This is a genomic window from Stenotrophomonas sp. 22DLJC03 (genome assembly GCF_056861405.1).
Window position 1 is genome coordinate 1 of record NZ_JBSPUG010000003.1, and the last position, 230686, is coordinate 230686.

Sequence of the window (230686 nt, forward strand, 5' to 3'; positions counted from 1 at the left end):
GCTGCGCCGATGGTAGTGTGGCCTAAGCCATGCGAGAGTAGGTCATCGCCAGGGTTTATACCCAAAAACCCCGCTGCTCACGCAGCGGGGTTTTTCTTTGTGTCCCGGATAATGATTCCGGGATTATCTTCCGATGCGGGATTGCGCCTTCGGCGCAGGGCACGGGGATAAAGTTGCCGACCAGCGGCCGGTACTACCTGCAGATCCAGGCCACGCGCGGATGGATTGTTCCCGGGAAGAGCGGCGCCAACCAAGGTTGGCAGCTACCCACGGCAGGCTGAGCGTCAGTAGATCCACGCCACGCGCGGATGCTCTCCGCACCGGAATTCCGATGCCAACCAAGGTTGGCAGCTACCAGTGGTAGCCGGCGCAGGCGGACCCAGCTACTCCGGCAACCGTCTTTTCCTGATCCGTCACGCAGAACACGCAAAAAAAAAGACGGCGCCCTGCGGGCGCCGTCCTCATCAGATCGGGTTGTTGGTCGCGATCAGGCGACCAGGGCAATCCCCTGCGGTGACTGCTGGCGGAACACCGATACCGCTTCGGTCAGTGTCCCGGCCTGCGATTGCAGCTCGCGCGCCGCGGCGGTCGCTTCCTCCACCAGCGCAGCATTCTGCTGGGTTGCCTGATCCATCTGCACCACGGTCTGGTTGATCTGTTCGATACCGATCGACTGCTCCTGGGAGGCGGCCGATATCTCACGCATCAGGTGACTGACGTTCTCCACGCCACCCACGATCGCCTGCATGCGCTGGCCGGCGTCGGCCACCTGCTGTGCCCCGTCGCCAACCTGGCGACCGGCTTCGTCGATCAGCTTCTTGATCTCCTGGGCTGCAGCAGCCGAACGTTGTGCCAGGACACGAACCTCGCTGGCGACTACGGCAAAGCCGCGGCCCTGCTCGCCGGCCCGTGCTGCTTCCACAGCGGCGTTCAATGCCAGGATATTGGTCTGGAAGGCGATACCGTCGATGACGCCGGTGATGTCGCCGATCCGCTTCGACGCACCCTCGATGGCCTGCATGGTATCGACCACCCGTTGCATGGCGGCGTTGCCGTCGCCGGCCGCGCTCTGCGTGGCGGCCGCCAACGTACTGGCCTCCCGTGCGTGGGCGGCGTTCTGGCGCACCGTGGCCGTCAGTTCCTCCATCGATGCCGCGGTTTCCTGCAGGTGCGCGGCCTGGCGCTCGCTGCGTTCGGACAGCGCGCCGTTGCCGGCGGCAATCTCGCTGGCTGCCGTGCTGATCGACGCCGCGCACTGCTGGATGTGGCCTACCATCCGCGCCAACTGCCCGGCGGTGGCATTGGCGTCGCGCTGGATCGCAGCGAAGGCTCCGTGGTATTCACCGCGCATGCGGCGGTCGAGATCACCGTTGGCCAAGGCCGAAAGCATCTGCCGCACTTCATCGACAGTGCCGCCCAAGGTATCGAGCAGCTGATTGATGCCACCGGTCAGTCCATCCAGGAAGCTGGCGCCCTCGCTGACCTGCAGGCGCTGATCGAGATCACCCGCGGCAGCTGCAGCGACGATGCCGGCAACTGCGTTCTCCAGGGCCAGCTCATGAGTGCGGTCGTGCCACTCCACGGCGAAGACCAGCCGCGCGCCCTGCGCGTCGAACACCGGCGTGACTACCTGTGCGAAGTGCACCGGCCCGATCTGCACCTTGCCGTTGTGGGTCACCTGCAGGCCGTTGAGGATGGCGCGGATGCGGTCCGGGTTGGCATGGAAGCGATGGATGCTGCTGCCGACCAGGCGTTCGGCGTCAAAATCGGGAAACGCCTGGCGCAGGGTGGCCTGCTGGTTGCGCAGCAGGGCTACCACCGAGCGGTTCACGTAGCGGATCACGTGATCGTTGTCGGCAATCATCATTGCCGTGCGCGATGCATCCAGTGCCTGGCGGATCTGTGCGTTCTCGGCATTGGCCTCTGCTTCGCGGCCGCGCTGCGCCTGTACATGGCGGGCGGTATCGGCCAGCGCGTGTGCCAGCGAACCCGGTGCATACGCGCTGGTGTCCGCGTGTGCACCGAGATCGGCGCCGGTGGCGATATCACGCGCGAGCGCGGCCAGTCGGCGTGGACCGTGGCCGAGGGCCTCGGTCTGCTGGCGAAGGCGCAGCGCGACCTGGCCAAGGAACAGGGTCAGGCCGGCAAGCAGGGCGGCCTGCAGCAGGGTCGGCAGCACCGCAGCGCCATCCAGCGTCGGCGCCAGCAGTGTGAGCGTGCCGACACCACCGGCCAACCACACCGGCAGGCGATCGCGATGACCCAGCAACGCGCCCAGCAGCAGTGCGATCGGCAGCGCCGGCGACAGACCGGTGATCGCACACAACAGCGTCAGCTGCAGTGACAACAGCAGCGCCAGGCCATTGCGGGCGATGACCTGACCCGCCTGCGGGCCAGCAAGCCACATGGCAGGCAATACCGCGACGGCGGCCAACGAGGCGCTCAGCACCTGTGGGCCGCGCACGGCCAGCAGCAGGCCGGCCACGGCCAGGGCCGCACTGCCAAGCAGCAGGCGACGATCAGCACTACGCGCGAGCTGCTGCAGATGCGGCAGGCGGGCGGTATCGGGGGGACGGGAGAATGCAGCGGACATCGGCGACTCCTGGATCAACAAACGACAACGGCCACGCCCTGATGCACGCGCAACGGCGTGCTCATGGCATGGACCGGGAATTGGGGGAATGCGGCGCAATCAACGCCGCAGCGACGGCGCGCCGTGACCCCATCCTGTGGGTGACGGTGCAGTAAAGCGGGCATGCGGACTTCCTTGCAGAACCAGACACACGCCGCAGGCCCGACCGGACCCGCGTGCCGCGGGCGCAGGGGCCCGCAACTGGTGTATCGGCCGCAAGCGCGCAGAGTGAAGTGCGCGCCGGTCCGGACTCAGCCGGCGTTGTCGTTGTTGAAGAAGCGCAGGATCACTTCGGCGATCCGTGCCGGGTCTTCCATGTGCAGGTGGTGGTTGCCGGGAAACACCGCCAGCCGTCCATCACGCAGGTGCCGCAGGCGATCACTACGCATCGGCTCCGGATAGTAGGACTGCGCCGGCGTGGCATAGATCACCTGTGTCGGGCAGGCGATGGCCTGCAGCAGGTTGTCGATCTGGCCTTCGCTGAGGCGGATCGCGGTGGGCAGCATCAGGCGTGGATCACTGCACCAGCGGTAGCCGCCTTCCACGGGTTCGACGCCGCGTTCGACCAGCAGCCGTGCGCAGCCTTCGCTGAGCTGGTTGGTCATCATCCGCGCGCGGATCGGTGCGGCCAGGTCGGGAAATACACGCAGCTGCTTGCGGGCCAGGCCACGTGTGGCATTCACATGCTCGCGCAGGCGGTTGGCGGTTTCTTCCTCGGGCCCGCGCAGGCCACCGAGTGCTTCGATCGCCACCAGCCGTTCGATGCGGTCGCTGACCGACGCGGTGAGGCTGGCGATGCCGGCGCCCATCGAATGGCCGAGCAGGGTGAAGCGGTCCCAGCCCAGTGCATCGGCGACATCGAGCACGTGGCAGATCGCGGCTGCGGTGGTGTAGCTGGCACCGGCCGGCAGATGCGCGCTGTGGCCATGGCCGGGCAGGTCGATTGCCACCAGCTGCAACGATGACAGGTGGGGTGCCAGCGGCATGAAGCTGGCCGCGTTGTCGAGCCAGCCATGCAGGGCCAGCACACGCGGGCCGTCGCCGTGGTTGCGCAGGCCGGCGACGCGGCTGCCACCCACCTCGAGTTCAAACGGCTGCAGGCTCATGCCAGTGACGCCACGGCCAGCCGTGCCAGCGCACGCGCGTGATCTGGTTCGGCGTTGAGGCACGGGATGTAGCGCATCTTCGCGCCACGTTCGGCCAGCGTTTCGGTGAAGCCCATCGCCACTTCTTCCAATGTTTCCAGGCAGTCGGTGGCGAAACCCGGGCAGACCACGTCGATCTGCTTCACGCCGGATTCGGCCAGCGCCCACAGGCTGGGCTCGGCGTACGGCTGCAGCCAGCGTTCGCGGCCGAAGCGCGACTGGTAGCCGAGTTGCCACTCGTCGTTGGCCAGGCCCAGTGCATTGGCGATGGCACGTGCACTGGCCTCGCAGCGCTGCGGATACGGGTCACCGCCATCGGCCAGGCGCTGTGGGATGCCATGGAAGGAGAACATCAGCTTCTGGCCGCGGCCATGCTGCTCCCAGTAGCGCCGGATGGAGCCGGCAACCGCCTCGACCCAGCCCGGATCGACTGAATAGTCGCGGACCAGGCTGACGGTCACGCCCGGGTTGCGGCGCTGCCAGGCATCGACACGGTCTTCGACCGAGGCGGTGGTGGTCGTCGAGTACTGCGGATACAGCGGCAGCACCACGATGCGGCGCGCGCCTTCGGCGGCCAGGCGGTCGAGCTCGCTGCCCAGTGCCGGTTCACCGTAGCGCATCGCATGGCGTACCGTCAGCGACGGCAGCAGCGCCTGCATGGCCTGCGCCAGCTGACGGGTATACACCATCAGCGGTGAGCCATCGGGCAGCCAGACCTGGGCATACTTGGCCGCCGAACGGCTGCTGCGCAGCGGCAGGATCAGCCCCCGCAGCAGCGGCTGCCACAGCAGCGCCGGGATCGAGACCACGCGGGGGTCGGACAGGAATTCAGCCAGGTAACGGCGTACGGCAGGAGCCGTCGGCGTCTCGGGCGTGCCTAGGTTGACCGCCAACACGGCGGTATCGGGTGCGTCGAGCATGGTGGCTATTGTCGCCGATCCGATGCCGCGCCGGGATGCAGGGTTCGGATTGCAGGCATAGCCCACGTCAATGTGGGTGGGCAACGCTCATTGGCGATTCATGGCAACACTATTAATTTCAGTCACTTGCTATATCTTTCTATGGACTGACTTCTGGAGCCTGCCATGCGTCGCCCGATCCAAGCCCTGCTGATCGCCGCCACTCTGCTGTCCAGCCAGGCCATGGCCGGACCGCAGGAAGACCAACGCGCCCGCAATGCGGTACGTGTGCTGGCCGAAATCCAGGGAATCCCTGAACAGGGTATTCCTGACAAATTGCTGGACGAAGGCCGCGCCGTCATCGTCATTCCCGACACGATCAAGGCCGGTCTGGTCATTGGTGGTCGCCGTGGGCATGGCCTGATGTCGGTGCGCATGCCCAACGGCGCCTGGTCCAACCCGGTGTTCATCAAGCTCACTGGTGGCAGCATCGGCTTCCAGGCCGGTGTGCAGTCCTCCGACGTGGTGCTGGTGTTCCGCAACGACCGCAGCCTGGACAATCTGGTCAACGGCAAGTTCACCCTTGGCGCCGATGCCGGTGTCGCGGCGGGCCCGGTTGGCCGCAATGCCGCTGCTGCGACCGACGGCCAGCTGAAGGCCGAGATCTGGTCGTGGTCCCGCGCTCGTGGCCTGTTCGCCGGTGTTGCCCTTGATGGTGCGGTGCTGCAGATCGACGATGCCGCCAACCTCGACGCCTACGGCAGCAACACCACGCCGCGGATGATCTTCGAAGGCCGTGCGTCGGGTTCGCCGTCGATGGATGTGGTCGCCTTCCGCGACCGCCTGGAAGAGGCCACCTACGCCGCTCGCAACAACCGCAACGGCAACGGCGGCAACGCCCCGCGGCCGGCAGCAGTCCCGGCCGCTGCGCCGGCGCCTGTTCAGGCAGCGCCCGCCGCGCCGGCCGAAGCCACCACCGCGCCGCTGCAGAACGTGCCGCAGGCCCCGCCGCCGCAGCAGCAGGGCTTCCAGCCGGTCACCGACGGTGAAATCCGCACGGAAACGCTGGGCGGAAACTGACTTTCGTCACGCGCGCCGGCTAACACCCGGTGCGCTATGCTCGACAGCCTGATCACTAACGTAACGAGCGTCTTTATGGGCAGTTTCAGCATCTGGCATTGGTTGGTCGTGCTGGCCATCGTCCTGCTGGTGTTCGGCACCAAGCGCCTGACCAGCGGCGCCAAGGATCTCGGTTCGGCGGTCAAGGAATTCAAGAAGGGCATGCGCGACGAGGACAAGCCGAACGCGCAGCTGGGCGATGAATCGCGTAGCCAGGATGCCTCGCGCACCGCGCAGGACGAGCACGACCGCACCCCACGCTGATCCGGAGCGGTTGCGGTGTTTGATATCGGCTTCAGCGAACTGCTGGTGATTGCGGTGGTTGCCTTGGTGGTGCTCGGTCCCGAGCGCCTGCCCAAGGCGGCCCGCTTTGCCGGCCTGTGGGTACGTCGTGCCCGCAATCAGTGGGATTCGGTGAAACAGGAACTGGAGCGCGAACTGCAGGCCGAGGACATCAAGCGGCAGATGCAGGACGTGCGCCAGGGCATGCAGGACACCGAGAACCAGTTGCGTGCCAGCGGTGAAGCAATCCGCCGCGAAGCGCAGCAGGCGCAGCAGCAGGGCGATGACCTGGTGCAGGACGTGCGTACACCCGCACAGGCGGATCTGCCGCCACACCTGAGCCAGCCGGCCGAGACCGATGCGCCGGCACAGGACAACGGCCTGGTTTCGACAAAGGCTGCTACGGAAGGCGCTGTTTCTTCAGGGGCCGTTCCTGCCACGTCCCCTGAAGCCGGCCCGACGCCGCCGACGCAGAGCACGGAGCGTCATCCATGAGTGAACAGGACTTCGGCGAAAGCTCGCTGGTTGAACATCTGGTGGAACTGCGCGGACGCCTGGTACGCGCGCTGCTGGGTCTGGGCGTAGTGCTGCTGGGCCTGCTGCCGTTCACCCAGAAGCTGTACAACGCCTTGGCCGAACCGCTGGTCTCGCAGCTGCCGAACGGGCAGACGATGATCGCCACCAACCCGGCCGGCGCCTTCTTCGCCCCGCTGAAGCTGACCTTCTTCGTCGCCCTGTTCGTGGCGGTGCCGTGGCTGCTGTACCAGCTGTGGGCGTTCGTGGCCCCGGGCCTGTATGCGCGCGAGAAGCGCCTGGCGGTGCCGTTGCTGGTGTCGTCGGTGCTGCTGTTCTACGCCGGCTGCGCCTTCGCCTACTTCCTGGTGCTGCCGGCGGTGTTCCACTTCCTCACCACCTTCAGCCCGGACGTGATCGCGATCACCCCGGATGCGAACGCCTACCTGGACTTCGTGCTGGCGATCTTCTTCGCTTTCGGCGGCAGTTTCGAACTGCCGGTGGCGATGGTGATCCTGGTGCTGCTGGGCTGGGTGACGCCGCAGCAGTTCAAGGAAGGCCGCGGTTACGCGATCGTCGGCATCTTCGTGGTGGCGGCGGTGCTGACCCCGCCGGATGTAGTCTCGCAGCTGATGCTGGCGATCCCGATGTGCCTGCTGTACGAGCTGGGCATCCACGCCGCACGCTGGCTGGTGCCGTCGTCGGTGGTGAAGAAACCCGCCGCATGATGCGGTAGCGCCGGGCCATGCCCGGCGTGTCTTGGTTCTCGATGCGATGTCGGCCGCCGGGCATGGCCCGGCGCTACCGTTGAGCGCCGGTCAGGCGTGGAACACGTCGCTCGAGGTCGGCGTGCTCGGAATCGGCGGGGCCGCGCGGCTGCCGCGGTGCACGAACATCTGCTTCCACGCGGCATAGACCGCGCCGACATACAGCGGCATCAGTACCGTGGTCAGTACCAGCTGGGCGATGAAGGCCGCCGCCAGCGGGCCACCGATCAGCATCGCGATCTGGATCACGATCACGAACAGGATGTACATGCAGAACGCGGCGATCAGCCCGAGTACGGCGAACACGATCATCGCGCCGATGTTCTCGATGCAGCCCTGCAGACTCAGGCGCAGCGCATGCATGCCGCTCTGCTTGTCGAACACCACCAGCGCCGGCTGGGTGAACATCGCCAGCGACAGCGCCACCGCGCTCAGGAACACCAGCAGCATCCACAGCGCGATGCGCTTGGCCGGCAGGTTGGCGACCAGTGCGGCTGCGTCATCCGGCTTGATCTGCTGGCCGCTACGGCTGATCTCTTCCATCTTGGTCATGACCTCGCTGAAGGCGGTGAAGCCCTCGCGGCCGATCATCATGAACAGCAGCGCGCCCAGCAGCAGCACCGCCAGCACCTGGATCGCCAGCGGCACCAGCAGGTGGCTGACGCGGTGGTCGCGGATCGGCTGCAGCAGGTGCGAGGCCAGGCCCGGGCGGCCTTCGTCGATCTCGCCCACGGCATACAGCATGCCGCCGAACATGATCGGCGAAATGGCCAGGGTCATCAGCTGCACGGCCATGCCGGCGGCACCGGGAATCAGCGTCGACAGCAGGGTCACCACCCAGCTCACCAGCAGCCAGGTCAGGCCGATCCGGGCCAGCTGCAGCGGCGCACGCCGATACAGGGAGAACGTATCCAGCAACCATTGAGCACCCGCCGAGGCCGGCAGCTTGCGAATCTCTTTCATGGACATCCGGGAGGGACAGAAAGGGGGCCGGGCAGTCACCCGTGCCGCCGATTATCCCTGTTTTGTCGCCGGCTGGGCTGAAGACAGCCGCGCCTGGCGGACGAAGCGGCGCAACAGCTGGCGGGCCAGCGGCGCGGCACTGACCGCACGCTCGATGCTGCGGGCGCAGCCGCCGTGGCGGCCGATGCAGTCGGCGCGGGCACGTACGTAGCCGCGCATGTGGTGGGTGGCGAACTCGGGATGGAACTGCACGCCCCAGGCCTGGCGCCCCCAGCGGAAGGCGTGGCAGCCGTCCAGCGGAGAGCGCGCCAGCACCTCGGCACCGTCCGGCGCGCGCAGCACCGTCTGCAGGTGAGTGGCATGGGCGGCGAAATGCTGCGGCAGGCCCTGGAACAACGGGTCCTGCGCGGCCTGCGGCTGCAGTTCCAGCTCGATCGTGCCGGACTCACGGCCGGCCGGGTTGTAGGCCACCTCGCCACCCAGCGCGTGCGCCAGCAGCTGGTGGCCGTAGCAGATGCCGAACACCGGCAGGTCGTCGTGGGCGGTCTGGCGCAGCCACGCCGCACTGCGTTCGCTCCATTCGGCATGGTCGGTGACGAAGGCAGCCGAGCCGGTCACCAGCACGCCGGCGAAGGCATGCGGGTCGGGCAGGGCGCCACCGTGTTCGACATCGACCACCACCGTCTCGTGATCCTCCAGCCCGGCGGCAACGCGGATCCAGTGCGGGAAGCGCCCGTAGCGGCGCAGCGACGGAACCGGGCGGCCGGTTTCAAGGATCAGGAATGGGGCTGGGTTCATCCGGGGGCGGCAGGACTGACAGGACTTCCTCGATTGTAGTCAGCCCCTGCGCCACCTTTTCAAGCCCGGCCTGGCGCAGGGTTCGCAGCCCTTCAGCCCGCGCGGCGCGGGTGAAACCGGCCAGATCCATGTCGGCGCGGATCTGCCCGCGCAGCCGCGAGCCCAATGGCAGCAACTCATACAGGCCGATGCGGCCCAGGAATCCGGTGCGCCGGCACTCCAGGCAACCGACCGGCCGACAGGGCGTGGCGGCATCTGGATATGCAGCATGGCTATCAGCCAGAACCGCCCAATCGGCCGCGCCGAGACTGTGTGGCTGCTTGCAGTGCGGGCACAGCGTGCGTACCAGGCGCTGGGCAAGGATGCCGTTGAGGGTGCTGGCCAGCAGGTAGTGCGGCACGCCCAGGTCGAGCAGGCGGGTGACCGCCGAGGGCGCGTCGTTGGTGTGCAGGGTGGACAGCACCAGGTGGCCGGTCAACGAAGCCTGCACCGCCATCTGCGCGGTTTCCAGGTCGCGGATCTCACCGATCATGATGATGTCCGGGTCCTGCCGCAGCAGGGTGCGCACGCCGCTGGCGAAGTCCAGGTCGATGTTGGTCTGCACCTGCATCTGGTTGAACTCGGGCGCGATCATCTCGATCGGGTCCTCCACCGTGCACACGTTCACGTCCGGCGTGGCCAGGCGCTTCAGCGTCGAATACAGGGTGGTGGTCTTGCCCGAGCCGGTCGGGCCGGTCACCAGCACGATGCCGTGCGGACGCTCCACCAGCGCATTCCAGCCAGCGGCCTCCTGCGGGCTGAAACCGAGCTGGTCGATGCTCTTGAAGGCGGCATCGGGGTCGAAGATGCGCATCACGCACTTCTCGCCGAAGGCGGTGGGCATGGTCGACAGGCGCATCTCGACCTCGCGGCCGCCGGGCGAACGGGTCTTGATGCGACCATCCTGCGGGCGCCGGCGTTCGGCCAGATCCATGCGGCCAAGCACCTTGATGCGGCTGACCACGGCGGTCATCACCGCCGGCGGCACCTCGAACACCTTGTGCAGCACGCCGTCGATGCGGAAGCGCATGCGCCCCATCTCGCGGCGCGGCTCCAGGTGGATGTCCGACGCGCGCTGCTCGTAGGCGTACTGCAGCAGCCAGTCGACGATATGCACGATGTGCTGGTCGTCGGCGTTGACGTCGCCGGTGCGGCCCAACTCGACCAGCTGCTCGAAGCTCGGCATGGTGGTGTTGGCCTCGCCGCGCACGTCGCCACCGGCCCCGCGCACCGAGCGGGTCACCCCGTAGAACTCCATGGTGTAGCGGTGCAGGTCCAGCGGATTGACTACCGCCAGCTCGATCCGGCGCCGGGTCAGGTGCTGCAGGTCACGGCGCCATTCCTGCACCAGCGGCTCGCTGGTGGCCACCAGTACGCGCTCGGCATCCACCGCCAGCGGCAGGAAGCGGTGGCGGCGGGCGTAGGCGTGGGAGACCAGTGCGGTGACGGCGGCAACGTCGACCCGGGTCGGATCGATACGCAGGTAGCGGCTGCTGGTGCGCCGCGCCAGCCACTCGGTGAGGCGCTCCAGGGTCAGCTCGCCGCCGCCACTGGCCGCCAGCTTGAGGTTGGACAGCAGCACCAGCGGGTGCACTTCGCTGGCATTGCGCGCGCCCTGTGCGGAAAACCGCATGCGTTCCCGGTCCTGCTCGGCCACCAGGCCATCGGCGATCAGGGCCGCGCCCACCTGTTCGAACTGCAGGCGACCCCACGGCAGCGGTACGCCGCCAGCCTCGCCGGGCGTGCCCACCGGCAGCCGATGTTCCATCTGCCTGCTCCTCCCGGGTACGGAATGCCCCGCAGGTCGGCCGTTATACTAGCGCACCCCCTTGCCGGCCAAGACTCGTACGCATGTCCGCGACCCCGACCGTTCCGATCACTTTCCAGGGCCTGATCCAGACCCTGAACCAGTTCTGGGCCCAGCAGGGCTGCGTGCTCATCCAGCCGCTCGACCTGGAGGTGGGCGCCGGTACCTTCCACCCGGCCACCTTCCTGCGTGCGATCGGTCCGGAAAGCTGGAACGCGGCCTACGTGCAGCCCTCGCGCCGCCCGACCGACGGCCGCTACGGCGAGAACCCGAACCGCCTGCAGCGCTATTACCAGTACCAGGTGGCGATGAAGCCGGCGCCGGACAACATCCAGCAGCTGTACCTGGATTCGCTGAAGGCGCTGGGCATCGATCCGCTGGTGCACGACCTGCGCTTCGTCGAGGACAACTGGGAATCGCCGACGCTGGGCGCCTGGGGCCTGGGCTGGGAAGTCTGGCTCAACGGCATGGAAGTGACCCAGTTCACCTACTTCCAGCAGGCCGGTGGCCTGGAGTGCCGCCCGGTGCTGGGCGAGATCACCTATGGTCTCGAACGCCTGTGCATGTACCTGCAGAACTGCGACAACGTCTACGACCTGGTGTGGACCTACGGCCCGGACGGCCAGCCGGTGACCTACGGCGATGTGTACCACCAGAACGAAGTTGAGCAGAGCACCTACAACTTCGAATACGCCGACGTGGAAGAAATGTTCCACCGCTTCGATGCCTGCGAGCGTGAAGCGCAGAAGCTGGTGGAAGTGAACCTGCCGCTGCCGGCCTACGAACAGGTGATGAAGGCCAGTCATACCTTCAACCTGCTCGATGCACGCCGCGCGATCAGCGTGACCGAGCGCCAGCGCTACATCCTGCGCGTGCGCGCGCTGGCCCAGGCGGTGGCCAAGGCGTACTACGAGCAGCGCGAGAAGCTGGGCTTCCCGGGCGCGAAGAAGGCCTGACGGCCGCTCTCCCCCTTACTCCGGGGCGCCGGACGCGTCGCGCGCTGCGCCCCCACCACAGGATTGAAACGATGAGCCAATTGTCCCCCCTGCTGATCGAACTGGGCACCGAAGAGCTACCGGTCAAGGCGCTGCCGGGCCTGGCCCAGGCCTTCTTCGATGGCGTTGTCGACGGCCTGCGCAAGCGCGGCGTCGCGCTGGAACTGGGCGATGCACGCCCGCTGTCGACCCCGCGCCGCCTGGCCGTGCTGCTGCCGGGCGTCGGCCTGGAGCAGCCGGAACAGCACAGCGAAGTGCTGGGCCCGTACCTGAACATCGCGCTGGACGCCGAAGGCCAGCCGACCAAGGCCCTGCAGGGCTTCGCCGCCAAGGCCGGGATCGACTGGACTGCGCTGGAGAAGACCACCGACAACAAGGGTGAGCGTTTCGTGCACCGCGCGGTGACGCCGGGCGCGAGCACCGCCAGCCTGCTGCCGGAGATCCTGCGCGAGGCAATTGCGGCGATGCCGATTCCCAAGCCGATGCGCTGGGGCGATCACGCCTGGGGCTTCGCGCGCCCGGCCCACTGGCTTGTGCTGCTGCACGGTGCCAACGTGGTTGAAGCCGAGCTGTTCGGCCTGCAGGCCGGCCGCGTCAGCCGTGGCCATCGCTTCCACCACGACCAGGCGGTGTCGCTGGCACAGCCGCAGGACTATGTTGAAGCCCTGCGCGCCGCCTTCGTGCTGGTCGACCCGAGTGAGCGCCGCGCGCGCATCGTCGCCGAGGTCGAGGCCGCCGCGGCCAAGGCCGGTGGCAGTGCGCGCATCACCGAAGACAACCTGGAGCAGGTGGTGAACCTGGTCGAGTGGCCGTCGGCGGTGCTGTGCAGCTTCGAGCGCGCGTTCCTGGCGGTACCGCAGGAAGCGCTGATCGAAACGATGGAGATCAACCAGAAGTTCTTCCCGGTGCTGGATGACAGTGGCACGCTGACCGAGAAGTTCATCGGCATCGCCAACATCGAATCGAAGGACGTGGCTGAAGTGGCCAAGGGCTACGAGCGCGTGATCCGCCCGCGCTTCGCCGATGCCAAGTTCTTCTTCGACGAGGACCTGAAGCAGGGCCTGGTGTCGATGGGTGACGGCCTGAAGACAGTGACCTACCAGGCCAAGCTGGGCAGCGTGGCCGACAAGGTGGCGCGCGTGGCGGCCCTGGCCGAGGTGATCGCACCGCAGGTCGGCGCCGACGCCGCACAGGCCCGGCGTGCCGCCGAGCTGTCCAAGAATGACCTGCAGTCGCGCATGGTCAACGAGTTCCCGGAACTGCAGGGCATCGCCGGCCGCCACTACGCCGTGGCCGGTGGCGAAGCGGAGGATGTGGCGCTGGCCATCGACGAGGCCTACCAGCCGCGCTTCGGTGGCGATGACATCGCACTCTCGCCGCTGGGCAAGGTGCTGGCCATTGCTGAACGCGTGGACACGCTGGCCGGTGGTTTCGCCGCGGGTCTGAAGCCGACCGGCAACAAGGACCCGTTCGCCCTGCGCCGCAACGCGTTGGGCCTGGCCCGTACCATCATCGAAAGCGGTTTCGAGCTGGACCTGCGCGCGCTGCTGGCCAGTGCCAACGCCGGCCTGGCTGCGCGCAACGTGCAGGCCGACGTTGGCGAACTGTACGACTTCATCCTCGACCGCCTGAAGGGCTACTACGCTGACAAGGGCGTGCCGGCCACGCACTTCAACGCCGTAGCCGAGCTGAAGCCGGCCTCGCTGTACGACTTCGACCGCCGACTGGATGCGATCGGCACCTTCGCCGCGCTGCCGGAAGCCGAGGCGCTGGCTGCGGCCAACAAGCGCATCCGCAACATCCTGCGCAAGGCAGAAGGCGACATCCCGGGCCAGATCGACCCGGCGCTGCTGCAGGAAGACGCCGAGCGCGCGCTGGCCGAAGCGGTCACCGCGGCCATCGACGACACCGGCACCAGCCTGCAGCAGAAGGACTACGTGGCCGTGCTGGCGCGCCTGGCGCGCCTGCGCCCGCAGGTCGATGCCTTCTTCGATGGCGTGATGGTCAATGCGGAAGATCCGGCCCTGCGTGGCAACCGCCTGGCGCTGCTGACGATGCTGGGCGAGCGCCTGGGCAAGGTCGCGGCGATCGAGCATCTGTCGAGCTGACGCCCGTATCGGTAGTGCCGGCCGCTGGCCGGCGTTGCCACCGCGTTTCGAATCGATGTGTGGGTTGCCGGCCAGCGGCCGGCACTACTGGAACATCGCCGGCGGATGTCCATCGGGGTCATTGCCGGCATCGCGCACGATGCCGGCATCCTCGCCTTCAATTGCGATGATCGCCACAAAGGCGCGTATTTTGACCGCCACTTAACAACCGATCCCCAATGACGTGATGCATTTCGCATCGTCACCTCCGGTCGGTATGCTGTGCCGCATGCAGCCAAAGAAATACGCCCTGCCGCTGATGGTCCTGACGCTGGCCGCCACCTCCGTGGCCCATGCGCGCGGCACCATCGACAAGGTGGACATCAAGGGATTGGACAAGGGCGACGACGCCGCAATCATCGAGAACATCCAGGAATCGCTGTCGCTGTACGACACGATCGGCAAGGAACAGGGCGAATCGCGCCTGGAGTACCTGCTGTCCCAGGCCGAGCGGCAGACCCGCCAGGCGCTGGAGCCGTTCGGGTACTACAACCCGGTGATCAAGGTCGAGGCGCCGCGCGAGGACGAGCACGTGCGCGTGCTGATCCACGTCGACAAGGGCACCCCGGTGACCGTGCGTCGCGAGCACATCGACATCACCGGCCCGGCGATGTACGACCAGTACCTGCAGGACGACCTGGCCAAGTTCAAGCCGCGCAAGGGCCAGCGCTTCGTGCATACCCAGTACGAGGCCAGCAAGATCACCGTCACCCGCCGCCTGGCCGAGCGCGGTTACTTCGACGCCGACTACACCCAGCGCCAGGTGCAGATCACCCGCGCCGACAACGCTGCCGACATCGACCTGACCTGGGACAGCGGCCGCCGCTACAACATGGGCCCGGTGCGTTTCGAGCAGGACTACTTCGTCGACAAGCTGTTCGACCCGCTGGTGTACTGGGACCAGGGCAGCTACTTCCACGAGGGCAAGCTGGACCGGCTGCGCGAGTCGCTGACCAAGCTGGATTACTTCAGCGTGATCGACATCCAGCCGCGGCCGGACCAGGCCGATGAGAACGGCGAAGTGCCGGTGGACGTGAAGCTCACCCGCGCCAAGCGCACCATTTACACCGCCGGCCTGAGCTACGGCAGCGAGAGTGGCCCGGGTGTGCGCGGTGGCATCGAGCGGCGGTGGCTGAACAACCGCGGCCACAAGATGAACACGCAGCTGGACTATGCACAGAGGCGCAAGAGCCTGGTCACCAGCTACCGTATTCCCGCCTTCAAGTGGCTTGATGGCTGGTACACCTTCGCCGCCAGTGCCTACGACGAGCAGACCGATTACATCGACCTGCGCAACTTCAAGCTGATCGCCAGCCGCAGCGGCGAGATCAACGAGCACTGGACCGCGATCGCCTCGATCAACGCGCTGCGTGAGCGCTGGCGCTATGCCTCGGGTACCGAGTTCACCGACGCGGTCTACAACACCTCGACGCTGGTCTACCCGCAGCTGGTGGCCGACTACGTCAACGTCGACGACGAGATGTTCCCGCGCAAGGGCATCAGCGGCACCGCGACGATGCGTACCGGCATTGAAGGCGTGGGTTCGGACACCAGCTTCGTGCAGGCCAACGCCGTGCTGCGCTGGTACATCCCGGTGGGTGAAAGCAACCGCCTGATCCTCCGCGGCGAAGGCGGCACCACCTGGACCAGCGATCTGGTGGCGATGCCGCCCAGCCTGCGCTACTTCGCCGGTGGCGACCGCAGCATCCGCGGCTACGCCTATCGCGAGGTCGGCCCGCGGACCCCGGCGCCGGACAAGTACGCGCTGGGTGCCAAGAACCTGGTGATCGGTTCGGCCGAGTACGAGCACTACTTCAATGGCGGTCCGTGGGGCGCGGCGGTGTTCGTTGACACCGGCAGCGCGTTCGACAACACCATTGACCTGCATACCGGCGTTGGCTTCGGCGTGCGCTGGAAGTCGCCGGTGGGGCCGGTGCGCGTGGATATCGCGCATGGCCTGAACAACCCGGATTCGCAGTTCCAGCTGTACCTGAACATCGGAGCGGACCTGTGAGCACGCCCGCACCGACTCCGTCGCCGAACACGCCGCCGCCGCGCGTGCGCTTCTATCGCCGCCGCCGCTTCTGGGCGTGGTCCGGCGCCGGCGTGGTCGGCCTGGTGCTGCTGGCCCTGCTGGCGGTGTACTGGCTGCTGCAGACCGTGGCCGGACGCGATGTGCTGCTGGCACAGGTGGTGGCACGGCTGCCGGTGGGCGCCAGCTTCACCTGGGACAAAGTCGACGGCCCGGTGGCCGGCCCGCTGACCCTGTACAACGTCGACTTCCGCTACGACGACATCCATTTCCATGCCGAGCGTGCACACCTGGAGCCGGACCTGCGCCCGCTGCTGGGCCGCAAGCTGCTGCTGGACAAGCTGGAACTGACCAACGCGACGTTGAACCTGGCCAAGAGCGACGAGCCGTTCAAGCTGCCGTCGTGGCCCGATTCGCTGCCGCAGATCGAAATGCCGCTGGCGATCCAGGCCGATGCCATCGCCATCGACGGTTTCCGCATCAGCCAGGCCAACGAGCCGGTGATCGACATCAGCCGCGTGCGCGGCGGCATCGAGATCGCCAATGGCGAGTTCCAGGCGCGCAAGCTGGTAGTGGACAGCGACATGGGCAATTTCACTGCCCAGGGCCGCTACATCCCGGCCAAGGACTACGACACCGATGTGACCGTCACTGCGGTGCTGCCGGCGCCACGTGGCCGCACCGCCGCTACCCTGGGCCTGGTCGCGCGCGGTGACCTGTCGCACATGGAGGTGGCGGTGGCCGGGCGTGCGCCGAAGCCGCTGCACGCGATGCTGGTGTTCGATGGCCGCACCGATCCGAGCTGGAGCGCCAGCGTGCGCAGCGACGAGCTGGATCTGGCGCTGTTGTCACCGGCACTGGCGAGCTCGGCAATCGCCCCGCTGGCGCTGGATTTCACCGCCGCCGGCAAGGGTGGCAATGCCAACCTGCGCGGCAAGGTGAAGCAGGGCGACCAGGAACTGGAGCTGGCGCCGTCGGTGGTATCGCTGCAGGACCAGGTGCTGAAGGTCTCGCCGCTGCTGGTGAAGGGCTTTGGCGGCGAAGCGCGCCTGGAAGGCACCGCCGATTTCAGCCAGGAAGACCAGCAGAAGCTCAACTTCTCGGTGGTCGCGCATGACCTGACCTACGTGCCGGCAGCGGATCCGAACACGGCCGGCAGTGCGCCGGTACCGGTGACCCTGAAGGAAGCACGCTTCGGCCTGGCCGGTACCCTGAAGGCCTGGGCGGCGATCGGTCGTGCCGATGTCGAGCGCGAAAAGCAGAAAGCACAGCTGCGCTTCGACGTGCGTGGCAATGACCAGGCCGCTGAGATCCGCGAACTGCAGGCGCAGACCCCGGGCGGGCAGCTGCAGGTGGAAGGCAAGGTGGCCTGGGCACCGCAGCTGGACTGGGACGCGAAGGCCACGCTGAAGGATTTCGATCCCGGCTACTTCGCGCCAGGCTGGGACGGGCGCCTGTCGGGCAATCTGGCTTCCAAGGGCCGCCAGCTGCCGGCGCCGGCCAATGCGCCGCCGGGCACCGCCGGCACGCTGGAAGCCACGGTGGATCTGCCGTCGCTGAAGGGCATCCTGCGCCAGCGCAATCTCGATGCGCAGGGCAAGTTCGCGCTGCAGGGTGAGCAGGGCCAGGGCGACCTGAAACTGTCGCTGGGCAGCAGCCGGGTGACCGCTTCGGGCAAGGTTGGCGATCGCCTCGACATCGACGCGCGCTTCGAACCGCTGCAGCTGAGTGACCTGCTGCCGGGCGCCGATGGTGGCCTGCGTGGCCAGGTACAGGTGAAGGGCCCGCGCGATGCGCCGGACATCACCGCCGACCTGGTCGGCAACAACCTCAACTGGGATGGCTACGGCGCCGAGAGCGTGAGCATCAAGGGCCGCCTGCCGTGGCGCGGCGACAGCGGCACGCTGGCGATCCAGGGCCAGCAGGTCAATGCCGGCATGCTGCTGGAGCGGCTGTACATCGACGCGCAGGGCAGTGTCTCCAACCTGCGCCTGGCCGCGCAGACCCGCAACGAGCTGGGCGCGGTCGAACTGCAGGGCAGCGTCCGCCAGCAGGGCGCGCAGTGGCGTGGCGAGCTGGCATCGCTGCGCATCGCACCGGTGAAGGGCGATGCCTGGTCGTTGCGTGCACCGGCGGCGTTTGCGATCAACGGCAGCACCTACACGCTGGGCGAAGCCTGCCTGGCTGCTGCCAGCAGCGGCGCACTGTGCGCACAGGCCAACTGGCCGCGCGAGGGCCTGGTGGTGCGCAGTGATGCGCTGCCGCTGGCGCTGGTGCAGCCGTGGCTGCCGCCGCAGTCCGGCCGTCGCATCTACCTGCGCGGCGATGTCAGCCTGGACGCGCAGATCCGACCGCGCGGCAACGCCTGGGAAGGCCATGTGGAAGTGCGCTCGAAGGAAGGCGGCGTGCGCCTGGGCGAGAACCGCAACACGGTGGGGGACACCACGCGTGGCGAACTGGTGCGCTACGACCAGTTCTCGCTCAAGCTGGACATGACCCCGGCCAGCATCAAGGGCTACCTGGGCATGGGCTTCCAGGGCAACGGCTTCGTCGATGCGAAGATGCAGACCGGCTGGGAAGCCAGCGCGCCATTGAATGGCGAGCTCTACCTCAACATGTCGCGGCTGTACTGGCTGGAGCTGTTCTCGCCGGACATCGTGCGCCCGACCGGCCTGATCGAAGGCCACGTGAGCCTGCGTGGCACGCGCGGCCAGCCGTCGCTGGGCGGTGATGCGCAGCTGAGCAACTTCAAGGGCGAGTTCCCGGCGCTGGGCCTGACCTTCGACCAGGGCAAGGGCAGCTTCGTCGCCCAGCCCGATGGGTCGGCCAAGATCACCGCACAGGCTAATTCGGGCAAGGGCACGCTGTATGTCGACGGCGGCCTGTCCTGGTTCGGCGATGCGCAGCCGCTGCAGCTGAAGATCCACGGCGACAACGTGCTGCTGTCCAACACCAGCGAGCTGCGCATCGTCGCCAATCCCAATCTCGACTTCACCCTGGCCAAGGCCGCGATGGAACTGCGCGGAACGGTGCATGTACCCGAGGCCGACATCGATCTGGAGCGCCTGGACCGCGGCACCTCGGTGTCTGAAGACGTGGTGGTGCTGGATCCGGCCGATCCGGAAGAGTCGCGCACCTCGCCGCTGGACATGGACCTGACCGTCAGCCTCGGCGACAAGGTGAAGATGACGGGCTTCGGCCTGAAGGGCGCGCTGACTGGCAAGATGCAGGTCTGGGCCAAGCCCGGCCGCGAGATGACCGCCAATGGCGGGCTGGAAGTGAGCGGTCGCTACAAGGCCTATGGCCAGGATCTGACCATCACCCGCGGCAACCTCACCTGGAACTACAACGCGGTGTCCGACCCGCGCATCAACATCCGCGCCGAGCGCCGGATCGGTGATGTCACCGCGGGCATCGACGTGACCGGGCGGGCGCAGCAGCCGCGTGCGGATGTGTGGTCCGAGCCGGCGATGTCGCAGTCCGAGGCACTGGGTTACCTGGTGCTGGGGCGCAGCCTGACCGGCGCCAGCAGTGACCAGACCCAGCAGGTCAACGCCGCCTCGGCGGCGCTGTCGGCAGGCAGTGGCCTGTTGGCGTCGCAGCTCGGTGCCAAACTGGGCCTGGACGATGCCGGCGTGAGCCAGTCGCGCGCGCTGGGTGGCTCGGTGATCGGCGTCGGCAAGTACATCTCGCCCAAGCTGTATGTCGGCTACGGCGTGTCGCTGGTGGGTGCCGGCTCGGTGATCACGCTGAAGTACCTGCTGCGTCGTGGCTTCGACGTGGAAGTGGAATCGAGCACGGTGGAAAACCGTGGATCGATCAACTGGCGGCGGGAGAAGTAACGATGCGGTAGTGCCGGTCGCTGGCCGGCAACTGCACCGTATCTCCGGAGTTGCGTGGGTTGCCGGCCAGCGGCCGGCACTACCGTGCACGTCGACCCAACCATCGGCCGTTGCCCCATCCGCCCCCAGCGGCTATGGTCCCGGGCTGTTCTGTCGTACCGGATCGCCTCATGTCACCACGCAAAGCCTTTCCCACCGCCCTGGCCCTGGGCCTGACCCTCGCCGCCGGCGCCCACGCCGATGAAGGCATGTGGATGCCGACGCAGCTGCCGGAACTGGCCAAGCCGCTGCAGGCAGCAGGTTTCAAGGGCAATCCGGCCGATCTGGCCAACGTCACCGCGCCGCCGCTGAGCGCCGTGGTGCGTGCCGGTGGCGGCACCGGTTCGTTCGTGTCTGCTGACGGCCTGCTGCTGACCAACCACCACGTGGCGATGGGCGTGATCCAGTACAACAGCTCGCCCGAGCACGACCTGATCAACGGCGGCTTCATCGCCAAGGGCCGCGCCGACGAGCGCCCGGCCAACCCGGACTTCCGCGTACTGGTCACCGTCGGCTTCGACAAGGTGACCGACCAGGTGCTGGCACAGGCCAAGGGCAAGACCGGTCGTGCCTACTTCGATGCCGTGGATGCGGCCAGCAAGCAGATCGTGGCCGAGTGCGAGAAGGACGGCAGCGTGCGCTGCTCGGTGGCCAACATGTACTACGGCACCGACTTCTACCGCATCGCCCAGCTTGAGCTGAGCGACGTGCGCCTGGTCTATGCGCCACCGCGTGCGATCGGCAACTACGGCGATGAGATCGACAACTTCATGTGGCCGCGCCACACCGGCGACTTCACCCTGTTGCGTGCCTACGTGGGCAAGGACGGCAAGCCGGCCGCCTATAGCAAGGACAACGTGCCCTACCAGGCCCCGGCGCACCTGCAGATGTCGGTGGAAGGCCCGAAGGAGGGCGACTACGCGATGCTGGCCGGTTACCCGGGCATCACCTATCGCCATCGCACCGCCGCCGAATTCGCCGGCCAGATCGATACCGTGCTGCCGCGCCGCGTGTCGGTGTTCCAGCAGATGATCGACACCATCGAGGCCGCCAGCGCCAAGGACGCGCAGGCGCGCACCCGCTACGCCTCGCAGCTGCAGTCGCTGAAGAACAACCGCAAGCGCGCCGCGGGTGAGCTGGAAGGCCTGCTGCGCAGCGACGCCAAGGCCCAGCGTGCCGCCGACGAGACGGCGATGCTGGCGGCCACCGACCGCAAGTACCAGGGCGACATCAAGGCGCTGCTGACCAACCTGTCGCAGGGCGCGGCGGTGGGCGAGCGTGACCTGCTGCTGGACCAGATGGCCGCACAGAGCCAGCTGCTGCGCTCGGCGCTGCTGCTGGAACGCCTGCGCATCGAATCGGCCAAGCCGGACGCGCAGCGCGAGAGCGGTTTCCAGCAGCGCGACCAGGCGATGATCGAAGGCGTGCTCAAGCAGGTCCAGCGACGTTACGCGCCCGAGGTCGAGAAGGCGCTGCTGACCACCCTGCTGAGCCGCTACCAGCAGCTGCCGGACGCGCAGCGCGTGGCAGAGTTCGACACCGCTTTCGGCCGTACCCCGGAGCAGCTGGCCAAGGCACTGGACACCCTGTACGCCGGCACCCAGCTGGGTGACGAGGCGCAGCGCCTGTCGCGCTTCGCTGCTGCGCGCGAAGGCAAGGCATTGGCCGCCGATCCGCTGATCGCCGTGGCCGGCCCGTTGGTGGCCGCGCAGCTGCGCATCGAGAACGAGAGCAAGACCCGCGAAGGCGAGCAGCTGCGCCTGCGCCCGGCCTACATGCAGGCGCTGTTCGCCTGGCGTGCCAAGCAGGGCCGCGCGGTGTACCCGGATGCAAACCGCACCCTGCGCATCAGCTACGGCAAGGTCGAGGCGCTGCACCCGCGCGATGGCGTGACCTACTCGCCGGTGACCACCGTGGCCGGCATCGTCGAGAAGAACACCAACGCCTATCCGTTCGACGCACCCAAGCCGCTGCTGGCGGCCATCGCCAAGGGCGACTTTGGCAGCACCGCCGATCCGGCACTGAAGACCCAGACCGTCAATTTCCTGACCAACCTGGATACCACCGGTGGCAACTCCGGCTCGCCGGTGCTCAACGCCAAGGGCGAACTGATCGGCCTGAACTTCGACAGCAACTGGGAGTCGGTCAGCGCCAGCTGGTGGTTCGACCCGCGCTACAAGCGCGCCGTGCACGTGGACATGCGCTACCTGCGCTGGCTGCTGGCCAAGGTCTACCCGGCGCCGGAACTGCTGAAGGAAATGGGCGTTCCGGCCCAATAAGAAGCCGGCCACGACCAACGGTTGTGGCCCGCACCGCGTAAGCCCCCACCTTGGTGGGGGTGGTTGCCCCCAACGAGCCCGTACACCCGGCCACGCCTGGCCTACACTGCGGGTTCTTCCGACGGAAACGCGCGCGTGGTCTCCAGCTGGATCCTGCTGCTGGTCTCGGTTGCCTATGCTGCGCTGCTGTTCGGCGTGGCGTGGTGGGGCGACCGTCGGCCGATGTATCCGGATAGACCCTGGCTGCGGCCAGTGGTCTACAGCCTTGCGCTGGCCGTGTACTGCTCGTCGTGGACCTTCTACGGCGCAGTCGGCACCGCCGTGCGCAACGGCGTGGGTTATCTGCCGATCTATATCGGCCCGTTGCTGTTGTTGTTGTTCGGCTGGCGCATCATTGAACGCCTGGCGCTGATCGCGCGCAGCCAGAACGTGGTCTCGATCGCCGACTTCATCTCCTCGCGTTTCGGCCGCTCACGGCGGCTGGCGGCGCTGGTGGCGATCATTGCGCTGATCGGCATCATTCCGTACCTGGCCCTGCAGTACAAAGCGGTGGCAATGAGCCTGCAGGTGCTGACCGGCAACACAGGCCCGACCGGGTTCTTCAGCGATCCGGCGCTGTACGTGGCGCTGTTGATGGCGCTGTTCGCCACCCTGTTCGGCACCCGCCAGGTCGATGCCACCGAGCACCACCACGGCATGATGCTGGCCATCGCGCTGGAATCGGTGATCAAGCTGGTGGCGATGGTGGCGGTGGGCGTGTTCGCCTATGTGTGGCTCAGCGACCGCAACGAGGCGGTGGTGGAATCGGTGCATACGCTGTTCACCGGGCTGCCGCCGGTAGGCTTCATCTCGCAGACCCTGCTCAGTTTCCTCGCCATCATCTGCCTGCCGCGCCAGTTCCACGTGGCCGTGGTTGAATGCGGTGACGTGCGCGATGTGCGCCGCGCGCGCTGGATGTTTGGTGGTTACCTGGTACTGATTTCGGCGATGGTGCTGCCGATCGCTACCGCGGGTGTCAGCCTGTTCGGCACCGGCAGCAGCGTCGCAGATGATTCGATGGTGCTGGCGTTGCCGCTGGCCGAGGGGCGCAACGCCCTGGCGCTGATCGCCTACGTAGGCGGATTCTCCGCCGCTACCGGCATGGTCATCGTGTCTTCGATCGCGCTGGCTACCATGGTCAGCAACGACCTGGTGATGCCGGTGCTGCTGCGCCGCAGTGGTGATCACCAGGAAGCGGCCGACGTCGCTTCACGGGTGTTGTGGATCCGCCGCCTGGCGATCCTGCTGCTGGCGTTGATGGCCTACAGCTACTACCGCAGCAGCAGCAACGACAGCACGCTGGCCTCGTACGGCCTGATGGCCTTCGCCGCGGTGGCCCAGTTCGCGCCGGGCCTGATCGGTGGCCTGTACTGGCGCGGTGCCAGCCGCCGCGGTGTCGAGACCGGCATGCTGCTGGGCTTCGCTACCTGGCTCTACACACTGCTGCTGCCGGCGATGACCATCGCCGGCTGGATGGACGACGGCTGGGTGCAGAACGGCCCGTTCGGTATTGCCTGGCTGCGCCCGCAGCAGTTGTTCGGCATGACCGGCTGGGATCCGCTGACCCACGGCACGTTCTGGTCGCTGCTGGTCAACGCGGCGACGATGATGCTGGTGTCCGCGCGCTGGCGTCCCGGCGTGGACGAGCGCCTGCGCGCTGCACCGTTCCTCGACCCGTATGCCGAACGCCCGTCGGTGGCCGGTGGCTGGCCCGGTCACGTGCATGTGGGCGACCTGCTGGCGCTGGCCTCGCGCGTCGTGGGTGAACGCCATGCACGGCGCTCGTTCTTCGAACAGGCGCAGTCGCTGGGCCGTGAGCTGCAATCCTCGGCACCGGCCGACCGGCCGTGGGTGCAGTTCACCGAGCGCCTGCTGGCTGCCTCGATCGGCGCGGCATCGGCACGCCTGTTGCTGACCAGCCTGCTGCGTGGTTCGGGCATGGACCTGGGCGAAGTGGTGGCGGTGCTGGATGAAGCCGGGCAGGAGCTGCGCTTCAACCGCGAGATCCTCTCGACCACACTGGAGAACATCAGCGCCGGGGTCAGCGTGGTCGACCCGGACATGCGCCTGACTGCATGGAACCGCCGTTACCAGGACATGTTCGGCTACCCCGACGGCATGCTCTACGTCGGCCGGCCGGTGGCTGACCTGATCCGCTACAACGCCGAACGTGGTGAGCTGGGCGAGGGCGATATCGAAATCCAGATCAACCGCCGCATCGGCTACATGCGGGCCGGTTCACCGCACGTGTTCGAACGCACCCGCAGCGACGGCAAAGTGATCGAGATGCGTGGCCAGGCACTGCCCGGTGGTGGCTACGTGACCAGCTACAACGACATCACCGACTACAAGCACGCCGAGCGCGCGCTGCTGGAAGCCAATGAAACGCTGGAACAGCGCGTGGCCGAGCGTTCGCATGAAGCCGAGGTCGCGCAGCAGTCGAAGACCCGTTTCCTGGCCGCGATCAGCCATGACGTGCTGCAGCCGCTGAATGCCGCGCGGCTGTTTGCCTCGGCGCTACGCGACAGCGACCATGTGAGTGACGAGCAGAAGCATCTGGCCGAGCGCGTGGATGCTTCGCTGCGTGCGGCCGAGGAACTGCTTGATGGCCTGCTGGACGTGTCACGTCTGGATGCCGGTGGCCTGCACCCGGTGATCGGCGAGTTCGATGTGAGCGCGCTGATGCGCGAGCTGGCCGCGCAGTACACCCCGGTCGCCGCTGGCCGTGGCCTGCGCCTGGACCTGTTCGCACGCCCGGCGTGGGTTCGTAGTGACCGGCGCCTGCTGCGCCGCGTGCTGCAGAACTTCCTCGCCAATGCGCTGCGCTACACGCGCCAGGGACGCATCGTGCTGGCGGTGCGTCACCGCGGCGACGAGGTGGAACTGCAGGTGTGGGACACCGGCCCGGGTATTCCCGAGCACCACATGCGGCAGATCTTCGACGAGTTCCATCGCTACCAGCAACCGTTCGACTGGGGTGAGCAGGGGCTGGGGTTGGGCCTGTCGATCTGCCAGCGCATCTCGCGCCTGCTTGATCATCGGTTGAACGCACGCAGCCGCGTGGGTAGTGGTTCGATGTTCTCGATCATCCTGCCGCGGGTGGCACCGCTGCCGGGCTATACCGAGCTGGCCACACCTGCACAGACCGTAGCCGCGCCAGTGCGCAGCGATTCGCTGGCGGGCCTGCGCGTGCTGTGCGTGGACAACGACGAAGAGATCCTCGACGGCATGCGCGCGTTGCTGGGCCGTTGGCAGGTGCAGGTGATCACCGCCGCCACCGTCGACCAGGCACTGGAGAAGATCGCCGAGCGCCCGCAGGTGATGCTGGTGGATTACCACCTGCACGACCGCATGGATGGCTTGGATGCGCTGGTGGCGCTGCGCGAGGCGGCCGGCTACCCGCTGCCCGGCGCGCTGCTGACTGCCGATGGTCGCGACGAGCTGAAGCGGATGGCACGCGAACGGGGATACCGCGTGCTGACCAAGCCGATCAAGCCGGCCTCGCTCCGGGCCTTCCTGGGCGCGCTGCGTGATGCGCAGTAATGCCGGCCGCTGGCCGGCAATCGTAACGTGAAACCGTGCCAGGCAAGCCTGGCATCTACCAGAGCTTCATCGGCCTGGCAGTAGATCCACGCCATGCGTGGATGTGATGCCTGGTAGTGCCGGCCGCTGGCCGGCAACCACGTAATCGCGGGTGCGTTACCCCACGCCGTGCAGGTGTTCGTACAGGATCGTTGCGCCGATGATCACCAGGATCACGCCGCCGATGATCTCGGCGCGCTTGCCGACCATGCTGCCCAGCACGCGACCGAGCATGATGCCGACGGTGACCATGGTCAGCGTGCACAGGCCGATGACCGCAGCCATCACGCCGATATGCACATCCATGAAGGCCAGGCCGATACCCACCGCCATTGCGTCGATGCTGGTGGCGAAACCGGTCAGTGCCAGTTTCCAGAAGCCGTGGTGCTGCGAGGGGTCTTCGTCATCCTCGGCATTGTCCGGGCGAAGGCCGTTGTAGATCATGTGGATGCCCAGCGCGCCGAGCAGGCCGAAGGCGATCCAGTGGTCGAAGGCTTCGACGTACTGCAGCGCGGCGCGGCCGAGCAGCCAGCCGATGATGGGCGTGATCGCCTCGATGACGCCGAAGATGATGCCGGCACGCAGTGCGTCGCGGAACACCGGCTTGCGCATGGCCGCACCCTTGCCGATCGCCGCGGCGAAGGCATCGGTGGACATGGCAAAGCCGATCAGGAGGATCGAAATGGGGGACATGGGCGGCGGCTGAGGTCGGGTTAGGGCGGACGCACGGCCTGCGCTCGCGCCCAACCTGACGTTGCGCGCGCGGGCCGCTGGTCTCGCCAACCATCATGGTTGTCCACGCCACGGCGCACTGGCCGAGTATGTTGACGTGGACGATTCCTGCGAAGGAATCCGGCTACTCCCCAAGGGGACGCGAAGCTTAGCATCGCGATTCGCGCGTGGCACATTTCCAGCGAAACGCGCAGGCAGGGCTGGCTTGTATAGCGATGGCTATATCGAGAGCGCAGCGGTGCCTGGTAGTGCCGGCCGCTGTCCGGCATGCGCAACGCCGAGAGCGCGCCAAGCAAGCTTGGCACCTACCCGAGCGATTTCACGCGTTTCAGGCGATTGCCGGCCAGCGGCCGGCACTACCTTCAGTCTTCTTCCGGCGGCAGCACGATAGCGTCGTCGTCGATGGCCAGCTTGCCGGCCATCAGCACGGCCTGGGTGCGGTTGGTCACGCCCAGTTTGCGCAGGATCGCGGTGACATGTGCCTTGATCGTCGCCTCGGAGACGTTGAGGTCGTAGGCAATCTGTTTGTTCAAGCGACCGGCGCCGAGCATCTGCAGCACGCGGAACTGCTGAGGGGTCAGTTCGCGCAGGCGGTGGCCGACTTCGCGTTCCTCGCTGCCGGTGGGCGGCACGTTGTGCGCTTCCGGCGGTGCCCAGGTCTCACCATCGAGGATGGTGCCGAGCGCGTGGCCGATGGTGTCCGAGTCGGCCGATTTGGGAATGAAGCCCAGCGCACCATGGTCAAGCGCCCGGCGCATCACCGTCGCTTCTTCGCGCGCGGACACCACCACCACCGGCAGGTGGGGATGCAACGAGCGCATGTGCACCAGTGCGTTGAAACCCTGTGCACCGGGCATGTTGAGGTCCATCAGGACCAGGTCGGCATCGTTGTGCTGGTCGGCCAGCGCGTACAGCGCTTCCACGCTGTCGGCTTCGAACAGCTGCACGCCGGGGATGACCCGCTGCACGGCGCCGCGCAGGGCTTCGCGGAACAGCGGGTGGTCATCGGCAATCAGGAGGGTGGTCATGGTCGGGGGGAACCGTGGGGGAAAGCAGATGGGGTCGGAGCCCTTTCCCTGCGGAAAGGGATCCGACCCCGGGTCGTACATCATCGCACCTTGCGCTCGTCCACCAGCGACGCCACCACCGACGGATCGGCCAGGGTCGAGGTGTCGCCGAGCTGGTCCGGTGCGTTCTCGGCGATCTTGCGCAGGATGCGGCGCATGATCTTGCCCGAGCGGGTCTTGGGCAGGCCCGGCGCCCACTGCAGGTGGTCCGGCGTGGCGATCGGGCCGATTTCCTTGCGCACCCACGCAATCAGCTCCTTGTGCAGCTCATCGGTTGGCGCCTCTTCGGCCACCAGCGTCACGTACGCATAGATGCCCTGGCCCTTCACGTCGTGGGGGAACCCGACCACGGCGGCTTCGGCCACCTTCGGGTGCGAGACCAGCGCGCTTTCCACTTCGGCAGTACCGATGCGGTGGCCGGAGACGTTGATCACATCGTCCACGCGGCCAGTGATCCAGTAGTAGCCGTCTTCATCGCGGCGGCAACCGTCACCGGTGAAGTAGCTGCCCGGGTAGGTGCGGAAATACGTATCGATGAAACGCTGGTGGTCGCCGTACACCGTGCGCATCTGGCCCGGCCAGGAATCACGGATGATCAGGTTGCCCTCGGTCGGGCCGTCCTTGATCTCGCCATCGGCATTGACCAGCGCCGGCTGCACGCCGAAGAAGGGCAGGGTGGCCGAACCCGGCTTGAGGTCCATCGCGCCGGCCAGCGGCGAAATCAGGATGCCGCCGGTCTCGGTCTGCCACCAGGTATCGACGATCGGGCAGCGGCTGTCGCCGACCACTTCGTAGTACCAGCGCCAGGCTTCCGGGTTGATCGGCTCGCCGACGCTGCCCAGCAGGCGCAGCGAGGCACGCGAAGTCTTCTTCACCGGCTCCTCGCCTTCGCGCATCAGTGCACGGATGGCGGTCGGCGCGGTGTAGAAGATCGACACCTTGTGCTTGTCGATCACGTTCCAGAAGCGCGAGGTATCCGGATAGTTCGGCACGCCTTCGAACATCAGCGAGGTCGCGCCGTTGGCCAGCGGGCCGTACACGATGTAGCTGTGGCCGGTGACCCAGCCGACGTCGGCGGTGCACCAGTAGATGTCGTCCTCGCGCAGGTCGAACACCGCTTCATGGGTGTAGGCCGCATACAGCAGGTAGCCACCGGTGGTGTGCAGAACGCCTTTCGGCTTGCCGGTGGAACCGGAGGTGTAGAGGATGAACAGCGGGTCTTCCGCGTTCATGCGTTCCGGCTCGCAGCTGGCCGGCTGGCTGTCCACCACGTCGTGGAACCAGCGGTCGCGCGGTGCCTGCATGTCCACCGCGCCGCCGGTGTGACGCACCACCAGCACGGTTTCGACGGTATTGGTGCCGGGCAGCTTCAGCGCGGCATCAACATTGGCCTTCAGCGGAATCCTGCGACCACCGCGCAGGCCCTCGTCGGCGGTGATGATCAGCTTGCTCTGGCAGTCGCTGACGCGGTCGGCGATCGAGTTCGGTGCGAAGCCACCGAACACCACTGAGTGGATTGCACCGATGCGCGCGCAGGCCAGCATGGCCACGGCGGCGTCGACGATCATCGGCAGGTAGATGGTGACCCTGTCGCCCTTCTTGACGCCGAGGTTGCGCAGCGCGTTGCCGAGGCGGCAGGTGCGCTCGTACAGCTCGCGATAGGTCACGTGCTGTGCCGGTGCGTCCGGACCGTCCGGCTCGAACAGCAGGGCGGTCTTGTCGCCACGCTTCTCCAGCTGGCGGTCCAGGCAGTTCACGCTGGCATTGAGCTCGCCATCCTCGAACCACTTGATGTGGAAGTCGGACAGGTCGTAGTTGACGTTCTTGATCTTCGTCGGCTTGCGCATCCACTCCAGGCGCTCGGCGGCCTTGCCCCAGAAACCATCGGGGTCGGTCACCGAAGCCTGGTACTGCTGTTCATAGGACGTCTTGTCGATGCGTGCCTTGGCGGCGAACTGCGGATCGACGGGGTAGATATCAGCCATGGCACCCTCACTTGCACGTTGACTTTGTATGTGCGGTCGCAGCATCGCAGCGACCGATCCCCCTCAGTTTGCCCCATCCACCCCCGCCCGCGTCACCACCTTGCTTAGACCATGGTCGAAAGTGAGCGTCCTGCAGGGCCGGGTTCGACCAATGGCGAATAGCCGGTGTGCGTGAACGCCCCGCAGTCTCGGCTCGACCGTGCCCCACGCGCGGCATCACCTTGCCACTTGGGAGAGAGGGCAACATGAGCCACCGTACGTTGAAAGCCGTGCGCAAACCTTTGGCGGCCTGCCTGTTGGTCGCCCTGGTCGCACCGGGCATGGCGTTCGCAGAGACCGCCAAAGAGAAAGCGCTGGAAGCACGCGTTGCCGAACTGGAACGCCAGGTCCAGGCGCTGCTGTCTTCGCAGCAGCAACAGCAGACCCAGATCAGCCAGACCCAGCAGGCCGTAACCGAAGTCCGCACCGTGCAGGCCGAGCAGAAGCCGGTCGCCTCGGTGCCGACCGGCAAGCAGCCGATCCAGGTCACCACCATCACCCCGGGCGCCGCGCCGGGCACCACGGTCAAGATCGGCGGCTTCATCAAGGCCGACTTCCTCGCCACCCAGACCAGCGATGGCCAGCTGGCCGACGACGCCACCGGCCGCTCGCTGTACCTGCCGGGCCAGACGCCGGTGGAAGGCGCCGGCGGCAGCGGCAAGCGTTCGGGCACTGACTTCAACGCCCATGCCAAGTTCTCGCGCTTCAACCTGGGCATCGACAACGTGAGCGAATCGGGCAACAAGGCCGGTGCGTTCTTCGAGATGGACTTCTTCGGCAATTCGCTGGGCAACCAGACCGCGACCAATACCTACGGTGTGACCCTGCGCCACGCCTACATGTACTGGAACAACTGGATGGCGGGCCAGACCTGGTCCAACTTCATGGACGCGGCCGCACTGCCGGAAGCGGTCGACTTCGTCGGTCCCACCGACGGCGTGATCTTCGTGCGTCAGGCGCAGGTGCGCTACACCCAGGGCGGCTTCAGCGTCGCGCTGGAAAACCCGGAAACCACCACCCTCACCGGTACCCGCAACCCGGTTACCGGTGCGTGGACCAATGCCAGCGCCAACTCCGATCGTGGCAGCCTGCCTGATCTGACCCTGCGCTATGGCTGGAAGGGCAACTGGGGCACGTTCGGCGTCGGCGGCATCGTCCGTCAGCTGAAGGTCGACAACCAGGCCACCGGCGCCAAGGCCGACAAGGTGGCCGGCGGCCTGACCCTGGGCGGCAAGTGGGTGATGGGTGACAGCGATTCGCTGCACTACCAGCTGACCGGCGGCGAAGGCATCGCCCGCTACATCGGCCTGGGCATCACCGCCGATAGTGCCTACGACGTGGCCCGCGACGAGCTCAACCCGACCGGCGTGCTTGCCGGCTACGTGGGCTGGCGGCACGCGTTCTCGCCGAAGCTGCGCACCAACCTGATCTACGCGCGCAGCGACTACGACAACGACAGCATCCTCGGCCCGCTGGTGACCAAGAGCGTGCAGAGCATCCGCGGCAACATCTTCTACTCGCCGCTGCCCAAGGTCGATATCGGTGCAGAGCTGATGTATGGCCGTCGCGAAGTGGAGAACGGCAACAAGGGTGACATCACCCGGTTGCAGTTCACCACGAAGTACAGCTTCTAAGAGCGTGCCGGCCAACGGCCGGCACCTACCGAATTGCGTGTCGACCAACGGTCGGCATCTACAGAGGGAAAGCGTCCCATGTCCAGCACACCCAGCACCGCACACAAAGCGGGCACCCTGACCCAGGGCCACAAGAAGGTCATTTTCGCGTCGAGCCTCGGCACGGTGTTCGAGTGGTATGACTTCTTCCTGTACGGCTCGCTTGCGGCGATCATCGCCAAGCAGTTCTTCAGTGGCGTCAATGAAACCACGGGCATGATCTTTGCCCTGCTGGCCTTCGCGGCCGGCTTCTTCGTGCGCCCGTTCGGCGCGGCCTTCTTCGGCAGCCTCGGCGATCGCATCGGCCGCAAGTACACCTTCCTGGTCACCATCCTGATCATGGGCATCTCGACCTTCCTGGTCGGTGTGCTGCCCAACTACGCCTCGATCGGCTTCGCCGCGCCGGTGATCCTGATCATCCTGCGCCTGGCCCAGGGCCTGGCCATGGGCGGCGAGTACGGTGGTGCGGCGACCTACGTGGCCGAACACGCGCCGGACGACAAGCGTGGCCTGTACACCAGCTTCATCCAGTGCACGGCCACCCTCGGCCTGTTCATGTCGCTGCTGATCATCCTGGCCTGCCGCTATTTCCTCGGCAACGAAGCGTTCGAAGCCTGGGGCTGGCGCATTCCGTTCCTGGTCTCGATCGTGCTGCTGGGCGTGTCGGTGTGGATCCGCCTGCAGCTGAGCGAGTCGCCGCTGTTCCAGCAGATGAAGTCGGAGGGCAAGGGTTCCAAGACGCCGTTCCGTGACAGCCTGAAGGGCGGCAACCTGAAGCTGATGCTGCTGGTTCTGCTGGGTGCTGCGGCCGGTCAAGCGGTGGTGTGGTACGGCGGTCAGTTCTACGCGCTGTTCTTCCTCAGCAGCATGCTGAAGGTCGACGCCACCACCTCCTACCTGCTGATCGCCGCCGCGCTGGCGCTGGGCGTGCCGTTCTTTATCTTCTTCGGCTGGCTGTCCGACCGTATCGGCCGCAAGAAGATCATCCTCGCCGGCTGCCTGCTGGCCGCCGTCACCTACATCCCGATCTTCAAGGGCCTGACCCACTTCGCCAACCCGGCCATCGAAGAAGCCCGCACCAATTCGCCGGCGCTGGTGGTTGCCGATCCGAACACCTGTTCGTTCCAGTTCGATCCGGTCGGCCTGCGCAAGTTCACCAGCTCCTGCGACGTGGCCACCGCCGCGCTGACCAAGGCCGGTGTGCCGTACGACGTGCAGCCCGCAGCCGCCGGCTCGCTGGCGATGGTGAACGTGGGCAGCGCCAGCGTCACCTCGTATGAGGCCGCCGGCCTGACCAAGGAAGACGGCAAGGCCAAGGCCGATGCGTTCGGTGCGGAGCTGAAGACCGCCCTGACCACCGCTGGTTACCCGGCCAAGGCAGATGGTGCACGCATCAACATCGCCGGCACCATCTTCATGCTGTGGCTGCTGGTGCTGTACGTGACCATGGTCTACGGTCCGATCGCCGCCTACCTGGTCGAACTGTTCCCGACCCGCATCCGCTACACCTCGATGTCGCTGCCGTACCACATCGGCAACGGCTGGTTCGGTGGCTTCCTGCCGGCGATCTCGTTCGCGCTGGTGGCCGGCACCGGCAACCTGTACTACGGCCTGTGGTACCCCATCATCATCGCGCTGATGTCGGTGGTGATCGGCGGCCTGTTCCTGCGCGAAACCAAGGACGTGGATATCACCAAATAACCGGTGTGCCGACCAACGGTCGGCACCCACCGGGTTTCAGGGGCCGCGGTGCAGACCGCGGCCTTTTTGTTTCCCTGTTTTTGGGGTCAGATCCTTTTCGCTTGCGAAAGGGATCTGACCCCATCGAGACGTGTCGCACCCGTATAGTCGGCCCATGACCACCACCGTCCCAGCCGACCTTCCCGCCATCCTGCACACCCTGCGCAGCGCCTGGCAGTCGCAGCGGCCCACGCTCGATCAGCGCGAAGCTGACCTGCGCCGCCTGCGCGAGGCGTTGAAGCCACGCCTGGACGAAATGGCCCAGGCCATCGCCGAGGACTTCGGCCACCGCGCCCACGTCGAATCAAAGCTGGCCGATGGCATGAGCGTGCTGTCGGCCATCGACCACCTGCGCCGCCACCTCCGGCGCTGGTCGAAGCCGCAGCGCGTGGGCGCCGGCTGGCGGCTGTGGCCGGCGCGCGCGCAGCTGCGGCCGACGCCGCTGGGGGTGGTCGGGGTGATCTCGCCCTGGAATTACCCAGTCACGTTGGCACTGGTACCGCTGGCCACCGCCATCGCCGCCGGCAACCACGTGCTGCTCAAGCCCTCCGAACACACGCCACGCACCAGTGCGTTCCTGGCCGACCTGCTGGCCAGCGTGTTTCCGCCCGATCGCGTGGTGGTGGTGCAGGGTGGGACGGATGTGGCCGCAACGGTGTCATCGCTGCCGCTGGACCATTTGCTGTTCACTGGCTCGACGGCTGTTGGCCGCAAAGTGATGGCTGCCGCCGCCGAGCATCTGGTGCCGGTCACGCTGGAACTGGGCGGAAAGTCGCCGGCCATCGTCTGCCGCGATTTCCCGCTGGACAAGGCCGCTGCACGGCTGGCTACCGGCAAATGGTTCAACGCCGGGCAGACCTGCATCGCGCCGGATTACGTGCTGATCGATACCGCGCGCCAGCGCGAGTTCGTGCAGACGCTGCAGCAGCAGGTGCGCGAACGCTACGGCGATTTCAGCGATGCCGACGATTACACGCGCATCATCAACGAAGGACAGTACCAGCGCCTGCAGGGCTATCTGGCGCAGGCGCGAGAACGCGGCGTGCCGGTGATTCCGCTGGCTCAGGTGGACGATGCGCGCGCTGATCGTGAGCGCCTGCTGGTGCCGACCGTGGTGCTGGACCCGCCGGACGACCTGGACCTGATGCGCGAGGAGATCTTCGGGCCGATCCTCCCGGTGCGGGCGTACCCGGATCTGGATGCCGCGCTGGCCGACGTGCTGTCCCGCGACCGGCCGCTGGCGCTGTATCCCTTCAGCCACGACAGGGCGACGGTGGAGCGCATCCTCGGCCAGGTGGTGGCCGGCGGGGTGACGGTCAATGACACCCTGCTGCACTTCGCGGCCGATGGCCTGCCGTTTGGCGGAGTAGGGGCCAGCGGCATGGGCGCGTACCACGGCCGGGCCGGGTTCGATGCGATGAGCAAGCGGCTGCCGGTGCTGTGGCAGTCGCGCTGGGCGGCCAGTGACCGGCTGCGGCCGCCGTATTCGAAGATTGCGGGGTTGTTGAAACTGCTGCTGCGATGAATCCAGGCAGGGCGTGCATCCAGTGGTAGTGCCGGCCGCTGGCCGGCAGGCGCAGGGTCTTGCCGGAAGGGTTATCGGGTTGCCGGCCAGCGGCCGGCACTACCGGTAGGGGCCAACCCGCGCGGCCCGTTCCGGTAGGTGCCAACCTTGGTTGGCACGCGTGAACCCCAAGCGCCGACCAAGGTCGGCCTCTACCAAAGCCCACCCGGGTAGAATGCCCGCATGAAGATCGCCTCGTGGAACGTCAATTCGCTCAACGTCCGCCTGCCGCACCTGGAGCAGTGGCTCAAGGACTTCGGCCCGGACATCGTCGGTATCCAGGAAACCAAGCTGGAGGACCACAAGTTCCCCGATTCGGCGCTGATCGCCGCGGGCTACCGCAGCGTGTTCGCCGGGCAGAAGACCTACAACGGCGTCGCGCTGGTGTCGCGTGAGCCGGCGCAGGACGTGCAGATCGGCATTCCCGGCTTCGAGGACGAGCAGAAGCGCGTCATCGCCGGTACCTTCGGCGACCTGCGGGTGATCAACCTGTACGTGGTCAACGGCCAGGACATCGGCACCGACAAGTACGACTACAAGCTGCGCTGGCTGGAAGCGGTGCATGCGTGGATCGCCGAAGAACTGCAGCGGCACCCGAAGCTGATCGTGATGGGCGACTTCAACATCGCCCCGGATGCGCGCGATGTGCACGACCCGGAGGTGTGGAACGAAAACCACATCCTCACCTCCACCGCCGAGCGCGGTGCATTGAACAAGCTGCTGCAGCTGGGCCTGCACGATGGCTTCCGCCTGCACAACGACGAGGCCGGTGTGTTCAGCTGGTGGGATTACCGTGCCGCCGGTTTCCGCCGCGACCTGGGCCTGCGCATCGACCTGACCCTGGTCTCCGACGCGCTGAAGGGCAGTGCGGTGGCCTCGGGCATCGACCGCGAGCCGCGTACCTGGGAACGCCCCAGCGATCATGCGCCAGCGTGGGTGCAGATCGGTTGAACGAACGGGGCCCGACAAATGCCGGGCCCGTTGTGGTGCGTCTGCCGGCCAGCGGCCGGCACGACCGCCGCGTCAGCGTATGCTCTTGCGGGTGAACAGGTTGACGATCGCCAGCAGGATCACCGCACCGATCAGCGAGAACAGGAAGGTGCGGATGGTGATCGCTTCGTTGATGCCGCCGCCGAACAGCCAGCCGGAAATCAGCGCGCCGACGATGCCGACCACGATGTTGAGGATGATGCCCTGCTGGGCATCGCGCTTCATGATGATGCTGGCCAGCCAGCCTACGATGCCGCCGACGATCAGCCAAACGATGATGCCCATGATCGAACCTCCGGTGGGGAACTGTGACCAGTTGACGCGCATGGCTGTGAACCCGTCGTGCAATTGCGTGATGGGCGCGTGCGGATGAGCCTGCCAGCCACCCTCGACGGCCCGTGGCGCTTCGGCCCGGTAACGGTCTGGCGGCGCCCGCACGTGCCGGGCCACCGCGGCGAACCGCAGGCGCGGCAGGTGCTGGCGCAGGCGCTGGGCACCGACCCGGAGACGCTGCCACTGGTTCGCGATGACAAGGGCCGGCCGGAGCTGAGCGGCGCGCTGGCCCACTACGGCACTGGCTGGAGCCACAGTGGCGAGGTGCTGCTTGTGGCACTGGGCGAGGGCGTGCGGTTGGGCGTCGACCTGGAGCTGCTGCGGCCGCGGGCCCGCCTGATGGAGATCGTGCAGCGCTTCTTCCACCCCGAGGAAGTGGCCTGGCTGGAAAGCCTGGACGAGGCCGGGCGCGAGCACTGGTTCTTCCGCGTGTGGTGCGCCAAGGAAGCCATGCTGAAGGCACACGGGCAGGGCATCTCGTTCGGCCTGCACCGCCTGCAGCTGGCCCCGGGGGCCGATGGCGCCCTGCACCTGCGCTGGTGCGACCCGGAACTGGGCGTGGCCGCGCGCTGGCATCTGCACGAATGGCAGGCCACCGGGCAATTCCGCGCTGCTCTGGCCTGGTATCCGTACTGAAGCGGGGAATCAGCGCGCAAAACCGGCGATAATGTCGGCATGAGCGAACACCCACTTCCCGCCAGCGTGGCTGCCACGCTGGAACAGGGCCTGGCCAGCATGGGCCTGGACGCCGCGCTGGCGCCGCCGCTGCTGCGATACCTGGCCCTGCTGCACCGCTGGAACGGCACCTACAACCTCACCGCCATCCGCGACCCGCAGGAGATGGTCACCCGCCACCTGCTCGACTCGCTGGCGATGCAGCCGTTCGTGGCTGATGGCAGCCTGGCCGACCTCGGTACCGGTCCCGGCTTGCCCGGCATCCCGCTGGCGATCGCCTGCCCGGGCCTGCAGGTCACCCTGGTGGAGAGCAACGGCAAGAAGGCGCGCTTCATGCGCGAGGCCGTGCGCCAGCTCGGTCTGGGCAATGCCCGCGTGGCCGAATCGCGCGCCGAGGCGCTGGACGAAGCTGGCCACTACGACCAGCTGACCGCGCGCGCGATGGACACCCTGGCCGGCATCGTCCGCGTTGGTGGCCACCTGCTGCGCCCCGGTGGCGTGCTGCTGGCCATGAAGGGCGTCTACCCGCATGAAGAGATCGCGGAGCTGCCGGCTGGCTGGCAGGTGCGCGAGGTGACCCCGCTGAGCGTGCCCGGCCTGGCCGGCGAACGCCACCTGGTCACCGTTACAGGTCCCTGATTCCCGTCGCCAGCCCCTTGTGGAACAACGGGTTGGCGATTCACGATTTCCGCAAGGGGCCGGTTGTACGCATAATGACCGGTCCCAGCACACGTCGACGAGGCACACCCGCATGGCCCGCATCATCGCCATCGCCAACCAGAAGGGTGGCGTCGGCAAGACCACGACCGCCGTCAACCTGGCCGCTTCCCTGGCCAACGCACCCAAGCGCGTGCTCTTGGTCGACCTGGATTCGCAGGGCAACGCGACCATGGGCAGTGGCGTGGACAAGCGCGAGCTGGTCTCCTCCACCTACGATCTGCTGCTGGGCGAGTCCAGCGCCGCCGATGTGCGCGTGCAGACTGCCGAAGGCTACGACCTGCTGCCGGGCAACATCGACCTGACTGCGGCCGAGATCCAGCTGATGGCGCAGAGCGAGCGCGAGCAGCGCCTGAAGCGTGCGCTGGCGCCGATCCGCGACGAGTACGACTACATCCTGATCGACTGCCCGCCGGCGCTGTCGCTGCTGACGCTCAACGCGCTGGCCGCCGCCGACTCGGTGATCGTGCCGATGCAGTGCGAGTACTACGCACTGGAAGGCCTGAGCGCGCTGGTGGAAACCATCGAGGCGCTGCGTGCCAACCTCAACCCGGCGCTGGAGATCGAAGGCGTGCTGCGCACCATGTTCGATGTGCGCAACAACCTGGCCAACGCGGTCTCGGCCGAGCTGACCGAGCACTTCGGCGACCGCGTGTTCCGCACCATCGTGCCGCGCAACGTGCGCCTGGCCGAGGCGCCCAGCCATGGCCAGAGCATCGTCGGCTACGACCGCGCCTCGCGCGGTGGCGTCGCCTACCTGGGCCTGGCCGGCGAGATCATCCGCCGCAACAACGAACGCAACAAGGCCGGCAAGGCCGTGGAGATCGTCTGATGACCAGCAGCAAGCCGGCAGCCAAGAAGCGAGGCCTCGGCCGTGGCCTGGATGCCCTGCTGGGTCCCAAGGGTGCGGTCAGCCAGGTGCAGGCCAGCACCGCGGTGATCGAACCGTTGCCGGGTGAAGTGCTGCGCAAGCTGGCCGTGGGCCAGTTGCAGCCGGGCAAGTACCAGCCGCGCCGCGAGATGGACGAGGGCAAGCTGTCCGAGCTGGCCGACTCGATCAAGTCGCAGGGCGTGATCCAGCCGATCCTGGTGCGCCAGCTGCCGGCAGGCAACTACGAAATCGTCGCCGGTGAACGCCGCTGGCGTGCATCGCAGCTGGCCGGCCTGGACGAAGTGCCGGTGGTGGTGCGCGAGCTGGAAGACCGCACCGTCATCGCGATGGCGCTGATCGAGAACATCCAGCGCGAAGACCTCAACCCGCTGGAAGAAGCCGAGGCGCTGCAGCGCCTGATCAGCGAATTCACCCTGACCCATGCCGAGGCCGCCGAGGCCGTCGGCCGCTCGCGCGCGGCGGTGTCCAACCTGCTGCGCCTGCTGGAGCTGCCGGTGGCGATCCGCCTGCTGCTGGAAACCCGCCGCCTGGAAATGGGCCACGCCCGTGCACTGCTGACCCTGGCCCCCGAACTGGCCGGCAAGCTGGCGCAGGAAGCGGCCGATGAAGGCTGGTCGGTGCGTGAGGTCGAGCGCCGTGCGCAGGCCTTCGCCGCCGGCAAGGTGCCGAGCAACCGTCCGGTGGCCACGCCGAAGGTGCAGCAGGCCGATATCGCTTCGCTGGAAACCGAGCTGTCCGAATCGCTGGGTGCCAAGGTGGCGATCAGCCACGGCCGCGGTGGCAAGGGCAAGCTGATCATCCATTACACCGACCTGGATACCCTGGACGGCGTGCTGGAAAAGCTGCGCGCCCGCCAGGCCTGAGTCCGGCGTCGCGACGGGGGGGCGCGGCCTGTTCCTGCCGCGTCCTGCAATTGACAGGGAACGCACCGCCGCGCGCGCCGTGGGATGCACTGCTCTCCGGCCCGTGGTCTCATCCAGGGAGCAGGACATGAGCAACGCCTTCGACGACGTCAGCCCGGGCGGCAGCCCGATCATGGTGCACAGCCGCGAGAAGGACTTCACTCCGCCGCAGGGCGAAGAGCACATCGAGGCGATCGGCGCGCACATCGAGCGCCATCTCGGCCCGGTGTCCGGTGTCTTCCACGAAATCATCTCCGACCTGGTGCACATCGACGTGCACGTGGTGCCGGCCACTGAGCAGTTTCCGTATCTGCGGCTGGTGACCTCGGGCATGAGCGACCTGCCGATGACCGTGCCCGACGAGGTGGACGCGGACGTGCCGCGCTACATGGAACTGATGGTGACCCTGCCGGCCGACTGGCCGATCTCGCAGGACGCCTTCGAGGATGAGCGCAACTACTGGCCGGTGCGCCTGTTGAAGGGACTGGCACGGCTGCCGCACGAGTACGACACCTGGCTGGGTTTCGGCCACACCATTCCCAATGGCCATCCCAGCGAGCCCTACGCACCGGGCGTGGGTTTCGATGGCGCCATCGTGCTGCCGCCGGTAACCACCCCGGAAGACTTCGCCGAGCTGGCGCTGGAGGACGGCAAGGTCATCAGTTTCATGACCATCATCCCGCTGTATCCGGAAGAAATGGACCTGAAGCTGAAGAAGGGCGCCGAAGCGCTGCTCGACCGCTTCGATGCGAAGAACATCCAGGACGTGATCGAGCCCGGGCGCGTCAACGTGGCCAGGAAGCGTTTCGGTTTGTTCTGAGACCGGTAACATCAGGGGTCTGAATTTCTGCTTCCGGGCCCCTGCCATGACCATCCTGCTTACCGGCGCTGCCGGCTTCATTGGTGCCTACACCGCCCGCGCGCTGCTGGAGGCGGGTCGGCCCGTGGTCGGCCTGGACAACTTCAACGACTACTACGACCCGCAGATCAAGCGCGACCGCGTGGCCGCACTGTGCCCGACGCTGGACCTGCGCACCCTCGACCTGACCGACCAGCAGGGCCTGGCCGCGCTGTTCGACGAGGTGAAGCCGACGGCGGTGATCCATCTGGCTGCACAGGCGGGCGTGCGCTATTCGCTGGAAAACCCGCAGGCCTACGTCGACAGCAACCTGGTCGGCTTCGTCAACATCCTCGAGCTGTGCCGCCACCGTGGCGTGCAGCACCTGGTGTATGCGTCGAGCAGCTCGGTCTACGGTGATTCGGCCACGCCGCCGTTTTCCGAAGACCAGCGCGTGGACCAGCCGCGCTCGCTGTACGCGGCGACCAAGGCGGCCAACGAGCTGATGGCTTACACCTACGCGCAGCTGTACGGCCTGCATGCCACCGGCCTGCGCTTCTTCACCGTGTACGGGCCGTGGGGCCGGCCGGACATGGCTCCGCTGCTGTTCTCGCGCGCGGTGCTGGCCGGGCGGCCGATCGATGTGTTCAACGAAGGCCGCATGCAGCGCGACTTCACACATGTCTCCGACATCGTGGCCGGTATCCTCGGCGCGCTCGCGCATCCGGCCGATGGTCCGGTGCCGCACCGGGTGTTCAACCTCGGCAACCATACGCCGGTCGAGCTGGAGCGCTTCATCAGCGTGATCGAACAGGCTGCCGGCCGCCCTGCGCAGAAGGTCTACAAGCCGATGCAGCCGGGCGACATGGTGCGCACGATGGCGGATACCCGGCGTGCACATGACGCATTCGGCTTCGATGCGGTCACCCCGATCGAAGCGGGGCTGCCGCCCGTCGTGCAGTGGTGCCGCGAGTATTTTGGCGACCGCGCCTGAGAGTGGATCCTCACACAACCGGATTCATCTTCGGATAACCTTGGTTTCGGAGAATGCGCGGTCTTTGTTCCCTCTTGGCCGAGTCCCCCATGAGCCAACCCGAGCTTTCCGTCGTCGTCCCGGTGTTCAACGAGCGCGACAACGTCGCACCGCTGGTGGCCGAGATCACCGCTGCCCTGCGTGGCCGGTTGCCGTTCGAGATCGTCTACATCGATGACCACTCGCGCGATGACACCCTGGCGGTGCTGCAGGGCCTGAAGGCCACCACCCCGGAACTGCGGGTGCTGCACCACGTGAACCAGAGTGGGCAGAGCACGGCTGTGCGAACAGGCGTCAAGCACGCTCGTGCGCCGTGGATCGCCACCCTCGATGGCGATGGCCAGAATGATCCGGCCGACATTCCCAAGCTGCTGGCTGCCCGTGACACCGCAGCGGCGCAGGTAAAGCTGTTCGCCGGCTGGCGCGTCAACCGCCAGGACAGCGGCAGCAAGCGCTGGGCCAGCAAGTGGGCCAACGCCATCCGCGCACGCATGCTGCGCGATGACACCCCCGACACCGGCTGTGGTATCAAGCTGTTCGAGCGCAGCGCATTCCTCGACCTGCCGTACTTCGACCACATGCACCGCTACCTGCCGGCGCTGATGCAGCGCGCCGGCTGGAAGACCACCAGCGTGCCGGTCAATCACCGCCACCGTACCGCCGGCGTGTCCAAGTACAACAACCTGGGCCGTGCGCTGGTCGGCATCCGCGATCTGCGCGGTGTGGCCTGGCTGATCACCCGCAGCAAGCGCACCGCGGTGGAAGAGCGATGATGGCACTGGCCCTGCACTGGCTCGACCAGCCGCTGACCTGGCTGTACTGGACCGGCCTGCATGTGACCGGCTGGAAGCTGATCGGCTACACCGGTGCGCTGATGTTCGGTGGGCGCTGGCTGGTCCAGTTCGTGGCCTCCAAGCGCGCCGGCAAGCCGGTCATCCCGCGCCTGTTCTGGTACATGAGCGTGGTCGGCAGCCTGATGACGCTGAGCTACTTCCTGTTCTCGGCCAAGCAGGACTCGGTGGGCGTGCTGCAGAACCTGTTCCCGGCGTTCACCGCGCTGTACAGCCTGCAGCTGGACATCAAGCACCGCGGCTGGAAGCGGGACAAGGCCAGCCACTAGGTCTTCGGTAGATGCCAACCTTGGTTGGCGCTGGGATTCTCCGGGTGCCAACCAAGGTTGGCAGCTACCAGAGCGGCCGTGCATCGGTAGCGCCGGGCCATGCCCGGCGGCTGTGGGATGGCGGCCAACGTCGGCCGCGTTGCGCGCTCGCGGGGCATGGCCCCGCGCTACCACGCGCCTTCGGCGCTGGGTCTCCCGCCTGCCAACCAAGGTTGGCAGCTACCAGGGCACGGCCAATGCAGGACCTTCGTCCCATGCCACGGGCGATGCGCGGTGCCATGATCGGGGTCTGCCTTCCCGGGAACCTGTGCTCGTGAAAACCCGTCTTGCTGTCGCCCTGCTGATCGCCCTGTCCACCCCCGCCATGGCCTTGGCCGCACCTCCCGCCACTACGGCTCCGGCCAGCGTGGCCACCGAATCGCCCGCTGACGCCGCCTTCCGCGCGCTGTACGAGAAGGAATGGAAGTGGCGCCAGGATGGCGGCGGCGAGGCCAGTGAGGACGAGGACGCTCCGGCCAATGCCACGCGCATGCCCGACGTCGGCCCGGCCGCGCAGCAGGCGCGCCTGAAGGTGTGGGACGAGACCCTCGCCGCGCTGAAGAAGATCGACCCGAAGACCCTGTCGGCCGACAACCAGGTCAACTACGCGATCTACCGTGACCAGGTGTTCAACCTGGCCGAAGAGACGCGTCTGCGTGGCTACGAGATGCCGTTCAACGCCGACTCGTCGTTCTGGTCCAACCTGTCCTTCATGGCCCGGCGCGAGATGAAGACCGTGCAGGACTACCAGAACTACATCGCCCGCCTGAATGATGTGCCGCGCTACTTCGGCCAGCAGACCGAGAACATGCGCGCCGGCCTGAAGCGTGGCTTCAGCGTGCCGCGCGCGGTGCTCGATGGCCGCGAAGTGTCCATCGCCACCGTCGCCGAGCTGAAAGACCCGACCGAATCGCCGCTGTACGCGCCGTTCAAGAAGCTGCCCAACAGCATCCCGGGCACCGAGCAGGCCAAGCTGCAGGCGCAGGCGCGTGAAGCGATCAGTGGCAAGGTGGTGCCGGCGTTCCAGCAGCTGCGCACCTTCTTCGTCAACGAGTACGTGCCGCAGGCGCGCACCACGCTGGCCGCCGAAGCGATGCCTGACGGCAAGGCGTACTACAAGCAGCAGATCCACGAATACACCACGCTGGACCTGTCGCCGGACGAGATCCACCGCATCGGCCTGGATGAAGTGGCACGCATCCAGAAGGAAATGAACGACATCATCAAGCAGGTGAAGTTCAAGGGCAGCTTTGCCGAGTTCCTGACCTTCCTGCGTACCGACCCGCAGTTCTATGCCAAGACGCCGGAAGAACTGCTGTCGCGCGCCGCATGGATCTCCAAGCGGGCAGACGGTCAGCTGGGCAAGTACATGACCCTACCGCGCGCGCGCTTCACCATCGTGCCGGTGCCGCCGGACATCGCACCGTTCTGGACCGCCGGCCGCGGTGGCATGGGCACCTATTGGCTCAACACCTACAACCTGCCGTCGCGCCCGCTGTACAACCTGCCGGCGCTGACCCTGCATGAATCCGATCCGGGCCACGCGCTGCAAGGTGCCATCGCCGCCGAGCAGAAGAACCTGCCCGAGTTCCGCCGCAACGCCTACATCTCCGCCTACGGCGAAGGCTGGGCGCTGTACTGCGAGAAGCTGGGCGTGGAGATGGGTATCTACGAAACCCCGTACGAGGATTTCGGCCGCTTGACCTACGAAATGTGGCGCGCCACGCGTCTGGTGATCGACACCGGCGTGCACAGCAAGGGTTGGACCCGCGAGCAGGCGCTGGCCTACCTGCGCGACCACACCGCGCTGAGCGAGCATGAAGTGACCACCGAAGTGGACCGCTACATCTCCTGGCCGGGCCAGGCGCTGAGCTACAAGCTGGGTGAGATCGCCATCGTGCGCCTACGCGCGCAGGCCGAGAAGGAACTGGGCGACAAGTTCGACATCAAGGGCTTCCACGACACCCTGCTCAAGCAGGGCTCGGTGCCGCTGCCGGTGCTGGAACAGCAGATCCAGGCCTACATCGCCGAACGCAAGAAGGCCTGACCGGTCCAAGGTAGTGCCGGCCGCTGGCCGGCAACCTGCACGCACTGCAATCGTTCGACATTGCCGGCCAGCGGCCGGCACTACCGGGGATCGGAAAACGGGGTCGGATCGCAGGATCCGACCCCGTCATGTTTCACCCCACCGCCCTTGGCTTGGCCACCCGCGCAGCGAAGGTCGGCAGCACCAGCAGGGTCAGCACGGTGGCGGTGATCAACCCGCCGATCACCACCGTGGCCAGCGGCTTCTGCACCTCCGCGCCGGAACCGCTGGCAATCGCCATCGGAATGAAGCCGACGATCGCCACCAGCGCGGTGGTCAGCACCGCGCGGATGCGGCTGGACGCACCGTTGATCGCCGCCATCATCGGTAGGTCACCAGCATCCAGGCGCTCGCGGATCGCCTGCATCAGCACCAGGCCGTTCAACGTGGCCACGCCGGAGACGGCGATGAAGCCGACCGCCGCTGACACCGAGAACGGCATGCCTCGCAGCAGCAGCGCGAGAATGCCGCCGACCAGCGCCAACGGTACGCAGCTGAACACCAGCACGGCTTCCTTGCCGCTGCGCAGGGCCATGAACAGCAGGCTGCCGATCAGCAGGAACACCACCGGCACCACCGTTGCCAGCCGCTTCTCCGCGCGCTGCAGGTTCTCGAACTGGCCACCCCAGGTCAGGTAGGCACCCGGTGGCAGCGCCACGTCGGCCACTGCTGCCTGCGCCTCGCCGACGAAGCCGCCGAGGTCACGCCCACGCACGTTGGCCTGCACCACCACGCGGCGGCTGCCGTTGTTGCGGCTGATCTGGTTGGGTCCTTCGCTGACTGTGATGCGCGCGACCGACGACAGCGGAATCACCAGCCCCGCGGGCGTGGCGATCGGCAGCGAGGCCAGCTGGTCTGGATCGTTGCGCGAGGCATCGTCCAGGCGCACCACCACGTTGAAACGACGATCGCCTTCGAAGATCTTGCCGGCGGCGGTACCACCGATGCCGGTGGCCAGCGCGTCACTCACATCGGCCGCGGTCAGGCCGTACTGCGCCGCCGCCACGTGGTCGATGGCCACGTTGAGCGTGGGCAGGCCGGAGATCTGTTCCACCCGCACGTCGGCCGCGCCGTTCACCGCACGCAGCTTCAGCGCCACCTGGTCGGCCACCTTCTGCAGCTGGCTGAAATCATCGCCGAAGATCATCACCGCCAGGTCGGTACGCACGCCGGAGATCAGCTCGTTGAAGCGCAGCTCGATCGGCTGGCTGAACTCGAAGCTGTTGCCCAGTTGCTGCCCGGCCAGCTTTTCGAAGCGTGCCACCAGTGCATCCTTGCCCAGCTTCGGATCCGGCCAGTCCTTGCGTGGCTTGAGCACGATCACGCTGTCGGAGATGTTGGTCGGCATCGGATCGATCGCCGCCTCGGCGGTACCGGTGCGCGAGAACACGGTCTCCACTTCCGGTTGCTTGGCAATCGCCTTTTCCAGCGCCAGTTGCATCGCCAGCGACTGCTCCAGCGACGTCGACGGCACGCGCAGGGCCTGCATCGCCACGTTGCCTTCGTCCAGCGTCGGCATGAACTCGCGGCCCAGCAGCGAGAACGAACCGATGCCCACCACCACCATCATCACCGCGCCTACCACCACCGTGCGCGGATGGTCCACGGCCTTGCGGATCACCGGTTCGATGCGCGCGCGCAGCACGCGGATCAGCTTGGTCTCGTGCTCGCCATCATCGGCATGCGCATCGCCGTCCTTCACCTTCGGCTCGCGCACCAGCAGTGCGGCCATCGCCGGCACGAAGGTGAAGGAGAAGATGAAAGCACCGATCAGGGCCAGCATGAAAGTGGCCGCCATCGGGTGGAACGTCTTGCCCTCCACGCCTTCCAGGGTAAGGATCGGCGCGAACACCAGCAGGATGATCAGCTGGCCGAAGGCCGCCGGGCGTGCCATCTTGCGCGCCGAATCGGCGGCCACGCGCAGGCGTTCCATCGCGGTCAATGCACGGCCCAGTTCGGCGCGGCGCTGGCCCAGCATCAGCAGCGTCGATTCGATCACGATCACCGCACCATCCACCAGGATGCCGAAGTCCAGCGCACCCAGGCTCATCAGGTTGCCACTGATGCCGAAGCGGTTCATGCCGATCACTGCAAACAGGAACGACAGCGGAATCACCAGCGCGGTGATCGTCGCTGCACGCAGGTTGCCCAGCAGCAGGAACAGCACCACCACCACCAGCAGCGCACCCTCGGTGAGGTTCTTGGCCACGGTCTTGATGGTGGAATTGACCAGCACGCTGCGGTCCAGCACCGGTGCTGCCACGATGTCCGCCGGCAGCGACTTGTTGACCTGTTCCAGGCGCGCCGCAGCTGCCTGCGCCACGGTGCGGCTGTTGCCGCCGGCGATCATCAGCGCGGTGCCGAGCACGGCTTCGTGGCCGTTGCGGCTGGCCGCACCCAGGCGCGGTGCGCGGCTCAGGTCAACGTCGGCCACATCGGCCACGCGCACCACCACGCCATTGCGGGTGGCCACCGGGGCCTGCGCCAGATCGTCGGTGGTCAGCGCCAGGCCATCGGCACGTACCACCAGGCCTTCGCCGGCACGCTGTACGAAACCGGCACCGGCCTGCACGTTGGAACGTTGCAGGGCAGTGACCAGGTCGGCCAGGCCGAGTCCGTGCGCGGCCAGCCTTGCACTGTCCGGATGTACGCCGTATTCCTTGACGTAGCCGCCGACTGTATCGACGCCGGCCAGACCGGGGCTGGAGCGCATCTGCGGCGCGATGATCCAGTCCTGCACGGTGCGCAGGTAGGTCGCACGTTCTTCCGGCGTGCGCAGCAGGTTGCCTTCGGGCGTGCGGTAGACCTCACCGGCCTGCCAGCCGGCTTCACCCGGCTTGGCCAGCTTGGCTGGATCGAACGCGGTGAAGTCCACGGTCCACATCAGCACTTCGCCGAGGCCTGTGGTGACCGGCGACAGCATCGGCGACGCACCGTCGGGCAGGTCTTCCGATGCTTCGCGCATGCGTTCGGCCACCTGCTGGCGGGCGAAGTAGATGTCGGTGGCATCGGTGAAGATCGCGGTGACCTGCGAGAAGCCATTGCGCGACAGCGAACGGGTGGTGGTCAGGCCGGGAATGCCGGCCAGCGCGGTCTCCAGCGGGTAGGTCACCTGCCGCTCGATCTGCTCCGGCGTCAGCGCCGGTGCCACCGTGTTGATCTGCACCTGGCGGTTGGTGATGTCCGGCACCGCGTCGATCGGCAGCTTGCCCAGCTGGAACAGGCCCACCGCGGCGATCAGTGCCGCCATGAACACCACCAGCCAGCGGTGCCGAACCGCTGTTTCAATGATCAGCTTGAACATGGTCGCCTCCTCAGTGGCCGTGCTCGGCTTCGCCCTTGGCCAGTTCGGCCTTGAGCAGGAAGGCGTTGCTGCCAACGATGCGCTCGCTGCCGGTCAGCCCACCGAGGATCTCGATGCGGTCACCCGCACGGCGTCCGGCCAGGACCGGCTGCGCCTTGAAGCCGCCTTCGACGGCGATGAACACCGCACTGCTGCCATCGACGTTCTGCACCGCATCGGCCGGCACGCTGAGCGAACCATCCTGGCCTTCGGTGACCACCACGGCGGATACCGGTGAACCGGCCGGCGGCAAGGAGGCGTCCACCGGCGTGGCACGGATCACCGCGACGCCGCCCTGCTGGCGGACATCGGCGGCCGAACCGGTAACGGTGGCGGTGAAGCTGCCACCCGGCACGCTCACTTCCAGCTTCATGCCGGGCGTGACCTGCGCGGCCAGCGCCGGCGGTGCGGTGAACACCAGTTCGTTCATGCTCGGATCGGCGACGTCGGCCACCGCACTACCGGCGGCGACCACGCCGCCCGGGGTGACCTGCACGTTGCCGACGATGCCGGCCACCGGGCTGGTGATGCGCACGCGGCCACTGGCATCGGGCGCACCGTTGGCGGCGGCCTGGGCCTGCGCGGCGGCCGCCTGCGCCTGGGCCGCCAGCGAACGTGCGCGTGAGGCTTCCAGCTCCTGGCGCGCAACCACACCCTGGTCGACCAGCGCCTTGTCGCGGCCGTAGGCCAGGCGTGCGGCCTCGGCTTCGGCCGATGCGGCCAGCGCATTGGCGCGGAACACTGCCGCCTCGCCACTGACCACGATGGCCAGCGCCTGGTTCTGCTTCACCGCCGTGCCCGGTGCCACCAGCACGCGTTCGACGCGGCCGGTCACGGTCGAGGCCACCGACGCGCGTGCGCCCACCGACGGTTCAACGCGGCCGGACAGGCGCGTGGAGCCACCGCCACCACGGCCGATGGCGACCACCTCGATACCGGACGCCTTGATCTGTTCCGGGGTCAGCTGCACCACGCCTTCATCGGCGTCGGCGGGAGCCTTGGCGGTTTCCGCCTTGGCTTCCTTGCTGTCGGCAGCATGGCCGTGGCCATCGTCGGTGCCGGCCTTGACGGTGGTCGCATCGGCCGTTTCCGGCGTCTGCGCGTTGCCGGCGCAGCCGGCCAGGAACACGGCCAGCAGGACACCGCCGATCAGCGGAAAAGTACGAGAGAGAGTCATGGGGCCTCCACAAAGGGGGCGCGTCCTTCAAGGCGCGCAAGATCGATTTCGGCGCCGACGCGCGAGAGGCGCGCGTCTACGGCGGTGCCGCGGGCGGCGATGAGGGCGCTGCGGGTGCTGCGCAGTTCCAGCTGCGAGATGCGTCCTGCGTCGAAGCCGACCCGGGCAAGCCGATAGGCCTCCTCGGCGGCGACCACGCTTTCGTCGGAGGCACGGGTGCGGCTGCCGGCCGCCTTCAATCCGGCCACGGCGGAGAGGCGCGCGGCCTCGCTGTCGCGGCGTTGCTGGTCCAGACGGGCTTCGGCCGCGCGCTGGTCGGCATTGGCGGCGCGGATGCCACCGCGGTTGCGGTCGAACAGCGGGATGCTGAGGCTGACGCCGAGGTTGTAGGCGCGCTCGCCGCCTTCGCGGAAGCGTGTCTGTGCGGCAGTGACGCTGAGGTCGGGCAGGGCGCGCTTGCGCTCAACGTCGACAAGCTTGCCTGCTGCATCGGCTTCGGCCTCGGCGATGCGCACCGCCAGCGCAGCATCGGTGGTGCCACGCGGCAGCGGCGGAGCACGGTCGAGCAGGCTGTCGTTGATCGACTGCACCGGTGCATCCAGCAGCGCGGCACCTGCCAGGCGGGCCAGCGCGGCGTCGCGGAACGCCTGCGCCTCATCCAGCGCGGCGCTGGCGTTGGCCACTTCGCTCTGCGCCTGCACCGCGCGCAACTGCGGTTCGCGGCCCTGCTTGACCATCGCATTGACCGCGTTGGCGTCGTCGCGGGTGAGCGTCAGCGCTTCTTCGGCCAGGCTGTAGCGGCGCAGTGCACTTTCCGCCTGTGCATAGACCACCGCCAACTGGCTGGCCACATCGCTGCGGCTTTGGGCGCCACGCAGGTTGGCCGCCTGTGCCTCGGCGCGGGCGGCACGGACGCGCGCGCCACGCTGGCCCCATACCTCCAGGGGCTGGGACAGGGTGAGCACGGTGTCGGCCTTGCCCATGCCGCCATAGGAGCCGGTGCCCCACGCGTTCTCGGCGGAGTAGGAGAGGGAAGGATTGGGCAACGCACGGGCCTGGTCGGCACGGGCGTCGGCGGCTTCGGCCAGCGCCGCGCCGACACGGGTGCCGGGCAGCTGGTCGAGGCGTTCAAGCAGGGTGTCGTAGGAAGGGGCGGCTTGCGCCATCACCGATGCCGCCGGGGCCAGGCCCAGCAACACAGCGACGACCAGCCCGGCCGCGCGCGGCGACCGAGGTGTCAGGATCGACATAGGGGGATTCCGGTTGTGAGTGAAACGGGAGCCCGCGATTGCGGGACGCGCTCAACTCACGCCCGGGGGGGACGCGTCAATTCATCCTGGGCGACCGCATAGGTCGCCACGTCGCCGGCATTCATCCAGCGCGCCGGCAGCGGCGTACCGAAGGCGGCGAAATCGTTCGCTGGCAGGCTCAGCGTGGAGTGGTGGCAGTGGTTATGCGTGCAGGCACCGGTGTGCTTGCTGTCGCTGTCACCGCCTGCGTCGTCCGCGAGGGATTCGACATGGGCGCTGCTGGCATGCGGTTCCACCGCACACACCAGTGCGTCGGCCACCGGCACGACCACGAATGCCGCCATCAGCAGCATCATCAGGTACGTACGCAGTTGGCGGGTGATCCGGCGCATGGAGGGGAGGCTAGCAAGCGGTTTTCGCCGGATACAATATCAATGGCCACCTCGGGAATTCGTCGGAACCTCCCGTTCAGGTGGGCAGCCCGGGGGCCTTCTGCCCTGGTGGGTGCCGACCTTGGTCGGCACGCTTTTCGACCCCCGACACATTGCCGGCCAGCGGCCAGCGGCCGGCACTACCGGTCTATAGGCAGCTTCGCGATCACCTTGATCTCGAACTGGAACCCATACAGCCAGGTCACGCCGATTCCGGTCAGGGTCGGGTGCGGCGCCTCGCCCCAGTACTCGGGCACGATCGCCCACGCCTTCTCGAAGTTCTTCTCGGGGTCGACCAGGAACACGGTCACGTCGACCACGTCATCGAAGGTGCAGCCGGCGGCAGCCAGCACCGCATTGAGATTTTCGAAGGCGCGGCACCTGCGCTTCGAAGTCCGGCTCAGGCGAACCATCCTCGCGGCTGCCGACCTGGCCGGAGACGAACAGAAAACCGTTGGATCGGATCGTCGACGAATAATGGTTGCGCTCGTACAGGGCTTGGAGACCGGCGGGAAAACGGCATCACGCTGTGCCATGGGAAGCAGGGTTGGAGAAAGCACCACTCTCAACGGTGCCGCTGCCCGAATAAAACACGATCATAATTGGAAGAGGTTGAGGACGGCTCGGCGACGCTGCCACCCAGCCTCGCCGGCGCCTGTGCATAGATGTGCATCTAACACGTGCTGCATCTTTTGTTGTCTCGTACTGCGGTTTGGGGTTATTTCTATTTATTGAACCTCTTCTCAAAAAAGTCGAGAACTTCAGATAGCCGCTCTATTGCTGATTTCGAGATAATTTCCAGTGCGGGCTTGCTGTTTGCACAGGCTTCCGCGAGATACCATCCGACTTGCTTTTTGGTTGGTTGTTTCCCAGTGGAAGCGTTGGATTTCATCAATTCAATAGTATCCTGGCCAAGTAGTTTCTCAATTGCCATGCCGGAGAAATCAGAGTTTATTTCGCCAAGCGTAATAATGTGGGATTCGCCGAGATACCATTCCTCGCGATACTTGGCGGCAGCTTTATGGCCCTCCTTGTCATCGTCTAGAAGTATTGAAAAATCAGTGGCTTGGCCAAGGAGTTGGCTTATCAGGGGTCCTGATGACCCAGAGCCTGAGCCTGGTACTAGATGAAGCTTTCTCTTCTTCTTACTTGAAGAGTTGGCGATCGTTAATGCGTAGAAGTCGGTAATTCCTTCAACAATTAGATACGGTCCAGCACCAATTAGGTCTGGGGCTATATATTCAAGTTTCTCGATTACAGGTTGGAAATAGCTTGATCTTGATGGATACTTTGCAACAAAATTTCTGTAAGTGGTTGCCGTGACTTCTGTTGGCTTCGTATCTAGCCCAAATGCATTTTCTCCATCGTAATCAAGTGCTGCATTCTCTACGATGTAAGAAGACCCGAGCCACTTCGGATTAATCATGTGGTGGCTATGGGTTGAGTATATTACGAAATTCCCATTGGATGCGATTCGAGCAAAGCTGGTCAAAAGTTCGGCTTGCGCCTTTGCGTGGAGGTTTGCAGCGGGCTCGTCAAATACAAATATGGTCTTTTTCTCTTTTTCTCGATTAAATCCAGTAAAGAGGAGAAATGAAAAGAACCATCTGAATCCTAGGGATCTTTCATTTATTGCGTAATTTGATTCCCCATCCGTAACATGGAACGTCGCGTAGGGCATGTCATCGCGTTCTTCATCTACACCCCACCCGACCGAGATGGACTTTATGGCAATGGATTTTTGAAAAATCCTATGCCAGCTTCCAAGGACTTCCTTTGTGATTGCGCTCGATACTTTCTGAAACACCGAATCAATTGGGGTCTTCCGTGGGCTGCTCAACAGTCTTGATAGCCAAGATGATGATGCTTGGCTTTCTTTAAATTCCTTTATTCTCTGTACAATATGTTTATCTGTTGAAAGTTCGGGGTTGATGCTAGTAAGTATATCTTGAAGTGCGAAACGATAATGCCTATTAATGGCTGTTTCGTCGACGTGCTCTTCAAGATAGATTCGAGGCGGCATTTCAACGAGGAAGGTGGGAAAATATGACACTTGTTCCAAGTTCTGTTGGATGTGTCTCATGGTGTGAGTCCAGAGATCAAATCCTGTGGGCTTGGTAGGCTTCTGATATGCGGTAAATTTTGTGGCTTTTCCCTTCTTTGTGAAAAGATTTAGGGTCCAGTAATTCATCGTCTCTGTAAGGACGCTATCCTTAAACGTGAATCTCTTCTCCGCGTAAACGGGATTTTTTAATGGTTCTGGGTCCAGTTTTATTCCATGTTTTTTTGCGGTTTTCACCAGGTGATCAATATCTCCCTCAGTGAGCTTTATGGTTGCTCTTACGGCAACTGCTCCGGAGAAAGCGGCCTTGTGCTGAATCGGAATAAGGCTTATCCCTGATGCCTTGGAGTACGGCCCATCAAACAAACTTGAAACGGATCTGTTGCCGGTAACGAAGTGAGATATTGCCTCGAGAATTGTCGTCTTTCCGCTCTCGTTCAGTCCTATAAGGGTTATTACTGGACTGGTTGAGCGACCTCTCAGGTCGATCTTGACGTTTTTAATACCCTTGAAGTTTCGTATTGCAAAATCTTGGATCTCAGGCATGCTCCCTTGCTCCTCATCCACCGGCTGCTGGTTGAGCGAGCATACGAGATTTGATCGGGTTCTCGTCAACGTCGTTCAGTCTGAGACTTTAACGATTGAACAGTCACGGAAGCTTCGCGATCACCTTGATCTCGAACTGGAACCCATACAGCCAGGTCACGCCGATGCCGGTCAGGGTCGGGTGCGGCGCCTCGCCCCAATACTCGGGCACGATCGCCCATGCCTTCTCGAAGTTGGTTTCCGGATCGACCAGGAACACGGTCACGTCGACCACGTCATCGAACGTGCAGCCGGCGGCAGCCAACACCGCGTTGAGGTTGTCGAAGGCGCGGCGCACCTGCGCTTCGAAGTCCGGCTCGGGCGAGCCGTCCTCGCGGCTACCCACCTGGCCGGAGACGAACAGGAAGCCGTTGGATCGGATCGCCGGCGAGTAGCGGTTGCGCTCGTACAGGGCCTGGCGGCCTGCGGGGAAAACGACATCACGCTGTGACATGGAGAAGATCCCGTGGGAGAGGATGCCATCCTCCGCGCCTGCGCTGTCTGGATAAACCGCGATGATCGGCCTAGATTGATTGTCAATTCCAAACAATCATGACCCACCATGGACCGTTTCGAGGCGATGCGGGCGTTTGCCCGGGTAGTGGAAACCGGCAGCTTCACCCGTGCCGCGCACACCCTGCAGGTCAGCCGCACCACGGTCACCCAGCTGGTGCAGCAGCTGGAGGCGCATCTGCGGCTGCGCCTGCTCAACCGCACCACGCGCCGGGTCAGCGTCACCGCCGATGGCGCGGCCTACTACCCGCGCATCGCTCGCCTGCTGGCCGAGCTGGAAGAGGTGGAGGGCGGGCTGGGCGATGCCGCCACGCGGCCGCGTGGGCGCCTGCGCGTGGACGTGCCTGGACCCTACGCGCGGCTGCGGCTGGTGCCGGCGCTGCCGGACTTCCAGGCACGCTACCCGGAGATCCAGCTGGACATCGGCGTGAGTGACCGCGAGGTGGATGTCATCGCCGACAACGTCGATTGCGTGATTCGTGGTGGCACCCCGGCCGATCCGGCGCTGGTGGCGCGGCCGTTGGCTGCACTGCCGATCGGTTTTCATGCCAGCCCCGGCTACGTGCAGTGCTTCGGCATGCCGACCGACCCGCGCGCGCTGGAAGGCCCGGATCACCACATGGTCGGCTTCCTCAGCCCGCGCAGTGGCCGCGCCCGGGTGTTCAACGCCCAGCGTGGCGATGAGCGCATCGAGGTGCAGGGCCGCTACACGGTCGGTTTCGACGACGGCAATGCGTATCTGGCGGCTGCATTGGCAGGGCTGGGCGTGGTCGCGCTGCCCAGCTACATGGCCGATCCGCACGTGGCGCGTGGCGAGTTGATGCCGGTGTTGCAGGACTGGCAGCTGCCGCCGATGCCGATGCACGTGATGTTCCCGCCGAACCGGCACATGAGCCAGCGGATGCGGGTGTTCATCGATTGGGTGGTGGAGGTATTGGGGTGAAATCCGCTTATCTGTAGAACCGAGCCCACGCTCGGCTGCTTCTGGCTGCAACGTTCAGGGCCCGCGCTTCGCGCGTGAGCCGAGCGCGGGCTCGGCTCTTTAGGGGGCTTCCTGCTGCAGGCATGCGAAAATCATCACGGCACGCAACAGGAAACATCGCTACTCATGAGTCGCATCGTCGCACTGGATACCGAAACCACCGGCATCTCCCACCGCCTGGGGCACCGGGTCATCGAAATCGGTGCCGTCGAACTGATCGATGGCCAGCTGACCGGTCGCCAGTTCCACACCTATCTGCAGCCGCAGCGCAAGGTGGACTGGGGCGCGCAGCGCGTGCACGGCATCAGCGACTCAATGCTGGTGGGCAAGCCGCTGTTCTCCAGCAAGGCCGCCGAACTGCTGGATTTCCTGCGCGGCAGCGAGATGGTCGCGCACAACGCCACCTTCGATGTGGGCTTCCTGGACAACGAGCTGCGCCTGGCCGGCATCTCCGCCAGTCTGGCCCAGCATTGCCGCATTACCTGCAGCCTGAAGCTGGCGCGTAGTCGTTGGCCCGGCATGCCCAACAAGCTGGACGACCTGCTTGTGCGCCTGCGCATCCCAAGCAACCGGGGCCTGCATGGCGCGTTGAAGGACGCGCACCTGCTTGCCCAGGTGGTTCCGCACCTGCGCTGAGCCGGCCCGGCTTTACAGGGGGAGCGGCCGTCGCGTCCAGCCCCAGCCTGTGGGTAACTTGCGCAAGTGCTTGAACCCGTGCATAATGCGCGGCTCGCTGTGTCCGGTTTTCTACCGGGCGGCGCCCCCGGGAGCACGTCCCCGGCCGCCCAACGCCAGCGTAACCCTTTGATTCTCTTGACGTGTGGTGGGCAACCATCGAGGCCGCCGTCCCCCGGGCTACGGGGAGACACAACTTACTATCGAGGTGCGCAATGTCCCGCGTATGCCAGGTTTCCGGCAAGCGAGTGCAGACGGGTAACAACGTCTCGCACGCCAACAACAAGACCCGTCGTCGTTTCCTGCCGAATCTGCACGAGCGCCGCTTCTGGGTTGCCAGCGAAAACCGCTGGGTGAAGCTTCGTGTTTCCGCGCATGCACTGCGCACCATCGACAAGAACGGTATCGATTCCGTTCTGGCTGAGCTGCGTGCGCGCGGCGAAAAGGTCTGAGGAGTAGACGATCATGGCAGGCAAGCGCGATAAGGTCCGTATGATTTCGACCGCTGGTACCGGTCACTTCTACACGACCGACAAGAACAAGAAGAACACCCCGGGGAAGATGGAATTCTCCAAGTACGATCCGGTCGTGCGCAAGCACGTCCCGTACAAGGAAGGCAAGATCAAGTAATCCGCAAGGATTGCTGATCGCCTCCGAAGAAACCCGCCCTCGTGGCGGGTTTTTTCATGCCCGGTATTCATGCCCGGTGTTCCCGTGGTGGGTGCCGACCGTTGGTCGGCACGCTCTTCCAACACACGGTAGGTGCCAACCTTGGTCGGCACACTGCTTCAAAGCAGTCGAGCGTGGCTCGACTCTACACACCCCGCTGGGCAGAATGGCCCATCACCTCCCGACGGGCGACGCGATGCTGTTCGAGTGGCTGCTGGGTTCCTACCTGCTGTTGATCGACTGGCTCATCCGGCTGGTCGCGCTGTGCTGGATCCCCACCCGCACCACGCCGGGTGCGGCGCGCAGCTGGCTGCTGCTGGTCGGCTTCGTGCCGCTGCTGGGCCTGCCGCTGTACCTGCTGTTCGGCCACCCGTGGCTGTCGCGCGAGCGCATCCGCCGCCAGGCCGAGGCCTCGCAGGTCATCCGCGAGGAACAGGCGCTGCAGCATCGCCTGCGCTGGACCCCGCAGCCGGACACCGCCTGCGCCGAGATCGTGCCGCTGGTGCAGCGCCAGGGCGACTTCATGCCGGTGCACGGCAACGCGGTGGACCTGCTGACCGACTACGACGAATCGCTGCACACGCTGATCGCCGACATCGACCAGGCCGAAGACCGCGTGCACCTGCTGTACTACCTGATGTTTGACGACGCGGTGGGCGAGGCGGTGGTCGAGGCACTGCAGCGTGCCGCAGCACGTGGCGTGCAATGCCGCGTGCTGCTCGACGCGGTGGGTGCCAAGCGCGGTCTGCGCGCCTATCGCAAGCGCCTGGAAGCGCGTGACATCGAGGTGCGCGCGATGCTGCCCGGCGGCCTGCGCTGGCGCCGCAGCGGGCGCATGGACCTGCGCAACCACCGCAAGATCGCGGTGATCGACAACGAAGTGGCCTATGTCGGTTCGCAGAACCTGGCAGGCCCGCAGTTCGTGCCCGGCCACCCGAACCGCGAGCTGGTGGCGCGCGTGCGTGGCCCGGCGGTGGCGCATCTGGAAGCCGTGTTCGCCAGCGACTGGTACATGGAAACCGGCCAGCGCCTGGACGTGATCGCCGATGTGCCCGAATGCAGCGACGACATCGCCACCCAGCTGCTGCCCAGCGGCCCGGCATATCCCTATAGCAACGCGCGTGATGCGGTAGCGGCACTGATCCACCTGGCGCGGCGGCGGCTGGTGATGGTCACGCCGTACTTCGTGCCGGACGAAGCCACGCTGAGCGCACTGCGCATTGCGGCCTTGTCCGGCGTGCAGGTGCAGCTGATCCTGTCGGCCAGCAACAACCAGCGGCTGACCTCGTGGGCGCAGGAGGCGTACTACGACGAGCTGCTGCGCTGTGGCGTGCGCATCGCCCTGTACGAACCGCAGTTCCTGCACGCCAAGCACATGAGCGTGGACGAGGACATCGCCGTGCTCGGCTCGATCAACATGGATATCCGCTCGTTCGCGCTGAACGCCGAAATCGGCCTGATCTGCTACGACCGCGCGCTGGTGAAGCAGTTGTGCGAGATCGAGGATGGCTATCTGCGTGAGTCGCGGCAGCTGGATCTGCAGCAGTGGCGCAGCCGCCCCACGTGGCGGCGCAGCCGCGAGGGCATCGCACGGCTGGCCGATGCGTTGATGTAAGGCAATGCCGGCCGCCCATTTCGGCAATCCGGCCTGTCATCGCCGATGGCCTACAATCGGCACATGACTGATTCACCGCGTAATGGCGAACTGGACCTGGCAATCATCGGTGGTGGTGCGGCCGGGGTGCTGGTGGCGATCCAGGTATTGCGCCAGGCCCACGCGCCGCTGGCGCTGGCCATTATCGAACAGGCCTCGCAGCTGGCCCAGGGCATCGCCTATGCCACGCCATGGCCGGAGCATCTGCTGAACGTGCCGGCGGCGAAGATGAGTGCATTTGCCGACCAGCCCGGTGATTTCCTCGATTACCTGATGGCTGCCAACGCCTACCCGGGCGAGGCGCGCGAGGTGCTGGGCGAGCGCTATGTGTGCCGCCACTTCTTTGCCGCCTACCTGCAGCAGCGGCTGCAGGAAGCTGCCGCAGCCAGCCCCGCGCAGCTGCAGGTGATCGCGCAGCCGGTGCTGGGCCTGCAGCCGGATGACCATGGTTACCGGCTGCAGCTGGGTGATGGCGCTGCGCTGCACGCCGCGCAGGCGGTACTGGCCCTCGGCAACAGCATGCGCCCGCTGCCGGTGGCCGGTGCCGAGGCGTTGCCCGCCGATGACGTGATCGAGGCCTGGGACTACGACGGCGTACGCACCCTGGCCGGCGAGCAGACTGTCGCCATTGTCGGGTCCGGCCTGAGCATGGCCGACACCGTGCTGGCGCTGGTCGCTGCCGGCCACACTGGCCCGCTGCATGTGATCTCGCGCCATGGCCTGCTGCCGTTGCCGCATGCGCACGGGGGTCTGCCCACGTTTGATCCGGCTACGTTGCTGCCGATGAACCTGCGCCAGCGCCTGCGCGCATTGCGCGGGTTCGCACGCCAAGCCCAAGCCGACGGCCTGCCGTGGCAGGGTGTGATGGACCGCATCCGCCCACACGGCCAGGCGCTGTGGTGCAGCCTTGATGAGGCCGACCAGCGTCGCTTCCTGCGCCATGTAGTGCGCTATTGGGACGTGCATCGCCACCGCATCGCCGAAGAGGTCGATGAACAGCTGCAGTCCCTGCAGGACAGCGGGCAGCTGCGTATCCACCGGTCCCGCCTGCAACGTGTCTGGCGCGAAGGCGATGCACTGCAGCTGTCCGGCCGCGATGCCACTGGCAACGAGCAGCAGTGGACGATTGGCGGAGTGATCAACGCCACCGGCGTGGAAACCCGCGCCAGCGCACTGCGTAATCCGTTGCTGCAGCAGCTGCAGGCCGACGGCATGGCACGCCCCGGCCCACATGGGCTCGGCCTGGACAGCACGGTGCCGGGCGACCGCCTGCGTGCCGCTGGTGGACAGCCGCAGGCGCGGCTGGGCGTGCTCGGCAGCCTGCGCATCGGCAGCCTGTGGGAAAGCCTGGCGGTGCCTGAACTGCGTCAGCAGGCACACGCACTTGCAACCCAGGTGGTCGCAGGAGCCGCGACGGCGATGCCGTAAAATGGGGGCATGGATGTCTCCCACCTGCTTGATGGCCTGAACCCGGCCCAGCGCGAAGCCGTCTCCGCTCCCCCCGGCCACCACCTGGTGCTGGCCGGTGCCGGTTCCGGCAAGACCCGCGTACTTACCCACCGCATCGCCTGGCTGCATGAAGTCGATGGCGTGCCGACCCACGGCATTTTCGCGGTGACCTTCACCAACAAGGCGGCCGGCGAAATGCGCCACCGCATCGACGCACAGTTGCCCAACGGCAGCCGCGGCATGTGGATCGGCACCTTCCACGGCCTGGCCAACCGCCTGCTGCGCCTGCACTGGCAGGACGCGAAGCTGCCGGAGGGCTTCCAGGTGATGGATTCGGACGACCAGCTGCGGCTGGTCAAGCGCGTGGTGCAGGCGCTGGAACTGGATGACGGCAAGTACCCGGCCAAGCAGATCGCGTGGTGGATCAACGCGCAGAAGGACGAAGGCCGCCGCCCACAGCACATCCAGCCGGAACCGCACGATGCGTGGCTGGAAACCATGCGTCAGGCCTACATCGAGTACCAGGCGCGTTGCGACCGCGCCGGCCTGGTCGACTTCGCCGAACTACTGCTGCGCGCGCACGAACTGCTGCGTGACAACCCGGCGTTGCTGTCGCACTACCGCGCGCGCTTCCGCGAGATCCTGGTGGACGAGTTCCAGGACACCAACGCCATCCAGTACGCCTTCGTGCGCGTGCTGGCCGGCGATTCCGGCCACGTGTTCGTGGTCGGCGACGATGACCAGGCCATCTACGGCTGGCGCGGTGCCAAGGTCGAGAACGTGCAGGGCTTCCTGCGCGATTTCCCAGGCGCGCAGACCATCCGCCTGGAACAGAACTACCGCTCCACGGCCAACATCCTCGGCGCCGCCAACGCGGTCATCGCGCACAACCCGGACCGCATCGGCAAGGAACTGTGGACCGACAGCGGCGACGGCGAGCCGATCGACTTGTACGCGGCGTACAACGAGATGGACGAGGCGCGCTACATCGTCGAGCGCGCGCGCCAGTGGGTGCGAGACGGTGGCAGCTATACCGAAGTGGCCGTGCTCTACCGCAGCAACGCGCAGTCGCGCGCGCTGGAAGAGGCGCTGCTGAGCGAACAGGTGCCGTACCGCGTGTACGGCGGCATGCGCTTCTTCGAGCGTGCCGAAATCAAGGATGCGCTGGCCTACCTGCGCCTGCTGTCCAACCGCAACGATGACGCCGCCTTCGAGCGCGCGGTCAACACGCCGACGCGTGGCATCGGCGACCGCACGCTGGACGAAGTGCGCCGCGAGGCGCGCGCGCAGGGCATCTCGCTGTGGGAAGCGACCATGCTGGTCACCCAGGGCAGCGCACTGGCCGCACGTGCGCGCAATGCGCTGGCCGGCTTCCTGGTGCTGGTCAACGAGCTGCAGGCGCAGACCCTGCACATGACCCTGGCCGAGCGCGTGGACCACGTGCTGGCCCGCTCGCAGCTGCGCGAGCACTGGAGCAAGGAAAGCCGCAACGCGCTCGATTCGGAATCGCGTACCGACAACCTCGACGAACTGGTCTCGGTGGCCTCGCGCTTCGTGCGCCGCGCCGATGACATCGAGGAAGTGGGCGAGGACATGGACGAGCTGGTCGCATTCCTGGCCTATGCCGCGCTGGAGGCTGGCGAGGGCCAGGCGCAGGCGGGCGAGGAAGGCGTGCAGCTGATGACCCTGCACTCGGCCAAGGGCCTGGAATTCCCGCTGGTGTTCCTGGCCGGCCTGGAAGAAGGCTTGTTCCCCAGCGCACGTTCGCTGGAGGAAAGCGGGCGGCTGGAAGAAGAGCGCCGCCTAGCCTACGTGGGCATCACCCGCGCGCGCCAGAAGCTGGTGCTGAGCTACGCCGAGTCGCGCCGCATCCACGGCCAGGACAACTACAGCCTGCCGTCGCGCTTCCTGCGCGAGATTCCGCGCGAGCTGCTGCACGAAGTGCGCCCGAAGGTGCAGGTCTCGCGGCCGGCCTCGATGGGCGCGAGCCGGGTAATGGGCCATGCCTCGATCGAGGCGCCGCCGCTGAAGCTCGGCGCGTTGGTCACCCATCCCAAGTTCGGCGAAGGCATGGTGACCGACTACGAAGGCAACGGCGCCCACGCCCGCGTGCAGGTCGAGTTCGCCGACGCCGGCAGCAAGTGGCTGGTGATGGCCTACGCCAACCTGACGGTGATCTGATCACTGCCGGGGTCGGATCCCTCCCGCGGGGAGGGCTCTGACGCCATTGCGGGAAAACCCAGCCGAGCATGGGCTCGGCTCTACAGCAATCGCGGCCTCCGTTGGAAAAGGGATCCGACCCCGATACGCTGCGCTCATGACCCGCAACGTGCTCTTCCTCTGCAGTCAGAACCGCCTGCGCAGCCCGACGGCCGAGCAGGTGTTTGCCGATTGGCCGGGCATCGAAACAGCCTCGGCCGGGCTGCTGGCCGACGCCGAGGAAGTGCTCAGCCCCGAGCTGCTGCAGTGGGCCGACCTGGTGTTCGTGATGGAGAAGACCCACCGCAATCGGCTGTCCAGCCGCTATAAGGCAGGGCTGAAGGGCAAGCGGGTGATCTGCCTGGATATCCCGGATGACTACGACTACATGGACCCGGTGCTGGTGGAGTTGCTCAAGCGCAAGGTGGCGCCGTTCCTGCGTTGACGGGCTGTTGTGGAGCCGAGCCTATGCTCGGCTGCTTCTGGTGGGAAAGAGCAGCCGGGCATGGGCTCGGCTCTACAATAGGCGGCACTTCTTCCAGGAACGCCCCGATGACCGAACCCACGCTGCACGTCACCGTGAAGTTGAACGCCAAGCTGCAGCCCGAGCATCGCCATGAGCTGTTCGAAGATCCGCTTGACGCGCTGCTGCAGGCGGCCGAGGTCGGCGGGATCACTGGCGGTGGCACCGCGATGTCCGATGAGGGCGAGGTCGAATACGGCGACATCGAAGTGGCGCTGGTGGACGCTGCGGGCGTGTCGAAGCTGATCGACCTGCTGGAGCAGCTGGGCGCGCCGAAGGGCTCGCAGCTGCAGGGTGCGGGTGAGGCTGATCGCAGCTTCGGCGTGACCGAGGGCCTGGGCATCTACCTGGATGGCCTGACCCTGCCGGACGAGGTCTACGAGCAGTGCGATTCCAACCACGTGTTTGAGCAGCTGTCCGAGCGCATCGATGGCCTCGGCGAGATCTGCAGCTGGTGGCAGGGCCCGACGGAGACCGCGCTGTACATGTACGGCGAATCGTTCGAGGCGATGCGTGATGCGATCGCTGAATTCGTCGGCAGTTATCCGTTGTGCCAGAACGCGCGCGTGGTGCAGATCGCCTGAGGGCAGGCTTGATGTAGAGCCGAAGGTAGCGGCAGGAGCCGCTGCCAACGTCTCCTGCGACGGCCCGTGGGGTAACGGTCAGGACGACCGGCATAGCCCATGCTCGGCTCTACAGAAGAGGGGCGTGTTATTTGCCCGCTGCTTGGCGGGCATTGTCACGCAAGGCCATATCCTTGCCGACCTGGTAGCCGCCGAAAAGTACCGCCAAAGCGACGATCACGGCGACCAGGATGGATTTCTGTGAACTCCAGACGGGCGGCTTGTTGTCCTGCATGTCGGTCGTCCTTGGGCGCGGCGGTGCGTCGCCCACCCAGCTTGCGCTGCAGTGTCCGGGTACGCAAGCCGGCGGTGCGCACACGCCGCTGCGCGGCGCCGGATTGATCCTGCTCAAGGCGCGGCCTGCACATCCGGTGTGCAATGGTGTTGTTCCCATCTGGCAGATCGCTACGGAGCCCCACCATGTACAAGCGCATCCTGATTGCCACCGACGGATCCGAGCTGGCCGACAAGGGCCTGGCCAAGGGCCTGGAGCTGGCCAAGGACCTCAATGCCGAGGTCGATATCGTGACCGTTTCCGAGCCGTGGGCCGTCGGTATGTACGACGCCATGGGCTGGAGCGTGGGCTACATGAACAGCCCCGAGTACAAGGCCGACCGCGAGGAAGGCGCACAGAAGGTGCTGCAGCCGGCGCTGGCCAAGGCGGCCGAGCAGGGCATCACCGCCAACCCGGTGCACGTATTGGACCGCTACGCGGCTGACGGCATCATCGAGACGGCGGGTGAGCGCAACAGCGACCTGATCGTGATGACCTCGCATGGCCGCCGTGGCGTGACCCGTGTGCTGCTGGGCAGCCAGACCGCCGAAGTGCTGGCACGCAGCACGCTGCCGGTGCTGGTCATCCGCTGATACAAGCGTTCCCGGGGAGGGGACCCGACGCCGGCCGCAGGATGCGCGCCGGCGTCATCTTTTGTGGGCCGTGGCGATTGCCTTGTTGGGGTCGGATCCCTTTCCGCAGGAAAGGGATCCGACCCCCCCCGGCCACATCACCAGCTGTACAGCTTCCAGTACACCGGCGACACGCCGTCCTTGTCGTTGTCGAAACGGCCATCGCCGTTCTTGTCGTACATGTAGAACGGTGCGCCGCGCGACGGGGTCACCTTGACCATGCGCAGCTGGCCGGACACGCGGTATTCCTCGATGGTGTCGCCGTTGTCCATGGTGCGCTTGGAAATGTCCGCGCCCTTGACGTCCACCGGGGGAGCGCCGGCACCACCCATGCTGGCGCAGCCAGCAAGCAGGAGCACGGAAGCCAGCATCAGGGTCTTCATCGGCGGGGGCCTTTGCCTGGAAAGAGCCTTGATTATGCCCCATCGCCGGGGCTGTGCCGTGTCGTCGCAGTGCAGGCACGGGCGCGTAGAATCGACCCATGAGCAGATTAGTCCTGATCGACGGGTCCAGTTACCTGTACCGCGCGTTCCACGCGCTGCCGCCCCTGTCCAATGCACAGGGCGAACCCACCGGCGCGCTGTTCGGCGTGGTCAACATGCTGCGCTCGACGCTGAAGGAGCGCCCGGCCTACGTGGCGTTCGTGGTCGATGCGCCCGGCAAGACCTTCCGCGATGACCTGTACGAGCAGTACAAGGCCAACCGCCCGCCGATGCCCGACGAGCTGCGCAGCCAGGTTGAACCGATGTGCCGCATCGTTGAAGCGCTGGGCATCAGCATTCTGCGCATCCCCGGCGTGGAAGCCGACGATGTGATCGGCACGCTGGCCCTGCAGGGCGTGGCGCAGGACCTGAAGGTGACCATTTCCACCGGCGACAAGGACTTCGCCCAGCTGGTGCGGCCAGGCATCGAACTGGTCAACACCATGACCGGCAGCCGCATGGATTCCGATGCCGCGGTGATGGAGAAGTTCGGCGTGCGCGCCGACCAGATCGTCGACCTGCTGGCGTTGATGGGCGACACCGTCGACAACGTGCCGGGCGTGGAGAAGTGCGGGCCGAAGACCGCCGCCAAGTGGCTGGCCGAGTACCAGCACCTGGATGGGGTGATGGCGGCCGCCCCGACCATGAAGGGCAAGATCGGCGAGAACCTGCGCGCGGCGCTGGAGCGCCTGCCGCTGAACCGCGAACTGGTGACCATCCGCACCGACGTCGAGCTGGACGCCCGCCCGACCACGCTTGCCCTGCGCGAGCAGGACGTGCCGGAGCTGACCGAGCTGTATGCGCGCTATGGCTTCACCCAGGCGCTGAAGGAGCTGGGTGCGCCGCTGCCGGCGCCGACGGCCGCCAGCGAAGCAACGCCGAGCCTGCGTGGCACCGCCGCCGGGTTCGCCCGTGGCAGCGCCGAGGCACCGGCCGCCGGCACGCTGGATCCGGCCCTGGCCGCGCCGGGTGAGTACGAGACCGTGCTGACCGCCGAGCAGCTGCAGGCCTGGGTCGAGCGCCTGCAGCAGGCGGACCTGATCAGTTTCGATACCGAAACCGATGCGCTGGACGCGATGCGTGCGCGCCTGGTGGGTATCAGCCTGGCGGTCGAGCCGGGCAAGGCCGCCTACATTCCGGTCGGCCACGATTACCCGGGTGCGCCGGCCCAGCTGCCGATGCAGCAGGTGCTGGATGCGCTGCGCCCGGTGCTGCAGGACCCGGCGAAGAAGAAGCTGGGCCAGCACGGCAAGTACGACCTGCATGTGCTGCGCCGCCACGGCGTGGACGTGCAGGGCTACCACGACGACACCATGCTCGAGAGCTTCGTGCTCAATTCCACCGCCACCCGCCACGACATGGATTCGCTGGCCCTGCGTTATCTGGGCTACAACACCATCAAGTTCGAGGACGTGGCCGGCAAGGGCGCCAAGCAGATTCCGTTCTCGCAGGTGGGCATCGACGAAGCCAGCCGCTATGCGGCCGAGGACGCCGACATCACCCTGCGCCTGCACCGCGCGCTGCAACCGCAGTTGCTGGCCGAGCCGGCGCTGGACAGCGTGTACCGCGACATCGAGATGCCGCTGGTGCCGGTGCTGACGAGCATCGAAGCCAATGGCGTGCGGATCGATACCGTCGAGCTGCGCCGGCAGAGCCAGGACCTGTCCTCGCGCATGCTGGCCGCGCAGCAGAAGGCCACCGAACTGGCCGGGCGCAGCTTCAACCTGGATTCGCCCAAGCAGCTGCAGGCGGTGCTGTTCGATGAGCTGAAGCTGCCGGCGGTGGTGAAGACCCCGAAAGGCCAGCCCAGCACCAACGAAGAGGCACTGGAGGCGATTGCCGACCAGCACGAGCTGCCGCGGGTGATCTTGGAGTATCGCGGGCTGGCCAAGCTGCGCAGCACCTACACCGACAAGCTGCCGGAGATGGTCAACCCGGATACCGGCCGCGTGCATACCAGCTACCACCAGTCCGGTGCCGCTACCGGCCGCCTGTCCTCATCGGACCCGAACCTGCAGAACATCCCGATCCGCACCGAGGATGGCCGCCGCATCCGACGTGCATTCATCGCTCCGGAGGGCTTCCAGCTGCTGGCGGCCGACTACTCGCAGATCGAGTTGCGGATCATGGCTCACCTGTCCGAGGACCCGGGCCTGGTGCGTGCCTTCGAGCAGGGCGCCGACGTGCACCGTGCCACCGCTGCCGAGGTGTTCGGGCGTACGCTGGAGGAAGTGACCCCGAACGAGCGCCGCGCTGCCAAGGCGATCAACTTCGGCCTGATGTACGGCATGAGCGCCTTCGGCCTGGCCCGCAACCTGGGCATCGACCGTGGCCAGGCGCAGGATTACGTGGCGCTGTACTTCAGCCGCTACCCAGGCGTGCGCGACTTCATGGAGCGGATGCGCCAGCAGGCCCGCGACCAGGGCTATGTGGAGACCCTGTTCGGCCGCCGCCTGTACCTGAACGACATTCATGCACGTAACCAGGGCCTGCGCGCCGGTGCCGAGCGTGCCGCGATCAACGCACCGATGCAGGGCACCGCCGCCGACATCATCAAGCGCGCGATGGTGGACGTGGACCAGTGGCTGCGTGACAGCGGCGCGCCGGCAAGGATGATCCTGCAGGTGCACGATGAACTGGTGTTCGAAACCGAAAGCAGTTTCGTTGAAGAGTTGCGTTTGCAGGTGGTCGAGCGCATGTCGCAAGCGGCCAAACTGCGGGTGCCGCTGGTGGTCGACACCGGCATCGGCGACAACTGGGACGAAGCGCACTGAGGGTGTTTCAGGCCGAAAACGACGTGAATTCGTTCATTCGTCAGAGGTTTCTGACTCGATCATGAATGTTGCCCTGATGGAGGTTCATTAAATTGGGCCCCTTCACGAACCGTTAGTGTTCGGAGTGCTTCTATAACTCTCGACAGGCGCAACGCCTGTTGTGGATCTCTCCCATCCCCTGGAGCAGATCTCGGAACGGGGACTCCTCCCCAAGTGCCCGTTCCCCGGCCCCGTTGACCTCCCCCTGGTCAGCGGGGCTTTTTATTTGTGCCGTTGCCAGATGCCGTGGCCTGCGCCACGCTGGGCCACCGCTCCGCAGGGGAAGACAATGCCCGACCTGTTCGCACTGGCCATGCCGTGGTGGGAGTTCATCCTGCGCGCGGTGGTGGTCTATGTCGTGGTGCTGGGCATGGTCCGGCTCAGCGGCAAGCGCCCGCTGGGGCAGATCACCCCGTTCGACGTACTGCTGGTGGTGCTGCTGGGCAACGCGGTGCAGAACGCGCTGCTGGGTACCGATACCTCGCTGGGCGGCGGCCTGCTGCTGGCGGCGACCCTGATCCTGCTCAACTACGGCGTAGGCTGGGTGAGTACCCGCAGCCGGCGGATCGAGCGCCTGGTTGAAGGGGAACCGGTGGTGATTGCACGCGATGGGCATCTGTTCGAAGCCGTTCTGCGCCGTGAGCAGGTCACCCGTGCCGATTTCGAGGCCGCCATGCGCCAGCAGGGCTGCCTGGGCGTGGAGGATGTGGAGCTGGCCCTGCTGGAGATCAACGGGCACATCACCATCATCCCCAGGAAGAGCACCTGACCCTGTAGAGCCGAGCCTGTGCTCGGCTCCGCTTGCTCATCAGCCGAGCATCGGCCCGGCTCTACCTCTGGTCAGGGCGCGCAGTGGGCGTTGCCCGCGGTCGCCTCGCGCTGGTAGTACGCGAAGCGATTGCCGCTGTCGACGCCCACCAGGTTGCCGTTCTGCAGCAGCTGCAGCACGAAGTCGCTGCCGACATCGCGGTGCAGGACGATCCGGCCGTCGCGCAGGCTCGCGCGCAGGCGCACGTCGTCACCACCGACTTTCACGACGCCGCCGTCGAGGAAACGCAGCTGCGACAGTACGCTGCGTTCGGCGACAAAGCTGCCGCAGGGCAGGGTGACGGCGGCAATCGGCGTGAGTGCCGATGCGGTCGCCCCGGCAAGCGCAGCGAGGCCCTTGGCCGGTGCGCAGGACGGGGCATCGGTGCGCTGTGCACAGGCCAGTTGCAATGCATCGCGCGCCTGCTGCAGGCGCCCACTGCTCCACAGGGACTCGGCCGCCTCCTCACAGAACGTCTCGCCGTGCTGCTCGCGGCAAAGGCCAGCCAGCTCATCCAGCTGCGCCGGCGGCAAGGGTGCATCGACCGAATGCCGCAGGCCCAGCAGTGTCTCTCCCATCATCTGCGAGGCGACCTTCCTGGCCGTCGCCATGCAACCTTCGGCATCGAAGGACGGTGATTCCTCCTTGCATATCTCAGGCATCGGCGGGTCCGCCACCTTCGGCGCCGCTGCATTGGCCTGTTCCTGGTAAGTCTCCAGCAGCTGCGTGCAGGCGGCGCTCACGCCTTCGGCACACCAGGCGTGCAGCTTCACCGGAGCGGCCTCCGGCAGCGCCTCCAGGCACTCGGAGGTGTTCATCACGCAACCATCTTCGATGGGCTCGGGCATCGTCCTGCAGGCGGCGGCGTGCTCACGGGTGAACTCGCGATAGGGCGTGTTGATCGTGCGGTCGTTGTCCGAAAAGAACCAGTTTTCCAGGCGTCCCGTGGACAGGTTGCCGGTGCCGAGCACGTCTTCCTGGCGGGCGATGCGCAGTTCCTCGGTGGCCTGGTAGGGGCCGGACAGGAAGGCGTGGCCTTCGCTCTCGATGGTCAGCGTGATATTGCCGCCGCTGTCCTTGTAGGTGCCGCAGGCCATCGATTGCGCGGCCGCCGGCAGGCTGGCCGAGGCCAGCGCGAGCAACAGCAGGGAGCGCCAGCCCGAAGCGCGGGGACGAAGGGGAACAGCAGCAGGCATGACGTCATCCTTGAAGAAGAAAAAACACGATCCGCCGATACAGGACGGACCAGGCAGGGGAAAGCACCACGCCTCAGGCGTGGCGCCGGAAGATCAGAGCCAGTCGCGCGGCACCAGGTAATCGGCCAGGCGTGCCTCGGCGCTGCCCGCTTCGGGGGCAAAGCCGTACTCCCAGCGCACCCGCGGCGGCAGGCTCATGAGGATGCTTTCGCTGCGGCCACCGCTCTGCAGCCCGAACAGGGTGCCACGGTCGTAGACCAGGTTGAACTCCACGTAGCGGCCGCGACGGTACAGCTGGAACTCGCGTTCGCGCTCGCCGTAGGCGGTGTCCTTGCGCTGCTGCACGATCGGCAGGTAGGCATCAAGGAAGCCATCGCCGACCGCGCGCAGGTAGTCGAAATCGCGCTCGAAATCGCCGTGCAGGTCGTCGAAGAACAGGCCGCCGACGCCGCGCGTTTCATTGCGGTGGCGCAGGAAGAAGTACTCGTCGCACCAGCGCTTGTGCGCGGCATAGCGCTCGTCACCAAATGGCGCACACAGATCGCGCGCGACCCGGTGCCAGTGCTGCACGTCCTCGTCGAACGGATAGAACGGCGTCAGGTCGAAACCGCCGCCGAACCAGCTGGCCACCACCTCGCCGTCGCGCTGCGCCTGGAAGAAGCGCACGTTGGCATGGGTGGTCGGCACGTAAGGATTGAGCGGGTGGAACACCAGCGACACGCCGGTGGCGCGCCAGGAGGCACCTGCCAGTTCCGGACGGTTGGCCGAGGCCGACGGCGGCAGGCGGCTGCCAGCCACGTCGGAGAAACCGATGCCGGCCTGTTCGAACACCGCACCGTCGCGCAGCACGCGGGTGCGCCCACCACCGCCCTCGGCACGCTGCCACAGGTCTTCCTGGAAGCGGGCCTGGCCATCGGCGGCCTCGATCGCCGCACAGATGCGGTCCTGCAGGTCGGTGAGGTAGGCGCGCACGCGCTCGAATTCGTTCATGGCGCGTACTTTACCGCAGGGCCCGCCCGAAGCTGCGGACAGGCCCTGGCGGGCTCAGCGCTTGCGGTTGGAGTTGCGCGGCGTCGGAGCGTTGTCCACAGCCGCCTCGTCAACCGCCTTCTGCAAGGCACCGCCCAGCGTGATCAGCTCCCAGTTCTGGGTGCCGAGCACGTCGCAGGCCACGTGCAGGCCGCTGCGGTCGGCCTTGCACAGTTGCTCCAGGGTTGCCCGTGCATCCACCTCCGCACCGTTGCCTTGCGCGGTGACCAGGTTCTCGCACCCTTCGCGGACGCCAGCCCGGCAGACCGTGGTGTAGTGCCCGGCGGCCTGCAGCCAGTTCCCGGACAGCGCAAGGCGGTTGCCGAGAATGTTGCAGCCCTGCAGCTTGCCCTGCGTGCAGCAGGCTTCGGCCCCGTCCTCGTTGGCCAGCGCCAGCGGGCAATCCTGTGGCAGTGGCAGCACCTTGAACTGCTTAGGCGCACTGCACCTGGTCGGGCCTTCACCGGTGGGGGTGAACACCTGGAAGCGGGTCCAGGTATCCAGGCCCAGCAGCTGGCCGCCCGGCAGCGGGCGCAGCACGAAGTCGCCGCCCCGGTCGTGGTGGATGCGGATGTCACCCTCTTCGACACGCGCACGAAGATGGCTGCCCCAGCCGACACCGACCAAGCCGGCATCACCGAAATCGAGCGTGTCCATCAAGCCGCCGTCGGCCCGGTAGTTGCCGCAGGGCAGGGCCGTTGCCGGTTGCGGCTGCAACGATGCACCCACCGCCTGCAATGCCGGCAGGCGCTCGCAGGTGGCGGTGTCATTGCCGGGGGTGCAGGCCGCAGCCAGGGCCTGCACTGCCTGCAGGGGATCTCCTGCCTCCCAGGACAGCTCAGCTACGCGGGTGCAGAAGCCGCCATGCGGTACCTCGCGGCATAGCCGCAACAACTGTTGCCGCCGCTCAGCCGGAATGATCACCGGCACGGTCGGCGCCGTCATCGTCACCATGGCTTCGGTCATGGCGGCCGTCATCGCGGCCTTGACCAGCTGCTCCTGCACTGCAGGGTCGGCCTCGAGTGCGGCGGCACACGCTGGGGTCCCCTGTTCGAAGCCACCGTTGTCACAGGCAGTGGGGAGCTTGATACCGGACAGGGCGGCGTCGAGCGCTGCCTTTGCCAGGTCGGGATCGGCCTCGACCGTGGGTTTGGCCTCCTCCTGCCAACGATCAGCCAGTTGCAGGCACATGCCGGGCACACCTTCCCGGCACCCTGCTTCCAGCGCGGTCGGGGTCGCTTCGCGACGGTTGTCCAGGCACGCCGCCGCATCAGCCAGGCAGCTGCCTTCAGCCGGCATCGCTGCTGCGGCGCACTGTGCGGGGGCCTGCAGGGTGTAGACCGTGCCATCCACCTCGACCGTGCGGCCACGATCGCGCACCTGCAGCGTGCTGGGCAGGCCGTACTCCAGGTTCACCAGTTGCAGCTTTCCGTGGATCTGCTGGAACACGACCGGAGACGGCGCACTGCCGAAGTGCTTCTGCTCGCCACGGTTGGGTGAGCTGATGCGCAGCGTGCTGCTGCCTTCGTCGGCCTTGAACAAGCCGCATTGCGGTGACTGCGCGGCGGCCATCGGCGCCGCCAGCAGTAACGCCCAGGCCAGCCAGCGGCGGCGCGGTGCGGGTGAATGCATGTCGTCTCCTTGACGATCTAACGGGAAACTCCCGGCGCTACGGCGAACCACGGCCCTCGCGCGGGGGCGTGCATTGTGCCGTGCCGGGCACGGGCTGGTAACGCTGGTAGGCCGTCTGGTTGTCCATGCCGAGCAGGTCGCCGTTGCCGAGCTGGCGCAGTACGAACGTTTCGCCGTTCTGTTGCAGCTGGACGGCGCCTTCGTGCAGGCGGGCCTGCGTGCCATCGCCGAAGTCGAGCATGTCGATCACGCCACCGTCGGCCTGGTAGCGACCACACGGCACATGTTGGAGCGCTACCAGGCGCAGGTCAGTGCCGAGTTCACGCAGCGGTGCGGTACGTTCGCAGGCACTGACGCGTCCAGCATCGCAGACCACCTGCAGGGCCTGCACCGCCAGCGCAGGTTGCAGCGCGTCCAACTGTTGCGCGGCCACTTCGACGCAGAAGCGGCCACCACGGTGTTGCAGGCACAACTGCTGCAGGCGATCGCGTGCAGCGACGGGAAGAGGCGAACCCAGTGTGCCCTCGTCTTCCTGTTGCAGGCGCTGGTCCACCCGCCGCATGGCGGTGGCCAGTGCATCGTCGGTCATGGCTTCGCAGGCCTGCGGATCGTGCCCGGCCGTGTGTTCGCGGCACGGCGGCGGGCGCTCGAAGACTGCCGGGCCGGCGTCTCTGGCTGCATCCGATGCGCTGCCATCACGCATCAACCGCAGCAGCGTTGAACAGCCGGAGCCTACGCCCTCGTCGCAGGCGCGCCGGGCCTGGCCGGTGGAGGCCGTTGGCAGCTGCACCATGCAGTAGCTGCCGGCCGCGCGGCAGCTGCCAGCCACCGCGGTGGGCTCGGTGGCGCAGGCGCGGGACCGGCGCAGGGTGTAGGTCACCACCACGTTGTCTTCGATGCGCTGCCCATCGGCGCTGATCCGGATCGGCTCGGCCACGCCATCGTCGAGCATGACCAGGCGCGTCTGCGCCGCACTGCGATCGACCCACAGCGGCTCCGGCTCACCGATGCCGTTGTGGCGGTAGCCGCTGCTGGGGGTGGTGAACACCAGCGCCATGCCGTCATCGACGCTGCGGTACTCGCCGCAGCGCAGGGCATCGGCGCTGGCAGGCAGCGCGGCGAACAGCAACAGGGCAGGGAAAAGAGTCAGCAAGCGCATGCGACGGTCCTTGTCGGCGGGGAAGGGGATGGGCTCAGTGGAAGCGCGAGCGGATGTCCGGCCGCAACAGGCGCCAGGCCAGCCAGCCCTGTGCAACGAGTATGGCCACGGCACCTCCGAACAAGGTCAGTGACATCAGGATTCGTTGGACCTGGGCTTCGCGCAGCGTATGTGGATCGACGATATGCGTCATGAGGTCAGCGAAGATGCTGTCCAGCCACCAGACGACTGCGAAATTCGCAACGGCGGACAACCACAGCAATGCCACATAGCTCCAGAGGCCCCAGCGACGCTGCCGGTAGAAACCCCAGCTTGAAAGCACGGCAGGTATGCCGGGTAGCGCCAGCCATAATGTGGCGGCGACCGGGCCCTTCAGTATCCACTGCACGCTGCGTGGAAACCCCTGCTCAGTGGCCGTCATGATCATTCTCTGCCAGAGCGGACTGTCAGCCAGCTGCGAAAGCAGCACTGCTTGAAGTGCAATGATTACGACGAACCCTGCGCAGACCAGCAGGGAAGCCAAGCCCAGCGGTCGGATGAAATCCTGGGCGGCGACTGTGCTGGTAGGACGGCCTTGGGGAGATTGAAGCGACATCCGATGTCCTGGGCAGCAGTGGAGTAGTCAGCGGGCCGTCACCCGGGTGGCGACGGCCGGCAGGATATGGTGTTCGCTCAGCGGTGCCAAGGGCAGACCGTGCGGCGGCGGCAGCGGCACCCAGGCCAGTTCGGCGATCTCGGCGCGTGTCTGCGGCGTGCCGTCCACCTGCACCCACCACGCCTGTGCCTGCACGCGATGGCCGGGCTCGTTCACCGCCCAGTCCTCGAAGGTGCCCAGCGCGATGGCGGTCTCGGCGCACAGCTGCACACCGAGTTCTTCGTCCAGTTCGCGAGCCAGCGCCTGCAGTGGCGCTTCGCCGGGTTCAGGCTTTCCACCGGGCTGGATGAAGCAGGTGGCGCCGTGCTTGCGCACCACCAGCGCCCGGCCGCGGTCATCCAGGATGACCGCGGCCACGATGTGGATCGTGGCCGCGGCGTTGCTCACTTCAGGTTCTGCTCGAACAGCTTGAGGATGCGCTTGTACTGGTCCAGCCAGGAATCGGCGCGCACGTAGCCGTGGCGCTCCAGCGGGTACGGTGCGATCGACCAGTTGTCCTTGTGCAGTTCGATCAGGCGCTGGGTGAGGTTCACCGAGTCCTGGAAGAACACGTTGTCATCCATCATGCCGTGGGCAATCAGCAGGTTGTCCTGCAGGTTCTGCGCGTACTCGATCGGCGACGACACGCGGTACGCCTCCGGATCGATGTCCGGGGTGTTGAGGATGTTGCTGGTATAGCCGTGGTTGTACTGGTGCCAGTCGACCACCGGGCGCAGCGCGGCGCCGGCCTTGAACGTGCCCGGCGAGCGGAACAGGGCCATGAAGGTCATGAAACCGCCGTAGGAACCACCGTAGATGCCGGCATGGTCACGGTCACCCTGCTGGGTGTCGACCAGCCAGTCCAGGCCGTCCTTGTAATCTTCCAGTTCCGGGTGGCCCATGTTGCGGTAGATCGCCGTACGCCAGTCGCGGCCGTAGCCCTCGCTGCCGCGGTAATCCATGTCCAGCACGATGTAGCCCTTCTGCACCAGCAGGTTGTGGAACATCTGCTCGCGGAAGTAGGCCGGGTAGCGCTGGTGCACGTTCTGCAGGTAGCCGGCGCCGTGCACGAACATGACGATCGGATACTTCCTGCCGGGTTCCTTGTTCTCGGGCTCGTAGTACTTGGCCCAGACCACGCCGGCACCGTGCTTGGACGGCACCGCCACCAGCTTCGGCTGGATCCACTGGCGTGCCTTGTAGTCGGCAGTGCGGGTGTCGGTCAGCACGCGGGCTTGGCCACCGGTGCTCGGCAGCACGGCCAGCTGCGGCGGCAGGTAGGCGCCGGAGTAGCGCACCAGCAGCTGCTGGCCGTCCGGCGACAGCGCGAAGTCTTCCACGCCGTTGAGGCTGGTCAGCTCGCGCACCTGGCGGCTGCCGGTGTCGACCGCGCAGACTTCGTAGTCATGCGGTGCCTGCTGGTTGCACAGGAAATAGAAGCCCTTGCCATCGGCCGACGGCACCGGCGCCGAGGTTTCCCACTTGCCGCTGGTCAGCGCCTGCGGCTTGGCCGCGCCGGCCTGGGTGTACAGGTGCGAGAAGCCCGATTCCTCCGACAGCAGCCAAAGCGTGCGGCCATCGGCCATCCAGCCGAAATCGTTGAATCCCCAGTTGATCCAGCCGTTGTCGGTCAGGCGATGACGGTTCTGCACGCGGCCATCGGCGGCGTTGATGCTGACGATCCAGCGGTCCTTGTTGTCGTTGGCGCGCAGCATCACCGCGGCCTGTTGGCCATCGGGGCTCCAGCGGATGCCACCGCCCATGAAGTCGCTCATCACCTGCACGCTGCGGTCGCCCTTCAGCGCATCCTTGCCGGCCTTGCGGCGCAGCTCGGCCAGCGGGTCGGTGGCGATGCCGGGCAGGCTGGACAGCGAGACCTTCTCGGCCTTGCCGGTGCGCACGTCCACATACCACAGGGTGTGCGGTTCGAAGCCGTTGCGACCGACGCGGGTGCGGGTGTCCTCGGTTTCCTCGTAGCCTGATTCGGTCACGTACAGCGGCATCTTGCCGCCACGGCCGTCGTCGAAGTCCTTCGGCTTGGTCACCACGATCAGGTGGGTCAGGTCCGGCGACAGCACGCTGTCACCGATCTCCACGTCGGCACCCAGGTACACCGGACCCGGCGCGCGGGTCGGGTCGGCCTGGCGCCAGCGCTGGTCCTGGTCCTTCAGCGCTTCGCGCTGGTCACGGTCGCGGCGCAGGGTTTCCAGCGTGCGCAGCTGCTGGTCGCGCAGCACATCGGCCTTCGGCGCCGTACGCGGATCCTTCTCGGCCTTCAGGCTGGCCACCTGCTGCACGCCGCTGGCGGCGGTCCAGTGGAACCAGTTCTGGCCCACCCGCCAGATCACGCCATTGTCGGCGTCGGCGGCGAAGTTCACGTTGCCCGCGCGCTCGTTGCTGCGGGTCAGCTGGGTCAGCGCGCCGCTGCGCAGGTCGCGCACGAACACGTCGCCATTGCGCACGAAGGCGCTGCGGCTGCGGCTGCGGTCGTAGACCGGCTCGGCCACGTCGAGGGTGCCGCGCTGGTCATCGGCCACCTGCGCGGCCACGCCACCGGCCACCGGCTGGCGGAAGGTGTCGCGCACCGGGCTGCCGTTGCGCTTGAGCTGGTATTCCACCTGCTGGCTGTTCCACGACCACCAGGCCTTCTCGACCGGCGGACCGATCCAGTCCGGGTCGGCCATGGCCTGTTCGATGGTGATCGGCGTCGGCGCGGCATGCGCAGCCGGTGCGGCCAGCACGGCCGACAGCAGGAGGGACAGGGGCAGCACTCGGGACATGGGCGGACGACACCAGAAGAGGAAACCGGCCAAGCGTAGCAGCCGCAAGGGCCCGGGGCAGGGGCCACAGGTCATGGCAGCGGGATTGGCAAAGTGGTGCAACCGGTAGCCGGCCTCGCGCATCCATTCTCCTGAACCCGCATCATCCACCGAACAGGAGCCCGACCATGCAGGAACTGATTCCGATCACCCTCTTCATCTGCATCGCCTATGCGATCCACGCCATTGCCGATGCCCGCGCCCGCAGCAAGCTGGTCGCTCCCCATGTGCCCGAGGAAGTGATCCGCTCGCTGGCCATGCTGGAGGAAGAGCGCCGCCGCCAAGGCGCGTTGCGCTGGGGCATCAGCCTGGTCTGCTTGGCGCTGGCCATGGCCCTGCTGGAAGTCATCGGTGCCCGTGACCTGACCTTCGGTGCCGCTGCCGCGCTGGTCGGCAGCGCCGGCCTCGGCCAGCTGCTGGCCTGGCACTTCACCCGTCCTGCCGCACGCAAGGGCTGAGCCGGCCCATGCCACGGGCACAGGGGGCGCCCCGCAGATGAGCCTGCTCGGCGAAGCATTGTCGGCACTGCGGGGCCGTCGTCGCCACGAAGCAGCGGCGATGGCGGCACCCGCCGCACCGCTGGATGCGGACCAGGCCCTGGTGCGGGCCATCATCGACGGCTCGCAGGCGGCGTTTTCGCAACTGGTCGAGACCCACCAGCGCACCTGCGCGCATGTGATCGGGCGCATGGTGGGCGACCGCGATCAGGTGGCCGACCTGCTGCAGGAGACCTTCCTGGCCGTGTTCCGCCAGCTGCACCGCTTTCGTTTTGAATCCTCGCTGCGCACCTGGGTTTCCCGGGTGGCCTACACCACCGCGCTGCAGCACCTGCGCCGGCGGCGGCTGGAGGCGCAATGGATGGTGGCGGTGGAGGTGCCGGAGGAACTGGGCGTCGGCGATGAAGGGCCGGGGCCGGGTGAATTGAGCGAGGCGCTGCAGGCCGGTCGTCATCTTGGCGTGGCGCTGGAGCGGCTGAGTGCACCGCAACGATTGATTGTCGGCCTGCACTACCTGGAGGACTTCGACCTGGCCGAGATCGAGCAGGTGACCGGACTGGCACGCGGTACCATCAAGAGCCACCTGCACCGCGCGCGCCAGGTCCTGAAGCAGGAACTGACGCGGCATGCCGCCGCCGGAGAACTGCTGTGACCCAATCGACCGACCCTCGTGACGCGGAAGAACGCGCACTGGCACAGGCGTTGCGTGAGCAGGCGCGGCAGGAAAAGGCGCCGGATGTGAGCGAGGCGTTGCAGAAGCGGATTGCCGCCGAGTCGCGCGACAGTGGTGTGGGTTATGTGGTGGTGCAGGTGGTGTTGCTGGGGGCGTTGGTGGCGGCGGCTGTCTGGTATTTCTGGGTCTAGAGAAACGCTGACGCCTGCACCTGCTTCTGGACGCTTCTTCCTCCAACACCCGATCAGATGGCCAGGCATCGGGTGTCATCTGCAAATCGACAGTTGGCCTTCCCCGTCAGATTCCGTCACGACGGTCTCGTCGTCAGTGGCCGTGGTTCTATCCAGGACATACGAGCTGCGTGTGTTTCCTGAGGAAAGTTGCAAATTCCATATCTCCACTTGAGGCGGCGTTTCACAATCAGAGATTCTCAACCATCAGCTTCCAAGGGGATGGAGTGAGAATCACATGGACAGGTGCGCGAGTAAGCCAATGCCGGATGCAGTTGGATGATGCTCTATTACATCCAGCTTTCGCTTGTCCGATTCAAGCAGCGAATCGGCACTCATCTGGCAATCGCTCTCATGCTGGGTGCAGGGATAGGGATCACCACCGTGATGCTTTCCATTGTTCTCCAGGCATCGTCCGATCCCGCACCAGGCCGGAGCTCGGCATTGTTCCGCCCGTACCTTGACGCGCGTCCAGATGCACTGCGCAGTGGCTCTCCGGATCCTGGTCAGTCACTGACCTGGCCAGACGCGAAGGTGCTTCTGAACCAAGGCCGGACGTGGAAACAGGCAGCAATGGCAGGGGGGGCGGTGACGCTCTCCCGGCCGGGAGAGTCCAGCGCAAGACTGCGCGCCAGGTTCGCCACGTCCGAAGTCTTCAGTGTCCTTGGCATTGCCGTTGTTCAAGGGCGGGCATGGACTACCGAGGAGGGACATGCTGCGAGTCGAATGGTGGTCCTGTCGCATGCGCTCGCCCAGCGTGAATGTGCACAGGATTGCATTGGTCATCCGTTGGAACTGGGCAGACGCATCTATACCGTTGTGGGTGTCGCAGAGGATTGGCATCCGGTGCCGATGTTTCAGGGAGATCTCACGCGGCGGCCGTTTGTGGAGCCTGACGAGATCTACCTGCCAGTTGAAACCGCAATCGCGGACAAGTTGACTGTTGTGGACGGGACGGCGATCTGGGGGGGTGACCAGGACACGGATCTTGCAGGGGGCAACGTTTCATGGCTTCAACTGTGGGCGTGGCTGCCTACCGCAGATGATGTCGCCGCCTACCGCGCGAGTCTGAACGCCTATGCGCAGGCAAAGGGCCTTCGGATCGAACCAGGCACGCAGCAGGTGGCACTCTGGCCGTTGATGGATTGGCTGGACAGGCTGGGATTGGTTCCGGAGCGGGCCAGGATGCAGCTTCGGCTGTCACTGATCCTTCTCGGTGTGTGCGTCGTCAACGCGGCGGCACTGCTGAGCTTCAGTCTGGGGCGCCGTAGGCGGGAGCTTGCGATACGACGTGCGCTGGGAGCGCGACGCCGAGACGTGTTCGTCCAGCTCATGTGGGAATCCATCGCGGCGGGAGTCGCAAGCAGTGCACTCGCTGTCGTCACCTATGCGCTGGGAATCCGGGTGGTTGCTGCGGGAGACGTTCTGCCCAGCGCGATAACAGAGATGCATGCTGGGGCAATGCTGATGGCGGCTGCCCTGGGAGTCGTCACGACGTTGCTCTGTTCATTGGTCCCATCGTTTGAAATCTGCAGGGTCAGCTCACTGTCGAGTGCCTTCGCGAAGGGAGCTGCCTGAAATGTTCGAATCAATGAGGGAGACCCGACGACATCTGGGAAGCGCCGCATTGCTTGCAGTGCAGGCTGCGCTTGCAAGCCTGGCATGTGCGTTCGCACTGCAATCGGCGCTGGACAGCTTCGCCAGATTGAACACCGGGAGCATCCAGGAGGCAGTATCGATTGGTGTGGTCAGGGTCTCGGATGTCGAAGAAGGCGCGGATGCTGCAGTGCTGCGGGCAGACCTGTCCGCGATCCGGCTGCCCGGTGTTCAGGACACGATTGTGAGCGACGCTGTTCCGTTCGGGGGAAGAGCCCATCGATACGGCGTGTGCACCAGCGAGTCGGCCATGGCGTACTCGATGAACGCGGGTACGACAGACGTTGCTGGATGTGATCGCATTCCCGTGGCAACTGCCAGCTCTGGCTTGCTGGCGATGCTGGGCGCGGGAATCGTCCTGGGACGGGATGCCACAGAGGACGACATGGCTGAAGGTGCTCCGGTAGTGCTGATCAGTGAAGCGCTGGCTGCCCGTCTGTTCGGAACGGAGAGTGCTGTTGGCCGCCACCTGTATTTCGGCCCCGGCAGCAGCCGGATCATCGTGGGTGTATTTGCGTCTGTTGCTGGACCGGCACCAGGAGGCAATGAGCGGGACTCGCAGTGGGCGCTGCTTCCGGGCCTTCCCATGGGCGCCAGTCGCTATTATCTGGCGAAGTGGAAGTCGGAGGTTGATCGTTCATCGCTTGATCGCACTGTCGATGCGCTGCAGCGGCCGTATCGGATCGTGAATTCGACCGGTGTCGAGACGCTGGCGGGATATCGCGACGCCTACGTCAAAGCTGATCGCTTCGCTACGACCGTGCTCGCGGTCATGACGGCCGTTATTCTCGGTGTGCTGATGGCCGGAGTTTCCGGTGTCGTAGGCGCCTGGCTTGATCGGCGCCGGCACTCCATTGGGGTTCGACGGACACTGGGTGCTCGCGGCTCCGTGATCTTTGCCGAAATCATGTTCGAAGTTTCACTGTTCACCACACTGGGCGCCCTGCTCGGCGCGTCGTCGTTGCAGTGGATAGGGCCGCCACAGGATGGCATCACAGGTTCACTGTGGTTCTCGATATCGATCGCTGTCGTGCTGGTGATGGCGGCCTGCTTGATTGCACTGGTACCCAGGGCCCTGCGAATCGCCAAGGAGCCGCCCTTGACCTTGCTGAAGCCCTTGTAGCCCATTCATCCTGTCACCCACCTCCACCTGCGACAAAGTGAAGCAGCGCGTCACCCGGTCGCATCCCGGCTTAACGATATCCGCCTAAAGTGGTCTGGTATCCCACCGGCACCTGGCAGGAGGCGTCCCTTGGACGCGTTGTTGTTGTCGCGGATCCAGTTCGGATTCGTTATCAGTTTCCACGTACTGTTCCCGGCCTTCACCATCGGTACGGCCAGCTGGCTGGCCTTCATCGAATGGCGCTGGCTGCGCACGAAGCTGCCGGTCTGGCGTGAGCTGTACTTCTTCTGGCAGAAGATCTTCGCGGTGTCGTTCGGCATGGGCGTGGTCAGCGGCATCGTCATGGCCTTCCAGTTCGGCACCAACTGGCCGAGGCTGAGCGAGGTCGCTGGCACGGTCATCGGCCCGCTGCTGACCTATGAAGTGCTGACCGCCTTCTTCCTGGAAGCCAGCTTCCTCGGCGTGATGATGTTCGGCTGGGGCCGGGTCTCGCCGCGCCTGCATTTCCTGTCCACCTGCATGGTGGCGCTGGGCACGCTGTTCTCCACGTTCTGGATCCTGTCGTCCAACAGCTGGCTGCATACCCCGGCCGGCTACGAGATGGTCAATGGCATCGTGCATCCGGTGGACTGGTGGCAGGTGGTGTTCAACCCCTCGTTCCCGTACCGCCTGGCCCACATGGCGCTGGGCTCGTTCATCACTACTTGTTTCGTGATTGGTGGCGTCGGCGCGTGGTACCTGCGCAAGGGCACGCACGTGGAAGCGGGTCGGCGCATGCTGATCGCGGCGGTGGCGTTCGCGGCGCTGACCGTACCGGTGCAGATTTTCGTCGGCGACATGCATGGCCTGAACACGCTCAAGCATCAGCCGATGAAGATCGCGGCGATGGAGGCGCACTGGCATGAAACCAAGGAAGGCGAGGGCGTGCCGCTGGTGGTGTTCGCGCTGCCGAACGAGAAGGAAGAGCGCAACGACTTCGAAGTGGCCATTCCGAAGCTGGGCAGCGTGATCCTCACCCACAGCCTGGACGGCACCTTCGATCCGCTCACCTCGGTGCCGGCCAACGAGCGCCCGCCGGTGACGCCGGTGTTCTTCGCCTTCCGCATCATGGTCGGGCTGGGTACGTTGATGCTGTTGCTGGCCTGGGTCTCGGCCTTCCAGCTCTGGCGGAAGAAGCTGCTGGACTCGCCGTGGCTGCTGCGCGGCTGGAACTGGATGCTGCCGAGCGGCTTCATCGCGCTGCTGTCGGGCTGGTTCGTCACCGAAATGGGGCGCCAGCCGTGGGTGGTCTATGGCGTTCTGCGCACCGCTGATGCGGTCGGCCCACAGAGCGCGTGGATGACCGCGCTGTCGCTGGGTGTCTACGTGGTCGGCTACGCATTCGTATTTGGCTGGGGCATCTGGTACCTGGTGAAGATCCTGCGCCATGGGCCGCAGCCGTATGCCGAGGGGCCGTCGCTGGACCATGGCAGCCATACCCCGGCACGTCCGTTGTCGGCCGCCGACGAACCGCTGGAGGAGCACTGACATGGACCTGATGACCTGGCTGCCGGTGGCGTGGTTCGCGGTGATCGGCTTCGGCGTGCTGATGTACGTGGTGCTGGACGGCTTCGTGCTCGGCATCGGCATCCTCGCCCCGTTCGCCGAGGACGAGGAACAGCTGGACCTGATGATGAACACTGCCGCGCCGATCTGGGACGGCAACGAGACCTGGCTGGTGCTGGGCGGTGCCGGCCTGCTGGCGGCCTTCCCCAAGGCGTATGCGGTGCTGCTGTCGGCGCTGTACCTGCCGGTGCTGCTGCTGGTGGTGGCGCTGGTGTTCCGCGGCGTGGCGTTCGAATTCCGTTTCAAGGCGCATCGTTCGCGCCGACTGTGGAGTGTGGCGTTCGGCCTCGGTTCGCTGCTGGCGACCTTCGCCCAAGGCGTGATCCTGGGCACCCTGGTGCAGGGCATTCCGCTGGTGGATGGTGTCTACCAGGGCGGCGCGTTTGCCTGGTTCAGCCCCTTCGCGATGCTGACCGGTGCTGCACTGGTGGCTGGTTACGCGCTGCTCGGCAGCACGTGGCTCATCCTGAAGACCGAAGGGCGCGTGCAAGCGCTGGCGCGGCAGATGACCCGGCCACTGGTGGTGGCGGTGATCGCGGCGATGGGCCTGGTCAGCAGCTGGTTGCCGTTCCTCGATTCGCGCCTGATGGAACGCTGGTTCAGCGATGGCAATTTCTGGTGGCTGTCGCCGGTGCCGCTGCTGACCCTGGCGGTGGCTGCCGCGCTGTGGCGCAGTGCCACTCACCCGCGCCGCGACCTGCCGCCGTTCCTGCTCAGCCTGGCCCTGTTCGTGCTCGGCTTCCTTGGCCTGGTGCTGGGCATGTGGCCGTACCTGCTGCCGCCGTCGATGACGCTGTGGCAGGCCGCCGCGCCGGCGTCTTCGCTGGGCTTCACGCTGGTTGGGCTGGTCATATTGCTGCCAGTCATCCTCGGCTATACAGCGTGGTCCTACCGGGTATTCCGCGGCAAAGTGCACGCCGACGCGGGCTACCACTGAGAATCCTGCGCGGGAACTGCGGCTGGCAGTTCCCGCGTTGTTGTTTGTGAAGACTGCATTCCCTGCGTTGGACGTGATAGCGTGCGCTCCTTTCCGGCAGCCAAGGGGGTAGCCGGCAACGTCCTGGACGGACGCACGGCTGCAGGAAGGGGGAGCCGCGCGTCGCCTTGAGTGGCCCGTGCCTATCGTTCCCCCAGTGAAACACCACCGCTAGATGATTGAATTCTCCGTCGTCGACTGGGCCGCCTGGGCGCCTGGCCTGACCGAGCGCAGCCAATGGCTGCGCTGGGCCGATGTGCCGTTCCTGCCCGTGGGCGAGGGCGCGCCAGCGCTCACCGAAGTCCCGGCGATGCAGCGTCGGCGTATCGAACGGCTGGGCCGGATGGCGATCCAGGCCGCATGCTGGTGCGAGGACGCGCAGGGTGCCGACAGCCAGGTGCCGCTGGTGTTCGCCAGCCGCCATGGCGACGTGGCGCGCTCGATGGATCTGCTGGCATCGCTGGCAAGCGGAGAACCCATGTCGCCCACGACCTTCGGGCTGTCTGTGCACAACGCCATTGCAGCGCTGTACTCGATTGCCCGCGGTCACCGGGGCAACTACCTGGCGTTGGCCGCGGGCCAGGCCACGGCAGAAGCCGCCTGTCTGGAAGCGGTCGGGCTGCTGGCCGACGGCGCCCGTGAGGTGCGTGTGGTGGTGTACGAATCGCCCCTGCCGGGCATATACGCGCCGTTCGCCGACGAACCCGACGTGTTCTTCGCATGGTGCTGGCGTCTCACCCAGCCTCGCGAAGGCTGCCCGACCCTGTCATTGCGCTGGGAGCCGGCGAGTGCCGCCGAGGGCGTGCCGGGCCATCTGCCGCACGCACTGGACCTGCACCGCTTCCTGTTGTCGGGAATGCCGGCGCTTGAGCATGTAACGCAGGGACAACGCTGGTCCTGGGGCCGCCGTGGCTGAGAGGCTGCGCCGCCTCGATCATGCGTGGCGTGTGTTCGGCACGGCGCTGTGCTTTCTTGCTTTTGGCCTGGGCGGGCTGGTGCTGGGAACGGTGGTAATGCCGCTGCTGCTGTTGATGCGCGACCCACTCGCGCGCCGCCGCCGTGCCCGCCGTCTGGTCCAGCTCGCCTTTGCCGGCCAGCTGCGGCTGATGCGCAGCCTGGGTGTGATGACCTGCGAGATCGAAGGGCGCGAACGCCTGCAGCGCGACGGTCTGTTGGTGTTGGCCAACCATCCAACGCTCATCGATGTGGTCTGCCTTGTGTCACTGCTGCCCAACGCGGAGTGCGTGGTCAAGCGCGCGGTGGCCAGCAACCCGTTCATGCGCGGTGCGGTGCGGGCCGCCGGCTACATTGCCAACGACGATGGGCCCGGCCTGGTCGATGACTGCGTGAAGGCGGTCCGTGCGGGTGGCAGCCTGGTCATCTTTCCGGAGGGCACCCGCAGCGTGCCCGGGCAGCCACTGCGGCTGCAGCGCGGCGCCGCCAACATCGCCGTCCGCGGCCGTCTGGACATCACGCCGGTGCGGATCACCTGTACGCCGCCAGCCCTGGCCAAAGGGCAGAAGTGGTATCGTATTCCCTCACGTTGCTTTCACGTTCGGCTGCAGATCGGCGAAGATATCCCGATCTCGCCATTTCTGGTCGAAGACGACTCGCCAGGAGGGAATGCCCTGGCGGCACGTCGCGTCACCGAGCACCTTTCCCGTTACTTCGACCTGTCTGGAGACCCCACCCGTGCAAGCACTTGAGCACGAGATCAAGGTATTGATCATTTCCTCGCTTTCACTGGAGGACATCACGCCGGAGGATATCGATCCGGTTGCGCCGCTGTTCGTCGAGGGCCTTGGCCTGGATTCGATCGATGCGCTGGAACTGGGCCTGGCGCTGCAGAAGAAGTACGGTGTGAGCCTGTCATCCGACTCGGAAGAGACCCGCCGCCATTTTTCCAGCGTGCGCGCGCTTGGCGAGTTCGTCGCCGCCCATCGGTCGTAACCGGTGCCAGGAACTGCCATGACCAAGAATGAACTGTTCGATCGCATCGTTTCCATCCTCACCGACAGCTTCGAGATCGAACTGGCCCGGGTCACGCCCCAGGCCCGCCTGTACGACGATCTGGACATCGACAGCATCGATGCGGTCGATCTGATCGTCCAGCTCAAGCCGCTGCTGGGTCGCAACCTGCAGCCGGAAGCATTCAAGGCCGTGCGTACGGTGCAGGACATCGTCGATGTGACGCATGGCCTGCTGCCGGACCAGGCGGCCGCCTGACTGCAGCGCGGGCGTCGTTCCCATGGCACGCGCACGCACGGTGGCGGTGGCTGCGATCTCGTTGGCCTATCCGCTGCTGGTCTATCTGGCGATGGGCCGTTTCGAGCCGCGCTGGTCGTCGCTGCTGCTGTTCGCACTGGCCCTGCTGCGGGCACTCGGCACGCGCCAACCGGTGTGGTGGGGCGCGGCAGCGGGTGCCGGCCTGCTCGCGGTGCTGGCGACGGTACTCAATCAGGCGCTGCCATTGAAGCTGTACCCGGCGCTGGTCAATGCCGTAATGCTGGTCGTGTTTGCCGGCAGCCTTCGATTCGGTCCTCCCGTGGTCGAGCGCCTGGCCCGGTTGCAGGAGCCGGACCTGCCGGCGTCGGCGGTGCCCTATACCCGTCGCGTCACCCAGGTGTGGTGCGGCTTCTTCGTCTTCAACGGCAGCCTGGCCCTGCTTACCGCGCTGTATGCGTCGGACCGGGTCTGGATGCTCTACAACGGATTGCTGGCGTACGTGTTGATGGGAATCCTGTTTGCGGGTGAGTGGCTGGTGCGGCAACGGGTCAGGGCGGTGCACACGCATGGCTGAGTGGATTGCCCTGGACCGGCTGCTGCTGGATGCGCGGCCGCAACGCCCGGTCGGCGTCTGCGACGGTGTGCTGCTCGATCACGCCGGGTTCCGCCGGCGCGTGTTGGCGTGGCGCTCGGCCTTTGCCGCTGCCGAGGGGCGGGACTGGGCCCTCTACTTCGACGATGCCGTGGCCTTCGCCGCAGCCCTGTACGGTGCCTGGCATGCCGGCAAGCGGGTGTTCCTGGCTGCCGACAACCTGCCGGCCACGCTGCAGGCCCTGCAGTCACAGGTGAGTGGTTTTGCCGGCGATGTCTCCGCCGACTGCCGCCCGCTGGCGGCGGTGGATGCAGCTGCGGACGGCGCGTTGCGGGTGCTGGACGAGCGCGCCTGCGAACTGTGCGTGTTCACCTCCGGCAGCACCGGCCAACCCAGCGCGATCAGCAAGCGCCTGGACCAGCTGGCGCGCGAAGTCGACGCGCTGCAGGCTGCCTTCGGCGCGCAGCTGGAGGGGGTGGAGGTGCATGGTACGGTTTCGCACCAGCACATCTACGGCCTGCTGTTCCGCGTGCTGTGGCCGCTGGCGGCCGGTCGCCTGATCCATCCACGCCGGTTCTTCCATGAAGATCTGGTGGCGGCGCTGTCCGGTACCGATACGGTGCTGGTGGCGACTCCGGCCCACCTCAAACGCCTGCCCGGACAGTTGGATTGGGCCAGCCTGCGCGGCCGCCTGCGTGCGGTGTTCTCCTCTGGCGGGCCGTTGCCGGAAGAGGCGGCCCGGCAGGTACGGCAGTGGCTGGGTGTGGCCCCGACCGAGGTCTATGGCAGCAGCGAGACCGGCGGCATTGCCTGGCGGCGCTGGGATACCGATCTGCCGCCGTGGCAACCGCTGCCGGGCGTGCAGTGGCGGATCGAGGACGATTGCCTGGCCGTGGCATCGCCGCATCTGGAAAACGCCGATTGGTGGCGCACCCAGGACCGCGTCGAAGCGCTGGCCGACGGACGCTTCCGCCTGCTGGGCCGAACCGATCGCATCGTCAAGATCGAAGAGCGGCGCGTCTCGCTGGATGCGCTGGAACGTGCGCTGCGCGAAGACACCGAAGTGGAGGATGCACGCGTGCTGGTGCTGCCGGGCCAACGCGAACAGCTTGCAGCGGTGTTGGTGCCGGCAGATCCCGCGCTGCTGGACGGCGGTGATGCGGCGCGTCGTGCTTTCGGTCAGCGCCTGGGCGCGCGGCTGGCCAACGGCCACGACGCAGTGAGCCGTCCACGTCGCTGGCGACTGGTCCCGTCGCTGCCGTTCAATGCGCAGGGCAAGGTTACCCAGGCAGCGCTGGCGGCACTGTTCCAGCCGCTGATGCCGGTACCGCAGTGGGATCACCGCGATGCATCCAGCGCGACATTGCGCATGACCCTCGACCCGGCGCTGCGGCCGTTCCAGGGCCACTTCCCGCAGGCAGCTATCCTGCCCGGTGTGGCCCAGTTGGACTGGGCGGTGCGTTTCGGCCGCCAGGCGTTCGCGATGCCGGCGGGTTTCCTGCGCATGGACGCGGTGAAGTTCCAGCACGTGGCCCGCCCGGGTGACGTGCTGACCCTGCAGCTGGACTGGGATGCCGCGCGCAGTGTGCTGGCCTTCCGCTATACCTCCAGCCACGGGATGCACTCGAGCGGAAAAGTGGTGTTTGCCGATGCGGATTGATCCCTCCATTGCCAAAGCCGCGTTCGCGCCATTGGTGGTTATTCCTGTCTACGACCACGAACATGCGATCGCGGCGGTGGTCGACGGCGTGCTGGCATCCGGCCTTCCGTGCCTGCTGGTGGACGACGGCTCACATGACGCATGTGCGGCAGTGCTGCGCTCGCTGGCGCAGCGTCAGGGGGTCGACCTGCTGCGCCTGGACATCAACCAGGGCAAGGGCGGGGCGATGCTGGCCGGTTTCGCCGAGGCCCACGCGCGTGGCTACAGCCACGTGCTGCAGATCGATGCCGATGGCCAGCACGACACCGGAGACCTGCCGCGCTTCATCGATGCGGCGCGTGCGCATCCGGATGCGGTGATCTGCGGTATCCCGGCCTACGACGCCAGCGTGCCGAAGGCGCGCCTGTACGGCCGCTACGCCACCCACATCTGGGTCTGGATCAATACGCTGTCGCTGCACCTGCGCGACACCATGTGCGGCTTCCGCGTGTACCCGTTGCCACCGGTTCTGCGCCTGATCGGCGAAGAGACCATCGGCCGGCGCATGGATTTCGATACCGAGGTGATCGTGCGCCTGTACTGGCGGCAGGTGCCGGTCGAGCACCTGGCCACGCGCGTGACCTATCCTTCCGATGGCGTGTCGCACTTTGACATGTGGCGCGACAACGTGCGCATCACCCGCATGCACACCCGCCTTTTCTTCGGCATGCTCTGGCGCGCACCGCGCCTGCTGCGCCGCCGCCTGCGAGGGCAGCGCTGAAATGGCGACCCCGCAGGGTGCCCCGCACTGGGCCGATATCGGTGAATCCACCTCGGTGGCCGGCGTGCTGGTCCTGTACTGGGTGCACCGCTGGTTCGGGCGCTGGCCGTTCCGCATGTGCGTGTGGCCGGTGGTGGCCTGCCACTGGCTGGGCAACCGCGTTGGCCGCGAGGCTTCGATGCAGTATCTGCAGCGGCTGCAGGCCTACAGCGGCGTGCTGGGACGGGTGCCGACCCGGCGCGACAGCCTGCGCCACTTCTTTGCGTTTGCCGACACGATGCTGGACAAGATCCTCGGCATCGGCGGGCGCTATCCGCCCGAACGCATCCACCTGCATCGCACCCCGGTGCTGGAAAGGATCGCGCAGCGCGAAGGCGGGCTGATCCTCACCGCGCACATCGGCTGCCTGGAACTGTGCCAGGTGCTGGCCGAGCGGGTTCCCGGCCTGCGCATCACCGTGCTGGTGCACACCGCGCATGCGCAGCGCTTCAACCGCCTGCTGCGCCGGCTGGATCCGCTGGCAGCGGTGGAGCTTGTGCAGGTCACCGAAATGGGGCCTGCCACGGCAATGATGCTGGCCGACAAGGTCGCCGCCGGCGGTTTCGTGGCCATTGTCGGCGACCGCACGCCGGTCGGCGGCGGGCGCAGCATCAGCGTCGATTTCCTCGGGCAGCGTGCGCCGTTCCCGATTGGTGGTTATGTGCTGGCCGCTGCACTGGGCTGCCCGGTCTACACCATGGCCTGCCTGCATGAGGGCGAAGGTTACCGGGTCGTGTTCGAGCCGTTCGCCGATCGCATCGTGCTGCCACGCGGGTCGCGTGATGCCGCGCTGTCCGGGCAGGTGCAGCGCTACGCGGGTTGGCTCGAACGCCAGGTCATCCAGTCGCCGCTGGACTGGTTCAATTTCTTTCCCTTCTGGGATCAGGCTCCGCATGACGACTGACGCCGTACCCGTGTGCCGCTTTGGCGATGCACCCTTGACCATCGAAGACGTGGTTGCCCTGGCTCAGCGCCGTTGCGAAGCCGCACTGAGCGAGGCGCCGACGTTCCGTGCGCACATCCAGCGCGGTGCCGACTTCCTCGACCGCCTGCTGCGCGATGACGGCGTGATCTACGGCGTGACCACCGGCTACGGCGACTCGTGCACGGTCAACATCCCGCCGGCGCTGGTAGCCGAGCTGCCGCACCATCTGTACACCTACCATGGCTGCGGCCTGGGCCGTTACCTGGACCCGGCCGAGACCCGCGCGGTGCTGGCCGCGCGCCTGGCGTCGCTGGTGCGTGGCATGTCCGGTGTCAGCGTACCGCTGCTCGAAGGGCTGGCTACGCTGCTGCAGCACGATGTACTGCCGCTGATTCCGGCCGAAGGTTCGGTCGGTGCCAGCGGTGACCTGACCCCACTGTCCTACGTGGCGGCGGTGCTGTGTGGCGAGCGCGAGGTGCTGCACGACGGCCGCGTGCAGCCGGCGGCCGACGTGCTGGCGAAGATCGGCATGGCGCCACTGAAGCTGCGGCCGAAGGAAGGCCTGGCGATCATGAACGGCACCGCGGTGATGACCGGCCTGGCCTGCCTGGCCTGGCAGCGCGCCGACTATCTGGCACGCATGGCCACGCGCCTGACCGCCTTCAATGTGCTGGCCAGCGACGGCAACGCGCACCACTTCGACGAAGACCTGTTCGCGGCCAAACCGCACCCGGGCCAGATGCGCATTGCCGCGCGCCTGCGCAGCGACCTGCACAGCGAGCGCCCGCCGCGCAATGAACAGCGCCTTCAGGACCGCTATTCGCTGCGCTGCGCGCCGCATGTGATCGGCGTGCTGGAAGACAGCCTGCCGTTCCTGCGCCAGCTGATCGAAACCGAACTGAACAGCGCCAACGACAATCCGCTGATCGATGCCGACGGCGAACGCATCCTGCACGGTGGCCACTTCTACGGAGGCCACATCGCGCTGGCGATGGATACCCTGAAGAACACGGTAGCCAACGTTGCCGACCTGCTCGACCGCCAGCTGGCGCTGGTGGTCGATGCGCGCTACAGCCATGGACTGCCGGCCAACCTGTCGGCCGCCACCGGCCCGCGTGCGGCCATCAATCATGGCCTGAAGGCACTGCAGATCAGCGTTTCGGCGTGGACTGCCGAAGCACTGAAGCAGACAATGCCGGCCAGCGTGTTCTCCCGTTCCACCGAATGCCACAACCAGGACAAGGTCAGCATGGGCACGATCGCCGCGCGCGACTGCCTGCGGGTGATCGAGCTGACCGAACAGGTAGTCGCTGCAATGCTGATTGCCGCTCGCCAGGGCCTGGCGCTGCGCCAACGGGTTGGCCTGAACGCGCAGCTGCATGGCAGTCTGGCCAACATGTACGCCGACCTGGGGCAGCGCATCGCCCTGGTCGAAGAAGACCGCGCGCTGGATCGCGAACTGCGGGACCTGCTGGTGGAGATCCGCGCGCAACGTTGGGAGCTGTATGCCGGTGAATGAAGCAATCGAACGGATGGCCGAAGTAGCGTTGGCCCCGCCCTTCCATGACTGCGACCCGATGAACGTGGTCTGGCATGGCCATTACTTCAAGTACTTCGAGATCGCGCGTTGTGCACTGCTGGGTCGTTACAACTACGACTACCCGCAGATGCTCGAATCGGGTTACCTCTGGCCGGTGGTCGACGCACGGGTGAAGTATGTGCGCCCGCTGCTGTTCAACCAGCCCCTGCGCGTGGTCGCACGCCTCGTGGAATGGGAGAACCGGCTGAAGATTGACTATGAAATCCTCGATGCGCAGAGCGGCCAGGTGCTTACCCGCGCAATGACCATCCAGGTGGCGGTGGACGCGGCCAGCAGGGAAATGCTGTACCAGTGCCCGCCGGTACTGTGGGAACGCCTGGGAGTGCCTGTGCCATGAACCGAGCCAACCGTTTCGCGCGAGCGCTGCTGTGCGCGGTGTTGCTGCTGGCCGCACCGCTGGTGCAGGCCGCCGATCCGGCCATCGACGCGATCACCCAGGCGGTGGCGCGGCCGGACGTACTGCGTGGCCAGTTCACGCAGGAAAAGCAGGTCAGCGGCTTCAAGAATCCATTGCGCTCGCAGGGCCGGTTCGTGGTCGCGCGCCAGCATGGCGTGATCTGGACCACGCTGAAGCCGTTTCCCTCCGAGGTGGTGGTTACTGCCGACCGCATCCTGAGCCGCCAGCGTGACGGCAGCACCCGCGTCGAGCTCGATGCGCGGCAGCAGCCGGCGATGCGCTCGGTGAACGCGATCATGTTCGCGCTGATGAGTGGCGACGTGCAGGCGCTGTCCGGCCCGTTCAACGTGACAGTCAGCCGTGAAGGGCAGGGCTGGCGGCTGCAGCTGAGGCCGAAGTCAGCGATGCTGGCCAAGGCGTTCCAGTCGCTGACCCTGCAGGGCGACCGTTACGTGCGCCAGGTCGAGATCGTCGAGGCCAGCAAAGACCGCACGCTGATCCATTTCGACGCGCTCAGCGAGGCTCCGGCCGCGCTCAGCGCAGACGAGGCGCGCCGCTTTGAGTGAGGACGTTGCGTTGAATGCACCGGACCGGTTGCGGCGCTGGTGGCATTGGCTGGGCATCGCCTGGCTGGTGCTGCTGCTGGCGCTGGGCGTGCAGCAGTGGCACCTGTGGAGCCAGCAATCGCGGATCGACACCGACATCCTCGCACTGTTGCCGCAGGACGCGCACGACCGTCTGTTGAGCGACGTCACCCGGCGCATCGCCGATGGCAGTTCGCGGCAGGTGGTGGTGCTGCTGGGCAGCAAGGACGGCGCTGCCGCCAAGCGTGCGCAGGCTGCGTTTGCTGCGGCCATGGCCAAGGACGCCGATCACGCGTTGCTGGTGCCCAGCGGCTCGATCGAAGGCTGGTTCGATGAGGCGCGCGCGTTCTACGCGCCGTACCGCAACCGCCTGCTGACCCCGGCCCAGCGCAAGCAGCTGCAGGGCGGCGAACCGGGCGCGCTGGCCGAGCAGGCGCTGGCTGCGCTGTATGGCCCGATGGGGGCCCCACGCCTGACCGAGTGGCGACAGGACCCGTTGTCGCTGTGGCCGCAGTGGTGGCAGCAGCAGGCGCAGGGCTCGGGCCTGCGGCTGGGCGATGATGGCCTGCTCGACGCCGAAGGCAGGCACTGGGCTGCACTGCAGTTCGATACGCCGGGTTCGGCGTTCAAGCTCGATGGCGAGCGCCATCTGGATGGATTGCTGGAACGTGCCGGGCAGGCGGCGAAGGCGGCCGCTCCGGATCTGGAGATCCTGCATGCGGGCGTGCCGCTGCATGCTGAAGCTGCGGCGGTGCAGGCCAACCGGGAGATCAACACCATCGGCTGGGGCTCGCTGGCGGCGGTGCTGCTGCTGGTGTGGCTCGCGTTCCGCTCGCTGCGGCCGATCCTGCTGGTGGCCACGTCGCTGCTGATCGGCTGTGGCGTGGCGCTGGCGGTGACCGTGCTGGTGTTCGGCAACGTGCACGTGTTGACCCTGGTGTTCGGTGCATCGCTGGTGGGCGTGGCCGAGGACTATGGCATCCACTGGTTTGCGTCGCGGCAGGCCGAACCGGCTGATCGCCGCTGGAAGCTGCTGCGGCACCTGCTGCCTGGCCTGTGGCTGGCGCTGCTGACCAGTGCGCTGGCCTACCTGGCACTGGGCCTGGCTCCGTTCCCCGGGCTGCGCCAGATGGCGCTGTTCTCGGTGGTCGGCCTGGCGGCCGCGTTCCTGACGGTGATCTTCTGGTTCCCGTGGCTGGATGGTGGTGAGATCCGCCAGACCCGTTTCTCGCAGTGGCTGGGCAGCACGCTGGAGCGCTTCCCGCGTCTGCATGGCCGCCGTCCGGTGACGCTGTTCGTGGTGATCACGCTGGCGCTGTCTGCTATCGGCATCGCCCGCCTGCAGAGCAACGATGACCTGCGCAGCCTGCAGTCCTCGCCGCCGGCATTGATGGCACAGCAGATCCGCCTCAGCCAGCTGCTGGGCATGCCCAGCCCGGCGCAGTTCTACCTGGTGCAGGGTGCGGATGCCGCGCAGCTGTTGCAGCGTGAGGAAGCACTGACCGAGCGCCTGCGTGTATTGGCCAACGACAAGCGCATTGGTGGCTACCGCGCGATCAGCGATTGGCTGCCGTCGCCATCGCGCCAGCAGGCCGATGCCGGGCTGACCGCGAAGGTGGAACCGGGTGTGCTGTCTGCCGTGTCGGAGGTGGTCGGTGAACCGCTGCAGCGACCGCAGTTCGCGAACGCACCGCTCACCGCCGAAGCCTTCCTGGCCTCGCCGGCCTCGCAGCCGTTCCGCCACCTGTGGGTGGGCGACGTGGGCGGGCAGATGATCAGCGTGGTGATGGTCGATGACCTGTCGCGTGCCGATGCGCTGGCCACCCTGCAGGGCGCGGCCGAAGGCCTGCCGGGCGTGCGCTGGGTGGACCGCACCGCCGATTTCTCGCAGCTGCTGGGTCACTACCGCAAGCTGATGGGTGGGCTGCTGCTGGTCGGTATCGTGCTGGTGTTCGGCGCGCTGTGGCTGCGCTACCGCCGCCAGGCCTGGCGAGTATTCGCGCCGACGCTCATTGCCGGTGCGCTGACCCTGGGTTTGCTGGGCCTGTTCGGCCAGCCGCTGCAGCTGTTCAACGTACTGGCGCTGATGCTGCTGCTCGGCATGGGCATCGACTACGGCATCTTCCTGATCGAGCACCGTGGCGATGCCAGCGCATGGCTGGCGGTGTGCGTGGGCGCGGCCAGCACTTGGCTGTCGTTCGGCCTTCTGGGGCTGTCGCAGACCCCGGCGCTGCGCGCCTTCGGCCTCACGCTGTTGTTCGGCATCGGCCTGGTCTGGCTGATCTCGCCATTGTTCCGACCGTCACCCCATGCATTGCCGCCGTCCTGAATCGGAGTGCGTGCGCCACAGCCGGACGCTGGCGCGGCGACCACTTCGGGAACATCATCTACCCCCCCTCGACCCGTATCCGGAAGGGCGCTACATGAACAATTCCATCAACAGCGGCTGCCGTACACTTGTGCTGGAGGCCGCGTGCCGCAGCTGATCGTGCGCAGCATTGCAGCGCTGCTGCTGTGCGCGCTGCTGTGCGCCTGCGCCGGGCGCATGCCGAGGCCGCAGGTCGAGCTGCCGCCGCTGCGGTTGGCCCCGTCCAGCCTGCCGACGCCACTGGCGCTGCAGCAGCAGCTGCATTTCCGCTTCGGGCGCCACGAACGTGATCTCGACGCTCTGCTGGAAGCCGATGCGCAGCAGGTGCAGCTGGCGGTGCAGGCCATGGGCCAGACCGGCGTTCGTCTGCGCTGGGATGGCCGGCAGTTGACCGAGCAACGTGCATCGTGGTTGCCGCCGCAGGTTCGCGCGGAGCGTGTGCTGGACGATCTGCAGTTCGCGCTGTGGCCGACGGCCGCGATCGCCGCCGTGCTGCCGGCTGGCTGGCAGGTCGGTGATGACGGCCACCAGCGCAGTCTGTCGCGCGACGGTACGGTGTGGCTGCAGCTGCAGCGCCTGCAGGACGGCAGCCTGCAGCTGGACAACCGAGCAGAGGGCTACGCGCTGCGCATCGAATCGATCGATATGGCTGGACAGGATTGATGGACACTGCCGTTTTCCTCAACGATCTGGGCATTGTCTGCGCGCTGGGTGATGGCCGCGCGGCGGTGGCGGAGGCGATGTTCGCCGAGGTGCCGGGTGGGTTGAGCAACAACGACAGCCTGTTGCCGGGGCGGACCCTGGCGCTGGGGGAGGTGTGCACGCCGCTGCCGTCGCTGGACGAACTCCCGCTGGCCCTGCGCGGGCGCAACAACGCGCTGCTGGCGGTTGCGCTGGCGCAGATCGCGCCTGCGGTGGCCGCGGCCATCGCCCGCTATGGCGCCGAGCGCGTGGCTGTGGTGATGGGGACCAGCACTTCGGGAATTGGTGAAGGTGAGCGGGCCATGTGCTCCCACGCCAGCAACGGTCATTGGCCGGCGGACTACGACTACGAGCAGCAGGAAATGGGAGCCGCCGCGCAGTTCGTGCGGCTGCGCAGTGGTGCGCAGGGCCCGGCATGGACGCTGTCCACGGCATGTTCATCCAGTGCCAAGGCCCTGGCGTCGGCTGCGCGCCTGTTGCGCGCCGGCGTTGTCGATGCGGTCATCGCTGGCGGCTCCGATTCCCTGTGCCGCTTTACCGTGGCGGGTTTCAGCGCGCTTGAGTCGGTGTCCACGCTACGCTGCAATCCGTTCTCGCAGCATCGATCCGGCATCAACATCGGGGAAGGAGCCGCGCTGTTCCTGCTCACCCGCGAGATCGGTCCGGTGGTTCTTGCGGGCTGGGGTGAATCGTCCGACGCCCACCACATGTCCGCACCCGACCCGCAAGGCCAGGGCGCCATCGATGCGCTGCAACAGGCACTGAAGCGCGCTGGCTGGTCGCCCACTGATGTCGATTACGTGAACCTGCATGGCACCGCCACCGACCACAACGATGCCATGGAAAGCCTGGCGGTTTCGGAGGTGCTCGGTACCGGTGTACCGGCCAGCTCGACCAAGCCGCTCACCGGGCATACGCTCGGCGCCTCCGGCGCGATCGAGGCGGCATTGTGCTGGATGATGCTGGCCGAGAACCCGCTGCAGCGGCTGCCACCGCACTGGTGGGATGGCGCCGTGGATGAGGCGCTGCCGGAACTGTCACTGGTGGCGCCGGGCACCCGCCTGGCACGGCCGCTGCGACGGATACTGAGCAACTCGTTTGCCTTCGGCGGCAGCAATGCGGTGTTGGCACTGGAACGCCGATGAATCCTCTCTACGCGATCGAGGAGGTGGTGCCGCATCGCCAGGACATGTGCCTGCTGCAGCGGATACTGCGATGGGACCAGGACAGCATCGAGGCCGAATTGGTGGTACCCGCGAGGGGCTTGTTCATCCAAGACGGCGAAATGCCGGCCTGGATCGGCATTGAGTACATGGCACAGGCAATTGCCGCCTGGGCAGGTTGCCGCGCGCGCGCGGCCGGCAGCACGCCGCAGTTGGGGTTCCTGCTGGGCAGCCGGCGCTACAGCAGCCAGCGTAGTGGTTTCCCCAGTGGCTCCCGGCTGCGCGTGCAGGCGCGTCGTGAACTGCTGGGCGACAATGGGCTGGGGTTGTTCGCCTGCCGGATCCTGGCGGGCGAGGAAGAATGGGCGGTTGCCAACGTGTCGGTGTACGAACCGGCCGACGCGAAGGCCTATCTGGAGAGTGGACAGGCATGACCGGGAATCGATGCGTGTTGGTGACGGGCGCCAGCCGGGGGATCGGCCGCGCCATTGCGCTACGTGTTGCCCACGATGGATTCGACGTGGCGGTGCATTGCCGCAGCCGGGTGGAGGAGGCACAGGCCGTTGTGGCCGAGATCCAGGCACTGGGCGTGCAGGCGCGCGTGCTCACCTTCGACGTGTCCAATCGTGATGCCGCGCGCGCGGCGCTGGAGGCCGACGTGGACGCGCACGGCGCGTATTACGGCGTGGTCTGCAATGCGGGCATCGCCCGTGACGGCGCTTTCCCGGCGTTGTCGTCGGAGGATTGGGACCAGGTCATCCACACCAACCTGGATGGCTTCTACAACGTGCTGCATCCGTTGATCATGCCGATGGTGCGGCGGCGCAAACCAGGCCGCATCGTCACCCTGTCGTCGGTGTCCGGCATTGCCGGCAACCGTGGCCAGGTCAACTACAGTGCGGCCAAGGCCGGCATCATCGGCGCCAGCAAGGCCCTCGCACTGGAGCTGGCCAGCCGCCAGATCACGGTCAACTGCGTGGCTCCGGGCCTGATCGAGACGGAGATGCTCAGCGAGGACGTGGTAGCGCATGCCCTGAAACTGATTCCTGCCGGCCGCATCGGCCGTCCCGATGAAGTGGCGGCGACGGTGGCCTTCCTGCTGTCCGAGCCGGCCGGCTACATCACCCGGCAGGTGATTTCGGTCAACGGAGGCATGCTCTGATGGCCACCGATCATCGCGTGGTGGTGACCGGTGCCGCGGCCATCAGTCCGCTTGGCCACGACTGGCCGACCATCCACGCGCAGCTGCGCAGCGGCCGCAACGCTGTGCGCGCAATGCCCGAGTGGGATGTCTATGCCGGGCTGAACACCAAACTGGCCGCACCGGCGAAGCCGTTCGAGCTGCCGCCGACCTACAACCGCAAAAGCACCCGCTCGATGGGCAAGGTGGCGATCATGTCGGTGCGTGCCACCGAAATCGCGCTGTGCGAAGCTGGACTGATTGATCATCCGGTGCTGCGTAGCGGGCGCACCGGGGTGGCCTATGGCTCCTCCTCCGGCAGCCATGAGGCCATCGGCGAACTCGGCCGCATGCTCAACGAGTTCACCACCGAAGGCATCAGCGCCACCACCTACCTGAAGATGATGAGCCACACCGCGCCGGTCAACATCGGTGTGTTCTTCGGCCTGTCCGGGCGCGTCTACACCACGTCCAGTGCCTGTACGTCCGGCAGCCAGGGCGTCGGCGCGGCCTATGAGGCGATCCGCAGCGGCAAGCAGACGGTGATGGTGGCCGGCGGCGCCGAGCAGCTGGACGCCGCCGCGGCTGCCGTGTTCGATACCCTGTTCGCGACCAGCGTGCAGAACGACGCCCCGCAGTCGACGCCACGTCCCTTCGATGCCGGCCGCGACGGCCTGGTGCTGGGCGAGGGCGCCTGCACCCTGATCCTGGAGGAACTGGGCCACGCGCAGTCTCGCGGCGCGACCATCCTCGCCGAAGTGGTGGGCTACGGCACCAACAGCGACGGCCAGCACGTCACCCAGCCCAGTGCCGACACCATGGCCCAGGCCATGCGACTGGCGCTGGAGGATGCCGGACTGGATGCGGCGCAGATCGACTACGTCAACGCCCACGGCACCGCGACCGATCACGGCGACATCGCCGAAACCCAGGCCACCGCGCAGGTGTTCGGCCCACGGATGCCGATCAGTTCGCTGAAGAGCTACGTCGGCCACATGCTGGGCGCCTGCGGTGCATTCGAGGCCTGGGTGAGCATTGAGATGATGCGTGCCGGCTGGTTTGCCCCGACCCTGAACCTGGTGGAGGTCGATCCGCGCTGCGGCCAGCTGGACTTCATCACCCGTCAGGGCCGCGAACTCCAGGCCGAGTATGTGATGAGCAACAATTTCGCTTTCGGCGGCATCAACACCTCCCTGGTGTTCCGCCGCTGGAGCGAGTGATCCTGCAGCCGGCAACGGTGCGTGTGGCTGAACGCCGCCGCCACATTGCTGAATCCCGTCGGGGAAACGCCGTCAATCACGCCGCCATCGTCGGCTGACGGCTTTCCCCGGTGTCGGCTTTCCGACACAATCATGGCTCTTCCCGGGTTATCGTCCCGCGGACATGCACGCCTACGTCTATAAAAGCCAACTCAAGCCAGACACCTACGTCTACGTCCCCCGACGCGATGATTTCAGCGCGCTGCCCGCGCCGCTGCTCACCTCGCTGGGGGCGCTCACCTTCGTCCTGGACGTGGCCCTGGAGGCCCGGCGCCGCCTGGCCCAGGCTGATCCGGACAAGGTCCGCAGCGAAATGAACGAACGTGGTTTCTACCTGCAGGTGCCGCCGTCGGTGTCCAGCCTGATGCCGCGACACTATGACTGACGCCTCCCGTCCACGCGTCCTGTCGATCGCCTTTGCCGTGGGTGCCGTGCTGGCGCTGGGTGCCGCTGTGGGCGGCATTCCGGGGGCCATCCTTGCCGCACTGGCGCAACCGGCGTTCGCGCTGGGCGTGTCCTGGTGGCGGCGCAGCCGCGCGCTGCTGCCACTGAAGGTGGTCGCGCGGCAGGACCTGCCCGCGCTGTTGGCGCTGTGGGCTGCCGCACCGCTGCTGCTGGCGCTGCTGCTGGCCTGGCCGCTGGCGGCGCTGCGCGATAGTGGCAGCCTGGCCGCAGTGCTGGGCCTGAGCGTGCTGGTCAGTGCAGGCCTGCTGGCGGCCTGGCGTACCTGGCCGTTGTGGAACGACGTTGAACGGCTTGATGGCAGCCTGGCCCAGCATTGGCAGGCACTGGCCGGGCGCGACCTGACCGCCTGGCGCGGCCTCGGTGTGGCCGCGCTGGTGATTGCCCTGGCGGCACTGGTGGTACTGCCGGCCTGGCCGGACCTGCTGCCGGAAAGCGCGCGTTGGCCCGCCGCACTGGCAGTGCTGGTGCTGTCGCCGCTGCTGCACCTGTTGTTGCAACGGGTGGCGCCGGCGCCGTTGGTGTCACTGCGTGCGAGCCCGTTGGCCACGACCAGCAGCGAGTACGAACCGATGTTCTCCGCCGCGGTCGAAACCGTGCCGCTTGAGGCGATGGCGCCGCAGGAGCTGACTCCGGCGCTGTATGAAGCCGCGCGCCACGGCCGCATCGACCGTGGCCTGCAGCTGCTGCAGGCCGGCGCCGATCCCTATGCGCTGCCGGACCCGAACTGGCGCGACCAGCGCAGCCTGGCGGTGCTGGCCGCGGTGCTGCCGGACCTGCGCCTGCTGCGCGAATTGATCGCCCGAGGCGTCGACGTGAACGCGCCGCACCGGGGCATGACCCCGCTGCTGGCCGCCACCCGTGACAGCTGGCACGGCCGCCCGGAAGCGGTGATGACCCTGCTCGCCAACGGCGCCGACTCGCGTGCCATCGACAGCGATGGCAACACCCCGCTGCATCATGCCGCGCGCAGTTCCGACCCGGGCGTGGCCGCGCTGCTGCGCGATGCCGCCGCCGAAGTGGATGCGCTGAACAGTGACGGATGGTCGCCGCTTGCGGTGGCCTGCCAGGTCGGCAACTGGCGCCTGGCCCGCTTCCTGCTGGAGCGCGGTGCGCGCAGCGAACCGGCCGAAGGTACGCCGGTGCTGCTGGCCGCCGCCGCCACCGAAGACGATGATCCGGCCGGCGTGCAGCTGCTGCTGAAGCACAAGGCCCGGGCCGATGCCCGTGACCGCCAGCGCCGCAGTGCGCTGCATGAGGCGGCACTGGCCGGCCACGTCGAGATCATCGGCGTGCTGCTGGGCGCTGGCGCCAACCTGGAAGCGCGCGACGCGCTCGGTCGCACGCCGTGGCTGGAAGCGGCCCGCGCCGGCCGCGCCGGTGTGATGGAACATCTGCTGCCGCACAAGCCCGACCTGGTCGCGGTGGACGGCGAAGGCCGCAATGCGGTGCAGCTGGCCGTCATGGCCGAGGATGTCTCGCCGCTGCTGATCAAGCGCCTGGTCGATCTGGGCATTGCCGCCGATGCCACCGATCCGGTCGGCCGCCGTGCGGTGGACTACGCCGCCGAAGCCGGCCGCTGGGCGATCGTGGCGCTGCTGGATCCGTCCTATCCGTTGCCGGCGGCGGTCAGCGATGGTCTGGCCGAGCGCGGCGAAGCGGCCACGGCCAGCGGCCTGCTGCCGGACCGTCCGCCGTTGACCCTGCTGCGCGAGGCGCTGGGCTTCGGCAACACCGACGGCATGGCCGCGCTGGCCAAGCTGTGCCAGCCGGAAGAGCTGGGCGGGCTGCTGCTCGACCCCGAACTGGCGCTGGAGCCGGCCGCGGTCGATTGGCTGCTGGCCCACGGTGCGGATCCCTATGTGCGCGACGCCTGCTCCGATACGCCGATGTTCGCGCTGCTGTCGCGTGGCATCGATGCAGTGCCTGCGCTGCAGGTGATGCTGCAGCGTGGCCTGTCACCGGCCGGCCGCGGTGGCCTGGCGCGCTTCCTTGCCGCCTGCGCGCAGCACGACCAGGCCGCCCGTGGCTTGGAACAGCTGGCGCTGGAACTGCTGGAACGTGGCGCCGATCCGTTCGCGGCTTCGCCGGCGGGCGATCCGCCGTTGTCGCTGGCGGTGCGTCTGGGCTGGCTGCGCCTGCAGCAGGCCCTGCTCAAAGCCGGGGTCGACCGCGAAGCGCGCGACAGCCACGGCATGACCGCTTTGCACCTGGCCACCGCACTGGCCCGCGAAGGCGCACTGAAGCTGCTGGTGCAGCACGGTGCCTCGCCGGAAGCACGGGCGGCCGACGGACAGACGCCGCTGGGCGTGGCGCTGTCGATCGGTCGTCGTGATCTGGCCGACTGGCTGGACTGGCGGGTGTGGCCGTTGCCGCGCCGCACCCTGCGCGAGGCCGACCTTCCGGCCGCTGCGATGGCCGGTGACGTCGATGCGGTGCGCCGCCTGATCGATCTCGGGTTCGCCGTCGACGCGGTCGATGCACAGGGCTGCACCGCGCTGCTGCGTGCGGCCGGTGGCGGCCATCTGGCGGTGACCGACCTGCTGCTGGCACGTGGTGCCGATCCGCAGCACGCCGCTGCCAGTGGCGCGACGCCGCTGTCGGCTGCGGTCAGCATGCGCCAGGTGGACATCGTTTCGGCCCTGCTCGACGCCGGCGCCAAGCTGGAACACCGCCTGCCGGGCGGGGTGACCGTGCTGATGCTGGCCTCGGCGCTGGGCCTGCCGGACATCGTCGCGCGCCTGCTCACCGCTGGTGCCGACGTGCATGCCGGTGACGCGCAGCAGCTGGGCCCGCTGCATTGCGCGGCGCTGTACGGCTTCAGTGCCCGCGACCGCTCGCGCCTGCTGGCCCTGCTCGACACCCTGCTGCTGGCCGGTGCCGAACCGGACCAGGCTGCGGCGGGCTCGGTCACGCCGCTGCTGCTGCTGCTGGGCGCACGCGCCGAACCGGGTACCGCGTGCGACGAGCAGGTCGTGATGGCCGCGGTGGAGCGCCTGCTGGACGAGGAAGTGAGCCTGGAGGTGCGTGATCCGCGTGGCTTCGGCCCGCTGCACCTGGCCGCTCTGCATGGACTGCCGCTGCTGGTGCAGCGCCTGTTGCGTGCCGGTGCCGATCCGGAAGTACGCGACAGCCTCAACCGCAGCCCGCGCGAGATCGCGGTGATGCGTGGCTTCATCGACGTGGCCGGCGAGTTCGAACCGCGCGTGCCGGGCGTCTCGTCGATGGCGCGGTTCCTGCGCGACAACGGCTGATCAGGCCGGGGTCGGATCCCTTTCCAGCGGAAAGAGCTCTGACCCCAACACCGTGCTGCCGGAATCTGCAGTGGGTAGTGCCGGCCGCTGGCCGGCAACCCCATGAAACCTCCCGGGATCCAGAGGCTGCCGGCCAGCGGCCGGCACTACCGGGTCCGCCATCCATCGGGTGGGTGCCGACCGTTGGTCGGCACACCGGCTGGCTGTCACCGCTCCTTGTCGCCGTCGCTTTCCGCGTCGGCTTCAAACAGGTGCATCAGGTCGTTGCGTGCATCGCGCGAGGTCTGGATCACCGCGGCCTCGTCGTCGTAGACCAGGTACTGGTCGCGCAGCAGCTGCTCGTCGTGCTCGCGGAAGCGCTGCACGTGGCGTTCAGCCACGTCCGCCGCCACGCCCAGCGCGGTTAGCACGCGGCCACTCATTTCCAGGCTGGTGCCGAACACTTCGCGGAACGGCTCGGCCGACATGTCCATCAGGCGCCACGCGTGCTGGCGGTTACGTGCGCGCGCCAGCACCTTTGCGTCCGGATACAGCCGGCGCACCATGCGCACCGCACGCAGGTTGGTCTCCGGGTCATCCACGGTGATCACGAACACATCGATGTGTTCGCCGCCGGCTGCGCGCAGCATCTCCGGCCGGGTCGGGTCGCCGTAATACAGCTGGTTGCCGAAGCGGCGCAGGTCGGCCACGGTATCCGGGTTCGCTTCCAGTGCCACGAACGGCACCTTCTGCGCGGTCAACAGGCGCGCGATGACCTGGCCGAAGCGGCCCATGCCGGCAATCAGCACCTTCGGCCGGTTGTCCGGCGCCACCTTGTCGGCCTCGGCCGCCTCGCGCGGCGCCGCCTTCTCCTGGCCGAGCAGCTTGAGCAGCGCGATCATCAGCAGTGGCGTGATCGCCATCGACAGGCCGACGATCGCCACCAGACGGTCATGGTTGGCGTTGCCCAGCAGGTGCGCGCGCTGCGCTTCGTTGAACACCACGAAGGCGAACTCGCCGCCCAGCCACAGCACGCTGCCCAGCAGCAGCGAGTGCCGTGAACTGAGCTTTGCGATGCGCCCGATCACGTACAGCAGGCTGAACTTGACCACCAGCAGGATCGCCACGCCGGCGGCGATCAGCCACGGCTCGGCAACGATGCGGTCCAGGTCGATGCCCATGCCAACTGCAATGAAGAACAGGCCCAGCAGCAGGCCCTTGAACGGCTCGATCTGCGCTTCCAGCTCATGCCGGAACTCCGAATCGGACAGCAGTACGCCAGCCAGGAACGCGCCCAGGCTGGGGCTGAGGCCGGCCTCCTGCATGAACCAGGCGGTGCCCAGCACCACCAGCAGGGCAGTGGCAGTGAATACTTCCGGGCTGCGGGTGCGCGCGATGATGCCGAACACCCTGCGCAGCACCGGCCGCCCGCACAGGATCACCACCGCCAGCGCACCCAGCGCCACGGCCGCATCTTCCCAGCGCAGGGTCTCGTTCTTGACCCCGCCCAGCAGCGGGATGGCCGCCAGCAGCGGAATCGCGATCAGGTCCTGGAACAGCAGGATGGCAAAGCCCAGGCGGCCGTGGTCGCTGTTGATCGCCTTGTGCTCTGACAGCAGCTGCAGGCCCACCGCAGTGGATGACAGCGCCAGCGCCACGCCCACCACCAGCGCGCTTTTCCACTGGAAGTGGTCGAGCAGCAGCAGGCCGCCCAGCACCAGCCCGGACAGCGCCACCTGCGCCGCACCGGCACCGAATACCGAGCGCCGCATCACCTTCAGGCGTGCGGGCGACAGTTCCAGCCCGATCACGAACAGCAGCATCACTACGCCGATCTCGGCGGCGCCGAGAATGCGATCGGCGTCCTGCACGAAGCCCAACCCGTCCGGGCCCAGCACCACGCCGGCCGCCAGGTAACCCAGCACCGCGCCGAAGCCGAATTTCTTGAACACCGGCACGGCGATGACCGCCGCCAGCAGCAGCACCAGGGCCAGTTCCAGACCACCGCTATGCATGGGAATACCTGGTCATCGGGAAGCCGCTGCGCGTCCGTTCGGGTAGGAAAAGCGTGGCGAGCGCCACCCCTCCATTATGCGCGCCGCTCCGTACAGGCACGAGAACGACCTGCGGGGCCGGGCCACGCCGCGCGGCACGGGTTGACCTGCAATGCCACCGGGTCCAGACTGCCCGCCGCTGGCGGCGCGTCTGCCAGCACACGCATCCCGGAGTCCCCAACCCATGTCCAGCGACAGTAGAAGTCGACCTCGTTCGACGCCAGTGATGGCCACCGCCTGACATCGGGACGGTTTGCCTGCGTTGGCGTTGCGCGAGGTCGCACCCCCACAAGGCAATCCGATGAACCAGAAGCAATTGCTGCGCCCGGTGGCCGATGCCGCCGCACTGGCCGCACCCCTGGCGAACTACAACACCGCCGACGCGGTGGAATTCCTCAATACGCTGGAACTGACGCGCGCTGCGGAAACGCTGGCGGCGCTGTCCTTGCCGCGCGCGGTGAAGATGCTCGAAGCACCGGAGCTGCACCGCAGTGGCGAGCTGGTGGCGGCACTGCCGCCGGCCCGTGCCGCCGCCCTGCTGGGGCTGATGGCCGACGACCGCGCCACCGACATCGTCCACGAGCTGGATGAAGAAGAACGCGCGCGGCTGATCCCGCTGCTCGGCACCGATGCCCGCCAGGCCATCCAGAAGCTGCTCAGCTACCCACCGAACACCGCCGGCGCGCTGATGACCACCGAGTACGTGGCGGTACCCGCCAGCTGGACCGTGGCGCAGACACTGCAGCACATCCGCCAGGTCGAGCGCACCCGCGAGACGGTGTACGCGATCTACGTGCTGGACCCGGCCAGCCAGCAGCTGCAACAGGTGGTGACCATGCGCCGGCTGATCACCGGCCTGCCCGAGGAGTCGATCCTGGACGTGGCCCAGGTCAATCCGCCGGTGACGGTGGATGCGCTGATGGACCAGGAGGAAGTGGCGCGGCTGATCCGCCGCCACGATCTGCTGGCGATTCCGGTGGTCGACGCGCAGCAGCAGATGCTTGGCATCGTCACCGTAGACGACGTGCTCGACGCGCTGATCGAAGAGTCCACCGAAGACGCGCACAAGTTCGGCGGCATGGAAGCACTGGACAAGCCGTACATGCAGATCGGCTTCTTCGAGATGCTGCGCAAGCGCGCCGGCTGGCTGAGCGTGCTGTTCCTGGGTGAGATGCTGACCGCCAGCGCGATGCAGCACTACGAGGATGAACTGGCGCGCGCGGTGGTGCTGACCCTGTTCATTCCGCTGATCATGAGTTCGGGCGGCAACTCCGGCTCGCAGGCCACCTCGCTGCTGATCCGCAGCCTGGCACTGCGCGAACTGCGCCTGCGCGACTGGTGGAAGGTGGCCCTGCGCGAAGTGCCCACCGGCATGGTGCTCGGCGCCATCCTCGGTTGCCTGGCCATCGTACGCATCGTCATCTGGCAGCTGGGTGGCCTGCACGACTACGGCGAGCACTGGATCCTGCTGGCGATCACCATCGGTGCCGCGCTGGTCGGCATCGTTACCTTCGGTTCGCTGTCCGGCTCGATGCTGCCCTTCATCCTCAAGCGGCTGGGCTTCGATCCCGCAAGCGCCTCGGCCCCGTTCGTGGCCACCCTGGTGGACGTGACCGGCCTGGTGATCTATTTCAGCATCGCCGCGATGATCCTGCACGGCACGCTGCTGTAGGCCGGAACCACCGTGCTCTGGCAGGTGCCGACCTTGGTCGGCACGCAGGGGACAGAGCCCTTCTCTGCGCGAAGGGATCCGACCCCGGAGACAGGCGGACTTGCGCTGGATCATGCGCCTGGCGCGCCGGTGCGTGTACCGTAGGCGCATGAGTACCTACCACCTGCAGTCTGTGTTCCGTCCGCAGTCGGTCGCGGTGATCGGCGGCAGCCCACGTGAGCGCTCGGCCGGCCGCGCGGTGATGCGTAACCTGCGCGGCACCGGCTTCCCCGGCAAGGTGGCGTGGATCAACCCGCGGCACGCCGAGATCGATGGCATCCGCACGGTCAAGCGGTTGAAGGACCTGGACTGGGTGCCCGAGCTGGTGGTGATCACCGCCCCGGCGGCGATCGTGCCGCAGGTGATACGCACCGCCGCCGAGCGCGGCGTGCAGTCGGCGATCATCCTGACCGCGCACCTCGGCGAAGGCCCGGGCTCGTTGTCGGCGCAGGTTGAAGCGGTCGCGCGCAAGCATGGCCTGCGCATCCTTGGCCCGCACTGCCTGGGCGTGATCGCACCGCATGCACGGCTCAATGCCAGCATCGCCGCACATTTCCCGCAGGCCGGCGACCTCGCGCTGATCTCCGAATCCTCCGCCATTGCCGCCGCGCTGGTGGAGTGGGGCGTGGCGCGCTCGGTCGGCTTCTCCGCCGTTGTGTCGTTGGGCGACACATTGGACGTGGATTTCGGCGACCTGCTCGATTACTTCGCCACCGACTACCGTACCCGCGCCATCCTGCTCTACGTGGAGCAGATCAAGGACGCGCGCAAGTTCATGTCGGCTGCGCGTGCCGCCGCTCGTGCCAAGCCGGTGGTGGTGGTGAAGTCCGGCCGCGCCGAGCGTGTGCAGCCGGGCAGCCGCGATACCCATGTGCAGGCGCTGGCCCGTGCCGACGATGTCTACGGAGCGGCGTTCAACCGTGCCGGCCTGCTGCGCGTGAGCGCGCTGGATGAGCTGTTCACCGCCGCCGAGTCGCTGGGACGGCTGGGGACGTTCCCGGGCCGCCGCTTGGCCATCCTCAGCAACGGTGGCGGCGTTGGGCGCCTTGCCGTGGACCAGCTGATCGCATTGCGTGGCACGCTGGCCAACCTGTCTGACAGCACGGTGGAGAAACTCGACGCGGTGCTGCCGCAGGGCTGGTCGCGCAGCAATCCGGTCGACATCGTGGTTGACGCGGATGGTGATCGCTATGCCGCGGCCATCGAAGCGCTGCTGGCCGACAACGAGAACGACGCGGTGATGGTGGTCAATGTGCCGACCGCATTCACCTCGTCGGCCGACGCCGCACAAGCACTGACCCGCACGCTGGGCCTGCGCCCGCGCCAACACCGCGACAAGCCGGTGTTCGCTGTGTGGCTGGGCAACGATGACCAGGCAACCGCCACGCTCAACGCGGCGCGGGTGCCGACCTATCCGACCGAGGCGGAGGCAGTACGTGGCTTCCAGCATCTGGTGCGTTACCGCGAAGCGCAGAACGCGCTGATGGAAACACCGCCCAGCCTGCCGCAGGACTTCAGCGTGGATGCGGCGGCCGCACGCGCGCTGGTTGATGCCGCGCTGGCCAACGGCCAGCAGTGGCTGGACCCGCTGGCCACGCATGAACTGCTGAAGGCCTACGGCATTCCTTCCGCGCCGGTGATGCATGCACGCGATGCGCACGAGGCGATGGACCTGGCACAGCCGCTGCTGGAACGCGGTGCCACGGTCGCACTGAAGATTCTGTCGCCGGATATTCCGCACAAGTCCGAAGTGGATGGTGTACGCCTGAACCTGGCGACGCTGCCGGCGGTGCAGAGTGCGGCCCATACGATCCTGTCGCGCGCACGCCAGCTGCGGCCGGATGCGCGCATCGATGGCCTGCTGGTACAGCCGACCATCGTTCGCCCGAAGGCGCGCGAGATCATCGTCGGTATCGCTGATGACGCGACGTTCGGCCCGGTAATCGTGGTCGGTCGTGGTGGTACCGCGGTCGAAGTGATCAACGACAAGGCACTGGCGTTGCCGCCATTGGACCTGCGCCTGGCCCATGAACTGATCGGCCAGACCCGCGCCTCGCGCATCCTCAAGGCCTATGGCGATGTACCCGCCGCCGATGAGCGCGCACTGGCGCTGGCGCTGGTGAAGCTGGCGCAGCTGGCCGCCGACATCCCCGAAGTGCGTACGCTGGACATCAACCCGCTGCTGGTCGACAGCAAAGGCATCCTCGCCCTCGACGCCCGCGTGGCGGTGGCACCGTCGCGCATCCTACACAAGGGCCGTGGCCATCCGCGCTTCTCGGTGTTCCCGTACCCGAAGGAGTGGGAGCGCACCATCGAGCTGTCAGACGGTGGCCGTGCCTTCGTGCGCCCAGTGCGGCCGGAAGACGATGCGCTGTTCCGTGCGTTCTTCGCCCGCGTCAGCGACGAGGACCTGCGCCTGCGTTTCTTCCAGTCGGTGAAGCACTTCAGCCACGAGTTCATCGCGCGCCTGACCCAGCTCGACTACGCACGCTCGATCGCGCTGGTGGCGATCGAACCGCGCAGCGGCGAAATGCTGGGCGCGGTGCGGCTGCATGCCGACGCCGACTACCACCGCGGCGAGTACGGCATCCTGATCCGCTCGGACCTGAAAGGCCACGGCATCGGCTGGCGCCTGATGGCGATCATGATCGAGTACGCCAAGTGGCTGGGCCTGGACGTGGTCGAAGGCCAGGTGCTGCGCGAGAACAGCACCATGCTGGCGATGTGCCAGAGCCTGGGCTTCAAGACCAAACTCGATCCGGACGACCCGACGGTGATGATGGTGACCCTGCCGGTGCAGCAGGTGGAAGTCCCCGACGTCCCGCCGGTGGCGTGACCGTGACGGTAGCGCCGGGCCATGCCCGGCGGAACATCGGATTCAACGCACCGGTTCCACCACCACCGCAGTGCCATAGCACAGCACCTCGGTCAGCCCGGTCATCACATCGGTGGCGTCGTAGCGCATGCCGATGATCGCGTTGGCGCCCAGCTGCCGCGCGTGCTTGACCATGTCGCGGTAGGTTTCCTCGCGGGCCTGTTCGCACAGTTCGGTGTAGATGGTGATGTTGCCGCCGAAGATCGTCTGGATGCCACCAAGGAAATTGCCGACGATCGAACGCGAGCGCACGGTGATGCCGCGCACCACGCCCAGATTGCGCACGACGCGATGGCCGGGCAGCTCGAAGGCGGTGGTGACCAGCGAGTCGTCGAAGCGCAGCGCGGGCGGGGAGGGGGTGCCGCTGTTGTAGGGGTCTGCCATGGTCGCGTCCGTATCGTGGGATCGAGCTTGCCCGACTCTACAACGCAATCATCCGTTGCGGCATGGCTCCGTCACCGTGATGGCGCGACAATACCCCCATGACCGACCGTATCCCCCTGTTGCTGCTACCCGGCCTGCTCAACGATGCCGAGCTGTGGCGCGCGCAGTTGGCCGACTTGGCCGACATCGCCGAATGCACGGTGGGCGACCAGACCCGTGGTGAAACCCTGCAGGCAGTGGCCGAGGACGTGTTGGCGCAAGCGCCCGAGCGCTTTGCGCTGGCCGGTTTCTCGCTGGGCGGTTTCGTCGCCCAGCAGGTCCTGCGCATCGCTCCGGAACGTGTGCTGCAGCTGGCGCTGATCGACACCTCGATCCACGCCGATTCACCGGAACGTGCCGAGCAGCGCCGCAGCCAACGTGCCAGCGTGCGCCTGCCGGGGAAGTTCCACGGCTTCGGTGACGCGCTGATGCGCAGCTACATCGACGCCTCGCGGCTGGACGACTACGTGCTGGTGCAGCGTGTGCGTGATATGACCGCCCGCATGGGCGCGGAAGTCTTCCTGCGCCAGAGTGCGCTGGAACGCCGTGATGGCCACGATGTGCTGGCCGGGTACCGCGATCCGCTGCTGATCCTCTGCGGTGCGAATGACCGCATCACGCCGCTGGTAGTGAGCGAAGAGATGCATGCGATGGTGCCGCACTCGCAGCTGGTGGTGGTGCCCGATTGCGGGCACCTGGCACCGATGGAGAAACCAGATGAAGTGAGTGCAGCGATGCGCGAGTGGTTGCTACAGGAGTAGACCAAAGCCGCTTCTGGTGGGTGCGGACCTTGGTCCGCACGGTGTTTCAATGATCGATCAGAGGTCAGTGCCGACCAAGGTCGGCACCTACCGATTCCGATCCGTAACCGCGGATGGCCTCAATCCCAGGCCGGGGCAATCCCTTCCGGATTCGCCAGGCGATGGCCGCGATCCAGCTTGGCGATCTGCGCCATGTCCTCCTCGGTCAGGCGCACGGCCGCTGCTTCCAGATTGGCTGCCAGGTTTTCGCGCTTGGTCGACGACGGAATGACCGAGAAGCCCTGCTGCAGCGCCCAGGCCAGCGCAACCTGCGCCGGGGTGGCCTGGTGACGGCCGGCAATGGCCTGGATCACCGGGTCCTTCAGCACTTCGCCATAAGCCAGGCTCATGTAGGCGGTGATGTGGATACCGTTGTCCTGCAGGAACTTCACCAGCAGGCGGTTCTGCAGGTACGGGTGGATCTCGATCTGGTTGGTGGCGATGGCTTCGGCACCGAGGATCTCGATCGCCTTGCGGGTCTGCGCGATGGTGAAATTGGAGATGCCGATCGCCTTGGTCAGCCCCTGCGCCTTGGCCTCGGCCAGTGCTGGCAGGTATTCCTCCATCGGCACATCGACCTTGTCATTCGGTGACGGCCAGTGGATCAGCGCCAGGTCGACGCGGTCAGTGCGCAGCTTCTCCAGGCTGATGCGCAGGCTGGCCAGCAGCGCATCGCGCTTGAACTCGGTGATCCACACCTTGGTGGTCAGGTACAGATCATCACGCGGCACGCCGGACTCGGCGATGGCCTGGCCGACTTCGGCTTCGTTGCCGTAGATCTGCGCGGTATCAATGGCGCGGTAACCGACCTCCAGCGCATTGCGCACCGAGTCGATCACGGTCTGGTCTTTGAGGCGGAAGGTGCCGAGACCGAAAGCGGGGACAGTCATGGGAAGCTCCAACGGGGGGAAGGGAGTAGCAGAGGGAAGAGGGTAGGACAGGCACCGTATGCATGCCGGCAACGGTGCATTGCATGGATCAATGCGCGGTGGCGGCAATACCGTCGGCGCGGTGGTCGACGCCATCGCGGCGGTCGAGGCGGCCACTGAGCACGGTCAGCGCGTAGGCCAGTACGACCACCAGCGCGCCCAGCCAGGGCGTATGCATCAGGCCGATGTGCTCCACCACCAGGCCGCCCAGCGAGGCGCCCATCGCGATGCCGACGTTGAACGCGGCGATGTTCAGGCCCGAGGCCACGTCGGCCGCCTGCGGCGCATAGCGCTGCGCCTGCTTGACCACGTAGACCTGCAGGCCGGGCACGTTGCCGAACGCTACCGCGCCCAGCGCCAGCACCGTCAGCAGCATCAACCAGGTGTTGTAGGCAGTGAACGTGAGGACGAACAACACCAATGCCAGCAGTCCGAAGATGCGCTTCAGCGCGGGCACTGGACCCAAGCGGTCGGCCATGCGCCCGCCCCACAGGTTGCCGATCGCCACCGACACGCCGTACACCAGCAGCACCAGGCTCACGGCGTTGGCCGGAAGGCCGGTGACGTCCTGCAGGATCGGCGCCAGATAGGTGAAGGCCAGGAAGGTGCCACCGTAGCCCAGCGCGGTCATCGCATAGACCAGCAGCAGGCGCGGCTGGCCGAGCACGGCCAGCTGTTGGCGAAGGCTGGCCGGCGCACTCTGCGGCAGGTTGCGCGGAACGAACAACAGCGCGCCGATAAGGGCGACCACGCCGAGGCCGGCCACCGCCAGGAAGGTCGCGCGCCAGCCCAGATGCTGGCCGATGAAGGTGCCCAGCGGCACGCCGGTCACCAGTGCCACGGTCAGGCCGGTGAACATGATGGCGATCGCGCTGGCTGCCTTCTCCTTCGGTACCACGGCGGTGGCGATGATCGCGCCGATCGAGAAGAACACGCCGTGCGCCAGGCCGGTCAGGATGCGGGCGATGATCAGCGAGGTATAGCCGGGTGCCATCCAGGCGACGACATTGCCGAGCGTGAACAACACCATCAGTGCCACCAGCAGTTGCTTGCGCGGTACGCGTCCGGTCAGCGCAGTCAGCACCGGCGCACCGATGGCCACACCCAGCGCGTACAGCGAGACCAGCAGGCCGGCCGAGGGCAGGCTGACCTGCAGGTCGCCGGCGATGGTCGGGATCAGGCCGACGATGACGAATTCGGTGGTGCCGATGGCGAAGGCACCGAGGGTCAACGCCAGCAGGGCGAGGGGAATGCCACGGGTCATGACAGGGTCCAGCAGGAGGAAGAGGCTGCGCAGTCTGCGCCGCCGACCTTTGCCGAAAAACCGGTCTTCACGCCAATCACTATTGCCGTGCAGTCAATAATAGGGACATGAAGACCACTCTCGATGAAATGCAGGCGTTCCTTTCGGTGATCGACAGCGGCTCGATCAGTGCCGCCGCCGAGCAGCTGGGGCAGACGCCCTCGGGCGTGAGCCGCGCCCTGGGGCGGCTGGAGGACAAGTTGGGGATCACCCTGCTGACCCGCACCACCCGCCGCCTGCACCTGACCGCCGAGGGCGAGGCGTTCCTGCGCCATGCGCGCGCGATCATCGACGCGGTGGAATCGGCCGAGGAACAGATGGCGGCGCGCCGCGAGCGCCCGGCAGGGCGCCTGCGCGTGGATGCGGCGATGCCGTTCGTGCTGCACGTGATCGCGCCGCTGGTGGCCGGCTATCGCGCGCGTTACCCGGAAGTGCAGCTGGAACTGAACAGCTCCGACCGCTACATCGACCTGCTCGAACGGCGCACCGATCTGGCGATCCGGATCGGCCCGCTGGCCGACTCCACCCTGCATGCGCGGCTGCTGGGCCGCTGCCAGCTGCGGCTGGTGGCCAGCCCGGCCTACCTGGCCATGCATGGGGAACCGGCCAGCGTCGCCGCACTGGGCCAGCACACGCTGCTCAGCTTCAACGAGCCGGAGTCGCTCAACCGCTGGCCGTTGCCCGGAGAATCGGATGGGCTGCTGCTGGTGCGGCCGGATATCGCCGTGTCCAGTGGCGAGACGTTGCGCCGGCTGGCGGTGGAAGGTGTGGGCATCACCTGCCTGTCCGACTTCGTCACCGATCGCGACCGCAGCGCCGGCACCCTGGTGCAGGTGCTGGCGGCGCAGACGCTGGATGTGTACCAGCCGATCCATGCGGTGTACTACCGCAACACCGCCGTATCGTCGCGGATCAGCTCGTTCGTGGATTACCTGGCCGACGCGATGGCGCAGAGCGATTACGTGCGCTGAGGTCGTGGTGGGGTTGCCGGCCAGCGGCCGGCACTACCGCTCATCGCACGGGTAGTGCCGGCCGCTGGCCGGCAACCGGATCCCTCAGGCCGCGCGCGCCAACGCGTCCTTCGCTGCCGCCGTAGTCGACAGATCGAACACATCCACCGCGTCGATCAACCGGTTCGCCTGTTGTTCCAGGCTGCGTGCCGCAGCGCTGGCTTCCTCCACCAGCGCGGCGTTCTGCTGGGTGGTGCCATCCATCTGGATCACCGTCTGGCTGACCTGTTCGATGCCCGCGCTCTGCTCCTGCGAGGCGGCGGAAATCTCGGCCATGATGTCGGTCACACGCTGCACCGACGCCACGATCTCGGCCATGGTGTCACCGGCCTCGCGCACGCGCTGTGCACCGTGCCCGACCTGTTCCACCGACGCTTCGATCAACGCCTTGATCTCCTTCGCGGCCGCCGCCGAGCGCTGCGCCAGCGTGCGCACTTCACTGGCGACCACCGCGAAGCCGCGGCCCTGCTCGCCGGCCCGCGCTGCTTCCACTGCCGCGTTCAACGCCAGGATGTTGGTCTGGAACGCGATGCCATCGATCACGCTGATGATCTCGGCGATCTGCCGCGACGAGGTTTCGATCGCGCCCATCGTCGTCACCACCTGGCCGACCACGCTGCCGCCGTGCGAGGCGACCGTATGCGCGCCGATCGCCAGCTGGTTGGCCTGGCGCGCATGTTCGGCGTTCTGGCGCACGGTGGAGGTCAGTTCTTCCATCGACGCGGCGGTCTCTTCCAGATTGGCCGCCTGCTGCTCGGTACGGCGCGACAGATCATTGTTACCGGCGGCGATTTCCGCCGCCGCAGTGTGGATGTTGCCGGAGGCGTGCTTGATGTCGGTGACGATGGTCGCCAGCTGGGCGGCAGTGGTGTTGGCATCGCCGGCGATCCGCGCGAACACACCCTGGAAATCGCCGTGCATGCGCGCGCCGAGGCGGCCATCGGCAATCGCGCGCAGCATGCTGGAGACCTCGCCGAGGTTCAGTTCGGTCGCCTGCATCAATCGGTTCAAGCCGTCGACCATCGCGCGGAAGTCATGCTCGAAGCGCGCGCTGTCGCCACGCTGGCTGAAATCACCCATGGCAGCGGCTTCGGCCAGGCGGCGGATCTCGCCATTGATCATGCCGAGATTGACCTTGGCGGTATCCAGTGCGTCGGTGATCACTGCCTTCTCGCCGGGCAGGCGTTCCATGTCCTGGCTGAGGTCACCGATCGCGTAACGGCCCATGATCGCAATCGCGCGCAGCTTTACCTGGATGTGCGCATCGACCAGCGCGTTGCTGTCGGCCACCATCGTGCCGAATGCGCCGGGGAAGGCACTGGCATCCATGCGGTGGCTGATGGTGCCGGCTTCATGCGCCTGTGCCATCGTGGCCTGTGCATCGAGCACACCGCGCAGCGTGGACTGCACGGCCTGCATGGCCTGCGCGAGCCGACCGATCTCATCGCGGCTGCGCACCTGCACAACATGCTGCAGATCGCCGGTAGCCACTGCGCGCGCGGCGGCTTCCACCGCCAGCACCGGCTGCACCACCGCACGCCGCAGCCACCAGCCCAGGCCGATCAGCAGCAGCACGGCGGCCAGCACGGTCAGCGCCGCGCACAGCAGCAGCGTCTGCCGCGCTTGCTGCGAACGGGCTGCTACCGCCGCTTCGGCCACCTGCGTGGCGTGCGTACTCAACGCATCCAGCGCGGTTGCCACCGGGCGGTCCTTGCCGCGCACGAGGTTGTCGCCGGCGGCGGGATCGTAGCTGGCCTCGGCGAACGCCTGCAGCGCCGCGTGATAGTCCTGCTGCAGCCGCGCGTGCAGGCCGATGAACGCCTGAGCCAGTTCGCGCGTGCGTGCATCCGGGCTGCTGACCAGGCCCTTGGCCAGCTGCTCCACCAGACGGCCCTCGCTGTCGAACGCCTCCAGGTGGCGCTGGCGCAGTGCGTCGTCGTGACCGCGCAGCAGTACGTTCTTCCATTCCTGCACCTGCCCGCGGAACTCGCGCTGCAGGCGCTCGGCGTCGCGGCTGTGGGCGACTTCGGGCGGAACCTCGGTGGACAGTTTCAACCAGGCGGAGGCGAGGCCGGCCAGAGCACACAGGAGGACCACGGCCAGACCAACGGAAACCGCGCCGAGCAGCTTGGACTGCAGGCGCGGAGCACGGACAGACGCATTCATGGGGAAGCACTCTCGGGAAGGGGCACTGCGGTATCGACCCGCTGCGCACGCCCTGAAGTGGGATGTTCATCACATTCGCGTTTCGTTTAGTGATGTGAAGAAACTATTTCATAGGACAGATGTGTCCAGATGGAACGAAAGCAGACTCTCGACAGGGGAATTAAATGTAACTATTGTTGTTACATGAAATCCGCGAACCCGCTTTCCGACGCTCTGCACGTGATGGCGCATCTGGTCGGCCACACCGCGCCGCGCACGTCCGAACAGCTGGCGTCATGCCTGCCGACCCACCCGGTGGTGATCCGTCGTCTGCTGGCGCAGCTGCACAAGGCCGGCCTGGTGCGCAGCACCCGCGGTCATGGGGGCGGCAGCCAGCTGGCCCGCGATGCCGCAGCGATCACCCTGCATGACATCTATCTGGCCGTGGGCGCACCACCGCTGGTGCAGGTCGGCGCCCGCGATTCCGGCGGTGGCTGCCCGATCCAGCAGCTGGTCAACAGCGCCCTGCTCGAGGGTGCACGCGAGGCGCAGCGCCTGCTCGAAGCGCGGCTGCAGGCAACCACGCTGGACCAGCTCGGCGCCGACTTCGCCCGTCATCTTGCCCATCACCGCTCCCTGGAAGCTCACCATGAATCCTGACGTGCTCATCGTCGGCGGCAGCTACGCAGGCATCGCCGCCGGCCTGATCCTGGCGCGCGCGCGTCGCCCGGTCACGATCATCGACGCCGGTTTGCCGCGCAATCGCTCCGCCAGCCATTCGCACGGCGTGTTGGGGCTGGATGGCATCAGTGGTGCAGAGCTGCTGAAGACCGCGCGCCAGCAGTTGCTCGACTACCCCACGGTGCGCTGGATGCATGCCGAAGTGGAGCACGCCCGCACCACCGCCGAAGGCGTGGAAGTGCGTACCGCCGATGGCCAGGTGTTGGCCGCGCGCAAGCTGCTGCTGGCCAGCGGCATCGTCGACCAGCTGCCGGAGCTGCCCGGCCTGGCCGAGCGCTGGGGCAGCACCGTGCTGCACTGCCCGTACTGCCACGGCTACGAAGTCGGTGGTGGTGCCATCGGCCTCCTTGGCGGACATCCGATGTCGGCCAGCAAGGCGCCGCTGTTTGCCGACTGGGGCAATGTCACCTTCTTCAGCCAGGGCCTGCCGATCAGCGATGAGGAACACGCCGCCATGCAGCAGCGCGGTGTGCGGATCGAGATCTCGCCGGTGCTGGGCGTACACGGCGACCAACCGACCTGGCTGGAAGTGGAGCTGGCCGACGGCCGCCGCATCGCACAGCGTGCGCTGTTCGTGCCGGCCACCCAGGCGATGGCCACGCCGCTGGTGCAGCAGCTGGGGTGCACATTGGTCGAGAGCCCGCTGGGCGTGCTGATCGAGGTCGACATGATGAAGCAGACCTCGGTGCCGAACGTGTATGCCGCAGGCGATGCGACCACGGTAGGCAACATCACCCTGGCCGCCGCCGAAGGCGTGCGGGCGGGGATCGGCGTGCATCATGCGCTGGTGGCCGAGGACAGCGTGCCGCGTTGATCGCAGCACCGGTAGCCGCCGACCTTGGTCGGCGCCGCTCCATCCACGCATGGCGTGGAAGAGCAGTCGAGCAAGCTCGACGCTACGGATCCCGGGCATCCATTCGCCCGTGCCCGTCGAGCAGGTGCCGGCCGAGGCCGGCACCGTTCCATCATCCCTTCACGCACAGCACCTGGCGCAGGGTGTGCAGCACGTCGACCAGGTCCAGCTGTGCGGCCATTACATCGTCGATCGACTTGTACGCGGCCGGCGACTCATCCAGCACGCCGCTGTCCTTGCGGCATTCCACATGCGCGGTGGCCTCGCGGTGCTGGGCCAGCGTGATCTGCTGGCGCGCAGCGCCACGGCTCATTACCCGGCCGGCACCGTGGCTGCAGCTGTGGAAGCTGTCCGCGTTGCCCTTGCCACGCACGATGTAGCTGCGCGTGCCCATGCTGCCGGGAATGATGCCCAACTCGCCCTCGCGGGCGCTGACCGCACCCTTGCGCGTCACCAGCAGCTCCTGGCCGTTGTGCGTCTCCTTCTGCACGTAGTTGTGGTGGCAGTTCACCGCCATCGTTGCCAGCTGGAACTTCGGCAGTCGATGGCGCATCTCGGCCAGCACGCGCGACATCATTGCCTCGCGGTTGTGCCGGGCGTAGTCCTGCGCCCACGACACCGCCTCGACGTAGTCATCGAACAGCGCCTCGCCTTCCATGAAGAACGCCAGGTCCTTGTCCGGCAGGTGGAAGCCGAGCACACGGCGTGCAAGCTCTTCGCGCGCCTTCTCGATGAAGTAGGTGCCGATCAGGTTGCCGGTGCCGCGCGAACCGCTGTGCAGCATCACCCACACTGTGTCTGTTTCATCCAGGCACAGTTCGATGAAGTGATTGCCGCCACCCAGCGTACCCAGCTGGCGGTCGAGCTTGTCGGTGCGGATCCTGCGGTGCTTGTCCTTGATCTTCTCCAGGCCGGCGGCCAGACCGGACTGCACCAGCCGGGTGTGGATGCTGTCGGGCATGCGGTGGTGCTCGCCGCCACGGCCGTTGCCGACCGGAATGCTGCGCTCGATGCTGTTGCGCAGCTGCCGCAGGTCATCAGGCAGATCGTTGGCGCGCAACGTAGTGCGCACCGCGGCCATGCCGCAGCCGATGTCGACGCCGACCGCGGCCGGGATGATCGCGCCCTGGGTCGGGATCACCGAGCCCACGGTGGCGCCCTTGCCCAGGTGCACGTCCGGCATCACCGCCACCCACGGCCCGACGAACGGGATCGCGGCGATGTTGCGCAGCTGCTCATGCGCCTGCGCTTCCAGCGGCACACCGTTGACCCAGCCCTTGATCGGCGTGGTGCCCTCGGCGTGCAGCCATTGATAGTTGTGTTGAGTGTCCATGTCTTCGTGTTTGTCCTTGATGGGCCGGCGGCGCGTCCCTGCGCCGCCGCGACCCCCTACCTGATCGTCACCAGTTGCTTCAGCACGCCATCCAGGCCGCCGAACACGGTGAGCTTGTCGATCTTCTCGGTGACCTTCTCCAGTGCCTCCAGCTCCTTCAAGCGCATCAGCACCGGGTTGTCCTCGATCAGCTTTGCAGTGTTGAGCTGCGAACGCGTGGCGTTGGCCTCCTCGCGACGGCGGATCACGCTGGCCTGGGCCTGCTTCTCGGCCAGCACCACACCGTTGAGGATCTCCTTCATCTCGCCCGGCAGGATCACGTCCTTGATGCCGACGCCGAGCAGGCGTACACCGTAGCCCTCGATCGCGGCCTGCACATGGGCGGCGATCTCGCCGTCCAGCGCCGCCTTGTCACCGAGCAGCTCGTCCAGGCTGCGCGCGGCGATCGCCTGGCGCAGGCCGAACTGCAGCTGCCGATAGATGAACTCATCGGCATTGCTGAGCGTGCGGTGTGCACGCACCGGGTCGACCACCTGCACGGTCGCGGCCAGGTTCACCCGCAGGGTCACCTTGTCGCGGCTCAGCAGCTCCTGGCCGGACACGTCCAGAGAGCGAGCACGCAGCTCCACACGCTCCACCGACACGTTGCCGTTGAAGTTCCAGAACGCGTGCAGGCCGGCGCCCAGCGTCTGCCGCAGCGTGCCATCGATGAACAGCAGGCCGACCGACTCGCTCGGCACCGTGCTGATCACCGCGACACGCGGCAGCACGCCCAGCTGGCCCAGGCGCTGCTGCACGTCCACCGGCACGTACGGCTCGTCACCCAGCGCCAGCACGCGCACCTGGGTGTCGACCGAACCGCGCCAGTACAGACGGCGGCTGCCCGGCGGCAGCACCTCGTCGATGCGGCCGTTGCGCAGCAACAGGCCGACCTCGTCGGCGCCGACGTTGGCCAGCACGAAGTGCGTGTCCAGCGTCGCGCCCAGCGCTTCGATCAGGCTGTCGTGGTCGCTGCCGGTGTAGGCCGCGCCCTTCGATGCGGTGTGGATGTCCACCTGCGGGCGGCCGCCGAACAGCGACAGGCGGTGCACACCCGGCAGCAGGATCTGCTGGAAACGACGGTTGCGATACACCAGGCCGCGCTCGCCGTCGCCGATCACGACCTTGATGGTCCAGAACATGGGAGTCTCTCCTTGTATGGCTCTGGTGGTTCGACCCGATGGAATGAATGCCATGACCCGGGTCGATCAGGTCGTGGCAGGGCTGGCTGCACACCTTGTGCAGCTGGCGGAAGAGGGCGGCCATCGGCGGACGGTCCGTACGCGGAGCCTTCGGTGCACCGGCACTGCTGCCATCGCCGTTCCCGGCAGGCAGCACCGGTGCGGAACGTGGCTGGCAGTGGCGGCGGGCCGGGGCCCGGCGTGCGGTCCGTTGCCGTTCCTGCGGTGCCCGAGGGTGTCTGCAGGGACGGCGACGATGGCCGCTGGGGCTTGCGCCCCGGGTGCTGCTTCAAGTCATGACGTGACAGGTCATGTGGTTTGGAGTGGGAGTCGAACCCACGACAGACGGAATCAGGATCCGTTGCTCTACCCTACTGAGCTATCCAGTTGGGGACCGCGCGGAATCGAACCAGGTACCGGCGAACCGGTGCCTGCCTCCAGCAGGCGATCCAGGCGATGGCATGTCCGCGACCTCCGGCATACGCCACGGCAACGCCGCGCGCACCAGCCCGTGGTGGAAACGGGACCGTTGGAGAATCGAGGGTGCAGACCACCGACATTATCGCGAGCGATAATGTTTGGGGGCGATGCAGATAATGTCCAGGCGTCGCCACTCGCGCGAAGTAAATCCTTCGGCGGGGCGGGAAAACCTGGGTCAGTGAGCGGCGGGTTGCCGCGCGGGGTGCAGTTCTGGCATCGCGGGTCCTTGTGCCGACGCAAACGAAAACGCCCCCGGGACTTGCGTTCCGAGGGCGTCGTCAGGCCTCGGAGATCGGGGTGGCCGATCTCCGCAGGGCGGGTATCAGGCCGTTGTCAGCTGGACTTCCTTACCGAACGCGCGCGCCAGCACGTCCATGCGCAGGCATGGCAGCAGTTTGGCGATGGCGACGGAATGCGCGTTCAAGGGAAGTTTCCAGTGGTTGTTGAAACGAGGTGCGCACGATAAACCACGATTTAGTCGTGCGCAACCATTTTGTTCAATTATTTTCTTCGGTGCGCGTGTCATGTCGGCCAGCGGCCGGCACTACCGTGTCTCAAGCTTCCGTGCTGGCGGCATCCAGCTGCGCGACATCCTGCACGCTCAGCGACACGTTGGCCGCCGCCAGCAGATCGTGCAACTGCTCGACGCTGGTGGCGCTGACGATCGGCGCGGTGATCGACGGTCGCGCGATCTGCCACGCCAGTGCGATCTGCGCAGCGCTGGCATTGTGCTTGCTGGCCACGTCATCCAGTGCCTGCAGGATGCGCAGGCCACGCGGATTCAGATAGCGCTTCACCACGGTTTCGCCACGCGCCGGGCTCTTGGCCGCATCGGCCGGCGTGCGGTACTTGCCGCTGAGGAAGCCACTGGCCAGTGCGTAGTATCCGATCACGCCGATCTGCTCGCGCTGCACCAGCGGTTCCAGTTCGGTCTCGTAGCCGGCGCGGTCGTACAGGTTGTATTCGGGCTGCAGGGTTTCGTAACGCGGCAGCTTGTAGTCGGTGGACACCTTCAGCGCATCGGCCAGGCGCGTGGCGCTGTAGTTGGAGGCACCGATCGCACGTACCTTGCCGGCTTCGATCAGGCGGCCGAACGCGGCCAGGGTCGCTTCCAGCGGCGTCGACTCGTCATCCTCGTGGGCCTGGTACAGATCGATCACGTCGGTCTGCAGGCGGCGCAGCGAATCCTCGACCGCCGCATTGATGTTGTCCGGGGTCAGGCCGGGGCGCTCGGCCCACTTGGCCACCTTGGTCGCCAGCACCACCTTGTCGCGCTTGCCGCTGCGGGCAAACCACTTGCCGATCAGCGTTTCCGATTCGCCGCCGGCATTGCCCGGGACCCAGGCCGAATACACATCGGCGGTGTCGACCAGGTTGAAGCCGGCGTCGACGAAGGCATCGAGCAGGGCGAAGCTGGCCTTTTCATCGGCGCTCCAGCCGAACACATTGCCACCGAAGGCGAGCGGACGTACATGCAGGCCGGAACGGCCCAGTTCGCGGGTTGCCGTCATGGGCACGGACTCCTTGGGGGAAGTGCTCCAGAATAGAACGCGTTGTGTGACCGCGCTGCGGCGGCGACCACAAAACAGTGTTCCGCGACGCGCACGCAGCTAACGTTTTGTGAACACCTGGGACGCTGCGACTGCTAGTCTCGCCGCATCTTCCGCTGGAGTCGCCCTGATGATTGCTGCCTCTTCCCTGCGTGGTTGCCGCCTGCTGCTTGCTTCGGCCCTGCTTGCCGCTGTTCCCGCGTTCGCCGCACCGGCCACGGTGGCGCCGGCGAAGATCCAGGTGTCACCGGCCATCGATGCGGCGGTGAAGGCGTCGACCCGTGATGCCAACAACGTCAAGCGCGATGGCTATCGTCATCCGGCGCAGACGCTGTCGTTCTTCAAGGTGGCGCCGGAAAAGACCGTCATCGAGATCACCCCGGGCAACGGCTGGTACTCGGAGATCCTGGCGCCGTTGCTGCGTGACAAGGGCCATTACGTCGCTGCCGTGGTCGACCCGATGGCTGTTGCCGAAGGCCGCGGCCGTGACTACCAGCAGCGCAGCCGCGACAGCCTGGAAAAGAAGTACGCCGGTGCACCGGCACAGTTCGGCAAGACCGCCGTGGTCGCCTACGATCCGGCCAAGCCGGTGTTCGGCCCGGCCGATTCAGCTGACGTGGTGCTGACCTTCCGCAACGTGCACAACTGGCGCAAGGCCGGCCAGGCGCAGGGCATGTTCCAGGGCTTCTTCAACGTGCTCAAGCCAGGCGGCGTGCTGGGCGTGGTCGAGCATCGCGCCAAGGCCGATGTGGCCGACGACGATGACACCGGCTACGTCGGCCAGCAGCAGGTGATCGCGATGGCCGAGGCTGCCGGCTTCAAGCTGGACGCGCGCAGCGAGGTCAACGCCAACCCGCGTGACACCAAGGACCACCCGAACGGCGTGTGGACGCTGCCGCCGACCAACCAGCACGACAAGGCCGATGATGCGAAGTACCAGGCAATCGGCGAAAGCGACCGCATGACCCTGCGCTTCATCAAGCCGTAAGGGCTGGTGCCGGGCTGGCGCATGTTGACTCTGTGGAGCCGAGCCCATGCTCGGCTCATCGCGCGTAGTGCGGCGCATGGCTGGTCCCAAGGCCGGCCATGCGTCGGAATTCAATCGTATGCAAGGACATGGACTGTTGAAGAAGGTTCTATGCATCGCCGTTGCGGTGCTGGTGCTGACGCGGCTGATCGATTTCATGTTCTACGGCGGTCACACCCATGACCTGGTCGGGGCTGTTGGTTTTGCAGTGCTGTTCGCCGGCATCCTGCTGGATGAACGTGCACGCAGCGCAAGTCAGCCACCAGCTCGCCTGCGGCGCCGGGCCAATGTCATAGCGGCGTGCGGTATCGCACTGGTGCTGGGCTCGTTCCTGCTGGAGTGGAAGGTCCTCGGCTGAGCCTGCCGTAATCGCGGCGGCAGGAAAGAGCAGCCGAGCATGGGCTATGCCGGCCGTCCTGACTGGCACCCTTCGTGCCCTCGCGCGCGACGTTGGCAGCGGCTCCTGCTGCTGCCTTCGGCTCTACAGCTGAGTGGCGCGTGGCGCGGCGTGGGACAATGCCCCACCCGCCGCCCGCCGTGCCCGCAATGCTGATTGCCTTCAACAAGCCGTTCAACGTGCTCTGCCAGTTCACCGACCGCAGCGTGCCGCCGCGACCGACGCTGGCCGGGTTCGGCCTGCCGCCGCGCGTGTATGCCGCCGGGCGCCTGGACCATGACAGCGAAGGGCTGCTGCTGTTGACCGACAACGGCACGCTGGCGCACAAACTGACCGACCCGAAGCACAAGGCCGACAAGACCTACTGGGTGCAGGTGGAAGGCATGCCCAGCGACGAACAGCTGCAGCAGCTGCGTACGGGCGTGGTGCTCAATGACGGGCCGACCCTGCCGGCGAAGATCGAGCGCCTCGATCCAGCGCCATCGCTGTGGACGCGTGATCCGCCGGTTCGCTTCCGCAAGACCGTACCCGACAGCTGGCTGGCGATCACGATCCGCGAGGGCCGCAACCGGCAGGTGCGGCGGATGACCGCGGCGGTGAACCTGCCGACGCTGCGGCTGGTACGCGCGTCGATGGGGCCGTACCGGCTGGACGACCTGCAGCCGGGGCAGTGGCGGCAGATCGGCTGATGCAGAAAGGGCCGGGTACTTTCCGGTACCCGGCCCTCTCGTAGCTGGTGGGGTCAGATCCCTTCCGCAGGAAGAGCTCTGACCCCCGCAGACTCAGGCATCGCTGCCGATGTCGCTGTGCTCGTCGACCACGGTGTCATTGCGGCGGTCGCGCGCATTGATGCGCTGGGCCTGGCCGTTCACCACATGGCCCTGCGCGGCCTTCTTCTTCTGCTGCTTGCGGTATAGCGCATAGCCAAGCAGGCCGACGCCAACGGCTGCGGCAGCCACGGCGACTGCCGGGTTGCGGCGCGCGAACCTGGTCGCGGCCTTGCCGCCAGTCTTCACCGCGCCAATGGCGGCACCGGTCTTGATCCAGTCGGCACTGCGCAGGCTGCCACCGGCGCTCTTGAGGCCGTCGCCGGCGGTGTGGGCCAGCTCCAGGGCGCGCTCCAAAGCGCGGTCGGTGATTACGGTCAGCTTGCTCATGCGGGGGGTCCTTTGCCTCGGGTCGGAGTCCAGTGTCGCGCGTTGCCCGTAAACGGTATGTCAGTCGGGGTCGCACGTGGTGTGACTCTACCGCAGCCATTCAGGATCAGGCAGGGTGGGGTTGGAGCGCTTTCCCTGGAGACGGGGTCAGAGCCCTTTGCGCTGCAAAGGGATCCGACCCCAGCAATCAGGTGCCGCGCGGCTTGGCCCGATGGGTGGCCGTCGCCGTCCACGGATCATCCGGCCACGGATGGCGCGGGTAGCGGCCCTTCATTTCCTTCTTCACCTCGGCGTAGGTGTTTTCCCAGAAGTTGCGCAGATCCTGGGTGACCTGCAACGGCCGCCCGCCGGGCGACAGCAGGTGCAGGGTGAGCGGCACGCGGCCATCGGCAATGCGCGGGGTGTCGGCCAGGCCGAACAGTTCCTGCAGTTTCACCGCCAGCACCGGCGGCAGCGGTTCGCCGCTCTCGCTGTCCAGCGCATAGGTGATTGGCCGCTCCAGTCCGGACGGCACGGTGATGCGGGTGGGCGCATGACGTTCGACCAGCTGCCGCTGCGACCATTCCAGCGGCGACTTCAGCGCCTCGCCGAAGCTGGCTTCGTCCAGCGCATCCAACCGTGTCTTGCCGGCGAACGCAGGCTGCAGCCACTGCGCACGGTTGGCCAGCAGGGCCACATCGCTGCAGTCAGGTAGATCCAGTTCCGGCATCCAGCGCCGCAGCGACTCCACCCGCGCCTGCCATTGGCGCAGGCCTTCGGTCCACGGCAACGCCTGCAGGCCGAGTTCGGCCACCGCGTCGGTCAGCGCCTGCGCGGCGTGCTGTGGATCAACCCGGCCGGCCGAGCGGCTGTCCAGCACGATGCGGTCGAAACGGGTTTCACGCAGCGCGACGAGCGCGCGACGCTCGCTGTCCCAGCGCACCACATCCTCGCTGACGAAGCGTTCCGGCCACGACTTGCGCAGCTGGCCTTCGTCCACCGGTGCTGCACGCAGCAGCAGGGCGTCGCGTGCCTCGAAGCGCAGTTCACTGGCCACAAGCCACGGCTCGCCGCGCAGGTCACTCAATTCGTGCAGGCGCGTGCTGCGGCCATTGGCCAGCAGGTAGCGCAGTGGGTCGCTGGGGTGCTGGAAACCGATGCGGTCGGGGAAGGCGTGCGCGAGCAGGTCACCGAGCTCATGGGCTTCGATGCTGGCTGGCGGTGCGGCATCGCAGCGCAGGCGACGTCGCCACTGTTTGGCGGCGGCATCAATCGCGGCCAGACCGCTGCGGTTGGCGTCGCCCGGTGCGCGGCCATTGCGGAACGCCGCCAGCGCACGCCAGCGCGCCGCCAGCGCGTCACCGCCCTGGCGCAGCGGGTCGCGCGCCTCCAGCAAGGCGGCCAGGTCGGCGGCCAGGGCTTGCGCACGTGCATCGGGCGCCGCCAGCAGCATCGCCGCCATCCGCGGATGCGTACCCAGCGCCAGCACGCGCCGGCCGAGTGCGGTGATCGCGCCGCTGCTGGACAGCGCGCCGAGCCGCTGCAGCAGTTCGCGTGCCGCGCCCATCGGGCCCGCCGGTGGCGGATCGAGGAATCGCAGGTCGCTGCTGCCCCAGGCCGCCAGTTCCAGCGCCAGCCCGGCCAGTTCCACCTGATCGATCTCGGCGCGACGCTGTGGTTCCAGCCGCTGCGACTGCGGCCACAGCCGCCACGCCACGCCCTCGGCGACACGGCCGGCGCGGCCCGCGCGCTGGTCGGCCGATGCCTGCGCGATGGCCACCACGTCCAGCCGGGTGAAGCCGCTGTTGGGGTCGTAGCGCGGCTCGCGTGCCTGGCCGCTGTCGATCACCACGCGCACGCCTGGCAGCGTTACCGAGGACTCGGCGACGTTGGTGGCCAGCACCACGCGGCGGCGGCCATCACTGGACGCCTGCAACACCCGCGCCTGCTGTTCCACTGGCAGCTCACCGTGCAGAGCCAGCACTTCCACGCCGGCATCCAGCGATTCCTGCAGCCCGGCCTGCACCCGCGCGATCTCGCGCTGGCCGGGCAGGAATACCAGCAGGTCACCCGGGTGCTCGGCCAATGCCTGTTGCACCGCGCGGCGCACCTGCAGTTCCAGCGCTTCATCGCGGCGCGCCGGGAAGTGACTGACCGCCACCGGGTAGCTGCGGCCTTCGCTGCTCAGGCGCGGCGCATCAAGGAAGCGGGCAAGGCGCTCGCCATCCAGCGTGGCCGACATCACCACCAGGCGCAGGTCCTCGCGTAGCTGCGCCTGCACGTCCAGCGCCAGGGCCAGGCCGAGGTCGCCACTGAGGTGGCGTTCGTGGAATTCATCGAACAGGATCGCGCCGACCGTTTCCAGCATCGGGTCGTCCTGCAGCATGCGGGTCAGGATGCCCTCGGTGACGACTTCAATCCGCGTACGCGCGGAGACCTTGTTCTCGAAGCGGATGCGGTAACCGACGGTGCCGCCCACCTCTTCGCCCAGCTGCCGCGCCATGAACAGTGCGGCGCTGCGCGCTGCCACCCGGCGCGGTTCCAGCATGATGATCTTCCGGTCCTGCAGCCACGGCGCATCGAGCAGGGCCAGTGGCACCTGGGTGGTCTTGCCGGCGCCGGGCGGGGCCTCCAGCACCAGCCGCGGGTGTGTGGCCAGGTGCTGCTGGATCTGCGGCAACAGCGGGGAAATCGGGAAGAGCGGGGCGTTCATGTGCAAAGGATAAAGGGCCACGGCAGCCGCAGGTACAATGCGCGGGCACTTTTCCCCCGCGATGACCATGCAACTGATCGATATCGGCGCCAACCTGACCCACGACTCCTTCGACCGTGACCGCGATGCCGTGCTGGACCGCGCACGGCAGGCCGGCGTGGTGCAGATGGTCATCACCGGCGCCAGCCGCGAGCACTCGCCGCTGGCCGTGCAACTGGCGCAGCAGCACCCCGGCTTCCTGTACGCCACCGCGGGCGTGCACCCGCATCACGCGGTGGAATACACCGAGGAATGCGATGCCGAGATGCGCGCGCTGCATGCGCACCCGGAAGTGGTGGCGGTGGGCGAGTGCGGGCTGGACTACTTCCGTGACTTCTCGCCGCGCCCGGCCCAGCACCGTGCATTCGAGCGCCAGCTGCAGCTGGCCGCGGACAATGGCAAGCCGCTGTTCCTGCACCAGCGCGACGCGCATGCTGACTTCATGGCACAGATGAAGAACTTCGAGGGTCGCATCGGCCCTGCGGTGGTGCACTGCTTCACCGGCGAACGCGACGAGCTGTTCGACTACCTGGACCAGGATTGGTACATCGGCATTACCGGCTGGTTGTGCGACGAACGCCGTGGCGCGCACCTGCGCGAACTGGTGAAGAACATCCCGGGCAACAGGTTGATGATCGAGACCGACGCACCGTACCTGCTGCCGCGCACGTTGAAGCCGATGCCGAAGGACCGTCGCAACGAACCGATGTTCCTCTCGCACATCGTGGAAGAGCTGGCGCGCGACCGGGGCGAAGACGTGGCGGTGACGGCGGCCAATGCGACTGCAGCGACGCGTGCGTTCTTCCGCCTGCCCGACGCGGGTTGATCGGGTAGTGCCGGTCGCTGGCCGGCAATCAACCGTGTTGCCGGCCAGCGGCCGGCACTACCGCATCAAATGCCGCGAGGTAGCGAAGCGGCCAGTTCCTTCAATCCTTCCCGATACGTCGGGAACCTCGGCTCCCACCCCAGCGCTTCACGCGTGCCGCGACTGTCGATGCGCTTGTTGCTCTCGTAGAAGCGTCGCAGCGTCGGGCTCAGTGCAGGGTCGTCCCATGCCACTGCAGGTGGCATCGCAAAGCCGCCCAGCTGCGCGGCGAAGGCCAGTACCTCCTGCGACGGTGCCGGCTCGTCATCGGCCGGCAGATACAGCCCATCCACGCACGGCCGCCGCATCGATGCGATAACGACCGTTGCCAGGTCGTCCACGTGCAGCCGGTTGAATACCAGCCCAGGACGCACTACGTGGCGCGCACGTCCCTGTGCCAGCTGCAGCAGCGCATTGCGCCCCGGCCCGTACAGGCCGGGCAGGCGGAACACTGCCGATGCGATGCCGCGTTCTTCAGCAAGCGCACGCCATTGCGCTTCGGCCCGCAGGCGCTTCACGCCGGCTGCTTCAGTGGCATCGGCTGCACTGCGCTCGTCGACCCAGCCGCCGGCCCGATCGGCATATACCGACGTGGACGACAGATAGCCGACCCAGCGCAATGCCGGGCTGGCCTGCAGCGCGGGCAGCAACAGACGCAGTGCCGGGTCACCCTCGGCATCGGGCGGCACGCTGCACAGCACGGCCTCGGCCTGCGCGATCTCATCGAGCAGGGCCGTCGATGGCGTGGCGTCGGCGCGTAGCTGATGGCGCAGCAGGCCATCGTGCGGTGCCGACGCCGGGTCGCGCACCGTGCCGACCACGCGTACGCCCAACACCCGCAGATGCGTGGCCAGCACGCACCCGCTCCAGCCCATGCCGAGGATCAACACCCGCACGGGCAGGGCGTTGGCCTGCGTCGTATCGCTCACGCGCCGCGCAGTGCCTGGTAGGCCTGCAGGCTGCTGTAGGCGACCTGCAGCAGCAGGCCTTCCTGGTCGGCCTTGCGCGCACGCGCCAGCATGTCGCCGACGATCTGCGCGGCCTCCACCTGCTGGCCGGCCTCCAGATCGCGCAGCATCGAGGCCTTCAACGCTGAACCGGCCTGGGTCAGGGTCCCGCGCGCGGTGTCCTGCGCGGCATCGGGAATCGGCTCACCGGCAGCTTCGGCCACGGCCAGGCATTCGTCGTACAGGCCGCGCACGATCGCTTCGCCATCATCGGTGGCGACGATGGTTCCGATATCCGCACGCAGCAGGCAGGTAGCGGCGGCCAGCGCAGTCAGGAAGGTGTACTTGATCCACTGCTCCTGCCCAATGTGTTCGCTGGCCAGGTGGTCCAGGTTGGCCTGCGCACAGGCGGCGGCGAAGGCGCGCACGCGCGTGGAGATCACACCGCCGTCGCGCTCGCCGAAGGTGAGCTTGGCCGGCTTGCCCAGATGCAGCACGGCGCCGTCGGGTGCCTTGGTGGCGCTGATGAAGCACAGGCCACCGAGCACCGCTTCGCGGCCGAAGCGCGCATCGAGCGCGTTGTAGTGATGCAGGCCGTTGAGGATCGGCAGTACGGTGGTGTTCGCACCGACTGCCGGCGCGATGGCATCGATCGAGCTGTCCAGGTCGTAGGCCTTGCAGCTGAGGATGACCAGGTCGAACGGCTTCTGTGCGGCAAGCGCGGGCAGGGCTTCGGCGGTGACGTGCTGTACCGGGAAGCTGGCATCGCCGAGCGGGCTACGGATGACCAGGCCGTCACGGTCCAGCTGGGCGGCGCGTGCGGGGCGCACGAGGAAGGTCACGTCCACGCCGGTCTGGGCCAGGCGACCACCGAAGTAACCGCCGGTACCGCCGGCGCCAAGGATCAGGATGCGCATTGCACGTTCACCGTCTTCTGGGAATCAGGAGTGCGATTGTGCCGGAGATTGCGGCCAACGGCGGTGCCCCTCGTGGTGGTTCGCGGAATGCACTGTTCATTGGGGTTGGTTGGGCGCGGCCACCACGGGAAGCAGATCAAGAGCGGAAGCGGGCCGCTCGCTGCGCTCGCTCGAGCAGAGCGGTGCTCAGGGCAGCTGTTCGCTGAAGTCTTCGGTGTAACCCAATAGAAGCGTGGTGCGGGTGGCCAGCGTTGCAGCCAGTTTTGACCACGTGTCGTGCGTTCCGGCCGCATAGACGCGCTGCAGGTCCGCGACCAACGCGCTCGCCTCTGCAGGCGACGGTGCGCTGTCGCGCTGGAAGCCGAGCCACGATGCGCCGAGTCCGAACAGGCGGTAGTCGTAGTGCTCCTGCAGATGCCGTATGAGGGCGTGGTTCTGGAAGATGTCCCAGTCCGCGCTGAAGTAGCCGTTGGGCAGGGCGGCGATCAGCAGGTCATCACGGGTCACGGGCACCTGCTGCACGCAGACCACGTCATCGATGATGAGATCCGGTGTCGCATTGGCAGCGACCAGCGCCTCGATATCCTCATCGCTGCACATCAAGGTACCCGCCAGCGCGCTCCACTCCAGCCGATGCATGGAGTGCTCGAGCTGCGCGACCACATGCGCCAGCAACCGCCTGCGCGCGGCCCAGGCATCTCCGGGTGTTGCCGGCTCCTCGTCCTCGTACAACGCGATACGCTCGTCGTCGGATGCATGCATGCTGGTGTAACGGCACTGGCCGACATCATCGAGCGTGCACAGGTAACGATGAAGGGGATCAGCCGTCTGCAGTGAGGCCAGGCAACCCAACACCTCATCCAGCGTGGGCGAACCGCTCAGCAACGCACGGCTGAACGCATCGATCGGACCATCCGACACGGCCTTGTCCAAAGGAATGGAAATGATCTTCATCGCCACAGCCTAGCCGCAATCCGAAACGAAAAGAGCCAAGCATCGGCTTGGCTCTACAGGGAACGCTTCATCCACGCATGGCGTGGATCTACCGTGTCGACCAAGGTCGACACCCACCAACAGCAGCGGGAACCTGTCGAGGGCGGGGTGGGTCCGGTTGCGGGGGCGTGAGCCGCATGGATGCGGCGATCGAGCTTACATGGACGTACTTGCAGCGTCCCCCGCAACCGGACCCACCCCGCCATCCCACGGATAGTCAGCTGTTGAAGTTGCCGTTGACGTTGATTCGGCGGGTGCAGGGCCGCAGGCCCTGCAGAACATCCTCAGCTGCGCATGCCCACGCCACGGCGCAACAACCACAGCGCCAGCGCCGTCAGCACCACCACGAAACCGATCATCAGCGCATACGCCACCAGCACCGGCACATCGCTGCTGCCCAGCAGGCCATAGCGGAACGCGTTGACCATGTAGAAGATCGGGTTCGCGTGCGTGGCCGCCTCCGCCCATGGCGGCAGCAGCTTCACCGAATAGAACACGCCACCCAGGTAGGTCAGCGGGGTCAGGATGAAGGTCGGCACGATCGCCACGTCATCGAATTTCTTCGCATACACCGCATTGATGAAGCCGGCCAGCGAGAAGATCGTCGCACCCAGGATCACCGTGGTCAGTGTCACCAGCGGATGCGGAATGCGCACCGGGGTGAAGAACATCGCGATGATCAGCACGATCACGCCCACCATCAGGCCGCGCAGCACCGCACCGGCCACATAGCCCCACAGGATCACCCAGTTCGGCATCGGGCTGACCAGCAGCTCTTCCACGTGGCGGCCGAACTTGGCGCCGAAGAACGAGGAGCTGATGTTGCCGTAGCTGTTCTGGATCACGCTCATCATCACCAGGCCAGGCACGATGAACTGCATGTAGCTGTAACCACCCATGTCGCCAACGCGCGAGCCGATCAGGCCGCCGAAGATCAGGAAGTACAGGGTCATGGTGATCGCAGGCGGTACCAGGGTCTGGCCCCAGATGCGCATGATGCGTGCGACTTCGCGGCGCACGATTGTCATCAGTGCGACGCGGTTGCGCTGGCCGTCGGTCAGCTCGGTGGTGCTCATGCGGGTTTCTCCAGGTTGCCGGTGAGGCGCACGAACAGCTCCTCCAGGCGGTTGCTCTTGGTACGCATCGAACGCACGCGGATACCGGCCTCGTTGAGCGTGGCGAATACGCGGTTGAGGTCCATCGCGCGAGGCATGTCGATATCCAGCGTGTGCGGGTCGGGCGCGGTCAGCGTCGCACCCTCGATCACCGGCAGCTGCGCCGGCAGGTCACCGTCGATGTCCAGCAGGAAGCCTTCCACGTCCAGCTTGGCCAGCAGGGTACGCATCGGCCCCTGCTCGACGATCTGGCCGTGGTTGATGATCGCCAGATGGCGACACAGGTACTCGGCTTCTTCCAGATAGTGCGTGGTGAGGATGATCGTGGTGCCGGCAGCGTTGATCTCTTTCAGTACGCGCCACATGTCGCGGCGGATCTCGATGTCCACGCCGGCGGTCGGCTCGTCCAGGATCAGCAGGCGCGGGCGGGTCATCATCGCGCGGGCGATCATCAGCCGGCGCTTCATGCCACCGGACAGCGTCCGGCTCATCACCTGTGCCTTTTCCCACAGGTGGGCCCGCTTCAGTTCCTCTTCGGCGCGCTGCTCGGCTTCCTCGCGCGGCACGCCGTAGAAGCCGGCGTAGTTCACCAGGATGTCGAAGGGCTTTTCGAACAGGTTGAAGTTGATTTCCTGCGGCACCAGCCCGATCAGGCGCATGGTGGCGCTGCGGTTGCGCACCAGGTCGCTGCCGAACACTTCCACCTGGCCCTCGCTGAGGTTGACCAGGGAGCTGATGATGCCAATCAGGGTCGACTTGCCGGCACCGTTGGGGCCGAGCAGGGCGAAGAAGTCGCCCGGGGCCACTTCCAGGGAAACGCCCTTCAGGGCCTGGGTGCCGTTGTCGTAGGTCTTGCGCAGGTCGCGCACGCGCAGGGCGGGCGCCGTATCGTTCAGGGAAGCCAAGCTCGAAGCCTTCGCGCCCATGGGCTGGCGCTGGAGAGGGGCGGGGAGGGGCTATTATAGAAGACCCCGAGGGCTTGCCCCGGCTACACACTGTCCCGAAAAGTCGTGCCTGTTCAATTCCCCCTCAAGCTGGTCGGCTGCCGCATGCTGGCCCCGACCGTCGGCCACTACCAGTTCGTGCGTGACGATGGACAGCCGCTGGATTTCCAGCCCGGCCAGTTCATCCAGGTCCATTTCAGCTACGCCGACGGTACCGAAACCAAGCGCAGCTATTCGCTGGCGACCATCCACGACCACGCGCTGGGCCCGGGCGAGGCGGTGGATATCGCGGTCAGTTTCGTACCCGGTGGCGCCGCCACGGCCCTGTTCGAGGCGCTGGAGCAGGGCGGCCAGATCAGCGCGTCCGGCCCCTACGGCCGCTTCTGCCTGAATCCAGGTGACCACAACGCCCGTTACCTGCTGATCGCCACCGGTACCGGCGTTACCCCGTACCGCTCCATGCTGCCGCTGCTGGAGAAGGCCATGGCCGAGCGCGGTGTGCAGATCGTGCTGCTGCAGGGCGCGCGCAGCCCGGGTGAACTGCTGTACAGCGAAGACTTCTACAGCTTCGCCGAAAAGCATCCGAACTTCCGCTATGTGCCGTGCCTGTCGCGCGAATTGCCCGCCGATCCGCACCCGGACGTGCAGCACGGCTACGTCCAGCAGGCGCTGTCCGGCTTCACCCCGGACCCGGCCACCGACATCGCCTACCTGTGCGGCAACCCGGACATGGTCGATGCCTGTGCCGAACTCCTCAAGGCCGCCGGCCTGGGCAATCCGCAGATCCGCCGCGAGAAGTACGTCAGCAGTAAGTAATCCCGGGTAGTGCCGGCCGCTGGCCGGCAGTCCCACGAACCGAAGGCGGCGTCACGCCGCCCCCGGTGCCGTGCCTCAGTACGCGATCCAGGCGTCACGCCAGGCATAGCCGGTGCCCGGGCGGTAGGCATCGGCGTTGATGTTGCACCAGGCGCCTTCCGGGAACGGGCGGCAGGCGTAGAGCTTGCCGTCGGTGCCCTTGACCACGGTCTCGCCCGGCTTGTAGCTGCCGATACCGGCCGGATACACGAAGTCGTAGTCGTCACCCGGCGGCGGATCGACCGGACCCGGCAAGCGGGTATCGAGCTGGAACAGGTTGCCCGGCCTCAGATAGACACGGTTCTCGGTGGCCGAGGCGACGGGCGTGATCACGCCATCCTTCATCACGCCCACGCGTGCCTGTTGGGCGCTGCCATTGACCTTGCGGGCCAGCGCCAGCGGCCACTGGTTTGCAGCGGTCTGTCCGGCTGCAAGGGTGATCTCCGGGCGTTCCAGGTCGTTGCCCTGGGCATTGAACACGCGCAGGGTCACGGTGGTGCCAACGTCCAGCGCACCGCGGGCGGTCACCGGACCAGCATCCTGCCACTGCGGCGGCGGGGTCACGCCACCGCCCCCCTCGAAGCGCACGTCCGCGCAGGTGTAGAACGCTTCGCCCGAATCCGAGCGCTGCCAGGTGTTGTAGATGATGTGCTGGCCGCTGCGCTCGGGCAGCGGGCAGTCCAGCTTGTAGACGTCGCCGGAAAGCGGCACGTTGCCCAGCGTGCAGAACTCCTGCAGGTCCGCCCAGCGCAGCGGGCTGCCCGGCTGCCAGCCGTCGCGGGTGACGTAGAACTTCCACTCGCGTGTAGCATGCGGCGCCGGTGCCTTGAACTCGAAGGTGTAACGCCCGCTCGAATCGGCGCGGATCGGCGAGGTCGGCCAGTCACTGCGGTTCAGATCGAGGCCGCGGTACTTGCTGTTGCCGCCGCTGCACAGCTCACCATCTGGAACAACCGCTTGATGGTTGCCGTTGGCGTTGGCCTGGTTGACGCCGGCCCAGTCATAGAACGGCTGTGCGCCACCGATGGCCTTGGCGGCGGCACAGGCCGGGTTGGTCGGGTTCTCGGGGTTGCCCTGGTAACAGGAATAGACGCGGCTGGATGGCTTGGACAGAGTGCCGTGTGCGAAAGCGCCGCCAGATACGGCTACACCCGCGACAACGGATAGCGCGAGGACGGCCCGCTGGGACAAATGCATGGAGAATCTCCTGTGGGTGATGGAACCCCGCGGAGTTTCGACACGCGTTCCCCTGGTCGCTATAGGAATAGTTTGAAAGGGGAAGGTGCGTTTACTTTGCTGAGATGAAGCTCACATTGTTCGGGGAACGGCGTTCTTCCGCCGTTCCCCGAATGACATCTCAGTAGGGCACCCACGCATCACGCCAGGCCGCGCCAGCACCCGGCCGATAGGCTTCGGCGTTGACGTTGCACCATGCACCTTCCGGGAACGGGCGGCAGGCATACAGCTTGCCATCGCTGCCCTTCACCACGGTCTGGCCCGGCACGTAACTGCCGATGCCGGCGGGGTATACGTGGTCGAAATCGCCGCCCGGTGACGGCGTCCCCGGGTCCGGCACCTTGGTGTCGAGCTGGAAGCGGTTGCCGTTCTTCAGGTACACGCGGTTGTCGGTGGCCGAGGCGGAGGGCGTGATCACGCCGTTGTTCAGCACGCCCACGCGCGCATGCTGGGCACTGGCATTGACCTTGCGGGCCAGCGCAAACGGCCATTGTGCGGCCGCGGTCTGGCCGCTGGCCAGGATCGCTTCCACGCGTTCGACATCATTGCCGTTGGCATTGAACACGCGCAGCGCCAGGGTGGTGCCGACCGGCAGCTCGCCGCGCGCGGTGACCGGACCGGCGTCCTGCCACTGCGCTGCCGGCGGGGTGCTGCCGCCGCCGCCTTCAAAGCGCACGTCCATGCAGGTGTAGAACGCTTCGGTCGAATCCGAGCGCTGCCAGGTGTTGTAGATCACATGCTGGCCGCTGCGCTGCGGCAGCGTGCACTCCAGCTTGTAGGTGCCATCGGCCGACAGCGGCGTGTTGCCCAGCGTGCAGAACTCCTGCAGGTCGGGCCAGCGCAGCGGGCTGCCCGGCTGCCAGCCGTCGCGGGTGACGAAGAAGCGCCAGTCGCGCGTGGCATGTGGTGCGGTTGCCTTGAACACGAAGGTGAACTTGCCGTTGGCGTCTGCCTGGATCGGAGTGGTCTGCCAGTCGCTGCGGTTCACATCCAGCCCGCGGAAGGTCGGGTTGTTGCCGCTGCACAGCTTGCCGTCGGGCACTACGGCCTGGTGGTTGCCGTTGGCGTTGGCCTGATTGATGCCGTTCCAGTCGTAGAACGCCTGCGAACCACCGACGGCCTTGGCGGCGGCACAGGCCGGGTTGGTCGGGTTCTCCGGATTGCCCTGGAAACAGGCATAGACGCGGCTGATCGGCGTGGTCATCGTGCCATGGGCAAATGCATCGCTGGCTACCAGCAGGCCAGCGGCGGCCAATGAAGTGGCCAGCAACAGCGGTGTGGATCGGAATGACATGGCGCTTCCTTGTGGTCGTCGAAAGAGAGCGGTGACCGCAGGAGCTGCGCTGCACGGCGGACTTTCGGCGGCACCACGGCGAGTATCGAGTCGCGGTGCGGGCTGAGGAACCACGGAAGCGCCGATCCGTGACTGTGGGTGTGAAGCCCTTCCCGCCAGCTTCACGTGGGGCTGAACGGATGCGTTGGCGGTCACGCGACAGGCGTGGCATCGATCACGTCGTGGAGATCGTGCTGGCCAATCTCGCGGTCGATCCGATCGGCCTGGCACGAAAAGCAGCCATGTGCCGCGTTGTGCAACTGGACGAAGGCCACCGCTGGGTCGGCGAACAGGGTGTCCAGCTGCGTGGCGACGTCGGTGCCGGCGCAGACCTGCGCAGCCAGCATCAGCGCAGCGTGGTCATAGGCGCGCAGCGAGATCATCCGCCGTTGCACATAGGGAGGCACCTCGCCCGCTGGCAGCACGCAACGGGTCACCCCGCGCTGCACGAAGATCGGGCCGGAGGCGTGATAGGGAGAGTGCAGGGGCAGATGGACATGCGACAACAGCAGCAGTTCGCTGCCACTGGGTGGATCGCTCAGGCTGATCCGGCAGGGATGGCCGCCGCTCTCGCCGGCCCAGCGACGCTGGATGCCCAGCGCGGCGAGTTCGCGCTCACTTTTCTCGAACAGGTGCTGGAAGGGGCGGTGGTCGAGGCCACCGAGGTACCAGGTGTGCACGGACGTCTCCTTGGATTTCCTGCGGAGTCTGCCCATGCGTCGCCGGTCCTGCTCGCCGTTTTCCGACCCCGCATCACCCTCGGACCGGACAACGCCATGGGGACTGCACCACAAGGCGCTAAGATGCGCGCGCCGCCCCGGTCGACGAGCGCCGCATGTCCCTGGATTTCCCCACCATCACCGTGCTTGGCTTCCTGCTCTGCATCGGCATTGCGGTGGGGTTCTCGTTGCTGCTGGTCGTGCTGCGCGGGCAACCGGTGCTGCGCCAGTGGACCATCAGCCTGTGGCTGCTGACCGTGGGCGTGACCCTGCTGGCCTTGCGGCCGTACCTGCCGCTGGCCCCGGCCGTGCTGGCCGGCAATGCGGCGATGGCCGGTTGTGGCCTGATGATGCTGCGCGGCGTGGCACTGCACCTGGAGCAGCCGTTGCCGTTGTGGCGGCCGCTGCTGATCGCGGCCGCGTTCATGGCAGGCATATTCGCCTTCCTGGTGCTCTGGCCGAACCTGCACCTGCGCCTGCAGGTGTTCAGTGTGTTCGCGCTGATCGTCGATGGCTGGATCGCATGGCTGCTGCTGCGACATGCACCCGCGCAGCAGCGCACCAGCTGCCGGCTCGCGGCGGCGGTGTTCCTGGCCGAGGCTGTGCTGTACGCCGTGCGCCTGTTCCTGCCGGTGGCACCCGATGCCGGCGAGGACATCATGCGTACCGGCTCGCCGATGTTCGTTACCTACATCGCCGGCGTGATGCTGGAACTGGCGCGCTGTTTCGCGATGGTTCTGCTGCTGGTCGAGCGCATGCTGGTCGATCTGCGGCATGCGGCACGCACTGATGGCCTGACCGGCCTGCTCAACCGTAGCGCGCTGCTGGCCGACGGCCAGGCACAGCTGCAGCTGATGCGCCGGCAGCAACGGCCGCTGGCCCTGCTGCTGGTCGACGTCGACCACTTCAAACGGATCAATGATCGCTGGGGCCACCTGGCCGGTGACCAGGTACTACGTCACTTTGCTTCGGTGCTGCAGCACAGCACGCAGGGGCGGACACACCTGTTGGGTCGCTATGGGGGCGAGGAATTCGTGCTGGTCCTGGCCGACGGTACGTCGAGCGACGCAGTGGCGTTGGCAGCGCTGATCCGCACCCGCCTGCAGCAGTACCCTGCATTGCTGGCCGGTGGGCCGGTGACGGTCACCGCCAGCATCGGCCTGGCCATGGACGAGGGCCAAGGTGATCTGTCGACGCTGCTGGCAGCGGCTGACGCCGCGTTGTACCGGGCCAAAGCCGAGGGTCGCGATCGCCTGGTCTGCGCCGTTCCGGCGACGATTTCGGCCTTGCCCATCGCCGACGACGCCGTGCCCGTGTAAGTTGAGTCACATCTTCCGCGGCAGCCCGTCGTGGTTGCCAGGAACGTCCTCCAGGGGAAACGAGCACGATGCAAAGACACCACCTCGCGTTGGCCGCAGCGTTGGCCAGCCTGATGCTTGCCGGTTGCAGCCAGTTACCGTCACCCGGCGCCGAAGGCGCCAGCGATGCACCAAGCCGCCGCTTCGGCACGATCGATTTCCAGCCCTGTACGCTGTCCACCGAAGGTGCCAGCGCCAACGTCGAGGCGCAGTGCGCCACCCTGCAGGTGCCGGAGAACCGTGCACAGCCCGATGGCCGACGCATCGGCCTGCGCATCGCCTGGCTGGAATCGGGCAGCAGCGGCTCCAGCCAGCCCGACCCGGTGTTCTTCCTGGCCGGTGGCCCCGGCCAGGCGGCCAGCGAAGTGGCCGTCATCGTCGATACCGCGCTGCGCCAGGTGCGCAAGCAGCGTGACGTGTTCCTGATCGACCAGCGCGGCACCGGCGGCTCCAATCCGCTCAGCTGCCACGGCACGGACGGCAAGGAACTGCAGATGGACGAGGACGCCGCCCCCACAGAGGCGTCGCTGCGCGACTACGCACAGCGATGCGCGGCCTCGCTGCAGGGGCGTGCTGATGCACGCTTCTACACCACCACCGAGGCCATCGCCGACCTGGACGCCGTGCGCCAGGCCTTGGGCGTGGACCGGATCAACCTGGTTGGCGGCTCCTACGGGACCCGCGTGGCCCAGCGCTATGCCGGCGCTTACCCGCAGCACACCCGCAGCATCGTCATCGATGGCGTAGTGCCCAATGAACTGGTGGTGGGTGGCGACTTCGCCACAACGTTCGAGGATGCGATCGCCCTGCAGTCGGCGCAGTGCCGCAAGGATGCCGCCTGCAGCAAGCGCTTCCCGACCGACACCCGCGCGCAGCTGCGCAGCGTGGTCGAGACACTGCGCCGTGCCCCGGTTTCGGTCGAGTACCGCGATCCTGGCACCTATCAGACCCGCAAGGATGTGCTGAATCCGGACAGCGTGGTGGGTCTGGCCTTCGCTTTCTCCTACGTTCCGCAGTACGCCTCGCTGTTGCCGCTGGTGCTCGATGAGGCCGCGCAGGGACGCTACGCGCCCCTGGCCTCGCTCGCGCGTGGTGCGAACCGCAGCATGGATTTCCAGATCAACCGCGGCATGCAGTGGTCGGTGATCTGCAGCGAGGATGCGCCGCGCTACAGGGCGCCTGCCGAGGACCCGGAGCGACTGTTCGGCAACGAGGTGGCCAGCGCGTTCTTCGCCGCGTGCCCGGTATGGCCGCACCAGCCGGCGCCAGCCGCCAATGCCGTGCCGCTGCGCAGCGAGGTACCCGCGCTGCTGCTGTCCGGTGAACTGGATCCGGTGACACCCCCGCGCTACGCCGAGCAGGTACTCAAGGGCCTGCCGAATGGCCGTGCACTGGTCGCCCGTGGCCAGGGCCACGGCACGCTGAGTGTCGGCTGCATGCCGCGCCTGCTCGGCCAGTTCATCGACAGGACCGATGCCAAGGCGCTGGATGCCGGCTGCCTGGACACGCTGAGCTACGTGCCGGCGTTCACCTCGTTCAACGGATGGGAACCATGATCGTCGCCGACAACCTGCACAAGGCTTTCGACACCCGTACCGGGCGCATCCAGGCGGTCGCCAACGTCGGCTTCCGTGCCGAGGATGGCCGCATCACCGGCCTGCTCGGCCCCAATGGTGCCGGCAAGACCACCACAATGCGCATGCTGTACACACTGATGACTCCGGATCAGGGCAGCATCAGCGTCGATGGCATCGACGCGGCGCGCAATCCGGTGGAAGTACGCCGCCACCTTGGCGTCCTGCCCGATGCGCGCGGTGTCTACAAGCGCCTGACCGCGCGCGAGAACATCGCCTACTTCGGCGAGCTGCATGGCCTGTCGGCCGAGCGCATCCGCGAACGCATCGAAGTGCTGTCGCATGCCTTGGACATGGGTGACATCCTCGATCGCCAGACCGATGGCTTCTCGCAGGGCCAGCGCACCAAGACCGCGATCGCCCGCGCGCTGGTGCACGACCCGCGCAACGTCATTCTTGATGAACCCACCAACGGCCTGGACGTGATGACCACGCGCGCGCTGCGCCGTTTCCTGCTGGGCCTGCGCGAAGAGGGCCGCTGCGTGATCCTGTCCAGCCACATCATGCAGGAGGTGGGCGCACTGTGTGACCACATCGTGATCATCGCCAAGGGCACGGTGATGGCGGACGGCAGCGCCGATGAACTGCGCGCGCAGGCCGGCGAACCCAACCTGGAAGACGCGTTCGTGAAACTGATCGGCAGCGAAGAGGGCCTGCACGCATGAGCATGATGTCGACCCTGATGACGGTAATGCGCAAGGAGCTGCGCGATCTTTCCCGTGATCGCCGCACGCTGCTGCTGACCCTGCTGTTCGGGCCGCTGCTTTACCCCGTGCTGCTGCTGGGCATGGGCAAGCTGGCCGAGAGCCGGGTACGCACCCAGATCGAACAGCCGCTGCAGATTCCAACCATCGGTGCGGAGAATGCACCGAACCTGGTGCGCTTCCTCGCCGCACAGGGGCTCAATACCGCACCGGCGCCGAAGGACCTGGCCGAGGCCATCCGCAGCCAGGACATCGACGTGGCGCTGCGCATCAGCGATGACTTCGGCAAGGACTGGGCCGACGGCAAGCCGGCGCTGGTGGAAGTGATCAAGGACAGTACCCGCCGTGCTGCTGAAGTGCCCAGTGCGCGGCTGGAAGCGGCGCTGGCCACCTACAACGGCCAGGTCGGTGCGCTGCGGTTGATGGCGCGTGGCGTTGACGCGCAGGTGGCGCGGCCGCTGGATGTGGCACGCCAGGACCTGGCCAGTGCCGAGGCCAAGCGCGGCATGATCCTCTCGATGCTGCTGCCGGTGCTGCTCACGCTGACCTCGTTCATCGGCGGCGCCTATCTGGTGATGGATGCCACCGCCGGCGAGCGCGAGCGGCAGTCACTGGAACCGTTGCTGGCCACGCCCGGCTCGCGCAGCGCGATCGTCAGCGGCAAGATCGCGGCTGCCTGCGTGGTCGGCTTCGTGTCACTGCTGCTGACCCTGGTGGCATTCAAGGTGAGCGCACAGATCGCGCCCGGCAACATCGGCCGCCAGTTCAACATGAACGTCGCTTCGATGCTGCAGATGCTGCTGGTGATGCTGCCGATGCTGATGATCGGTACCTCGCTGCTGACCTTCCTGTCGGCGGCGGCCAAGAGCATGAAGGAAGCGCAGAGCCACATGACCTGGCTGATGCTGTTGCCGATGATGCCCGGTTATGCGCTGGTGGCCTATCCGCTGAAGAGCGAGCTGTGGCAGTACGCCGTGCCGTTCCTGTCGCAGAACCAGATGCTGCTGAAGGTGATCCGCCAAGAAACGATCACGCCGGCGGTGTGGGCGATCTACCTGGGCGCCAGCCTTGGCCTGGCCGCGGTGCTGTGGTTCGCTGCCGTGCGTCGCTACCACAACGAGCGTCTGGCCATCTCGGGCTGACCGGAAAAAGGGACGGAGGGGATTAAGTCGTTTCTGCCTCTCCCGTCCCCTCCTTTCGGGGGCGTCCCCGCTTGCGCAGCACCATCGGTCGCCCGAGTGTTTCTTCCACCATTCGCAGGTACGTCGCATTTCCCAATGGATGTTGCGCAGTACTGTGAGCGCGGATTGCAGGCAGGTCAGCGGACGCATTCAGATCCCGCAGGAACTGCGCATAGAGCGTCGTCCGCTGTCGCTTGGTCGGGGCCAGTGCCTGAAAGGCGGGATGTTCCGTCAGCATCGGATCATCGCGGCGCTGCAGGTTTCCGTGCACGCTCGACCATGGGTGATCTTCCGCATGGGCTGCCATGCCTGCGCGAACGGGATTGAGTTCGATGTAGCGATAAACGCTGAGCAGATAGGCGTCGCTGTCCACCATCGAAGAATGGAATCGGCCCTGCCAGAGAGGTCCGCTGCGCTCATGCCGCTGATTGAATGCCTGGACATAGTTGTTGCCCTGCATCCGCATCGCGTTGGCCAAGCCGACCTGAGTGGAGGGTGTGGCCAATAGATGGACGTGATTGCCCATCAGTACGTATGCGTGCAGCGCGACATGGTGTTTCAGGAAGGCGCCGTGCAACAGATGCAGAAACAACTGGCGGTCTATATCGTCAACGAAGATCGCTCCCTTGTTCACACCGCGCTGGGTTAGGTGGTAGGGCTGGCCGGCCAACATCAGGCGTGCTTGTCGAGGCATGGGAGCTCACGGGTCCGAGGAGTGACCAGCGTGCGGCGACCGTGGCTGCGGAGGGCATCAGGCGATGCCGCGAGATTGTGTGGGGGAGGGTAGAAGCGACTTAATCCCCTCCGTCCCCTTTTCCGTAGCGTGCAGGCGTCACCCCCATCTCGCGCTTGAACACGGCGATGAAGGCACTGGGTGTGTCGTAGCCCATCGACAGCGCGACGCTGATCACCGGTTCTCCCGCCAGCAGGCGTGGCAGTGCCAGCAGCACCCGCAGGCGTTGCCGCCATTGGCTCAGCGTCATGTGGGTCTCGGCCAGCCAATGGCGCGCCAGGCTGCGACTGGACAGTCCAATCACGGCCGCCCAGTCCTCGACGCTGCGAAGGTCGTCCGGTGAACGTGCAAGTGCGGCAGCGATCCGGCGCAGGCGACGGTCGCGCGGTTGCGGCAGGGCCAGCGGCAATGGCGAGCTGGCGGCTATCTCATCGGCGATCACCCCGGCCAGTCGCGCCTGTGTGGCATCCAGCGGAACATGCGGCCACTGCAACGCCCGGATCACCGCGGCCTGCAGCAGCGGCACGGGCTGGAAGATGCGAGGGGCTGCAGGCAGGTCGGTGCAGGCCTGCGCGCTGAAGTACAGGCTCCAGCCGTCGAACGCACTGGTGCTGGCCAGTGCGTGGGGCAGCGAAGGTGGTATCCAGGCGACATGACCCGCCGGCAGCAGCCAGTGCAGGTCGCCGACCTCGATCCGCAGCAGGCCCTGATGTGCACCCAGCAGCTGCCCGCGGGCGTGCTGGTGGCGTGCCGTGCGGCGCGGACCCGGAAGGCGCAGCTGCGCCCCCAGCAACACCGGGCCGTCGGCGGCATCGGCCAGCGCCGGGTCAATCAATGCGGAGGATGTCTGTTCTGCCATATCGTGTGGCAGTTATACGGCAGAACAGTCGAACGGCAAGCCTGACACTGGGCTCCCCTCAATGGAGCACCACACCATGCAGCCACAGGACATCCTCCCCGATCACCAGAACGACGTGCAGGTGAACGGGCTCACTGTGCGCAAGGGCAGTGTTGGCGCCTTTCTTGCCAGCGTCCGCGACTGGCAGGACCCGGCCAGTGATCCCACCCTCCGCACCACTGCCGAGGCCGACCTGCGCGCACTGTTGCCGGGCCTGCACGCACTGGGCCTGTTCCAGGTGCTGGCTGCGCGTGATCCGGCGCTGCAACGCCTGATCGACAGCGTCTGCTGAAACGGACAAGGCCCGGAACGCTCCGGGCCCTGTGGGCAACAACTGCCGCCGGGCGTGGCCCGGCGTTACCCGCTCAGCCGCCCGGTGCGAACACCAGCGTGCGGCGGGTGGTGACCGGTGCGCTGACCGGTTCGAAACGCCAACGCTTCACTGCGTTCATCGCTTCCCGGTCGAAGACGCGCGACGGCGTTGCGCGCAGCACGCGGGCATTGATCACGGATCCGTCGGTGCCGACGGTGATTTCCACCAGTACTTCGCCGGAGGTCCCGGCGCGCAGTGCCTCGGCCGGATAGCGCGGTGCCGGCGTGCTGACCGGGCGCAGGCTCGGTGCCGCCGCTGCCGTGGCCTGGCGTGCGGCACTGGCCTGCTGGGCGGCCGCCTGCTGCTGCTTCTGTTCGGCCTCGCGGCGGGCGGTGGCCTGGCGCTCGGCTTCCTGGCGCTCGTTGTCGCGGCGCGCGGCGTCCTGTTGCGCGGCGATCTGCTTGGCCGCATCGGCCTCCTTGGCGCGCTGCTCGGTCAGGCGCTGCTGTTCGGCCTGCTGCTTGGTCCGGTCTTCGGCGTCCTTCTTCGCCTTTTCAGCTTCGGTCTCGGTGCGCTTGGCCGCGTTCTCCACGCCCTTGGCCAGGCCTTCCTTCAGGCGCGGCAGGGCAGGGGCGGAGGCGTCCACCTTTTCGATCAGCGCTACCAGGCGCTGCGCCTCGGGGTAGTCCTCACGGCCGAGGTGCTGCTCGGCGGCGATCAGGGTGTAGGGCAGCAGATCGGTCAGCGCGCTCTTCACCGAAGCGTCGTCCGGCGTCTTGTCGCGCAGTGCCAGGTAGTACTCGATGGCGTTGTCGCCGGCCGGCGCATACATGCGGTTCTCACGCAGCGCCTGGCTGGCCGATTCGCGCAGCTGTTCGGTGCCCATCGACTGCACCTTGGCGGCGACCACCGGTGCTGTTGATGCAGCCGCGGCGGGCGTAGTGGCGGGTGCGGGCGCCGGGGTTTCTTCCTTGCCCGAGCAGGCGGCCAGCGCCAGTGCCAGGGCAACCGGCAGCCACCGGCGCGCGGCGGTGATCGTTGAGACGTGCGACATCCTGCTCCCCTCTAGAAGACGACGTGACGTAAATCATTGATATGCATGGCCGGGACCAGCGGTCCGGGCGCGGCAGGGTGACGTTTCCCGACGCCACCGCCGGCAACGGCGAGGGAGCAATCTAGCATCCCGGCCACCGCCGCGTACAAGGGCGATGGCCGGAACAGGGCAGCGGCAATGCGCCGCTGGCGGTCGCTACATCAGTGGTCGTGCGCCTTGTCGTGCGCCTTGCTGTGGCTGTTGGACATTAGCTTGTCGGTCCAGGCGATGCCGATCGCCGACAGGATGAACACGCAGTGGATGATGGTCTGCCACAGCACGCCTTCCTGGGTCAGCATCGAGCAGCGGGCGACACCGATGTTGGCCGCGGCCACGCTCATCTGCTCCGGGGTGCACAGCGGAATGCCACCCAGCGCACCACTGGCGATGAAGGTCTTCAACAGGTGGATCGAGGAGATGCCGATGATCGCCATCGCCAGCTTCACCTTCAGCACGCTGGCGTTGACGTGGCTCAGCCATTCCGGCTGGTCCGGGTGGCCTTCCAGGCGCAGGCGCGAGACGAAGGTCTCGTAGCCGCCGACGATCACCATCACCAGCAGGTTGGAGATCATCACCACGTCGATCAGGCCCAGCACGATCAGCATGATCTGCTGTTCACCCATCGAGGCCGAATGCGAGATCAGGTGCCACAGTTCCTTGCCGAACAGGAACACGTAGACGCACTGCGCCACGATCAGGCCCAGGTACAGCGGCAGCTGCAGCCAGCGCGAGGCGAAGATCAGCGTGGACAGCGGGGAGAGCGGCGGGCGGTTTGCACTCATGCGGAGGATGCTGCGTTGCGGGGGAGTGGCGAGGTTACCGACCTGCCGTGACGGTGCCAACCCAACTCACGCACTAGACTTCAGGTTCCTTTCCGCACCCCGAGCCGCCGCCATGATCGACCTGTATTACTGGCCCACCCCGAACGGCCACAAAGTGACCCTGCTGCTGGAAGAAGCCGGCCTGGAGTACCGCATCCACCCGGTCAACATCGGCTCGGGCGACCAGTTCAAGCCGGAGTTCCTGGCCATCTCGCCCAACAACAAGATGCCGGCCATCGTCGACCATGCCCCGGCCGACGGCGGCGCCCCGCAGAGCGTGTTCGAGTCCGGCGCGATCCTGCTGTATCTGGCCGAGAAGACCGGTCAGTTCCTGCCCAGCGACCCGCGCGGCCGCGTCACCACCCTGGAGTGGCTGTTCTGGCAGATGGCCGGCCTGGGCCCGATGAGCGGCCAGATGGGCCACTTCAATGTGTACGCGCCGGAAAAGATCCCCTACGCGATCGAGCGCTACGACAACGAAGTACGCCGCCTGCACGGGGTGATGGACAAGCGCCTGGCCCAGCACGCCTTCCTGGCCGGCGATGACTACACCATTGCCGACATGGCCAGCTACCCGTGGATCGGTGCCTACGACAAGCTGCCGGTGGATTTCGCCGCGTTCCCGAACCTGAAGCGCTGGCATGAAACGATTGCTGCGCGTCCGGCCACCCAGCGCGCCTATGCCCTGCGTGAGCAGGTGAACCCGAACGCGGGCAAGCCGCTGAGCGACGAAGAGCGCAAGCATCTGTTCGGCCAGCGCTGACCCGCCGCGGGGGCGGATCCCTTTGCAGCGCAAAGGGCTCTGACCCCAGCACCGCGGCATGGGCAGAAGGTCATGCTGCCTTCCCGCACGGGCTTGGTTAGGATGGGGGACGACCGCCCCGCACCCACCGGGGGCGGACCTGCCGTTTGCCGGGATCCTCCATGCGCCACCTGTTCGCTTCGCTCGCCCTCATGCTCGCCACCAGTACTGCCGCCCACGCTGAAAAGCTGACCCTGGAAGCCATCACCGGCCCGTTGCCGTTGTCCGGCCCGACCCTGATGAAGCCGAAGGTCGCTCCCGACGGTTCGCAGGTCAGCTTCCTGCGCGGCAAGGACAGCGACCGCAACCAACTGGACCTGTGGACCTACGACATCGGCAGCGGCCAGACCCGCCTGCTGGTGGATTCGAAGGTGGTGCTGCCCGGCACCGAGACCCTCAGCGATGAGGAAAAGGCCCGCCGCGAGCGCCAGCGCATCGCCGCGATGACCGGCATCGTCGATTACCAGTGGTCGCCGGACGCGCAGCGCCTGCTGTTCCCGCTGGGCGGCGAGCTGTACCTGTACGACCTCAAGCAGCAGGGCCAGGCTGCAGTACGCCAGCTGACCCATGGCGAGGGCTTCGCCACCGACGCCAAGCTGTCGCCCAAGGGAGGTTTCGTCAGCTTCATTCGTGGCCGCAACCTGTGGGTGATCGATCTGGCCAGCGGCAAGCAGCTGCAGCTGACCCGTGATGGCAGCGCCATCATCGGCAACGGCGTCGCCGAGTTCGTCGCTGACGAGGAGATGGACCGCCACACCGGTTACTGGTGGGCGCCGGATGATTCGGCGATTGCCTTTGCCCGCATCGATGAATCGCCGGTGCCGGTGCAGAAGCGCTACGAGGTCTATGCCGACCGCACCGATGTGATCGAGCAGCGCTACCCGGCCGCCGGCGACGCCAACGTGCGCGTGCAGCTGGGCGTGATCGCGCCGGCCGCCGATGCGCAGCCGCGCTGGGTCGACCTGGGCAAGGAACAGGACATCTACCTGGCCCGCGTCGATTGGCGCGATGCGCAGCACCTGAGCTTCCAACGCCAGTCACGCGACCAGAGGCAGCTGGACCTGGTGGAAGTGGCACTCGAGTCCAACCGCCAGCGCGTGCTCGCCCACGAAACCAGCCCGACCTGGGTGCCGCTGCACAACAGCCTGCGTTTCCTCGACGACGGGAGCGTGCTGTGGTCGTCCGAGCGCACCGGTTTCCAGCACCTGTACCGCATCGACAGCAAGGGCAAGGCCACCGCGCTGACCCACGGCAACTGGCCGGTAGACGAACTGCTGGCGGTCGATGAGAAGGCCGGCAAGGCCTACTTCCGCGCCGGCATCGAGACCTCGCGCGAAAGCCAGATCTACGCGGTGTCGCTGCAGGGCGGCGAGCCGCAGCGCCTGTCCAGGGCACCGGGCATGCACAGCGCCAGCTTCGCCCGCAACGCCAGCGTCTATGTCGACAGCTGGTCCAACAGCACCACGCCGCCGCAGATCGAGCTGTTCCGCGCCAACGGCGAGAAGATCGCCACCCTGCTCGAGAACGACCTGGCCGATCCCAAGCATCCGTATGCGCGTTACCGCGATGCGCAGCGCCCGATCGAGTTCGGCACGTTGATGGCTGCCGACGGCAAGACCCCGCTCAACTACAGCCTGATCAAGCCAGCCGGCTTCGATCCATCCAAGCGCTACCCGGTGGCGGTATACGTGTATGGCGGCCCGGCCAGCCAGACCGTGACCGACAGCTGGCCCGGCCGTGGTGATCACCTGTTCAACCAGTACCTGGCCCAGCAGGGCTACGTGGTGTTCTCGCTGGACAACCGTGGCACCCCGCGCCGTGGTCGCGACTTCGGTGGCGCGCTGTACGGCAAGCAGGGTACGGTGGAAGTGACCGACCAGCTGCGTGGCGTGGCCTGGCTGAAGCAGCAGCCATGGGTGGACCCGGCGCGCATCGGCGTGCAGGGCTGGTCCAACGGCGGTTACATGACCCTGATGCTGCTGGCCAAGGCCTCGAACCAGTACGCCTGTGGCGTGGCCGGTGCGCCGGTGACCGACTGGGGCCTGTACGACAGCCACTACACCGAACGCTACATGGATCTGCCGGCGCGCAACGAAGCGGGTTACCGCGAAGCGCGCGTGCTGACCCATATCGACGGCCTGCGCTCGCCGCTGCTGCTGATCCACGGCATGGCAGATGACAACGTGCTGTTCACCAACTCGACCAGCCTGATGAGTGCGCTGCAGAAGCGTGCACAGCCGTTCGAACTGATGACCTATCCGGGTGCCAAGCATGGCCTGTCCGGTGCCGATGCGCTGCATCGCTACCGCGTCGCCGAAGCCTTCCTGGGACGTTGCCTGAAACCCTGATCACCAGCCGGGAAGGAGCCCGTCATGACCCTGCCACCGCCGATTCCCACCCCTGGACAGACCTCCACCGGTTGGTGGTGCCGTCACTGGCGCTGGGCGATGCCGTTGATGGTCGTGCTGGTGCTGGGCGGCGTAGGCGGTGTGGTGGCCTGGAGCGTGCTGCGCTGGAGCGAGGCGGCACGCGAGAGCCCACCGATGCGCGAAGCACTGCGCCGCGCCGGTTGCAGCATCGAACTGGTGGAAGCCTTCGGCGAGCCGCTGCGCACCGAATCGATGCCGCTGGGCAGCATGCAGACCGCGATCAACGGCCAGCGCGATGTCGGCCTGACCGTGGCCCTGGAAGGCCCGCACGCGCATGGTCGCCTGTTCGTGAAGGGCACCCGCAGTGATGACGTGTGGGATTACCCGGTGATGTACGTGCTGGGCGAGGACAAGCAGACCTTCGACCTGACCGCGCTGGATGATGACGAGGCCGCACAGGAGTGCGAACTGCAGGCCTGCCGCGAGCGTGGCGACTGCCCACTCACTGCCGCGTTGTGACCTTCGGTCACGCGACCGGGTAAGGGCGACCATGTAGAGTCGGCTGTTGGTCGACTGCTCTCCACAAGACGCCTGAAAACCCCGCGCTGCGCGCGATAGTCGACTGACAGTCGACTCTACCCATCAGCCGCGCCGTGACCTCCAGCCGATTGTCGCCGCCGCCCTGAGCGCGTAACTTGCGGGCAACCCTTTGCTGGAGTGTCCCATGAAGCCGATTGCGCTGGCCGTTGCCCTGGCCCTGACTGCCGCCCCGCTGCTGTCCGCGCCACCGGCGCTGGCGGCACCCGCCGCCAAGGCCGCCACTCCGGCCAGCCCGGCCTGGGTCGCCCGCAGCAATGCGCTGGCGCAGATCCTGCTCGATGCGCAGGGCCCGTTCCAGCCAGAGGAAACCGGCTTCTTCGGCGTTCCCGGTTATGACGACAAGGTGGCCGACCTAGGCCCGGACAATGATGCGCGCTACCGCGCCGCCATGGCCAAGGCACGCGACGAACTGAAGGCGAAGCTGGCCACCGAGAAGGATCCCAATGTCCGCCAGGACCTGGAGATCATGATCCACGCCGCCAACCAGAACATCGAAGGCAGCGAGCTCAACGAGAAGTACCTGCTGCCGTGGAGCGATGCGCCGCAGACGGTGTTCAGCGGCCTCAACCTGCTGCTGTCCGATCAGGTGCCGGCCGAGCGCCGGGCCAAGGCGATCGACCGCCTCAAGGCCTATGCCGGCCTGCAGCCGGGTGGCACCGCGTTCACCACGCTGGCGCGCCAGCGCTATGAAGAGCGATTGAAGGACAGCAGCCTGCTGCAGCCGACGAAGATCGAAGTGCAGCAGTCGCTGGACAACGTCGAGACCTACATCACCGGCATCGAGTCGCTGCTGAAGAAGTACCAGATCGCCGGTGCCGATGAAGCGATGAAGGCCCTGGCCGGGCAGATGAAGGACTACGCCAGCTGGACGCGCTCGACCGTGCTGCCGAAGGCGCGCACCGATGCACGCCTGCCGGCACCGTTGTACGCGTACCAGCTCAAGCAGGTCGGCATCGACATCGACCCGAAGCTGCTGATGCAGCGCGCGCAGTTGGAATTCATGGAAACCCGCTCGGCGATGCAGCAGCTGGCGCCGCTGGTGGTGAAGGACAAGGGCCTGAAGGTAGCCGACCCGAGCGACCCGGTGGCGGTGATCCGTGCGCTGAAGGCTGACAAGATCGCCGACGATCATCTGGAAGGCCACTACCGCAAGGTGATCGACGCGATCGATCCGCTGATCCGCGAGCACGCCATCGTCGACGTGCCCAAGCGTGCCATGCAGATGCGCCTGGGTTCGGCCGCCGAGAGCGCCGCCAGCCCGGCGCCGCACTTCCTGCCGGCGCCGCTGGTCAACAACACCGGGCAGCAAGGCACCTTCGTGCTGCCGCTGGGCAATCCGGCCGCCGGTCCGGGTGCGCAGTACGACGACTTCAACTTCGGCGCGGCGGCGTGGACGCTGAGTGCGCATGAAGGCCGCCCCGGCCACGAACTGCAGTTCACCGCGATGGTCGAGCGCGGCATCTCGCTGGCGCGCACCATGTTCGCGTTCAATTCGGTGAACGTGGAAGGCTGGGCGTTGTACGCCGAAGCCGAGATGGTGCCGTACGAGCCGCTGGACGGTCAGATGATCGCCCTGCAGTTCCGCCTGCTGCGTGCCGCGCGCGCGATGCTCGACCCGATGCTCAACCTTGGCCTGACCGATCGTGCCAATGGCGAGCGCGTGCTGATGGAGCAGGTTGGCCTGTCCAAGGCGATGGCCACCCAGGAACTGGACCGCTACATGGTGCGCATGCCGGGCCAGGCCGGAAGCTACTTCTACGGCTACACCCGCATCCTGGAACTGCGCATGCAGACCGAGCTGGCACTGGGCGCGAAGTTCGACCGCCTGGCGTTCAACAACTTCCTGCTCGACCAGGGCCTGCTGCCGCCGGACCAGCTGGCCGATGCGGTGAACAAGGTGTTCGTGCCGAAGTACAAGCGCTGAACGTTGCCCGGTAGTGCCGGCCGCTGGCCGGCATCCGCTGGGCGTTGGACTGGGTGCTGAGGTTGCCGGCCAGCGGCCGGCACTACCGGCGGTGACCCGAGAGGGTCACCGCTGCGGTTGCGGTGTGATCACCTGTGTCGGCAACCGCGCGGGCGGTGCCGGATTCGGCACCCAGATCGCGACGCCGGCGGCGCGCTTCTGCGTGGTCGGAATACCAATGCCTACCCCGCCACCGACATGCGAGCCAAACGAACCGGCGCCGACGGACATGCCCACCGGCGAGCCACTGCTGCCCACGCCCACCAGCACCACGCCATTGGCGCCCAGCGCCGCGGCCTCGCGCTTCAGGCGGGCCACGGCGGCATCGGTCTGGCCCTGGGTGCCGAAGCCCACCGCAGACGCTGATTCCAGCTGGGCGATTTCCTGTGAGCCGGCCGGCGGCGTTGAATAGATCTGCACCAGCGCCGGATCGATCGGTGCGCGGGCGCGGCCCAGCATCACCTTGGAAGTGCTGGCACAGCCAGCGGCGACCAGCAGGATGGCCGCCAGCGCGGCCCAACGGATGTTCATGGCACGACCCCTGTAGGACTGGTTGCGATCATCGGCGGGCCACTCTGAATCGGCGCCAACACCCGGGCCAGGGCACGCACGGCAGCACGCTAGCACGGTGGTGGTGACAGCCCCGCCAATGGCAGTAGGCGGCGGCAGCGGGAACGTCTATGGTTGGGGCAGGAACCAACTGCGGGAGAGCGGAATGGGTGTGATCAGTCTGTTGTGGGGCGTACTGGCGCTGTTGTGGATGATCCTGGCGCTGATTCCGCTGCTGGGCTGGGGCAACTGGTTCCTGATCCCGTTCGCCGCCGTCGGTGCGGTGATCGCCGCGCTGGGCATCCTGTTCACCCATCCGACCAAGCGTGGGCGGGCCTGGGCCGGGCTGGTGCTGAACGGCATCGTGGTGGTGGTTGGCATCCTGCGCCTGGGCCTGGGCGGCGGCGTGATCTGATCCCGGGCCGGGGTGCGACAGGGCGTCGCAGGCGCACGGCCCGTGGCCGGGCAGGGGCGTACAATGAATGGCTGCGCGAGCCCCCCGCGTGCCTGTGAATCCGCGCCCGGCGCGGCTGCCCCATGATCATCCGACCCCGTCCCCACGGCTGGCAACTGCTGTACATCCTGCGCGGCTCGATCGTAAAAGCGATCGCGCCGAAGGTGCTGGCCATCCTGATCCTGTCCATCGCCGTGGCCGCAGTGGTGGAACTGGCACCGCCGACCGGCATCGAGCGCGTCTCGGTCACGCCGTTCACCCTGCTCGGCCTGGTGCTGTCGATCTTCCTCAGCTTCCGCAACAGCGCCTGCTACGAGCGCTGGTGGGAAGGCCGCAAGCTGTGGGGCCAGCTGGTCTACGAATCGCGATCGCTGGCCCGCCAGGTAAACCTGCTGCTGGCCGATGACACCGGCCGTCGTCGCCGCATCGCCTACCTCACCACCGCCTTCGCCCATGCCCTGGCCGGTCGCCTGCGCGGGCGTATCGTCGCCCTGGTGGCCCTGCCATGGCTGGACAAGCGCCAGCGCGAACAGCTGGGCCAGCGCGAGAACGTGCCCGACGCGCTGTTGTCGATGATCGCCGCCGAACTGGCGCAGGCACTGCGCAGCGGTGAGCTGGACCCGATCCTCTACACCCAGCTGGAAGAACGCCTGCACGCGATGTCGTCGATCCAGGCCGGCTGCGAGCGCATTCTCACCACACCGCTGCCGTTTGCCTACACCCTGCTGCTGCACCGCTGTGCATGGATGTTCTGCGTGCTGCTGCCGTTCGGCCTGGCAAGTTCGCTGGGCTGGGGCACGCCGGTGCTGTCGGCGGTGCTGGCCTATGCCTTCTTCGGCCTGGACCAGCTGGGCGAAGAAATGGAAGACCCGTTCGGCCTGGAGCCGAACGACCTGCCGCTGGACGCGCTGGTGCGCACGATCGAGATCGACCAGCTCGACGCGCTCGGCGAACGCCCCTTGCCTGAACCCCTGCTGCCGCAGGGTTACCTGTTGCAATAGCCACTCCTCGGAGCCTGCCATGTCCCACCCGCTTTACCGCCCGCGCCGCATGCGTCACGACGAGTTCTCGCGCCGCCTGATGCGCGAGAACACGCTGACCACCGACGACCTGATCTACCCGGTGTTCGTGCACGAACTGGCCGGCCGCACCGCAGTACCGTCGATGCCGGGCGTGGAGCGGCTGTCGATCGAAGAGCTGCTGAAGGTGGCCGAAGAGGCGCTGGAGCTGGGCATCCCGGTGATCGACCTGTTCCCGGTGATCGACCCGTCGCTGAAGTCGCTGGACGCGTCGGCGGCGTGGGCCGAGGACGGCCTGGCGCAGCGTGCGATCCGCGCGCTGAAGTCACGCTTCCCGGAGCTGGGGGTGATGACCGACGTGGCGCTGGACCCGTACACCACGCACGGCCAGGACGGCATCATCGACGACAAGGGCTATGTGCTGAACGACATCACCGTCGAGGCGCTGGTCAAGCAGTCGGTATCGCACGCCGAAGCCGGTGTCGACATCGTCTCGCCGTCGGACATGATGGACGGCCGCATCGGCGCGATCCGTCGTGCGCTGGATGCCGACAACCACATCAACGTGCGCATCATGGCCTACTCGGCCAAGTACGCCTCGGCGTTCTACGGTCCGTTCCGCGATGCGGTGGGCAGCGCGGCCAGCCTCGGCAAGGCCGACAAGAAGACCTACCAGATGGACCCGGCCAACGGCGACGAGGCGCTGCGCGAGATTGCGCTGGACCTGGAAGAGGGCGCCGACATGGTGATGGTCAAGCCGGGCATGCCGTACCTGGACCTGGTGCGCCGGGTGAAGGAAACGTTCGGCGTGCCGACCTTCGCCTACCAGGTGAGCGGCGAGTACGCGATGATGAAGGCCGCCTTCGCCAACGGCTGGTTGGACGAGCGCGCCTGCGTGCTGGAGTCGCTGCTGGGCTTCAAGCGGGCCGGTGCCGACGGCGTGCTGACCTATTTCGCGCCGCAGGTGGCGCGATGGCTGCGCGAGCGCTGACAATAGCGCCACGATAGACAGAGGACTACGCGATGGGACCCGAACTGGGATGGATGCAATGGCTGATCTGGGGCATCGGTACGCTGGTGTTCGGCGCCATCATCGTCGGTGTCTTCATCGCCGCCTGGCGGGCCGGCAAGCGCCCGCCGGAGCAGCTCTCCGCCGCCCGTCACGTGGCCCGTGAGCAGGCCCTGCCGGACAGCGTGCAGGCCGAGCTGGCCGCGCTGAACCAGCGCAAGGACAATGGCCAGCTGAGCGAGCTGGAATACGAGCAGCAGCGCGCCAAGGTGCTGTCGCGCTGACCCTCACGTTCTGGTAGCCGCCAACCTTGGTTGGCGCTTTCCCGCATGCCAACCAAGGTTGGCATCTACCAAACGATCATCCATCCGTTGCGTGGATCTACGGCATGCACCCGGCCACCGCCGCCACCTTCGGCACGGCCAACCGGTATACGTCCACGCCACCGGCACGCGGTGCCTTCGCCGCACTGCTGGCGACCATCATCTCGCCGGGCTTGGCGTTGTCGATCACCGGCGCGCCGGTCCAGCCGCCGGCCTGGTTGAACGACAGCCCCAATGGCTGCAGCGCCGCACCGGTCCACGCACAGCCGCTGCTCCACACCTGCGCGGTGCTGCCGCTGCCGCGGCTGAACACCACTGCGCCGTCATGGCCCAGCCAGTCGCCATCGGTCTCGTCATCGGCGCTGTTCAACGCGGTCAACGCCGTTGCAGGGCCACGCCTGCCCTGGGCATCCAACGTGGTCACGAACAGGTCCCAGCCCGCGCCACCGCCCTGCTGCCGAGCAAACAACAGCCGCTGGCCATCCGCGCTCAGGGCCGGCCCGCGTTCTTCCCGGCGCCCGCCATCACCGGCCAGGGCCTGCGCGCTGCCCAGCCGGCCATCGGCAGCCAGCGTGGCCCGGTACAGCGCCAGCTTGCCCTCGCCGCCGGCCGCGAACAGCAGCCAGCGGCCGTCACGGCTGAAGTAGGGATCACGGGCCTCACCGGCCACGCCTACCGGCAAGGCCTGCGCCTGCTGCCAGCGGCCATCGACCACGCGCGCCTCCCACAGGCCCCAACCGGCCTCGCCACGGCGGGCGAAGACGATGCGCTGGCCATCGGCGCTGATCGTGGCGCGGCCCTCGTCGGCGCGGGTCGAGACCACGCCCATGCCTTCGATGCCGTACTCGTTCAACGCCATCGCCACGGGGGCAGAGAGTAGACTGGCGGCAAGCACCAGCAGGGGCGGGGTGATGCGCATCATCCGGGTCCGTGCACGAAAGAGCACCAGTCTAGCCAGCTTGAGGATTCCATGACCGACCGTTACGCCGTCTTCGGACACCCCGTTGCCCACTCGAAGTCGCCGCAGATCCATGCCACGTTCGGTCGCCAGGAAGGCATCGCGGTGGATTACCGCGCGATCGACCTGGCCCCGGATGCGTTTCTGGCCGGCCTGGAAGCCTTCGCCGCCGACGGTGGTGTCGGCGCCAACGTCACCTCGCCGCACAAGGAAGCCGCGTTCTCGGTGTGCACCACGCTGACCGCACGCGCGCGCCGCGCCGGCTCGGTCAACACGCTGCTGCGCAAGGGCGACCGCTGGCATGGTGACACCACCGATGGCATCGGCCTGGTGCGCGACCTGACCGACCGCCACGGCCTGGACCTGCGTGGCCGCCGCATGCTGCTGATCGGTGCCGGTGGCTCCGCGCGCAGCGTCGCTCCGGCCTTCCTCGATGCTGGAATCACCGAACTGGTGGTGGTCAACCGTACGCCGGAACGCGCCGATGAACTGATCGACGCCATGGGCGAGCCAGGCCGCGCGATCAGCCGCTACTGGGAAGACCTGCGCGAGCTGGGCGACTTCGAGCTGATCGTCAACGCCACCTCGGCCGGCCGCGACCGCGACGTTGAGTTCAAGCTGCCACTGTCGCTGGTCAACTCGATGACCACCGCCGTCGACCTGAACTACGGCGAGGCCTCCATCGCCTTCCTGGCCTGGGCGCGCGCAGCGAACTGCCGCAATACCGTGGACGGCCTGGGCATGCTGGTCGAGCAGGCCGCCGAGAGCTTCCTGCAGTGGCACGGTGTGCGCCCGCAGACCAACGAGGTCTACCAGACGTTGCGGCAGGGTGCCGCCGTGCTTGCCGGCGAGGACTGATCGATGGACAACACGACCCTGATGGTGACGGTGCTGAGCATCGTGGGCGTGCGCCTGCCGGTGCTGATCGCACTGTGCGTGGGCCTGGTCTGGGTGGTCGGCGCACCACGCGATGCCACCCGCACAGGTGCCCTGGTCGGTCTGGTGCTGTTGCTGCTGTCCAGCCTCGGCGGCATGGCCGCCGGCATCCTGCCGATGTGGTTGATCAAGAGCGGCAACTTCGACGCCATCTCGGGCATGAGTGCCATCCTTGGCGTGCTGCACTTCGCGCTGGCGATGGTCGAGGCCATCGGCGTGGTGCTGCTGGTATGGGCGCTGGTGCGCCTGCTGCGTACCCGCCCGATCCCGGCGGCCTGACCGGTCGCGCCGGGCCATGCCCGGCGTATCTGGCCCTTGAGCGGTCCGGCCATCGGACCGTGACCGCCGCCTGGCGTCGTCGCTGGCCCGTTCAGGGTGCCAGCGGCGGTGAACGTGGCCGGCCATGCGACAATGACCGGCCCGATCCAGCCACGGTACTTCCCGGCGTGACCGAAACCGTCGCCGCTCCGCGCACGCTCGATGACCCCTTGAAGGACGCGATCCGCAAGGCGTACACGACGCTGCAGGCCAATACGCCCGGCTTCTCCACCCGCCGCTCGCAGAGCCAGATGATCGGCGTGGTGTCGCGTGCGCTGTCGAAAAGCGGTGGCGTCGGCGTGGTCGAAGCGCCCACCGGCGTCGGCAAGAGCCTGGGCTACCTCACCGCAGGCGTACCGATCGCGCTGGCCAGCAAGAAGAAGCTGGTGATCAGCACCGGCACCGTGGCGCTGCAGTCGCAGCTGGTCGAGCGCGATATCCCGAATTTCCTCAAGGCCACCGGCCTGGAAGCGACTGTCGCGCTGGCCAAGGGCCGTACCCGCTACCTGTGCACGCGCAATGCTGCCGAAGCGCAGGGCGAGGGCTCGCAGGGCGGCATGTTCGAGGATGACGCACCCTTGTTCGACCGGCCACTGGCGCCGATCGAGATGGATATCGCCAAGCGCCTGACCGATGCCTTCACCGGTGGCAGCTGGGATGGCGACATCGACAACGCGCCGGAGACCATCAGCCCCGGCCTGCGCAGTCGCATCACCACGCCGGCTTCGGGTTGCGCCGGGCGCCGCTGCGCCTATTCGGCGCAATGCGCGGTGCTGCGTTCGCGCAATACGGTGCGTGACGCACAGATCGTGGTCACCAACCACGCGCTGCTGCTGTCAGCGCTGTCGATCGGTGACAGCGACAACGGCCAGCCGTTGATCGCACCACCGTCGGACATGTTGCTGGTGCTGGACGAAGGCCATCACATCGGCAACGTGGCGATCGACCAGGGCGCGGCCAGCCTGGCGCTGGACGAGATGGCCAAGCGCACCGGCCGCCTGCAGATCCTGATTGCCGGCGCCTACCGCGCGGTCGACAAGGACCGCCTGGGCAACCTGCTGCCCAACGAAGCGATCGATGTCGCCAGCAACGTGGCCAAGCAGCTGCGTGCGTTCCGCGACCACATCGAACGGGTGTGGATGCCGGCGCCGGCCGACGAGGAACCGATGTGGCGCGCCGCCAACGGGCGCCTGCCCGAGGCCTGGCGCGAGCCGATCGAGGCCCTGGCCGACGATACCCGCAGCCTCTACAACTGGGCGCATGCCGCCACCGCGCAGGTTGCCAAGGGCAAGCCTGACGATGCCGCGCGCGAGCGCCTGCAGCGCAACCTGGGCATGGCGCTGGAAATGATCGAGCAGCAGTACAACCTGTGGCAGGCGTGGCGCCGCGAAGACAAGGACGGCGCACCGCCGATGGCACGCTGGGTCACCGCCACCCGCGACGGCGATCTGGTGCTGCACGGCTCGCCGGTGTCGGCCGCGCACGTGCTGCGCAAGCTGCTGTGGGATGAAGTGGACTCGGTGGTGATGACCTCGGCGACGTTGACCGGCGGTGGCGATTTCCAGTCGCTGGCGATCGACAACGGCATTCCCGAAGAGGCCGAGATGGTCTCGCTGTCATCGCCGTTCGACCTGCCCAACCAGGCCGAGCTGATCGTGCCGAAGTTCCCGGTCACGCCGGACGACCGCGAAGGCCATCCGCGCGAAGTGGCGCGCTACCTCGACACCGAGCTCGACTGGGCCAAGGGCTCGATGGTGCTGTTCACCTCGCGCTGGAAGATGGAGAAGGTGGCCGGGCTGATGTCGGCCGCGCGCCGCAAGCAGGTGCTGGTGCAGGGCGAGATGTCCAAGACCCGGCTGATCGACGAGCATCTGCGTCGCGTGGCGGCGGGCGAGGGCTCGGTGCTGTTCGGACTGAACTCGTTCGGCGAAGGCCTCGACCTTCCCGGCGAAGCCTGCACCACGGTGGTGATCACCCAGGTGCCGTTCGCGGTGCCGACCGACCCGCAGACCGCCACGCTCAGCGAGTGGTTCGAGGGGCGTGGGCTTAACGCGTTCAACCTGATCGCCATTCCGCATGCGCTTCGCACGCTGACCCAGTTCGCTGGTCGCCTGATCCGCACCTCCACCGACACCGGCCGCGTGGTGATCCTCGATTCGCGACTGCTGACCCGCCGCTACGGCAAGCGCATCATCGACGCGCTGCCGCCGTTCAAGCGCGTGATCGGCTGACACAGGGTCGGATCCCTTCCACAGGAAGGGCTCTGACCCCACCACGCACTCAGTCGCTCAACCGCCCTCCGGATTCCGGCAGGACTGGTTGCCCATCGCATTGTGGTAATCGCGATCAAAGCAGCGCAGGAAGCCATCGAGCACGTCCAGGTTCGGCGGCCACGGCGCATCCACCTTCTGCCCGCCGGCGGTCGTGAAGTGATAGCGCCCATCCTTCAGCGCCCTGGCAATCTGCTCCGGGGCAGGAATCGCGATCAACCTTGCACGCGCTTTCTCCAGCGCCGCACGATCGCGCTGCAGGAACGCGATCGTGCCGTCCACGTAGGCGTTCCAGTAACCGGGATCGGTGTCGGTGGGCTTGTAGGTGCGCTGCATCAGCGCCACCGCCTGCGGGTACTGGCCCGCCTCCGCACGCATCTGGCCTTCATGCCACAGAATCATGGAGTTGCCTGCAGCCTTCGGCAACGCAGCATAGGCGTCGAGAAGGTCAGCGGCTTCGCGGTGGCAGCCACGGTCGGCCAGCGTGCGCCAGCCGCCTTCCATGTCCTGATCGAACGCATCCGGTTCCATCGCCAGCATCGCATCGCGGTCGTAGCTGCAGTCCGGGGCTTTGGGCGGTTCGGCTGACGTGCCCATGGCAGCGGCCAGCGCAAAGGAAAGCAACATCATCGCAACCTCCGTGTTGGTGACTTCCTAGAACACCATAACGGATCAGGATGGGTAGTGCCGGCCGCTGGCCGGCAACCTCATTGGTACGCGGATGCATCGTGCAGATGCCGGCCAGCGGCCGGCATTACCGCACACAGATCAGTCGCCGAGCAGGGCGGTGTTGCGTACGGCGCCCTTGTCGGCGCTGGTCGCGAGCAGGGCGTAGGCCTTCAACGCGCTGGTGACCTTGCGCGGGCGCGGCGCACGCGGTTTCCAGCCGCGTGCATCGGCGTCGGCGCGGCGCTGGGCCAGCGTGGCTTCGTCCAGCAGCAGATCGATGCGGCGGGCGGGGATGTCGATGCGGATGCGGTCGCCATCTTCCACCAGGCCGATCGTGCCGCCGCTGGCGGCTTCCGGCGACACGTGGCCGATCGACAGGCCCGAGGTACCGCCGGAGAAACGCCCATCTGTGAGCAGTGCGCACTGCTTGCCCAGTCCCTTCGATTTCAGGTAGCTGGTCGGGTACAGCATTTCCTGCATGCCGGGGCCGCCCTTCGGCCCTTCGTAGCGGATCACCACCACCTCGCCCGGCTGCACCTCGTCGGCGAGGATGCCGGCGACGGCGGCATCCTGGCTTTCATAGACGCGCGCGAGGCCTTCGAACACATGGATCGACTCGTCCACGCCGGCGGTCTTCACCACGCACCCATCCACGGCCAGGTTGCCGCGCAGCACGGCCAGGCCGCCTTCCGCCGAATAGGCGTGCTCGACGCTGCGGATGCAGCCCTCGGCCCGGTCCACGTCCAGCGTCGGCCAGCGTGTGGCCTGGCTGAAGGCCACCTGGGTGGGGATGCCGGCCGGGCCGGCACGGAAGAAGTCCTGCACGCTCGAGTCGCTGCTGACCGCCACGTCCCAGCGTGCGATGGCGTCGGCCAGGCTGCGGCTATGTACGGTCGGTACGCTGGTATCCAGCAGTCCACCGCGCGCCAGTTCACCAAGGATGCCGTACACGCCCCCGGCGCGGTGCACGTCTTCCATGTGGTACCTGGGCGTGTTCGGCGCCACCTTGCACAGCTGCGGCACGCGCCGCGACAGTGCATCGATGTGGGTCAGGTCAAAGTCCACTTCCGCTTCCTGCGCGGCGGCCAGCAGGTGCAGGATGGTATTGGTGGACCCGCCCATGGCGATGTCCAGGGTCATCGCATTGGCGAACGCGGCCTGGGTGGCGATGCCACGCGGCAGCGCAGTCGGGTCTTCGCCGCCATACCAGCGGTGGCACAGCTCGACGATCAGGCGGCCGGCGCGCAGGAACAGTTGTTCGCGGTCGGCGTGGGTGGCCAGCGTGGAGCCGTTGCCGGGCAGCGACAGGCCCAGCGCTTCGGTCAGGCAGTTCATCGAGTTGGCGGTGAACATGCCCGAGCACGACCCGCAGGTCGGGCAGGCACTGCGCTCGAACTCGGCCACTTTTTCGTCGCTGGCGGTTTCGTCCGCGGCGATCACCATCGCATCGACCAGGTCCAGCTTGTGCTCGGACAGTTTGGTCTTGCCCGCTTCCATTGGTCCGCCGGAGACGAACACCACCGGGATGTTGAGGCGCAGTGCGGCCATCAGCATGCCGGGGGTGATCTTGTCGCAGTTGGAAATGCACACCAGCGCATCGGCGCAGTGCGCGTTGGCCATGTACTCCACCGAGTCGGCGATGATTTCGCGGCTGGGCAGCGAATACAGCATGCCGTCGTGACCCATGGCGATGCCATCGTCCACGGCGATCGTGTTGAATTCCTTGGCGACGCCGCCGACTTTTTCGATCTCGCGCGCGACCAGCTGGCCGAGGTCCTTCAGGTGTACGTGGCCGGGCACGAACTGGGTGAAGGAGTTGGCGATGGCGATGATCGGCTTGTGGAAGTCGCCGTCCTTCATGCCGGTGGCGCGCCACAGGGCGCGAGCGCCGGCCATGTTGCGGCCGGCGGTGGAGGTACGGGAACGGTATTCGGGCATGGCTGGCGGAACGGGCGGGCCGTACGACGTGGGGGTCGCCCGATCATGGCCAATTTTTTCGGTTGCTGCTGCAACCACCGGATGTGGTCGGGCCGGGCTGCGCCCGGCACCCGCGGTAGTGCCGGCCGCTGGCCGGCAACCTCAACAGCAACAGCTGGGCTATCCGTGGGATGGCGGGGTGGGTCCGGTGGCAGGGGACGGCGCAAGTACGTCCATGTAGCCTCGGTCGCGCCTTGCTCGTGTGCGCTTCCCTGCGCACGCGGCAAGACCGGGGTTGAGCGTCCTGCCCAACCCGCCCGAGGCATGCCTCGCGCCCATGGCGCTCACGCCCCTGCCACCGGACCCACCCCGCCTTTGACAGTTGGCCGCGATCTGAGGGGATCCGACCCCGATTCCTGATTGGAACGACGAAAATGAAAGTCCGTTCATCTTTCGGACTTTGCCGATTCCGGTTGCTGGTCCGGATTTGGCATCATTGGGGCATTGATCCGTCGACAGGGCATGAGGCCATGAAACGTTCCCGCACCACCGCGCTGCTGCTGATGAGCGCTGCGCCGCTGCTGTTCACCGCCTGCCAGAAGGAGCCGGAGGTGAAGGTGCAGGAAGGCCTGTACACCTCGGTCGAGGCCTGCACCGAGGCCACCGGCGATCCGTCGTCGTGCCGCAATGCCTTCGCGGAAGCGCAGAAGCAGGCCGCCGATGCCGCGCCGAAGTACGCCAGCAAGGAAGCCTGCGAGAAGGACTACAAGCCGGAACAGTGCGTGCAGCAGCACACCTCGGCCGGCACCTCGTTCATCGGCCCGATGATGATGGGCTTCTTCATGTCGCAGATGCTGAGCAACCGCGGTGGCCTCGCTCCGCAGGCGCCGGCGGCGTCGCCGGCCTACCAGGACAAGAGCGCCGGCTGGGCGCGTCCGGCACCGGGCGGCAGCGGTGGCCTGAACACCGCCAGCGGCATCGGCGCGGGCAAGGCTGGCCTCGCCCCGGTCACCAGCGAGCCGAACCGTGCGGTCACTGCCAGCCGTGGTGGCTTCGGCAACACCAGCGCGCGCCGCAGCACCAGCGGCAGCTACGGCGGCTGATCGACCCATGCAGCGTATCCGGATTGCCGAGCGTGCCCAGTGGCGGGCACGCGCGGAAGAGGCGGGTTTCCGCTTCCACACCATCGATGGCCAGCCGTACTGGGATGAGAGCGCGTACTACGCCTTCACCCTGCGCCAGATCGAACAGGACATCGAAGACCCCAGCGCCGAGCTGCACCAGATGGCGCTGGACCTGGTCGGTGATGTCATCGGCAGCGAACGGTTGATGGACCAGCTGGCGATTCCGTCGCACTACCGCGACTGGATCGCCGACAGCTGGCGCCAGCGCCAGCCGCACCTCTATGGACGCCTGGACCTGGCCTACGACGGCACTGGCCCGGCCAAGCTGTACGAACTGAACTACGACACGCCGACCTCGCTGTTCGAGGCCAGCTTCTTCCAGTGGCAGTGGCTGGAGGACCAGCGCAACGCCGGTCGCCTGCCGCAGCATGCCGACCAGTTCAACGCGATCCATGAGGCGCTGGTCGAGCGCTTCGGCGAACTGGCCACGCAGCTGCCGCCGCCGCTGTATTTCAGCGCCGTGGGCAGTTCGGAAGAAGACCGCGGCACCGTCGATTATCTGCGCGACTGCGCCTCGCAGGCCGGCCTGCACGGGCAGGCGATCGCTGTCGAGGATATCGGTCTGTCCGAGGACGGGTGCTTCACCGCGCTGGACGATTCGGTGATCGGCACGCTGTTCAAGCTGTACCCGCTGGAAGACCTGATGGCCGAGGAATTCGGTCGCGCGCTGCCGGGCTCGGGCGTGCAGCTGCTGGAACCGGCGTGGAAGGCGGTGCTGAGCAACAAGGGCATCCTGCCGCTGCTGTGGCAGCGCAACGTGGGCCATCCGAACCTGCTGGAAGCCCACTTCGACGACGGCAGCACGCTGGCCTCGGGCTGGGTGCGCAAGCCGCTGTTCTCGCGCGAAGGCGCCAACATCGAGATGCACCTGGCCGACGGCAGCACCCAGCGCAGCGACGGTCCCTACGATGGTCCGGCGATCCTCCAGCGTGCGCATCCGCTCACCCGCTTCGAAGGCGGTTACCCGCTGATCGGCAGCTGGGTGATCGGCGACCACGCCTGCGGTATCGGCATCCGCGAGGACGACAGCGCGATCACCCGCGACAGTGCGCGCTTCGTGCCGCACGCAATCGTCGATGAGGCGCCAACGCGGATCTACGTCTGATGGCGGTGCGGCGCCCCCGGGCCGGCGTGGGCAACCGACGCCGGTCGTAGAACAACCGCTGTAGGTAGTGGCCGACCTTGGTCGGCGCTGTTGATTCCGTGCCAACCAAGGTTGGCACCCACCAGAGCGATGCGTCGGTTGCTGCAGCAGTAGTGCCGGCCGCTGGCCGGTAACCGCCGTTGGTAGAGGCCGACCTTGGTCGGCGCTGTGGATTTTGTGCCAACCAAGGTTGGCACCCACCAGAGCGATGCGTCGGCTGTTGCAGGGGTAGTGCCGGCCGCTGGCCGGCAACCGCAATGGGTAGAGGCCGACCTTGGTCGGCGGTTTGGGTTTCGTGCCAACCAAGGTTGGCACCTACCAGAGCGATGCGTCGGCTGTTGCAGGGGTAGTGCCGGCCGCTGGCCGGCAACCGCAATGGGTAGAGGCCGACCTTGGTCGGCGGTTTGGGTTTCGTGCCAACCAAGGTTGGCACCTACCAGAGCGGCCGCGAACCAGCGCAATGCGTCGGTAGCGCCGGGCCATGCCCGGCGCCATCGATCAGAGCAACCCCTCGCGCTTCACTGCCAGGTAGCGCTCGACCAGTGCGGCAGGCAGGGCATCGGCGGTCACGTCCAGCACCATCACCTTCTCGCTGCGCAGTGCCTCATGCGCCTTCGCGCGCTGCTGCAGGTACAGTGCAGCGGCACCGGCCTGGGTCGCGTCCTCCAGGGTCTGCACGTCACCTTCCAGCGCAGCGTCCAGTTCGCGTTCGCGCAGGCTGGCCACGCACACCAGATGGCGGCGCTGCAGCAGGCGCACCGCCGCCAGCAGGTCCTCGATATCCTCGTCGCGCACGTTGCTGACCAGCATCACCAGCGCCCGCCGGCGCTGACGCAGCGACACCTCGGTGGCGGCGGCCAGGTAGTCGGTGGCCACCGCGCGCGGCTGCAGGTCGTAGCTGGCGCGCAGCAGGTGCTCGACCGTGCCCATGCCACGCTGCGGCGCCACCCAGCGGCGTTCGCCACCGGCAGCGAACAGGCCGGCGGCATCGCCCTGGCGCAGCGCCAGGTAGGCCACCACCAGCGAGGCGTTCAACGCGTGGTCGAAGTGCGAGAGCCCGCCTTCGCTGGCCAGCATGCGCCGGCCACTGTCGAGCATCAGCAGCAACTGCTGGTTCTTCTCGTCCTGGTACTCGCGCGAGATCAGCTTGCGCGCACGTGCGGTGGCCTTCCAGTCGAGCTGGCGCAGGCTGTCGCCGATGCGGTACTCGCGCATCTGGTGGAAGTCGGTGCCTTCACCCCGGCGGCGCTTCACGTGTGCACCGACCAGCCGCGAGGCCTGGTCGGCACTGAACAGGGCGAAGCGGGTGAGCGGCACGAAGTTCGGATAGACCCGCACGTCCAGCGATGGTGGCAGGGTTCGTTGCTGCCACCACAGCCGCCACGGCGAGCGCATGCGCAGGTGCACGCCTTCGAGGCGGAAATGCCCACGCTGCAGCGGCTGCAGGTGGTAGTGCAGGGTGGAGGCACTGCCGCCCTGCAGGCGTACGCGCTGCGGCAGTGATTCCAGCGGCCAGCCGCCGGGCACCAGGTCGAACACCTGCACCGTCATCGATTGTCCGGCCTGCAGGCGCAGCGCGGCTTCGCGACGCACGCCCAGTGCCAGCGCCTCGGGCAGCTCGCGTTGCACCTGCGGCGACGGACGCCGCGACTGCCGCCACAGATCCATCAACGCCGGCACGGCAATCGCCAACGCCGCCAGCGCCCAGCTCCAGCGCGGCAGCACGCCGCCCAGCACCAGGCCGCCCAGCGCGGCCCAGGCCAGCAGCAGCGCCAGCAGCAGCGGTGCCGGTCTCATCGACGCGGCGCTTCCACCTTGGCCAGCAGGGCGCCCAGCACGTCGTCGGCGTCCTGGCCTTCGATCTGCAGTTCCGGTGCCAGCGCGATGCGATGGCGCAGCGCAGGGCGCGCGATGTCGCGCACATCATCCGGAGTGACGAAATCACGACCGGCCAGCACCGCCTGTGCACGCGAGGCACGCACCAGCGCGATGCTGCCACGCGGGCCGGCGCCGACCGCGATACCCGGCCACTGCCTCGTCGCCGCCACGATCCGCACCGCGTAGTCGATCACTTCGTCGTCAACCGTGATCGCGGCGGTGGCACGCTGCAGTTCCAGCAGCTCACCAGCACCGAGCACGCGCGGCACCTGGCTCAGGTCGAAATCGCTGGCGGCGCGGCCGCTGGTGATCGCGGTCACCATGCGCTTCTCGTCCTCCAGCTGCGGATAGTCGATCAGGACCTTCAGCAGGAAGCGGTCCAGCTGTGCTTCCGGCAGCGGGTAGGTGCCTTCCTGCTCCAGCGGGTTCTGCGTGGCCAGTGCCATGAACGGCGGCGCCAGGGTGAAGGCCTTGCCTTCGATGGTCACCTGGCCTTCCTGCATCACTTCCAGCAGCGCCGACTGGGTCTTGGCCGGTGCGCGGTTGATCTCGTCGGCCAGCAGCAGGTTGGTGAACACCGGACCGCGACGGATCTTGAAGCTCTCGCTCTTCGGGTCGTACACGGCGTGGCCGCTGACGTCGCTGGGCATCAGGTCGGGGGTGAACTGCACGCGGCCATAGTCCAGTTCCAGGGCCTGTGCCAGTGCGCGCACCAGCAGGGTCTTGCCCAGCCCGGGTACGCCCTCGATCAACACGTGACCGCCGGCGAGCAGGGCCACCAGGATCTGGTCAAGCACCTCGGCCTGGCCGATGAAGGCGTGGCCGATGGCGTCGCGGATGGCATCGACGCGTTCGATCAGGCGGGCGTTCGCGGCCGCCGGCAGCTCGGGGACTTCGGTCATAGCAGGGATCTCATCTGGAGCAGCAAGCGGATGCGCTCGCGCAGGGCGGAGGAATCGTGCGGCGGAGGGGGGGAGAGCGCGCTGGCGACGCGGCTTTGCGGCCACTTCAGCAGCTCGGCGATGGCCTGATCGCGCGGCGCGCCGTCGAGTGCGGCGGCAACCGGCGCGCGCAGGCGCAGGCGGTGCAGGAACAGCGCGAGCACGGCCTCGTACAGGCGCGTGCCTTGGCCGAAGCGCAGCAGCAGTTCGCCACTGGCACGCACGTGCTCCAGCAGCGAGCGGCGTTCCAGCACCGGCGACGGCAGCAGGCTGCCGAAGCGCTGCGAGCGGCCCCACAACCAGCCCAGCAAAGCCAGCAGCAGAGGCACCCACAACGGCCAGCCCTGGTAGAACAGGCGCGCCCACAGCGATGGCGGTTGACTGGCATAGACCAGCCAGACCGCCCCCTTGCCGTAGTTCGGATCGAGCAGGTAGCGGGTCAGGTCGCGGTGGGCGGGATCATGCAGGCCGTCGCTGGCCTTGCCGGCAGTAGCCGCCAGGCGCGCTGCAGGCGAGTCGACATCGCCGCGCATGAACTCCATGTCGGCCAGTACGCTGACCCTGCCCTGTCCGTGGCGCAGGCGCGCGAACACCAGATCGCGATCACCACCCCAGCGTCGCTCGGCCTGCGCTTTGGCGGCAAAGCCAAGCGTGAAGCGGCGGCCACCGCAGAATTCGCTGTGACCGGTGTCGTCGTCGATGTGGAACGGCTGGCAGTCGCTGCGCTGGAACAGGCTGTCCACGCCCAGCTGGTCCAGCAGCGGCCCCTGCGTGCTGCTGGCATCGTCTTCGGCCGGCGGCGGCGTGCGCACCAGCAGATGGCCGCCACGGTCGACCCAGTCCAGCAGCTGCTTCACGGTGGGTGCCGGCAGCTCGCTGCTGTCCTGCAACAGCACCACGGTGTCGTGCGGTGCCAGCGCCATCTGCTGCAGCTCAAGCCGCGGCCGCGCGTGCACGTCGATACCGTCGGCGCGCAGCGCCTGGCCCAGCACGTACAGCGGGTTGTAGGCGGCTTCGCCCTGCGGCGGCAGCGGAAGCGTTTCGGTGACCCGCTCGTGCGTGCGCAGGTAGAGGATGGTCAGCGGCACGCCGAACAGCACCAGCACGCCCAGCAGCAACGACCAGAACAGGCGCGGGCTCATGCCTGCCACCGGTACTGCTGGCGCAGGGTCTCGGCCAGCGCGTCGAAATCGCTGCGGCTGGGCAGGCGTCCACCATAGGCGGCGTACTGCCACATGCGCACGATGCGCGCGAAAAGATCACGGTCGGCTGCTTCGGGCATGCGCCGCGATGCGCGCAGGCATTGTGCTTCGGTAGCGCCGGGTGGCAACGCGATGCCGCTGCGCTCGCCGACGGTACGCACGCTGGCACGGTACAGCAGCGCCAGCGCCTGGCGTGGCCGGCCCTGGTCCCACAACAGGCCGGCCTGGGTGGCGACGTCCGGCGGCAGCACCACCGGCAACGTCACCTGTTCCTCCACCACCTGCGGTGCCGCCTCGGCCTTGCGCCGCCCGCTGCCGCGCAACCACGGCAGCCACAGACGTGCGGTCAGCAGCAGCACCAGCAGCAGGACGCCGAGCAGGCCCCACAGGCTCCATTCGGCCAACCGTGCCAGCCAGGCGATGCCGTCCTTGCGCGGCTTGCGCTCGCCCTTGTTGCTGCTGTCGCTCTGCAGCGATTTGTCTTCCTTCTTCTTTTCCTCGGCCTTTTCGATCGGCTTCCAGTGCGTGACCTGACGGGTCGGGCGCTGCAGCGGATCCTCATAGGCACGGTTCACCGCCTGGCGGAAACCGGCGGTGTCCACCGGCGAGGTGCCGAAGATCGTTGCCGGGGTGTTGGCCGGGTCGATCGTGGCTTCGTCGTCGTCCGTATCGGCGCCGACGTCGCTGGGTTTGCCCAGCACACGCTCCGGCCCGGCATCTGCGTCCTGCGCATGCACCGATGCGGAGACCAGTGGCAGCGCCAGGCACAGCAGCAGGGCCAGCGTCGATGCGGCCGGCAGCAGACGATCACGCAGGCGGCGCAGGGCGATTTCCACGTCCCAGGCTTCCATCTGCGTGCGCCGGTTCAGATACAGGCCGAAGCCGCCACCGACGAAGAACGGGCCGATCATCACCGAGGCCAGCCAGCACGCCAGGTTGAAACCCAGCCGTGCCCACGCCGGTGTATCCCGGCCGATCATGTCCCACGCTGCGCGCCAGGATTCGGACATCAGCTCCAGCGGCATGAACATGAACACTGCGCCGATCGCACCCGATACCAGCGCCGCTTCGAAGGCCATGCAGGCCACGGTCAGTACCAGTGCTGCGCCAGCGGCACCGGCCGCCACTGCGCGCCGACGTGGACCACGCTGGTCGGGGGCGTTGCCCTCCAGCAGGTTCACCGGCAGGCACAGGCTGCGCAGCACGCTGAAGCGGCGCCATCCCAGATAGCCCCAGAAACCGTTGTTGCCCCAGTGACGCTGGACGCGCAGCGCTGACAGCGCACCGACCGGCTCGCCGAAGATGCCGCGCGACAGCACGTACAGCGGTGCGCGTTCGAACAGCGGCTTGCACCACCACATCGCCAGCCAGGCCCAGCCGAACGCATCCAGCCACCAGCCCAGCGCGTTGAAGATCACGAACAGCGGTGCGCTGGCCAGCAGCCAGCTGCCCCACACCGCACGCGCGTGCCGGCGGGCGAGGGCGTTGCCCAGCTCCATGGCTTCCCAGCCGCTGCGCGCCCGCAGCACCACGTCCAGGTGGTCAATGCGCATCGCTGCCTCCGCGTCCGCCGCGCCACAGCCACAGCAGCACGCCGGCCCACAGCACGCCGGCCACGCTGAACTTGCCCCACGCCGGCACTTCGGCGATCGATGACCAGAACGCTTCAATGAAGGCCGCGACCAGCAGCATGAAGGCGACGCCGAGGCACAGCCGGGCGCCGATGCGGCCGCCGTCGACCAGTGCATCCAGGCGGCTGCGCCGGCCCGGTGCCAGCAGCTTCATGCCCAGCTGCAGGCCGGCGCCGCCGGCAATCACGATCGCGGTCAGCTCGAACGCGCCATGGCCGACCACGAAGCGCCAGAACGGGCCACCATGGCCGATGTGCTGCAGGTGGCCGGCCACCGCACCAATGGTCACGCCGTTGAACAGCAGCACCAGCAGCGTGCCCAGCCCGGCCAGCAGGCCGCTGGCAAAGGTGCGCAGGGCGATGCTGATGTTGTTCATGATGTAGTGGCCGAACATCATCCAGTCGGTGCCGCTGTCGCGGCCCAGGCGTTCGGCGGCCGGGTCGTACATGCGCTCCATCGCGGCGATCTGGCGGTTGTCCATCAGCATGTGGATCAGGTCCGGGTGGACCTGCGCCAGCACGAAGCAGGCCAGCGCTGGCAGCGCGAACATCGCCAGCGCCACCCACATGCTGCGTGCCTGGCTGCGCACCAGCAGCGGGAAGTCGGCCACCAGGAATTCCAGCGCCGCGCGCCAGCGCGTCGGCGGTGTGCGGTACAGCACGCTGTGGCCCTGCTGCATCAACTGCTGCAGGCGCTGCACCAGCTGGGGGCTGTAGCCGCGCTCACGGGCCAGCGCCAGCTGCTGGCACAGGCGTCGGTAGCGCTGCGGGAAGGCGGTGTCGTGCAGCGACAGACCACTGGCCTTCCGGCGCGTGCGGCGCGACACGCCAGCGCGCAGCAGCAACCATTGCTCCAGGTCCTGCCATTCCTGCTGGTAGCGGGCGACGAACTGTTCCTGCTTCATCGCCGGCCCAGCAGCCAGTTGGCCATCGCGTACAGGCGCAGCACACCGATCTGGCCGTGGGTACCGGTCAGCGGTTCGACGATGCCGGCCAGCTCCTGCTGGCGCGCCGGTGACAGTCGAGGTGCGCGCTCGGCGAAGGCCATCAGTGCCGCCTGCTCTTCCGGCCGCAACGGTTGTGGCGGAGCCAGCACGCTGTCGATGGTCGGCGGTGGCGGCAGGTACAGCGCCGGTGCGTGCACCACCACGGTGCCTGCCACCAGGTCACCGAGGCGACGGCCATGCGGATCGAACAGGCTGCTGATCAGGCCCAGTGCATAGCCGAACGGCAGCATGTCCACGGTGCGCAGCAGGTTGCGGGTGACCGCGGCCATCCAGCCCACCGGCGCGCCATCGCGGGCGAGCACGCGCAGGCCCAGCGCACGCTTGCCCAGGGTACGGCCCCACAGCGCTTCGCAGATGATCGGGTAGGCCCAGTAGACCAGGAACATCAGCGCCAGGTAGAGCCCCGTGCCGAACTTGTCCAGCAGCGCCAGCGGGAACGACATCAGCACCAGCACCGCGATGCGCACGCCGAGATCGACCAGCCAGGCCATCGCCCGAGGCACCGGGCCGGCCGCCGGCAACTGCAGCGGCACACCCTCCGGCGTCACCACCTCGCGGTAGGTATCGAGCATCGGTGCGGCCATCAGCGCGATGGCCTTCGTTGTGGGCGCCGGAGTCCTCTCCAGCAGGCAGCCACAGGCATGGGGTTCTCGACAGGTCCTGGTCGGGCCCAGACTTTAACAGAGCCGCATGGCGGCGTTGGCCGCTCAGCCCAGGTATTCATCCTTCAGCCGCACGTAGTGGTCGGCTGAGTAATGCAGCGCTTCGATCTCCTTGTCGCTCAGCGTGCGTGCCGGCCGGGCCGGATTGCCCACCCACAGCTCACCTTCACCCACCACCTTGCCCGGGCCGATCACCGCACCGGCACCGACGAAGCCATGGCGCTCCACGCGGGCGCCATCGAGGATGCAGGCACCCATGCCGATCAGGCTGTAATCGCCGATCGTGCAGGCGTGGATGATGCAGCCGTGGCCGACCGTCACGCCTTCGCCGATCAGGGTCGGGTAGCCGGCCTTGTTGTACGGGCTGTGGTGGCTGACGTGGATGATGGTGCCGTCCTGCACGTTGGTGCGTGCACCGATGCGCACATGGTTGACGTCGCCGCGGATGACCGTGCCCGGCCACACCGACACGTCGTCGGCCAGTTCCACGTCACCGATGAGGGTGCAGGCCGGATCGATGTACACGCGCTCGCCGAGGACGGGCATCTTGTCGCGGAAAGGGCGCAGCGGGTTCATCGGTGTCTCCGGAAATCAGGGCGTTCACGACGATGATACCTGCGTGGTGCGCACGGGTAGTGCCGGCCGCTGGCCGGCAACCACGGAAATCCAGGCGTGCCGCGCGGTTGCCGGCCAGCGGCCGGCACTACCCGCTACGGTTCGTAGCTGTAGCCCATGCCATACACCGAACGGATCGGCTCGCCTTCCATGCCGGCATCGGCCAGCTTGCGGCGCAGGTTGCGCACGTGGCTGTCGACGGTACGGTCGACCACCACGCGGTGGTCCAGGTACAGCCGGTCGAGCAGTTCGTCGCGGGCCCAGATCCGGCCCGGCGTGGCCAGCAGGGTACGCAGCAGGCGGTACTCCACCGGCGTCAGGTCCAGGCCCTTGCCGTTCCAGGTGGCGCGTGCCGCCGGTTCGTCGATATGCAGGCCGCCGTTGGCGCGTGCACCCGGGTCCGGGCGGTAGCGGCGCAGCACCGCTACCACCCGCGCGACGACTTCGCGCGGACTGAACGGCTTGCAGATGTAGTCGTCGGCACCGATCTCCAGGCCCAGCAGGCGGTCGATCTCTTCCACCCGTGCAGTGACCATGATCACCGGCACGTCGCTGCTGGCGCGCAGCTCGCGGCAGAGGTCCACGCCATCGCGCTGCGGCAGCATCAGGTCCAGCAGCACCAGGTCGGGCTGGTAGCGCGCAAACGTCTCGATCACCTGGCCGCCGTCATCCACCCATTCGCTGTCCATGCCGGCAGCGGCCAGGTAGTCGCGCAGTACCGAGGCCAACCGCGGCTCGTCCTCGACGATCAGTATCTTCGCGGGCGCGACGGGGGACGTGCTCATGCAGGCTCCGGCAGGGTGATGGCCACGCGCAGGCCGCCCAGTGGCGAGGGCTCGGCGTGGATGTGGCCGTGGTGGGCGAGGATGATGTTGTGGCTGATGGCCAGGCCCAACCCGCTGCCACCGCTGGCACGGTTGCGCGAGCTTTCCACCCGGTAGAAGCGCTCGAACAGCAGCGCGCACTTGTCAGCCGGTACGCCCGGAGCGGTGTCTTCCACGATCAGCTGCACGCCTGCAGGCACGCGCGCGGCCTGCACATGCACGCGGCCGCCGGTATGGGTGTAGCGCAGCGCGTTCTCCAGCAGGTTGGCCAGTACCTGCTGCAGGCGTCGCTCGTCGCCGGACACCTGCAGCGGTGTGGCGGGTAGATCTTCTTCCAGCGACAGGCCTGCGTTGGCGAAGCGCACGCGCATGCCATTGAGTTCGCTGCGCAGCAGCGCCACCAGGTCCAGCGGCGCGAAGCGGTAGGCGAGGCCGCCAGACTGGGTCATCGACAGGTCGTGCAGGTCGTCGACCAGCTTGCCCAGCTGGCGGATCTCGCTCTGCAGGCCACCGAGGTTGGCGCGGTCCAGCGGGCGGATGCCGTCCTCGATCGCCTCCAGCTCGGCGCGCACCACCGCCAGTGGTGTGCGCAGCTCGTGCGAGATGTCGGCGATGAACGCGCGGCGGTTGCGCTCGGTATCGTCCAGCGCCTGTGCCATCCGGTTGAAGTCGTTGACCAGTGCGTCCAGCTCGTCATCGCTGGTGCGCTCGATGCGGGTGGCATAGTCGCCTGCAGCGAGCCGATGGGTGGCCGCAGCCAGCTTGGCCAGGCGCTGGCGCAGCGCACGCGACACCAACCAGGCCAGCAGCACCGTCACCAGCAGCAGGGCGACGCCGATCACCCACCAGGCGCGCACCTGGGTGTTGTAGAAGTTCAGATCGTTGGTGGCGATGACCGTCTGGAATGGCACCATGCCCAGCCAGCCGACGGTGTGCCCGTCCAGCTGCACCGGATGCGGCTCGTCATCACTGGTGGCATCGGGGTTGCCGGCCACGAACCGGTGCTGCGCATCGAACAGGCCCAGCCGCGACGGTACGCCGGTCTGGTCGGACAGCGGCGGCACCGGGCCCTCATGCCCATGGGCCAGATCCGGACGCAGCAGCCGCGCCCAGCGATCACTGTCACCGCGCAGATGCTCCCAGCCACCGTGCGCGCTGTACTCGCGCTGCAGGTGTGGCATCAGGCGCTGCATGCGCAGGTCGCCCTGGTCGTTGAGGTAGTCCAGGAAGCCGGTCTGGAATGCCACGCGGCTGGCAATGCCGTTCACTGCCAGCACCAGCAGGCAGGCGGTGAAGATCGCGAGGAAGGTCTTCGCGGTCAGGCCGAATTTGAGTCGAATCTTCACCATCGCGGGGCCATTAGCGGCGCATGTGGCGCTGAAAGCAAGCGCCAGCTGAGCTGGTCGCAGATTCTCCATATTCTCTGCACAGTTCCACGGCAGCGTGCACGGGTCAACGCAAGGCCCCCACGCCCCCCCATGTCACTCCCGCGCCTGCTGTCCCGATCTCCCCATCCATTGTTGTTGCCCCTGCTGATGTCCCTGGCGGCCTGTACGGCGGGCAGGACCGACGCCCCGGCCACGCCTGAAGTGGGCGTCATTACCGCCAGCGCGCAGCCGCTGGCGCTGCAGCAGAGCCTGCCCGGTCGCGCGGTGCCGTTCGAGGTGTCCGAGGTGCGGCCACAGATCGGCGGGTTGATCCGCCAGCGTTTGTTCACCGAAGGCCAGCAGGTCAAGGCCGGCCAGCTGCTGTACCAGGTCGATCCGGCGCCGTACCAGGCCGCCTTCGATACCGCGCGTGGCCAGCTGGCGCAGGCCGAGGCCACCGTGCTGTCGGCGCAGCCGAAGGCCGAGCGCACCCGCACGCTGCTGGGCCTGGATGCGGCCAGCAAGCAGGACGCCGACGATGCCACCTCGGCGCTGAAGCAGGCACAGGCCAATGTGATCGCCGCGCGCGCTGCGCTGCAGGCCGCCCGCATCAACCTCGACTACACCCGGGTGACCGCACCGATCGCGGGCCGCATCGGCACCTCCAGCGTCACTGCCGGCGCGCTGGTCGCTGCAGGACAGGAAGCGGCGCTGGCGACCATCCAGCGGTTGGACCCGGTGTACCTGGATGTCACTCAGTCCAGCACGCAGATGCTGGCACTGCGCAAGCAGCTTGATGCCGGCCTGGTGAAGGCCATCGACGGCAAGGCGCAGGTGAAGGTGCTGCTGGAGGACGGCAGCACCTATGCCCATGAAGGCACGCTGGAGTTTGTCGGTAGCGCGGTCGATCCGGGTACCGGCAATGTGGTGTTGCGCGCGGTCATTCCGAACCCGGACGGTCTGCTGCTGCCGGGCATGTACCTGAAGGCGGTGCTGCCGATGGCCACCGATGCGCGTGCCCTGCTGGTGCCGCAGAAGGCGGTGCTGCGCAATGAACGCGGCGAGCCGCTGCTGCGCCTGCTCGATGCCAAGGACCACGTGGTCGAGCGCCGGGTCAGTACCGGCCAGGTGGTGGGCAACCAGTGGCAGATCATGCAGGGGCTGAAAGCCGGTGAGCGGGTAATCGTCAGCAACGGCAGTGCGGTAGCGCTCGGCCAGCAGGTGAAGGCGGTCGCAGCCACCACCGCGCAGCTGGCCGCCATGCCGGCGATCGACCCGAACGGCAACACCGACGAAAAGTCGCACTGAGGCCCGCCGCGCATGGTTCGCTTCTTCATCGACCGGCCGATCTTTGCATGGGTGATCGCCATCGCGGTCAGCCTGCTCGGCCTGCTCGCGATCCTGATCCTGCCGGTGGACCGCTACCCGCAGATCGCCCCGCCCACCATCACCATCCGCGCCACCTACACCGGCGCCTCGTCACAGACCGTGGAAAACGCGGTCACCCAGGTCATCGAGCAGTCCCAGCAGAGCCTGGACCACCTGATGTACATGACCTCCACCAGCGCCTCGGACGGCTCGGCGCAGGTCAACCTGGTGTTCGCTACCGGTACCAATCCGGACACTGCACAGGTGCAGGTGCAGAACCAGCTGCAGGCGGCTATGGCGACGCTGCCGCAGGCGGTGCAGCAGAACGGCCTGACCATCACCAAGTCCAGTGGCTCGATCTTCGAGGTGCTGTCGTTCACCAGCGAAGACGGCAGCATGGACAACTTCGATGTCGCCAACTTCATGGAAGCGCGCATCGACGACCAGATCAGCCGTGTCAGCGGCGTCGGCAACATCCAGCCGATCGGCCAGGAATACGCGATGCGTATCTGGCTGGACCCGGAGAAGATGCGCCAGTACGCGCTGATGCCGTCGGACATCGAAACCGCACTGCAGGCGCAGAATACCGACGTGTCGGCCGGTGAACTGGGTGGCCAGCCGGCGCTGAAGGGCCAGCAGCTGGACGCCACGGTTACCGCGCGCAGCCGCCTGCACACGCCCGAGCAGTTCGCGCAGGTGGTACTCAAGGCCGATGCCAATGGCAGCGTGGTGCATCTGGGCGACGTGGCGACGATCGGCCTGGGCCCGGAGAGCTACGACAGCATCAGCACCTTCAACGGCAAGCCGTCGGCCTCGCTGGGCATTGAACTCAATGCCGGTGCGAACGCGATCGCCGTCTCCAAGGCCATCGATGCACGGCTTCAGCAGCTGCAGAAGTACTGGCCGCATGGCTACACCGCCCACGTGGCATTCACCACCACGCCGTTCGTGACCATCTCGCTGAAGGAAGTGGTGATCACCCTGATCGAGGCGATCGCACTGGTCGTGCTGGTGATGTACCTGTTCCTGCAGAACTGGCGGGCCACGCTGATCCCGACCATCGCGGTGCCGGTGGTGCTGCTGGGCACGTTCGGCGTGCTGGCCGCGTTCGGCTATTCGATCAACACACTGACCATGTTCGCGCTGGTGCTGGCCATCGGCCTGCTGGTGGACGATGCCATCGTGGTGGTGGAGAACGTGGAGCGGGTGATGACCTTCGAAGGGCTGGCACCGAAGCCGGCCACGCTGAAGGCAATGGGCCAGATCACCGGTGCGCTGGTCGGCATCGTGCTGGTGCTGACCGCGGTGTTCCTGCCGATGGCGTTCTTCAGCGGTGTCACCGGCGTGATCTATCGCCAGTTCTCGGTCACGATCGCTGCTGCGATGATCCTGTCAGTGCTGGTGGCGATGACCATCACGCCGGCGCTGTGCGGCAGCATCCTGCATCAGATTCCCAAGGGCGGCCACCCACATGGTGACCACGGCGGCGAGCCGAGCCTGCTGGGCAAGTTCTTCATCTGGTTCAACCACCGCTTCGAGCGCACCTCCAATGGCCTGCGCCATCGCGTCGATGGTTTCCTCGGCCGGCGCGCGCTGGGCGTGCTGTTCTACCTGGTGCTGACCGTGGCCACCGGCCTGCTGCTGTGGCACCTGCCGGGCGCGTTCCTGCCCGATGAGGACCAGGGCATGCTCAACGCGCTGGTGAAGCTGCCGGCCGGTTCCACCCTGGAGCAGACCCGCGCGGTGATGGATCGCCTCAGTGCCGCCGCGGTGAAGGACAACAGTGTGCTGTCGATCCAGGCAACTGCCGGTTTCAGTGTTACCGGCAGCGGCCAGAACGTCGGCCAGGCCTTCATCCGGCTCAAGGATTGGGATGACCGCAAGGACGATGCCGATACCATCGCCGCGCGGCTGACCGCAGCCATGGCCAGCGTGCCCGATGCGCAGGTGTTCATCACCTCGCCACCGGCCATCCTCGGCCTGGGCGATGCCGGTGGTTTCACCCTGGAACTGCAGGACGAAGGCGGTGCCGGCCATGCCGCCGCCGTGGCCGCGCGCAACACGCTGCTGAAGGAAGCCGCCAAGGACCCGAAGCTGGTCAACGTGCGCTACGCCAGCCTGGAAGACGCGCCGGTGTACGCCGTGAAGGTGGACGACGCCAAGGCGCAGGCCATGGGCGTGAATCCGCAGGACATCAATGACACCCTGAACGCGGCGCTGGGCGGCGACTTCGTCAACAACTTCATCTACAAGGGCCGCATCAAGAAGGTGTTCATCCAGGGCACCGCTGAAGCACGCATGCAGCCGCAGGATATCGAGCGCTGGAGCGTGCGCAACCAGGCCGGCCAGATGGTGCCGCTGTCGTCGCTGGTCAGCAGCCACTGGACCAGCGCGCCGGCCGCGCTGCAGCGCTACAACGGCGTATCGGCGATGGAAATCACCGGCCAGCCGGCGCCAGGCGTCAGCTCTGGCGAGGCGATGGCCGAGATCGCGCGCCTGGCCGACACACTGCCGGAAGGCTTCAGCCATGCCTGGTCGGACATGGCCTACCAGGAGCAGCTGTCAGGCAACCAGGCGCCCATGCTGTACGCCATCTCGCTGCTGTTCGTGTTCCTGTGCCTGGCCGCGCTGTATGAAAGCTGGGCGGTGCCGTTCGCGGTGATGCTGGCGGTGCCGGTGGGCGTGTTCGGTGCCGTGCTGATGATGAACCTGCGTGGCCTCAACAACGACGTGTACTTCCAGGTCGGCCTGCTGACCACGATTGGTCTGGCAGCGAAGAACGGCATCCTGATCGTCGAGTTCGCGCGCATCCTCGAACAGCAGGGCAAGAGCACCCGCGAAGCGATCCTGCAGGCGGTCTATCTGCGGTTGCGGCCGATCGTGATGACCTCGCTGGCGTTCCTGATGGGCGTGTTGCCGCTGGTGTTTGCCACCGGCGCCGGTTCGGCCGCGCGCCGTTCGCTGGGTACCGGCGTGGCCGGTGGTACGGTCGCCTCGATGGTGCTGGGCATGTTCTTCGTGCCGTTGTTCTACCTGGTGGTGCGCCGCCTGTTCCCGGGCCGCGCGCCGGCCGAAGCCACTGCCGCGGAGGCAAGCCCATGAAGCCGATGCTGCTGCGCGCCCTGGCGGCCGCAACGATGACCACCGTGCTGGGCGGCTGCGTGAGCATGGCACCGCACTACCAGCGCCCCGAGGCGCCGGTGCCGGCACAGTTCGGCAATGCCGCCACGGGCGAGGCCGGGCCGGCACTGGCGATGCCGGCCTGGCGTGAGGTGTTCCTGGAACCGCGCCTGCAGCAGGTGATCGCGCTGGCGCTGCAGAACAACCGCGACCTGCGCGTGGCAGTGTTGCAGGTGGAGAAGGAGCGTACGCAGTACCGTATCCAGCGCGCGGCGCTGCTACCGTCGGTGGATGCCAGCGGCAGTGTCACCCGTTCGCGGGCGAGTGATGCCAACAGCGAGACCGGTGCCACTCAGGTGACCGAATCCGATGCGGTGCAGGTGGGTATCAGCAGCTGGGAACTGGACTTGTTCGGGCGCATCCGCAGCCTGAAGAACGAGGCCCTGCAGAACTGGCTGGCCAGCGCCGAGAACCAGCGCGCCGCGCGCACCAGCCTGGTGGCCGAAGTGGCGACGGCGTGGCTGGCGCTGGCGGCGGACGAGCAGTCGCTGGCGTTCACCCGGCAGACCCTGGACAGCCAGCAGCAGACCCTGCAGCGCACCGAGGCCCGCCATGCACAGGGGTTGGCCTCGGGCCTGGACCTGTCGCAGGTGCAGACCAGCGTGGAAGCCGCGCGCGCTGCGCTGGCCAGGCTGCAGACCCAGCAGGCGCAGGATCGTGATGCGCTGCAGTTGCTGGTGGGCGCTCCGCTTGACGCGGCGTTGCTGCCCAGCGCGCAGGCGCTGGATGGCACCGTGGCGCTGGCACCGCTGCCGGCCAACCTTCCCTCAAGCGTGCTGCTGCAGCGCCCGGACGTGCTGTCCGCCGAGCACGCACTGCAGGCGGCCAATGCCGATATCGGCGCTGCGCGCGCCGCGTTCTTCCCGACGCTGACGCTGACCGCCAACTACGGCCACAGTTCCACCGTGTTGTCGACGCTGTTCTCGGCCGGTACCCGCGGTTGGTCGTTCGCACCCAGCATCACTGCGCCGATCTTCCACGCCGGCGCGTTGAAGGCCTCTCTGGATGCCTCGAAGATCGGCAGGGACATCGGTATCGCGCAGTACCAGAAGGCGATCCAGCAGGCCTTCAGTGAAGTGGCCGATGCGCTGGCCACGCGTGATCATCTGACTGCGCAGATGGAAGCCCAGCGTGCGCTGGTCGCCGCCAGCCAGCGCAGCTACACGCTGGCCGATACGCGTTACCGCACCGGGCTGGACGGCTACCTGCAGGCGCTGGATGCACAGCGCAGCCTGTATGCCGCGCAGCAGGACCTGATTGCGTTGCAGCAGCAGGAGGCGGGCAACCGGGTGACGTTGTTCAAGGTGCTGGGAGGTGGCGCCGACGCACGGTAACGCGCTTGCGCGGGTGTGTGCGTCTTCCGCTCCGGTGGGTGCCGACCTTGGTCGGCACGGAAGCATGCGATCAGATGATTCGTGCCGACCAAGGTCGGCACCCACCAGGGCAGAGCTATGTGCCGACCAAGGTCGGCACCCACCAGAAGCAGGTGCGACCGCTTACGCCACGCGGCCGCGGCGTGCGCGCTCCAGGTGCACCAGCAGCAGCGAGATCGCCGCGGGGGTCATGCCCGGGATGCGCTGCGCCTGACCGATGGTCTGCGGCCGCACGCGCTCCAGCTTCTGCAGTGCTTCGGCCGACAGCCCGCGCACGGTCGCGTAATCGAAGGCCTCAGCGATCGGCGTGGCCTCATGCCGCTGCTGGCGCTCGATCTCCTCGCGCTGGCGATCCAGGTAACCGGCGTACTTCACGCCGATCTCCACCTGCTCGGCCACCTTGCCGTCGGTCACCGCCGGGCCCAGCGAGGGCACCTGCATCAGCTTGGCGTAATCCAGCTCGGGGCGCTTGATCAGGTCCAGTACGTTGGTTTCGCGGCTGACCGCCACGCCCAGCGTTTCGTTCACTTCGCGGCCCAGCGCATTGGCCGGGGTCGCCCAAAGCGCGCCCAGTCGCGCGCGCTCGGCGTCCACCGCCGCCTGCTTGGTCTCGAATGCGCTCCAGCGACGATCATCGACCAGGCCCATCCCGCGGCCGACCGGGGTCAGGCGCTGGTCGGCGTTGTCTTCGCGCAGCTGCAGCCGGTACTCGGCGCGGCTGGTGAACATGCGGTACGGCTCGTTGGTGCCGTGGGTGATCAGGTCATCCACCAGCACGCCCAGGTACGCCTCGTCGCGGCGCGGGCACCAGCCCTCCAGCCCGCGCACCTGGCGCGCGGCGTTGAGGCCGGCCAGCAGGCCCTGCGCGGCCGCTTCTTCATAGCCGGTAGTACCGTTGATCTGGCCGGCGAAGAACAGGCCGTTGACCAGCTTGGTTTCCAGCGACGCCTTCAGGCCGCGCGGATCGAAGAAGTCGTACTCGATCGCATAGCCGGGGCGGGTGATGTGCGCGTTCTCGAACCCGCGGATGCTGCGCACCATCTCCAGCTGCACGTCGAACGGCAGCGAGGTGGAGATGCCGTTGGGGTAGATCTCGACGATGCCCAGGCCTTCGGGTTCGACGAAGATCTGGTGGCTGGCCTTCTCGGCGAAGCGCACCACCTTGTCCTCGATGGACGGGCAGTAGCGCGGGCCGATACCTTCGATCTGGCCGCTGTACAGCGGCGAGCGATGCAGCGCGTCGCGGATGATCTGGTGGGTCTGTTCGGTGGTGTGGGTGATCCAGCAGCTGACCTGCTGCGGATGCTCGTCCACCGAGCCGAGGAAGGACATCACCGGCCGCGGCGTATCGCCGGGCTGCTCGTCCATCACGCTGTAGTCCAGCGAGCGGCCATCGATGCGCGGCGGCGTACCGGTCTTCAGGCGGTCGACCTGGAACGGGCGCTCGCGCAGGCGCGCGGCCAGCGTGGTGGCCGGCGGGTCGCCCATGCGGCCGGCGGCGTACTGGGTCGGCCCGACATGGATCTTGCCGGCCAGGAAGGTGCCGGCGGTCAGCACCACGGCCTCGGCGTCGAAGCGCAGGCCGGTCTGGGTGATGACCCCGCGCACGGCGTCACCCTCGATCACCAGATCGTCTACTGCGGCCTGGAACACGGTCAGGTTGGCCTGGCCTTCGACAATGGCGCGGATCGCCATGCGGTACAGGTTGCGGTCGGCCTGGCAGCGGGTGGCACGCACGGCCGGACCCTTGGAGGCGTTGAGCGTGCGCCACTGGATGCCGGCGCGGTCGGCGGCATGCGCCATGGCACCGCCAAGGGCGTCGATTTCCTTGACCAGGTGGCCCTTGCCGATGCCGCCGATGGCCGGGTTGCAGCTCATCGCGCCCACCGTTTCGATGTTGTGGGTCAGCAGCAGGGTGCGCACGCCGGTGCGGGCCGCGGCCAGCGCGGCTTCGGTGCCAGCGTGGCCACCGCCGATGACGATGACGTCGTAACGATGGAAGGACGGGTTCATGGGGGCTGTTCAGATGGGGGCGGGCGCGGCCGGGGGCGGCGCCGGGGTGGCGATTTTAGCGCCATTCCGGGCCGGGACGTCGTCGCCAGCCGCCCGGCGTCGAAATCAGCCCTAAAGTTGGCAGGATTTTTGCAGATAACCCAATAGCACCCACCGTGGCTGGCGCCGTAGGCGCCCGTGACCGGAATTGGAACAGGGGCCGGTACAGGCGCACGGTGGGGGAGCAGGGGGCCGGCAGTCGGGGGACTGTCCGGCCCTGTTTTTTTGCTCTGTCGGGAAGGCGCCATCCACGCATGGCATGGATCTACTGAAGCCGGGGCTGTCGCCGGTTGGCGACCCGTCAAAACAAACGGCCCCGCATTGCGGGGCCGTCTGCCTTCAGAGGTGCCGACATCCGACAGGGCCGGAACAGGGGGGATCCAGATGTTCCTGTCGGATATCGACGTAGAGCTTTTTGCGGCGGCCCGTGTCGTTTTTGTCACTTTGTGACGCGGGCCGTCACCATCCCCGTAGATTGCGGCTTAGACCGTGTGAAATGCAAGACGGTTCAGCGCTCAACTGTGCGCTGCGTCCCACGATCCATGTTGCGCCAGGGGGAACCGTTCATCCTCGGTGCGCTCGGCGCCGGCGCCGGACGCGCCTGCGGCGGGGGCGCCGACGGCTGCACGTTGGACTGCGGCGGGCGTCGCATCGAATCCATGTTCCGCCACGGCGAACCCCCGTTGTAGGACGGGCGCGACGGCGGCGGACGGTTCTCGCCGCCATTGCCCGGACGCGGCGGCGGGCGGTGGTTGTGCGGCGGGCGGTAGATCGGGCGCGAGTAGTACGGATTGCCGTAGCCACCGTAGTAACCGCCATAGCCGCCGTAGTACGGGTAGCCGGAGTTGTAGGGATAGCCGGCCGGGTAGCGGTATTCCACCGACGGCGCACCGTGGTAGTAGCCGCCACCGCGGCCACCGCCGACGTAGTCGTAGGTGGTGCAGCCGGTGAGGGCCAGCATCAGGCCACCGGCAAGCATCAAGCGCGTTTTCATGGTGGGTCCCCCCAGAGGACGGGTGTGCAGTCAGCTTCGTGCGCGGGCATTGAATCGACCCTTAATTCCACCGGCCAGGATGAATGGAGGTGAAGGCCCGCATGCTGGCATGACCTGTGCCCCGGTCGCCAGCGCGGGGGCATACGTTAATCTTGCGTCATGAGCGATTCACTGTTGCCCCGCGCCGACGACGTCCTGCTTGCTGCCGCGAGGATCGCCCCGCATGCCAGCGTGACCCCGGTGCTGCGCTCGCACACGCTCGATGCGCTGGCCGGGGCACAGCTGGCCTTCAAGGCCGAGCACCTGCAGCGCGGTGGTGCGTTCAAGTTCCGCGGTGCCTGCAATGCGGTGTGGTCGCTGGATGCCGGTCGCGCCGGTGCCGGCGTGGTGACCCATTCCTCGGGAAACCATGGCGCCGCGCTGGCGCTGGCCGCGCGCACCCGTGGCATTCCCTGCCATGTGGTGGTGCCGGAAGGCGCGGTGGCGGCCAAGCTGGCCAATATTGCCCGGCATGGCGCCACGCTCTGGCACTGCCCGCCGACCATCGCCGACCGTGAAGCCACCTGCGCCAAGGTACAGGCTGATACCGGCGCAACCTTGGTCCATCCCTATACCGACCCGGCGGTGATGGCCGGACAAGGCACCGCTGCCCTGGAGCTGCTGCACAGCGACGGCCCGTTCGACGTGCTGGTGGTGCCGGTGGGCGGCGCCGGCCTGGCCACCGGCACTGCGCTGGCCCTGCAGCACGCCAGCCCGCAGACCCGGCTGGTGCTGGCCGAACCGGCCGGCGCCGATGACACCGCGCGCTCGCTGGCTGCAGGCGAGCGTCTGGGCGCGTTCACCCCGGACACCATCTGCGATGGCCTGCGCACGCTGATCGGCGCGCCCAACTTCGCGCTGCTGCGCGCGGCCGGCGCCGAGGTGATCGTGGTCGACGACGCGTCGACAATGGCCGCGATGCGCCTGTTGTGGGAGGTCCTCAAGCAGGTGGTCGAACCGTCCTCGGCCACCGTGCTAGCCGCAGTGCTGGCGCAACCTGAGCGCTTTGCAGGGCTGCGCGTCGGGCTGGTGCTGTCCGGTGGCAACGTCGACCTGCCAGCGCTGCGCTGGGGGGCGCCGTGAGCCGCGACCGGCAGCGGCATCGCACCGGCCTGCTGGGCTGGCTGTGGCGGCTGTTTGTCCTGCTGGTGATCTGGCTGCTGGGCGTGACCGCGTGGATCGTGTGGGTTGGTGAACGCGACCAGGCCGCCAAGGCCGACGCCATCATCGTGCTTGGTGCGGCGGCCTATGACGCCAAGCCATCACCGGTGTTCGAAGAGCGCATCCGCCACGGCCTGGACCTGTACGAGGCCCGCTACGCGCCGCTGCTGATCTTCACCGGTGGCTATGGCGGCACCGGTGCACGCTTTTCCGAATCACAGGTGGCGCGGCGCTACGCGCTCAAGCACGGCATCCCGGACGATGCGATCCTGATCGAGACCGCCTCGCGCAACACCGTGCAGAACCTGGTCGAAGCCAAGCGGTTGATGGAGCAGCGTGACCTGCACCGGGTGATCATTGTCAGTGACCCGCTGCACATGGCGCGCGCGCTGCGACTGAGCAAGGCACTGGGGATCGACGCGCTGGCCTCGTCCACGCCCAGCACGCGCTTCCGCAGCTTCCACACCAGCTGGCGCTTCCTGGTGCAGGAGATCTACTTCTTCCACCGCGATCTGGTGCGCCCGCCGCTGAGTTCGCCGGCCAATACCTGAGGCGGAAGCCTGTTTTGGGTGGGTGCCAACCTTGGTTGGCACAATGCCGGCCGCAACGCGATCTGACGTGCTGTGCCAACCAAGGTTGGCACCTGCCAGTGCGATTCGCGTACGGCGTGGAATGCGGTAGTGCCGGCCGCTGGCCGGCAGATGTCCAGCATGGAATCATGAGATTGCCGGCCAGCGGCCGGCACTACCGGACGATCAGGTCTGCCTGCGCCGGATCGGAATCGCCGACACCGGTACCGATGCCACGTCATGCCCACCTTCGCGGATCGGCGCGCCCGGGTCCGGCGCCCAGGCGTGGGCATAGATCACTTCCCAGCTGCTCGGCAGCTTGCCGTCGGCGCGGCGCATCGGCTCGTAGGCGGCCGCAGCAGCAGCGAAGCGGCCACGCCCGGTCAGCGTGTGGCGGCGGTCGACGCGGGCATTCGTTGCGCCCATCGCACGCAGTTCGCGCATCAGCGAGGGCAGGTCGTCGTAGGTCAGGGTGAACAGGTCGCGGTCCAGCACCGGGTCGCGGAAGCCGGCCATCATCAGCGCATCGCCGAACTGGGCGATCTGCGCGAAGCGGCTCACGTGCGGGCGGTCATCGGCAGCGGCGAATGCCTCGTTGAGTTCGATCAGGGTTTCCGGGCCGAAGGTCGAGCACACCAGCAGGCCGCCTGGTTTGAGTACGCGGCGGAACCCGGCGAACACCGCCGGCAGGTCGTCCACCCACTGCAGGCACAGGTTGCTGAAGATCACGTCCACGCTGTTGTCGGCCAGCGGCAGCGCGGCGGCGTCGCCGCACAGGCGCTGGAACGGCTTCCACCAGCCAGCCTGGCGCTTGGCCTGGTCCAGCATCGGCAGCGCCACGTCCAGCGCGATCACCTGCGCCTTCGGCCAGCGCTTCTTCATCAGCGAGCTGGCATGACCGGTACCGGCGCCGATATCCAGCACCACCTCGGGCTTGCGCGCCTCCAGGTAGTCCAGCGATTCGATCAGCCGCGATTGCACTTCGCGCTGCAGGGCGGCGGCGGCATCGTAGCTGTTGGCGGCGCGGGCGAACGCGCGGCGGACATGGCGGGCATCGAAGTGGGACGGCATTGCAGGAGTCTCTTAGAACGTACCGGGGTAGGCGCCGCCATCGATCAGCAGGTTCTGCCCGGTGAGGTAACCGGCCTGTGCGCTGCACAGGAAGGCGCAGGCGGCGCCGAACTCATCCGGCGTGCCGAAGCGGCCGGCGGGGATCTGCTGGCGGCGGCGTTCGGCCACTTCGCCAGCATCGCCGTCCTTGCCCGCACTGTGGGCGAAGTTGGCACGCAGGCGGTCGGTGTCGAACTGTCCGGGCAGCAGGTTGTTGATGGTGACGTTGTGGGCCACGGTGCGGCGCGACAGGCCGGCGACGAAGCCGGTCAGGCCACTGCGCGCGCCATTGGACAGCGCCAGGATGTCGATCGGGGCTTTCACCGCCGATGAGGTGATGTTGACGATGCGGCCGAAGCTGCGCTCGATCATCGCGTCGACGGTGGCGCGGATCAGCGCGATCGGCGCCAGCATATTGGCGTCCAGTGCGGCGATCCAGTCATCGCGCTCGAAGGTGCGGAAATCACCGGGCGGCGGGCCACCGGCGTTGTTGACCAGAATGTCCACCTGCGGGCACGCGGCCAGCGCCGCGGTACGACCGGCCTCGGTGGTGACGTCGGCGGAGACCGCGCGTACTTCAGCGGCGCCGGACAGCGCGCGCAGTTCCTTGGCAGCCTGCTGCAGCGCCGTTTCGCCACGAGCCACGATCACCACGTTGACGCCCTCGCGCACCAGCGCACGCGCGCAGCCCAGACCCAGCCCCTTGCTTGCGCCGCAGACCAGTGCCCAGCGGCCATTGATACCCAGATCCATGCGTCAGTCCTGCGGAATTCGGAAGGCGCTCATTGTCCGCCATCGGCCGGTGACAGGCCGGCAACGAAGTGTTGCAACGCGGTGGCCACCTCATCGGCATGGCCGAGGAAGGGCGCGTGGCCGCCATGGGCGATGGTCAGCGCCTGTCCGCCCGGGGCCAGCGCTGCAGCGGCCTGCATCGCCGACGGCGACACCAGCCGGTCGCGTTGGCCGGCGATCCACAGGCTGGGCTTGCCCAGCGTCGGCAGCGCGCCACGCAGGTCGGCGCTTTCCAGCAGCCGCAGGCCCTCCAGCAGCGCGCGTTCGGTGGGCGCACCGCGCTCGACCAGGCGCTGGCGCAATGTGCGCAGCTCCTCGCGGGCATGCGCCGAGCCCATCACGTCCAGCGCCAGGAAGCGTTCCAGGGTGCCGGCAAAATCGGTGGCCAGTTCGCGCCCGAACTGCTCGAACACTGCCGGTTCCACCGCGTGCGGCCAATCTTCGCCACGTACGAAGCGCGGTGTGGCGGCGATCATCGCCAGCCCACGCACCTTCGGCAGCGTCGCCGCCGCGTGCAGCGCGAACAATCCGCCCAGCGACCAGCCGCACCACACTGCCGGTGGCGTGGCCGCAGCAATCGCGTTGACCACGAACGGCAGGCGCAGCGGCGTGGTGTCGTCGCGGCTGTGGCCATGGCCGGGAAGGTCGACCAGGTGCAGGGTGAACCGGTCCGCCAGGCGCTGCACCAGCGGTGCGAACACGCCGCCCTGCAGGGCCCAGCCGTGGATCAGAACCAGGTCCGGCCCGCGGCCGGTGACTTCAATATGCATGGGGAACTACACGGAACTCAGGCAAAAGCGGGCAGCGGCGGTGGCGCGGTTTCACGCACGGCCAGGGTCACGCGGTCGCGCGCGCTGGCGATGGCCTCGACCAGGCCGCGCACCTGTTCCGGCGTATGCAGTGCGGACAGCGTGACGCGCAGCCGCGCCTTGCCTTCCGGCACCGTCGGCGGGCGGATCGCACCGACCAGCCAGCCGGCCTGTTCCAGCGTCGTGGACATCGCCACGGCCGCGTGGTCATCACCGCACAGCAGCGGTTGGATCGGTGTATCCGAGGCCATCAGGTCCAGCCCATGGCGACGGGCTTCGCTGCGGAACAGCGCGATCAGGTCGGCCAGCTTGGAACGGCGCCAGTGGTCACGGCGCGCCAGGCGTACCGCTTCCAGTGCGGCAGCGGCCATCGCCGGTGGCACTGCGGTGGTGTAGATGTAGGGGCGTGCGGTTTCGGCCAGGTGCTCGATCAGGTCGTCGCGGCCCAGTACCAGTGCGCCGGAACCGCCCAGCGCCTTGCCCAGCGTGACCAGCTGCAGCGGCACATCGTCCACGCCCAGACCAGCGGCCGCGACGGCGCCGCGGCCATCACCGACCACGCCTACACCGTGTGCGTCATCGACGTAGAACAGCGCCTGCTGCAGGCGTGCCACAAGCGACAACGCGCGCAGCGGTGCGATGTCGCCATCCATGCTGAAGACACCGTCGGTGGCCAGCATCGCCGCGCCATCCGGCGCGTGCTTGAGCTGACGCATTGCGCCCTCCGCATCCAGATGCGGATAGCGGCGCAGGCGTGCACCCGCCAGCCGCGTGGCATCGAGCAGGCTGGCGTGGTTGAGCTTGTCCTGCACGCAGACGTCGTTCTCTTCGCTCAGCAGCGCCTGCTGCACCGCCAGGTTGGCGGCGAAGCCACTGCCGAACAGAAGCGCACGCGGATAGCCCAGCCACTCGGCCACTTCGCGTTCAAGCGCTTCGTGCATGGCGTGATGGCCGCAAACCAGGTGCGAGGCACCGGCACCGGCACCCTCACGCGCCGCGGCGTCCTGCAACGCGTTGACCACGCTGAACTGCTGGGCCAGGCCCAGGTAGTCGTTGCTGCAGAAGCCCGTCAGCCACTGGCCGTCCACCTCCAGGCGCACGCCATCACGACGGGTGACCGTGCGTCGCGGGCGGCGACGGCCTTGGGCATCGCGCAGGGCGCGTTGGGCGTGGAGGCGGGCGGTCAGGTCGGGGCGGGCCATGGCGGCTGAATGCGACGACGGGGCGGCTAGGGTAGCGCGTTGCCGCGACGCCTGCCTGCATCCCGTCTCAGGCCGCGTGAGCGCAGCCACAGCCGGGCGTATCGGCGCTGATATCGGCGTGCACGGTGCCGCCGTGGTCGTGGCCCTCGGCATCCACCTGCACCGCCATCGGCTGCAGTCCCAGCCGCGCGAACAGCGCCAGGTCGCGCTCGCTCTCCGGGTTGCCGGTGGTCAGCAGCTTGTCGCCGTAGAAGATGGAGTTGGCGCCAGCGACGAAGCACAGCGCCTGCAGTTCATCGCTCATCGCCTCGCGACCGGCCGACAGCCGCACCATCGAGCGCGGCATGACGATGCGTGCCACCGCGATCATGCGCACGAACTCGAACGGGTCCAGTTCGGCGCTGCCATGCAGCGGCGTGCCCGCCACCTGCACCAGCTTGTTGATCGGCACCGAATCGGGGTGTGCCGGCAACGTGGCCAGCGCCAGCAGCAGGCCGACGCGCTGCGCCCGCGTCTCGCCCATGCCGACGATGCCGCCGCAGCAGGTCTTCAGGCCGGCATCGCGCACGTGCTCCAGCGTACCCAGGCGGTCCTGGTACTGCCGCGTGTGGATGATTGAATCGTAGTAGTCCGGCGCGGTATCGAGGTTGTGGTTGTAGTAGTCCAGTCCGGCGTCCTTCAGCGCACGTGCCTGCTCGCCACTGAGCATGCCCAGCGTGGCGCAGGTCTCCAGGCCCAGTGCCTTCACCCCGGCGATCATCGCCGCCACCTTCGGGATGTCGCGGTCCTTTGGTGAACGCCACGCGGCGCCCATGCAGAAGCGCGACGCACCGGCGGCCTTGGCCTGGCGTGCCTTGGCCAGCACCGCATCGGTCTCCATCAGCTTCTGCGCGTTCACCCCGGTGTTGTAGCGCTGCGCCTGCGGGCAGTACGCGCAGTCTTCCGGGCAACCACCGGTTTTCACCGACAGCAGCGTGGAGACCTGCACCTGCGAGGGGTCGAAGTGCTCGCGATGGACCGCTGCGGCGCGGAACAGCAGCTCGGGGAACGGCAGATCGAACAGCGCCTGCAGTTCGTCGTGTTGCCAGTCGTGGCGGATGGCAGCAGCCATGGCGGGACCTTGGGTACGAGTGGAGCGAGGGCGGCAGTGTGGGTGGGTGCGTCCGGACTGTCAACCATCTATTAATCAAAATGGTTTACATCCGGGCCGTTCAATCAAGTCCGAAGGATGCGCCGCATTTCACCGCATCCTGCAAGGCCTCCGGCCACAGTGGCCGCTGCCCAACGCAAGCGCTGGCGCGCAGACTCTTTCCCATGATCGATCTTTACCGCCTCCGCGGCCGTATCACCGCGCTGGTTCTCAGCGAGGCCTGGCGCCGCCGCGCCGCGCTCTGGGGCGGCGCCGTGGCCGTGGCACTGGTGGCGATCCTGTTCGCCAAGGCCAGCGACGCCGCGTTCCACCTGTTCCAGCGCATCACCTCGCACTCGCCGTGGTGGGCCCTGCTGCTCACGCCGGGCATCTTCGCGCTGTTGGCCTGGCTGACCGCGGGCGTGCTGAAACCCACCCGCGGCAGCGGCATTCCGCAGGTCATCGCTGCGCTGGACAAGCCAGATGAGTCGTTCCGGAAAACCAACCTTTCGCCTGCGGTGTCGGCCGGCAAGTTGCTGCTGACCTCGTTGTCGCTGCTCGGCGGCGCCTCGGTCGGGCGCGAGGGGCCCACCGTGCATGTGGGCGCGAGCCTGATGTATCTGTTCGGCCGCTGGTTCGGCTTCAAGGATCCACGCGAGCTCTCGCACTTCCTGCTGGCGGGCGGCGCGGCAGGCATCGCGGCGGCGTTCAACACGCCGCTGGCCGGTATCGTTTTCGCCATCGAGGAGCTCAGCGGCCGCTTCGAACATCGCTTCTCAGGCACCTTGCTGACCGCGGTGATCGTCGGCGGCGTGGTATCGCTCGGACTGCTGGGCAACTACACCTACTTCGGCCATGTAAGCGCGCGGCTGCCGCTGGGCCAGGGTTGGCTCGCGATCCTGCTGTGCGGCGTGGTGGCCGGGTTGCTGGGAGGCCTGTTCGCGCGTGCGGTGCTGGCGAGTGCGGCGGGCCGCCCGCGTTGGCTCGGGCAACTGCGGCAGCGGCATCCGGTTCTGTTGGCCGCAGGCTGCGGTCTGGTGGTGGTGCTGCTCGCCCTGGTCTTCGGTGAAGGTGCGTTCGGCACCGGCTACGAGCAGGCGCGCAGCCTGGTACAGGGGCAGGCGATGGTCGGCCACGAGTTCGGGTTGATGAAGCTGCTGGCGAACCTGGCGTCCTACGTGGCGGGCATTCCCGGTGGCCTGTTTTCGCCGGCGCTGGCGGTCGGTGCCGGACTGGGCCACAACCTGGCGGTCCTGATGCCCGGCGTGGACCCGCGCGCGTTCGTGCTGCTGGGTATGTGCGCTTACCTGACCGGCGTTACCCAGGCCCCGCTGACGTCGGCGGTGATCTCGCTGGAGCTGACCGACAGCGGCGATCTGCTGCTGCCGATCCTGGCCACGGTGCTGATCGCGCGTGGCGTGTCCGGGTTGGTGTGCCGCGTGCCGATCTACCGTGGGTTGGCGGAGTTGTTGATGGTGCCTGCGCCTGCGCATGAAGATGCCGAGGACCGCGGCCGGGACACCACCGCGGGGCGTTGAGCCTCTTCCGATCCGCTGCTGTGCTTCATCGCGCCGGAGCGATGCACGGTCAGGGCGCGCGGGCCAATAGCGTCAGCCGTCGCGAGCGTTGTCGATAGGTATCGCCCATTGCTGTGATCAGCGCGATCAATCCGCCTTCCATCTTCACTTTTGCAGTGAAGCTGATTTCCCGTTGCACCGTCTAGCCGATGCCAGGTGCGCCGCTGAAGATGCATACACGCCGGGGCTGCACCCGGACCTGCATCGAGAGCAACCATGATCAACTGCCGTATCCGCCGTCTGGCGGCTGCCGTGCTGGCCCTGGCCAGTTCCCCCGCGCTGGCGCTGGCGGGCACTCCTGTGCTGCCCAGCGAACGCAGCATCGGTGTCATTGAGCCGGTGGCGCGTTTCGAAGGTGCTATGCCCACCAGCGTGGCGGTGTCTGAAAGCGGACGCATCTTCGTCAACTTCCCGCGCTGGGGCGATGAGGTGCCCTACAGCGTGGCCGAGTGGCGTGATGGTCACGCCGTGCCCTATCCGGATGCGCGCATCAACCGCAAGGACGGTCCCGATCCGACGGCCCACTTCATCAGCGTGCAGAGTGTGGTGGCCGATGGCCAGGGCCGGTTGTGGGTGCTGGATACCGCCGCGCCCGGGTTCTCTGCGCCGCAGGCCGGTGGCGTCAAGCTGGTGGCGATCGATCTGGCCACCAATACCGTGGCCAGAACGCTGGTGTTCCCGGCCAACGTCATCGACGCGCGCACCTACGTCAACGATGTGCGCTTCGATTTCCGTGTCGGCCGCGAGGGCGTGGCCTACGTGACCGACTCGTCGCTGAGCGGAATCGGCGGCATCATCGTGATCGACCTCGCCACCGGCGCCGCGTCCAAGCGCCTGGTCGGTCATGTGTCCACATCGGCGGATCCGGCATTCGTACCGATCGTGGAAGGGCAGCAGATGCGACTGCGCAATCCGGATGGTTCGACGCAGCCGTTCACCGTGGCCGCCGATGGCATTGCCTTGTCGCCCGATGGCGGGACGCTGTTCTATACCCCGTTGTCCAGCCGTCATCTGTACAGCGTGCCCACCGTCTTGCTGCGCGACCCCAAGGTAAGTGAAGCGGCGTTGGCTGCGGCCGTGGTCGACCTGGGCGACAAGGGCGCCTCCGATGGGATGGAAATGGATGCCAACGGCCGGCTGTATGCGAGCGACTACGAGCACAACGCCATTCATGCCCGCGATGCGGATGGACGATGGACGACCGTGGTGCACGATCCGCGCATCCTGTGGCCGGATACCTTGTCGATGGGACCGGACGGCTACCTGTACTTCACCGCCAACCAGCTGCATCGGCAGGCCGGATTCAATGGTGGCGTTGATCGCCGGCAGACGCCGTACATGGTGTATCGCACCCGGGTGGATGCGAAGCCTGCGCCAACGCGGTGAGGTGATCGGGGCAGCGGGTGGGCGACAAAACTCCTACGGCTCGTTGAGGACACACCCGATGGCGACGCGCTGACGGCTGCGTCACGCTGAAGCGCATGTCTGTTTTCTTCGACGCGGGCCGCCACGTGCAGGCAGCACTTCGCGTGCTGCTACCACTCCGTTGCCTGGTCTGCGGTGACCCGGGCCACGATGGGCTCGATCTCTGCGGTGCCTGCCTGGCCGGACTGCCCTGGGCTGGCCGCGCCTGCCTGCGGTGTGCACTGCCGTTGCCGGACAACGCGTTGATCGTCTGCGGTACCTGCCGTGAGGAAGCACCGCCGCAGGCCGCCACGCATGCCAGTCTGCTGTACCTGCCGCCGGTCGACCAGCTGCTGGTGCGCTACAAGTTCCATCAGGACCTCGCCGCCGGTCGCCTGCTGTCACAGTTGATGCAGCGGGCACCGCCGCCCTGGTCATGCCCACCGCTGGTGCCGGTGCCGTTGCACGGGCGCCGCCTGCGCCAGCGCGGTTACAACCAGGCGGCAGAACTGTGCCGCCTGCTGCCGATGCCGGTCTGGCAGGGGCTGTACAGGCGGCGCCACACCGCGCCCCAGTCCGAACGCACGGCCGAACAGCGCCGGGAGAACCTGTTCGATGCCTTCGATGTACGCCGTCCGGTGCCACCGCGACTGACGGTGGTCGATGACGTGATGACCACCGGCAGCACGGTGATGGAGATTACCGAAACGCTGCGCTGCGTGGGAGTTGGAGAGGTGCGCGTATGGGTGTGCGCGCGGGCGCCGTGATCGTCCTCTTCATCCACAGGGGCTAGGATGAGGCCGGTTCCGGATCGAAGGAGTGGCCATGAATTCCCCCTTGTCTCCCTTGCTGTCGGCGGTTGGGCGCAGCTGGTGGATCCTGCTGCTGTACGGGCTCGTCGCACTGGGTTTCGGCATCGTTGCCATTGGCTGGCCGCTGTCCGCGGCGATGGCACTGGCGTGGACACTGGGCGTGATGGCCATCGTTGAAGGTGTCATCAGCCTGTTCGCACTGATCAGCGGCGGCAGCGGTGCCTCGCGTGGGTGGTTGGCGCTGTATGCCATCGCCTCGCTGGGCTTCGGCATCCTGGCGGTGATCAATCCGCTGGCCACCGCCAGCGTGCTGGTGCTGTTCCTGGCAGCGTGGCTGCTGGTGGCAGGTATCTATCGCATCGTGTTCGCGATACGCGTGCGCAAGCAGATCCAGGGCGAGTGGCTGCTGATCCTCAGTGGCGTGCTGGCGGTGGTGCTGGGCCTGCTGTTTGCGGCCAATCCGTATGCAGGCGTTGCGGTGACCACGCTGTGGATCGGCATCGGCAGCCTGCTGTATGGGCTGCTGCAGGTGCTGGTGGCATTCAAGCTGCGGAAGCTGAAGTGAGGGCTGCGCTTCCGCTGTTGCTGGGCATGGCGTTGATCCTGACCGGATGCATGCCGGGCGCCACACCCGGTGCCTGGGCAGGCAAGGATCATGCGCCACGACCCGGAGTGGATGTGCGCCTGAGCGCGGTCGATGCAGCCGGCAAGGGCACGCCGGTGCAGTGGCAGGGCGAGACCCTGGCCCTGCGCGAGCCGCCGATTGCCGGCAGTGCCGACATCGCCGATGTGCGCTATGTGCTGGACGCCGGCCAGCAGCCGGGTCTGCAGATCCGCTATCGGCCCGAGGCACATCAGCGCATCCACGATGGCACCGCTGCCTTGGTGGGCCAGCGTGCGGCGCTCAGCGTGGATGGCCGCGTGCTGATGGTGGCGACCGTGCAGGGGCCATTCGGTGAATCGATGATGCTGAGCGGGTTGTCCAGCGTTGCCGAAGCGCGGGAGCTGGCGAAGCACATCACTGGCGAATGACGGGCGCGCCATGAACCCGCGCTATGCGCGGAGGTCGACCAAGGTCGACCGCTACCGGGCGAAGCGGGCTTCGATCTCTTCCAGCGACTTGCCCTTGGTCTCTGGCAGCCAGAATGCGGCTACCAGGAAGAACACGAAGGTGCACGCCGCCCAGAACACGAACATGCTGGCGTAGCCGTAGTGGCCCACCGTGGGCAGGAAAATCGCGGCGATGGTGGTCGACACGAACTGGTTGATCAGCAGCGCGATGCTCATGCCATTGGAGCGGATGCGGTTCGGCATCAGCTCCGACAGCGCCAGCCACACGCATACGCCGGGGCCGACCGCGAAGAACGCGACGAACACCAGGATGCAGGCGGCCACCGCCCAGCCATGCGCCGGCGGCGGTACCGGGCCGATGCGGGCCTGTTCGATGCGCAGCGGCGCCTGCGCTGCAGCGGCCGGGTCGGCGAACGGGTTCAGGTGCAGTTTGCGGAAGAACGCGCCGATGACGCTGTCCGGCTGCACGGTGCCGGCACGCTCGATGCGCAGCTCGCGGTCGGTCAGGTTGTCGCTGCGCAGGGCACGCACATTGGTGAAGTCACCGTAGGCGTAGGAGACGGTCAGCTGCATCGGCCGGCCTTCGCTGTCGATGCCAGCGCCCAAGCGCTGCCACTGCGTATCGTCCAGTACCAGCTGCAGGCCATCGCCGCTGACCGCCGCCTGCAGCTGCGGCTGCACGTCGGTGCGACCGCGTTCGGCCTGGAAGAACAGCGTCGCCGCTGCCAGCAGGGCCACGCAGATGCCGCCACTGCCAAGCATCAGCAGGAACTTGCGGCCCTTGCGGTCGACCAGCAGCAGTGCGACCACGGTCATCACCGCGTTGAGCAGCTTGATCGCCACGTCGGCGCCATTGGCCACCGAGCCGGACAGGCCGGCCTGGTTGAGGATGTTCACCGCGTAGGCCAGCACCGAGTTGATGCCGGTGGCCTGGGTGCAGGCCAGCACTACGCAGGCGAGCAGGAACGGCACCACATAGCGGCGGCTGAGCAGCGGGTCGCGCTTGCCGCTGCTGCTGCTCGATTCCGGCGCCTGGATCTGTGCGAGCGTCGGCTCGACCTCCGAAGCGGGCAGCACACGCTGCAGGCTGCGGCGGGCATCATCGATGCGGCCGCGGCGCACCAGCCAGCGCGGTGATTCGGACAGCCAGAAGATGCCGGCGCAGAACAGCAGGCCCGGTGCCAGGCAGGTCCAGAAGATGGTGCGCCAGGCGTGGTCCTTCACCGTGAACAGCTCCTGCGCCTGCTGCGCCACCGGCAGCGAACGCACGGCTTCAGCGGCGGCATCCACCGCATGCGCGTGATAGAGGCCGATCAGGGCCGCCAACACCAGGCCGATGGTCAGCAGCAGCTGGAACATCGCCGCGCCGCGCCCGCGTCGTTCCGGGCTGAGCACTTCGGCCAGGTACAGCGGAATCACCACGCCGATCAGGCCGCCACTGATGCCCTGCAGCAGCCGGCCGAGCAGCAACGGCGTGTAGCCCGAGGCCAGCGCCATGATCGGAATCGAGGCGGTGAACAGCAGGCCGGCCAGCAGCATCGCGCCGCGGCGGCCGATCAGGTCGGCGACCATGCCGGCGAACAGCGAGGACAACACGCTGCCGAGCAACACCGCCGCCACGACGAAGCCGAGCTGCTGGCTGCTGAGCTGCCAGGCGTGGCTGGCGGTGGCTTCAAGATAGGGCAGGGCACCGGCGATGATGCCGATGTCGATGCCGTACAGCAGGCCACCGAGGCCGCCGATGAAGAGCAGGTAGCGTACGGGCCAGCGCGGAGCGGTGGAAGCGGGTACGGCAGGTGCAGTGGCTGCGGTCATCGACTCGTTCCTGGACTAACGGGATGGTGCGTGGCTGATGCAATGCGCTTGCGCGCCTTGTGTGCGGCATCCGGGCCGCATGGCCTGTGTCAGTTCAAATCGACCACGCGTCCGCCCACCACCACCTGCTGCAGGCGCAGCTCGGCGTCCAGCACCACCAGGTCGGCGCGGGCGTCGGGCGCGATGCGGCCGCGATCGTCCAGGCCGAGATACGCGGCGGGGAAGGTGGAAACACGCTGCGAGGCATCGGCAAGGTCCAGGCCCACACGCACCAGGTTGCGCAGCGCCTGGTCCATGGTCAGCGCGCTGCCGGCCAGCGAACCGGTCGCCAGGCGCACGCAGCCGCCGCACTTGTGCACGCGCTGTTCGCCCAAGGCGTACTCACCATCGGGCATGCCGGTGGCGGCGGTAGCATCGGTTACTGCGTACAGGCGCGGAATCGCGCGCGCGGCCAGGCGGATCACGCCGGGATGGATGTGCTGCAGGTCGGGGATGATCTCGGCGTACTGCGCATGTGCCAGTGCCGCCGCCGCAATGCCCGGGCGATAGTGATCGACGCCGGTCATGCCGTTGAACAGATGGGTGAAGCCGGAGGCACCGGCCTGCAGCGCGGCCACGCCTTCCTCGTACGTGCCGGCGCTGTGGCCAAGCTGCACGCGGATGCCCATTGCCGAAAGCGCGGGAATCAGCGCGGTGTGCTCGCCGATCTCCGGAGCCAGCGTCATCACCCGGATCGGTGCCAGCGCATGCAGCTGCTGTACCAGCGCCAGCGTCGCCTCGATCGTACGATTGGGCTGCGCCCCCAGACGCTGCGGGCTGATGAACGGTCCTTCCAGATGCACGCCGGCAATGCAGGCGGCTTCGGCGTCGGGCGCCGCCATGGTGGCGGCAACACCCTGCAGTGCGTGCTCGATCTCGTCCAGGCCGGCGGTCATGGTGGTCGCCAGCAGCGTGGTGGTACCGAAGCGCAGATGGGTGCGGGCGATGGTGCGCGCCACGTCGCCGCCCTGCATCAGGTCCACGCCGGCGGCGCCATGCACATGCAGGTCGATGAAGCCGGGCAGGATCACCCGCAGCTGCAGATCATCGGCACCGCTGTGGTCGTCCACCTGCAGCTGGCGCACCTGCGAATCGAAGTGGACGTGGCCGCGTCGCCAGCCCAGCGGGGTGAGGATGCGGCCATGCAGGGTGCGGGTGTCGGTCATGCGGTGGGCTCGGCGATGATCACTTCGATGCCCAGCCGCTGCAGCCCCTCACGGGTCGCATCGTCGATGCCGGCGTCGGTGATGATGGCGTGGATCTGATCCAGGAGGGCGATGCGGTGCAGGCTGACGCGGCCGAACTTGGAGGCGTCGGTCAGCACCACGATGCGGCGTGCGCGCTCGACCATGCGATGGTTGAGGCGGGCTTCGGCTTCGTCGTGGGTGGTCAGGCCGAACTGCAGGTCCAGGCCATCCACGCCCAGGAACAGGGTGTCGAAGCTGTACGAGTTGAGGCTGGCTTCGGCCTGGCTGCCCTGCAGCGAAAGCGACTGCTGGCGCAGCAGACCACCGGTCAGCAGTACGGTAATGCCCGCCGCATTGGCCAGCTCCCAGGCGATGTTCAGGCCGTTGGTCATCACCGTTACATCGCGATGCGCGCGCAGGTGGCGGGCCAGGGTCATCGTGGTCGAGCCGGAGTCGATGATGATGTTGTCACCAGGCTGCACCAGGCGTGCGGCGCGCGCACCGATCGATTCCTTCAGCGGCAGGTTCAGCGCGTCCTTCTCGTGGATGTCCTGTTCCTGTGGAGGCGTGCGCACCAGGGTGGCGCCGCCGTGGGTGCGGTTGGCCAGGCCCTGCGACTCGAAGTGGGTCAGGTCGGCACGGATGGTCACCGCCGACACGCCAAAGCGCTCGACCAGATCGGCCACCTGCACCGAGCCGTGCTCGATCAGCAGCTGCAGGATCTGTTGCCGGCGGGAGCGGGTGTTGCGCATGGCCATTCTCGGTTTCGCGGGAAAAGGTAGAGATTAGCCGTTCGCAAGATCGGCGGCAGCCGAACCTGCGTTCTGCGCGCGGGTTCCGGCCTGGTTGGCGCTGCAGGCGCGGGCGTATTCGCCCAGGCACAGGCCGACGCGATGCTGCGCCAGCGCGGTGGGCGTATTGGCCAGGGTGCCCTCGCGCACGGCGCGGTACTGCTCCGGCAGATACTGGCTGAGCAGTACCAGCGGCGGCGCATGCTGTTCCAGGTTGGCGAACAGGGTCTGCACCGCCCGTACCAGCGCCGGCTCGCCCCAGTAGTAGCGGCAGCGGTCGCTGAAGGAATAGCTGCGCAGCAGGCGCAGCGCGGCGTCATCGCCCTGGTAGTAGGACTGCCAGTATTTCGGCTGCGCCAGCATCACCTCGTCCAGTACCTGCGGCAGGCGCGAGCATTGCGCGGCCGGCAGCAGCTCGGCTTCGATCGCGGCCAGCGCGAACAGCGCTTCGCGGTAGGCGAAGGTCGCCGCCGGGCCGACCTTGAGGATGGCGAAGTGGTCGCGCACCAGCGCGTGCAGGCCACTCTCGCGCTGGTAATCGGTGGAGTGCGCCTCGAACACGATGCGCGGTTGCTGTTCCAGGAAATCAGCCAGCGTGCTGGCGGCGGCCGCGTCGTACTCGTGCACGCTGCTGTGGTCGAAGTCCACGCCCGGCTGCACCACCATCGCGATCACGCGCTGCCACGCATCGCGCAGCTGCGGCGTGTCGAACGCCTGCTGGTGGATGGCCAGGGTCTGCGCGGCGGCGGCCGGCGTGGTGACCTGCAGGCCTTCGGCCAGCGAGGCTTCGCCACCGGGAATCGGCACTTCGGTACCGATCACGTAGACCGGCGGCGGCAGGCTGTGTTCGGCGGCGGTGCGTTCGGCGATCTCGGCCAGCTCGGCCGAACGCGCGGCGACGATGGCATCGGGCAGCGGCACCGGGTCATCGGCGCAGGACATGCTGCAGTCCAGGTGGATCTTGTGGAAACCGGCGGCGACGTAGGCTTCGATCAGCGCGCGCGCGTGGGTCATTGCTTCGGCGGCCGGGCGCTTCTGCCAGGCGTTCGGACCAAGGTGGTCGCCGCCCAGGATCAGCCGTTCGCGCGGGAAGCCTTCTTCATCGGCCAGCGTGCCGACGTAATCGCGGTACTGCGGCGGGGTCATGCCGGTGTAGCCGCCGAACTGGTCGACCTGGTTGGAGGTGGCCTCGATCAGCAGCACGGTGCCATGGGCCAGCGCCACGTGCATGGCCGCGCGCAGCACCTGCTCGTTGCTGCAGCAGACGCTGTACAGGCCGACGTTATGGCCGGCGCGGTGGGAAGCAAGCAGGGTCTGCAACGGGGACATGGTCAAGCTCCGGACATCAGGAAAACGAGGGTTGGCAGGCGAGCAGGGCAGCACCACGTGCGCCACCGGCATCGCCGAAGCGTGGCGGCACGATGGGCGGTACCTGCACGCCGTTGAACAGATGCGCGGCGATGGCCGCAGGCAACTGCTGGTACAGCGGTGCGTACTGCGAAAGACCACCGCCGAGCACGATCACGTGCGGGTCCAGCGCCAGCACCAGCGCGGCCAGGCTGTGGCCGAGCAGGTCGCGATGGATGTCCAGCGCCCTGCGTGCGCGGGCATCGCCGGCTTCGGCCAGTGCGATCACTGCGCTGGCGTCGGCGGCGCTGCCACCGAGGTGGCGTTCGATCATTGCCACGCCACTACCGGACACGTAGCGCTCCACGCAGCCCTGCAGGCCGCAGGCGCAGTCGATCAGCGGCAGGCCGTGGCGCTGCAGCAGGTGGCCCGGCACGCTCCAGTGGCCCCATTCGCCGGCCAGGCCGTTGAAGCCGGACAACAGGCGGCCCTGCAGGCAGAAGCCGCCACCGGCACCGGTGCCGAGGATGGCGCCGAACATGCTGGGGTAGCCATCGGCGGCGCCACCATGCGCCTCTGACAGGGCAAAGCACTGCAGGTCATTGCCGAAATGCAGCGGTCTTTGCAGGCGTGCCTGCAGATCAGCCGCCACGCTGTGGCCGGTCAGCGCGGGAACGTTCGCGCTGAGCTGGCGGCCGCTGCGGCGGTCGCGCACGCCGGGCAGCGCAATGCCGATGGCCGCGTCACTGCGGCCCAGCGCCGCATCGGCCTCGACCACCAGTTCCACCACCGCCTGCAGGAAACCGTCGTAGTCACCCTGCGGGGTGGCCACGCGGCGGCGCCAGCTGACCTGCATCGCCGCATCGCACGCCACCAGTTCGATCTTGGTGCCGCCAATGTCGATGCCGTAGCAGGCGTGGGCGATCAGCTCAGCCATGGTGGATGGTGACGCCCTTGACGACGCGGTTGACGGTGCCGTCCGGGAACGGATTGTCGGGGGTCAGCCCGAGCGCAGCCGAGCGCTGCAGCGCGAACAGCTGCGCAAAGCCCAGCCACACCGGCGCCAGCCACGGATCATCCAGTGCCGGTACGGTAAGGGTGTATTCGTCATCGGCGCCGATATCCGAATGCGGGCCGATTGCCAGTACCTGGCCGGCCACGCCATCGCGGCGCAGTTCTTCCAGCAGGTCCTGTTCGTAGCGGCGCGCCAGCGGCTGCACGCTGCGCAGCACCACCACCAGGGTGTTGCCATCCAGCGTCGACTTCGGGCCATGACGGAAGCCCAGCGGCGTGTTGGCCAGCGCCAGCACGCGGCCGGCGGTCAGTTCCAGCACCTTCAGCGCGCACTCGCGTGCCAGCGCTTCCAGCGGGCCGCTGCCGAGGTAGATGATGCGGTTGAACGGGCGCTGCGCCAGCGCCGCCACCGGTGCATCCCACTGTGCCTGGCCTTCGCGGGCCAGCGCGGCAATCTGTTTCAGACGCGCGATACGCGCATCCCACGGCGAACGATCAAACACGGTCAGCGCGGCCAGCAGCATGCAGGTCAGGCTGCTGGTCATGGCGAAGGCACGGTCGCAGCTGGCCGACGGCATCAGCAGGGTGCAGGTATCGGCACGGCCGGCGCCACGACGGGCCAGTTCGCCATCGGCGTTGCAAGTGATGTCGAGGAAGCGCGCGTCATCCACGTCGCTACGCACGCGGTCCACCGCCGCCACGCTCTCCGGGCTGGAGCCGCTGCGGCCGAACGAGACCAGCAGGGTCGGGCGGTCGCGCTGCAGGTACAGCGCCGGGTGGGTCAGCAGGCTGGTGGTGTGCACCACGCGCACTTCGGCCGGCCATTGCGCATTGATCGCATCGGCCACCATTTCGGCGATGAAGCCTGAGCTGCCGGCGCCGGTGAACAGCACGCGCTGGTTGGGATTGTTGAGGCTGTCGCCAAGGAAGGCCTGCAGGCGGTCGCGGGCACGCGACAGGTCCTGTGCGAGGGCTTCCCACAGCGCAGGCTGCTGGGCGATTTCGGTAGCGGTATCGGCTCCGCCAAGGCGCTGCCAGGCGGACACATCGGAAAGCAGGGTGACGTCCATTCAGAGGTTCCAGTTGGGCCAGCGCACCATCTGCGTTTTCTTTCGAAATGTCAAATACCGAAAGTAAAAAGAAAGATATCGCGGTGATGACTTTCCTCGCGCGGCATGACTCTGGAAACGAAAGAAACCGCCGGATGCCGTATCGCACAATGCTTAACAGGCGCCTGCAAGCGGTTACACAAAGTATTGCACCGCAACAACTTTCGTTTCATCTAAATATATCTTCCTTTTTCCTTTCAATTTGTTGACATCTTTCGAATCGCTGCCCTAGAGTCGGCCCAACCGCTTTCGAAACGCCCGGTGAACGGGTTGGGAGTCCGTGTGGAAATCTGCGTTCGTCGTTCGCCACTGCTGCTGGCCCTGTTGCCGGCACTGCTGTCGGCGTCCCTGTCGGCCCAGGCCGCACCGGTCGGCAACCTGCGCTCGGTCAGCGCCAGTGCCAGCACCGACGGTGTAAATGGCTGGGACCTGCAGACCGACAACGGCACGCGCATCCGCATTGAACTGCCGGCCACCGACATCATCCGCGTGCAGGCCGGCCGAAACGGCAAGCTCACCGGTGCTGGCGACAAGGCGGCGCCGATCGTGCTGCCGCAGCCCAAGGCGAACGTGCAGGCGCAGCTGGAAGAAGACGCACAGGAAATACGCGTGCGCACCGATGCACTGGTGCTGCATGTGCAGCGGCAGCCGTTGCGCCTGCGCCTGGAGCGCCTGGACAACGGTCAGCCCACCGCGCTCTGGCAGGAACTGCAGCCGCTGGACCTGGATGCCGCGCAGAGCGTGCAGGTGCTGTCCTCGCAGGCCGATGAAGGCTATTACGGCGGTGGCCAGCAGAACGGCCGCTACCAGTTCAAGGGCCGCGAGCTGGAAGTGTCCTATTCCGGCGGTTGGGAAGAGGGTGACCGCCCCAGCCCGGCACCGATGCTGCTGAGCAGCCGTGGCTGGGGCATGCTGCGCAATACGTGGAGCGATGGCAGCTACGACCTGCGGCAGAGCGACCAGGCCACCCTGCTGCATCGCGAAGACCGCTTCGATGCGTACTACTTCGTTGGCGCCGATCTGCCGAAGCTGATCGAGCGCTACACCCAGCTGACCGGCCGCCCGAACATGGTCGCGCGCTGGGCGCTGTCCTACGGCGATGCCGATTGCTACAACGACGGCGACAACAGCAAGAAGCCCGGCACCGTGCCCGAGGGCTGGAGCGACGGCCCGACCGGCACCACCCCCGACGTGATCGACAGCGTAGCCAAGCAGTATCGCGCCAATGACATGCCCGGCGGCTGGATCCTGCCCAACGATGGCTATGGCTGCGGCTACAAGCAGTTGCCGGAGACGGTGAAGGGGCTGGCCGGGTACGGTTTCCGCACCGGCCTATGGACCGAAAACGGCGTCGACAAGATCGCCTGGGAAGTAGGCAAGGCCGGCAGCCGCGTGCAGAAACTGGACGTGGCCTGGACCGGCAAGGGCTACCAGTTCGCGATGGATGCCAACCGCCAGGCGTTCAACGGCATCCTCGACAATTCCGATTCGCGCCCGTTCCTGTGGACGGTAATGGGCTGGGCCGGCATCCAGCGCTATGCCGTGGCGTGGACCGGCGACCAGAGCAGCAGCTGGGACTACATCCGCTGGCATGTGCCGACCCTGGTGGGTTCGGGCCTGTCCGGCATGGCCTACGCCAGTGGCGATGTGGACGCGATCTTCGGCGGCAGCGCCGAGACCTTCACCCGCGACCTGCAGTGGAAGGCGTTCACCCCGGTGCTGATGGGCATGAGTGGCTGGTCGTCGAATGCGCGCAAGCACCCGTGGTGGTACGACGAGCCCTACCGCAGCATCAACCGCGATTACCTGAAGTTGAAGATGCGCCTGACCCCGTACATGTACGGGCTGGTGCACGAGGCCGCACAGACCGGTGCACCGCCGGTGCGTGGCCTGATGTGGGACAACCCGCGCGATCCGCACGCGCAGGATGAAACCTACAAGTACCAGTTCCTGCTCGGCCGCGACCTGCTGGTTGCACCGGTGTACCGCAGCCAGGCCGCCAGCCGTGGCTGGCGCCGCGACATCCACCTGCCCGCCGGCGGCTGGATCGACTACTGGGACGGCCGCCGCGTGCAGGCCGCCGCCGATGGCCGCCAGCTGGACCGCCAGGTGGACCTGGCCACGCTGCCGGTGTTCGTGCGTGCCGGTGCGATCCTGCCGATGTACCCGTCGATGCTGTTCGACGGCGAGAAACCTCTCGATGAAGTGACCTTCGACCTGTACCCGCAGGGTGATTCGCAGTACACGCTGTACGAAGATGATGGCAACACCCGCCGCTACCAGCAGGGCGAATCGAGCACGCAGCGGATCAGTGTGCAGGCGCCGGCACAGGGCAGTGGCCCGGTGCAGGTGCAGATCGATGCGGTACAGGGCCAGTACAACGGCCAGCTGGCACAGCGCCGCTATGGCCTGCGCGTGCTCAGCCGGCAGGCGCCGCGTGCGGTGCAGGCCGCTGGCCGCGCGCTGCCGGCGCTGGCCGACGCGACCGCATTCAACAGCGCCAGCGAGGGTTGGTACTTCGATGCCAAGGAGCGTCGCGGCACCCTGCATGTACGCACCGCGGCGCAGGACATCCGCCAGCCGCTGCAGCTGCAGCTGGACTTCGCCGTCGCCGCAGCGGCCGCCGACGATGCCTATCCGGCCGCACCGGTGCTGGGCCGCGAACTGCCGGCCGACAGCCTGCTGGTGGTCAACCGTCCGGCCGAAGAACCCGGCCATGCGCTGGAAAATGCCTTCGACGACGATCCGGCCACCTGGTTCCGAAGCGTGCGCAACCAGGCTGTGCGCACCGGTGCGCATGAGTGGGTGATCGGTTTCGGCGAACGGAAGATGATCGATGGCATCGACATCGCGCCGCGCAACGACAAGAACTGGAAGCACGGCCAGGTGCGCGACTACGAGGTGTACCTGGGCGACAGCAATGGCGAGTGGGGTGAACCGATTGCCCGCGGCCACCTGCAGCTGAAGGAAGGCACGCAGCGCATCGACTTCCCGGCCCACGCCGGCCGCCTGCTGCGCTTCCGCGTGCTGAGCGTGCAGAACCCCGAGGGCGACGGCGCCAGCAGCACCGACCCGATGGTGACTGCTGCACAGGGCAGCGCCCGCGCCTTCGATGCGCTGCAGCCGCGCGACGTCGGCCCGATCGCCTTGTCCACCTTCCATATTCTCGAACACCAGGAACCGGAGCGACCGGCCCGGCAGCGCTATCTCTCCGAGCTGCCGGTGCCGGCCGCGCTGGCCAGCCAGCTGCGCACCGACCAATCGTTCCGTGGCGACGCCGGCATGCGCATGAACGGCCTGCAGTTCCGCCGTGGCCTGGGCGTCGGCGCCAACAGCCGCATCGACCTGCGCCTGCAGGGCGGCTGGCATCTGCTGCGAGCCGACCTCGGTATCGACGACGCCTGCCGCACTGCCGGTGGCCTGCAGTTCCAGGTCTGGGGTGACAACCGCCTGCTGTACGACAGCGGCCTGGTGAAGGCGCCCGGCGTGGTCAAGCCGGAGCTGGATATCCGAGGCCTTTCCACCCTGAGCCTGCGCACGCTGGGTGCGCAGGGCAGCCAACCCGCCCAGGTCTGTGCCAACTGGGCCAATGCCGTGCTGATCGGCCAGGAGGGCGACTCCGCCAGCCTCGTCGCCCCATGACCCCCTCGTAACACCGCTCCTCCCCCCGCCCATTCCGACTGCGGCCCTCATGGCCGTGGCCCGGGAGCGTTTTGCCCGCCGATTCATCATTCGCGCCGCACCCCTGCCAGGAGAGAACCCCGATGTTGCCCGCACGCCACCACCGCCCCCCCTGTCGTTCCATCGCCCCGCTGACGCTGGCCATTGCCGGCGTACTGCTCTCGGTCGCCGTTCCTGCCGTTGCTCAAGAGAGCAAGGACAAGGCCACCGACCTGGCCCGCATCGAGGTCACCGGTTCCAACATCCGCCGCACCGACGTTGAAACCGCGTCGCCGGTGCAGGTGATCAGCAAGCAGGACATCCAGAACATGGGTGCGCGCACGCTGCTGCAGGTGCTCGACAACCTGCCGGCCGCACGTCCGGCGCAGCAGGATGCGCGCTCACTGTTCACCGGTTCCGACGGTGCTTCGCAGGCCAACCTGCGTGGTCTGGGCGCACAGGGCACGCTGGTGCTGCTGAACGGTCGCCGCCTGTCGTACTACGGTGCGCCGGCAGGCTTCCAGACCCAGTTCGTCAACATCGATGCGATTCCGGCTGCGGCCATCGAGCGCATGGAAGTGCTTACCGACGGCGCTTCGGCCGTGTACGGCACCGACGCGGTGGCCGGCGTGATCAACGTGATCACCAAGCGTAACTTCCAGGGTGCCGAGGTCAGCTTCACCAACGACACCTCCTCGCGCATCGACTCCTACGGCGAGCGCCAGGCCAGCATCACCGCCGGCTTCGGCGACCTGACCGAGAACCGCTTCAACATCTACGGCGCGGTGAACATGTACCGCCGCGACGCGATTCCGCTCAGCGATTTCTACGACAAGCGGCCCGACCAGTACTACGTCAACAATCCGAACTATCTCAACAACCTGCGCCTGGGCGTGGGCAGCAGGCCGGGGGAGTTCAACCCGGGCAGCTATTTCGCCTTCGATCCGGTCACCGGTCGCCGCGTGCAGGAAGCCGCACCGGGCTGCAAGAACGTGCTGACCAGTGAGGCGGCCGGTCCGCGTTGTGTCTGGGAAACCTGGATGAACAACGAGATCGATGCCGGCGCCAAGTCCGAGCGCAACACCGCCTACCTCAACGGCACCTTCCTGGTGGGTGAGAGCACCGAGATCTTCGCCGAGGCGACCTACACCGACATCGACCTGCGCGCCAACGGCGGCACGCCGCGCACCTACGGCACCACCACCGGCAACCCGACCAGCTGGTTCTCGCGCAACACCGGCAACAACGTCAACCAGTTCCTGTACCCGTTCCTGGGCCCGAACAACGAGTACAACCACGCAAGCCCTGAAATGAAGGCGATGATGGGCGGAGTGGTCGGCCTGAACTACCTGCTGCAGGATGCCGGCGCCAACTACTTCGGCCAGCGCAACACCGACAAGAGCTACCGCGTGCTGGCCGGTGCGCGCGGCAGCAGGGGGGACTGGAACTGGGAGACCGCGTTCGCCAGCGCGGGTACCCACTCCACCACCTATCAGACGATCAACGTCAATACCAAGGGCTTCGAGAAGGCCTTCGGTCCGTACACGATCGATCCGGGTACCGGCCGCGTGATCATCTCCGACCACCCGGCGTACAAGTTCGGCGAGATCAGCGAAGCCAACGCTGCATTGATCCGTGAAGCGTTCCCGACCTTCGACATCCAGTCGTGGACCCGCCTGCACACCCTGGACGGCAAGATCGAAGGCCCGCTGTTCCAGCTGCCGGCCGGTGAGATGCGCGCCGCGTTTGGCTTCAACGCCAGCCGTGAGACCTTCTATACCCCGGGCAACGCCGATGCGGCCAACGGCCTGATCACCCAGCAGGGTGGTTCCTGGTTCGATGGCAAGCGCAACACCTACGCGCTGTTCGCCGAGACCGTGGCGCCGATCACCGACAAGCTGGAACTGGATGCGGCGGTGCGCGTGGACAAGTACCCGAACTTCAGCGCCAACATCGCGCCGAAGATCGGCTTCAAGTACCAGGCGTTCGATCAGCTGATGCTGCGCGGCACCTACTCCACCGGCTTCCGTGCACCGAGCCTGGCCGAGTCCGGCAACGGCGGCGTGTTCGCGCAGCTGGGCGGCTACCGTGACGAGCTGCGCTGCAACGAGACCAACGCCATCGCCAACCTGCTGCTGAGGTCGCAGCGCCCGGGTGACGTGGATCTCGGCAAGAACCTGCTGAACGTCGATTGCAGCCGCACCGTGGCACGCATGACCCAGCCGAACAAGGACCTGAAGCCGGAGAAGGCGAAGATCGCTACCCTTGGTTTCGTCTACGAGCCGGCAACCTGGCTGTCGGTGTCGGCCGACTACTGGTTCATCTACCGCGACAATGAAATCGTTGCGCCTGACTACCGCCGCATGGAAGACATCATCTCCTCGTCGCGTTCGCCGATCACCGACAGCGACCGTGCCAACCTGGCGCAGCTGGCGGCGATGTGTGCCGACCCGGCCAGTGGCGTGAACTGTCCCTCGACGCTGCCAGGCTACTCCGCCGGCAACGTGGCCAGCGTGGTGGGCCAGTACAAGAACCGTGGCAAGACGCTGATCGACGGCTTCGACATCGACGCGCGCAGCCGCTTCTCGCTGGGTGACTGGGGCAACCTGAACATCGGTCTGGCTGCCACCATCGCCAACCGCAACCGCTTCTACATGGATGAAGCGAGCGGCTGGTACTACGGCGATGTGGTGGGCTATTACAACAACCCGCGCCTGCGTGCCACGCTCAATGCCGACTGGACCTACAAGCAGGTCACCACCAGCATGTTCGTCAACTACGTGGGTGGCACCAAGTGGGCTACCGACCAGGTCGACGAAAAGAGCAACAACAAGGAAACCTGCACCGGCGGCTACCTGGCCCTGCAGAAGAGCAAGTGTGATGGTGCACCGTCATGGTGGACCGCCAACATGAGCGTCACCTGGCGCCCGGATGATGCGTGGAACCTGAGCTTCACGGTCAAGAACCTGTTCAACCGCCTGCCGTTCTACGACCCGAACAGCTTCCTGGGTGACTCCAGTGACTACGCAACGATCTTCGGTCGTGGTTACAGTGTGACTGTCGGTTACCGGTTCAAGTAATTCCGTTTGCGTGACCTGGCGTGCCGGCTGCGGCCGGCACGCTGCCAAGAGGAGAGATGTTTGCCATGAAGCGTAGGGAATTCATCGCGGCCAGCGCCGCTGTCGCCGCCAGCAGCCTGCTGCCGCAGACCCCGGCCTGGGCACGCGGGCGCAAGGTGCGCCTGGCCATGATCGGTACCGGCATGCGTGGCCTGGTGCTGCTGAAGGAACTGGTGCGCCGCGAAGACGTCGAGGTTGTCGCCGTCTGCGATATCGAGCCGATCATGCTCGGCCGCGCCGTGGAGATGGTCAGCAAGGCCGGCAAACCGGCCCCGAAGACCTACGGCCAGGACCGCGACACCAACGCTTGGAAGCGCCTGCTGGAACAGAAGGGCATCGATGGCGTGATCATCGCCACGCCGTGGGAGTACCACGCGCCGATGGCGATTGCCGCGATGCAGGCTGGCGTGGCAGTGGGCTGTGAAGTGGTGGCCGGCATCACCCTGCAGGATCACTGGGACGTGTTGAAGACCCAGCTGAGTACCGGCACCCCGTACATGCTGCTGGAGAACGTCTGCTACCGCCGCGATGTGATGGCCGCACTGCAGATGGTGCGCCAGGGGCTGTTCGGCGAGCTGGTGCACCTGCAGGCCGGCTACCAGCACGACCTGCGCGGCGTGAAGTTCAATTCCGGTGACCCGAACCAGCCCTACGACAGCGGCGTGGAGTTCGGCTCCAAGGGCTGGAGCGAAGCACGCTGGCGTACCGAGCATTCGGTGGAGCGCAATGGTGAGCTCTACCCCAGCCACGGCATCGGCCCGTGCGCGATGTACACCGGCATCAACCGTGGCAACCGCTTCACCCACATCAATGCCTTCGCGACCAAGGCACGCGGCCTGCACGAATACACCGTGGCCAAGAGCGGCGGCACCACCCACCCCAGCACCAAGGTGAAGTTCAAGCTGGGTGACATCGTGACCACCACGCTGGCCTGCGAGAACGGCGAAACCATCCTGCTGCAGCACGATACTTCACTGCCGCGACCGTACTCGATGGGCTTCCGCGTGCAGGGCACCAAGGGCCTGTGGATGGATGTGAACCATTCGATCCACATCGAAGGCCGCAGCCCGCCGCACCAGTGGGAAGAGTTCAAGAAGTACCAGGACGAGTACGAACATCCGCTGTGGAAGCAGAATGCCGACACCGCCGCCAGTGCTGGTCACGGTGGCATGGACTGGTTCGTCATCCACGCCTTCGTGGAGGCGCTGAAGGCCAAGGCACCGATGCCGATCGATATCTATGACGCGGTTACATGGAGCGCGATCACGCCGCTGAGCGAGCAGTCGATCGCCAACAGCTTCCAGACGCTGGAGTTCCCGGACTTCACCGCCGGTGCGTGGAAGCAGCGTAAGCCGATTTTTGCGTTCGACGGCAGGTATTGATCCGCTCTCTGTAGAGTCGAGTCATGCTGGACTGTTTTGAACACAACGCCGGGCGTCGCCCGGCGTTGCTGTTGTAGAGCCGAGCCCACGCTCAGCTGTTTCTTCTACCGCCTACACTAAGGCCCCACCACTGGCGGATGCCCAGACCATGCCATGGCAGAAGATCAGTGACCTGCCGGACCAGCGTTTCATCGGTCCGTATGGCATCGAATTCTGGCGTATCCACGAGGGCCAGGTGTTCCACCAGAGCCGGCTGCTGCGCAAAGCTGATGCAGCGAGCTTCGAGTTCATTCCGGCGCACTACTTCATCGGTCGCGATGCGCACGCGGTCTATCATGCTTGGACCCGGCAGACCTCCATCGACCGGGACAGCATTCGTCAATGTGGCGCGTACTGGCTGGACAACCACGCCGTCTACTTCGAGCACGAGACCTCGCTGAAGGCGATGGCCGAGGCAGATTGCACGACGTTCCGCGATCTCGGAGGCGGCTACGGTGCCGATGACCATGGCGGCTGGTACTGCGGCCGGCGGATGAAGCACTGCCTGCGTGGCGAGCTGCTGCAAGGGATGCCACAGGACCCGCGGTACGCCGTTGATGACAGCAACGTCTACTGCGACGGGAAGCCGCTGCCCGGGGTGGATCGCGCGCGCTGGCGGCTGCTTGACGGGTACTTCTCGGGGGATGGCAGCCGGGTCTACTACCTGGAGCGGAAGCTGCCCCGGGTGGATGTGGCGACGTGGCGCTGGCTGGAGGGGCGCTGGTCGCGGGATGCGACGCAGTTGTTCAACATGTATCTGGTCGAGAAGGACCCTGAGGTGCGGGCGCTGTATGGGTTTGAGTGACTGGGGCGCGCGGAGGCATCGCGATGCTGATCAGCCATGGCGCTGTGCCGCCAGCTGAAGCTGTTGGCGGTGGGGCTCTGGGAGCCGAGGTGCTGCTGGGGGAGGCATCCTGCAGAGAGGCGAGGTCTGCAAGCGCAGAGGGGAGCAGGGAAAGATGGCGCGCCCGGAGGGATTCGAACCCCCGACCAATGGCTTCGGAAGCCACTACTCTATCCGGCTGAGCTACGGGCGCGTTGTACTGCCACTACCGGTCACCCGGTGGTAGCCGGGGATTCTAGCGAACTCCGCGGGAAAAATCTGCCCTGGCGGCCGGGGGGAGGCCTGGCAGGGCAGGGGGCCGCATGTCCAGAGGCTCTATTGTCAGTCGTTTCCGAACAGATCGCGGGTATAGACCTTCTCTGAAACATCCGAAATCTCCGGCGACAGCCGATTGGCCAGGATCACGTCACACTCGCCCTTGAAGCGCTCCAGGTCATTGTTTACTCGGGAATTGTAGAAGTGCGGGACCTGCAGGACGGGCTCGTGGACGACCACTTCGATGCCTTTGGCCTTGATCCGCTTCATCACGCCTTGGATGGCCGAGGCGCGGAAATTGTCCGAGCCGGACTTCATGACCAGGCGGTAGATGCCGACCACACTGGGCGAACGCCGGATCACGTCATCGGCAATGAAGTCCTTGCGGGTGCGGTTGGCTTCCACGATGGCGTGGATGAGGTTCTGCGGCACATCGCTGTAGTTGGCCAGCAGCTGCTTCGTATCCTTGGGCAGGCAATAGCCGCCATAGCCGAACGAAGGATTGTTGTAATGCCCGCCGATGCGCGGGTCCAGACTCACGCCATCAATGATCTGGCGCGTGTCCAGCCCATGCGACGCGGCGAAGGTGTCCAGTTCGTTGAAGTAGGCAACGCGCATGGCGAGGTAGGTATTGGCGAACAGCTTAATCGCCTCGGCCTCCGTGGAATCGGTGAACAGGGTAGGCACGTCCTTGCTCACCGCGCCTTCCTGCAGCAGTCCGGCAAACGTCCTCGCACGCTCCGAACGCTCGCCCACGATGATCCGGCTGGGGTGCAGGTTGTCGTACAGAGCCTTACCTTCGCGCAGGAACTCGGGTGAGAAGATGATGTTGCCGGTGCCGAAGCGTTCGCGAAGCTCGTCCGTGCAGCCCACCGGGATGGTCGACTTGATGACCATCACCGCATCGGGGTTGATTGCCACGACATCGCGGACAACCGATTCCACCGACCCGGTATTGAAATAGTTGCTCTGCGGATCATAGTCCGTGGGCGTGGCAATGATCACGAAAGCGGCGCTGGCATAGGCATCCTGCGGATCGAGCGTCGCCCGGAGATTCAGAGACCGCTGCGCCAGATACTCCTCGATCTCGCGATCTTCGATGGGAGCCTTGCGGGAGTTGAGCAGCTGGACGCGACCTGCATCGATGTCGAGCGCCACTACTTCGTGATTCTGCGCAAGCAGAACAGCATTGGAGAGGCCAACGTAGCCGGTGCCGACGACGGAAATTTTCATTTAAGTGTCCCAGACGCCGTGGCGCCAGGTGAACTGCGTATTCAGAGAAATTGAAAGCTGAGGATCAAGAATCCATCCAGATTCCTTCGCCGGAGTAACTAGCCAGCGGAAAGAAAGTCCCTGATCGATTGAAGGAGTTTTTCTCTTTCCAAAGATCCCACCTTTGCGGGACCACGGTTGTGGGCTAGCGCGTTCTTCATCGCCACTGCAAATTCATCAGCGGAGGAGCATACAAAAATACCCGGAACCATCGAAAACTCAGCGGCAGTATCAACCTGGTGATCATTGACGTGTTCGCCGAGCCTGTGCTGCCGAGGGATGATCACCGCAGGTACGCCTTCCTCAAGCGCACGAATGATGTTTCCCATTCCTGCATGTGTAACCAGCACATCACACTCTGAAATCCTCCTGGAAAACTCGGGCATGCTGATCATGGCTGCGCCGCCGAAAGACGGAGCACTCGAGGACGGCCCCGATTGCGCATATCCAACAGCTTCGCTGTTCACGGAAAGCCACTTGGAAACGTAGTCTATGAGCCTCGGGAAGGGCGCTTGAGTGCCCACGGAAGCAAAGATCTGAATCATATTATTTTTCCGCAGTAGAGCACCTTGTGGCCGTCAGCAAGGCTTGGCCATTGCGTGAATACCTGATGCGATACTCGAAGGGCAATTCTTCCCGACACCGACAATCTTCGGGTGTTGGCTATGCTGTCAATCCACAGCGTTCTAGCGCCAACGAATCGACCGGCAATAATTCCTATGATGCCAGGGGCGGCCCCGGTAGATATGATGTGCGTGGGCCGAAGGAAAAGGACCTTGAAGAAGACCTTCGGGATCCCCATCAGTGCCGCGAACGGGGATTGCCGATTGAAATCAGGAAGAGACACCACTGCGTCGTAGACGTCGCCCTTCAATTCCTGCTCGGCAGCTACCGTGGCAAGAGTCAGCGTACCACTGGTCCTTGCCGCAACTGCGATGCGCTGCATCTGCACCAAATGGCCTCCACCCGAACAGATGAGCAGTACCCGCTTATCCATTGAGCACTCCGGAAAGTGCGCTTGCCTGGGAAAGCCATCGCTCATTCTTCAGCTGCAGGCCTCGCCTGGATGCCTCCTCAAATGCGGGGATATCGGAGAGCACCTCCAGAATTCCTTCTGATATCGATCGTGCGTCAAGTGTATCCACGAACTTTGCGCCAAGAAAAAGTTCCCGAAGTGTCGGTGTGTCGGAAAGAACCATGGCCTTCCGAAAGCTGATGGCCTCGTTGGCAACGCTGAGCTGGACATTTGATCGGGTAGTAAGGCCAAGGACCGCGCCGCAATTGGCCAGAAGGTTGTCGAAATCCTCCAGCGGCATGAATCCAGTGAATCTTACATTGCTCGGTGCCATCGCAATGGTGTCGTTTGAAATCTTTCCATCAAAACGCCCAGTCACATGGAATTCGACATCAGGGGTCAACCTGGCAGCCTCAAACACAACTTCTATCGGTTCATCCTCGTCAAACGAGCAAGGGAACAAAACGGATCGGCTGAAACCTTCCCTGCCAGTTACCACGGCTTCATCGGCCGCGCGATCCTCGAGTACGAGGATGTTGCGCAGATTCGAGAAAATCGCTTGACACTCACGGCGCACTTGTTCGTTGTGAACGATCACCGCATCCGCCTTCGACATGCAGAAATTCAAGGCAGGGAAGGCGAGCCATTTCTTTCGGAAATAGCTGTTGTGCACATCGATTACTACTTTGACTTCTTCTCCATGAAGAATCTTGTAAAGTGCAGCCAAGTAGACAAGAAAGCTCGGTGGAGCCTGAATCCAGACTGTTTTCGGGGCTCCAAGGGCCATGTGCCACATGGTTTTGAGTATCCGCGCCATATAATCAAAGGCCATGAGCTTTCGGCTTTTGAATACTTTTGGGAAATATGCGATGTCATAACCCCAGTGCGCCTTCATTGTCTCTGCGCGACGCTGGAAGCCGACCCAGGCGATCATTGAGCTGCTTTTTTTCATATCGAGAAATGCACGGGGAATGAGGCGGTGTACTGAATGTCAGGTGATCTGCTTCCAATTCTACGCGCGGGTGAGCCGGCGACGATGGCAAAATCTTCCACCGGCTTGGTTACGATGCTGCCCGGATAGACAATTGCTCCGCGCCCGATGCTGGCCCCTGGCATGATTCGGACTCCCGGGAACAACCATGCATCATCACCAATAGTGACTTCGCTACAGAAGACCCGTGCATGAGGATCCTTCATGTCATGGCCCATGGTGTATATCCTGCAATCATGGGAGATGTTCACGTTTGATCCTATGGTCACGCCGCCTCGATTATCAATGAAACACCACCTGTTAATGGTTGTATTGCTTCCGATGCGGCACTTCCCGAGGTCAAAGAATCTCACGAACCCGTGAATGGTCGCCCCGCTTCCGATGGGGCCGAAAGCCAGGGAAACAATAAATCGTCGAACAGGGAAAAAGAAGGCTGCGCTGAGTACGATATTGGAAAATTCGACGGCAAGCTTCTTGACGGTCAGCCGGGCGCTCAATTTTCGCCTCCATTGCAAGGTTTTGAAATTCCCTTTCGGGTCGCTGTGAGCCGGGCTCTATTTATTTTCTTCAATTCTTCGGAACATAAAAACCGTAACGAGTGGCGCTATCAGGTACATGGGCTTGAAGATTCCGCGGTTCATCAGCTCCAGGGTGTAAAGGAAGCAGATGGTTAGCAACGCCAGTGTCTTTGGATCGCGCGTCACGTTGAAGCGTGCTGTGAGCTTTCCAAGCAACCAGCCTGACAGCAGGAAGTAGACCACTACGCCAATGTATCCGTAGCCGATCATCAAGCCCCCAAGGATTGAAGGTGTCAGCGACGAATCTTCTCTGCCGTTCACGACCATGCCAAGAATGCGCCCAGATGTGAGCGAGTAGCCTGGGAGCATCGTCAGAAAGTCAGAGAAGAAGAACCACGACCGCTCAATATATGAGCTCATGTCGTCGGCCCTTTCCATTGATGCCTCAGCAACGCCCATGCCCTCTCTGGAGGCAAGATGGAGTGGAATGTACGGCAGGCTGAACTCCGGCAATTTGACGTCAAATTCGCGAATCATCCCCTGCCAGCTTAAGGTTCGGCCGATCGAGTTGTTGGTTCGAATCAAATATGAAAGACCAAAGGAAAACATCGCAACTGGCGCGATTGCAGCGAACGCCAGGCGAAAGCGCTTGACCTTCGCGTCATCCTTCAAAGACATCAGGACAATCAGCCCGATTCCCAGTACAAGCAGAATCGGCTGGTTTCTATAGCCCAGGCAAAGCAACGTGAGCAATGCGAGAGCCGGAAGTCCGAGCATGGACCAGCGGAAACGCTGTTGACGGATCATGTCGATGCAGAATTTTGAAAGCACAACGGGAATTGAAAGTTCAACCAGGTAGGATGCCTTGGCAGATATCCCGAACCGGGCCTCTGGATTCAGCAGAACTAGCCCGTGCGTTGCCACAATCGAGAGGGCTGCGCTGGTTGAGGCAATGAGGATTCCGTAGCAGGCCCAACTCTTGAGGCGATAGCTGGGTACGCCGGTTGGCAGTTGACTGGTGCGCCGTCCGATCTGGCGGCCTATCAGATACGCAGTCACTGCCAACAGCAAAATCGCTGCCCACATGTATTGATTTATGTATCCACGATACGTCGTGAAGGAAACAATTCCGAAGCCGTAATAGGTTACAAGTGCCGCCAGGAAGGCAATGTCTGGCTTTCGTGCTACATCTACTGCGGCTGGATACAGGATGAAGGAAAGAAGGAATACAGGCACCAGGCCTATTATCGATCCGACCAGTGAGGCGGTATCCTGGTGGCCTGCGGAAAAGAGTGTGAGTATGCCGGCAAGGCCTGCTGCAAGGGCAGTTGCTGCAATGACGTTCCTGAAGGTTTTAACCATGGGCGTTGCTCTCCCGATTGCGGAGTCCGACAGCCGTTGCATAGAGCAGCAGGCAAAGCGCGGCATCGCAGGCGATCGACACGAACGCTGCACCCTTCCAGCCTATTTGCGGAATAAGAATTATGTTCCCGACGATGTTTGCGCTGGCGACGATGATCTGTATGACGCTGCGAATTCCCTGGTAGTCGGCTCCCGTCATCGCATCTGCCATGAGGAAGTGGAACGAGCGAAGCAGCGGAATTATTGCAAGATATTTCAGAATTGTGGCCGTCTGCTCATAATCCTGCCCAAGAATCCATGTTGCCATTCCGGAGCACGCAAATATTCCCGTGCTGCCGATCAGCCCCAGGCCGACTGTGGCTGGCAGATACTTTCTGGAATAGGCGAGAGACTCGGAAATGCCATTGGCTCCGGCCTTGAAAAAGCCCGGATATGTAACCGTCAAAAGAGCGCGAACTGGCGAAAATGCAACGTCAACGATCTTGTAGGCCGCAGCATAGTTTCCCGATATTTCGGCTGATGCGAGCCGTGGCATGATCAGTTTGTCTGCATCGTTGTAGATTCCCTGGGACGAAATTCCAAGTGAGAACTTGAGTCCGTCGAAGATTTCAGCGGTGTGCAGGCGTCTTTTGATGCCGTAATTTTTTATGAATACAGATACGTAGATCGCGCATGGAATGATTGCGCTTGCCATGTACAGCGAAAGCCAGATCCCGAGGCTGTCTTCGGCAATCATGAAGCCAAGAGCAGCTGCCGCGATCCTGAAGAGGGACGTCAGGATTGTGGCGCCTGCCACGGCGTTGATGCGGCTTTGTGACTGGAATGCCTGGACCGTGATCTCCTGCAGTTTGGTTGCGAGGAGCTCCGAGAGAAGCACCGCTGCGGCAATCGCCCACCCTCCTGGTCCGAGGCTTCCATTTAGAATGAGCAGATACGCTGGGCTGGCGATGAACAGCGTGCCAAGCGTGAAGGCAAGTGCACTTCCGTAGTAGGAAGAGAGTGTGCTTGGATCGCGCGAACACCTTTTAACGATCAGTGCACCGCTGCCCAGTCCAATGAATGGAGACATGATGATTGAGAGCGCCATCGCGGCCGAAAAATGGGCAAAGGTGTCAGGGCCCACGGATCTCGCAAATGCGACAAAGTAGAGAGCTTGTGCTGCGAGGCGTGCGACATTGGCCAAAACGACAGTTATCGCCGCCTTTGCAGTTTTTCCGTTTCCGCCTTTGAGCTTGTTGCGAATAAAGTCAATCATCAAGAGTGCTGCGACAGTTCTTTGGTGGCTGTTCTTCTGTGCTGAAGGGGGCTGGCGCCATCTGGTGCCTGCGCCTTTTGCGCCAGGGCATGCAGCCTGGCTCTCCGTAATGCCATCTCTCGGCGCGGGGTTGCAGTTGCACGGGAGGTCGAAGAGACAGCGCTCGTCCTAGCTCCCCCTGTGGCGTCGATGTGGGTGCGAGCACGCTGATGCGCCTTGTTATGCCTTGGGCCTGATCAATTTGCTGCGCGATTAGCGGTCCTTCGTCCTTGAGGTAGTCTGCGGTAGCCGTTGGAACTGCGGGCCGGTCTTCTTGTGCATCATGCACATGAGGAGTCCTCGTAAGCAGCTTTCTTGCCGTCTTTGGCTTGGGAACAAGAGGCCTTCTGGTTGCCAGGCGGTTCGGTGCATGGCGCCTAACGGCCCATCATAGCAGGTAGGGATTTCCGGGCGTTCGACCCCCTGATCATGTCGTGGTCTGGGAGGGTGCCCGGCAGGGCTGTCTGCCTGCTGCGCCGATGAGGTATCGGTTCACATGGCGGGCGGGCTGTCTGCATCAGGATCAGTTACACTGTAAGGTTCTAGCCTGAAAAAACAGCTTGGTCAATGCCGCATTGGCTCTGGGCGGCGCGGGAGTCCCCCTTGGGGAGGGGGTAGGCGGGCCTTGATGTTGTGTGCCGCTGGTTCGATTGCAATAGTGGGCGGGAGCGCTCGGCGCGTATTGCATATTGATGGGCTTTGACGTCGATTTGAAACCTAAGTGGAAGCAATGAACAATAAAATGGAACCGCGGAATTCTTCTAGGGAAGACGACTTTGATCTGCGCGAACTTGCGGGCATCTTCCTTGATCGCAAGTGGTGGATCGTCGGCACTACGGGGCTCTTCTTCCTTGTGGGTGTTTCATACGCGCTGCTTGCGCCCCCCGTGTTCCAGGCGCAGGCCATGGTGCAGGTCGAATCCAAAGTTCCTTCCATCCCGGGCTTGGCCGATCTGGCTTCGCTTGGAGGAAGCGGGAGCACTGCTTCTACCACGGAGGTTGCGCTCCTGACGTCCAGGACTGTTGTTGGCACGGCCGTGGATGATTTGCAGCTGGACGTGACCGTGGAGCCCTACCGTTTCCCGCTCATCGGTGGCTTCATGGCCCGCCGGTTCAGTCCGGTGCTTCCCAATGAGGTTGCCACTCCCTGGCTCGGCATTGCTCGATATGGCTGGGGCGGCGAAGAGCTTCGCGTCTCAAGCCTTGTTGTTCCGCAGTCGAAAGTGGGCTCGGCATTGACTCTGATTGCAGGGGAGGTGCCCGGCAGCTTCAGTCTTCTGGACGAAGATGGTGCGGAGCTGCTGAAAGGCAAGGCAGGCACGACCGCTCAGGTCAAGGACCTGAAAATAGACGTTGCCGCTCTTCATGCAAACCCTGGAACGCACTTCCGTATCACCAAAGAGCGTCGCTTGGATGTCGTGGGCGAGGTCCGGGAGAATCTACAGGCTAGCGAGGACGGCAAGGATTCCGGGATTCTCCAATTGACGTATGAAGACGTGGATGCTGATCGCGCGCAGGCAGTCGTCCAGCGTGTTGTCGAGTCCTATGTCAGGCAGAACGTGGACCGCAGTTCTGCGGAGGCTGCCTCGCAGCTGCAGTTCGTCAAGGAGCAGTTGCCCACCATTCGGCTTCAGGTCGAGCAGGCACAGGCTGCAATGAGTGCATATCAATCCCGTTCCAACGCGGTTGATATCACGATGCAGACCAAGGGTTTGCTTGAACAGGAAGTTGCGGTAGAGGCCAGCATTCAGCAGCTTCGGTTGCGGCAGGCGGAGATGGATCGCAGCTTTACCCGCGAGCATCCGGCATATCGTGCCCTGCTTCGGCAGATCGGCGAATTGGAGTCCAGGAAGTCTGGATTCCAGCGCGAAGTAGGTACTCTTCCAAACACGCAGCAGGAGCTTCTCCGTCTGACCCGTGATCTTCAGGTCAGCAATGAACTCTACACTGCATTGCTCAACCAGGCTCAGCAATTGGATGTCGCTCGTGCTGGTGCGGTTGGCAATGTTCGGATTGTTGACTCCGCTGTGGTCGATACGGCGAATCCGGTTCGCCCGCGCAAGGGTCTGGTTGTTATCATTTCGACCTTGCTAGGCGCGTTCCTGGCTGCCGGTGTAGCGCTGCTCCAGCGTATGCTGAATCCAGGAATCGAAGATCCTGCGGATATTGAAGCTCTGGGGCTGCCAGTCTACGCCGCGATTCCTCTCAGTGTGTCAACTACGCTGCCAAGGCTGCGTAGAAGCAGACACGGTACGCGCGTAATCGCGGATGGTCGCCAGCACCTTCTTGCTCTCACGGCACCCGCTGATCCAACTGTGGAAGCGCTGCGGAGCCTTCGTACCAGCCTGCATTTTGCAATGCTGGAGGCAAAGAACAATATACTGGCGATCTCCGGCCCTCGCCCGGGCGTGGGCAAGACTTTCGTCTCCACCAACTTGGCTGCAGTTATCGCGCAGGCTGGACAGCGTGTCCTGGTCATCGATGCTGATATGCGCAAGGGCACGCTGCACAAGATTCTGGGCGTGTCAGCGCAGTCCGGCCTGTCGGATGTGATCAGTGGAAAGTTGGCTGCAGATGACGTCATCCATCCAGTTCCCGGCCTGGACAATATGCACTACATGGTGCGAGGAGACGTTCCACCTAATCCGGCAGAGTTGTTGATGCATCCCCGATTTGCGCAGCTGCTTCAAGATATGTCGAACCGCTACGATCTGATTCTTGTAGATACCCCTCCAATTCTAGCGGTCACTGATCCTGCGTTGGTGGCAGCGCACGCCGGGTCCAGCCTCCTGGTCACTCGATTTGGTGTGAACCAGGTCAAGGAGATCGAGCTGACATTGCAGCGATTTGAGCAGAATGGCGTTCAGATCAAAGGCGCGATCTTCAATGCAGTGGAAAGGCGCGCAACTGGCTACTACAGCTACGGGTACTACGAGTACCAGTCGGATGGTAAGGAATAGCCGAAGGTTGATACTGGAGTTGCGAAGACTTGCCCGTCTTCGCAGCTCCGCTCGTTGGGTAGCTGTCGATCAGGGAGGGGAAGTGCCAGCTGCCCCCGTGATTTCTATGCCGTGCGTCGCGGTCTCCCAGATGAAGTGTAATTGACCGCGGCTTGGTCGATTCAAAGAAAGCCACTTTCCTGTATTTGTCATCGGGCGCTTCATGCGGCCGTGAAGTTGTGCGTAGCCGATTTCCAAAGTGCCGGCCAGTGAGCCCCTTAGCTGGCCGCTGCAGAGCCATTTAGGTGGCGTAGGAGCCAATGCCATGCTCGTCTGGAACTCCATGGCTTGTTGGAGTCGATCGGCGTAGTCCTGATACAGCGTGCCCCCCTGGATCCTGTTTGTCTCTGCAGCATTTATAAATGCGGCCAAGCCAAAGGCAGTGTGTGGCAGGTCGCGGCAGGTTTCCTGTGCGAGTCCAGATGCCATTTGCTTCTGGTTGAACCAGATCGATGGCGTTGGTTTGCTGCAATTTGGTTGGGGTTTGGGCTTAGCGCCATCGGACTTCATGTACACGTACGCGGGGAGCTGTGATTTCCAATCCATCACTGCACGGTTATAGATGTCTCTCCGATTTGTGTACACGCCAATATTCATGCGAGCCTCAATGCCGCTCGCGTACCAATTGCCATTGACGCATTGGGGCATCGCGTCGATGTCGTCCAGGTACTGCTCAAGCAGCCATTCTCCAAATAGCTTTGCTCTATCTTCTGGCCAGGCACGACTTGTATATCTCAGGATTTCAGCCGAACGCGTCCACAGTTCAGCTGCCCATGAAGCCTGCAATGATCTATTGGTTCCCAGATGGCGGCCGGTGAGAGTCTCAGACCAGGAATCCATGATTTCTGCGGCGACCATGAAGTGACGCGAATCATTCAGATAGGCGCCCAGCAGTGCGTGGGTGTACGCTGCTTGGGCATCGCGCACTTCATCCGAGCAGCCAATGTCGGGCCGTGAGTATGGGCCGCACAATACCTGCGCATGCGGCTGGGATTTGTAAGTAAGTGTAGCCAGTGGAGACTTTTTCATGACCTCAATCGCTTGCGTCCGAACTAGGTCATTCCGCTTTAGAAGGGTCTGTGTGTCGATAATTGATTGGCGATCGACAAGAATTCCCGGGTGAACAAAATCTGACGCGCCACACCTGAATGTCATCATCAAGGCCAGAGCCGCCGCAAAGCCTAGAAAGCGAACGTTCAAGAACGATGAGGGTGGTTTGGGCTGGGCGGTCAACGTGTTTTCCCCTAACGATTGAGTCTGTGGTGGTCTTGATCGATATCTTGGTCGCGAAGGCAATCGTAAGCAGTTTCTACGTCGGCACACCACTGGACAGGAGTATCCTATCGCCATGGCTGATACCCCCCTCACTTCGCCGCAGTCGCCGGCGACGCCGCGTTGGCGGCATTACTGGAGTCTGATGCGCGCTGATCGCCCGATCGGCACGCTGCTGCTGCTGTGGCCCACCTGGTGGGCGTTGTGGTTGGCCGCAGGCGGCCTGCCGCCGCTGTGGACCCTGTTCGTGTTCACCGCCGGCGTGTGGCTGACCCGCTCGGCCGGTTGCGTCATCAACGACTATGCCGACCGCTGGCTGGATCCGCACGTGGAGCGCACCAAGGCGCGCCCGCTGGCCACCGGTGCGATCAGTGGCCGCGCTGCGCTGGCGTTGTTCGCCGTGCTGATGCTGGTGGCGTTCGGCCTGGTGTTGACCCTGAACGGCCTGACCATTGGCCTCAGCTTCATCGGTGTGTTCCTGGCCGCCAGCTACCCGTACCTGAAGCGCTACACCCATCTGCCGCAGGTCTACCTGGGCATGTCGTTCGGCTGGGGCATCCCGATGGCGTTCGCCGCCGTGCAGGGCGAGGTGCCGCTGCTGGGCTGGCTGCTGTATGCCGGCAACATCCTGTGGTCCACCGCCTACGACACCTGGTACGCCATGGTCGACCGCGAGGACGACCTGAAGATGGGCTCTCACTCCACCGCGATCCTGTTCGGTGACCTCGACCTGGTCATCCAGGGCGTGCTGTACGCACTGTTCCTGGCCACCATGGCGCTGGTCGGCGTGCGTGGCGGGCTGGGTGGCTACTACCTGGTGGGCGTGGCCGTGGCCACCGCGCTGGTGGTGTACGAGTTCTGGATCTGCCGCAACCGCGAGCGCGGCCCGTGCTTCAAGGCGTTCCTGCACAACAACTGGGTGGGCGCCGCGCTGTTTTCCGGCATTGCCGTGGATCTGGCGCTGCGTTGAACCCAAGGTGAGGTAGAGCCCGCCGCTGGCCGGCTGCACCCGTGCGTAATCCCGAGGTTGCCGGCCAGCGGCCGGCACTACCGCCACCGGCCACCTACGACCAATAGGTGGCTGACAGCCCGCACCCCACCGCCCAGAATCGAGCCATCGAACCTGGGAGGGTAGGCGATGGCCTCGACGGCAGCAGTACAGGACGGCTGGATGGCGCGCGCTGCGCTGCGCTCGGCCGCCTGGGCGGAAAAATGGTTCCCCGATGCGTACGTGTTCGCGGTGCTGGGCGTGGTCATTGTCGCGCTGGCGGCGATGAGCTTCGGCTCCACCCCGCAGGCTACCGCCAGTGCCTTCGGCGACGGCTTCTGGAGCCTGATTCCCTTCACCATGCAGATGGCCTTCGTGGTCATCGGTGGCTATGCCGTGGCCACTGCACCGGTGGTCGCACGCTTCATCGATTTCCTCGCCCGTGTGCCGCGCACCGGCCGTGGTGCGGTGGTGTACGTGGGCCTGGTCAGCATGCTCGCCTCGCTGCTCAGCTGGGGCTTCTCGCTGGTGTTCGGCGGCCTGCTGGTCCGCGCGCTGGCTCGCCGCACCGAGCTGCGCATGGACTACCGCGCGGCCGGTGCTTCGGCGTATCTCGGTCTGGGTGCGGTGTGGGCGATGGGATTGAGCTCGTCGGCCGCGCAGCTGCAGGCCAACCCGGCCAGCATGCCGCCGGGGCTGGTGGAGATCACCGGCGTCCTGCCGTTCACTGAAACCATTTTCCTGTGGCAGTCGATCGCGCTGACTTCGGTGTTGATCCTGGTCTCGCTGCTGATCGCCTGGCTGACCGCACCGGCCGCCGGCAGCGCCCGTACCGCCGAGGAGTTCCCCGGCGCCGCGCAGGCCGAGCCGGAGCCGCTGCAGCAGCGCACGCGCCCGGGCGAATGGCTGGAGTACAGCCCGCTGCTGACCGTGCTGCTCTCGCTGCTGGCGTTCGGCTGGCTGTTCAGCGAGTTCGCCAACAAGCCGCTGGTCACGGCCATCGCCAACCTCAACACCTACAACTTCCTGTTCATTTCGCTGGGCCTGCTGCTGCACTGGCGGCCGCGCAGCTTCCTCAACGCGGTGGCCAAGGCGGTACCGAGTACGACCGGCGTGCTGATCCAGTTTCCGCTGTACGGTGGCATCGCGATGATCCTCACCCACGCTGCCGGCGGCGATGGGCAGACACTGGCGCACCGGCTGTCGAGCCTGTTCGTACACGTGGCCAGCACCGACACATTCGCGCTGGTGATGGGCGTCTATTCGGCGGTGTTGGGCTTCTTCGTGCCCTCCGGTGGCGGCAAGTGGATCATCGAAGCGCCGTACGTAATGCAGGCCGCCAACGAACTGAAGGCACACCTGGGCTGGGCGGTGCAGGTCTACAACGCGGCCGAAGCGCTGCCGAACCTGATCAACCCGTTCTGGATGCTGCCATTGCTGGGCGTGCTGGGCCTGAAGGCGCGCGACATCGTCGGCTTCACCTTCATCCAGCTGCTGGTGCACATTCCGCTGGTGCTGGGCCTGCTGTGGCTGCTGGGCATGACCCTGGCGTATGTGCCGCCGGTGATGCCCTGAATGGAGGGTAGGCTTCCCTGCGTGCGTTGGGAAGCCAACCTCGTTCAGCGCGTGTTTCCGGCTGCGAACGCCATGAATGCGTGCACCGTTGACGATGGCATGAACACATGCCGAACCCGCATGAATCCTTCAGCCGCTTGTGCCACAAGGGCTTCTGCGTGTTCATTCACAGGCGTACACACAGATGTAGCCGCCCCCCCACGCGTGATTAACCATTTGCTGCAGACGATGGCCACGTCCACCGCATTCCGCGAGTGGCTTTGGAGATCGGACATGGCACAGCAGAACCAGAACCCGAACCAGAAACAACAGGGCCAGCAGAACCAGCAGGATCAGCAGCAGGGTCGTGGCCGTGACCAGCAGCAGCAACAGCAGCAGGAACAGCAGAAGCGCAACCAGAACCAGCAGCAGGGCGGCAACGACGAAGAAGAATGACCGCGCCGTGCATGCGGAGTGACCGGTGAAGCCCCGCCACGTGCGGGGCTTCGCTTATTCCAGCACGCCAATGCGCTGCAACACCGGTGCCGCCGACATGTCGTTGGGATTGCTGCCGGGCTGATCCTGCGGCACCTCCATGCCCATGCCGCGATACAGGTCAATCCAGTGCTGGGAAATCTCCCCGGTCTGCGGGTTGCGGAAGTTCATCGGCTGCAGTGCAAACACGTGGTGCGCACGGAACGCACGTTCGATGAAGTCCGAGCAGTAGTAGCTGTCATCGTTCAACACATACGACGTGTTGTACGGCTTGCCGAGCATCGTGCGCGCGGTGGCGATTGCATCCTTGATTGCCGCCTGCTGCGGTGCGCGCAGGCGATAGACCACGATCTGCCGCTGCTTTGCTCTCGCGTCCTGGCGGAGCTCGGACAGCGATTGACGCCGCGATCCCTTCTCGTCGGCATGCAATACCTCCCAGCCCTTCGGCGCGGAAGCGACCAGCGCGACATGATCGAAGCTGGGCGCGCCCTGCTTGCCGGTGGCATCGTCGATGGCGGCGCTGAGGCCGCTGCGGCCGGCGGTGACGAACAGCAGGTCGCCCTCGTGGACATCGACGGCCATCGCCACGGCCGGCCACAGGGCGGGCAACAGCAGGCCGATCAGGAGCAGGAGGCGGTGCATGGAATTCTCGGACAGGCGGAATGCCGGAATTGTAGGGTGCGCGGTAGCATGGAGCGACCGGACCGGATTCAGGATAAGCCCATGCGTCGATATCGTTTCCAGGCACTGCTGATGCTCGCCGTTGGCGTAGCGTTGGTCGCCTGCAGGCCTGCGCCGCAGTCGACGTCCACGGAAACCGCACCTGCACGTCCCGCGCCGTCGTCCACGGCGGCAGCGATCCAGCCCGCACCGGTGCCTGCCAGCAGTGAATGCCCGTACCCGGACTTCGATGCGTTCCTGAAGCACTTCGGCAACGAGATCACCCTGCAGGAAAAGGCCACCGCCGATCCGCTGCTGGACAGCTACATCGATGCCGAGGCCGAGCCGGAACCGCGCAAGGTGGAAAGCCGGTTGGCGCGGGCCGATGTCGAGTGGCCGGTGATGCCCGATCCCGCCGCCTTGGCCGGGCAGGGCCGCGAAATGCAGGTCAGCGCGCTGGCTGACGGGCAACGCCAGGTGCAGATCCGCACGCCGGACAGCAGCGACCAGCAGACCTATACCTTCGCGCAGTCGCCCTGCTGGCTGCTGGTCAAGCGTGAGGATGAGTCGATCTGAGGCCTGATCCGGCACAGGCACGGCGGGGCAGCGGCTGCTAGGCTCGAGGCCTGGTCCAGGCAGGGAGACGCCGATGCAGGCTTTCAGGAAGCACGCCACCACCACCGTCATCGCCGCTGTATTGGCGATGGCCCCCTTCAGCGTCACCCAGGCACAGTCGGTGCATGCCGACGATCGCGTCTACTTCGCCAACGCCGCGGCTGAACAGACCGCGCGTGATGCGCTGGGCAAGCGCGTCGAGGCCCTGCAGCACGCTTCCACCCTCGCGCCCGTGGAACGCTTCCAGCAGGCCGAGGTATTGGAAGCGCAGTGCCTGCGTCATCTCGCCTACCTGCATCTGCAGTCCGCCCGCAACGCACGTGATCATCGTCCGGCACAGGCGATGGAGCAGGCAATGGGGCTGTGCAGCCGCATCGCCCGCACTGGTCGCGCCGCCCTGCGCGCGGCGCCTGCGGACGCGGCGTGGGCCGCGCCCTACGGTTTCCTGCGCGCGCGTGGGCTGAAGGAGGCTGCCGCTCCGGCCAATGCCGCGCTGGACGAGGCGGTGGATGCGCTGGCCGATCCGGCGTTGGACAGTTTCGCGCGCCTGCGTGGGCAGATCCTGCGCAGTGCCGAGTACCCGCAGATCGAGCGTGATGGTCGGCACTGGGATGCTGGGCGCGACAAGCGGGCACTGTCGCTGCAACCGGATCGCGCATTGCGCGAAGCGGGCTGGAAGGGCTACTGGCAGGGGCTGCAGTCGCGCCGCGAGCCAATGGCCTCGGTGCTGTTGGGGCTGGTACAGGTGAACGACGCCGCCGCACGCCTGCAGGGCGATGGTTCGGCGCCGGCACGTGGCTACCAGCGCATGGGCCTGGACACCGCCGCAGTGGATGCAACGCTGGTAGCGATCGAACATCACGCCGGCGACCGCCGCGCCTATCAGGACATGCTGCTGCACCACGCTGCGCGATCCGGCATCGACGCGCCGCAGATCTGGGACACCACGCTGCCCGATGCCGGCTATACGCCACCGGTGCTGACGCTGGCGCAGCTGCGCGACAACGCCGCCGATGCCATGCAGCATCTGGGGCCTGCGTACGTCGCCGAACTGCGCGCGCTGCTCGATCCGGCCAACCAGCGTATGGATCTGGCCACCGAACGCGGTGACCGCAGCCAGGACGCGTTCTCGGTGAGCGCTCCCGGTGTGCCGGCGATGTTGTTCGTTGGCGTGCGTAGCGGTGATCTGGAAAGCGATGTCGAGATCGCACATGAAGCCGGTCATGCCGTGCATGGTGAATGGATGCAGCGCGGTCATGCGTCGCCGCTGCAGCGCAATGGCAGCCAGTGGCTGACCGAGGCGTTCGCGATCTACAACGAGCTGCGCTTCCGCGACCAGCTTTACCAGCAGGCACAGGATCCGCGTGCCAAAGCTTATTATCTGAAGTCACTGCTGGACGACATGGTGCTGCAGCTGTTCACCTCTTCCGAGGAAGCGCAGCTGGAGCAGTCGATCTATCGCGGCGTTGCCGCAGGCACGTTGGGTACCGCCGACGATCTGGATGCGCTGACCGGCCAGGTGCTGGCGCGCTTCGGCCAGCAACCGGAGCGCTATCCGCAGCTGCGCAACAGCTGGATCGCCAAGCGCCTGATGTATGAAGACCCGAACTATCTGGTGAATTATCTGTATGCGGGGCTGCTGGCGGTGCAGCTGTACGTGCAGGACCAGCGCGACCCCGATGGGTTCCGTGAGCGCTATCTTGCCGTGCTTGGCGAGGGCTTCGACCGCGCACCGAACGAGCAGGTGGCGCAACTGCTGGGGCACGCGCCTGACTGGGCGGCCCTGGTGGATGCCGATCTGCAGGTGTTCAACCAGACCGCCGCGCAGCTGCAGGCGCTGCATGCGCAGGTTGAAGCAGGGCATTGAGACTGATACTGCAGTCTGAAGCGGGACTCAGGGAGCGACTTCTGCGGAGCCAATCGGGCCGAGTTCATTGAGAAGTGCTTCCACTTTCTCGGCGGTCTTCTCGATACTGAGATTGTCCTCCAGGAGAACGTGGCGATAGTTCGCTGTCCTGTAGGTTCCGAATTTCTTGTGGAATCGCTGAAGGCGCTTTCGTGCCTCCAGGGCCAACGATGGCGAAGGTGCATGACGGCCTTCCCACATCAAGCTGATCCGGTACTTCAGCTTCTCATCATCGACCGCACGTATTCTCAGATAGACAGCCTCATAGTCGTAGCTCCCCGTTTCATCGGTGACACTGTGCGTGTACTTTTCCCAACCGGGTATGGACACCAGTAGCTTCTGTCGCGAGGAGTAGAAGTGCTTGGACTGCAGAGTCGCGATGTTCCTGTCGAGGATTCGCTGCTGCAGAAGTGCGGTTCCGCGCATCTGCCTGAGCATCGCTACAGCGTCGCGATTCTGCAGCATGAATCGCAGAGCCAACGTGTCTCTTCTTTCCGTCATCCAACGGCTGTGCATGTTCCCCTTGGCACCCAGGAGGTGGTGGAGAGCTTCGCCATGCTGATTGTTGAGATCCCCCGCGAGCGCCTCGGCTCTGCGAACAGTGGCACTCTTCCAGAGGTCGGTCTGGCGATTGCAGTAATTGACGACGAGGCGAGCGGCGGCGTTCCCGCGCTCCAGATCGACATCCGCGCGATCTGCAGAGTTGCGCAGCCATTCGTACCCCAGGTGAAGCCATTGGTGGCTCATTGGGTGAATCTGGCTTTCATCAGGATCGAAATTTCGGTCAAGCGCAAGGAATACGGGATCGAATCTCCGTAGCTTCGGATTCTTCTTCGTGACCTCGGCCCAGCCATTGTAGTACCGCTCCAGCTGGTTCCCCGTATGCGTGCTTCCCGCCTTGTTCTCGATCAGGACTACAAAACTCTGGTCAGGAACAAACACCGCCAGATCAATTCTGTCCTTTGAATTGACGATCACCTCGCGGAGCGTGAATGCAGAGCCAAAGCTGGTCGTGCGGAGCTTCGATGGGGACCATTTGCCAAAGAATGCTGCAGTCCGTCCGTTCTTTCGTAACCCGCAATGCTCCGCCTGTGCCATCTGCCAGGCGGCGAGCAACAGATCCCTGAGGATCTGGTCGCCCTGTCCATGGCCTTCGCGAGGATCAAACATCCACGCGAGAATGCGTGAGTGGCCGTTCTCGGGAAGGGCAATCAGATCGAGAATGTCATCGCCGGTACGCAGTACCTCACAGAGCTCCGTGAGCTTTGGGTCCACCAGCAGATTCTCGATCTTGAGTTCGAGCGCACGGTCCTTCCTGGGCATGCTGCGAGTCATCCTTCTTGTCGGCTCGGGTAAATCATGGTTGATAGCGGCTCCCCACCGGGATTCTGTAGGGTGGCAGCAAGGAGGCGGCTTTGTCGGGCCTGACTGATGTGGCTCAGTCTGAACAGCTTAAGCGCTTCCCTGCACGCGCCAACCCAATGCAACGTCTTCCACAACACCCGGGCCGGCCACATCGCCAACCTGCAGCAACAGCCCCTGCGCATTGGGCAGGTCCTTCTGTTCGGGGAACCAGCGGCGATCGGCGGCGACCACGATCAGCAGGCCCTCGTCGTCGCCCATCGGCGCGAACTGCGGGGAAGCCGTGCTGATCGGTTGCAGACCGAAACGCTGTTGTGATTGTGCCCGCACGGCGTCGACGTCGTGGCTGGGCAGGCCGACTTCGCTCAGGCAGGTCAGCTCGCTGCCATGGAACGCGCCTTCGCGCGCGCTGACCGGCAAGCGGCGGCGGCCGATCAGTTCCAGGATCAGGCCGTCAGGGCCAGTGAAGTACACCGACTGCGACTGCCAGCTGCTCTCCAGCGCGAAGTAGTCCAGTCCCACCGGATTGCGTTGCAGCGGCGTGCGCTCACGCAGCCAGGTCATCGCCTCGCTGAAGCGGTTGTCCGGTACGTTGAAGGCCAGGTGCACGCCACCGACCGGATGATCACCGGCCGGCTGCAGTTCGATCGTGCTCCAGCCGATGTGCACATGATTGCCGACCACGCGCTGCTGCAGCACGTCGTGGAAATACGCGGCGACGGTGGCGACGTCGGATACCGGCAGGGTGAGGTGAAGCAGGCGCATGATCGAACCTCCGTGGACGCAACCACTGTAGCGCCGGGCCATGCCCGGCGGCCACTAGCGCAGGGACAGGCCAAAGAGCCGCAGCGCCGCGTCCACTGCCTGCGCGTGCGCCCGTGCGGCATCAAGCTGTCGTACTGACGTCATGGCTCCTTCACACATCGCGCCGAGACTGCGCGCCTTGTCCAGGCCTGTTGTGTCCGCACAGGTGCTGGCCCCGTCGCGTCCTCCCGGAGCCCTGCCGTGCATCGTTCGAAGCTTTCGCGTTCCATCCTCCTTGCCCTTTCCATGGCCAGCGCAGGAGGCGCGATCGCAGCGGAGGCCGATGCGGTTGATGCCGCGGGCAGCAGCCGTGCGGCGCCCACCCAGCTCGACGCGATGCTGGTCACCGGCACCCGCGCCTCCAACCGCACCCAGTTCGAAACGCTGGCGCCGGTGGACGTGTTCACCAAGGAAGACATCAAGTCCGTCGAGTCGACCGATCTGAAGGACGTGCTGGCGCAG

The 230686-nt window shown here is 66.4% G+C and carries 195 protein-coding genes, 2 tRNA genes, 1 pseudogene and 1 riboswitch (1 of these 199 cut by a window edge); of the genes and pseudogenes, 111 read left to right on the plus strand and 87 right to left on the minus strand.

Annotation, left to right across the window (positions count from 1 at the left end; translation table 11 throughout):
• Positions 1–487: 487 nt before the first annotated feature.
• The 3 genes from AC13GA_RS10740 to hemH form a co-directional block, all read right to left on the minus strand.
• On the minus strand, positions 488–2593 hold the full coding sequence (locus AC13GA_RS10740) for a methyl-accepting chemotaxis protein (protein WP_482998101.1): 2106 nt from the start codon (positions 2591–2593) through the stop codon (positions 488–490).
• Positions 2594–2883: 290 nt separating this feature from the next.
• Positions 2884–3738 carry an alpha/beta fold hydrolase gene (locus AC13GA_RS10745; RefSeq protein WP_136639441.1) on the minus strand — a complete coding sequence of 285 codons (855 nt, stop codon included), beginning with the start codon at positions 3736–3738 and terminating at the stop codon, positions 2884–2886.
• Positions 3735–4697, minus strand: a complete 963-nt coding sequence (hemH, locus tag AC13GA_RS10750; protein WP_046982593.1) for a ferrochelatase — start codon at positions 4695–4697, stop codon at positions 3735–3737. Before hemH ends, AC13GA_RS10745 begins: the two co-directional genes overlap by 4 nt.
• A 165-nt stretch (positions 4698–4862) precedes the next feature.
• On the opposite strand from hemH, the gene AC13GA_RS10755 reads away from it, so the two are divergent.
• From AC13GA_RS10755 to tatC, 4 genes are all read left to right on the plus strand, one after another.
• Positions 4863–5756: a lipid-binding SYLF domain-containing protein gene (locus tag AC13GA_RS10755; RefSeq protein ID WP_046982581.1), complete on the plus strand. Its 894-nt coding sequence runs from the start codon at positions 4863–4865 to the stop codon at positions 5754–5756.
• Positions 5757–5831: 75 nt separating this feature from the next.
• A complete protein-coding gene (tatA, locus tag AC13GA_RS10760; RefSeq protein ID WP_012512521.1) occupies positions 5832–6059 on the plus strand; it encodes a Sec-independent protein translocase subunit TatA in 228 nt (75 codons plus the stop codon).
• 15 nt (positions 6060–6074) lie between these two features.
• Positions 6075–6572, plus strand: a complete 498-nt coding sequence (tatB, locus tag AC13GA_RS10765) for a Sec-independent protein translocase protein TatB (protein ID WP_308518183.1) — start codon at positions 6075–6077, stop codon at positions 6570–6572.
• The gene (tatC, locus tag AC13GA_RS10770) at positions 6569–7318 is read left to right on the plus strand and encodes a twin-arginine translocase subunit TatC (RefSeq protein ID WP_006403544.1); all 750 of its coding nucleotides are present in this window, start codon (positions 6569–6571) and stop codon (positions 7316–7318) included. Before tatB ends, tatC begins: the two co-directional genes overlap by 4 nt.
• 90 nt (positions 7319–7408) lie before the next feature.
• Here the strand turns inward: tatC and AC13GA_RS10775 are convergent, their stop codons facing one another.
• Genes AC13GA_RS10775 through AC13GA_RS10785 form a run of 3 tightly spaced genes read right to left on the minus strand, consistent with a single transcriptional unit; the run spans position 7409 to position 10925 of the window.
• A complete protein-coding gene (locus AC13GA_RS10775; protein ID WP_046982583.1) occupies positions 7409–8320 on the minus strand; it encodes a BPSS1780 family membrane protein in 912 nt (303 codons plus the stop codon).
• Between the two features lie 51 nt (positions 8321–8371).
• Positions 8372–9118, minus strand: coding sequence for a glutamine amidotransferase (locus AC13GA_RS10780; RefSeq protein ID WP_046982584.1), 747 nt, complete (start codon positions 9116–9118; stop codon positions 8372–8374).
• The gene (locus AC13GA_RS10785) at positions 9090–10925 is read right to left on the minus strand and encodes a GspE/PulE family protein (protein WP_482998102.1); all 1836 of its coding nucleotides are present in this window, start codon (positions 10923–10925) and stop codon (positions 9090–9092) included. The genes AC13GA_RS10780 and AC13GA_RS10785 overlap by 29 nt, the downstream gene beginning before the upstream one ends.
• Positions 10926–11008: 83 nt before the next feature.
• Between AC13GA_RS10785 and glyQ the strand changes: the two genes are divergently transcribed.
• From glyQ to AC13GA_RS10815, 6 genes are all read left to right on the plus strand, one after another.
• Positions 11009–11920 (plus strand): glycine--tRNA ligase subunit alpha, encoded by a 912-nt coding sequence (gene glyQ, locus AC13GA_RS10790; RefSeq protein WP_006403404.1) that lies wholly within the window; start codon positions 11009–11011, stop codon positions 11918–11920.
• Positions 11921–11991: 71 nt separating this feature from the next.
• A complete protein-coding gene (glyS, locus tag AC13GA_RS10795; RefSeq protein WP_482998103.1) occupies positions 11992–14067 on the plus strand; it encodes a glycine--tRNA ligase subunit beta in 2076 nt (691 codons plus the stop codon).
• Between the two features lie 256 nt (positions 14068–14323).
• Positions 14324–16120, plus strand: a complete 1797-nt coding sequence (locus tag AC13GA_RS10800) for an autotransporter assembly complex protein TamA (protein ID WP_136639445.1) — start codon at positions 14324–14326, stop codon at positions 16118–16120.
• On the plus strand, positions 16117–19980 hold the full coding sequence (locus AC13GA_RS10805; RefSeq protein WP_482998104.1) for a translocation/assembly module TamB domain-containing protein: 3864 nt from the start codon (positions 16117–16119) through the stop codon (positions 19978–19980). The genes AC13GA_RS10800 and AC13GA_RS10805 overlap by 4 nt, the downstream gene beginning before the upstream one ends.
• Before the next feature lie 170 nt (positions 19981–20150).
• Positions 20151–22298: a S46 family peptidase gene (locus AC13GA_RS10810; protein WP_482998105.1), complete on the plus strand. Its 2148-nt coding sequence runs from the start codon at positions 20151–20153 to the stop codon at positions 22296–22298.
• A gap of 135 nt (positions 22299–22433) precedes the next feature.
• The gene (locus AC13GA_RS10815) at positions 22434–25880 is read left to right on the plus strand and encodes a hybrid sensor histidine kinase/response regulator (protein WP_046982590.1); all 3447 of its coding nucleotides are present in this window, start codon (positions 22434–22436) and stop codon (positions 25878–25880) included.
• A 156-nt stretch (positions 25881–26036) separates the two neighbouring features.
• Here AC13GA_RS10815 and AC13GA_RS10820 read toward each other — a convergent pair whose 3' ends face one another.
• From AC13GA_RS10820 to acs, 3 genes are all read right to left on the minus strand, one after another.
• Positions 26037–26612: a manganese efflux pump MntP gene (locus AC13GA_RS10820; protein ID WP_046982591.1), complete on the minus strand. Its 576-nt coding sequence runs from the start codon at positions 26610–26612 to the stop codon at positions 26037–26039.
• 88 nt (positions 26613–26700) lie between these two features.
• Positions 26701–26790, minus strand: a riboswitch (yybP-ykoY riboswitch).
• A 223-nt stretch (positions 26791–27013) separates the two neighbouring features.
• Positions 27014–27679 carry a response regulator transcription factor gene (locus AC13GA_RS10825; protein WP_046982592.1) on the minus strand — a complete coding sequence of 222 codons (666 nt, stop codon included), beginning with the start codon at positions 27677–27679 and terminating at the stop codon, positions 27014–27016.
• 80 nt (positions 27680–27759) lie between these two features.
• Positions 27760–29703: an acetate--CoA ligase gene (acs, locus tag AC13GA_RS10830; protein ID WP_100469970.1), complete on the minus strand. Its 1944-nt coding sequence runs from the start codon at positions 29701–29703 to the stop codon at positions 27760–27762.
• Positions 29704–29948: 245 nt separating this feature from the next.
• On the opposite strand from acs, the gene AC13GA_RS10835 reads away from it, so the two are divergent.
• From AC13GA_RS10835 to xth, 4 genes are all read left to right on the plus strand, one after another.
• Positions 29949–31376 (plus strand): DcaP family trimeric outer membrane transporter, encoded by a 1428-nt coding sequence (locus tag AC13GA_RS10835; protein WP_482998106.1) that lies wholly within the window; start codon positions 29949–29951, stop codon positions 31374–31376.
• A gap of 78 nt (positions 31377–31454) precedes the next feature.
• Positions 31455–33116 carry an MFS transporter gene (locus tag AC13GA_RS10840; RefSeq protein ID WP_136639434.1) on the plus strand — a complete coding sequence of 554 codons (1662 nt, stop codon included), beginning with the start codon at positions 31455–31457 and terminating at the stop codon, positions 33114–33116.
• Positions 33117–33270: 154 nt separating this feature from the next.
• A complete protein-coding gene (locus AC13GA_RS10845) occupies positions 33271–34680 on the plus strand; it encodes a coniferyl aldehyde dehydrogenase (protein ID WP_482998107.1) in 1410 nt (469 codons plus the stop codon).
• A 222-nt stretch (positions 34681–34902) separates the two neighbouring features.
• Entirely contained in the window at positions 34903–35670 is a 768-nt protein-coding gene (gene xth, locus AC13GA_RS10850) for an exodeoxyribonuclease III (protein WP_253078555.1), read from the plus strand.
• Positions 35671–35742: 72 nt separating this feature from the next.
• Here the strand turns inward: xth and AC13GA_RS10855 are convergent, their stop codons facing one another.
• Positions 35743–35994, minus strand: coding sequence for a GlsB/YeaQ/YmgE family stress response membrane protein (locus AC13GA_RS10855; protein ID WP_012512507.1), 252 nt, complete (start codon positions 35992–35994; stop codon positions 35743–35745).
• Between the two features lie 84 nt (positions 35995–36078).
• Here AC13GA_RS10855 and AC13GA_RS10860 point away from each other — a divergent pair, with 84 nt between their 5' ends.
• The 9 genes from AC13GA_RS10860 (at position 36079) to AC13GA_RS10900 (ending at position 44305) form a co-directional block, all read left to right on the plus strand.
• Positions 36079–36678 (plus strand): 4'-phosphopantetheinyl transferase family protein, encoded by a 600-nt coding sequence (locus AC13GA_RS10860; RefSeq protein ID WP_482998108.1) that lies wholly within the window; start codon positions 36079–36081, stop codon positions 36676–36678.
• A 39-nt stretch (positions 36679–36717) separates the two neighbouring features.
• Entirely contained in the window at positions 36718–37356 is a 639-nt protein-coding gene (gene rsmG / locus AC13GA_RS10865) for a 16S rRNA (guanine(527)-N(7))-methyltransferase RsmG (RefSeq protein ID WP_012512505.1), read from the plus strand.
• Between the two features lie 112 nt (positions 37357–37468).
• Positions 37469–38266, plus strand: coding sequence for a ParA family protein (locus AC13GA_RS10870; protein ID WP_046983441.1), 798 nt, complete (start codon positions 37469–37471; stop codon positions 38264–38266).
• Positions 38266–39189: a ParB/RepB/Spo0J family partition protein gene (locus AC13GA_RS10875; protein ID WP_046983442.1), complete on the plus strand. Its 924-nt coding sequence runs from the start codon at positions 38266–38268 to the stop codon at positions 39187–39189. Before AC13GA_RS10870 ends, AC13GA_RS10875 begins: the two co-directional genes overlap by 1 nt.
• Before the next feature lie 127 nt (positions 39190–39316).
• Positions 39317–40048, plus strand: a complete 732-nt coding sequence (locus AC13GA_RS10880) for a suppressor of fused domain protein (protein ID WP_482998109.1) — start codon at positions 39317–39319, stop codon at positions 40046–40048.
• Positions 40049–40094: 46 nt separating this feature from the next.
• Positions 40095–41060, plus strand: a complete 966-nt coding sequence (locus AC13GA_RS10885; RefSeq protein ID WP_046983444.1) for an NAD-dependent epimerase/dehydratase family protein — start codon at positions 40095–40097, stop codon at positions 41058–41060.
• 89 nt (positions 41061–41149) lie between these two features.
• Positions 41150–41872 (plus strand): glycosyltransferase family 2 protein, encoded by a 723-nt coding sequence (locus tag AC13GA_RS10890; protein WP_482998110.1) that lies wholly within the window; start codon positions 41150–41152, stop codon positions 41870–41872.
• Positions 41872–42219 carry a lipid-A-disaccharide synthase N-terminal domain-containing protein gene (locus tag AC13GA_RS10895; protein WP_046983511.1) on the plus strand — a complete coding sequence of 116 codons (348 nt, stop codon included), beginning with the start codon at positions 41872–41874 and terminating at the stop codon, positions 42217–42219. The genes AC13GA_RS10890 and AC13GA_RS10895 overlap by 1 nt, the downstream gene beginning before the upstream one ends.
• A gap of 313 nt (positions 42220–42532) precedes the next feature.
• On the plus strand, positions 42533–44305 hold the full coding sequence (locus AC13GA_RS10900; RefSeq protein ID WP_482998111.1) for a DUF885 domain-containing protein: 1773 nt from the start codon (positions 42533–42535) through the stop codon (positions 44303–44305).
• Between the two features lie 133 nt (positions 44306–44438).
• On the opposite strand, the gene AC13GA_RS10905 is transcribed toward AC13GA_RS10900, so the two are convergent.
• From AC13GA_RS10905 to AC13GA_RS10935, 7 genes and pseudogenes are all read right to left on the minus strand, one after another.
• Positions 44439–47648: an efflux RND transporter permease subunit gene (locus AC13GA_RS10905; RefSeq protein WP_426354822.1), complete on the minus strand. Its 3210-nt coding sequence runs from the start codon at positions 47646–47648 to the stop codon at positions 44439–44441.
• Between the two features lie 10 nt (positions 47649–47658).
• Positions 47659–48864, minus strand: a complete 1206-nt coding sequence (locus AC13GA_RS10910) for an efflux RND transporter periplasmic adaptor subunit (protein WP_482998112.1) — start codon at positions 48862–48864, stop codon at positions 47659–47661.
• Positions 48861–50114: a TolC family protein gene (locus tag AC13GA_RS10915; protein ID WP_337302391.1), complete on the minus strand. Its 1254-nt coding sequence runs from the start codon at positions 50112–50114 to the stop codon at positions 48861–48863. Before AC13GA_RS10915 ends, AC13GA_RS10910 begins: the two co-directional genes overlap by 4 nt.
• Before the next feature lie 56 nt (positions 50115–50170).
• On the minus strand, positions 50171–50506 hold the full coding sequence (locus AC13GA_RS10920) for a hypothetical protein (RefSeq protein ID WP_006402574.1): 336 nt from the start codon (positions 50504–50506) through the stop codon (positions 50171–50173).
• 179 nt (positions 50507–50685) lie between these two features.
• Positions 50686–51081 (minus strand): annotated as a pseudogene (locus AC13GA_RS10925) (RidA family protein).
• A gap of 188 nt (positions 51082–51269) precedes the next feature.
• Complete coding sequence (locus AC13GA_RS10930; RefSeq protein WP_482998113.1) at positions 51270–53153, minus strand: AAA family ATPase; 1884 nt, start codon at positions 53151–53153, stop codon at positions 51270–51272.
• 103 nt (positions 53154–53256) lie between these two features.
• The gene (locus AC13GA_RS10935; protein ID WP_482998114.1) at positions 53257–53646 is read right to left on the minus strand and encodes a RidA family protein; all 390 of its coding nucleotides are present in this window, start codon (positions 53644–53646) and stop codon (positions 53257–53259) included.
• Between the two features lie 108 nt (positions 53647–53754).
• On the opposite strand from AC13GA_RS10935, the gene AC13GA_RS10940 reads away from it, so the two are divergent.
• From AC13GA_RS10940 to AC13GA_RS10980, 9 genes are all read left to right on the plus strand, one after another.
• Positions 53755–54648, plus strand: coding sequence for a LysR family transcriptional regulator (locus tag AC13GA_RS10940; protein ID WP_428709548.1), 894 nt, complete (start codon positions 53755–53757; stop codon positions 54646–54648).
• A gap of 165 nt (positions 54649–54813) precedes the next feature.
• Complete coding sequence (dnaQ, locus tag AC13GA_RS10945; RefSeq protein WP_482998115.1) at positions 54814–55323, plus strand: DNA polymerase III subunit epsilon; 510 nt, start codon at positions 54814–54816, stop codon at positions 55321–55323.
• Between the two features lie 254 nt (positions 55324–55577).
• On the plus strand, positions 55578–55814 hold the full coding sequence (rpmB, locus tag AC13GA_RS10950) for a 50S ribosomal protein L28 (protein WP_005411638.1): 237 nt from the start codon (positions 55578–55580) through the stop codon (positions 55812–55814).
• A 10-nt stretch (positions 55815–55824) separates the two neighbouring features.
• On the plus strand, positions 55825–55992 hold the full coding sequence (rpmG, locus tag AC13GA_RS10955) for a 50S ribosomal protein L33 (RefSeq protein WP_170272460.1): 168 nt from the start codon (positions 55825–55827) through the stop codon (positions 55990–55992).
• Between the two features lie 235 nt (positions 55993–56227).
• Positions 56228–57646 carry a cardiolipin synthase gene (cls, locus tag AC13GA_RS10960; protein ID WP_482998451.1) on the plus strand — a complete coding sequence of 473 codons (1419 nt, stop codon included), beginning with the start codon at positions 56228–56230 and terminating at the stop codon, positions 57644–57646.
• Positions 57647–57691: 45 nt separating this feature from the next.
• Positions 57692–59113: an FAD/NAD(P)-binding protein gene (locus tag AC13GA_RS10965; RefSeq protein WP_482998116.1), complete on the plus strand. Its 1422-nt coding sequence runs from the start codon at positions 57692–57694 to the stop codon at positions 59111–59113.
• A 9-nt stretch (positions 59114–59122) separates the two neighbouring features.
• The gene (uvrD, locus tag AC13GA_RS10970; RefSeq protein ID WP_006402493.1) at positions 59123–61315 is read left to right on the plus strand and encodes a DNA helicase II; all 2193 of its coding nucleotides are present in this window, start codon (positions 59123–59125) and stop codon (positions 61313–61315) included.
• Positions 61316–61451: 136 nt separating this feature from the next.
• Positions 61452–61778, plus strand: a complete 327-nt coding sequence (locus AC13GA_RS10975) for a low molecular weight protein tyrosine phosphatase family protein (RefSeq protein WP_046983454.1) — start codon at positions 61452–61454, stop codon at positions 61776–61778.
• Positions 61779–61885: 107 nt separating this feature from the next.
• Entirely contained in the window at positions 61886–62440 is a 555-nt protein-coding gene (locus AC13GA_RS10980; protein WP_482998117.1) for a hypothetical protein, read from the plus strand.
• Between the two features lie 127 nt (positions 62441–62567).
• Here AC13GA_RS10980 and AC13GA_RS10985 read toward each other — a convergent pair whose 3' ends face one another.
• A complete protein-coding gene (locus AC13GA_RS10985) occupies positions 62568–62714 on the minus strand; it encodes a hypothetical protein (protein ID WP_253078564.1) in 147 nt (48 codons plus the stop codon).
• 185 nt (positions 62715–62899) lie between these two features.
• Between AC13GA_RS10985 and AC13GA_RS10990 the strand changes: the two genes are divergently transcribed.
• Entirely contained in the window at positions 62900–63346 is a 447-nt protein-coding gene (locus AC13GA_RS10990) for a universal stress protein (protein WP_005411629.1), read from the plus strand.
• Between the two features lie 137 nt (positions 63347–63483).
• On the opposite strand, the gene AC13GA_RS10995 is transcribed toward AC13GA_RS10990, so the two are convergent.
• The gene (locus AC13GA_RS10995) at positions 63484–63768 is read right to left on the minus strand and encodes a DUF2782 domain-containing protein (protein ID WP_046983456.1); all 285 of its coding nucleotides are present in this window, start codon (positions 63766–63768) and stop codon (positions 63484–63486) included.
• Between the two features lie 98 nt (positions 63769–63866).
• Here AC13GA_RS10995 and polA point away from each other — a divergent pair, with 98 nt between their 5' ends.
• Both polA and AC13GA_RS11005 read left to right on the plus strand, forming a co-directional pair.
• Entirely contained in the window at positions 63867–66641 is a 2775-nt protein-coding gene (polA, locus tag AC13GA_RS11000) for a DNA polymerase I (protein ID WP_482998118.1), read from the plus strand.
• Positions 66642–66969: 328 nt separating this feature from the next.
• Positions 66970–67449: a DUF421 domain-containing protein gene (locus AC13GA_RS11005; RefSeq protein ID WP_046983458.1), complete on the plus strand. Its 480-nt coding sequence runs from the start codon at positions 66970–66972 to the stop codon at positions 67447–67449.
• 71 nt (positions 67450–67520) lie between these two features.
• Here AC13GA_RS11005 and AC13GA_RS11010 read toward each other — a convergent pair whose 3' ends face one another.
• The 7 genes from AC13GA_RS11010 to AC13GA_RS11040 form a co-directional block, all read right to left on the minus strand.
• Complete coding sequence (locus tag AC13GA_RS11010) at positions 67521–68684, minus strand: hypothetical protein (protein ID WP_482998119.1); 1164 nt, start codon at positions 68682–68684, stop codon at positions 67521–67523.
• A 93-nt stretch (positions 68685–68777) separates the two neighbouring features.
• Complete coding sequence (gene hemF / locus AC13GA_RS11015; protein ID WP_136639781.1) at positions 68778–69674, minus strand: oxygen-dependent coproporphyrinogen oxidase; 897 nt, start codon at positions 69672–69674, stop codon at positions 68778–68780.
• A gap of 54 nt (positions 69675–69728) precedes the next feature.
• The gene (locus tag AC13GA_RS11020; RefSeq protein ID WP_482998120.1) at positions 69729–71345 is read right to left on the minus strand and encodes a hypothetical protein; all 1617 of its coding nucleotides are present in this window, start codon (positions 71343–71345) and stop codon (positions 69729–69731) included.
• A 37-nt stretch (positions 71346–71382) separates the two neighbouring features.
• Entirely contained in the window at positions 71383–72504 is a 1122-nt protein-coding gene (locus AC13GA_RS11025) for a hypothetical protein (protein ID WP_482998121.1), read from the minus strand.
• Positions 72505–72538: 34 nt separating this feature from the next.
• Entirely contained in the window at positions 72539–73099 is a 561-nt protein-coding gene (locus AC13GA_RS11030) for a hypothetical protein (RefSeq protein ID WP_482998122.1), read from the minus strand.
• 27 nt (positions 73100–73126) lie between these two features.
• Positions 73127–73546: an NUDIX hydrolase gene (locus tag AC13GA_RS11035; protein ID WP_482998123.1), complete on the minus strand. Its 420-nt coding sequence runs from the start codon at positions 73544–73546 to the stop codon at positions 73127–73129.
• Positions 73543–75918, minus strand: a complete 2376-nt coding sequence (locus tag AC13GA_RS11040; protein WP_482998124.1) for a S9 family peptidase — start codon at positions 75916–75918, stop codon at positions 73543–73545. The genes AC13GA_RS11035 and AC13GA_RS11040 overlap by 4 nt, the downstream gene beginning before the upstream one ends.
• Before the next feature lie 167 nt (positions 75919–76085).
• Here AC13GA_RS11040 and AC13GA_RS11045 point away from each other — a divergent pair, with 167 nt between their 5' ends.
• The 26 genes from AC13GA_RS11045 (at position 76086) to AC13GA_RS11170 (ending at position 101888) form a co-directional block, all read left to right on the plus strand.
• Positions 76086–76415: a hypothetical protein gene (locus AC13GA_RS11045; RefSeq protein ID WP_295378109.1), complete on the plus strand. Its 330-nt coding sequence runs from the start codon at positions 76086–76088 to the stop codon at positions 76413–76415.
• Between the two features lie 37 nt (positions 76416–76452).
• A complete protein-coding gene (locus tag AC13GA_RS11050; protein ID WP_482998125.1) occupies positions 76453–77106 on the plus strand; it encodes an RNA polymerase sigma factor in 654 nt (217 codons plus the stop codon).
• Positions 77103–77318: a hypothetical protein gene (locus AC13GA_RS11055; protein WP_046983468.1), complete on the plus strand. Its 216-nt coding sequence runs from the start codon at positions 77103–77105 to the stop codon at positions 77316–77318. The genes AC13GA_RS11050 and AC13GA_RS11055 overlap by 4 nt, the downstream gene beginning before the upstream one ends.
• A 321-nt stretch (positions 77319–77639) precedes the next feature.
• The gene (locus tag AC13GA_RS11060) at positions 77640–78935 is read left to right on the plus strand and encodes an ABC transporter permease (RefSeq protein ID WP_482998126.1); all 1296 of its coding nucleotides are present in this window, start codon (positions 77640–77642) and stop codon (positions 78933–78935) included.
• 1 nt (position 78936) lies between these two features.
• The gene (locus AC13GA_RS11065) at positions 78937–80136 is read left to right on the plus strand and encodes an ABC transporter permease (protein ID WP_482998127.1); all 1200 of its coding nucleotides are present in this window, start codon (positions 78937–78939) and stop codon (positions 80134–80136) included.
• Between the two features lie 129 nt (positions 80137–80265).
• The gene (locus tag AC13GA_RS11070) at positions 80266–81663 is read left to right on the plus strand and encodes a cytochrome ubiquinol oxidase subunit I (protein WP_482998128.1); all 1398 of its coding nucleotides are present in this window, start codon (positions 80266–80268) and stop codon (positions 81661–81663) included.
• 1 nt (position 81664) lies between these two features.
• Entirely contained in the window at positions 81665–82678 is a 1014-nt protein-coding gene (gene cydB / locus AC13GA_RS11075) for a cytochrome d ubiquinol oxidase subunit II (RefSeq protein ID WP_046983472.1), read from the plus strand.
• A 214-nt stretch (positions 82679–82892) separates the two neighbouring features.
• The gene (locus AC13GA_RS11080) at positions 82893–83633 is read left to right on the plus strand and encodes a beta-ketoacyl synthase chain length factor (RefSeq protein ID WP_046983473.1); all 741 of its coding nucleotides are present in this window, start codon (positions 82893–82895) and stop codon (positions 83631–83633) included.
• Positions 83626–84423, plus strand: a complete 798-nt coding sequence (locus tag AC13GA_RS11085) for a 1-acyl-sn-glycerol-3-phosphate acyltransferase (RefSeq protein WP_046983474.1) — start codon at positions 83626–83628, stop codon at positions 84421–84423. The genes AC13GA_RS11080 and AC13GA_RS11085 overlap by 8 nt, the downstream gene beginning before the upstream one ends.
• Positions 84410–84667, plus strand: a complete 258-nt coding sequence (locus AC13GA_RS11090) for a phosphopantetheine-binding protein (RefSeq protein ID WP_046983475.1) — start codon at positions 84410–84412, stop codon at positions 84665–84667. The genes AC13GA_RS11085 and AC13GA_RS11090 overlap by 14 nt, the downstream gene beginning before the upstream one ends.
• Positions 84668–84685: 18 nt before the next feature.
• Positions 84686–84943, plus strand: coding sequence for an acyl carrier protein (locus tag AC13GA_RS11095; RefSeq protein WP_482998129.1), 258 nt, complete (start codon positions 84686–84688; stop codon positions 84941–84943).
• A 22-nt stretch (positions 84944–84965) separates the two neighbouring features.
• Entirely contained in the window at positions 84966–85517 is a 552-nt protein-coding gene (locus AC13GA_RS11100) for a COG4648 family protein (RefSeq protein WP_046983477.1), read from the plus strand.
• Positions 85510–87195, plus strand: coding sequence for an ApeI family dehydratase (locus tag AC13GA_RS11105; protein ID WP_482998130.1), 1686 nt, complete (start codon positions 85510–85512; stop codon positions 87193–87195). The genes AC13GA_RS11100 and AC13GA_RS11105 overlap by 8 nt, the downstream gene beginning before the upstream one ends.
• Positions 87185–87955: a glycosyltransferase family 2 protein gene (locus tag AC13GA_RS11110; protein ID WP_482998131.1), complete on the plus strand. Its 771-nt coding sequence runs from the start codon at positions 87185–87187 to the stop codon at positions 87953–87955. Before AC13GA_RS11105 ends, AC13GA_RS11110 begins: the two co-directional genes overlap by 11 nt.
• 1 nt (position 87956) lies before the next feature.
• Positions 87957–88898, plus strand: a complete 942-nt coding sequence (locus tag AC13GA_RS11115) for a lysophospholipid acyltransferase family protein (protein WP_046983480.1) — start codon at positions 87957–87959, stop codon at positions 88896–88898.
• The gene (locus AC13GA_RS11120) at positions 88888–90438 is read left to right on the plus strand and encodes an HAL/PAL/TAL family ammonia-lyase (protein ID WP_482998132.1); all 1551 of its coding nucleotides are present in this window, start codon (positions 88888–88890) and stop codon (positions 90436–90438) included. The genes AC13GA_RS11115 and AC13GA_RS11120 overlap by 11 nt, the downstream gene beginning before the upstream one ends.
• Complete coding sequence (locus AC13GA_RS11125) at positions 90425–90856, plus strand: acyl-CoA thioesterase (protein WP_295378148.1); 432 nt, start codon at positions 90425–90427, stop codon at positions 90854–90856. The genes AC13GA_RS11120 and AC13GA_RS11125 overlap by 14 nt, the downstream gene beginning before the upstream one ends.
• On the plus strand, positions 90853–91482 hold the full coding sequence (locus AC13GA_RS11130) for an outer membrane lipoprotein carrier protein LolA (RefSeq protein ID WP_253078583.1): 630 nt from the start codon (positions 90853–90855) through the stop codon (positions 91480–91482). The genes AC13GA_RS11125 and AC13GA_RS11130 overlap by 4 nt, the downstream gene beginning before the upstream one ends.
• Positions 91475–93829 carry an MMPL family transporter gene (locus AC13GA_RS11135; protein WP_482998133.1) on the plus strand — a complete coding sequence of 785 codons (2355 nt, stop codon included), beginning with the start codon at positions 91475–91477 and terminating at the stop codon, positions 93827–93829. Before AC13GA_RS11130 ends, AC13GA_RS11135 begins: the two co-directional genes overlap by 8 nt.
• Before the next feature lie 216 nt (positions 93830–94045).
• Positions 94046–94531 carry a DUF3261 domain-containing protein gene (locus tag AC13GA_RS11140; RefSeq protein ID WP_258011311.1) on the plus strand — a complete coding sequence of 162 codons (486 nt, stop codon included), beginning with the start codon at positions 94046–94048 and terminating at the stop codon, positions 94529–94531.
• Complete coding sequence (locus AC13GA_RS11145; RefSeq protein ID WP_482998134.1) at positions 94531–95715, plus strand: beta-ketoacyl-ACP synthase; 1185 nt, start codon at positions 94531–94533, stop codon at positions 95713–95715. Before AC13GA_RS11140 ends, AC13GA_RS11145 begins: the two co-directional genes overlap by 1 nt.
• The gene (locus AC13GA_RS11150) at positions 95712–96167 is read left to right on the plus strand and encodes a hotdog family protein (RefSeq protein WP_295378158.1); all 456 of its coding nucleotides are present in this window, start codon (positions 95712–95714) and stop codon (positions 96165–96167) included. The genes AC13GA_RS11145 and AC13GA_RS11150 overlap by 4 nt, the downstream gene beginning before the upstream one ends.
• The gene (locus tag AC13GA_RS11155; protein WP_046983487.1) at positions 96164–96895 is read left to right on the plus strand and encodes a 3-ketoacyl-ACP reductase FabG2; all 732 of its coding nucleotides are present in this window, start codon (positions 96164–96166) and stop codon (positions 96893–96895) included. Before AC13GA_RS11150 ends, AC13GA_RS11155 begins: the two co-directional genes overlap by 4 nt.
• Complete coding sequence (locus tag AC13GA_RS11160; RefSeq protein WP_430766641.1) at positions 96895–98133, plus strand: beta-ketoacyl-ACP synthase; 1239 nt, start codon at positions 96895–96897, stop codon at positions 98131–98133. Before AC13GA_RS11155 ends, AC13GA_RS11160 begins: the two co-directional genes overlap by 1 nt.
• A gap of 163 nt (positions 98134–98296) precedes the next feature.
• A complete protein-coding gene (locus AC13GA_RS11165; protein WP_012512459.1) occupies positions 98297–98557 on the plus strand; it encodes a YcgL domain-containing protein in 261 nt (86 codons plus the stop codon).
• A complete protein-coding gene (locus tag AC13GA_RS11170; RefSeq protein WP_430766642.1) occupies positions 98550–101888 on the plus strand; it encodes an ankyrin repeat domain-containing protein in 3339 nt (1112 codons plus the stop codon). The genes AC13GA_RS11165 and AC13GA_RS11170 overlap by 8 nt, the downstream gene beginning before the upstream one ends.
• 206 nt (positions 101889–102094) lie before the next feature.
• Here the strand turns inward: AC13GA_RS11170 and AC13GA_RS11175 are convergent, their stop codons facing one another.
• Positions 102095–103882: a monovalent cation:proton antiporter-2 (CPA2) family protein gene (locus AC13GA_RS11175; RefSeq protein ID WP_046983490.1), complete on the minus strand. Its 1788-nt coding sequence runs from the start codon at positions 103880–103882 to the stop codon at positions 102095–102097.
• 340 nt (positions 103883–104222) lie between these two features.
• Here AC13GA_RS11175 and mgtE point away from each other — a divergent pair, with 340 nt between their 5' ends.
• Positions 104223–105593 (plus strand): magnesium transporter, encoded by a 1371-nt coding sequence (mgtE, locus tag AC13GA_RS11180; protein WP_136639698.1) that lies wholly within the window; start codon positions 104223–104225, stop codon positions 105591–105593.
• A gap of 148 nt (positions 105594–105741) precedes the next feature.
• Positions 105742–108468, plus strand: a complete 2727-nt coding sequence (locus AC13GA_RS11185) for a bifunctional acetate--CoA ligase family protein/GNAT family N-acetyltransferase (RefSeq protein WP_482998135.1) — start codon at positions 105742–105744, stop codon at positions 108466–108468.
• A gap of 42 nt (positions 108469–108510) precedes the next feature.
• Here AC13GA_RS11185 and AC13GA_RS11190 read toward each other — a convergent pair whose 3' ends face one another.
• Positions 108511–108891: a YbjQ family protein gene (locus AC13GA_RS11190; RefSeq protein WP_136639700.1), complete on the minus strand. Its 381-nt coding sequence runs from the start codon at positions 108889–108891 to the stop codon at positions 108511–108513.
• 98 nt (positions 108892–108989) lie between these two features.
• Here AC13GA_RS11190 and AC13GA_RS11195 point away from each other — a divergent pair, with 98 nt between their 5' ends.
• Positions 108990–109691 carry an alpha/beta fold hydrolase gene (locus AC13GA_RS11195; RefSeq protein ID WP_136639701.1) on the plus strand — a complete coding sequence of 234 codons (702 nt, stop codon included), beginning with the start codon at positions 108990–108992 and terminating at the stop codon, positions 109689–109691.
• 119 nt (positions 109692–109810) lie between these two features.
• On the opposite strand, the gene dkgB is transcribed toward AC13GA_RS11195, so the two are convergent.
• Entirely contained in the window at positions 109811–110620 is an 810-nt protein-coding gene (gene dkgB, locus AC13GA_RS11200) for a 2,5-didehydrogluconate reductase DkgB (RefSeq protein ID WP_046983496.1), read from the minus strand.
• An 88-nt stretch (positions 110621–110708) separates the two neighbouring features.
• The gene (locus AC13GA_RS11205) at positions 110709–111923 is read right to left on the minus strand and encodes an MFS transporter (RefSeq protein WP_136639703.1); all 1215 of its coding nucleotides are present in this window, start codon (positions 111921–111923) and stop codon (positions 110709–110711) included.
• A 107-nt stretch (positions 111924–112030) separates the two neighbouring features.
• Between AC13GA_RS11205 and AC13GA_RS11210 the strand changes: the two genes are divergently transcribed.
• Positions 112031–112933, plus strand: coding sequence for a LysR substrate-binding domain-containing protein (locus AC13GA_RS11210; protein ID WP_046983498.1), 903 nt, complete (start codon positions 112031–112033; stop codon positions 112931–112933).
• An 84-nt stretch (positions 112934–113017) separates the two neighbouring features.
• Here AC13GA_RS11210 and AC13GA_RS11215 read toward each other — a convergent pair whose 3' ends face one another.
• Complete coding sequence (locus AC13GA_RS11215) at positions 113018–115138, minus strand: methyl-accepting chemotaxis protein (RefSeq protein ID WP_482998136.1); 2121 nt, start codon at positions 115136–115138, stop codon at positions 113018–113020.
• A 183-nt stretch (positions 115139–115321) separates the two neighbouring features.
• Here AC13GA_RS11215 and AC13GA_RS11220 point away from each other — a divergent pair, with 183 nt between their 5' ends.
• Both AC13GA_RS11220 and AC13GA_RS11225 read left to right on the plus strand, forming a co-directional pair.
• Entirely contained in the window at positions 115322–115777 is a 456-nt protein-coding gene (locus tag AC13GA_RS11220) for an Rrf2 family transcriptional regulator (protein ID WP_482998137.1), read from the plus strand.
• Positions 115767–116672: an NAD(P)/FAD-dependent oxidoreductase gene (locus tag AC13GA_RS11225; RefSeq protein WP_482998138.1), complete on the plus strand. Its 906-nt coding sequence runs from the start codon at positions 115767–115769 to the stop codon at positions 116670–116672. The genes AC13GA_RS11220 and AC13GA_RS11225 overlap by 11 nt, the downstream gene beginning before the upstream one ends.
• Before the next feature lie 151 nt (positions 116673–116823).
• Here the strand turns inward: AC13GA_RS11225 and AC13GA_RS11230 are convergent, their stop codons facing one another.
• From AC13GA_RS11230 to AC13GA_RS11245, 4 genes are all read right to left on the minus strand, one after another.
• Positions 116824–118044 (minus strand): RtcB family protein, encoded by a 1221-nt coding sequence (locus tag AC13GA_RS11230; protein ID WP_482998139.1) that lies wholly within the window; start codon positions 118042–118044, stop codon positions 116824–116826.
• Positions 118045–118100: 56 nt separating this feature from the next.
• Positions 118101–119225, minus strand: a complete 1125-nt coding sequence (locus AC13GA_RS11235) for a slipin family protein (protein ID WP_482998140.1) — start codon at positions 119223–119225, stop codon at positions 118101–118103.
• 353 nt (positions 119226–119578) lie between these two features.
• Positions 119579–119651, minus strand: a tRNA-Gln gene (locus AC13GA_RS11240).
• Between the two features lie 647 nt (positions 119652–120298).
• Complete coding sequence (locus AC13GA_RS11245; protein WP_428709516.1) at positions 120299–121255, minus strand: aldo/keto reductase; 957 nt, start codon at positions 121253–121255, stop codon at positions 120299–120301.
• Between the two features lie 169 nt (positions 121256–121424).
• On the opposite strand from AC13GA_RS11245, the gene AC13GA_RS11250 reads away from it, so the two are divergent.
• The 3 genes from AC13GA_RS11250 (at position 121425) to AC13GA_RS11260 (ending at position 123407) form a co-directional block, all read left to right on the plus strand.
• Positions 121425–122282 (plus strand): class I SAM-dependent methyltransferase, encoded by an 858-nt coding sequence (locus AC13GA_RS11250; protein WP_482998141.1) that lies wholly within the window; start codon positions 121425–121427, stop codon positions 122280–122282.
• Between the two features lie 46 nt (positions 122283–122328).
• The gene (locus AC13GA_RS11255) at positions 122329–122679 is read left to right on the plus strand and encodes a hypothetical protein (protein WP_482998142.1); all 351 of its coding nucleotides are present in this window, start codon (positions 122329–122331) and stop codon (positions 122677–122679) included.
• A gap of 188 nt (positions 122680–122867) precedes the next feature.
• The gene (locus AC13GA_RS11260; protein WP_046983506.1) at positions 122868–123407 is read left to right on the plus strand and encodes a pseudouridine synthase; all 540 of its coding nucleotides are present in this window, start codon (positions 122868–122870) and stop codon (positions 123405–123407) included.
• Between the two features lie 93 nt (positions 123408–123500).
• Here AC13GA_RS11260 and AC13GA_RS11265 read toward each other — a convergent pair whose 3' ends face one another.
• Positions 123501–123875, minus strand: a complete 375-nt coding sequence (locus AC13GA_RS11265) for a hypothetical protein (protein WP_006401326.1) — start codon at positions 123873–123875, stop codon at positions 123501–123503.
• Positions 123876–124062: 187 nt separating this feature from the next.
• Entirely contained in the window at positions 124063–126567 is a 2505-nt protein-coding gene (gene hrpB, locus AC13GA_RS11270) for an ATP-dependent helicase HrpB (protein WP_046983507.1), read from the minus strand.
• A 67-nt stretch (positions 126568–126634) separates the two neighbouring features.
• Between hrpB and AC13GA_RS11275 the strand changes: the two genes are divergently transcribed.
• Complete coding sequence (locus AC13GA_RS11275; protein ID WP_482998143.1) at positions 126635–127432, plus strand: TatD family hydrolase; 798 nt, start codon at positions 126635–126637, stop codon at positions 127430–127432.
• 65 nt (positions 127433–127497) lie between these two features.
• On the opposite strand, the gene AC13GA_RS11280 is transcribed toward AC13GA_RS11275, so the two are convergent.
• The 5 genes from AC13GA_RS11280 to AC13GA_RS11300 all read right to left on the minus strand — a co-directional run bounded on the left by AC13GA_RS11280 (position 127498) and on the right by AC13GA_RS11300 (position 132369).
• Positions 127498–128346: a Rossmann-fold NAD(P)-binding domain-containing protein gene (locus tag AC13GA_RS11280; protein ID WP_482998452.1), complete on the minus strand. Its 849-nt coding sequence runs from the start codon at positions 128344–128346 to the stop codon at positions 127498–127500.
• Positions 128347–128396: 50 nt separating this feature from the next.
• Positions 128397–129335 carry a 2-dehydropantoate 2-reductase gene (gene panE / locus AC13GA_RS11285; protein WP_482998144.1) on the minus strand — a complete coding sequence of 313 codons (939 nt, stop codon included), beginning with the start codon at positions 129333–129335 and terminating at the stop codon, positions 128397–128399.
• A gap of 186 nt (positions 129336–129521) precedes the next feature.
• Entirely contained in the window at positions 129522–130289 is a 768-nt protein-coding gene (locus AC13GA_RS11290; protein ID WP_482998145.1) for a hypothetical protein, read from the minus strand.
• 323 nt (positions 130290–130612) lie between these two features.
• Positions 130613–131404 carry an ABC transporter permease gene (locus AC13GA_RS11295; RefSeq protein WP_482998146.1) on the minus strand — a complete coding sequence of 264 codons (792 nt, stop codon included), beginning with the start codon at positions 131402–131404 and terminating at the stop codon, positions 130613–130615.
• Positions 131401–132369: an ABC transporter ATP-binding protein gene (locus AC13GA_RS11300; RefSeq protein WP_006401063.1), complete on the minus strand. Its 969-nt coding sequence runs from the start codon at positions 132367–132369 to the stop codon at positions 131401–131403. The genes AC13GA_RS11295 and AC13GA_RS11300 overlap by 4 nt, the downstream gene beginning before the upstream one ends.
• 84 nt (positions 132370–132453) lie before the next feature.
• Between AC13GA_RS11300 and AC13GA_RS11305 the strand changes: the two genes are divergently transcribed.
• A complete protein-coding gene (locus AC13GA_RS11305) occupies positions 132454–133203 on the plus strand; it encodes a ferredoxin--NADP reductase (protein ID WP_136639230.1) in 750 nt (249 codons plus the stop codon).
• Positions 133204–133278: 75 nt separating this feature from the next.
• Here the strand turns inward: AC13GA_RS11305 and AC13GA_RS11310 are convergent, their stop codons facing one another.
• The 3 genes from AC13GA_RS11310 to AC13GA_RS11320 all read right to left on the minus strand — a co-directional run bounded on the left by AC13GA_RS11310 (position 133279) and on the right by AC13GA_RS11320 (position 136491).
• Entirely contained in the window at positions 133279–134439 is a 1161-nt protein-coding gene (locus tag AC13GA_RS11310; protein WP_482998147.1) for a lytic polysaccharide monooxygenase, read from the minus strand.
• A 160-nt stretch (positions 134440–134599) separates the two neighbouring features.
• Positions 134600–135772, minus strand: coding sequence for a lytic polysaccharide monooxygenase (locus tag AC13GA_RS11315; protein ID WP_482998148.1), 1173 nt, complete (start codon positions 135770–135772; stop codon positions 134600–134602).
• Positions 135773–135963: 191 nt separating this feature from the next.
• Entirely contained in the window at positions 135964–136491 is a 528-nt protein-coding gene (locus tag AC13GA_RS11320) for a DUF1203 domain-containing protein (RefSeq protein ID WP_136639227.1), read from the minus strand.
• Positions 136492–136646: 155 nt separating this feature from the next.
• On the opposite strand from AC13GA_RS11320, the gene AC13GA_RS11325 reads away from it, so the two are divergent.
• From AC13GA_RS11325 to AC13GA_RS11340, 4 genes are all read left to right on the plus strand, one after another.
• Positions 136647–137849, plus strand: coding sequence for a GGDEF domain-containing protein (locus tag AC13GA_RS11325; RefSeq protein WP_482998149.1), 1203 nt, complete (start codon positions 136647–136649; stop codon positions 137847–137849).
• Positions 137850–137917: 68 nt separating this feature from the next.
• Positions 137918–139444 carry an alpha/beta fold hydrolase gene (locus AC13GA_RS11330; protein WP_482998150.1) on the plus strand — a complete coding sequence of 509 codons (1527 nt, stop codon included), beginning with the start codon at positions 137918–137920 and terminating at the stop codon, positions 139442–139444.
• Positions 139441–140187, plus strand: coding sequence for an ABC transporter ATP-binding protein (locus tag AC13GA_RS11335; protein WP_136639224.1), 747 nt, complete (start codon positions 139441–139443; stop codon positions 140185–140187). Before AC13GA_RS11330 ends, AC13GA_RS11335 begins: the two co-directional genes overlap by 4 nt.
• A complete protein-coding gene (locus AC13GA_RS11340) occupies positions 140184–141368 on the plus strand; it encodes an ABC transporter permease (RefSeq protein WP_482998151.1) in 1185 nt (394 codons plus the stop codon). The genes AC13GA_RS11335 and AC13GA_RS11340 overlap by 4 nt, the downstream gene beginning before the upstream one ends.
• 22 nt (positions 141369–141390) lie before the next feature.
• On the opposite strand, the gene AC13GA_RS11345 is transcribed toward AC13GA_RS11340, so the two are convergent.
• Both AC13GA_RS11345 and AC13GA_RS11350 read right to left on the minus strand, forming a co-directional pair.
• Positions 141391–142101: a transposase gene (locus AC13GA_RS11345; RefSeq protein WP_482998152.1), complete on the minus strand. Its 711-nt coding sequence runs from the start codon at positions 142099–142101 to the stop codon at positions 141391–141393.
• A 100-nt stretch (positions 142102–142201) separates the two neighbouring features.
• On the minus strand, positions 142202–142999 hold the full coding sequence (locus tag AC13GA_RS11350) for an AraC family transcriptional regulator (protein ID WP_482998153.1): 798 nt from the start codon (positions 142997–142999) through the stop codon (positions 142202–142204).
• A gap of 76 nt (positions 143000–143075) precedes the next feature.
• Here AC13GA_RS11350 and AC13GA_RS11355 point away from each other — a divergent pair, with 76 nt between their 5' ends.
• The gene (locus AC13GA_RS11355; RefSeq protein WP_012512430.1) at positions 143076–143330 is read left to right on the plus strand and encodes a hypothetical protein; all 255 of its coding nucleotides are present in this window, start codon (positions 143076–143078) and stop codon (positions 143328–143330) included.
• A 73-nt stretch (positions 143331–143403) separates the two neighbouring features.
• Here the strand turns inward: AC13GA_RS11355 and AC13GA_RS11360 are convergent, their stop codons facing one another.
• Positions 143404–144405: an energy transducer TonB gene (locus tag AC13GA_RS11360; protein WP_482998154.1), complete on the minus strand. Its 1002-nt coding sequence runs from the start codon at positions 144403–144405 to the stop codon at positions 143404–143406.
• Between the two features lie 200 nt (positions 144406–144605).
• Positions 144606–145226: a TIGR00645 family protein gene (locus tag AC13GA_RS11365; RefSeq protein ID WP_136639219.1), complete on the minus strand. Its 621-nt coding sequence runs from the start codon at positions 145224–145226 to the stop codon at positions 144606–144608.
• A gap of 112 nt (positions 145227–145338) precedes the next feature.
• Here AC13GA_RS11365 and AC13GA_RS11370 point away from each other — a divergent pair, with 112 nt between their 5' ends.
• The 4 genes from AC13GA_RS11370 (at position 145339) to AC13GA_RS11385 (ending at position 150960) form a co-directional block, all read left to right on the plus strand.
• On the plus strand, positions 145339–146028 hold the full coding sequence (locus tag AC13GA_RS11370; RefSeq protein ID WP_136639218.1) for a glutathione binding-like protein: 690 nt from the start codon (positions 145339–145341) through the stop codon (positions 146026–146028).
• 161 nt (positions 146029–146189) lie between these two features.
• Positions 146190–148415 (plus strand): S9 family peptidase, encoded by a 2226-nt coding sequence (locus AC13GA_RS11375; protein WP_482998155.1) that lies wholly within the window; start codon positions 146190–146192, stop codon positions 148413–148415.
• 24 nt (positions 148416–148439) lie between these two features.
• A complete protein-coding gene (locus AC13GA_RS11380; RefSeq protein WP_295381087.1) occupies positions 148440–148955 on the plus strand; it encodes a cytochrome c oxidase assembly factor Coa1 family protein in 516 nt (171 codons plus the stop codon).
• 205 nt (positions 148956–149160) lie between these two features.
• Entirely contained in the window at positions 149161–150960 is a 1800-nt protein-coding gene (locus tag AC13GA_RS11385; protein WP_253079687.1) for a DUF885 domain-containing protein, read from the plus strand.
• A gap of 105 nt (positions 150961–151065) precedes the next feature.
• On the opposite strand, the gene AC13GA_RS11390 is transcribed toward AC13GA_RS11385, so the two are convergent.
• Positions 151066–151530: a hypothetical protein gene (locus AC13GA_RS11390; protein ID WP_136639214.1), complete on the minus strand. Its 465-nt coding sequence runs from the start codon at positions 151528–151530 to the stop codon at positions 151066–151068.
• Positions 151531–151714: 184 nt separating this feature from the next.
• Between AC13GA_RS11390 and AC13GA_RS11395 the strand changes: the two genes are divergently transcribed.
• The 4 genes from AC13GA_RS11395 (at position 151715) to AC13GA_RS11410 (ending at position 154314) form a co-directional block, all read left to right on the plus strand.
• A complete protein-coding gene (locus AC13GA_RS11395) occupies positions 151715–151963 on the plus strand; it encodes a hypothetical protein (protein WP_005420185.1) in 249 nt (82 codons plus the stop codon).
• A 122-nt stretch (positions 151964–152085) separates the two neighbouring features.
• Positions 152086–153003: a bestrophin family protein gene (locus tag AC13GA_RS11400; RefSeq protein WP_012512425.1), complete on the plus strand. Its 918-nt coding sequence runs from the start codon at positions 152086–152088 to the stop codon at positions 153001–153003.
• 19 nt (positions 153004–153022) lie between these two features.
• Complete coding sequence (hemB, locus tag AC13GA_RS11405; RefSeq protein ID WP_006400669.1) at positions 153023–154012, plus strand: porphobilinogen synthase; 990 nt, start codon at positions 153023–153025, stop codon at positions 154010–154012.
• A gap of 32 nt (positions 154013–154044) precedes the next feature.
• Positions 154045–154314, plus strand: a complete 270-nt coding sequence (locus AC13GA_RS11410) for a hypothetical protein (RefSeq protein ID WP_049461678.1) — start codon at positions 154045–154047, stop codon at positions 154312–154314.
• Between the two features lie 97 nt (positions 154315–154411).
• Here the strand turns inward: AC13GA_RS11410 and AC13GA_RS11415 are convergent, their stop codons facing one another.
• On the minus strand, positions 154412–155275 hold the full coding sequence (locus AC13GA_RS11415; protein ID WP_482998156.1) for a TolB family protein: 864 nt from the start codon (positions 155273–155275) through the stop codon (positions 154412–154414).
• A gap of 48 nt (positions 155276–155323) precedes the next feature.
• Between AC13GA_RS11415 and aroE the strand changes: the two genes are divergently transcribed.
• The 3 genes from aroE (at position 155324) to dinG (ending at position 158796) form a co-directional block, all read left to right on the plus strand.
• Positions 155324–156169, plus strand: a complete 846-nt coding sequence (aroE, locus tag AC13GA_RS11420; RefSeq protein ID WP_482998157.1) for a shikimate dehydrogenase — start codon at positions 155324–155326, stop codon at positions 156167–156169.
• A 3-nt stretch (positions 156170–156172) separates the two neighbouring features.
• Positions 156173–156526 carry a hypothetical protein gene (locus AC13GA_RS11425; RefSeq protein ID WP_136639212.1) on the plus strand — a complete coding sequence of 118 codons (354 nt, stop codon included), beginning with the start codon at positions 156173–156175 and terminating at the stop codon, positions 156524–156526.
• A gap of 167 nt (positions 156527–156693) precedes the next feature.
• The gene (dinG, locus tag AC13GA_RS11430; RefSeq protein ID WP_197583141.1) at positions 156694–158796 is read left to right on the plus strand and encodes an ATP-dependent DNA helicase DinG; all 2103 of its coding nucleotides are present in this window, start codon (positions 156694–156696) and stop codon (positions 158794–158796) included.
• A gap of 57 nt (positions 158797–158853) precedes the next feature.
• Here the strand turns inward: dinG and AC13GA_RS11435 are convergent, their stop codons facing one another.
• Together AC13GA_RS11435 and ilvD are read right to left on the minus strand one after the other, a co-directional pair.
• Positions 158854–159465, minus strand: coding sequence for a hypothetical protein (locus AC13GA_RS11435; RefSeq protein ID WP_482998158.1), 612 nt, complete (start codon positions 159463–159465; stop codon positions 158854–158856).
• Positions 159466–159603: 138 nt separating this feature from the next.
• Positions 159604–161442 (minus strand): dihydroxy-acid dehydratase, encoded by a 1839-nt coding sequence (gene ilvD, locus AC13GA_RS11440; RefSeq protein WP_482998159.1) that lies wholly within the window; start codon positions 161440–161442, stop codon positions 159604–159606.
• A 509-nt stretch (positions 161443–161951) separates the two neighbouring features.
• Between ilvD and AC13GA_RS11445 the strand changes: the two genes are divergently transcribed.
• On the plus strand, positions 161952–162524 hold the full coding sequence (locus AC13GA_RS11445; RefSeq protein ID WP_014038869.1) for a DUF1190 domain-containing protein: 573 nt from the start codon (positions 161952–161954) through the stop codon (positions 162522–162524).
• 7 nt (positions 162525–162531) lie between these two features.
• The gene (locus AC13GA_RS11450) at positions 162532–163710 is read left to right on the plus strand and encodes a glutathionylspermidine synthase family protein (RefSeq protein ID WP_482998160.1); all 1179 of its coding nucleotides are present in this window, start codon (positions 162532–162534) and stop codon (positions 163708–163710) included.
• Between the two features lie 537 nt (positions 163711–164247).
• Here the strand turns inward: AC13GA_RS11450 and AC13GA_RS11455 are convergent.
• From AC13GA_RS11455 to baeS, 9 genes are all read right to left on the minus strand, one after another.
• Complete coding sequence (locus AC13GA_RS11455) at positions 164248–165546, minus strand: DUF58 domain-containing protein (protein ID WP_482998161.1); 1299 nt, start codon at positions 165544–165546, stop codon at positions 164248–164250.
• Entirely contained in the window at positions 165543–166529 is a 987-nt protein-coding gene (locus AC13GA_RS11460) for an AAA family ATPase (RefSeq protein ID WP_012512415.1), read from the minus strand. Before AC13GA_RS11460 ends, AC13GA_RS11455 begins: the two co-directional genes overlap by 4 nt.
• Complete coding sequence (locus tag AC13GA_RS11465) at positions 166526–167710, minus strand: DUF4350 domain-containing protein (RefSeq protein ID WP_482998162.1); 1185 nt, start codon at positions 167708–167710, stop codon at positions 166526–166528. Before AC13GA_RS11465 ends, AC13GA_RS11460 begins: the two co-directional genes overlap by 4 nt.
• A complete protein-coding gene (locus tag AC13GA_RS11470) occupies positions 167707–169323 on the minus strand; it encodes a DUF4129 domain-containing protein (RefSeq protein WP_482998163.1) in 1617 nt (538 codons plus the stop codon). The genes AC13GA_RS11465 and AC13GA_RS11470 overlap by 4 nt, the downstream gene beginning before the upstream one ends.
• Positions 169313–170305, minus strand: coding sequence for a stage II sporulation protein M (locus tag AC13GA_RS11475; protein WP_295380696.1), 993 nt, complete (start codon positions 170303–170305; stop codon positions 169313–169315). Before AC13GA_RS11475 ends, AC13GA_RS11470 begins: the two co-directional genes overlap by 11 nt.
• Entirely contained in the window at positions 170302–170991 is a 690-nt protein-coding gene (locus AC13GA_RS11480) for an RDD family protein (protein ID WP_136639201.1), read from the minus strand. The genes AC13GA_RS11475 and AC13GA_RS11480 overlap by 4 nt, the downstream gene beginning before the upstream one ends.
• A gap of 123 nt (positions 170992–171114) precedes the next feature.
• The gene (locus AC13GA_RS11485) at positions 171115–171645 is read right to left on the minus strand and encodes a gamma carbonic anhydrase family protein (RefSeq protein ID WP_295380699.1); all 531 of its coding nucleotides are present in this window, start codon (positions 171643–171645) and stop codon (positions 171115–171117) included.
• Between the two features lie 134 nt (positions 171646–171779).
• Entirely contained in the window at positions 171780–172469 is a 690-nt protein-coding gene (locus AC13GA_RS11490; protein WP_295380700.1) for a response regulator, read from the minus strand.
• Positions 172466–173857 (minus strand): sensor histidine kinase efflux regulator BaeS, encoded by a 1392-nt coding sequence (gene baeS / locus AC13GA_RS11495; protein ID WP_136639199.1) that lies wholly within the window; start codon positions 173855–173857, stop codon positions 172466–172468. Before baeS ends, AC13GA_RS11490 begins: the two co-directional genes overlap by 4 nt.
• 129 nt (positions 173858–173986) lie before the next feature.
• Between baeS and smeA the strand changes: the two genes are divergently transcribed.
• Genes smeA through smeC form a run of 3 tightly spaced genes read left to right on the plus strand, consistent with a single transcriptional unit; the run spans position 173987 to position 179757 of the window.
• Positions 173987–175183: a multidrug efflux RND transporter periplasmic adaptor subunit SmeA gene (gene smeA, locus AC13GA_RS11500; RefSeq protein ID WP_136639198.1), complete on the plus strand. Its 1197-nt coding sequence runs from the start codon at positions 173987–173989 to the stop codon at positions 175181–175183.
• A gap of 12 nt (positions 175184–175195) precedes the next feature.
• The gene (gene smeB, locus AC13GA_RS11505) at positions 175196–178345 is read left to right on the plus strand and encodes a multidrug efflux RND transporter permease subunit SmeB (protein WP_191850236.1); all 3150 of its coding nucleotides are present in this window, start codon (positions 175196–175198) and stop codon (positions 178343–178345) included.
• Positions 178342–179757, plus strand: coding sequence for a multidrug efflux transporter outer membrane subunit SmeC (gene smeC / locus AC13GA_RS11510; RefSeq protein WP_482998164.1), 1416 nt, complete (start codon positions 178342–178344; stop codon positions 179755–179757). Before smeB ends, smeC begins: the two co-directional genes overlap by 4 nt.
• Before the next feature lie 162 nt (positions 179758–179919).
• Here smeC and mnmG read toward each other — a convergent pair whose 3' ends face one another.
• Positions 179920–181809 (minus strand): tRNA uridine-5-carboxymethylaminomethyl(34) synthesis enzyme MnmG, encoded by a 1890-nt coding sequence (gene mnmG / locus AC13GA_RS11515; RefSeq protein WP_295376509.1) that lies wholly within the window; start codon positions 181807–181809, stop codon positions 179920–179922.
• Between the two features lie 547 nt (positions 181810–182356).
• Positions 182357–182842 (minus strand): hypothetical protein, encoded by a 486-nt coding sequence (locus AC13GA_RS11520; protein WP_012512405.1) that lies wholly within the window; start codon positions 182840–182842, stop codon positions 182357–182359.
• Positions 182843–183001: 159 nt separating this feature from the next.
• Here AC13GA_RS11520 and AC13GA_RS11525 point away from each other — a divergent pair, with 159 nt between their 5' ends.
• Positions 183002–183964, plus strand: a complete 963-nt coding sequence (locus AC13GA_RS11525; RefSeq protein ID WP_482998165.1) for a pyridoxal-phosphate dependent enzyme — start codon at positions 183002–183004, stop codon at positions 183962–183964.
• Positions 183949–184593 (plus strand): YdcF family protein, encoded by a 645-nt coding sequence (locus tag AC13GA_RS11530; RefSeq protein WP_041864602.1) that lies wholly within the window; start codon positions 183949–183951, stop codon positions 184591–184593. Before AC13GA_RS11525 ends, AC13GA_RS11530 begins: the two co-directional genes overlap by 16 nt.
• A 204-nt stretch (positions 184594–184797) precedes the next feature.
• Here the strand turns inward: AC13GA_RS11530 and bioC are convergent, their stop codons facing one another.
• The 5 genes from bioC to bioB all read right to left on the minus strand — a co-directional run bounded on the left by bioC (position 184798) and on the right by bioB (position 189635).
• A complete protein-coding gene (bioC, locus tag AC13GA_RS11535; RefSeq protein ID WP_337302343.1) occupies positions 184798–185682 on the minus strand; it encodes a malonyl-ACP O-methyltransferase BioC in 885 nt (294 codons plus the stop codon).
• Positions 185683–185694: 12 nt separating this feature from the next.
• Positions 185695–186474 (minus strand): SDR family oxidoreductase, encoded by a 780-nt coding sequence (locus AC13GA_RS11540; protein ID WP_428709787.1) that lies wholly within the window; start codon positions 186472–186474, stop codon positions 185695–185697.
• Between the two features lie 29 nt (positions 186475–186503).
• Positions 186504–187283: a pimeloyl-ACP methyl ester esterase BioH gene (bioH, locus tag AC13GA_RS11545; RefSeq protein WP_428709788.1), complete on the minus strand. Its 780-nt coding sequence runs from the start codon at positions 187281–187283 to the stop codon at positions 186504–186506.
• A gap of 17 nt (positions 187284–187300) precedes the next feature.
• Positions 187301–188524 (minus strand): 8-amino-7-oxononanoate synthase, encoded by a 1224-nt coding sequence (gene bioF, locus AC13GA_RS11550; protein ID WP_482998166.1) that lies wholly within the window; start codon positions 188522–188524, stop codon positions 187301–187303.
• A 67-nt stretch (positions 188525–188591) separates the two neighbouring features.
• Positions 188592–189635, minus strand: a complete 1044-nt coding sequence (gene bioB, locus AC13GA_RS11555) for a biotin synthase BioB (RefSeq protein ID WP_482998167.1) — start codon at positions 189633–189635, stop codon at positions 188592–188594.
• Between the two features lie 203 nt (positions 189636–189838).
• Here bioB and AC13GA_RS11560 point away from each other — a divergent pair, with 203 nt between their 5' ends.
• The 5 genes from AC13GA_RS11560 to AC13GA_RS11580 all read left to right on the plus strand — a co-directional run bounded on the left by AC13GA_RS11560 (position 189839) and on the right by AC13GA_RS11580 (position 194478).
• A complete protein-coding gene (locus AC13GA_RS11560) occupies positions 189839–191191 on the plus strand; it encodes a chloride channel protein (RefSeq protein ID WP_478474253.1) in 1353 nt (450 codons plus the stop codon).
• Positions 191192–191446: 255 nt separating this feature from the next.
• Complete coding sequence (locus AC13GA_RS11565; protein ID WP_482998168.1) at positions 191447–192616, plus strand: L-dopachrome tautomerase-related protein; 1170 nt, start codon at positions 191447–191449, stop codon at positions 192614–192616.
• A 95-nt stretch (positions 192617–192711) separates the two neighbouring features.
• A complete protein-coding gene (locus AC13GA_RS11570) occupies positions 192712–193401 on the plus strand; it encodes a ComF family protein (protein ID WP_295380157.1) in 690 nt (229 codons plus the stop codon).
• Between the two features lie 58 nt (positions 193402–193459).
• Positions 193460–194011, plus strand: a complete 552-nt coding sequence (locus tag AC13GA_RS11575; RefSeq protein ID WP_021203354.1) for an HdeD family acid-resistance protein — start codon at positions 193460–193462, stop codon at positions 194009–194011.
• Positions 194008–194478, plus strand: coding sequence for a SecDF P1 head subdomain-containing protein (locus AC13GA_RS11580; RefSeq protein ID WP_482998169.1), 471 nt, complete (start codon positions 194008–194010; stop codon positions 194476–194478). Before AC13GA_RS11575 ends, AC13GA_RS11580 begins: the two co-directional genes overlap by 4 nt.
• 51 nt (positions 194479–194529) lie before the next feature.
• Here AC13GA_RS11580 and AC13GA_RS11585 read toward each other — a convergent pair whose 3' ends face one another.
• The 6 genes from AC13GA_RS11585 to AC13GA_RS11610 all read right to left on the minus strand — a co-directional run bounded on the left by AC13GA_RS11585 (position 194530) and on the right by AC13GA_RS11610 (position 201780).
• The gene (locus tag AC13GA_RS11585) at positions 194530–196332 is read right to left on the minus strand and encodes an MFS transporter (protein WP_482998170.1); all 1803 of its coding nucleotides are present in this window, start codon (positions 196330–196332) and stop codon (positions 194530–194532) included.
• An 89-nt stretch (positions 196333–196421) separates the two neighbouring features.
• Entirely contained in the window at positions 196422–197537 is a 1116-nt protein-coding gene (gene nagA / locus AC13GA_RS11590) for an N-acetylglucosamine-6-phosphate deacetylase (RefSeq protein ID WP_482998171.1), read from the minus strand.
• Positions 197534–198310, minus strand: coding sequence for a DeoR family transcriptional regulator (locus AC13GA_RS11595; protein WP_014038836.1), 777 nt, complete (start codon positions 198308–198310; stop codon positions 197534–197536). The genes nagA and AC13GA_RS11595 overlap by 4 nt, the downstream gene beginning before the upstream one ends.
• Positions 198311–198343: 33 nt before the next feature.
• Positions 198344–199678 (minus strand): D-tagatose-bisphosphate aldolase, class II, non-catalytic subunit, encoded by a 1335-nt coding sequence (locus AC13GA_RS11600; protein ID WP_482998172.1) that lies wholly within the window; start codon positions 199676–199678, stop codon positions 198344–198346.
• Between the two features lie 16 nt (positions 199679–199694).
• Positions 199695–200633 (minus strand): ROK family protein, encoded by a 939-nt coding sequence (locus AC13GA_RS11605; protein WP_482998173.1) that lies wholly within the window; start codon positions 200631–200633, stop codon positions 199695–199697.
• On the minus strand, positions 200626–201780 hold the full coding sequence (locus AC13GA_RS11610) for an SIS domain-containing protein (protein WP_482998174.1): 1155 nt from the start codon (positions 201778–201780) through the stop codon (positions 200626–200628). Before AC13GA_RS11610 ends, AC13GA_RS11605 begins: the two co-directional genes overlap by 8 nt.
• A gap of 321 nt (positions 201781–202101) precedes the next feature.
• On the opposite strand from AC13GA_RS11610, the gene AC13GA_RS11615 reads away from it, so the two are divergent.
• The 4 genes from AC13GA_RS11615 (at position 202102) to AC13GA_RS11630 (ending at position 210824) form a co-directional block, all read left to right on the plus strand.
• Entirely contained in the window at positions 202102–205461 is a 3360-nt protein-coding gene (locus AC13GA_RS11615; RefSeq protein ID WP_482998175.1) for a TIM-barrel domain-containing protein, read from the plus strand.
• A 122-nt stretch (positions 205462–205583) separates the two neighbouring features.
• The gene (locus tag AC13GA_RS11620; RefSeq protein ID WP_482998176.1) at positions 205584–208559 is read left to right on the plus strand and encodes a TonB-dependent receptor plug domain-containing protein; all 2976 of its coding nucleotides are present in this window, start codon (positions 205584–205586) and stop codon (positions 208557–208559) included.
• A 65-nt stretch (positions 208560–208624) separates the two neighbouring features.
• Positions 208625–209980 (plus strand): Gfo/Idh/MocA family protein, encoded by a 1356-nt coding sequence (locus AC13GA_RS11625; RefSeq protein WP_482998177.1) that lies wholly within the window; start codon positions 208625–208627, stop codon positions 209978–209980.
• 148 nt (positions 209981–210128) lie between these two features.
• Complete coding sequence (locus AC13GA_RS11630) at positions 210129–210824, plus strand: DKNYY domain-containing protein (RefSeq protein ID WP_482998178.1); 696 nt, start codon at positions 210129–210131, stop codon at positions 210822–210824.
• Between the two features lie 155 nt (positions 210825–210979).
• Here the strand turns inward: AC13GA_RS11630 and AC13GA_RS11635 are convergent.
• The 8 genes from AC13GA_RS11635 to AC13GA_RS11670 form a co-directional block, all read right to left on the minus strand.
• Positions 210980–211056, minus strand: a tRNA-Arg gene (locus AC13GA_RS11635).
• Between the two features lie 128 nt (positions 211057–211184).
• Positions 211185–212351, minus strand: a complete 1167-nt coding sequence (locus AC13GA_RS11640) for a nucleotide sugar dehydrogenase (RefSeq protein ID WP_482998179.1) — start codon at positions 212349–212351, stop codon at positions 211185–211187.
• Positions 212352–212449: 98 nt separating this feature from the next.
• Entirely contained in the window at positions 212450–212935 is a 486-nt protein-coding gene (locus AC13GA_RS11645) for a glycosyltransferase (protein ID WP_482998180.1), read from the minus strand.
• A complete protein-coding gene (locus tag AC13GA_RS11650) occupies positions 212932–213387 on the minus strand; it encodes a hypothetical protein (protein ID WP_482998181.1) in 456 nt (151 codons plus the stop codon). Before AC13GA_RS11650 ends, AC13GA_RS11645 begins: the two co-directional genes overlap by 4 nt.
• Positions 213380–214339 (minus strand): glycosyltransferase family protein, encoded by a 960-nt coding sequence (locus tag AC13GA_RS11655; RefSeq protein ID WP_482998182.1) that lies wholly within the window; start codon positions 214337–214339, stop codon positions 213380–213382. The genes AC13GA_RS11650 and AC13GA_RS11655 overlap by 8 nt, the downstream gene beginning before the upstream one ends.
• A gap of 14 nt (positions 214340–214353) precedes the next feature.
• Positions 214354–214893 carry an acyltransferase gene (locus AC13GA_RS11660; RefSeq protein ID WP_482998183.1) on the minus strand — a complete coding sequence of 180 codons (540 nt, stop codon included), beginning with the start codon at positions 214891–214893 and terminating at the stop codon, positions 214354–214356.
• A gap of 57 nt (positions 214894–214950) precedes the next feature.
• Positions 214951–216276, minus strand: a complete 1326-nt coding sequence (locus tag AC13GA_RS11665; protein ID WP_482998184.1) for a hypothetical protein — start codon at positions 216274–216276, stop codon at positions 214951–214953.
• Complete coding sequence (locus AC13GA_RS11670; RefSeq protein ID WP_482998185.1) at positions 216269–217531, minus strand: lipopolysaccharide biosynthesis protein; 1263 nt, start codon at positions 217529–217531, stop codon at positions 216269–216271. Before AC13GA_RS11670 ends, AC13GA_RS11665 begins: the two co-directional genes overlap by 8 nt.
• A 769-nt stretch (positions 217532–218300) precedes the next feature.
• On the opposite strand from AC13GA_RS11670, the gene AC13GA_RS11675 reads away from it, so the two are divergent.
• Positions 218301–220529 carry a polysaccharide biosynthesis tyrosine autokinase gene (locus AC13GA_RS11675; protein WP_482998186.1) on the plus strand — a complete coding sequence of 743 codons (2229 nt, stop codon included), beginning with the start codon at positions 218301–218303 and terminating at the stop codon, positions 220527–220529.
• Between the two features lie 69 nt (positions 220530–220598).
• Here AC13GA_RS11675 and AC13GA_RS11680 read toward each other — a convergent pair whose 3' ends face one another.
• The gene (locus AC13GA_RS11680; protein ID WP_482998187.1) at positions 220599–221801 is read right to left on the minus strand and encodes an alginate lyase family protein; all 1203 of its coding nucleotides are present in this window, start codon (positions 221799–221801) and stop codon (positions 220599–220601) included.
• A gap of 115 nt (positions 221802–221916) precedes the next feature.
• On the opposite strand from AC13GA_RS11680, the gene ubiA reads away from it, so the two are divergent.
• From ubiA to AC13GA_RS11695, 3 genes are all read left to right on the plus strand, one after another.
• The gene (ubiA, locus tag AC13GA_RS11685) at positions 221917–222810 is read left to right on the plus strand and encodes a 4-hydroxybenzoate octaprenyltransferase (protein ID WP_046984146.1); all 894 of its coding nucleotides are present in this window, start codon (positions 221917–221919) and stop codon (positions 222808–222810) included.
• 168 nt (positions 222811–222978) lie between these two features.
• A complete protein-coding gene (locus AC13GA_RS11690; RefSeq protein ID WP_428709804.1) occupies positions 222979–224403 on the plus strand; it encodes a short-chain fatty acid transporter in 1425 nt (474 codons plus the stop codon).
• Between the two features lie 273 nt (positions 224404–224676).
• On the plus strand, positions 224677–224838 hold the full coding sequence (locus AC13GA_RS11695) for a hypothetical protein (RefSeq protein WP_167796845.1): 162 nt from the start codon (positions 224677–224679) through the stop codon (positions 224836–224838).
• A gap of 54 nt (positions 224839–224892) precedes the next feature.
• Here AC13GA_RS11695 and AC13GA_RS11700 read toward each other — a convergent pair whose 3' ends face one another.
• Entirely contained in the window at positions 224893–225519 is a 627-nt protein-coding gene (locus AC13GA_RS11700) for a YiiX/YebB-like N1pC/P60 family cysteine hydrolase (protein ID WP_428709805.1), read from the minus strand.
• Positions 225520–225600: 81 nt separating this feature from the next.
• Between AC13GA_RS11700 and AC13GA_RS11705 the strand changes: the two genes are divergently transcribed.
• Both AC13GA_RS11705 and AC13GA_RS11710 read left to right on the plus strand, forming a co-directional pair.
• Positions 225601–226113, plus strand: a complete 513-nt coding sequence (locus tag AC13GA_RS11705) for a hypothetical protein (RefSeq protein WP_482998188.1) — start codon at positions 225601–225603, stop codon at positions 226111–226113.
• A gap of 73 nt (positions 226114–226186) precedes the next feature.
• On the plus strand, positions 226187–228019 hold the full coding sequence (locus AC13GA_RS11710) for a M3 family metallopeptidase (RefSeq protein WP_482998189.1): 1833 nt from the start codon (positions 226187–226189) through the stop codon (positions 228017–228019).
• 27 nt (positions 228020–228046) lie between these two features.
• Here AC13GA_RS11710 and AC13GA_RS11715 read toward each other — a convergent pair whose 3' ends face one another.
• Both AC13GA_RS11715 and AC13GA_RS11720 read right to left on the minus strand, forming a co-directional pair.
• A complete protein-coding gene (locus tag AC13GA_RS11715; protein WP_482998190.1) occupies positions 228047–229381 on the minus strand; it encodes a PDDEXK-like family protein in 1335 nt (444 codons plus the stop codon).
• A 129-nt stretch (positions 229382–229510) separates the two neighbouring features.
• A complete protein-coding gene (locus AC13GA_RS11720) occupies positions 229511–230185 on the minus strand; it encodes a VOC family protein (RefSeq protein ID WP_482998191.1) in 675 nt (224 codons plus the stop codon).
• Positions 230186–230425: 240 nt separating this feature from the next.
• On the opposite strand from AC13GA_RS11720, the gene AC13GA_RS11725 reads away from it, so the two are divergent.
• Positions 230426–230686, plus strand: partial view of a TonB-dependent receptor plug domain-containing protein gene (locus tag AC13GA_RS11725; RefSeq protein WP_482998192.1) — the start only. It continues 2142 nt past the right edge of the window; only the first 261 of its 2403 coding nucleotides appear in the window; it begins with the start codon at positions 230426–230428; its stop codon lies beyond the right edge, outside the window.

Excerpts from the sequence above, each read along its gene's own strand:
- AC13GA_RS10740 (WP_482998101.1), bottom strand. The coding sequence starts at position 2,593 with ATGTCCGCTGCATTCTCCCGTCCCCCCGATACCGCCCGCCTGCCGCAT.
- AC13GA_RS10745 (WP_136639441.1), bottom strand. The coding sequence starts at position 3,738 with ATGAGCCTGCAGCCGTTTGAACTCGAGGTGGGTGGCAGCCGCGTCGCC.
- hemH (WP_046982593.1), bottom strand. The coding sequence starts at position 4,697 with ATGCTCGACGCACCCGATACCGCCGTGTTGGCGGTCAACCTAGGCACG.
- AC13GA_RS10755 (WP_046982581.1), top strand. The coding sequence starts at position 4,863 with ATGCGTCGCCCGATCCAAGCCCTGCTGATCGCCGCCACTCTGCTGTCC.
- tatA (WP_012512521.1), top strand. The coding sequence starts at position 5,832 with ATGGGCAGTTTCAGCATCTGGCATTGGTTGGTCGTGCTGGCCATCGTC.
- tatC (WP_006403544.1), top strand. The coding sequence starts at position 6,569 with ATGAGTGAACAGGACTTCGGCGAAAGCTCGCTGGTTGAACATCTGGTG.
- AC13GA_RS10775 (WP_046982583.1), bottom strand. The coding sequence starts at position 8,320 with ATGAAAGAGATTCGCAAGCTGCCGGCCTCGGCGGGTGCTCAATGGTTG.
- AC13GA_RS10780 (WP_046982584.1), bottom strand. The coding sequence starts at position 9,118 with ATGAACCCAGCCCCATTCCTGATCCTTGAAACCGGCCGCCCGGTTCCG.
- AC13GA_RS10785 (WP_482998102.1), bottom strand. The coding sequence starts at position 10,925 with ATGGAACATCGGCTGCCGGTGGGCACGCCCGGCGAGGCTGGCGGCGTA.
- glyQ (WP_006403404.1), top strand. The coding sequence starts at position 11,009 with ATGTCCGCGACCCCGACCGTTCCGATCACTTTCCAGGGCCTGATCCAG.
- glyS (WP_482998103.1), top strand. The coding sequence starts at position 11,992 with ATGAGCCAATTGTCCCCCCTGCTGATCGAACTGGGCACCGAAGAGCTA.
- AC13GA_RS10800 (WP_136639445.1), top strand. The coding sequence starts at position 14,324 with ATGCTGTGCCGCATGCAGCCAAAGAAATACGCCCTGCCGCTGATGGTC.
- AC13GA_RS10810 (WP_482998105.1), top strand. The coding sequence starts at position 20,151 with ATGTCACCACGCAAAGCCTTTCCCACCGCCCTGGCCCTGGGCCTGACC.
- AC13GA_RS10820 (WP_046982591.1), bottom strand. The coding sequence starts at position 26,612 with ATGTCCCCCATTTCGATCCTCCTGATCGGCTTTGCCATGTCCACCGAT.
- AC13GA_RS10825 (WP_046982592.1), bottom strand. The coding sequence starts at position 27,679 with ATGACCACCCTCCTGATTGCCGATGACCACCCGCTGTTCCGCGAAGCC.
- acs (WP_100469970.1), bottom strand. The coding sequence starts at position 29,703 with ATGGCTGATATCTACCCCGTCGATCCGCAGTTCGCCGCCAAGGCACGC.
- AC13GA_RS10835 (WP_482998106.1), top strand. The coding sequence starts at position 29,949 with ATGAGCCACCGTACGTTGAAAGCCGTGCGCAAACCTTTGGCGGCCTGC.
- AC13GA_RS10840 (WP_136639434.1), top strand. The coding sequence starts at position 31,455 with ATGTCCAGCACACCCAGCACCGCACACAAAGCGGGCACCCTGACCCAG.
- AC13GA_RS10845 (WP_482998107.1), top strand. The coding sequence starts at position 33,271 with ATGACCACCACCGTCCCAGCCGACCTTCCCGCCATCCTGCACACCCTG.
- xth (WP_253078555.1), top strand. The coding sequence starts at position 34,903 with ATGAAGATCGCCTCGTGGAACGTCAATTCGCTCAACGTCCGCCTGCCG.
- AC13GA_RS10855 (WP_012512507.1), bottom strand. The coding sequence starts at position 35,994 with ATGGGCATCATCGTTTGGCTGATCGTCGGCGGCATCGTAGGCTGGCTG.
- AC13GA_RS10860 (WP_482998108.1), top strand. The coding sequence starts at position 36,079 with ATGAGCCTGCCAGCCACCCTCGACGGCCCGTGGCGCTTCGGCCCGGTA.
- rsmG (WP_012512505.1), top strand. The coding sequence starts at position 36,718 with ATGAGCGAACACCCACTTCCCGCCAGCGTGGCTGCCACGCTGGAACAG.
- AC13GA_RS10870 (WP_046983441.1), top strand. The coding sequence starts at position 37,469 with ATGGCCCGCATCATCGCCATCGCCAACCAGAAGGGTGGCGTCGGCAAG.
- AC13GA_RS10875 (WP_046983442.1), top strand. The coding sequence starts at position 38,266 with ATGACCAGCAGCAAGCCGGCAGCCAAGAAGCGAGGCCTCGGCCGTGGC.
- AC13GA_RS10880 (WP_482998109.1), top strand. The coding sequence starts at position 39,317 with ATGAGCAACGCCTTCGACGACGTCAGCCCGGGCGGCAGCCCGATCATG.
- AC13GA_RS10885 (WP_046983444.1), top strand. The coding sequence starts at position 40,095 with ATGACCATCCTGCTTACCGGCGCTGCCGGCTTCATTGGTGCCTACACC.
- AC13GA_RS10890 (WP_482998110.1), top strand. The coding sequence starts at position 41,150 with ATGAGCCAACCCGAGCTTTCCGTCGTCGTCCCGGTGTTCAACGAGCGC.
- AC13GA_RS10895 (WP_046983511.1), top strand. The coding sequence starts at position 41,872 with ATGGCACTGGCCCTGCACTGGCTCGACCAGCCGCTGACCTGGCTGTAC.
- AC13GA_RS10905 (WP_426354822.1), bottom strand. The coding sequence starts at position 47,648 with ATGTTCAAGCTGATCATTGAAACAGCGGTTCGGCACCGCTGGCTGGTG.
- AC13GA_RS10910 (WP_482998112.1), bottom strand. The coding sequence starts at position 48,864 with ATGACTCTCTCTCGTACTTTTCCGCTGATCGGCGGTGTCCTGCTGGCC.
- AC13GA_RS10915 (WP_337302391.1), bottom strand. The coding sequence starts at position 50,114 with ATGTCGATCCTGACACCTCGGTCGCCGCGCGCGGCCGGGCTGGTCGTC.
- AC13GA_RS10920 (WP_006402574.1), bottom strand. The coding sequence starts at position 50,506 with ATGCGCCGGATCACCCGCCAACTGCGTACGTACCTGATGATGCTGCTG.
- AC13GA_RS10930 (WP_482998113.1), bottom strand. The coding sequence starts at position 53,153 with ATGCCTGAGATCCAAGATTTTGCAATACGAAACTTCAAGGGTATTAAA.
- AC13GA_RS10935 (WP_482998114.1), bottom strand. The coding sequence starts at position 53,646 with ATGTCACAGCGTGATGTCGTTTTCCCCGCAGGCCGCCAGGCCCTGTAC.
- AC13GA_RS10940 (WP_428709548.1), top strand. The coding sequence starts at position 53,755 with ATGGACCGTTTCGAGGCGATGCGGGCGTTTGCCCGGGTAGTGGAAACC.
- dnaQ (WP_482998115.1), top strand. The coding sequence starts at position 54,814 with ATGAGTCGCATCGTCGCACTGGATACCGAAACCACCGGCATCTCCCAC.
- rpmB (WP_005411638.1), top strand. The coding sequence starts at position 55,578 with ATGTCCCGCGTATGCCAGGTTTCCGGCAAGCGAGTGCAGACGGGTAAC.
- cls (WP_482998451.1), top strand. The coding sequence starts at position 56,228 with ATGCTGTTCGAGTGGCTGCTGGGTTCCTACCTGCTGTTGATCGACTGG.
- AC13GA_RS10965 (WP_482998116.1), top strand. The coding sequence starts at position 57,692 with ATGGCCTACAATCGGCACATGACTGATTCACCGCGTAATGGCGAACTG.
- uvrD (WP_006402493.1), top strand. The coding sequence starts at position 59,123 with ATGGATGTCTCCCACCTGCTTGATGGCCTGAACCCGGCCCAGCGCGAA.
- AC13GA_RS10975 (WP_046983454.1), top strand. The coding sequence starts at position 61,452 with ATGACCCGCAACGTGCTCTTCCTCTGCAGTCAGAACCGCCTGCGCAGC.
- AC13GA_RS10980 (WP_482998117.1), top strand. The coding sequence starts at position 61,886 with ATGACCGAACCCACGCTGCACGTCACCGTGAAGTTGAACGCCAAGCTG.
- AC13GA_RS10985 (WP_253078564.1), bottom strand. The coding sequence starts at position 62,714 with ATGCAGGACAACAAGCCGCCCGTCTGGAGTTCACAGAAATCCATCCTG.
- AC13GA_RS10990 (WP_005411629.1), top strand. The coding sequence starts at position 62,900 with ATGTACAAGCGCATCCTGATTGCCACCGACGGATCCGAGCTGGCCGAC.
- AC13GA_RS10995 (WP_046983456.1), bottom strand. The coding sequence starts at position 63,768 with ATGAAGACCCTGATGCTGGCTTCCGTGCTCCTGCTTGCTGGCTGCGCC.
- polA (WP_482998118.1), top strand. The coding sequence starts at position 63,867 with ATGAGCAGATTAGTCCTGATCGACGGGTCCAGTTACCTGTACCGCGCG.
- AC13GA_RS11005 (WP_046983458.1), top strand. The coding sequence starts at position 66,970 with ATGCCCGACCTGTTCGCACTGGCCATGCCGTGGTGGGAGTTCATCCTG.
- AC13GA_RS11010 (WP_482998119.1), bottom strand. The coding sequence starts at position 68,684 with ATGCCTGCTGCTGTTCCCCTTCGTCCCCGCGCTTCGGGCTGGCGCTCC.
- hemF (WP_136639781.1), bottom strand. The coding sequence starts at position 69,674 with ATGAACGAATTCGAGCGCGTGCGCGCCTACCTCACCGACCTGCAGGAC.
- AC13GA_RS11020 (WP_482998120.1), bottom strand. The coding sequence starts at position 71,345 with ATGCATTCACCCGCACCGCGCCGCCGCTGGCTGGCCTGGGCGTTACTG.
- AC13GA_RS11025 (WP_482998121.1), bottom strand. The coding sequence starts at position 72,504 with ATGCGCTTGCTGACTCTTTTCCCTGCCCTGTTGCTGTTCGCCGCGCTG.
- AC13GA_RS11030 (WP_482998122.1), bottom strand. The coding sequence starts at position 73,099 with ATGTCGCTTCAATCTCCCCAAGGCCGTCCTACCAGCACAGTCGCCGCC.
- AC13GA_RS11040 (WP_482998124.1), bottom strand. The coding sequence starts at position 75,918 with ATGTCCCGAGTGCTGCCCCTGTCCCTCCTGCTGTCGGCCGTGCTGGCC.
- AC13GA_RS11045 (WP_295378109.1), top strand. The coding sequence starts at position 76,086 with ATGCAGGAACTGATTCCGATCACCCTCTTCATCTGCATCGCCTATGCG.
- AC13GA_RS11050 (WP_482998125.1), top strand. The coding sequence starts at position 76,453 with ATGAGCCTGCTCGGCGAAGCATTGTCGGCACTGCGGGGCCGTCGTCGC.
- AC13GA_RS11060 (WP_482998126.1), top strand. The coding sequence starts at position 77,640 with ATGCTCTATTACATCCAGCTTTCGCTTGTCCGATTCAAGCAGCGAATC.
- AC13GA_RS11065 (WP_482998127.1), top strand. The coding sequence starts at position 78,937 with ATGTTCGAATCAATGAGGGAGACCCGACGACATCTGGGAAGCGCCGCA.
- cydB (WP_046983472.1), top strand. The coding sequence starts at position 81,665 with ATGGACCTGATGACCTGGCTGCCGGTGGCGTGGTTCGCGGTGATCGGC.
- AC13GA_RS11080 (WP_046983473.1), top strand. The coding sequence starts at position 82,893 with ATGATTGAATTCTCCGTCGTCGACTGGGCCGCCTGGGCGCCTGGCCTG.
- AC13GA_RS11095 (WP_482998129.1), top strand. The coding sequence starts at position 84,686 with ATGACCAAGAATGAACTGTTCGATCGCATCGTTTCCATCCTCACCGAC.
- AC13GA_RS11100 (WP_046983477.1), top strand. The coding sequence starts at position 84,966 with ATGGCACGCGCACGCACGGTGGCGGTGGCTGCGATCTCGTTGGCCTAT.
- AC13GA_RS11105 (WP_482998130.1), top strand. The coding sequence starts at position 85,510 with ATGGCTGAGTGGATTGCCCTGGACCGGCTGCTGCTGGATGCGCGGCCG.
- AC13GA_RS11110 (WP_482998131.1), top strand. The coding sequence starts at position 87,185 with ATGCGGATTGATCCCTCCATTGCCAAAGCCGCGTTCGCGCCATTGGTG.
- AC13GA_RS11115 (WP_046983480.1), top strand. The coding sequence starts at position 87,957 with ATGGCGACCCCGCAGGGTGCCCCGCACTGGGCCGATATCGGTGAATCC.
- AC13GA_RS11120 (WP_482998132.1), top strand. The coding sequence starts at position 88,888 with ATGACGACTGACGCCGTACCCGTGTGCCGCTTTGGCGATGCACCCTTG.
- AC13GA_RS11125 (WP_295378148.1), top strand. The coding sequence starts at position 90,425 with ATGCCGGTGAATGAAGCAATCGAACGGATGGCCGAAGTAGCGTTGGCC.
- AC13GA_RS11130 (WP_253078583.1), top strand. The coding sequence starts at position 90,853 with ATGAACCGAGCCAACCGTTTCGCGCGAGCGCTGCTGTGCGCGGTGTTG.
- AC13GA_RS11140 (WP_258011311.1), top strand. The coding sequence starts at position 94,046 with ATGCCGAGGCCGCAGGTCGAGCTGCCGCCGCTGCGGTTGGCCCCGTCC.
- AC13GA_RS11145 (WP_482998134.1), top strand. The coding sequence starts at position 94,531 with ATGGACACTGCCGTTTTCCTCAACGATCTGGGCATTGTCTGCGCGCTG.
- AC13GA_RS11150 (WP_295378158.1), top strand. The coding sequence starts at position 95,712 with ATGAATCCTCTCTACGCGATCGAGGAGGTGGTGCCGCATCGCCAGGAC.
- AC13GA_RS11155 (WP_046983487.1), top strand. The coding sequence starts at position 96,164 with ATGACCGGGAATCGATGCGTGTTGGTGACGGGCGCCAGCCGGGGGATC.
- AC13GA_RS11160 (WP_430766641.1), top strand. The coding sequence starts at position 96,895 with ATGGCCACCGATCATCGCGTGGTGGTGACCGGTGCCGCGGCCATCAGT.
- AC13GA_RS11165 (WP_012512459.1), top strand. The coding sequence starts at position 98,297 with ATGCACGCCTACGTCTATAAAAGCCAACTCAAGCCAGACACCTACGTC.
- AC13GA_RS11170 (WP_430766642.1), top strand. The coding sequence starts at position 98,550 with ATGACTGACGCCTCCCGTCCACGCGTCCTGTCGATCGCCTTTGCCGTG.
- AC13GA_RS11175 (WP_046983490.1), bottom strand. The coding sequence starts at position 103,882 with ATGCATAGCGGTGGTCTGGAACTGGCCCTGGTGCTGCTGCTGGCGGCG.
- mgtE (WP_136639698.1), top strand. The coding sequence starts at position 104,223 with ATGAACCAGAAGCAATTGCTGCGCCCGGTGGCCGATGCCGCCGCACTG.
- AC13GA_RS11185 (WP_482998135.1), top strand. The coding sequence starts at position 105,742 with ATGAGTACCTACCACCTGCAGTCTGTGTTCCGTCCGCAGTCGGTCGCG.
- AC13GA_RS11190 (WP_136639700.1), bottom strand. The coding sequence starts at position 108,891 with ATGGCAGACCCCTACAACAGCGGCACCCCCTCCCCGCCCGCGCTGCGC.
- AC13GA_RS11195 (WP_136639701.1), top strand. The coding sequence starts at position 108,990 with ATGACCGACCGTATCCCCCTGTTGCTGCTACCCGGCCTGCTCAACGAT.
- dkgB (WP_046983496.1), bottom strand. The coding sequence starts at position 110,620 with ATGACTGTCCCCGCTTTCGGTCTCGGCACCTTCCGCCTCAAAGACCAG.
- AC13GA_RS11205 (WP_136639703.1), bottom strand. The coding sequence starts at position 111,923 with ATGACCCGTGGCATTCCCCTCGCCCTGCTGGCGTTGACCCTCGGTGCC.
- AC13GA_RS11210 (WP_046983498.1), top strand. The coding sequence starts at position 112,031 with ATGAAGACCACTCTCGATGAAATGCAGGCGTTCCTTTCGGTGATCGAC.
- AC13GA_RS11215 (WP_482998136.1), bottom strand. The coding sequence starts at position 115,138 with ATGAATGCGTCTGTCCGTGCTCCGCGCCTGCAGTCCAAGCTGCTCGGC.
- AC13GA_RS11220 (WP_482998137.1), top strand. The coding sequence starts at position 115,322 with ATGAAATCCGCGAACCCGCTTTCCGACGCTCTGCACGTGATGGCGCAT.
- AC13GA_RS11225 (WP_482998138.1), top strand. The coding sequence starts at position 115,767 with ATGAATCCTGACGTGCTCATCGTCGGCGGCAGCTACGCAGGCATCGCC.
- AC13GA_RS11230 (WP_482998139.1), bottom strand. The coding sequence starts at position 118,044 with ATGGACACTCAACACAACTATCAATGGCTGCACGCCGAGGGCACCACG.
- AC13GA_RS11235 (WP_482998140.1), bottom strand. The coding sequence starts at position 119,225 with ATGTTCTGGACCATCAAGGTCGTGATCGGCGACGGCGAGCGCGGCCTG.
- AC13GA_RS11245 (WP_428709516.1), bottom strand. The coding sequence starts at position 121,255 with ATGACGGCAACCCGCGAACTGGGCCGTTCCGGCCTGCATGTACGTCCG.
- AC13GA_RS11250 (WP_482998141.1), top strand. The coding sequence starts at position 121,425 with ATGATTGCTGCCTCTTCCCTGCGTGGTTGCCGCCTGCTGCTTGCTTCG.
- AC13GA_RS11255 (WP_482998142.1), top strand. The coding sequence starts at position 122,329 with ATGCTCGGCTCATCGCGCGTAGTGCGGCGCATGGCTGGTCCCAAGGCC.
- AC13GA_RS11260 (WP_046983506.1), top strand. The coding sequence starts at position 122,868 with ATGCTGATTGCCTTCAACAAGCCGTTCAACGTGCTCTGCCAGTTCACC.
- AC13GA_RS11265 (WP_006401326.1), bottom strand. The coding sequence starts at position 123,875 with ATGAGCAAGCTGACCGTAATCACCGACCGCGCTTTGGAGCGCGCCCTG.
- hrpB (WP_046983507.1), bottom strand. The coding sequence starts at position 126,567 with ATGAACGCCCCGCTCTTCCCGATTTCCCCGCTGTTGCCGCAGATCCAG.
- AC13GA_RS11275 (WP_482998143.1), top strand. The coding sequence starts at position 126,635 with ATGCAACTGATCGATATCGGCGCCAACCTGACCCACGACTCCTTCGAC.
- AC13GA_RS11280 (WP_482998452.1), bottom strand. The coding sequence starts at position 128,346 with ATGGGCTGGAGCGGGTGCGTGCTGGCCACGCATCTGCGGGTGTTGGGC.
- panE (WP_482998144.1), bottom strand. The coding sequence starts at position 129,335 with ATGCGCATCCTGATCCTTGGCGCCGGCGGTACCGGCGGTTACTTCGGT.
- AC13GA_RS11290 (WP_482998145.1), bottom strand. The coding sequence starts at position 130,289 with ATGAAGATCATTTCCATTCCTTTGGACAAGGCCGTGTCGGATGGTCCG.
- AC13GA_RS11295 (WP_482998146.1), bottom strand. The coding sequence starts at position 131,404 with ATGAGCACCACCGAGCTGACCGACGGCCAGCGCAACCGCGTCGCACTG.
- AC13GA_RS11300 (WP_006401063.1), bottom strand. The coding sequence starts at position 132,369 with ATGGGCGCGAAGGCTTCGAGCTTGGCTTCCCTGAACGATACGGCGCCC.
- AC13GA_RS11310 (WP_482998147.1), bottom strand. The coding sequence starts at position 134,439 with ATGCATTTGTCCCAGCGGGCCGTCCTCGCGCTATCCGTTGTCGCGGGT.
- AC13GA_RS11315 (WP_482998148.1), bottom strand. The coding sequence starts at position 135,772 with ATGTCATTCCGATCCACACCGCTGTTGCTGGCCACTTCATTGGCCGCC.
- AC13GA_RS11325 (WP_482998149.1), top strand. The coding sequence starts at position 136,647 with ATGTCCCTGGATTTCCCCACCATCACCGTGCTTGGCTTCCTGCTCTGC.
- AC13GA_RS11330 (WP_482998150.1), top strand. The coding sequence starts at position 137,918 with ATGCAAAGACACCACCTCGCGTTGGCCGCAGCGTTGGCCAGCCTGATG.
- AC13GA_RS11335 (WP_136639224.1), top strand. The coding sequence starts at position 139,441 with ATGATCGTCGCCGACAACCTGCACAAGGCTTTCGACACCCGTACCGGG.
- AC13GA_RS11340 (WP_482998151.1), top strand. The coding sequence starts at position 140,184 with ATGAGCATGATGTCGACCCTGATGACGGTAATGCGCAAGGAGCTGCGC.
- AC13GA_RS11345 (WP_482998152.1), bottom strand. The coding sequence starts at position 142,101 with ATGCCTCGACAAGCACGCCTGATGTTGGCCGGCCAGCCCTACCACCTA.
- AC13GA_RS11350 (WP_482998153.1), bottom strand. The coding sequence starts at position 142,999 with ATGGCAGAACAGACATCCTCCGCATTGATTGACCCGGCGCTGGCCGAT.
- AC13GA_RS11355 (WP_012512430.1), top strand. The coding sequence starts at position 143,076 with ATGCAGCCACAGGACATCCTCCCCGATCACCAGAACGACGTGCAGGTG.
- AC13GA_RS11360 (WP_482998154.1), bottom strand. The coding sequence starts at position 144,405 with ATGTCGCACGTCTCAACGATCACCGCCGCGCGCCGGTGGCTGCCGGTT.
- AC13GA_RS11365 (WP_136639219.1), bottom strand. The coding sequence starts at position 145,226 with ATGAGTGCAAACCGCCCGCCGCTCTCCCCGCTGTCCACGCTGATCTTC.
- AC13GA_RS11370 (WP_136639218.1), top strand. The coding sequence starts at position 145,339 with ATGATCGACCTGTATTACTGGCCCACCCCGAACGGCCACAAAGTGACC.
- AC13GA_RS11375 (WP_482998155.1), top strand. The coding sequence starts at position 146,190 with ATGCGCCACCTGTTCGCTTCGCTCGCCCTCATGCTCGCCACCAGTACT.
- AC13GA_RS11380 (WP_295381087.1), top strand. The coding sequence starts at position 148,440 with ATGACCCTGCCACCGCCGATTCCCACCCCTGGACAGACCTCCACCGGT.
- AC13GA_RS11385 (WP_253079687.1), top strand. The coding sequence starts at position 149,161 with ATGAAGCCGATTGCGCTGGCCGTTGCCCTGGCCCTGACTGCCGCCCCG.
- AC13GA_RS11390 (WP_136639214.1), bottom strand. The coding sequence starts at position 151,530 with ATGAACATCCGTTGGGCCGCGCTGGCGGCCATCCTGCTGGTCGCCGCT.
- AC13GA_RS11395 (WP_005420185.1), top strand. The coding sequence starts at position 151,715 with ATGGGTGTGATCAGTCTGTTGTGGGGCGTACTGGCGCTGTTGTGGATG.
- AC13GA_RS11400 (WP_012512425.1), top strand. The coding sequence starts at position 152,086 with ATGATCATCCGACCCCGTCCCCACGGCTGGCAACTGCTGTACATCCTG.
- hemB (WP_006400669.1), top strand. The coding sequence starts at position 153,023 with ATGTCCCACCCGCTTTACCGCCCGCGCCGCATGCGTCACGACGAGTTC.
- AC13GA_RS11410 (WP_049461678.1), top strand. The coding sequence starts at position 154,045 with ATGGGACCCGAACTGGGATGGATGCAATGGCTGATCTGGGGCATCGGT.
- AC13GA_RS11415 (WP_482998156.1), bottom strand. The coding sequence starts at position 155,275 with ATGATGCGCATCACCCCGCCCCTGCTGGTGCTTGCCGCCAGTCTACTC.
- aroE (WP_482998157.1), top strand. The coding sequence starts at position 155,324 with ATGACCGACCGTTACGCCGTCTTCGGACACCCCGTTGCCCACTCGAAG.
- AC13GA_RS11425 (WP_136639212.1), top strand. The coding sequence starts at position 156,173 with ATGGACAACACGACCCTGATGGTGACGGTGCTGAGCATCGTGGGCGTG.
- AC13GA_RS11435 (WP_482998158.1), bottom strand. The coding sequence starts at position 159,465 with ATGATGTTGCTTTCCTTTGCGCTGGCCGCTGCCATGGGCACGTCAGCC.
- ilvD (WP_482998159.1), bottom strand. The coding sequence starts at position 161,442 with ATGCCCGAATACCGTTCCCGTACCTCCACCGCCGGCCGCAACATGGCC.
- AC13GA_RS11445 (WP_014038869.1), top strand. The coding sequence starts at position 161,952 with ATGAAACGTTCCCGCACCACCGCGCTGCTGCTGATGAGCGCTGCGCCG.
- AC13GA_RS11450 (WP_482998160.1), top strand. The coding sequence starts at position 162,532 with ATGCAGCGTATCCGGATTGCCGAGCGTGCCCAGTGGCGGGCACGCGCG.
- AC13GA_RS11455 (WP_482998161.1), bottom strand. The coding sequence starts at position 165,546 with ATGAGACCGGCACCGCTGCTGCTGGCGCTGCTGCTGGCCTGGGCCGCG.
- AC13GA_RS11460 (WP_012512415.1), bottom strand. The coding sequence starts at position 166,529 with ATGACCGAAGTCCCCGAGCTGCCGGCGGCCGCGAACGCCCGCCTGATC.
- AC13GA_RS11465 (WP_482998162.1), bottom strand. The coding sequence starts at position 167,710 with ATGAGCCCGCGCCTGTTCTGGTCGTTGCTGCTGGGCGTGCTGGTGCTG.
- AC13GA_RS11470 (WP_482998163.1), bottom strand. The coding sequence starts at position 169,323 with ATGCGCATTGACCACCTGGACGTGGTGCTGCGGGCGCGCAGCGGCTGG.
- AC13GA_RS11475 (WP_295380696.1), bottom strand. The coding sequence starts at position 170,305 with ATGAAGCAGGAACAGTTCGTCGCCCGCTACCAGCAGGAATGGCAGGAC.
- AC13GA_RS11480 (WP_136639201.1), bottom strand. The coding sequence starts at position 170,991 with ATGGCCGCACCGATGCTCGATACCTACCGCGAGGTGGTGACGCCGGAG.
- AC13GA_RS11485 (WP_295380699.1), bottom strand. The coding sequence starts at position 171,645 with ATGAACCCGCTGCGCCCTTTCCGCGACAAGATGCCCGTCCTCGGCGAG.
- AC13GA_RS11490 (WP_295380700.1), bottom strand. The coding sequence starts at position 172,469 with ATGAGCACGTCCCCCGTCGCGCCCGCGAAGATACTGATCGTCGAGGAC.
- baeS (WP_136639199.1), bottom strand. The coding sequence starts at position 173,857 with ATGGTGAAGATTCGACTCAAATTCGGCCTGACCGCGAAGACCTTCCTC.
- smeA (WP_136639198.1), top strand. The coding sequence starts at position 173,987 with ATGTCACTCCCGCGCCTGCTGTCCCGATCTCCCCATCCATTGTTGTTG.
- smeB (WP_191850236.1), top strand. The coding sequence starts at position 175,196 with ATGGTTCGCTTCTTCATCGACCGGCCGATCTTTGCATGGGTGATCGCC.
- smeC (WP_482998164.1), top strand. The coding sequence starts at position 178,342 with ATGAAGCCGATGCTGCTGCGCGCCCTGGCGGCCGCAACGATGACCACC.
- mnmG (WP_295376509.1), bottom strand. The coding sequence starts at position 181,809 with ATGAACCCGTCCTTCCATCGTTACGACGTCATCGTCATCGGCGGTGGC.
- AC13GA_RS11520 (WP_012512405.1), bottom strand. The coding sequence starts at position 182,842 with ATGAAAACGCGCTTGATGCTTGCCGGTGGCCTGATGCTGGCCCTCACC.
- AC13GA_RS11525 (WP_482998165.1), top strand. The coding sequence starts at position 183,002 with ATGAGCGATTCACTGTTGCCCCGCGCCGACGACGTCCTGCTTGCTGCC.
- bioC (WP_337302343.1), bottom strand. The coding sequence starts at position 185,682 with ATGCCGTCCCACTTCGATGCCCGCCATGTCCGCCGCGCGTTCGCCCGC.
- AC13GA_RS11540 (WP_428709787.1), bottom strand. The coding sequence starts at position 186,474 with ATGGATCTGGGTATCAATGGCCGCTGGGCACTGGTCTGCGGCGCAAGC.
- bioH (WP_428709788.1), bottom strand. The coding sequence starts at position 187,283 with ATGCATATTGAAGTCACCGGCCGCGGGCCGGACCTGGTTCTGATCCAC.
- bioF (WP_482998166.1), bottom strand. The coding sequence starts at position 188,524 with ATGGCCCGCCCCGACCTGACCGCCCGCCTCCACGCCCAACGCGCCCTG.
- bioB (WP_482998167.1), bottom strand. The coding sequence starts at position 189,635 with ATGGCTGCTGCCATCCGCCACGACTGGCAACACGACGAACTGCAGGCG.
- AC13GA_RS11560 (WP_478474253.1), top strand. The coding sequence starts at position 189,839 with ATGATCGATCTTTACCGCCTCCGCGGCCGTATCACCGCGCTGGTTCTC.
- AC13GA_RS11565 (WP_482998168.1), top strand. The coding sequence starts at position 191,447 with ATGATCAACTGCCGTATCCGCCGTCTGGCGGCTGCCGTGCTGGCCCTG.
- AC13GA_RS11570 (WP_295380157.1), top strand. The coding sequence starts at position 192,712 with ATGTCTGTTTTCTTCGACGCGGGCCGCCACGTGCAGGCAGCACTTCGC.
- AC13GA_RS11575 (WP_021203354.1), top strand. The coding sequence starts at position 193,460 with ATGAATTCCCCCTTGTCTCCCTTGCTGTCGGCGGTTGGGCGCAGCTGG.
- AC13GA_RS11585 (WP_482998170.1), bottom strand. The coding sequence starts at position 196,332 with ATGACCGCAGCCACTGCACCTGCCGTACCCGCTTCCACCGCTCCGCGC.
- nagA (WP_482998171.1), bottom strand. The coding sequence starts at position 197,537 with ATGACCGACACCCGCACCCTGCATGGCCGCATCCTCACCCCGCTGGGC.
- AC13GA_RS11595 (WP_014038836.1), bottom strand. The coding sequence starts at position 198,310 with ATGCGCAACACCCGCTCCCGCCGGCAACAGATCCTGCAGCTGCTGATC.
- AC13GA_RS11600 (WP_482998172.1), bottom strand. The coding sequence starts at position 199,678 with ATGTCCCCGTTGCAGACCCTGCTTGCTTCCCACCGCGCCGGCCATAAC.
- AC13GA_RS11605 (WP_482998173.1), bottom strand. The coding sequence starts at position 200,633 with ATGGCTGAGCTGATCGCCCACGCCTGCTACGGCATCGACATTGGCGGC.
- AC13GA_RS11610 (WP_482998174.1), bottom strand. The coding sequence starts at position 201,780 with ATGGACGTCACCCTGCTTTCCGATGTGTCCGCCTGGCAGCGCCTTGGC.
- AC13GA_RS11620 (WP_482998176.1), top strand. The coding sequence starts at position 205,584 with ATGTTGCCCGCACGCCACCACCGCCCCCCCTGTCGTTCCATCGCCCCG.
- AC13GA_RS11625 (WP_482998177.1), top strand. The coding sequence starts at position 208,625 with ATGAAGCGTAGGGAATTCATCGCGGCCAGCGCCGCTGTCGCCGCCAGC.
- AC13GA_RS11630 (WP_482998178.1), top strand. The coding sequence starts at position 210,129 with ATGCCATGGCAGAAGATCAGTGACCTGCCGGACCAGCGTTTCATCGGT.
- AC13GA_RS11640 (WP_482998179.1), bottom strand. The coding sequence starts at position 212,351 with ATGAAAATTTCCGTCGTCGGCACCGGCTACGTTGGCCTCTCCAATGCT.
- AC13GA_RS11645 (WP_482998180.1), bottom strand. The coding sequence starts at position 212,935 with ATGATTCAGATCTTTGCTTCCGTGGGCACTCAAGCGCCCTTCCCGAGG.
- AC13GA_RS11650 (WP_482998181.1), bottom strand. The coding sequence starts at position 213,387 with ATGGATAAGCGGGTACTGCTCATCTGTTCGGGTGGAGGCCATTTGGTG.
- AC13GA_RS11655 (WP_482998182.1), bottom strand. The coding sequence starts at position 214,339 with ATGATCGCCTGGGTCGGCTTCCAGCGTCGCGCAGAGACAATGAAGGCG.
- AC13GA_RS11665 (WP_482998184.1), bottom strand. The coding sequence starts at position 216,276 with ATGGTTAAAACCTTCAGGAACGTCATTGCAGCAACTGCCCTTGCAGCA.
- AC13GA_RS11670 (WP_482998185.1), bottom strand. The coding sequence starts at position 217,531 with ATGATTGACTTTATTCGCAACAAGCTCAAAGGCGGAAACGGAAAAACT.
- AC13GA_RS11675 (WP_482998186.1), top strand. The coding sequence starts at position 218,301 with ATGAACAATAAAATGGAACCGCGGAATTCTTCTAGGGAAGACGACTTT.
- ubiA (WP_046984146.1), top strand. The coding sequence starts at position 221,917 with ATGGCTGATACCCCCCTCACTTCGCCGCAGTCGCCGGCGACGCCGCGT.
- AC13GA_RS11690 (WP_428709804.1), top strand. The coding sequence starts at position 222,979 with ATGGCCTCGACGGCAGCAGTACAGGACGGCTGGATGGCGCGCGCTGCG.
- AC13GA_RS11695 (WP_167796845.1), top strand. The coding sequence starts at position 224,677 with ATGGCACAGCAGAACCAGAACCCGAACCAGAAACAACAGGGCCAGCAG.
- AC13GA_RS11700 (WP_428709805.1), bottom strand. The coding sequence starts at position 225,519 with ATGCACCGCCTCCTGCTCCTGATCGGCCTGCTGTTGCCCGCCCTGTGG.
- AC13GA_RS11705 (WP_482998188.1), top strand. The coding sequence starts at position 225,601 with ATGCGTCGATATCGTTTCCAGGCACTGCTGATGCTCGCCGTTGGCGTA.
- AC13GA_RS11710 (WP_482998189.1), top strand. The coding sequence starts at position 226,187 with ATGCAGGCTTTCAGGAAGCACGCCACCACCACCGTCATCGCCGCTGTA.
- AC13GA_RS11715 (WP_482998190.1), bottom strand. The coding sequence starts at position 229,381 with ATGCCCAGGAAGGACCGTGCGCTCGAACTCAAGATCGAGAATCTGCTG.
- AC13GA_RS11720 (WP_482998191.1), bottom strand. The coding sequence starts at position 230,185 with ATGCGCCTGCTTCACCTCACCCTGCCGGTATCCGACGTCGCCACCGTC.